203 protein-coding genes, 8 tRNA genes, 4 pseudogenes and 1 riboswitch (2 of these 216 cut by a window edge) are annotated in these 225,622 nt (G+C 72.4%); of the genes and pseudogenes, 124 read left to right on the forward strand and 91 right to left on the reverse strand.

What is annotated here, in order from left to right:
• The 5 genes from P3T27_RS01775 to trxA form a co-directional block, all read left to right on the forward strand.
• Positions 1 to 1,786: the 3' portion of a protein kinase family protein gene (locus P3T27_RS01775; RefSeq protein WP_280673885.1), read on the forward strand. Its footprint begins 281 nt before the window's first position; only the last 1,786 of its 2,067 coding nucleotides appear in the window; its start codon lies off the left edge, out of view; the stop codon is at positions 1,784 to 1,786.
• A gap of 43 nt (positions 1,787 to 1,829) precedes the next feature.
• Positions 1,830 to 2,555, forward strand: coding sequence for an RNA polymerase sigma factor SigM (gene sigM, locus P3T27_RS01780; protein WP_280673886.1), 726 nt, complete (start codon positions 1,830 to 1,832; stop codon positions 2,553 to 2,555).
• Complete coding sequence (locus tag P3T27_RS01785) at positions 2,552 to 3,484, forward strand: hypothetical protein (RefSeq protein ID WP_280673887.1); 933 nt, start codon at positions 2,552 to 2,554, stop codon at positions 3,482 to 3,484. Before sigM ends, P3T27_RS01785 begins: the two co-directional genes overlap by 4 nt.
• A gap of 194 nt (positions 3,485 to 3,678) precedes the next feature.
• Positions 3,679 to 4,644 (forward strand): thioredoxin-disulfide reductase, encoded by a 966-nt coding sequence (gene trxB, locus P3T27_RS01790; RefSeq protein WP_280673888.1) that lies wholly within the window; start codon positions 3,679 to 3,681, stop codon positions 4,642 to 4,644.
• Between the two features lie 153 nt (positions 4,645 to 4,797).
• Positions 4,798 to 5,124 carry a thioredoxin gene (gene trxA / locus P3T27_RS01795; protein WP_280673889.1) on the forward strand — a complete coding sequence of 109 codons (327 nt, stop codon included), beginning with the start codon at positions 4,798 to 4,800 and terminating at the stop codon, positions 5,122 to 5,124.
• A gap of 91 nt (positions 5,125 to 5,215) precedes the next feature.
• Here the strand turns inward: trxA and P3T27_RS01800 are convergent, their stop codons facing one another.
• The 9 genes from P3T27_RS01800 to rpmH all read right to left on the reverse strand — a co-directional run bounded on the left by P3T27_RS01800 (position 5,216) and on the right by rpmH (position 12,047).
• A complete protein-coding gene (locus P3T27_RS01800) occupies positions 5,216 to 5,833 on the reverse strand; it encodes a GNAT family N-acetyltransferase (protein ID WP_280674105.1) in 618 nt (205 codons plus the stop codon).
• A gap of 135 nt (positions 5,834 to 5,968) precedes the next feature.
• Positions 5,969 to 7,054 carry a ParB/RepB/Spo0J family partition protein gene (locus tag P3T27_RS01805; protein WP_280673890.1) on the reverse strand — a complete coding sequence of 362 codons (1,086 nt, stop codon included), beginning with the start codon at positions 7,052 to 7,054 and terminating at the stop codon, positions 5,969 to 5,971.
• Positions 7,051 to 8,031: a ParA family protein gene (locus P3T27_RS01810; RefSeq protein ID WP_280673891.1), complete on the reverse strand. Its 981-nt coding sequence runs from the start codon at positions 8,029 to 8,031 to the stop codon at positions 7,051 to 7,053. Before P3T27_RS01810 ends, P3T27_RS01805 begins: the two co-directional genes overlap by 4 nt.
• 267 nt (positions 8,032 to 8,298) lie before the next feature.
• Entirely contained in the window at positions 8,299 to 9,138 is an 840-nt protein-coding gene (gene rsmG / locus P3T27_RS01815) for a 16S rRNA (guanine(527)-N(7))-methyltransferase RsmG (protein ID WP_280673892.1), read from the reverse strand.
• 178 nt (positions 9,139 to 9,316) lie between these two features.
• Complete coding sequence (locus P3T27_RS01820) at positions 9,317 to 9,847, reverse strand: R3H domain-containing nucleic acid-binding protein (protein WP_280673893.1); 531 nt, start codon at positions 9,845 to 9,847, stop codon at positions 9,317 to 9,319.
• Positions 9,848 to 9,928: 81 nt separating this feature from the next.
• Complete coding sequence (gene yidC / locus P3T27_RS01825) at positions 9,929 to 11,098, reverse strand: membrane protein insertase YidC (protein WP_280673894.1); 1,170 nt, start codon at positions 11,096 to 11,098, stop codon at positions 9,929 to 9,931.
• On the reverse strand, positions 11,095 to 11,466 hold the full coding sequence (yidD, locus tag P3T27_RS01830; protein WP_280673895.1) for a membrane protein insertion efficiency factor YidD: 372 nt from the start codon (positions 11,464 to 11,466) through the stop codon (positions 11,095 to 11,097). Before yidD ends, yidC begins: the two co-directional genes overlap by 4 nt.
• Positions 11,463 to 11,891, reverse strand: a complete 429-nt coding sequence (gene rnpA, locus P3T27_RS01835) for a ribonuclease P protein component (RefSeq protein WP_280673896.1) — start codon at positions 11,889 to 11,891, stop codon at positions 11,463 to 11,465. Before rnpA ends, yidD begins: the two co-directional genes overlap by 4 nt.
• 18 nt (positions 11,892 to 11,909) lie before the next feature.
• Positions 11,910 to 12,047: a 50S ribosomal protein L34 gene (gene rpmH / locus P3T27_RS01840; protein ID WP_030392420.1), complete on the reverse strand. Its 138-nt coding sequence runs from the start codon at positions 12,045 to 12,047 to the stop codon at positions 11,910 to 11,912.
• Between the two features lie 471 nt (positions 12,048 to 12,518).
• On the opposite strand from rpmH, the gene dnaA reads away from it, so the two are divergent.
• The 13 genes from dnaA (at position 12,519) to P3T27_RS01905 (ending at position 28,077) form a co-directional block, all read left to right on the forward strand.
• The gene (gene dnaA, locus P3T27_RS01845) at positions 12,519 to 14,396 is read left to right on the forward strand and encodes a chromosomal replication initiator protein DnaA (protein WP_280673897.1); all 1,878 of its coding nucleotides are present in this window, start codon (positions 12,519 to 12,521) and stop codon (positions 14,394 to 14,396) included.
• A 973-nt stretch (positions 14,397 to 15,369) separates the two neighbouring features.
• Positions 15,370 to 16,500, forward strand: a complete 1,131-nt coding sequence (gene dnaN / locus P3T27_RS01850; RefSeq protein WP_280673898.1) for a DNA polymerase III subunit beta — start codon at positions 15,370 to 15,372, stop codon at positions 16,498 to 16,500.
• Between the two features lie 158 nt (positions 16,501 to 16,658).
• Positions 16,659 to 17,534: a phosphogluconate dehydrogenase (NAD(+)-dependent, decarboxylating) gene (gnd, locus tag P3T27_RS01855; RefSeq protein WP_280673899.1), complete on the forward strand. Its 876-nt coding sequence runs from the start codon at positions 16,659 to 16,661 to the stop codon at positions 17,532 to 17,534.
• 44 nt (positions 17,535 to 17,578) lie between these two features.
• Positions 17,579 to 18,712, forward strand: a complete 1,134-nt coding sequence (gene recF, locus P3T27_RS01860; RefSeq protein ID WP_280673900.1) for a DNA replication/repair protein RecF — start codon at positions 17,579 to 17,581, stop codon at positions 18,710 to 18,712.
• Between the two features lie 106 nt (positions 18,713 to 18,818).
• On the forward strand, positions 18,819 to 19,358 hold the full coding sequence (locus P3T27_RS01865) for a DciA family protein (RefSeq protein WP_280673901.1): 540 nt from the start codon (positions 18,819 to 18,821) through the stop codon (positions 19,356 to 19,358).
• Between the two features lie 269 nt (positions 19,359 to 19,627).
• Positions 19,628 to 21,643 carry a DNA topoisomerase (ATP-hydrolyzing) subunit B gene (gene gyrB, locus P3T27_RS01870; protein WP_280673902.1) on the forward strand — a complete coding sequence of 672 codons (2,016 nt, stop codon included), beginning with the start codon at positions 19,628 to 19,630 and terminating at the stop codon, positions 21,641 to 21,643.
• A gap of 58 nt (positions 21,644 to 21,701) precedes the next feature.
• Positions 21,702 to 24,314, forward strand: coding sequence for a DNA gyrase subunit A (gene gyrA, locus P3T27_RS01875; RefSeq protein ID WP_280673903.1), 2,613 nt, complete (start codon positions 21,702 to 21,704; stop codon positions 24,312 to 24,314).
• Between the two features lie 150 nt (positions 24,315 to 24,464).
• Positions 24,465 to 25,196 (forward strand): DUF3566 domain-containing protein, encoded by a 732-nt coding sequence (locus P3T27_RS01880; RefSeq protein ID WP_280673904.1) that lies wholly within the window; start codon positions 24,465 to 24,467, stop codon positions 25,194 to 25,196.
• Positions 25,197 to 25,456: 260 nt separating this feature from the next.
• Positions 25,457 to 26,851 (forward strand): cyclopropane-fatty-acyl-phospholipid synthase family protein, encoded by a 1,395-nt coding sequence (locus P3T27_RS01885; protein ID WP_280673905.1) that lies wholly within the window; start codon positions 25,457 to 25,459, stop codon positions 26,849 to 26,851.
• A gap of 16 nt (positions 26,852 to 26,867) precedes the next feature.
• Positions 26,868 to 26,944, forward strand: a tRNA-Ile gene (locus P3T27_RS01890).
• A gap of 138 nt (positions 26,945 to 27,082) precedes the next feature.
• The gene (locus P3T27_RS01895) at positions 27,083 to 27,418 is read left to right on the forward strand and encodes a DUF6191 domain-containing protein (protein WP_280674106.1); all 336 of its coding nucleotides are present in this window, start codon (positions 27,083 to 27,085) and stop codon (positions 27,416 to 27,418) included.
• A 246-nt stretch (positions 27,419 to 27,664) separates the two neighbouring features.
• Positions 27,665 to 27,793 carry a DLW-39 family protein gene (locus P3T27_RS01900; protein WP_014137031.1) on the forward strand — a complete coding sequence of 43 codons (129 nt, stop codon included), beginning with the start codon at positions 27,665 to 27,667 and terminating at the stop codon, positions 27,791 to 27,793.
• 211 nt (positions 27,794 to 28,004) lie between these two features.
• Positions 28,005 to 28,077 (forward strand) — tRNA-Ala (locus P3T27_RS01905).
• Between the two features lie 115 nt (positions 28,078 to 28,192).
• On the opposite strand, the gene P3T27_RS01910 is transcribed toward P3T27_RS01905, so the two are convergent.
• Positions 28,193 to 28,963, reverse strand: coding sequence for a DUF5324 family protein (locus tag P3T27_RS01910; RefSeq protein ID WP_280673906.1), 771 nt, complete (start codon positions 28,961 to 28,963; stop codon positions 28,193 to 28,195).
• 193 nt (positions 28,964 to 29,156) lie between these two features.
• Here P3T27_RS01910 and P3T27_RS01915 point away from each other — a divergent pair, with 193 nt between their 5' ends.
• Positions 29,157 to 30,005: a rhomboid family intramembrane serine protease gene (locus P3T27_RS01915; protein ID WP_280673907.1), complete on the forward strand. Its 849-nt coding sequence runs from the start codon at positions 29,157 to 29,159 to the stop codon at positions 30,003 to 30,005.
• 335 nt (positions 30,006 to 30,340) lie between these two features.
• Here the strand turns inward: P3T27_RS01915 and crgA are convergent, their stop codons facing one another.
• Positions 30,341 to 30,589, reverse strand: a complete 249-nt coding sequence (crgA, locus tag P3T27_RS01920) for a cell division protein CrgA (RefSeq protein ID WP_280673908.1) — start codon at positions 30,587 to 30,589, stop codon at positions 30,341 to 30,343.
• A gap of 176 nt (positions 30,590 to 30,765) precedes the next feature.
• Between crgA and P3T27_RS01925 the strand changes: the two genes are divergently transcribed.
• The 5 genes from P3T27_RS01925 to P3T27_RS01945 all read left to right on the forward strand — a co-directional run bounded on the left by P3T27_RS01925 (position 30,766) and on the right by P3T27_RS01945 (position 34,530).
• A complete protein-coding gene (locus P3T27_RS01925; protein ID WP_280674107.1) occupies positions 30,766 to 31,524 on the forward strand; it encodes a DUF881 domain-containing protein in 759 nt (252 codons plus the stop codon).
• Positions 31,525 to 31,593: 69 nt separating this feature from the next.
• A complete protein-coding gene (locus P3T27_RS01930) occupies positions 31,594 to 31,773 on the forward strand; it encodes a hypothetical protein (protein ID WP_280673909.1) in 180 nt (59 codons plus the stop codon).
• 63 nt (positions 31,774 to 31,836) lie between these two features.
• Complete coding sequence (locus P3T27_RS01935; RefSeq protein WP_280673910.1) at positions 31,837 to 32,499, forward strand: aminodeoxychorismate/anthranilate synthase component II; 663 nt, start codon at positions 31,837 to 31,839, stop codon at positions 32,497 to 32,499.
• A 5-nt stretch (positions 32,500 to 32,504) separates the two neighbouring features.
• Positions 32,505 to 33,647, forward strand: coding sequence for a class E sortase (locus P3T27_RS01940; RefSeq protein ID WP_280673911.1), 1,143 nt, complete (start codon positions 32,505 to 32,507; stop codon positions 33,645 to 33,647).
• A 37-nt stretch (positions 33,648 to 33,684) separates the two neighbouring features.
• Positions 33,685 to 34,530 carry a class E sortase gene (locus P3T27_RS01945; RefSeq protein ID WP_280673912.1) on the forward strand — a complete coding sequence of 282 codons (846 nt, stop codon included), beginning with the start codon at positions 33,685 to 33,687 and terminating at the stop codon, positions 34,528 to 34,530.
• Between the two features lie 101 nt (positions 34,531 to 34,631).
• On the opposite strand, the gene pknB is transcribed toward P3T27_RS01945, so the two are convergent.
• The 6 genes from pknB to P3T27_RS01975 form a co-directional block, all read right to left on the reverse strand.
• Complete coding sequence (gene pknB / locus P3T27_RS01950; RefSeq protein WP_280673913.1) at positions 34,632 to 36,770, reverse strand: Stk1 family PASTA domain-containing Ser/Thr kinase; 2,139 nt, start codon at positions 36,768 to 36,770, stop codon at positions 34,632 to 34,634.
• 260 nt (positions 36,771 to 37,030) lie between these two features.
• Positions 37,031 to 38,488, reverse strand: a complete 1,458-nt coding sequence (locus P3T27_RS01955) for a penicillin-binding transpeptidase domain-containing protein (protein WP_280673914.1) — start codon at positions 38,486 to 38,488, stop codon at positions 37,031 to 37,033.
• Positions 38,485 to 39,861: an FtsW/RodA/SpoVE family cell cycle protein gene (locus tag P3T27_RS01960; protein ID WP_280674108.1), complete on the reverse strand. Its 1,377-nt coding sequence runs from the start codon at positions 39,859 to 39,861 to the stop codon at positions 38,485 to 38,487. Before P3T27_RS01960 ends, P3T27_RS01955 begins: the two co-directional genes overlap by 4 nt.
• Positions 39,862 to 40,021: 160 nt before the next feature.
• Positions 40,022 to 41,647, reverse strand: a complete 1,626-nt coding sequence (locus P3T27_RS01965; RefSeq protein WP_280673915.1) for a protein phosphatase 2C domain-containing protein — start codon at positions 41,645 to 41,647, stop codon at positions 40,022 to 40,024.
• A gap of 53 nt (positions 41,648 to 41,700) precedes the next feature.
• Positions 41,701 to 42,237 (reverse strand): FHA domain-containing protein, encoded by a 537-nt coding sequence (locus P3T27_RS01970; RefSeq protein WP_280673916.1) that lies wholly within the window; start codon positions 42,235 to 42,237, stop codon positions 41,701 to 41,703.
• 46 nt (positions 42,238 to 42,283) lie between these two features.
• A complete protein-coding gene (locus P3T27_RS01975; RefSeq protein ID WP_280673917.1) occupies positions 42,284 to 43,144 on the reverse strand; it encodes a DUF3662 and FHA domain-containing protein in 861 nt (286 codons plus the stop codon).
• Positions 43,145 to 43,563: 419 nt separating this feature from the next.
• Here P3T27_RS01975 and P3T27_RS01980 point away from each other — a divergent pair.
• Positions 43,564 to 43,647: transfer RNA gene (locus tag P3T27_RS01980), tRNA-Leu, on the forward strand.
• Between the two features lie 69 nt (positions 43,648 to 43,716).
• On the opposite strand, the gene P3T27_RS01985 is transcribed toward P3T27_RS01980, so the two are convergent.
• Positions 43,717 to 44,865, reverse strand: coding sequence for a histidine kinase (locus P3T27_RS01985; protein ID WP_280673918.1), 1,149 nt, complete (start codon positions 44,863 to 44,865; stop codon positions 43,717 to 43,719).
• Complete coding sequence (locus P3T27_RS01990) at positions 44,862 to 45,512, reverse strand: response regulator transcription factor (protein ID WP_280674109.1); 651 nt, start codon at positions 45,510 to 45,512, stop codon at positions 44,862 to 44,864. Before P3T27_RS01990 ends, P3T27_RS01985 begins: the two co-directional genes overlap by 4 nt.
• A gap of 402 nt (positions 45,513 to 45,914) precedes the next feature.
• Between P3T27_RS01990 and P3T27_RS01995 the strand changes: the two genes are divergently transcribed.
• Together P3T27_RS01995 and P3T27_RS02000 are read left to right on the forward strand one after the other, a co-directional pair.
• Positions 45,915 to 47,684: a phosphatidylglycerol lysyltransferase domain-containing protein gene (locus P3T27_RS01995; RefSeq protein WP_280674110.1), complete on the forward strand. Its 1,770-nt coding sequence runs from the start codon at positions 45,915 to 45,917 to the stop codon at positions 47,682 to 47,684.
• A gap of 168 nt (positions 47,685 to 47,852) precedes the next feature.
• A complete protein-coding gene (locus P3T27_RS02000; protein ID WP_280673919.1) occupies positions 47,853 to 48,653 on the forward strand; it encodes a hypothetical protein in 801 nt (266 codons plus the stop codon).
• Here P3T27_RS02000 and P3T27_RS02005 read toward each other — a convergent pair.
• Entirely contained in the window at positions 48,643 to 51,522 is a 2,880-nt protein-coding gene (locus P3T27_RS02005) for a SpoIIE family protein phosphatase (protein WP_280673920.1), read from the reverse strand. The two genes, P3T27_RS02000 and P3T27_RS02005, sit on opposite strands and share 11 nt — an antisense overlap.
• Positions 51,523 to 51,771: 249 nt before the next feature.
• Between P3T27_RS02005 and P3T27_RS02010 the strand changes: the two genes are divergently transcribed.
• From P3T27_RS02010 to P3T27_RS02025, 4 genes are all read left to right on the forward strand, one after another.
• Complete coding sequence (locus P3T27_RS02010) at positions 51,772 to 52,986, forward strand: rhodanese-like domain-containing protein (RefSeq protein ID WP_280673921.1); 1,215 nt, start codon at positions 51,772 to 51,774, stop codon at positions 52,984 to 52,986.
• A gap of 120 nt (positions 52,987 to 53,106) precedes the next feature.
• Positions 53,107 to 53,766: a DUF5819 family protein gene (locus tag P3T27_RS02015; RefSeq protein ID WP_280673922.1), complete on the forward strand. Its 660-nt coding sequence runs from the start codon at positions 53,107 to 53,109 to the stop codon at positions 53,764 to 53,766.
• Positions 53,763 to 55,106 (forward strand): HTTM domain-containing protein, encoded by a 1,344-nt coding sequence (locus P3T27_RS02020; protein WP_280673923.1) that lies wholly within the window; start codon positions 53,763 to 53,765, stop codon positions 55,104 to 55,106. The genes P3T27_RS02015 and P3T27_RS02020 overlap by 4 nt, the downstream gene beginning before the upstream one ends.
• Before the next feature lie 10 nt (positions 55,107 to 55,116).
• Entirely contained in the window at positions 55,117 to 57,264 is a 2,148-nt protein-coding gene (locus P3T27_RS02025; protein ID WP_280673924.1) for an FUSC family protein, read from the forward strand.
• Positions 57,265 to 57,408: 144 nt separating this feature from the next.
• On the opposite strand, the gene P3T27_RS02030 is transcribed toward P3T27_RS02025, so the two are convergent.
• The gene (locus tag P3T27_RS02030; RefSeq protein ID WP_280673925.1) at positions 57,409 to 57,612 is read right to left on the reverse strand and encodes a hypothetical protein; all 204 of its coding nucleotides are present in this window, start codon (positions 57,610 to 57,612) and stop codon (positions 57,409 to 57,411) included.
• Positions 57,613 to 57,710: 98 nt separating this feature from the next.
• On the opposite strand from P3T27_RS02030, the gene P3T27_RS02035 reads away from it, so the two are divergent.
• Together P3T27_RS02035 and P3T27_RS02040 are read left to right on the forward strand one after the other, a co-directional pair.
• Complete coding sequence (locus tag P3T27_RS02035; protein ID WP_280673926.1) at positions 57,711 to 58,358, forward strand: helix-turn-helix domain-containing protein; 648 nt, start codon at positions 57,711 to 57,713, stop codon at positions 58,356 to 58,358.
• 5 nt (positions 58,359 to 58,363) lie between these two features.
• Entirely contained in the window at positions 58,364 to 59,113 is a 750-nt protein-coding gene (locus P3T27_RS02040) for a TrmH family RNA methyltransferase (protein WP_280673927.1), read from the forward strand.
• A 265-nt stretch (positions 59,114 to 59,378) separates the two neighbouring features.
• On the opposite strand, the gene P3T27_RS02045 is transcribed toward P3T27_RS02040, so the two are convergent.
• From P3T27_RS02045 to P3T27_RS02065, 5 genes are all read right to left on the reverse strand, one after another.
• Complete coding sequence (locus P3T27_RS02045) at positions 59,379 to 60,419, reverse strand: peptidoglycan-binding protein (RefSeq protein ID WP_280673928.1); 1,041 nt, start codon at positions 60,417 to 60,419, stop codon at positions 59,379 to 59,381.
• Between the two features lie 216 nt (positions 60,420 to 60,635).
• Positions 60,636 to 61,559 carry a pyridoxamine 5'-phosphate oxidase family protein gene (locus P3T27_RS02050; RefSeq protein WP_280673929.1) on the reverse strand — a complete coding sequence of 308 codons (924 nt, stop codon included), beginning with the start codon at positions 61,557 to 61,559 and terminating at the stop codon, positions 60,636 to 60,638.
• Positions 61,560 to 61,577: 18 nt separating this feature from the next.
• Positions 61,578 to 62,048, reverse strand: a complete 471-nt coding sequence (locus P3T27_RS02055) for a VOC family protein (protein WP_280673930.1) — start codon at positions 62,046 to 62,048, stop codon at positions 61,578 to 61,580.
• 176 nt (positions 62,049 to 62,224) lie between these two features.
• The gene (locus P3T27_RS02060; protein WP_280673931.1) at positions 62,225 to 63,238 is read right to left on the reverse strand and encodes a hypothetical protein; all 1,014 of its coding nucleotides are present in this window, start codon (positions 63,236 to 63,238) and stop codon (positions 62,225 to 62,227) included.
• A gap of 286 nt (positions 63,239 to 63,524) precedes the next feature.
• Positions 63,525 to 65,669 carry a protease pro-enzyme activation domain-containing protein gene (locus tag P3T27_RS02065; RefSeq protein WP_280673932.1) on the reverse strand — a complete coding sequence of 715 codons (2,145 nt, stop codon included), beginning with the start codon at positions 65,667 to 65,669 and terminating at the stop codon, positions 63,525 to 63,527.
• Positions 65,670 to 65,925: 256 nt separating this feature from the next.
• Here P3T27_RS02065 and P3T27_RS02070 point away from each other — a divergent pair, with 256 nt between their 5' ends.
• Positions 65,926 to 66,492 (forward strand): CGNR zinc finger domain-containing protein, encoded by a 567-nt coding sequence (locus tag P3T27_RS02070; protein WP_280673933.1) that lies wholly within the window; start codon positions 65,926 to 65,928, stop codon positions 66,490 to 66,492.
• A gap of 58 nt (positions 66,493 to 66,550) precedes the next feature.
• On the opposite strand, the gene P3T27_RS02075 is transcribed toward P3T27_RS02070, so the two are convergent.
• The 3 genes from P3T27_RS02075 to P3T27_RS02085 all read right to left on the reverse strand — a co-directional run bounded on the left by P3T27_RS02075 (position 66,551) and on the right by P3T27_RS02085 (position 71,469).
• On the reverse strand, positions 66,551 to 68,041 hold the full coding sequence (locus tag P3T27_RS02075) for an FAD-dependent monooxygenase (protein ID WP_280673934.1): 1,491 nt from the start codon (positions 68,039 to 68,041) through the stop codon (positions 66,551 to 66,553).
• A 260-nt stretch (positions 68,042 to 68,301) separates the two neighbouring features.
• Positions 68,302 to 70,002 (reverse strand): phenylacetic acid degradation protein PaaN, encoded by a 1,701-nt coding sequence (gene paaN / locus P3T27_RS02080; protein WP_280673935.1) that lies wholly within the window; start codon positions 70,000 to 70,002, stop codon positions 68,302 to 68,304.
• Between the two features lie 198 nt (positions 70,003 to 70,200).
• Positions 70,201 to 71,469 carry a glycosyltransferase family 39 protein gene (locus P3T27_RS02085; protein WP_280673936.1) on the reverse strand — a complete coding sequence of 423 codons (1,269 nt, stop codon included), beginning with the start codon at positions 71,467 to 71,469 and terminating at the stop codon, positions 70,201 to 70,203.
• Between the two features lie 159 nt (positions 71,470 to 71,628).
• Between P3T27_RS02085 and P3T27_RS02090 the strand changes: the two genes are divergently transcribed.
• The gene (locus P3T27_RS02090) at positions 71,629 to 72,213 is read left to right on the forward strand and encodes a TetR/AcrR family transcriptional regulator (protein WP_280673937.1); all 585 of its coding nucleotides are present in this window, start codon (positions 71,629 to 71,631) and stop codon (positions 72,211 to 72,213) included.
• Between the two features lie 69 nt (positions 72,214 to 72,282).
• Here P3T27_RS02090 and P3T27_RS02095 read toward each other — a convergent pair whose 3' ends face one another.
• On the reverse strand, positions 72,283 to 72,744 hold the full coding sequence (locus tag P3T27_RS02095) for an Lrp/AsnC family transcriptional regulator (protein WP_280673938.1): 462 nt from the start codon (positions 72,742 to 72,744) through the stop codon (positions 72,283 to 72,285).
• A gap of 194 nt (positions 72,745 to 72,938) precedes the next feature.
• Here P3T27_RS02095 and pdhA point away from each other — a divergent pair, with 194 nt between their 5' ends.
• The 4 genes from pdhA to P3T27_RS02115 all read left to right on the forward strand — a co-directional run bounded on the left by pdhA (position 72,939) and on the right by P3T27_RS02115 (position 78,319).
• Positions 72,939 to 74,033 (forward strand): pyruvate dehydrogenase (acetyl-transferring) E1 component subunit alpha, encoded by a 1,095-nt coding sequence (gene pdhA / locus P3T27_RS02100; protein ID WP_280674111.1) that lies wholly within the window; start codon positions 72,939 to 72,941, stop codon positions 74,031 to 74,033.
• 29 nt (positions 74,034 to 74,062) lie between these two features.
• The gene (locus P3T27_RS02105; protein WP_280674112.1) at positions 74,063 to 75,031 is read left to right on the forward strand and encodes an alpha-ketoacid dehydrogenase subunit beta; all 969 of its coding nucleotides are present in this window, start codon (positions 74,063 to 74,065) and stop codon (positions 75,029 to 75,031) included.
• Positions 75,031 to 76,413 (forward strand): dihydrolipoamide acetyltransferase family protein, encoded by a 1,383-nt coding sequence (locus tag P3T27_RS02110; protein WP_280674113.1) that lies wholly within the window; start codon positions 75,031 to 75,033, stop codon positions 76,411 to 76,413. Before P3T27_RS02105 ends, P3T27_RS02110 begins: the two co-directional genes overlap by 1 nt.
• 223 nt (positions 76,414 to 76,636) lie before the next feature.
• On the forward strand, positions 76,637 to 78,319 hold the full coding sequence (locus P3T27_RS02115) for a globin domain-containing protein (RefSeq protein ID WP_280673939.1): 1,683 nt from the start codon (positions 76,637 to 76,639) through the stop codon (positions 78,317 to 78,319).
• A 100-nt stretch (positions 78,320 to 78,419) separates the two neighbouring features.
• On the opposite strand, the gene P3T27_RS02120 is transcribed toward P3T27_RS02115, so the two are convergent.
• A complete protein-coding gene (locus P3T27_RS02120; RefSeq protein WP_280673940.1) occupies positions 78,420 to 78,962 on the reverse strand; it encodes an NUDIX domain-containing protein in 543 nt (180 codons plus the stop codon).
• Between the two features lie 328 nt (positions 78,963 to 79,290).
• Between P3T27_RS02120 and P3T27_RS02125 the strand changes: the two genes are divergently transcribed.
• Entirely contained in the window at positions 79,291 to 80,118 is an 828-nt protein-coding gene (locus P3T27_RS02125; RefSeq protein ID WP_280673941.1) for a helix-turn-helix domain-containing protein, read from the forward strand.
• Positions 80,119 to 80,365: 247 nt separating this feature from the next.
• Positions 80,366 to 80,791: an SsgA family sporulation/cell division regulator gene (locus P3T27_RS02130; protein WP_280673942.1), complete on the forward strand. Its 426-nt coding sequence runs from the start codon at positions 80,366 to 80,368 to the stop codon at positions 80,789 to 80,791.
• A 92-nt stretch (positions 80,792 to 80,883) separates the two neighbouring features.
• On the opposite strand, the gene P3T27_RS02135 is transcribed toward P3T27_RS02130, so the two are convergent.
• Complete coding sequence (locus tag P3T27_RS02135; RefSeq protein WP_280673943.1) at positions 80,884 to 81,264, reverse strand: phage holin family protein; 381 nt, start codon at positions 81,262 to 81,264, stop codon at positions 80,884 to 80,886.
• Positions 81,265 to 81,504: 240 nt separating this feature from the next.
• Here P3T27_RS02135 and P3T27_RS02140 point away from each other — a divergent pair, with 240 nt between their 5' ends.
• The 9 genes and pseudogenes from P3T27_RS02140 (at position 81,505) to P3T27_RS02180 (ending at position 90,339) form a co-directional block, all read left to right on the forward strand.
• Positions 81,505 to 81,822, forward strand: a complete 318-nt coding sequence (locus P3T27_RS02140; protein ID WP_280673944.1) for a cupin domain-containing protein — start codon at positions 81,505 to 81,507, stop codon at positions 81,820 to 81,822.
• 98 nt (positions 81,823 to 81,920) lie between these two features.
• Positions 81,921 to 82,589, forward strand: a complete 669-nt coding sequence (gene tenA / locus P3T27_RS02145; RefSeq protein ID WP_063348422.1) for a thiaminase II — start codon at positions 81,921 to 81,923, stop codon at positions 82,587 to 82,589.
• 366 nt (positions 82,590 to 82,955) lie between these two features.
• Positions 82,956 to 83,156, forward strand: a complete 201-nt coding sequence (locus P3T27_RS02150) for a DUF5326 family protein (protein WP_280673945.1) — start codon at positions 82,956 to 82,958, stop codon at positions 83,154 to 83,156.
• 153 nt (positions 83,157 to 83,309) lie between these two features.
• A riboswitch (TPP riboswitch) is annotated at positions 83,310 to 83,444 on the forward strand.
• Positions 83,439 to 85,250: a phosphomethylpyrimidine synthase ThiC gene (thiC, locus tag P3T27_RS02155; RefSeq protein ID WP_280673946.1), complete on the forward strand. Its 1,812-nt coding sequence runs from the start codon at positions 83,439 to 83,441 to the stop codon at positions 85,248 to 85,250. It overlaps the preceding riboswitch by 6 nt.
• An 83-nt stretch (positions 85,251 to 85,333) precedes the next feature.
• Complete coding sequence (locus tag P3T27_RS02160; protein WP_280673947.1) at positions 85,334 to 86,800, forward strand: hypothetical protein; 1,467 nt, start codon at positions 85,334 to 85,336, stop codon at positions 86,798 to 86,800.
• A 112-nt stretch (positions 86,801 to 86,912) separates the two neighbouring features.
• Complete coding sequence (locus P3T27_RS02165; protein WP_280673948.1) at positions 86,913 to 87,065, forward strand: thiamine biosynthesis protein ThiC; 153 nt, start codon at positions 86,913 to 86,915, stop codon at positions 87,063 to 87,065.
• 948 nt (positions 87,066 to 88,013) lie between these two features.
• Positions 88,014 to 88,682, forward strand: a pseudogene (locus P3T27_RS02170) (ice-binding family protein); the annotation flags it as partial.
• Between the two features lie 709 nt (positions 88,683 to 89,391).
• Positions 89,392 to 89,772, forward strand: a complete 381-nt coding sequence (locus P3T27_RS02175; protein WP_280674122.1) for a hypothetical protein — start codon at positions 89,392 to 89,394, stop codon at positions 89,770 to 89,772.
• A 414-nt stretch (positions 89,773 to 90,186) separates the two neighbouring features.
• Entirely contained in the window at positions 90,187 to 90,339 is a 153-nt protein-coding gene (locus tag P3T27_RS02180) for a thiamine biosynthesis protein ThiC (protein WP_280673949.1), read from the forward strand.
• Positions 90,340 to 90,545: 206 nt separating this feature from the next.
• Here P3T27_RS02180 and P3T27_RS02185 read toward each other — a convergent pair whose 3' ends face one another.
• Complete coding sequence (locus P3T27_RS02185) at positions 90,546 to 92,162, reverse strand: IS21 family transposase (RefSeq protein ID WP_348534044.1); 1,617 nt, start codon at positions 92,160 to 92,162, stop codon at positions 90,546 to 90,548.
• 72 nt (positions 92,163 to 92,234) lie between these two features.
• Here P3T27_RS02185 and P3T27_RS02190 point away from each other — a divergent pair, with 72 nt between their 5' ends.
• The 3 genes from P3T27_RS02190 (at position 92,235) to P3T27_RS02200 (ending at position 94,197) form a co-directional block, all read left to right on the forward strand.
• Positions 92,235 to 92,492, forward strand: a complete 258-nt coding sequence (locus P3T27_RS02190; RefSeq protein ID WP_280673950.1) for a hypothetical protein — start codon at positions 92,235 to 92,237, stop codon at positions 92,490 to 92,492.
• 88 nt (positions 92,493 to 92,580) lie between these two features.
• Positions 92,581 to 93,354, forward strand: coding sequence for a DUF2637 domain-containing protein (locus P3T27_RS02195; protein ID WP_280673951.1), 774 nt, complete (start codon positions 92,581 to 92,583; stop codon positions 93,352 to 93,354).
• A 339-nt stretch (positions 93,355 to 93,693) separates the two neighbouring features.
• Complete coding sequence (locus P3T27_RS02200; protein WP_280673952.1) at positions 93,694 to 94,197, forward strand: hypothetical protein; 504 nt, start codon at positions 93,694 to 93,696, stop codon at positions 94,195 to 94,197.
• Here the strand turns inward: P3T27_RS02200 and P3T27_RS02205 are convergent.
• The 3 genes from P3T27_RS02205 to P3T27_RS02215 all read right to left on the reverse strand — a co-directional run bounded on the left by P3T27_RS02205 (position 94,190) and on the right by P3T27_RS02215 (position 97,858).
• Entirely contained in the window at positions 94,190 to 95,050 is an 861-nt protein-coding gene (locus P3T27_RS02205) for a hypothetical protein (RefSeq protein ID WP_280673953.1), read from the reverse strand. The two genes, P3T27_RS02200 and P3T27_RS02205, sit on opposite strands and share 8 nt — an antisense overlap.
• 240 nt (positions 95,051 to 95,290) lie before the next feature.
• On the reverse strand, positions 95,291 to 96,586 hold the full coding sequence (locus P3T27_RS02210) for a metallophosphoesterase (protein ID WP_348534045.1): 1,296 nt from the start codon (positions 96,584 to 96,586) through the stop codon (positions 95,291 to 95,293).
• A gap of 114 nt (positions 96,587 to 96,700) precedes the next feature.
• Entirely contained in the window at positions 96,701 to 97,858 is a 1,158-nt protein-coding gene (locus tag P3T27_RS02215) for a LacI family DNA-binding transcriptional regulator (RefSeq protein ID WP_078879728.1), read from the reverse strand.
• Positions 97,859 to 98,297: 439 nt separating this feature from the next.
• Between P3T27_RS02215 and hisC the strand changes: the two genes are divergently transcribed.
• The 5 genes from hisC to P3T27_RS02240 all read left to right on the forward strand — a co-directional run bounded on the left by hisC (position 98,298) and on the right by P3T27_RS02240 (position 103,702).
• Positions 98,298 to 99,380 (forward strand): histidinol-phosphate transaminase, encoded by a 1,083-nt coding sequence (gene hisC / locus P3T27_RS02220; protein WP_280673954.1) that lies wholly within the window; start codon positions 98,298 to 98,300, stop codon positions 99,378 to 99,380.
• A gap of 263 nt (positions 99,381 to 99,643) precedes the next feature.
• Positions 99,644 to 101,032 (forward strand): biotin/lipoyl-binding protein, encoded by a 1,389-nt coding sequence (locus P3T27_RS02225; RefSeq protein ID WP_280673955.1) that lies wholly within the window; start codon positions 99,644 to 99,646, stop codon positions 101,030 to 101,032.
• A gap of 2 nt (positions 101,033 to 101,034) precedes the next feature.
• The gene (locus tag P3T27_RS02230; protein WP_280673956.1) at positions 101,035 to 101,838 is read left to right on the forward strand and encodes an ABC transporter ATP-binding protein; all 804 of its coding nucleotides are present in this window, start codon (positions 101,035 to 101,037) and stop codon (positions 101,836 to 101,838) included.
• Complete coding sequence (locus P3T27_RS02235) at positions 101,835 to 103,046, forward strand: ABC transporter permease (RefSeq protein WP_280673957.1); 1,212 nt, start codon at positions 101,835 to 101,837, stop codon at positions 103,044 to 103,046. Before P3T27_RS02230 ends, P3T27_RS02235 begins: the two co-directional genes overlap by 4 nt.
• Positions 103,047 to 103,054: 8 nt before the next feature.
• Positions 103,055 to 103,702 (forward strand): DUF5666 domain-containing protein, encoded by a 648-nt coding sequence (locus P3T27_RS02240; RefSeq protein WP_280673958.1) that lies wholly within the window; start codon positions 103,055 to 103,057, stop codon positions 103,700 to 103,702.
• 64 nt (positions 103,703 to 103,766) lie between these two features.
• Here P3T27_RS02240 and P3T27_RS02245 read toward each other — a convergent pair whose 3' ends face one another.
• The 3 genes from P3T27_RS02245 to P3T27_RS02255 are packed head-to-tail and all read right to left on the reverse strand — an operon-like array spanning position 103,767 to position 104,502.
• Complete coding sequence (locus tag P3T27_RS02245) at positions 103,767 to 103,898, reverse strand: hypothetical protein (protein WP_280673959.1); 132 nt, start codon at positions 103,896 to 103,898, stop codon at positions 103,767 to 103,769.
• On the reverse strand, positions 103,889 to 104,143 hold the full coding sequence (locus P3T27_RS02250) for a hypothetical protein (protein ID WP_280673960.1): 255 nt from the start codon (positions 104,141 to 104,143) through the stop codon (positions 103,889 to 103,891). Before P3T27_RS02250 ends, P3T27_RS02245 begins: the two co-directional genes overlap by 10 nt.
• On the reverse strand, positions 104,140 to 104,502 hold the full coding sequence (locus tag P3T27_RS02255; protein WP_280673961.1) for an ATP-binding protein: 363 nt from the start codon (positions 104,500 to 104,502) through the stop codon (positions 104,140 to 104,142). Before P3T27_RS02255 ends, P3T27_RS02250 begins: the two co-directional genes overlap by 4 nt.
• Before the next feature lie 186 nt (positions 104,503 to 104,688).
• Between P3T27_RS02255 and P3T27_RS02260 the strand changes: the two genes are divergently transcribed.
• A complete protein-coding gene (locus P3T27_RS02260) occupies positions 104,689 to 105,549 on the forward strand; it encodes a helix-turn-helix transcriptional regulator (RefSeq protein ID WP_280673962.1) in 861 nt (286 codons plus the stop codon).
• Entirely contained in the window at positions 105,542 to 105,742 is a 201-nt protein-coding gene (locus P3T27_RS02265; RefSeq protein ID WP_280673963.1) for a DUF397 domain-containing protein, read from the forward strand. The genes P3T27_RS02260 and P3T27_RS02265 overlap by 8 nt, the downstream gene beginning before the upstream one ends.
• A 55-nt stretch (positions 105,743 to 105,797) precedes the next feature.
• Here P3T27_RS02265 and P3T27_RS02270 read toward each other — a convergent pair whose 3' ends face one another.
• The 6 genes from P3T27_RS02270 to sigJ all read right to left on the reverse strand — a co-directional run bounded on the left by P3T27_RS02270 (position 105,798) and on the right by sigJ (position 113,330).
• Positions 105,798 to 107,885, reverse strand: a complete 2,088-nt coding sequence (locus P3T27_RS02270; RefSeq protein WP_280673964.1) for a transglycosylase domain-containing protein — start codon at positions 107,883 to 107,885, stop codon at positions 105,798 to 105,800.
• A gap of 829 nt (positions 107,886 to 108,714) precedes the next feature.
• Positions 108,715 to 109,407: a DUF1062 domain-containing protein gene (locus tag P3T27_RS02275; RefSeq protein WP_280673965.1), complete on the reverse strand. Its 693-nt coding sequence runs from the start codon at positions 109,405 to 109,407 to the stop codon at positions 108,715 to 108,717.
• Positions 109,408 to 109,835: 428 nt separating this feature from the next.
• The gene (locus tag P3T27_RS02280) at positions 109,836 to 110,003 is read right to left on the reverse strand and encodes a helix-turn-helix transcriptional regulator (protein WP_280674116.1); all 168 of its coding nucleotides are present in this window, start codon (positions 110,001 to 110,003) and stop codon (positions 109,836 to 109,838) included.
• 334 nt (positions 110,004 to 110,337) lie between these two features.
• The gene (locus P3T27_RS02285) at positions 110,338 to 111,108 is read right to left on the reverse strand and encodes a hypothetical protein (protein WP_280673966.1); all 771 of its coding nucleotides are present in this window, start codon (positions 111,106 to 111,108) and stop codon (positions 110,338 to 110,340) included.
• A complete protein-coding gene (locus P3T27_RS02290; RefSeq protein WP_280673967.1) occupies positions 111,092 to 112,321 on the reverse strand; it encodes a hypothetical protein in 1,230 nt (409 codons plus the stop codon). Before P3T27_RS02290 ends, P3T27_RS02285 begins: the two co-directional genes overlap by 17 nt.
• Positions 112,322 to 112,397: 76 nt before the next feature.
• Positions 112,398 to 113,330: an RNA polymerase sigma factor SigJ gene (sigJ, locus tag P3T27_RS02295; RefSeq protein WP_280673968.1), complete on the reverse strand. Its 933-nt coding sequence runs from the start codon at positions 113,328 to 113,330 to the stop codon at positions 112,398 to 112,400.
• 152 nt (positions 113,331 to 113,482) lie between these two features.
• Here sigJ and P3T27_RS02300 point away from each other — a divergent pair, with 152 nt between their 5' ends.
• The 6 genes from P3T27_RS02300 to P3T27_RS02325 all read left to right on the forward strand — a co-directional run bounded on the left by P3T27_RS02300 (position 113,483) and on the right by P3T27_RS02325 (position 119,913).
• Entirely contained in the window at positions 113,483 to 113,956 is a 474-nt protein-coding gene (locus tag P3T27_RS02300; RefSeq protein ID WP_280673969.1) for a carboxymuconolactone decarboxylase family protein, read from the forward strand.
• Between the two features lie 339 nt (positions 113,957 to 114,295).
• Positions 114,296 to 115,048 carry a response regulator transcription factor gene (locus tag P3T27_RS02305; RefSeq protein ID WP_280674117.1) on the forward strand — a complete coding sequence of 251 codons (753 nt, stop codon included), beginning with the start codon at positions 114,296 to 114,298 and terminating at the stop codon, positions 115,046 to 115,048.
• 12 nt (positions 115,049 to 115,060) lie between these two features.
• Positions 115,061 to 116,572: a HAMP domain-containing sensor histidine kinase gene (locus P3T27_RS02310; protein WP_280673970.1), complete on the forward strand. Its 1,512-nt coding sequence runs from the start codon at positions 115,061 to 115,063 to the stop codon at positions 116,570 to 116,572.
• 174 nt (positions 116,573 to 116,746) lie between these two features.
• A complete protein-coding gene (locus tag P3T27_RS02315) occupies positions 116,747 to 117,697 on the forward strand; it encodes a hypothetical protein (protein WP_280673971.1) in 951 nt (316 codons plus the stop codon).
• 250 nt (positions 117,698 to 117,947) lie between these two features.
• Positions 117,948 to 118,559, forward strand: a complete 612-nt coding sequence (locus P3T27_RS02320; protein ID WP_280673972.1) for a Uma2 family endonuclease — start codon at positions 117,948 to 117,950, stop codon at positions 118,557 to 118,559.
• On the forward strand, positions 118,552 to 119,913 hold the full coding sequence (locus P3T27_RS02325; RefSeq protein ID WP_280673973.1) for an EF-hand domain-containing protein: 1,362 nt from the start codon (positions 118,552 to 118,554) through the stop codon (positions 119,911 to 119,913). Before P3T27_RS02320 ends, P3T27_RS02325 begins: the two co-directional genes overlap by 8 nt.
• Before the next feature lie 3 nt (positions 119,914 to 119,916).
• Here the strand turns inward: P3T27_RS02325 and P3T27_RS02330 are convergent, their stop codons facing one another.
• Positions 119,917 to 120,705 carry a nucleotidyltransferase domain-containing protein gene (locus P3T27_RS02330; RefSeq protein ID WP_280673974.1) on the reverse strand — a complete coding sequence of 263 codons (789 nt, stop codon included), beginning with the start codon at positions 120,703 to 120,705 and terminating at the stop codon, positions 119,917 to 119,919.
• A gap of 515 nt (positions 120,706 to 121,220) precedes the next feature.
• On the opposite strand from P3T27_RS02330, the gene P3T27_RS02335 reads away from it, so the two are divergent.
• The 14 genes from P3T27_RS02335 (at position 121,221) to P3T27_RS02400 (ending at position 141,893) form a co-directional block, all read left to right on the forward strand.
• Positions 121,221 to 122,765 (forward strand): cytochrome ubiquinol oxidase subunit I, encoded by a 1,545-nt coding sequence (locus P3T27_RS02335; protein WP_280673975.1) that lies wholly within the window; start codon positions 121,221 to 121,223, stop codon positions 122,763 to 122,765.
• Positions 122,766 to 122,784: 19 nt separating this feature from the next.
• Complete coding sequence (cydB, locus tag P3T27_RS02340; RefSeq protein ID WP_280673976.1) at positions 122,785 to 123,810, forward strand: cytochrome d ubiquinol oxidase subunit II; 1,026 nt, start codon at positions 122,785 to 122,787, stop codon at positions 123,808 to 123,810.
• A gap of 4 nt (positions 123,811 to 123,814) precedes the next feature.
• Positions 123,815 to 127,324: a thiol reductant ABC exporter subunit CydD gene (gene cydD / locus P3T27_RS02345; protein ID WP_280673977.1), complete on the forward strand. Its 3,510-nt coding sequence runs from the start codon at positions 123,815 to 123,817 to the stop codon at positions 127,322 to 127,324.
• Positions 127,325 to 127,561: 237 nt separating this feature from the next.
• Entirely contained in the window at positions 127,562 to 129,238 is a 1,677-nt protein-coding gene (locus tag P3T27_RS02350; RefSeq protein ID WP_280674118.1) for a GAF domain-containing protein, read from the forward strand.
• Positions 129,239 to 129,534: 296 nt separating this feature from the next.
• Positions 129,535 to 129,813: a hypothetical protein gene (locus P3T27_RS02355; protein ID WP_280673978.1), complete on the forward strand. Its 279-nt coding sequence runs from the start codon at positions 129,535 to 129,537 to the stop codon at positions 129,811 to 129,813.
• Positions 129,803 to 130,207, forward strand: coding sequence for a hypothetical protein (locus P3T27_RS02360; RefSeq protein WP_280673979.1), 405 nt, complete (start codon positions 129,803 to 129,805; stop codon positions 130,205 to 130,207). The genes P3T27_RS02355 and P3T27_RS02360 overlap by 11 nt, the downstream gene beginning before the upstream one ends.
• A 322-nt stretch (positions 130,208 to 130,529) precedes the next feature.
• Positions 130,530 to 131,570: a substrate-binding domain-containing protein gene (locus P3T27_RS02365; RefSeq protein ID WP_280673980.1), complete on the forward strand. Its 1,041-nt coding sequence runs from the start codon at positions 130,530 to 130,532 to the stop codon at positions 131,568 to 131,570.
• A 350-nt stretch (positions 131,571 to 131,920) separates the two neighbouring features.
• Complete coding sequence (locus P3T27_RS02370) at positions 131,921 to 132,505, forward strand: hypothetical protein (protein ID WP_280673981.1); 585 nt, start codon at positions 131,921 to 131,923, stop codon at positions 132,503 to 132,505.
• A gap of 231 nt (positions 132,506 to 132,736) precedes the next feature.
• Positions 132,737 to 135,403, forward strand: a complete 2,667-nt coding sequence (locus P3T27_RS02375) for a hypothetical protein (protein WP_280673982.1) — start codon at positions 132,737 to 132,739, stop codon at positions 135,401 to 135,403.
• A 375-nt stretch (positions 135,404 to 135,778) separates the two neighbouring features.
• A complete protein-coding gene (pstC, locus tag P3T27_RS02380; protein ID WP_280673983.1) occupies positions 135,779 to 136,810 on the forward strand; it encodes a phosphate ABC transporter permease subunit PstC in 1,032 nt (343 codons plus the stop codon).
• Positions 136,811 to 136,853: 43 nt separating this feature from the next.
• Entirely contained in the window at positions 136,854 to 138,149 is a 1,296-nt protein-coding gene (gene pstA, locus P3T27_RS02385) for a phosphate ABC transporter permease PstA (RefSeq protein WP_280673984.1), read from the forward strand.
• Positions 138,150 to 138,187: 38 nt separating this feature from the next.
• Positions 138,188 to 140,056 carry a substrate-binding domain-containing protein gene (locus tag P3T27_RS02390; RefSeq protein WP_280673985.1) on the forward strand — a complete coding sequence of 623 codons (1,869 nt, stop codon included), beginning with the start codon at positions 138,188 to 138,190 and terminating at the stop codon, positions 140,054 to 140,056.
• On the forward strand, positions 140,053 to 140,964 hold the full coding sequence (locus tag P3T27_RS02395; RefSeq protein WP_280673986.1) for a class E sortase: 912 nt from the start codon (positions 140,053 to 140,055) through the stop codon (positions 140,962 to 140,964). The genes P3T27_RS02390 and P3T27_RS02395 overlap by 4 nt, the downstream gene beginning before the upstream one ends.
• A gap of 38 nt (positions 140,965 to 141,002) precedes the next feature.
• Entirely contained in the window at positions 141,003 to 141,893 is an 891-nt protein-coding gene (locus tag P3T27_RS02400; RefSeq protein ID WP_280673987.1) for a phosphate ABC transporter ATP-binding protein, read from the forward strand.
• A 28-nt stretch (positions 141,894 to 141,921) separates the two neighbouring features.
• On the opposite strand, the gene P3T27_RS02405 is transcribed toward P3T27_RS02400, so the two are convergent.
• Positions 141,922 to 142,770, reverse strand: coding sequence for an HAD family hydrolase (locus tag P3T27_RS02405; protein WP_280673988.1), 849 nt, complete (start codon positions 142,768 to 142,770; stop codon positions 141,922 to 141,924).
• Between the two features lie 185 nt (positions 142,771 to 142,955).
• On the opposite strand from P3T27_RS02405, the gene P3T27_RS02410 reads away from it, so the two are divergent.
• Positions 142,956 to 143,159, forward strand: coding sequence for a hypothetical protein (locus P3T27_RS02410; RefSeq protein WP_280673989.1), 204 nt, complete (start codon positions 142,956 to 142,958; stop codon positions 143,157 to 143,159).
• 31 nt (positions 143,160 to 143,190) lie between these two features.
• Here the strand turns inward: P3T27_RS02410 and P3T27_RS02415 are convergent, their stop codons facing one another.
• The 3 genes from P3T27_RS02415 to P3T27_RS02425 form a co-directional block, all read right to left on the reverse strand.
• Entirely contained in the window at positions 143,191 to 144,078 is an 888-nt protein-coding gene (locus tag P3T27_RS02415; RefSeq protein ID WP_280673990.1) for an LLM class flavin-dependent oxidoreductase, read from the reverse strand.
• Positions 144,079 to 144,142: 64 nt separating this feature from the next.
• Entirely contained in the window at positions 144,143 to 144,610 is a 468-nt protein-coding gene (locus P3T27_RS02420) for a hypothetical protein (RefSeq protein WP_280673991.1), read from the reverse strand.
• Positions 144,607 to 145,203 carry a nucleotidyltransferase domain-containing protein gene (locus P3T27_RS02425; RefSeq protein ID WP_280673992.1) on the reverse strand — a complete coding sequence of 199 codons (597 nt, stop codon included), beginning with the start codon at positions 145,201 to 145,203 and terminating at the stop codon, positions 144,607 to 144,609. Before P3T27_RS02425 ends, P3T27_RS02420 begins: the two co-directional genes overlap by 4 nt.
• Before the next feature lie 322 nt (positions 145,204 to 145,525).
• Between P3T27_RS02425 and P3T27_RS02430 the strand changes: the two genes are divergently transcribed.
• Positions 145,526 to 146,899 (forward strand): hypothetical protein, encoded by a 1,374-nt coding sequence (locus tag P3T27_RS02430; protein ID WP_280673993.1) that lies wholly within the window; start codon positions 145,526 to 145,528, stop codon positions 146,897 to 146,899.
• Between the two features lie 88 nt (positions 146,900 to 146,987).
• Here the strand turns inward: P3T27_RS02430 and P3T27_RS02435 are convergent.
• Positions 146,988 to 147,227, reverse strand: a pseudogene (locus tag P3T27_RS02435) (LLM class flavin-dependent oxidoreductase); the annotation flags it as partial.
• A gap of 80 nt (positions 147,228 to 147,307) precedes the next feature.
• Between P3T27_RS02435 and P3T27_RS02440 the strand changes: the two are divergent.
• From P3T27_RS02440 to P3T27_RS02465, 6 genes are all read left to right on the forward strand, one after another.
• Positions 147,308 to 147,622, forward strand: a complete 315-nt coding sequence (locus tag P3T27_RS02440; RefSeq protein WP_280673994.1) for a hypothetical protein — start codon at positions 147,308 to 147,310, stop codon at positions 147,620 to 147,622.
• Positions 147,623 to 147,654: 32 nt separating this feature from the next.
• Positions 147,655 to 148,875, forward strand: coding sequence for a hypothetical protein (locus P3T27_RS02445; protein ID WP_280673995.1), 1,221 nt, complete (start codon positions 147,655 to 147,657; stop codon positions 148,873 to 148,875).
• A 315-nt stretch (positions 148,876 to 149,190) separates the two neighbouring features.
• A complete protein-coding gene (locus P3T27_RS02450) occupies positions 149,191 to 150,153 on the forward strand; it encodes an ABC transporter ATP-binding protein (protein WP_280673996.1) in 963 nt (320 codons plus the stop codon).
• On the forward strand, positions 150,137 to 151,039 hold the full coding sequence (locus P3T27_RS02455) for an ABC-2 transporter permease (protein WP_280673997.1): 903 nt from the start codon (positions 150,137 to 150,139) through the stop codon (positions 151,037 to 151,039). The genes P3T27_RS02450 and P3T27_RS02455 overlap by 17 nt, the downstream gene beginning before the upstream one ends.
• 26 nt (positions 151,040 to 151,065) lie before the next feature.
• Positions 151,066 to 151,983 carry an ABC transporter ATP-binding protein gene (locus tag P3T27_RS02460; RefSeq protein WP_280673998.1) on the forward strand — a complete coding sequence of 306 codons (918 nt, stop codon included), beginning with the start codon at positions 151,066 to 151,068 and terminating at the stop codon, positions 151,981 to 151,983.
• A gap of 58 nt (positions 151,984 to 152,041) precedes the next feature.
• A complete protein-coding gene (locus P3T27_RS02465; RefSeq protein ID WP_280673999.1) occupies positions 152,042 to 152,758 on the forward strand; it encodes an ABC transporter permease in 717 nt (238 codons plus the stop codon).
• A 65-nt stretch (positions 152,759 to 152,823) separates the two neighbouring features.
• Here the strand turns inward: P3T27_RS02465 and P3T27_RS02470 are convergent, their stop codons facing one another.
• The 11 genes from P3T27_RS02470 to P3T27_RS02520 form a co-directional block, all read right to left on the reverse strand.
• Entirely contained in the window at positions 152,824 to 154,086 is a 1,263-nt protein-coding gene (locus tag P3T27_RS02470; protein ID WP_280674000.1) for an MFS transporter, read from the reverse strand.
• A 65-nt stretch (positions 154,087 to 154,151) separates the two neighbouring features.
• The gene (locus tag P3T27_RS02475; RefSeq protein WP_280674001.1) at positions 154,152 to 154,883 is read right to left on the reverse strand and encodes a FadR/GntR family transcriptional regulator; all 732 of its coding nucleotides are present in this window, start codon (positions 154,881 to 154,883) and stop codon (positions 154,152 to 154,154) included.
• A 156-nt stretch (positions 154,884 to 155,039) separates the two neighbouring features.
• Positions 155,040 to 155,885, reverse strand: coding sequence for an HAD family hydrolase (locus tag P3T27_RS02480; RefSeq protein WP_280674002.1), 846 nt, complete (start codon positions 155,883 to 155,885; stop codon positions 155,040 to 155,042).
• A 47-nt stretch (positions 155,886 to 155,932) separates the two neighbouring features.
• Entirely contained in the window at positions 155,933 to 157,207 is a 1,275-nt protein-coding gene (serS, locus tag P3T27_RS02485) for a serine--tRNA ligase (RefSeq protein ID WP_280674003.1), read from the reverse strand.
• A 585-nt stretch (positions 157,208 to 157,792) separates the two neighbouring features.
• A complete protein-coding gene (gene pheA / locus P3T27_RS02490) occupies positions 157,793 to 158,728 on the reverse strand; it encodes a prephenate dehydratase (RefSeq protein ID WP_280674004.1) in 936 nt (311 codons plus the stop codon).
• Positions 158,729 to 158,962: 234 nt separating this feature from the next.
• Positions 158,963 to 160,222 carry an iron uptake transporter deferrochelatase/peroxidase subunit gene (efeB, locus tag P3T27_RS02495; RefSeq protein ID WP_280674005.1) on the reverse strand — a complete coding sequence of 420 codons (1,260 nt, stop codon included), beginning with the start codon at positions 160,220 to 160,222 and terminating at the stop codon, positions 158,963 to 158,965.
• A gap of 5 nt (positions 160,223 to 160,227) precedes the next feature.
• On the reverse strand, positions 160,228 to 162,237 hold the full coding sequence (locus P3T27_RS02500) for a FixH family protein (protein WP_280674006.1): 2,010 nt from the start codon (positions 162,235 to 162,237) through the stop codon (positions 160,228 to 160,230).
• 13 nt (positions 162,238 to 162,250) lie between these two features.
• Positions 162,251 to 162,757 carry a copper chaperone PCu(A)C gene (locus tag P3T27_RS02505; RefSeq protein WP_280674007.1) on the reverse strand — a complete coding sequence of 169 codons (507 nt, stop codon included), beginning with the start codon at positions 162,755 to 162,757 and terminating at the stop codon, positions 162,251 to 162,253.
• Complete coding sequence (locus P3T27_RS02510) at positions 162,754 to 163,422, reverse strand: SCO family protein (protein WP_280674008.1); 669 nt, start codon at positions 163,420 to 163,422, stop codon at positions 162,754 to 162,756. Before P3T27_RS02510 ends, P3T27_RS02505 begins: the two co-directional genes overlap by 4 nt.
• A gap of 78 nt (positions 163,423 to 163,500) precedes the next feature.
• Positions 163,501 to 164,253, reverse strand: a complete 753-nt coding sequence (locus P3T27_RS02515) for a YcnI family protein (protein WP_280674009.1) — start codon at positions 164,251 to 164,253, stop codon at positions 163,501 to 163,503.
• A gap of 192 nt (positions 164,254 to 164,445) precedes the next feature.
• On the reverse strand, positions 164,446 to 165,276 hold the full coding sequence (locus tag P3T27_RS02520; RefSeq protein WP_280674010.1) for a hypothetical protein: 831 nt from the start codon (positions 165,274 to 165,276) through the stop codon (positions 164,446 to 164,448).
• Positions 165,277 to 165,505: 229 nt separating this feature from the next.
• Between P3T27_RS02520 and P3T27_RS02525 the strand changes: the two genes are divergently transcribed.
• On the forward strand, positions 165,506 to 166,144 hold the full coding sequence (locus P3T27_RS02525; protein WP_280674011.1) for an ATP-binding protein: 639 nt from the start codon (positions 165,506 to 165,508) through the stop codon (positions 166,142 to 166,144).
• Between the two features lie 76 nt (positions 166,145 to 166,220).
• On the opposite strand, the gene P3T27_RS02530 is transcribed toward P3T27_RS02525, so the two are convergent.
• Positions 166,221 to 167,225: an LAETG motif-containing sortase-dependent surface protein gene (locus P3T27_RS02530; protein ID WP_280674012.1), complete on the reverse strand. Its 1,005-nt coding sequence runs from the start codon at positions 167,223 to 167,225 to the stop codon at positions 166,221 to 166,223.
• Between the two features lie 208 nt (positions 167,226 to 167,433).
• Here P3T27_RS02530 and P3T27_RS02535 point away from each other — a divergent pair, with 208 nt between their 5' ends.
• A complete protein-coding gene (locus P3T27_RS02535) occupies positions 167,434 to 167,664 on the forward strand; it encodes a hypothetical protein (protein WP_280674013.1) in 231 nt (76 codons plus the stop codon).
• Between the two features lie 30 nt (positions 167,665 to 167,694).
• On the forward strand, positions 167,695 to 169,095 hold the full coding sequence (locus P3T27_RS02540) for an amidase (protein WP_280674014.1): 1,401 nt from the start codon (positions 167,695 to 167,697) through the stop codon (positions 169,093 to 169,095).
• Here the strand turns inward: P3T27_RS02540 and P3T27_RS02545 are convergent.
• Entirely contained in the window at positions 169,092 to 169,421 is a 330-nt protein-coding gene (locus P3T27_RS02545) for a hypothetical protein (RefSeq protein ID WP_280674015.1), read from the reverse strand. The genes P3T27_RS02540 and P3T27_RS02545 overlap by 4 nt on opposite strands.
• Between P3T27_RS02545 and P3T27_RS02550 the strand changes: the two genes are divergently transcribed.
• The 3 genes from P3T27_RS02550 (at position 169,398) to P3T27_RS02560 (ending at position 171,515) form a co-directional block, all read left to right on the forward strand.
• A complete protein-coding gene (locus tag P3T27_RS02550; RefSeq protein ID WP_280674016.1) occupies positions 169,398 to 169,703 on the forward strand; it encodes a hypothetical protein in 306 nt (101 codons plus the stop codon). The two genes, P3T27_RS02545 and P3T27_RS02550, sit on opposite strands and share 24 nt — an antisense overlap.
• The gene (locus P3T27_RS02555; RefSeq protein WP_280674017.1) at positions 169,700 to 170,371 is read left to right on the forward strand and encodes a TIGR03086 family metal-binding protein; all 672 of its coding nucleotides are present in this window, start codon (positions 169,700 to 169,702) and stop codon (positions 170,369 to 170,371) included. Before P3T27_RS02550 ends, P3T27_RS02555 begins: the two co-directional genes overlap by 4 nt.
• Before the next feature lie 322 nt (positions 170,372 to 170,693).
• Entirely contained in the window at positions 170,694 to 171,515 is an 822-nt protein-coding gene (locus tag P3T27_RS02560) for a protein phosphatase 2C domain-containing protein (protein ID WP_280674018.1), read from the forward strand.
• Between the two features lie 478 nt (positions 171,516 to 171,993).
• Here the strand turns inward: P3T27_RS02560 and P3T27_RS02565 are convergent, their stop codons facing one another.
• The gene (locus P3T27_RS02565; protein ID WP_280674019.1) at positions 171,994 to 172,953 is read right to left on the reverse strand and encodes a pirin family protein; all 960 of its coding nucleotides are present in this window, start codon (positions 172,951 to 172,953) and stop codon (positions 171,994 to 171,996) included.
• Positions 172,954 to 173,079: 126 nt separating this feature from the next.
• Entirely contained in the window at positions 173,080 to 173,514 is a 435-nt protein-coding gene (locus tag P3T27_RS02570; protein WP_280674119.1) for an SseB family protein, read from the reverse strand.
• 283 nt (positions 173,515 to 173,797) lie between these two features.
• Between P3T27_RS02570 and P3T27_RS02575 the strand changes: the two genes are divergently transcribed.
• Together P3T27_RS02575 and P3T27_RS02580 are read left to right on the forward strand one after the other, a co-directional pair.
• Entirely contained in the window at positions 173,798 to 175,627 is a 1,830-nt protein-coding gene (locus P3T27_RS02575) for an acyl-CoA dehydrogenase (RefSeq protein ID WP_280674020.1), read from the forward strand.
• A gap of 354 nt (positions 175,628 to 175,981) precedes the next feature.
• Positions 175,982 to 177,292, forward strand: coding sequence for a M18 family aminopeptidase (locus P3T27_RS02580; protein WP_280674021.1), 1,311 nt, complete (start codon positions 175,982 to 175,984; stop codon positions 177,290 to 177,292).
• Between the two features lie 115 nt (positions 177,293 to 177,407).
• Here P3T27_RS02580 and P3T27_RS02585 read toward each other — a convergent pair whose 3' ends face one another.
• From P3T27_RS02585 to P3T27_RS02595, 3 genes are all read right to left on the reverse strand, one after another.
• Entirely contained in the window at positions 177,408 to 179,222 is a 1,815-nt protein-coding gene (locus tag P3T27_RS02585; RefSeq protein ID WP_280674022.1) for an NHL domain-containing thioredoxin family protein, read from the reverse strand.
• A gap of 47 nt (positions 179,223 to 179,269) precedes the next feature.
• Positions 179,270 to 180,301, reverse strand: coding sequence for a Fic family protein (locus tag P3T27_RS02590; RefSeq protein WP_280674023.1), 1,032 nt, complete (start codon positions 180,299 to 180,301; stop codon positions 179,270 to 179,272).
• Between the two features lie 111 nt (positions 180,302 to 180,412).
• On the reverse strand, positions 180,413 to 180,547 hold the full coding sequence (locus P3T27_RS02595) for a hypothetical protein (protein WP_280674123.1): 135 nt from the start codon (positions 180,545 to 180,547) through the stop codon (positions 180,413 to 180,415).
• 114 nt (positions 180,548 to 180,661) lie between these two features.
• On the opposite strand from P3T27_RS02595, the gene P3T27_RS02600 reads away from it, so the two are divergent.
• Positions 180,662 to 180,910, forward strand: a complete 249-nt coding sequence (locus P3T27_RS02600) for a hypothetical protein (protein ID WP_280674024.1) — start codon at positions 180,662 to 180,664, stop codon at positions 180,908 to 180,910.
• Between the two features lie 6 nt (positions 180,911 to 180,916).
• Here the strand turns inward: P3T27_RS02600 and P3T27_RS02605 are convergent, their stop codons facing one another.
• Entirely contained in the window at positions 180,917 to 181,426 is a 510-nt protein-coding gene (locus P3T27_RS02605; protein ID WP_280674025.1) for a GNAT family N-acetyltransferase, read from the reverse strand.
• A gap of 90 nt (positions 181,427 to 181,516) precedes the next feature.
• Here P3T27_RS02605 and P3T27_RS02610 point away from each other — a divergent pair, with 90 nt between their 5' ends.
• The 4 genes and pseudogenes from P3T27_RS02610 to P3T27_RS02625 all read left to right on the forward strand — a co-directional run bounded on the left by P3T27_RS02610 (position 181,517) and on the right by P3T27_RS02625 (position 183,670).
• Complete coding sequence (locus tag P3T27_RS02610) at positions 181,517 to 182,005, forward strand: LURP-one-related family protein (protein ID WP_280674026.1); 489 nt, start codon at positions 181,517 to 181,519, stop codon at positions 182,003 to 182,005.
• A 115-nt stretch (positions 182,006 to 182,120) separates the two neighbouring features.
• Positions 182,121 to 182,543: a DUF350 domain-containing protein gene (locus P3T27_RS02615; RefSeq protein ID WP_280674027.1), complete on the forward strand. Its 423-nt coding sequence runs from the start codon at positions 182,121 to 182,123 to the stop codon at positions 182,541 to 182,543.
• A 60-nt stretch (positions 182,544 to 182,603) separates the two neighbouring features.
• Positions 182,604 to 183,077: pseudogene (locus tag P3T27_RS02620) on the forward strand (NAD(P)-dependent oxidoreductase); the annotation flags it as partial.
• Between the two features lie 23 nt (positions 183,078 to 183,100).
• On the forward strand, positions 183,101 to 183,670 hold the full coding sequence (locus P3T27_RS02625) for a GNAT family N-acetyltransferase (RefSeq protein ID WP_280674028.1): 570 nt from the start codon (positions 183,101 to 183,103) through the stop codon (positions 183,668 to 183,670).
• 27 nt (positions 183,671 to 183,697) lie between these two features.
• Here the strand turns inward: P3T27_RS02625 and P3T27_RS02630 are convergent, their stop codons facing one another.
• Positions 183,698 to 184,753: an aldo/keto reductase gene (locus P3T27_RS02630; RefSeq protein ID WP_280674029.1), complete on the reverse strand. Its 1,056-nt coding sequence runs from the start codon at positions 184,751 to 184,753 to the stop codon at positions 183,698 to 183,700.
• Between the two features lie 224 nt (positions 184,754 to 184,977).
• Here P3T27_RS02630 and P3T27_RS02635 point away from each other — a divergent pair, with 224 nt between their 5' ends.
• A complete protein-coding gene (locus P3T27_RS02635) occupies positions 184,978 to 185,886 on the forward strand; it encodes a class I SAM-dependent methyltransferase (RefSeq protein WP_280674030.1) in 909 nt (302 codons plus the stop codon).
• Positions 185,887 to 186,089: 203 nt separating this feature from the next.
• Here the strand turns inward: P3T27_RS02635 and metG are convergent, their stop codons facing one another.
• The 3 genes from metG to P3T27_RS02650 form a co-directional block, all read right to left on the reverse strand.
• Positions 186,090 to 187,823, reverse strand: a complete 1,734-nt coding sequence (gene metG / locus P3T27_RS02640; RefSeq protein ID WP_280674031.1) for a methionine--tRNA ligase — start codon at positions 187,821 to 187,823, stop codon at positions 186,090 to 186,092.
• 128 nt (positions 187,824 to 187,951) lie between these two features.
• A complete protein-coding gene (locus P3T27_RS02645; RefSeq protein ID WP_280674032.1) occupies positions 187,952 to 188,152 on the reverse strand; it encodes a DUF397 domain-containing protein in 201 nt (66 codons plus the stop codon).
• Positions 188,149 to 189,000 carry a helix-turn-helix transcriptional regulator gene (locus tag P3T27_RS02650; protein ID WP_280674033.1) on the reverse strand — a complete coding sequence of 284 codons (852 nt, stop codon included), beginning with the start codon at positions 188,998 to 189,000 and terminating at the stop codon, positions 188,149 to 188,151. Before P3T27_RS02650 ends, P3T27_RS02645 begins: the two co-directional genes overlap by 4 nt.
• Before the next feature lie 310 nt (positions 189,001 to 189,310).
• Here P3T27_RS02650 and P3T27_RS02655 point away from each other — a divergent pair, with 310 nt between their 5' ends.
• Positions 189,311 to 189,559 (forward strand): hypothetical protein, encoded by a 249-nt coding sequence (locus P3T27_RS02655; protein WP_280674034.1) that lies wholly within the window; start codon positions 189,311 to 189,313, stop codon positions 189,557 to 189,559.
• 71 nt (positions 189,560 to 189,630) lie between these two features.
• On the opposite strand, the gene P3T27_RS02660 is transcribed toward P3T27_RS02655, so the two are convergent.
• The 3 genes from P3T27_RS02660 to P3T27_RS02670 form a co-directional block, all read right to left on the reverse strand.
• On the reverse strand, positions 189,631 to 189,828 hold the full coding sequence (locus tag P3T27_RS02660) for a DUF397 domain-containing protein (RefSeq protein ID WP_280674035.1): 198 nt from the start codon (positions 189,826 to 189,828) through the stop codon (positions 189,631 to 189,633).
• A 129-nt stretch (positions 189,829 to 189,957) separates the two neighbouring features.
• Positions 189,958 to 190,560, reverse strand: a complete 603-nt coding sequence (locus tag P3T27_RS02665) for a GNAT family protein (protein WP_280674036.1) — start codon at positions 190,558 to 190,560, stop codon at positions 189,958 to 189,960.
• Between the two features lie 123 nt (positions 190,561 to 190,683).
• Positions 190,684 to 191,967 carry an adenylosuccinate synthase gene (locus tag P3T27_RS02670; RefSeq protein WP_280674037.1) on the reverse strand — a complete coding sequence of 428 codons (1,284 nt, stop codon included), beginning with the start codon at positions 191,965 to 191,967 and terminating at the stop codon, positions 190,684 to 190,686.
• 126 nt (positions 191,968 to 192,093) lie between these two features.
• Here P3T27_RS02670 and P3T27_RS02675 point away from each other — a divergent pair, with 126 nt between their 5' ends.
• From P3T27_RS02675 to purM, 3 genes are all read left to right on the forward strand, one after another.
• Positions 192,094 to 192,948: a diacylglycerol kinase family protein gene (locus P3T27_RS02675; RefSeq protein ID WP_280674038.1), complete on the forward strand. Its 855-nt coding sequence runs from the start codon at positions 192,094 to 192,096 to the stop codon at positions 192,946 to 192,948.
• 242 nt (positions 192,949 to 193,190) lie between these two features.
• Positions 193,191 to 194,774 (forward strand): amidophosphoribosyltransferase, encoded by a 1,584-nt coding sequence (gene purF / locus P3T27_RS02680; protein WP_280674039.1) that lies wholly within the window; start codon positions 193,191 to 193,193, stop codon positions 194,772 to 194,774.
• 76 nt (positions 194,775 to 194,850) lie between these two features.
• Positions 194,851 to 195,939, forward strand: coding sequence for a phosphoribosylformylglycinamidine cyclo-ligase (gene purM / locus P3T27_RS02685; protein WP_280674040.1), 1,089 nt, complete (start codon positions 194,851 to 194,853; stop codon positions 195,937 to 195,939).
• A 149-nt stretch (positions 195,940 to 196,088) separates the two neighbouring features.
• On the opposite strand, the gene P3T27_RS02690 is transcribed toward purM, so the two are convergent.
• Positions 196,089 to 196,346, reverse strand: a complete 258-nt coding sequence (locus P3T27_RS02690) for a DUF3073 domain-containing protein (RefSeq protein ID WP_280674041.1) — start codon at positions 196,344 to 196,346, stop codon at positions 196,089 to 196,091.
• Between the two features lie 386 nt (positions 196,347 to 196,732).
• Positions 196,733 to 197,890 (reverse strand): Glu/Leu/Phe/Val dehydrogenase dimerization domain-containing protein, encoded by a 1,158-nt coding sequence (locus P3T27_RS02695; RefSeq protein WP_280674042.1) that lies wholly within the window; start codon positions 197,888 to 197,890, stop codon positions 196,733 to 196,735.
• Positions 197,891 to 198,088: 198 nt separating this feature from the next.
• Between P3T27_RS02695 and P3T27_RS02700 the strand changes: the two genes are divergently transcribed.
• Both P3T27_RS02700 and bldC read left to right on the forward strand, forming a co-directional pair.
• Positions 198,089 to 198,985 (forward strand): hypothetical protein, encoded by an 897-nt coding sequence (locus P3T27_RS02700; RefSeq protein WP_280674043.1) that lies wholly within the window; start codon positions 198,089 to 198,091, stop codon positions 198,983 to 198,985.
• A 485-nt stretch (positions 198,986 to 199,470) separates the two neighbouring features.
• On the forward strand, positions 199,471 to 199,677 hold the full coding sequence (gene bldC, locus P3T27_RS02705; RefSeq protein ID WP_014137253.1) for a developmental transcriptional regulator BldC: 207 nt from the start codon (positions 199,471 to 199,473) through the stop codon (positions 199,675 to 199,677).
• Between the two features lie 347 nt (positions 199,678 to 200,024).
• Here bldC and P3T27_RS02710 read toward each other — a convergent pair.
• Positions 200,025 to 200,098: transfer RNA gene (locus P3T27_RS02710), tRNA-Asp, on the reverse strand.
• Positions 200,099 to 200,215: 117 nt separating this feature from the next.
• On the reverse strand, positions 200,216 to 204,199 hold the full coding sequence (gene hrpA / locus P3T27_RS02715) for an ATP-dependent RNA helicase HrpA (protein ID WP_280674044.1): 3,984 nt from the start codon (positions 204,197 to 204,199) through the stop codon (positions 200,216 to 200,218).
• 171 nt (positions 204,200 to 204,370) lie between these two features.
• On the opposite strand from hrpA, the gene P3T27_RS02720 reads away from it, so the two are divergent.
• The gene (locus tag P3T27_RS02720; RefSeq protein WP_280674045.1) at positions 204,371 to 204,559 is read left to right on the forward strand and encodes a hypothetical protein; all 189 of its coding nucleotides are present in this window, start codon (positions 204,371 to 204,373) and stop codon (positions 204,557 to 204,559) included.
• Here the strand turns inward: P3T27_RS02720 and P3T27_RS02725 are convergent.
• Entirely contained in the window at positions 204,549 to 205,529 is a 981-nt protein-coding gene (locus tag P3T27_RS02725) for a LysR family transcriptional regulator (RefSeq protein ID WP_280674046.1), read from the reverse strand. The genes P3T27_RS02720 and P3T27_RS02725 overlap by 11 nt on opposite strands.
• A 178-nt stretch (positions 205,530 to 205,707) precedes the next feature.
• Here P3T27_RS02725 and P3T27_RS02730 point away from each other — a divergent pair, with 178 nt between their 5' ends.
• Together P3T27_RS02730 and P3T27_RS02735 are read left to right on the forward strand one after the other, a co-directional pair.
• Positions 205,708 to 206,628, forward strand: coding sequence for a zinc-binding dehydrogenase (locus P3T27_RS02730; protein ID WP_280674047.1), 921 nt, complete (start codon positions 205,708 to 205,710; stop codon positions 206,626 to 206,628).
• Between the two features lie 48 nt (positions 206,629 to 206,676).
• On the forward strand, positions 206,677 to 207,837 hold the full coding sequence (locus P3T27_RS02735; protein ID WP_280674048.1) for an alpha/beta fold hydrolase: 1,161 nt from the start codon (positions 206,677 to 206,679) through the stop codon (positions 207,835 to 207,837).
• A 240-nt stretch (positions 207,838 to 208,077) separates the two neighbouring features.
• On the opposite strand, the gene P3T27_RS02740 is transcribed toward P3T27_RS02735, so the two are convergent.
• The 4 genes from P3T27_RS02740 to P3T27_RS02755 all read right to left on the reverse strand — a co-directional run bounded on the left by P3T27_RS02740 (position 208,078) and on the right by P3T27_RS02755 (position 208,836).
• Positions 208,078 to 208,151, reverse strand: a tRNA-Phe gene (locus P3T27_RS02740).
• Positions 208,152 to 208,178: 27 nt separating this feature from the next.
• A tRNA-Asp gene (locus P3T27_RS02745) sits at positions 208,179 to 208,252 on the reverse strand.
• A 54-nt stretch (positions 208,253 to 208,306) separates the two neighbouring features.
• Positions 208,307 to 208,379: transfer RNA gene (locus P3T27_RS02750), tRNA-Glu, on the reverse strand.
• A gap of 115 nt (positions 208,380 to 208,494) precedes the next feature.
• Positions 208,495 to 208,836, reverse strand: a complete 342-nt coding sequence (locus P3T27_RS02755) for a metallopeptidase family protein (protein ID WP_280674049.1) — start codon at positions 208,834 to 208,836, stop codon at positions 208,495 to 208,497.
• A 70-nt stretch (positions 208,837 to 208,906) separates the two neighbouring features.
• Between P3T27_RS02755 and crcB (P3T27_RS02760) the strand changes: the two genes are divergently transcribed.
• The 6 genes from crcB (P3T27_RS02760) (at position 208,907) to P3T27_RS02785 (ending at position 214,654) form a co-directional block, all read left to right on the forward strand.
• The gene (gene crcB, locus P3T27_RS02760) at positions 208,907 to 209,404 is read left to right on the forward strand and encodes a fluoride efflux transporter CrcB (protein WP_280674050.1); all 498 of its coding nucleotides are present in this window, start codon (positions 208,907 to 208,909) and stop codon (positions 209,402 to 209,404) included.
• Entirely contained in the window at positions 209,401 to 209,751 is a 351-nt protein-coding gene (locus tag P3T27_RS02765) for a DUF190 domain-containing protein (RefSeq protein ID WP_280674051.1), read from the forward strand. Before crcB (P3T27_RS02760) ends, P3T27_RS02765 begins: the two co-directional genes overlap by 4 nt.
• Complete coding sequence (crcB, locus tag P3T27_RS02770) at positions 209,748 to 210,122, forward strand: fluoride efflux transporter CrcB (RefSeq protein WP_280674052.1); 375 nt, start codon at positions 209,748 to 209,750, stop codon at positions 210,120 to 210,122. The genes P3T27_RS02765 and crcB (P3T27_RS02770) overlap by 4 nt, the downstream gene beginning before the upstream one ends.
• A 538-nt stretch (positions 210,123 to 210,660) precedes the next feature.
• Positions 210,661 to 211,095 carry a hypothetical protein gene (locus P3T27_RS02775; protein WP_280674053.1) on the forward strand — a complete coding sequence of 145 codons (435 nt, stop codon included), beginning with the start codon at positions 210,661 to 210,663 and terminating at the stop codon, positions 211,093 to 211,095.
• A gap of 195 nt (positions 211,096 to 211,290) precedes the next feature.
• On the forward strand, positions 211,291 to 213,639 hold the full coding sequence (locus tag P3T27_RS02780) for a DEAD/DEAH box helicase (RefSeq protein ID WP_280674054.1): 2,349 nt from the start codon (positions 211,291 to 211,293) through the stop codon (positions 213,637 to 213,639).
• 184 nt (positions 213,640 to 213,823) lie between these two features.
• Positions 213,824 to 214,654, forward strand: coding sequence for a TIGR02452 family protein (locus P3T27_RS02785; protein ID WP_280674055.1), 831 nt, complete (start codon positions 213,824 to 213,826; stop codon positions 214,652 to 214,654).
• A gap of 137 nt (positions 214,655 to 214,791) precedes the next feature.
• On the opposite strand, the gene P3T27_RS02790 is transcribed toward P3T27_RS02785, so the two are convergent.
• Both P3T27_RS02790 and P3T27_RS02795 read right to left on the reverse strand, forming a co-directional pair.
• Positions 214,792 to 215,127, reverse strand: coding sequence for a hypothetical protein (locus P3T27_RS02790; RefSeq protein ID WP_280674056.1), 336 nt, complete (start codon positions 215,125 to 215,127; stop codon positions 214,792 to 214,794).
• A 109-nt stretch (positions 215,128 to 215,236) separates the two neighbouring features.
• Positions 215,237 to 216,331 carry a hypothetical protein gene (locus P3T27_RS02795; protein ID WP_280674057.1) on the reverse strand — a complete coding sequence of 365 codons (1,095 nt, stop codon included), beginning with the start codon at positions 216,329 to 216,331 and terminating at the stop codon, positions 215,237 to 215,239.
• A gap of 146 nt (positions 216,332 to 216,477) precedes the next feature.
• Between P3T27_RS02795 and P3T27_RS02800 the strand changes: the two are divergent.
• A pseudogene (locus P3T27_RS02800) lies at positions 216,478 to 216,930 on the forward strand (RICIN domain-containing protein); the annotation flags it as partial.
• A 39-nt stretch (positions 216,931 to 216,969) separates the two neighbouring features.
• Here P3T27_RS02800 and P3T27_RS02805 read toward each other — a convergent pair.
• Positions 216,970 to 217,665: a tyrosine-protein phosphatase gene (locus tag P3T27_RS02805; RefSeq protein WP_280674058.1), complete on the reverse strand. Its 696-nt coding sequence runs from the start codon at positions 217,663 to 217,665 to the stop codon at positions 216,970 to 216,972.
• Between the two features lie 152 nt (positions 217,666 to 217,817).
• Complete coding sequence (locus P3T27_RS02810) at positions 217,818 to 218,579, reverse strand: SDR family oxidoreductase (protein WP_280674059.1); 762 nt, start codon at positions 218,577 to 218,579, stop codon at positions 217,818 to 217,820.
• 130 nt (positions 218,580 to 218,709) lie between these two features.
• Between P3T27_RS02810 and P3T27_RS02815 the strand changes: the two genes are divergently transcribed.
• Together P3T27_RS02815 and P3T27_RS02820 are read left to right on the forward strand one after the other, a co-directional pair.
• Positions 218,710 to 219,489, forward strand: a complete 780-nt coding sequence (locus P3T27_RS02815; protein WP_280674060.1) for a nucleotidyltransferase domain-containing protein — start codon at positions 218,710 to 218,712, stop codon at positions 219,487 to 219,489.
• A gap of 37 nt (positions 219,490 to 219,526) precedes the next feature.
• Positions 219,527 to 219,602 (forward strand) — tRNA-Lys (locus tag P3T27_RS02820).
• A gap of 475 nt (positions 219,603 to 220,077) precedes the next feature.
• Here P3T27_RS02820 and P3T27_RS02825 read toward each other — a convergent pair.
• A complete protein-coding gene (locus P3T27_RS02825; protein ID WP_280674061.1) occupies positions 220,078 to 221,160 on the reverse strand; it encodes an acyl-CoA desaturase in 1,083 nt (360 codons plus the stop codon).
• Between the two features lie 386 nt (positions 221,161 to 221,546).
• Between P3T27_RS02825 and P3T27_RS02830 the strand changes: the two genes are divergently transcribed.
• The 4 genes from P3T27_RS02830 to P3T27_RS02845 form a co-directional block, all read left to right on the forward strand.
• On the forward strand, positions 221,547 to 223,361 hold the full coding sequence (locus P3T27_RS02830; RefSeq protein WP_280674062.1) for an LCP family protein: 1,815 nt from the start codon (positions 221,547 to 221,549) through the stop codon (positions 223,359 to 223,361).
• Between the two features lie 140 nt (positions 223,362 to 223,501).
• Positions 223,502 to 223,951, forward strand: coding sequence for an SRPBCC domain-containing protein (locus P3T27_RS02835; protein WP_280674063.1), 450 nt, complete (start codon positions 223,502 to 223,504; stop codon positions 223,949 to 223,951).
• Positions 223,952 to 224,133: 182 nt separating this feature from the next.
• Positions 224,134 to 224,934 (forward strand): VOC family protein, encoded by an 801-nt coding sequence (locus P3T27_RS02840; RefSeq protein WP_280674064.1) that lies wholly within the window; start codon positions 224,134 to 224,136, stop codon positions 224,932 to 224,934.
• Positions 224,935 to 225,045: 111 nt separating this feature from the next.
• On the forward strand, positions 225,046 to 225,622 hold the 5' portion of the coding sequence (locus P3T27_RS02845) for a beta-phosphoglucomutase family hydrolase (protein ID WP_280674065.1). It continues 176 nt past the right edge of the window; only the first 577 of its 753 coding nucleotides appear in the window; it begins with the start codon at positions 225,046 to 225,048; its stop codon lies beyond the right edge, outside the window.

Here is a 225,622-nt window from a genome sequence, read left to right on the forward strand (position 1 = left end):
CGTCACGGAGGCCGTCACGGAGGCCGGAAAGGGCGCCTCCGGCGGCGAGGAGACCTCGGAGATCACCGCTCCGCTCTCGGTCCACGAGATCGCCGCTGAGCTGGCCGCGGGCACCGCCCGGCGCAAGCCCGCCGCCCCGGAGCCTGCGCCGGCCGCCAAGCGCCGCCCCACCGACCCGCAGCCCACCGTCGACCCGCGCGACACCGCCACCCTCCCGCGCACCCTCCCCGCCCCGCTGCGGCACAGCGGCGACAAGATCGGCAACCGGTACCGGCTGGAGGAGTGCATCTCCCAGACCGAGACCTTCAGCAGCTGGCGCGCGGTCGACGAGAAGCTGCGCCGGGCCGTCGGCGTCCACCTGATGGCCTCCGGCCACCAGCGGGCCCGCAAGGTGCTGGCCGCCGCCAAGTCCGCCGCCCTGCTCGGCGACCCGCGCTTCGTCCAGGTTCTGGACGCCGTCCAGGAGGGCGAGCTGGTCTACGTCGTGCGGGAGTGGCTGCCGCACGCCTCCGACCTCGCCAAGCTGCTCGCCGACGGCCCGATGGAGCCGCACGCGGCGTACCAGATGGTCCGCCAGGTCACCGACGCCGTCGCCGCCGCCCACCGGCGCAGCCAGGCCCACCTGCGGCTCACCCCGCGCTGCGTACTGCGCACCGACAGCGGCCAGTACCGGATCAACGGCATCGCGGTGGACGCCGCGTTGCGCGGGCTGCCCGCCGACGAAGGTGTCGAGGACGCCCAGCGCGCCGACACCCGAGCGATCGGCGCACTGCTGTTCGCCGCGCTCACCCACCGCTGGCCCTACCCCGAGGACCGCTACGACCTCCAGGGCCTGCCGAAGGACCTCCAGAACGCCGCGCCGGACCAGGTCCGCGCCGGCGTCCACAAGGGCCTGTCGGAGCTCGCCGCGCGGGCCCTGTTCGACCACCCGCCGCATCACGCCGAGCCGATCACCACTCCGGAGGAGCTGGCCCGGGCCATCTCGCTGATGCCCCGCATCCGCCAGCCCGAGCCCGAGCTGCCCGTCTTCCCGACCCCGCCCCGGCACAACACCCACGCCCTGCCCACCGCGCCCATCCCCAACCGGGTGGCCGACCCGGCCGTCGCCCCGCTGCCGGCCTCGTCCCGTCCGACCTCGACCCGGCGCACCCGGCGGCGGCTGCGCCGGGTGGTCAAGGCGACCGCCTGGACGGTCGCCCTGGGCGCGATCGGCATCGCCTCCTGGCAGTTCGTCGACACCCTGCGCAACAACCAGGGCGCCGTCGCGTCCCCGCTGCCCTCGGCGAGCAGCGCCTCGGTGACCCCCCACCCCACCACGCACACCCCGGTGCCGATCCCGATCAAGGAGGCGCTGTCGTACAACCCGCTGGGCGACGGCCCCGACGGCAACGACAGCATCGGGAAGGCCGTCGACGGCGACCCGAACACCAACTGGACCACCCAGTGGTACAACGACCAGCTCGGCCCCAAGCCGCCCGCCCTCAAGTCGGGTACCGGTCTGCTGATCGACCTCGGCTCGCCGCAGGCCGTCAGCTCCGTGAACGTCCAGTTCGTCGGAAACCACACGGCGGAGCTCCGGGTGCCCAACGCCGCGGCCGCGGCCGACCCGAAGGGCGCCCCGATCGGCGAGTACACCCTGCTCGGCAAGAAGAGCGGCACCGCGGCCGACTTCACCCTCGACAGCCCGGTCACCACGCGTTACGTCATGATCTGGCTGACCAGCCTGTCGAAGGATTCCGACGGCAGGTTCCGTGGCCACGTCGCCGAGGTCAAGGTCTCCGGCTGAGCGGAGGCCCGCACACACCGGACGGCGGAGAGGGGGGGCAAGGGTGACGACGGCGGACGACGACGCGGTGTTGCTCGCCCGGCACGTCGCCGGCGACCCGGACGCCTTCGGCTTCCTGGTGAACCGCCACCGCGACCGGCTCTGGGCGGTCGCCCTGCGCACCCTCGGCGACCGCGAGGAGGCCGCCGACGCCCTCCAGGACGCCCTGGTCTCCGCCTTCCGCGCCGCCCCCGGCTTCCAGGGCCGCTCGGCGGTCACCACCTGGCTGCACCGGATCGTGGTCAACGCCTGTCTGGACCGCGCCCGGCGCAGCGCCACCCGCCGCACCACCCCGCTCGACGAGGACCCGCGGCGCCTGGACACGCTGGTCGGCGCCGCCGAGCCGGCCGACTCCCCGGTGGTCCGGGCCGAGGTCCGGCGCGAGCTGACCGCGGCGCTCGCCGAACTGCCCGCCGAACAGCGGGCCGCGCTGGTCCTGGTCGACATGCAGGGCTACCCGGTCGCCGAGGCGGCCGAGCTGCTGGGCGTCCCGGTGGGCACCGTGAAGAGCCGCTGCGCCCGGGGCCGGGCCCGACTGCTCCCGCTGGTCCGCCACCTGCGCGAGAACGGCGGCGGAGCGGATGTTTCACGTGAAACACCGGACGGCCCCGGCCCGGCCCGGCCCTCACGGCGGAGCGCACCGGGGAACCCTACGGACACCCGTACCGTCACAGGGACAGGCCCGAACACCGGTCGGACGGTTCTGGAAGGAGACGCGAGCACGCGATGACGGCCCACCTCTCCTCCCCCGGCACCCCCGGCCCCGCAGGGGCCCACCCCTCCGTCGACGAGCTCGCCGACCTCGCCGAGGGGCTGATCGAGTCCGCCGACGCCGCCGACGCGCTGCGGCGGCACCTGGACGGCTGCGCCGAGTGCCGCGAGACCACCGACGCGCTCGGCGAGGTCCAGGCGCTGCTCGGCGCCGTCGAGACCCCGCCGATGCCCGCCGACGTCGCCGCCCGGTTGGACGCCGCCCTCGCCGCGGCCGCCACCGCCCCTGAGGCGGTGCAGGCCACCCGGAACACCCCCGCCGCGGGCTCCCGGGCCATCACCCCGGCCCCGCCCTCGCGGGCCGTCAGGGCGCCCTCCGCGCCCCCGGCCCGGCCCACCGCACCCACCGGCCCGGGCCGCCCGCGCCCCCGGCGGCGGCGCGTCGCCCTGCTGCTCGGCGCGGCCACCGCCCTGGCCGCGATCGCCCTCGGCGGGGCCCTGCTGGTGCGCCCGGCCGACCAGGGCGACCGGCATCCGGCCGCGGCCGCCGGCGCGCCCACCGGGACCGGTGCCGCGCACAGCGCCCGCGCCGACCAGGCCGCGGGCGCCGGCCCCGTCTTCCGGGACGATGACCAGCTGGCCGACCAGGTCCAGCAGCTGCTGGCCCACGCGGGGGCCACCCCCGGGCTGCGCCCGACCGGGCCCGCCAAGCCCTCCGCCGCGCCGCCCGCCGAGGGACGCCAGGAGCTCACCACCCAGGCCTCCCCGCCGGCCTGCCAGGCCCCCGCCGAGGGCACCCCGCTGGCCACCGACCACGGCAGCTACGCGGGCGCCCCGGTCGAGGTGCTGGTCTACCCGGCACCCGGCCGACCCGGGTTCGCGGACGTCTACCTGCGCTCCCCCGACTGCGGGCCGGTCGTGCTGCACCGCACCGTCCCCACCCGTTGACCGCCCGATCCCGTCCGACCGGCCCCGGTTCCCATGCGATCGACGACCAGGGCGCCACGCCGCTCCCGCAGTGCGGGCAGCTGGTACTGATCCGCCTGGGAATGCGAGACACTGGTCAGTCGTTGTCCCGGGCGGCGGAGCAGGACCGCCCTCCCCGCACCTAGCGCGGGTCGCGATGCGAACCAGGAGATGCAGTGAGCGACGTCCGTAACGTGATCATCATCGGTTCCGGCCCGGCCGGCTACACGGCCGCGCTCTACACGGCTCGGGCCTCCCTGAAGCCGCTGGTCTTCGAGGGGGCCGTCACCGCCGGTGGCGCCCTGATGAACACCACCGAGGTCGAGAACTTCCCGGGCTTCCGGGACGGCATCATGGGCCCCGAGCTGATGGACAACATGCGGGCCCAGGCCGAGCGCTTCGGCGCCGAGCTGATCCCGGACGACATCGTCGCGGTCGACCTCACCGGTGACGTCAAGACCGTCACCGACTCCGAGGGCAACGTGCACAAGGCGCGTGCCGTGATCGTCACCACCGGCTCCCAGCACCGCAAGCTGGGCCTGCCGAACGAGGACAAGCTGTCCGGTCGCGGTGTCTCCTGGTGCGCCACCTGCGACGGCTTCTTCTTCCGCGACCAGGACATCGCGGTGGTCGGCGGCGGCGACACCGCGCTGGAGGAGGCGACCTTCCTCTCCCGCTTCGCCCGCAGCGTCACGATCATCCACCGCCGGGACAGCCTGCGCGCCTCCAAGGCGATGCAGGAGCGCGCCTTCGCCGACCCGAAGATCCGCTTCGAGTGGGACAGCGCGGTCGAGGCCATCCACGGCGACCCGAAGCTGAGCGGCGTCACCCTGCGCGACACCACCACCGGTGAGACCCGCGAGCTGGACGTCACCGGCCTCTTCATCGCGATCGGCCACGACCCGCGCACCGAGCTGTTCAAGGGCCAGCTGGACCTCGACGGCGAGGGCTACCTCACGGTCGAGGCGCCCTCGACCCGGACCAACATCCCGGGCGTGTTCGGCGCCGGCGACGTCGTGGACCACACCTACCGCCAGGCCATCACGGCCGCCGGCACCGGCTGCTCCGCCGCGCTGGACGCCGAGCGGTACCTCGCCGCGCTGGACGACCTGGAGGCCAAGGCCGCCGCCGTGGCGGTCTGACCTCCGCGCCCCTCGCGCCACCGACCGATCCCCCGCGGGGGTGTGGCACCTGTTTCACGTGAAACACCCCCGCCCCGGCCAGGCCGAAACAGAACGGGCCCGCCCGTTGTTGACCTGGCAGCAGCCCTCTCCGTCCGAACCCGAGGAGTACCCGTGGCCGGCGCCACCACCACCGTCACCGACGCGACGTTCCAGGCCGACGTCCTGGACAGCGACAAGCCCGTGCTGGTCGACTTCTGGGCCACCTGGTGCGGCCCGTGCCGTCAGGTCGCCCCGATCCTGGACGAGATCGCGGCCGAGAACGGCGACAAGCTGACCATCGCCAAGCTGGACGTGGACGCCAACCAGGCGACCGCCGCCCAGTACGGCGTCATCTCGATCCCGACCCTCATCCTCTACAAGGGCGGCGAGCCGGTGAAGTCCATCACCGGTGCCCGTCCGAAGGCCGCGCTGCTGCGCGAGCTGGACGGCTTCATCTAGGTCGACAGGTCGTCGACCGAACGGCGGCGGGGCTCTCCACACCGGGGAGCCCCGCCGCCGTCGTTTCCGCGCCCGCCGTCGGTTCCGCACCCTAGAACGGCCGCAGCGCAGGCTCCTTGCGTCCCCCGCCGAGCAGCCGCTCCAGCGCCACCTCGACATCGCCCCGCCAGGAGAGCGTGGTCCTCGCCTCCAGCCGCAGCCGCGGGTAGCGGTGATGCGGCCGGACGGTCTTGAAGCCGACCGCGAGCAGATGGTCGGCCGGCAGCACACAGCCGACCGGCTCCGGCCCCGCGGAACCGAACGCCTCGATCGCCCGCACCCCGCGCCCGAGCAGGTCCTTGGCCACGGTCTGCACCAGCACCCGGCCGAGCCCCTGCCGCTGGTAGCCCGGCAGCACCCGGCTGACCATCAGCTGCACGGCGTCCGGTGAGACCGGACTGGTCGGGAAGGACTGCGACCGGGGCACGTAGGCGGGCGGCGCGTACAGCACGAAGCCGGCCGGCTGGTCGTCCACGTAGACGATCCGACCGCAGGAGCCCCACTCCAGCAGCACCGCGGAGATCCACCCCTCCTTCTCCAGCTCCGGCTTCCCGGACTCCACCGCCGCCCTCCCGCTGACCGGATCCAGCTCCCAGAACACACAGGAGCGGCAGGTCGTCGGCAGGTCGGCGAGGTTGTCCAGGGTCAGCGGAGCGATCCGGCGTCCCATGCCCCGCACCTCCTCCTCGTCACGGTCGAGCATGCCCCCACAGACGCCGATGGGTGCATGTTTCACGTGAAACAGCGCTCACGAAACAGCGCTCACGTGGAACATGCACCCATCGGGTACCGTCCCCGGCCCGGCTCAGCCCTGCGACAGCCGCAGACCGTCCTCACCCGGGGCCAGACTGTCCAGGATCCGGTTCAGGTCCTCGACCGAACCGAACTCCAGCACCACCTTGCCCTTGCCCAGCCGGCCGCCGCGCTGCGACACCTCGACCTTGACCCGGGTGTCGAAGCGGTCCGACAGCCGGCTCGCCAGATCGTTGAAGGCCGGGGAGAGCAGCTTGCCGGCCTTCGGCGCCTGGCGCTTCGGCTTCTCCTCCTCCGAGCCCATCACCATGACGATCTCCTCGGTGGTCCGCACCGAGAGGCCCTCCGCGACGATCCGCCTGGCCAGCTGCTCCTGCCGCTCGGCGTCCGCCACACCGAGCAGCGCCCGGGCGTGGCCGGCCGTCAGCGTTCCGGCGGCCACCCGGCTCTGCACGGTCGGCGGGAGCTTCAGCAGCCGCAGTGTGTTGGAGACGTGCGAGCGCGAGCGGCCGATCCGGTCCGCCAGCTCGTCGTGGGTGCAGGAGAAGTCCCGCAGCAGCTGGTCGTAGGCGGCGGCCTCCTCCAGCGGGTTCAGCTCGGCCCGGTGCAGGTTCTCCAGGAGGGCGTCCAGCAGCAGCTTGTCGTCCTCGGTGGCGCGGACGATCGCCGGAATCCGCTCCAGCCCGGCCTCCTTGGAGGCCCGCCAGCGGCGCTCCCCCATGATCAGCTCGAACTTCTCCACGCCGACCTGGCGCACCACGACCGGCTGGAGCAGACCCACCTCCTTGATGGAGGCGACCAGCTCGTCCAGCTTGTCCTCGTCGAAGTTCTTGCGCGGCTGGCACGGGTTGGCCACGATCGCGCCCAGCGGCAGCTCGGCGAAGAAGGCACCGGCCACCGGCGCGAGCCGCACCTGGTCGGCCTGCTCCCGCAGGCTGCCCGCGGCCGCCCTGGCCGCCACCGTGGCACGGCCGCCCGGCAGCACCGGCACCGAGGCCGGCGGCACCGCGTCGGTCGCCACCGCCGAGGCCGGTGTGGGCGGGGCTGCCACGGGCTGCGCCGCCGCCCCGCCGTCCACCGGCGTGGCGGGGCCGATCAGCGCCCCGAGCCCTCGTCCCAGACCCCTGCGACCACTCACTGATGACCCTCCGTCGTACCGTGCTGTGCCACCGGGGCTCCGTGCCCCTGCTGGCCGTCCCGCTGCTGGCCCACCAGTGTGGAGCCGCCCACGCCCATGCCCACCGCGCGCAGCGCGAGCTCGCGGGCGGCCTCCAGGTAGGAGAGTGCCCCGGTCGAGCCCGGGTCGTAGGTGAGCACCGTCTGACCGTAGCTGGGCGCCTCCGAGATCCGGACCGAGCGCGGGATCGCGGTGCTCAGCACCTCCTGCTGGAAGTGCGTCCGGACCTCCTCGGCGACCTGCGCGGCCAGCCTGGTCCGGGCGTCGTACATGGTGAGCAGGATGGTCGAGACGTGCAGCGCGGGGTTGAGGTGCGCGCGCACCAGCTCGACGTTGCGCAGCAGCTGGCCCAGGCCCTCCAGCGCGTAGTACTCGCACTGGATCGGGATCAGCACCTCCTGCCCGGCCACCAGGGCGTTGACCGTGAGCAGGCCCAGCGAGGGCGGACAGTCGATCAGGATGTAGTCGAGCGGCTGCTCGTAGGCGGCGATGGCGCGCTGCAGCCGGCTCTCCCGCGCCACCAGCGAGACCAGCTCGATCTCGGCGCCGGCCAGGTCGATGGTCGCGGGGACGCAGAACAGTCCCTCGACGTCCACCACCGGCTGCACCACGTCGGCGAGCGGCTTGCCCTCGACCAGGACGTCGTAGATGGACGGCACCTCGGCGTGGTGGTCGATGCCGAGGGCCGTGGAGGCGTTGCCCTGCGGGTCGAGGTCGACGACCAGGACGCGCAGTCCGTGCATGGCGAGCGAGGCGGCCAGGTTGACGGTGGTGGTGGTCTTGCCGACCCCGCCCTTCTGGTTGGCGACCACCATCACCCGGGTGGCGGCCGGGCGGGGCAGACCCTCACCCGCTCGGCCGATCGCCTGAACCGCAGCCTGGGCAGCCCGCGCGATGGGCGTGTCATCGATCTGGTCGATGGTCTCCGAGTCCTGCATGGGGGTCAGTGTTTCACGTGAAACCGGAGCGGCAACAGTCGCCGCCCGGCTGCGGCCGAGGATTCCCGAGAGCAAGGAGCGACGTTTCACGTGAAACACCATGCCCGCTATGTCGGAAATCTGACGTTGCGACACTCCGGCGTCCTCCCGGCGTCCTCCCGGCGACCCGCCGTCACCCGGCCGGCCACCGGAACGCCGACGGGCGGGCGCTCCCCCGTTCAGGAGGAACCACCCGCCCGTCGTCGAGCGTGTCCGGCGTCACCCGCCTCAGCGGGTACGGCGCCGCCCGCCCCGGGTGCGCTCACCGGTCCGGACGCCCGCGTTGCGCCCGGCCCGGGCCGCCTTCGCCCGCCGGGTCGCGGCCTTCACCCCGCCGGGGCTCTCGCCGGCCTTGACCTGGACCACCCGGGTCGAGGTCTCCAGGGTGCCCTCACCGACCGAGATCACGCTCCATTCGACCGCGCCCAGCTTGGTCAGCCCGGCCCGCGAGTCGGCCAGCTCCTGCTCGGCGCTGTCGCCCTTGAGCGCCAGCATCTGCCCGTGCGGCCGGAGCAGCGGCATCCCCCAGCCGGCCAGCCGGTCCAGCGGCGCCACCGCGCGGGCGGTCACCACGTCCACCGCGAGCTTGCCGACCATCTCCTCGGCCCGGCCGCGCAGCACCGTGACGTTCTCCAGCCCGAGCTCCCGGACGACCTCCTCCAGGAAGGTGGTCCGACGCAGCAGCGGCTCCAGCAGCGTCACCGAGACGTCTGGACGGGCCAGCGCCACCGGGATGCCCGGCAGACCGGCGCCGGACCCGACGTCGCACAGGGTCGAGCCGGCCGGCAGCAGCTCGGCGAGCACCGCGCAGTTGAGGACGTGCCGGTCCCAGAGCCGGGGCACCTCCCGCGGCCCGATCAGCCCGCGCTGCACGCCCGCGGTGGCCAGCAGTTCGGTGTAGCGGACCGCGGCGTCGAAGCGATCGCCGAAGACCTCCCGGGCGACGGCCGGAGCACCGGCCAGCTCGGGCACGTCGGCCACCTCGGCGGCCTCGGCGGCCTGCCCGGCAGCGGCCGGATTCACGTCGGCCGCCCCCGGCCGACCAGCGGCCGCGTTCTCCGTGTCCATCTCGACCTCTCCGATCCCCGGATCCACCGACCCGCTCTCCGCACTGTTTCACGTGAAACATCTCGCGCCGGGCTCACGCCCCGCGAAGGGACGACGACCCCGCCCGCACGAGGCGGACGGGGTCGCGTCCGGTGAAGCCCACCGGCCGCCGAAGCAACCGGTCGTCGTACCGCCGGCCTCAGACCGGCAGCACGACCACGCATCGCTGGGGCTCTTCACCCTCGGACTCGCTGCGCAGACCGGCGGCCGCGACCGCGTCGTGGACGACCTTGCGCTCGAAGGGCGTCATCGGCCGCAGCTTGACCTGCTCGCCACTGCTCTTCGCCTGCTCGGCGGCCTTGGCACCGAGCGCGGCCAGCTCGGAGCGCTTGCGGGCCCGGAAGCCGGCAATGTCCAGCATGAGGCGGCTGCGCTCGCCGGTCTCCCGGTGGACAGCCAACCGGGTCAGCTCCTGCAGTGCCTCCAGCACCTCGCCGTCCTGGCCGACCAGGCGCTGCAGCGCGCGGTCGTTGCCGTCACCGACGATGGAGACCAGGGCGCGGTCGCCCTCGACGTCCATGTCGATGTCACCGTCGAGGTCGGCGATGTCGAGCAGACCCTCCAGGTAGTCCGCCGCGATGTCGCCCTCCTGCTCCAGCCGGGCGATGAGGTTCTCGTCGGCGCTGGCGGCGGCCTCGGCCTCGACGGCGGAGGTGGTGCCTTCAGTCACTGATGGACTCCTTCGGAGATGGGCCCAGTTGGTGGGCCGGGAACGAAGCTCTGCGCGCTGTCACAACAGGTCCGGGACCGGTCAGGACTTCTTCTTCGGCCGCTGCCCGCCACCGCGCTTCGGCTGCTGCCGGGCGCCCTGCTGCCGGGTGGTGCCCGGCTTGGCCGCGCCCTGCTGGGGGGCCGCCGGCTTGGCACCGGAGTCGGCCTGGACGGCCTCCTCGGCGGGCTCCTCGGTCGAGGCCGGGGTGTCCTGGGTCAGGTCGGCGGTCTGCTGCCCGGTACCGCTCTGCTGGCGCTGCGCCTTGCTCTGCTTGCGGGGCTGCTGGCGACGCGCCTGCGCCGACTCCTCGACCACGGCGGCCGCGGACGAGGCCGCGCTGAGGGCCGCCTTGGACGGGGGAAGCATGCCCCACAGCGCGCCCTTGATCTCCGAACCGTCCGGGTTCAGCCGGCCGGCCTTCTTCAGGCGGACCTGCCGATCCGCGAAGGCCTTGCTGCCCGGGGTCGGGTTGTTGTGGATGACGATCAGCTGCTGGCCCATCGACCAGACGTTGGTGGTCAGCCAGTAGACCAGGACACCGACGGGGAAGTTGATGCCCATCACGGCGAACATCACCGGGAAGACGTACATCAGCATCTTCTGCTGCTGCATGAACGGCGTCTTCACCGTGAGGTCGACGTTCTTGGTCATCAGCTGGCGCTGGGTGATGAACTGCGACAGCGACATCATGATGATCATCACCGCGGTGACGATCTTGACGCTGGTCTCGGGGCTGCTGACGAAGGTCGCGGAGAGCGGGGCGCCGAAGATGTGCGCCTTGCCGGCGCTCACCAGCAGGTCGCCGTGGATGACGCCGATCTCCTGGCTCTTGGCGACCTTGGCGAGCACGCCGTAGAGGGCGGTGAAGAACGGCGCCTGCACGATGATGGGAAGGCAGCTGGAGAACGGGTTGGTACCCGCCTCCTTGTACAGCTTCATCATCTCTTCGGACTGGCGCTGCTTGTCGTTCTTGTAGCGCTCCTGGATGGCCTTCATCTTCGGCTGGATCGCCTGCATGGCCCGGGTCGCCTTGATCTGCTTCACGAAGAGCGGGATCAGGCAGATCCGGATGACGACCACCATCGAGGCGATGGCCAGACCCCAGGCCCAGCCACCGTCCGGGTCGAAGATGTTGCTGTACAGCGAGTGGAACTGGACGATGATCCAGGACACCGCTGTGTACAGGGGATTCAGGAAGGAGAAGGTCACCGGTCAGGCTCCTTGGACATGTGGATTGGCCCCGCAGGGCCAATGGTCGCCGGGCCCTCTGGGTCCGGACCGGCGGGGGTCGTGGTCACCGGCTGTCCGGTGGCGGACCGGCTGCTCAGCCAGTCTCGCAACCGCCGGTGCCACACCGGATGCTTACGCGGCGGAACGTGATCGACCCCGCCGGGCGTCCACGGATTGCAGCGCAGGATGCGCCACACGGTCAGCCCGCCGCCCTTGACCGCCCCGTGCACCTTCACGGCCTCGAAGCCGTAGTGCGAACAGGAGGGGTAGTAACGGCAGACCGGACCGAGCAGTGGGCTGATGGTCCACTGGTAGACCCTGATCAGACCCATCAGCAGGTACTTCATCGACCTGCTCCCGTCGGCGCCGTCGTGGCGGGCTCCACCTTCAGCAACCGCTTCAGCGCCGCGTCCAGGTCACGTTCGAGGTCCTGGTACGAGGCGGACGCGGCCTGGGGCAGCGCACGCACCACTATCAGGCTACCGGCGGGCAGCCTGGACAGACGATCACGAACGAGGTGACGCAACCGGCGCTTGACCAGGTTGCGAACGACCGCCGGGCCGACGGCCTTGCTCACGACGAAACCCGCACGCGCCGAAGGAGTCCCCTCGGCGACGTGCGGGCGGGAGTCGCTGGTCCGGTCGGTCTGCCCCTTGGGGTCACCATCTCTGCTGAGATGGACGACCAGAAGGGGCCGGCCGGCCCGACGACCGCGTTTCACCGCGGTCGCGAAGTCCTGGCGCCGCCGCAGCCGATTCTCGGAGGGCAGCACAACAGACTCTGTCGTGGATCAGGCGGACAGGCTGGTGCGGCCCTTGCCACGGCGGGCAGCCAGGATGGCGCGGCCGGCGCGGGTACGCATACGCAGCCGGAAGCCGTGGGTCTTCGCGCGACGACGGTTGTTCGGCTGGAAGGTGCGCTTGCTCACTCGGGGGCTCCTGAGGTGAATCGTAGGATGACGGGGAGTCGCTTGGCCGTCACCGTGCGTCCGCGTGATCTCCCCTGATACGGAAATCCGGCCCATCACCCCAGTTCGGCTGGGGTTTCAGGCAATCCACGGCGCCCGTGCTGCGCGCCTTATGGAGCGGGTGGACCCGCGGACATGCGGCAGCGGCCATCGACAACTCGACCTGGTTACGGTACGCGGGACGGGGCGCGAGGGTCAAACCAGCCTCTTCGAACGGCCCCCCACGGATGTCCGAAACCAGCTTCGCCCACAGCCTGTGGACAACGACTTGATCCGGCCCTGTTCGCTGACTACCGTTGCAGGACTTGTCTGGTTTGTTCTTCGTGTGTCGTTCCTCGTGGGGTCGGTCCGCCGGAGACGGGCCCACCGATCACTGCCTCCTGATCCACCACCCCCTGCTGGAGCCGCGGGGAACCGAGAAAGCGTGCACCAGTGGCTGATGTCAACAGCGACCTCGTCCCGGTCTGGGCGAGGGTCGTCGAGCGGCTGGTCAGCGACCCGGACGTCGGGGAGATGGACAAGCAGTGGGTGCAGCGCACCCAGCCGATGTGGATGATGCACGACACCGCCCTGCTGGCGACCCCCAACGAGCGGGCCAAGCAGGTGCTGGAGGGCCGGCTGCTGCCGCAGCTCACCGAGGCCCTCAGCCGCGAGCTCAGCCGTCCGGTCCGGATCGCCGTGATGGTCGACGCCAACGCCGTCCCGACCACCCCCGCACCCGCCGCCCAGGCCCCGGCCGAGCCGTACCCCGGCCCGTCCGACGAGGACACCGGCGGCTACGGCGGCCAGGGCTACCAGGAGCCGTACGAGCAGGACTACGAGCGGCCCCGCTACGACACCGGCGGCTACGAGCAGCGCCCCGCGCCGTACGGCGGCCCGGCGGCCGGTCCGACCTGGCCGGGCTACCAGGAGCAGGGCGGCTACCAGGAACACGGCGGCGGCTACCCCGACCAGGGTGGCTACCAGGAACACGGCGGGTACCAGGAGCAACCGCCCGCCTACCGCGAGCCCGACGAGCCCGCGCCCCGACCGGCGCCGCGCCCGATGCCCGGCCCGCCCGCGACCACCCAGGGCGACCTGTTCGGCGGCGCGTACGGCCCCGGCCCGAACGAGCAGCCCCGCGCCGGCGCCGGCCGCCGCTCCCCCGGCTCCCGCCCGGCCGGCGGCCGCCCCGCGGACAAGAACGCGCCGGAGCGCGCGACCGAGCGCCCCGCCGTCCCCGGAGTTCCCGCCCCGCCGGGCGCCCCGCCGGCCGGCGGCTCGCGCAAGGACGAGCCGGCCGCCCGGCTGAACCCCAAGTACCTCTTCGACACCTTCGTCATCGGCGCGAGCAACCGCTTCGCGCACGCGGCGGCGGTGGCGGTCGCCGAGGCCCCGGCCAAGGCGTACAACCCGCTCTTCATCTACGGCGAGTCCGGGCTGGGCAAGACCCACCTGCTGCACGCCATCGGGCACTACTCGCGCAGTCTCTTCCCGGGCACCCGGGTGCGCTACGTGTCCTCGGAGGAGTTCACCAACGAGTTCATCAACTCGATCCGGGACGGCAAGGCGGACACCTTCCGCCGCCGCTACCGGGACATGGACATCCTGCTCGTGGACGACGTGCAGTTCCTCGCGAGCAAGGAGTCCACGCAGGAGGAGTTCTTCCACACCTTCAACACCCTGCACAACGCGAACAAGCAGATCGTCCTCTCCTCGGACCGGCCGCCCAAGCTGCTGACCACGCTGGAGGACCGGCTGCGCAACCGCTTCGAGTGGGGCCTGATCACCGACGTCACCCCGCCGGAGCTGGAGACCCGGATCGCGATCCTGCGCAAGAAGGCGATCCAGGAGCAACTCAACGCCCCGGCCGACGTGTTGGAGTTCATCGCGTCCCGGATCACCCGCAACATCCGGGAGTTGGAGGGCGCCCTGATCCGGGTCACCGCCTTCGCCAACCTCAACCGGGCGCCGGTGGACCTGGAGTTGGCCGGGATCGTCCTCAAGGACCTGATCCCGGGCGGGGACGAGGACGCCGGTCCGGAGATCACCGCGCAGGTCATCATGCAGCAGACCGCCGCGTACTTCGGGCTGGGTGTGGACGACCTCTGCGGATCCTCGCGCAGCCGCGTCCTGGTGACGGCACGTCAGATCGCGATGTACCTCTGCCGGGAGCTGACCGACCTCTCGCTGCCGAAGATCGGCGCGCAGTTCGGCGGCCGCGACCACACCACGGTGATGCACGCGGACCGCAAGATCCGCTCGCTGATGGCCGAGCGGCGCTCGATCTACAACCAGGTCACCGAGCTGACCAACCGCATCAAGAGCTAGGGCCGCCGGCTCGGGAGAGCCGGCCACCCGCCGTCGCGGGTGCCGGCCCCGGCACCGCGGGAAAGGGCGTCAGGAGCGATCCTGACGCCCTTTCGGCATATCCACAGGTGTGTACCGCGCATCGGCTGGGCAGAGATGCCCTCGACGGACGTTCCGCCAGTCCACAGCCCGCGCCGAACATCTGACCGGCAATTCGAAAGCCGAGGCCGCGCAGGGCAGTTGTCCACAGGACGGGCGCCTTCCCCGCAGTCCACAGGCCGGGGAGTCCGAAGTTATCCAGAATTCGTCCACAGGCCCGTCACCGCTACGCTCTTCCGCGCAGGTCAGGTGCCTGTGGACTTGTGCACAACGGTTATCCACAGGGTGTGGACAATTGACGGGCCACCAGGGGGCCATCCGGGTTATCCACCGGTTGTCCCCAGGCTCGGGGCGGTTATCCCCAGGTTGTCCACAGAGTGGTCCACAGTTCGGCAACCGTGGGGTAGCGTTCATGCCCTGGTGTGAAAGGCGTCACGTAAAGTTGACCGGCGCCCGTGGATAACCGGGCCCGGATCTGGGGATAGCCCTGGGGATAACCTGTGGATACCCAGCGTGCCCTGTGGGTAACGCTCCGCTGTCCACAGCGAGGCCTGTCCGTCCACAGCCGCCGTCCACACCCGCTGTGGACAAAAAAGTGGGTCTGACCTGCGGAAACGGGGTTATCCACGGTTTCCACAGGCCCTACTACTACCACTACACCTTTAGACCCATCGACTCGCTTGAAAGTGGGTGGGCCCCGAATCTGTGGACAACCGCCGCCCGACATCTGTTCGGGTTGCTTCCGCCCGTCTGCCCCGTCTGTCGGCGGAGTACGTCAGACTGTCCTCTGCGACTGGAAGCGGAGTGGCAGTGCTCGGTGGACAGCCGAACCGACGATCAAGATCAGACGAACCAGAGTGCGAGCGGGAGCGCTCGATCCAGGAGGCGGTTACCGGTGAAGTTCCGGGTGGAGCGTGACGTCCTCGCGGAGGCGGTGGCCTGGGCTGCCCGCAGCCTCCCGGCACGGCCGCCGGTGCCGGTGCTGGCCGGCCTGCTGCTGACGGCACAGGACGGCAGCCTGGCGCTGTCCGGCTTCGACTACGAGGTCTCGGCCCGGGTCGAGCTGGAGGCGGACATCGAGGAGGCCGGCACCGTCCTGGTCTCCGGCCGGCTGCTGAACGACATCTCGCGCAACCTTCCCAACAGGCCGGTGGAGATCTCCACCGACGGCCAGCGGGTCAGCGTGGTCTGCGGCAGCTCCCGGTTCACCCTCCCCACCCTCCCGGTGGACGAGTACCCGGCCCTGCCCCAGATGCCCACCGCCACGGGCACCGTCCCCGGCGACGTCTTCGCCTCCGCGGTCAGCCAGGCCGCCGTGGCCGCCGGCCGTGACGACACCCTGCCGGTGCTCACCGGCGTGCGGGTCGAGATCGAGGGCGACCGGATCACCCTGGCCGCCACCGACCGCTACCGCTTCGCGGTCCGCGAGCTGCTGTGGAAGCCCGAGCAGTCGGACATCTCCGCCGTCGCCCTGGTGCCCGCCAAGACCCTGCAGGACATCGCGAAGTCCCTGGGCAGTGGCGACAACGTCTCGATCGCGCTCTCCTCGGGCGGGGCGGGCGAGGGCCTGATCGGCTTCGAGGGCGCCGGCCGCCGGACCACCACCCGGCTGCTGGAGGGCGAGTTCCCGAAGTTCCGCAGCCTCTTCCCGACGGAGTTCAACGCCATCGCGGCGATCCAGACCCAGCCCTTCCTGGAGGCGCTCAAGCGCGTCTCGCTGGTCGCCGAGCGCAACACCCCGGTCCGGCTGAACTTCGAGGAGGGTGTGCTGACCCTGGAGGCCGGTTCGGGCGACGACGCCCAGGCCACCGAGCGGATCGACGCCTCCCTGGAGGGCGACGCCATCTCGATCGCCTTCAACCCGGGCTACCTGGAGGAGGGCCTCAAGGCCATCGACTCCGCCTACGCCCAGCTGAGCTTCACCACTCCGACCAAGCCGGCCCTGCTCAGCGGCAAGGCGTCGGTGGACGCCGAGGCGGACGAGGCCTACCAGTACCTGATCATGCCGGTCCGCCTCTCCGGCTGACCTCCCGGCTGACGACCCACAGGCTGTGCACACGGCCTGTGGACGGCCTCCCCCGGTCGGCCCGACCGCGGGGAGGCCTTGTCGCTTCAGCGCGTAGGCTCGGGGAGTGCGGCAACGGCGCCGCCGGCAGGCACGTCACCACAGGTAAGGACTTGGTCATGGAGCTCGGCCTCATCGGTCTCGGCAAGATGGGCGGCAACATGCGCGAGCGGATCCGCCGCGCCGGCCACACCGTCATCGGCTACGACCGCAACCCGGACGTCTCCGACGTCGAGAGCCTGCAGGAACTCGTCACCAAGCTCCAGGGCCCGCGGGTGGTCTGGGTGATGGTCCCGGCCGGTGCCGCCACCCAGGCGACCGTCGACGAGCTCGCCGAGCTGCTCTCCCCCGGCGACGTGGTGGTCGACGGCGGCAACTCCCGCTGGACCGACGACATCAAGCACGCCGAGGCACTGGCCGCCAAGGGCATCGGCTTCGTCGACTGCGGTGTCTCCGGCGGTGTCTGGGGCCTGGAGAACGGCTACGCCCTGATGTACGGCGGCGACGCCGAGCACGTCGCCCGCGTCCAGCCGATCTTCGACTCGCTCAAGCCCGAGGGCGACTTCGGCTCGGTGCACGCGGGCGCGGTGGGCGCCGGCCACTTCGCCAAGATGGTCCACAACGGCATCGAGTACGCGATGATGCAGGCCTTCGCCGAGGGCTGGGAGCTGCTGGAGGCCGCCCCCGAGGTCACCGACGTGCGCGAGGTCTTCCGCAGCTGGCAGGAGGGCACGGTCATCCGCTCCTGGCTGCTGGACCTGGCCGTCCGCGCCCTGGACGAGGACGAGCACCTGGCCAAGCTGCGCGGCTGGGCCGCCGACTCCGGCGAGGGCCGTTGGACCGTCGAGGCCGCGATCGACCACGCGGTGCCGCTGCCGGCGATCACCGCCTCGCTGTTCGCCCGCTTCGCCTCCCGCCAGGACGACTCGCCGCAGATGAAGATGATCGCCGCGCTGCGCAACCAGTTCGGCGGCCACGCGGTCGAGTCCAAGTAACTCCCCCAGGGTTTGTCCACAGAAGGCGAGCGCAGTCCACAGCCATGCACGTCGCGCATCTGTCGCTCGCCGACTTCCGGTCGTACGCCCGGGCCGAGGTCCCCCTCGACCCGGGCGTGACGGCCTTCGTGGGGCCCAACGGCCAGGGCAAGACCAACCTGGTCGAGGCGATCGGCTACGTCGCCACCCTGGGCAGCCACCGGGTCGCCACCGACGCCCCGCTGATCCGGCTGGGCGCCGAGCGCGCGGTGATCCGCACCTCGGTCGTGGACCGCGGCCGCTCCACCCTGGTCGAGCTGGAGCTGACCCCGGGCAAGGCCAACCGGGCCCGGATCAACCGCTCCGACAACGTCCGCCCGCGCGACGTGCTGGGCCTGCTGCGCACCGTCCTGTTCGCCCCCGAGGACCTCAGCCTGGTCAAGGGCGACCCGGGCGAGCGCCGCCGCTTCCTGGACGAGCTGCTGACCGCCCGGGCCCCCCGGATGGCCGGGGTCCGGCAGGACTACGAGCGGGTGCTCAAGCAGCGCAACGCCCTGCTGAAGACCGCCGCGATGGCCCGCCGGGCCGGTGGCGGCAAGGGCGCCGACCTCTCCACCCTGGAGGTCTGGGACGGCCATCTGGCCCGGGCCGGCGCCGAGTTGACGGCCTTCCGGATCCAGCTGGTGGCCGCCCTGCAGCCGCTGGTGGCGGCCGCGTACGGGCAGCTGGCCCCGGGCGGTGGCGACACCGCCCTGGAGTACCGCAGCTCCTTCGAGGGCGGGCTGCCGACCAGCCGCGAGCAGGCCGAGGAACAGCTGCTGAACGCGCTGCAGGCGATCCGCAAGCAGGAGGTGGAGCGCGGGATCACCCTGGTCGGCCCGCACCGCGACGAGCTGGTGCTCAAGCTCGGCCCGCTACCCGCCAAGGGCTACGCCAGCCACGGCGAGTCCTGGTCGTTCGCGCTGGCGCTGCGGCTGGCCTCGTACGAGCTGCTGCGCGCCGACGGCGGCGAGCCGGTGCTGATCCTGGACGACGTGTTCGCCGAGCTGGACGCGGCCCGCCGGGACCGGCTGGCCGAACTGGTGGCCGACGGCGAGCAGGTGCTGGTCACCGCGGCGGTCGCCGAGGACGTGCCGAAGGCGCTGGCCGGAGCCCGGTTCACGGTCGCCGACGGCGCCGTCCGTCGGATCGACGCCTGACTTCCCCGGCACACCCGCAACCGCCGCCCGTGCACTCCCGTAGGCTGGACGGCTCATCGGCGCGCACCCGCGACCGTTGTCCACAGGCTGGGGAAAGGAGATCGCCGTGAGCGAGCCGGCGGAGCGCTCCCCCCAGCCGGGCGACCCGGCACCGACCGGCGCCGACCTCGCCCGCTCCGCCCTGCGGGCGGCCCGGGCCCAGGCGCGGCAGCGCGGCGAGCAGGTCCGGGAGAAGCGCGAGGCGAAGCGGTACGGACTGCGCAGCGGTGCCCGGTCGGACGGCCGCGACCCGGTCCCGTTGGGGGCGGCGCTGAATCGGCTGCTGACCGAGCGGGGCTGGGAGTCCTCGGCCGCGGTCGGCGGGGTGATGGGCCGGTGGCCCCAGATCGTCGGCCCGGACATCGCCGCGCACTGCCACCCCTCCTCCTACGACGACGCCGCCGCGGTGCTCACCGTGCAGTGCGACTCCACTGCCTGGGCCACCCAACTGCGCTGGCTGGCAAGGCAGTTGGTGGCCCGTCTGAATCACGAGCTGGGCCACGGCACGGTCCGCACCATCAAGGTGCTCGGCCCGGCGGCGCCCGCCCGGGGCTACGGCCGGCTGCGCGCGCCGGGGAGCAAGGGGCCGGGCGACACCTGGGGCTGACCGCGGGGCCGGCCCCACGGCGACCGACGCCGAGCGGACCACGATCTTCCGGAACCCCTGACAGCCCTTCCAGGCGCTCTGGGCCCCCGGGGCGAGTATCGGGACACGTGCAGAGGGGATTCAGGGCGGCATATCTGCCTTCAAGGGCTGCCAAACGCCCATCTCTGTCAGTCGTACCGGTAGACTGAGAGCCAAACACTGTTGCTAGTGGCAACCGAGTCTAAACGCCGTGGTCGCACGCCCGCCCGCACGGGGCGGGATTGCGGCCCGTGCTGTGCCAGAGAGGGCGCTTCGTGGCCGATTCCGGCAACCCCAGCCAGACCCCAGACCAGACCGACCAGGCTTCCTACACCGGTAGCAACATCCAGGTGCTGGAAGGCCTCGACGCCGTCCGCAAGCGCCCCGGCATGTACATCGGTTCCACCGGCGAGCGCGGTCTGCACCACCTGGTGCAGGAGGTCGTGGACAACTCCGTCGACGAGGCGATGGCCGGGTACGCCGACACCATCGACGTCACGATCATGGCCGACGGCGCGATCCGCGTCGTCGACAACGGCCGAGGCATCCCCGTGGACATCGTCCCCGGCCAGGACAAGCCGGCCGTCGAGGTCGTGCTCACCGTCCTGCACGCCGGCGGCAAGTTCGGCGGCGGCGGCTACGCCGTCTCCGGCGGCCTGCACGGCGTCGGCGTCTCCGTGGTGAACGCGCTGTCCACCAGGCTCTCCGTGGAGATCCACAAGGACGGCAACACCTGGACCCAGGACTACAAGATGGGCGCCCCGGTGGCCGCCCTGGCCAAGGGGGAGCCGACCGACCGCACCGGCACCACGGTCACCTTCTGGGCCGACAGCGACATCTTCGAGACGACCGTCTACTCCTTCGAGACGCTCTCCCGGCGCTTCCAGGAGATGGCCTTCCTCAACAAGGGCCTGTCGATCTCGCTCACCGACGAGCGCCCCGAGCACGTGGACGAGGAGGGCAAGCCGCTCACCGTCACGTACAAGTACGACGGCGGCATCGCCGACTTCGTCGCCCACCTCAACTCCCGCAAGGGCGAGGTGATCCACCCCTCGGTGATCGACTTCGAGGCGGAGGACAAGGACAAGGCGATCTCGGTGGAGATCGCGATGCAGTGGAACTCCTCCTACACCGAGGGGGTCTACAGCTTCGCCAACACCATCCACACCCACGGCGGCGGCACCCACGAGGAGGGCTTCCGCGCCGCGCTGACCGGCCTGGTCAACCGCTACGCGCGGGACAAGAAGCTGCTCCGCGAGAAGGACGACAACCTCTCCGGCGAGGACATCCGCGAGGGTCTGACCGCGATCATCTCGGTCAAGCTCGGCGAGCCGCAGTTCGAGGGCCAGACCAAGGACAAGCTCGGCAACACCGAGGCCAAGACCTTCGTCCAGAAGGTCGTCTACGAGCACCTCAACGACTGGCTGGACCGCAACCCCAACGAGGCCGCGGACATCATCCGCAAGTCCATCCAGGCCGCCACCGCGCGCGTCGCCGCCCGCAAGGCCCGCGACCTCACTCGCCGCAAGGGCCTGCTGGAGTCCGCCTCGCTGCCGGGCAAGCTCTCCGACTGCCAGTCCAAGGACCCGTCCGAGTGCGAGATCTTCATCGTCGAGGGTGACTCCGCCGGCGGCTCGGCCAAGCAGGGCCGGGACCCGCGTACCCAGGCCATCCTGCCGATCCGCGGCAAGATCCTGAACGTCGAGAAGGCCCGGATCGACCGGGTGCTGCAGAACACCGAGGTCCAGGCGCTGATCTCGGCCTTCGGCTGTGGCATCCAGGAGGACTACGACGAGTCCAAGCTCCGCTATCACAAGATCGTCCTGATGGCGGACGCCGACGTCGACGGTCAGCACATCCGCACCCTGCTGCTCACCCTGCTGTTCCGCTTCATGCGGCCGCTGGTCGAGTCCGGGTACGTCTACCTCGCCATGCCGCCGCTGTACAAGATCAAGTGGGGCAAGGACGACTTCGAGTACGCCTACTCCGACCGCGAGCGCGACGCGGTGATCGCGGCCGGGGTGGAGGCCGGGCGCCGACTCCCCAAGGACGACGCGATCCAGCGCTTCAAGGGTCTCGGCGAGATGAACGCCGAGGAGCTCCGGGTCACCACCATGGACGCCGAGCACCGGCTGCTGCTCCAGGTCACCCTGGAGGACGCCGCCCGTGCCGACGAGCTGTTCTCCGTGCTGATGGGCGAGGACGTCGAGGCGCGCCGCTCCTTCATCCAGCGCAACGCCAAGGACGTCCGCTTCCTGGACGTGTGACGCCGCCCGACCGGCAGCGAACCACGTACCAGTCCGCGTGAAAGGAAACTGACCACCAGTGGTCGACGACAACCGTCCCGAAGGCGAACAGCCCGAGACCCCCGAGGCCCCCGAGGCCACCGCCCAGGCGACCATGCGGATCGAGCCGGTCGAGCTCGAGACCGAGATGCAGCGCTCCTACCTCGACTACGCGATGAGCGTGATCGTCAGCCGGGCGCTCCCCGAGGTCCGCGACGGCCTCAAGCCGGTGCACCGACGCGTGCTCTACGCGATGTACGACGGCGGGTACCGCCCCGAGAAGGGCTACTACAAGTGCGCCCGCGTCGTCGGCGACGTCATGGGCAACTACCACCCGCACGGCGACACCTCGATCTACGACACCGTGGTCCGCCTGGCCCAGCCGTGGTCGCTGCGGATGCCGCTGGTGGACGGCAACGGCAACTTCGGGTCCCCGGGCAACGACCCGGCCGCGGCCATGCGCTACACCGAGTGCAAGATGATGCCGCTGGCCATGGAGATGATGCGCGACATCGACGAGGAGACCGTCGACTTCGCCGCCAACTACGACGGCCGCTCGCAGGAGCCGACCGTCCTGCCCGCGCGCATCCCCAACCTGCTCGTCAACGGTGCCACCGGCATCGCGGTCGGCATGGCCACCAACATCCCGCCGCACAACCTCCGCGAGGTCGCCTCCGGCGCGCTCTGGGCGCTGGAGCACCCGGAGGCCTCCAACGAGGAGCTGCTGGAGGCCCTGATCGAGCGGATCAAGGGCCCCGACTTCCCGACCGGCGCGCTGATCGTCGGCCACCGCGGGATCGACGAGGCCTACCGCACCGGCCGCGGCTCGATCACCATGCGTGCCGTGGTCGAGGTCGAGGAGATCCAGGGCCGCCAGTGCCTGGTGATCACCGAGCTGCCGTACCAGGTCAACCCGGACAACCTCGCGCTGAAGATCGCCGACCTGGTCAAGGACGGCAAGGTCGCCGGCATCGCCGACGTCCGCGACGAGTCCTCGTCCCGCACCGGCACCCGCCTGGTGGTCGTGCTCAAGCGCGACGCGGTCGCCAAGGTCGTGCTGAACAACCTCTACAAGCACACCGAGCTGCAGACCAACTTCGGCGCCAACATGCTGGCCCTGGTCGACGGCGTGCCGCGCACGCTGTCGCTGGACGCCTTCATCCGGCACTGGGTCAACCACCAGGTCGAGGTCATCGTCCGGCGCACCACCTTCCGGCTGCGCAAGGCCGAGGAGCGCGCCCACATCCTGCGCGCGCTGCTGCGCGCCCTGGACGTGATCGACGAGGTCATCGCGCTGATCCGGGCCTCGGCGAGCGCCGACGCCGCCCGCACCGGCCTGATGGGACTGCTCTCCATCGACGAGCTGCAGGCCAACGCCATCCTGGAGATGCAGCTGCGCCGCCTGGCCGCCCTGGAGCGCCAGCGGATCATGGACGAGCACGACGAGCTGCAGCGCAAGATCGACGAGTACAACGCGATCCTGGCCTCGCCGATCCGCCAGCGGGAGATCATCTCCGAGGAGCTCACCGCGATCGTCGAGAAGTACGGCGACGAGCGGCGTTCCACCCTCATCCCGTCCGACGGCGACCTCTCGATCGAGGACCTCATCGCCGAGGAGGACATCGTCGTCACGATCACCCGCGGCGGCTACGTCAAGCGGACCCGCTCCGACCTCTACCGCTCGCAGAAGCGCGGCGGCAAGGGCGTGCGCGGCGCGCAGCTCAAGCAGGACGACATCGTCGACCACTTCTTCGTGACGACGACGCACAACTGGATCCTGTTCTTCACCAACCGGGGCCGGGTCTACCGCGCCAAGGGTTACGAGCTGCCGGACGCCGGACGCGACGCCCGCGGCCAGCACGTGGCCAACCTGCTGGCCTTCCAGCCGGAGGAGCACATCACCCAGGTGATGGCCGTGCGCACCTACGAGGACAAGCCGTACCTGGTCCTCGCCACCCGGGCCGGCCTGGTGAAGAAGTCCGCGCTGAAGGACTACGACTCGCCGCGTTCCGGCGGCCTGATCGCGATCAACCTGCGCCAGGACGAGGAAGGCCGGGACGACGAGCTGATCGGCGCCGAGCTGGTCTCCGCCGAGGACGACCTGCTGCTGGTCTCCAAGAAGGCCCAGTCGATCCGCTTCACCGCGACCGACGACGCGCTGCGCCCGACCGGCCGCGCCACCTCCGGCGTCAAGGGCATGGCCTTCCGCGAGGACGACGAACTGCTCTCGATGAACGTCGTCCGCCCGGGGACGTACGTCTTCACCGCGACCGATGGTGGGTACGCCAAGCGCACGGCCGTGGACGAGTACCGTGTCCAGGGGCGGGGCGGCTACGGCACCAAGGCGGCGAAGATCGTCGAGGGCCGGGGCTCGCTGGTCGGCGCGCTCGTGGTCGACGACAGTGACGAGATCATGGCCATCACCCTGTCGGGTGGGGTGATCCGGACAAGGGTTTCCGAGGTTCGTGAAACCGGACGTGACACGATGGGCGTCCAACTGATCAACCTCGGAAAGCGCGATGCGGTCGTGGGCATGGCCCGCAACGCGGAAGCCGAGGACGAGGAGACGGCGGACGACGAGGTCACGGACACCGAGTCCACCGAGACGGCCGAGGGTACGGAGACGACGGTCGGCGGCGACGCCGGGATCTGAACCGAACCACGGGCCGGTGCCGTCGCGTCCAGAGAGAGGACGCGGCGGCACCGGTCGCCGACCAGTTCCGGGCAATCCCGCCGGGCGCTGGATGACGAGTGACGAAGCAGGGCGGTGCCGCCGCCCTGGTGGGAAGTGCGGGAGGACCAGGTGAGTGGAGCCACGGGTGCTGCGGGAGGACCCTCCGGCGGCCGTCCGGGCGCGCAGGGCGGGGGTGGGTACGGCGTTCCGCAGCCGCCGGCCGAGCACTCGGCGTCCACCTCGCTGATGCCACCGGTCGGCGGCGGGGGCCAGAGCGGCGCGACCTACGGCGGCCAGACGCCCCCGCCGCCGCCGGGTGCACCGGCGCCGGGCGGCGGCTTCTCGCAGCCGACCACGTACGCCAAGGGGCAGCCGACCCCGGGCCGGGGCACCCGGACCAGCGGCAACACCCCGCCCGGCGGCACGCCCGTCCCGGGTGCGGCGCGCCGGCCGGCCGGCCCGCCCGCGGCCGCCGGCCCGGGCCTCGGCCGGACCCGCAAGGCCCGGCTGCGGGTGACCAAGGTCGACCCGTGGTCCGTGATGAAGGTCAGCTTCCTGCTGTCGCTGGCGGTCGGGATCATCATCATCGTGGCCGCCGCGGTGCTGTGGATGACGCTGGACTCGCTCGGCGTCTTCAGCTCGCTGACCAAGACCCTCAAGGACGTCACGGGCTCGGACAGCACCGGCGGCCTGAACCTGATGGACTACGTGGGCTTCGGCAAGGTGATGACCTTCACCGCGCTGATCGCCGTGGTCGACGTCGTCCTGCTGACCGCGCTGTCCACGCTCTCGGCGTTCATCTACAACGCGGCGGCCGGCTTCACCGGCGGCGTCGAGCTGACCCTGGCCGAGGAGGACTGACCCCGGCCGGATCCTGACCCTGGGTCATCTCCCCGTCCACGGACGGAATGTCCGGGCCCCGCAGGCTGTTGCAGCCTACGGGGCCCGTCGGCATTTCGGGTGACAGACGGCGACCCGCGGCGTGCCGTCCGGAAGCCGGTCGGTCGCAGTGGGATTAGCTGGATGGCGCCCGGTCCACGCCTGGGAGTGCCGCAGGCCGCCCCCGGTCCGCCCGACCGGGTCTGATGACGTTCCGTAGGACGGCTGGACGGAGGCGCGCGGTGGCGAAGCTCGCAGGTCAACTGGTCGAGGCCCTGGACGGGCTGTTGGGGGTCCCGGTACCGCTGCGGGTACAGGTCTGGGACGGCAGCGTCGCGGGGCCGCCGGGAGCCCCCACCGTGGTCCTGCGCAACCGCCGGGCGCTGCGCCGGCTGCTCTGGCAGCCGGGCGAGCTGGGCCTGGCCCGGGCCTACGTCGCGGGAGACCTGGAGATCGCCCCCGGCACGGACCTCTACGAGGTGCTGTCGGCCGTCGGGCGGTTCGCCGAGCGGCCGGAGATCCGCCGCCTCGACCTCGGCCCGCGCGACGTGCTCGGCGCGAACGGCCGCCGCGTCCTCGCGGCCGCGCTGCGGGCCGGGGCGCTCGGCCCCGAGCCCACGCCGCCCCCGGAGGAGGTCCGCAAGGCCCGCGGGCGGCTGCACAGCCGCAGCCGGGACCGCGCGGCCATCAGCCACCACTACGACGTCGGGAACGACTTCTACGGGCTCGTGCTGGGCTCCTCCATGGTCTACTCGTGCGCCTACTGGGCGCCGGAGGCGAAGAGCCTGGAGGCCGCCCAGGAGGCCAAGCTCGACCTGATCTGCCGCAAGCTCGGCCTACGGCCCGGGATGCGCCTGCTGGACGTCGGCTGCGGCTGGGGCTCGCTGCTGCTGCACGCGGCCGAGCACTACGGCGTCACCGCCGTCGGTGTCTCCATCTCGCGGGAGCAGGTCGCGCTGGCCCGTCGGCGGGTCGAGGAGGCCGGCCTGGCCGGGCGGGTGGAGGTCCGGCTCCAGGACTACCGGGAGATCGTCGACGGCCCGTTCGACGCGATCTCCAGCGTCGGGATGGCCGAGCACGTCGGGTCCGAGCAGTACCGGGTCTACGCCGAGGGCCTCTACGGGCTGCTGGTGCCCGGTGGCCGGCTGCTCAACCACCAGATCGCCCGCCGCCCCGACCACCCCGGTGAGCCGCACCGCACCAGCCCCTTCATCGACCACTACGTCTTCCCCGACGGCGAGCTCTCCCCCGTCGGTTCCACGGTGGCCCGGCTGGAGGAGGCCGGTTTCGAGGTCCGGGACGTCGAGTCGCTGCGGGAGCACTACGGACTGACCCTGCGCGAGTGGGTGGCCAACCTGGAGGCGCACTGGACCGAGGCCGTCCAGTTGGTCGGCCGCGGTCGGGCCCGGGTCTGGCGGCTGTACATGGCGGCCAGCGCGCTCGCCTTCGAGCAGAACCGGATCGGGATCAACCAGATCCTCGCCGTCCGCAGCACCGAGCAGGGCGCGGCCGGCCTCCCGTCGACCCGTGAGGAGTGGCTGCTGCGCCCGGCCGCGGGAGTGCCGCAGCTGGTCACCGGGGTCCCCGCCGCGGGCCCCGCCGACCCGGATTTGGGAGATCGGCCATCGGTCCGCTAATCTTTCAGTGCGGCAAGGGCCTATAGCTCAGACGGTTAGAGCGCTTCCCTGATAAGGAAGAGGCCACAGGTTCAAGTCCTGTTAGGCCCACCACCGCGAAGGGCCCGGAGTCATGTACTCCGGGCCCTTCGGCGTTTCCCCGGCCGCTCCGGGAACCGCGTGTCCCGCCCGGCTGTTCTCCGGGGAGGGGACGTGTGGAGGGATGGTGACGACGTGGCGGTCTTCTGGGCGATGAGCATTCCCGGACTGGTCTGCGCCCTGCTGGTGCTCGCCGTGGTCGACCAGCTCGCGTTGCGGGCGTGCCGGTCGCGCTGGGTGCCGTGGCGGGGGACCGGTCGGGAGGGGCAGATCTCGGCCACCGGCTTCGAGCAACTGCACGCGCAGTTCGCCGCCGGCAAGCAGCACGAGCTGGACGAACGCGGCAGCACCCTGATGCTGCGCGACGAGGAGGGCGAGGGGGCGCCGCCCCGGACCAGGGTGGACCTGGCGGGCGGGAAGGCCGTGGTGGTGGCGCCGTCGAACCGCCCGTCCGACCGCCTGCCGAAGCGCCCGTCGGGCACGCCGTAGGGCCCGGCCCGCGCGGGCCGACCGTACGGCAGGAGGTGCTGCGTCAATCCTTCGTCCGGACCGCCGGGTTGGCCGCAGCGGTGGCTGGTCACGATTGGGACACCGGTGTGTATCATCGGCCGCAAGGGCAGTCTGGCACCCGGCAGCCCGCTCGCGCTCGAAACACAACTGGACTCGTCGGCCCGGTCAGTCCGGCCGGAGCACCGGCTCTTGAGTCCATCAACGCAAGAAGGACGAGGTCCCGCGGTGAAGAAGCTTCTCCTGGTCGCCCTGGTCGCCCTCGGCGGCTTCTTTGTCTACCGTCAGGTCCAGGCGGACCGCGCCGAGCAGGACCTGTGGACCGAGGCCACCGACCCGGTTCCGGCCGGTCGCTGAACCCCGGACGATCTGACGATCGACGATCTTCGGAGGCGCCCGAGCGCGCCTCCCGGGCCGGCCGGCCCGGTCATCCGACCGGATCGGCCGGACCCCAGGCACCGCCCGGACGCCGCCTCGGCGGCAGCTCCGGTCGGCCCCGGGGGAGGGCGCTGGGAAAAGCGCCGGAACCCGGTACGCTAGTGCCCGTCGGCACCCGCGGTGCCGTCGAGGGGCATTAGCTCAGTTGGTAGAGCGCTGCCTTTGCAAGGCAGATGTCAGGAGTTCGAGTCTCCTATGCTCCACAGCACGCGCGAAGCGGCTGACCTGCACCAGCGGGTCAGCCGCTTTCGCGTTTCCCGGCTCACGTCAGCGCCGACCTCAGCACCGACGTGGGCACGCGCGGGTCGGGGCGCCGGGTCAGTGCGGCTTGCGCGGGTCGTGCGGCTTGGGGCGGTCGTCGTCGGGCTTGCCGGGCTCCGTGCCGGGCCCGGCGGTGGCGGGCGGGGCGCTCTGCGGGCCGCCGGCGGCGTCCGGGAAGGTGCCGTTGACCGGTGCCGGGGCCGCCGCGTCGGCCGCGTGCGCGCCCGTGGGCCGGTCGGCCGGGGGCTCGACCAGCCACTCCGGGCTGCTGTGCCGGCGCCACCACTGCCAGGCCAGGACGCCGCTGCCGATCGCCAGCGCGCCGGCCACGGCGAGGCCGGTGGCCCAGCCGTTGCACCGCTCCTTCCTGGCGTTGCGGGCGGCGAGCTCGCTGATCTCGGCCGAGGTGACGTGGCCCTGCAGCGCGGTCAGCGCGGCGGCGCCCCGGGTCTGGGCCTCGTGGGCGACCGGGGTGACGGCGGCGCGGGCCTCCTCGACGGCCTGGGCGACCCTGGGGCCGACCGTGGAGCGGGCCTGGTCGGCGGCGCGGGCGGCGGACAGGCGGGCCGCCAGGGCGGCCTCCTGGGCCCGGTGGAAGGCCTTCAGGGCGTTCTGCTGGGCTTCGGGCGGCAGGCTGGCGAAGGCGTGACCGAACTGCGGGGCGAGGTGCCGGTCGTAGTGGACACGGAGCCCGTGGGCGGCCTGGGCGGCCTTCGGACCGAAGGTGTCCAGGGCGGGGCCCAGACGGTGCTTGGCGCCGTCCGCGAGCTGCACGGCGGTGTCCCGGGTCTTGGCGGCCGTCTCACGGGCCGAGTCCGAAAAGGTCACGAGTTCTCTCCTCCTGGGTGGCGTCCTTTATGCACATATCCACCTGAATGCTGATCATGCATGCTGATTTGCCCATCGGCATGTCGGAGTGGGCCGTACGCGGGGTCCGGAAGAGGTTCCGGGGGCGCCCGGCGCCGGCCCGGCCGCAGTAGGCTGGCGATTTCGGCGGTCGTGTACGGGAAGGGAACACCTCATGCTGACCGGCTGCTACCGGCACCCGCAGACGGCCACCGGGGTCTCCTGCGCCCGCTGCGAGCGCCCGATCTGCCCGCAGTGCATGGTGGGCGCCTCGGTGGGCTTCCAGTGCCCGGAGTGCGTCGGGGACGGGCACGCCGGGATGCGGCAGGCGACCACCCGGTTCGGCGGGGCGCTGGCGCCGGACGGCGCGCTGGTCACCAGGGCGCTGGTCGGGATCAACGTGGTGGTCTTCGTACTGGCCGCCTACGTGCTCGCGCCGCGGCTGGGCGAGACCTGGTCGCTGTTCAGCGCCGGGCGGGCCGTCCTGGGCGGCCCGAGCGGCGTGGCCGACGGTCCGAGCCAGTGGTACCGGCTGCTGACCGCCACCTTCGTGCACCTCCAGTGGTGGCACGTCGGCATGAACATGCTGGTCCTGCTCTGGCTCGGCCCCGCGCTGGAGGAGGCGCTCGGCCGACTGCGCTTCCTGGCCCTCTACCTGCTCTCCGGCCTGGCGGGGAGCACCTTCGCCTTCCTGCTGGCCGGAAACTCGATGAACACCGTGGGCGCCTCCGGGGCGATCTTCGGGCTGATCGGCGCCACGGTGGTGTTGCAGCTGCGCAGCCGGGGCCCGGTCGCCCCGGTGATGGCGTTCCTGGTCTTCAACCTGGTCATCACCTTCGCGCGGACGGACGTCATCGACTGGCGGGCGCACATCGGCGGTCTGGTGGTGGGCGCGCTGACGGCGGCCGGTCTGATGTACGCCCCGCGCGAGCGCCGCGGCCTGGTGCAGGGGCTGGCGGTGGCGGGGTCGGCGGCCGTGGTGGCGGCGATGCTGCTGATCGGGATGGCCCGCTACGGCGCGTGACGCCGCGGGGTGTTTGTCCACAGCGGGTGCGGGGTTGTGCACAGGCTGTGTGCCGCCCCGGGTGTGGACTGCTGTTCTACGCGCGTCCTGCTGTGCGGTTTTCCCGTTCCCCGGGGGTTGTGCACAGCTGTGGAAAGTCCGCGGCCGCAAAGTTATCCACAGGCTGGGGAGACTTTTCCCCAGTGTGGATAACCATGTGGATAAGCGTGACAGTCCGATTGTGGGGATAGCCGACCGGTTTCCCGCCCGAGTCCGGGCATGCCGGACCGCCGCCCAGGGCGAGCGATCCGGAGCGGCGGAGGCGGCCCGGGAAGGGCCTCAGGAAGAGCGGGGCGTCACTTCCACTGGGTGGAGACGCCGAACCCCGCGGCGATGAAGCCGAAGCCGACCAGGATGTTCCAGTTCCGCCAGCTCTCGACCGGGTAGCTGCCGCTGGTCACGTAATAGGTGACGATCCAGACCAGGCCGATCAGGAACAGTGCCAGCATCAGCGGTGCGACCCAACTGCGGCCCGAACTGATCTTCACCGTGGCCGTCGTCGGCGGGGTGTAGTCGGACTTCTTGCGGAGTCGAGACTTCGGCACGAGGAGCTCTCCTGTCGATGCGCTGTGAGACCGCGCAGAGGTGCAGCGGGGGGTCGGTAGGCGGGTGGTGGGCTGTGCGGAACGCATGGGACCGCTCCCGCACATGCCACCGGCGTCCGTTAGCGTAGTGGCTCGGCGGGTCTTAAGGAGATAAGGGTACGGTGCCTAATTTGTCGATTCCCCCTCGGCCGACCAGTACCCGCCGCTCCGGCACCCGAATTGTCGGACGTGCCCTGACGTGCGCGGTTTTCGCACTCGCCGGACTGCTCTTCTACATCAGCGCGCAGACCGCCCGCGGCACCGACCTGCGGACCGACAACTCGCTGCTGAGCCTCGGCGACGTGATACGCCAGCGCAGCGCGCAGAACCAGCAGGCGCAGTCCCAGCTGGCCGACCTCCAGGCCCGCGCGCAGGAGCTCACCGGGCAGCAGGGCGGCAACCCCGCCGACGCGGCCCGACTGGACGGCCTGCGGCTCGGCGCGGCCCTGGAGCCGCTGCAGGGCGGCGGCCTGACCGTCACCCTCAACGACGCCCCGCCGAACGCCACCGCGCGCATCCCGGGCGTCCCCGAGCCGGGCGTCAACGACCTGGTCATCCACCAGCAGGACATCCAGGCCGTGGTCAACGCGCTGTGGCGGGGCGGCGCCGAGGGCGTGCAGGTGATGGACCAGCGGCTGATCTCCACCAGCGCTGTCCGCTGCGTCGGCAACACCCTGCTCCTGCAGGGCCGGGTCTACTCGCCGCCGTACGTGGTCAAGGCGGTCGGCCGCACGGACGGCCTGAAGGCCGCCGTGGACGCCGACCCGACGATCCGCACCTACCTCAAGTACGTCCAGGCCTACGGGCTCGGCTGGAAGGTCCAGGAGAGCGGTGACCTGACCCTCCCCGGGTACTCCGGCACCACCGAGCTGCGGTCGGCGGGCGGGCAGCAGTAGCGGACCGGCCCCGCGGTCGTTGATCCCGGGTCTACTCTTGACCCCAGTCCGCTACGTCGAGGGAGCACCATGTACGGCTGGATCTGGCGTCACCTCCCGGGGAACACCCTGGTTCGCGCCGTCATCTCGCTGCTCCTCGTCGTGGGGATCGTCTACCTCCTCTTCACCTACGTCTTCCCGTGGGCGGAACCGTTGCTCCCCTTCGGTGACGTCACAGTGGACGGCGGCGACGGTGCCGCGGCCGGCTGACCCGGCGGCCCTGCTCCGCCACCCAGCCGACCCTGCCCCGCATCCCACGGAGACCACGCGAGAATGACCACCCAGCCGACCGCGCCCCGCATCCTGGTCGTGGACAACTACGACAGCTTCGTCTTCAACCTGGTCCAGTACCTGTACCAGCTCGGCGCCACCTGCGAGGTGGTGCGCAACGACGAGGTGACCGTCGAGCACGCCGTCCGCCGCTCGGGCGAGGAGGGCTTCGACGGGGTGCTGCTCTCCCCCGGGCCCGGGGCGCCCGAGGAGGCCGGCGTCTGCATCGCGATGGTGCACCACTGCGCGGGGATCGGTCTGCCGGTGTTCGGCGTCTGCCTGGGCCTGCAGTCGATCGCGGTCGCGTACGGCGCGGTGGTCGGCCGGGCGCCGGAGCTGCTGCACGGCAAGACCTCGCTGGTCGAGCACGAGGACGGCGGGGTGTTCGAGGGCCTGCCCTCGCCGATGACGGCCACCCGGTACCACTCGCTGGCGGTCGACCCGGCCACGGTGCCGGACGAGCTGGTGGTCACCGCGCGCACCGGCAGCGGCGTGATCATGGGCCTGCGGCACCGCGAACTCCCCGTCGAGGGCGTGCAGTTCCACCCCGAGTCGGTGCTCACCGAGGGCGGGCACCGGATGCTCGCGAACTGGCTGGCGGAGTGCGGCGACCCACGGGCCGTGGACCGGTCGGCCGGGCTCGCCCCGGTGATCGGCCGGGGCTGAGCGGCGTGACCGCGCTGCGTCCGGAGGGGCGTTACCAGCCGGAGACGGGCCCGTACGAGGGGCAGCCGTACGGCGGCGCGCAGTACGGCAACGGCCAGTACGGCAACGGACAGTACGACAACGGCCAGTACGACAACGGACAGCACTACGGCGACCGGCCGTACCCGGGGCAGGCCCAGCCGGGGCAGGGTGCCGCCGAGGACGCCTGGGGCGTGTACGAGCAGGCCGAGCAGCCCGCCGCGTCCGGCCCCGAGTACCCGTGGCTGCCCGACCAGACCCTGCAGCTTCGCCTGCCCCTCGACGTCGGCGGGCCGGTCGCCGAGCCGGCCCCGCCCACCGGCGGCCGGGCCGAACGGCGGCGGGCCGCCCAGGGCCGGACCTCCGTGCGCGCGGGCGTGGGGCGGCGCCGGGCGGCCGGCCGCGGTGCCGGGGCGCGGGTGCGGCCCAAGGAGTCCGCGGCCGTGGTGACCGCGCGGCTCGTCGGCGAGCTGTGCATCACGCTCGGCGTGGTCATGCTGCTCTTCGTCTCGTACCAGCTCTGGTGGACCAACGTGCAGGCCGACGCGGCCGCCTCCGGTGCCCGGAACCAGTTGGAGCAGCAGTTCGACGCCGCGCAGGCGCCGCCCAAGCCCGGGCAGCCGGCCCCGGACCCGGCCAAGCCGGAGGCGTTCGAGCCCGGCAAGGGCTTCGCCATCATCTACCTGCCCAAGCTGGGGCTGAAGTTCCCGATCGCCGAGGGCACCTCCAAGCCGGCGGTGCTCGACAAGGGCCTGGTCGGCCACTACACGGGCACCGGGATGCCGGCCGACAAGGCGGGTAACTTCGCGCTGGCCGCGCACCGCAACACCCACGGCGAGCCGTTCCGGTACATCAACCAGCTCGGCAAGGGCGACAAGGTCGTGGTGGAGACCGCCACGGCGTACTACACCTACGAGATCACCGGCGGCATCCCGGAGACCTCCCCCAGCAACGTGAGCGTGATCAAGCCGGTCCCCAACGGCGCCGGGTACGCGGGCGCCGGCCGCTACATCACGTTGACCACCTGCACGCCCGAGTTCACCTCCAAGTTCCGCCTCATCGTGTTTGGCAAGATGACCGAGGAACGGCCGCGCAGCCAAGGCAAGCCGGCCGCGATCACGGGCGGGTAGCCGCCCGCGCACCCGGCACAAAGGGGGAGCACCGGAGATGACGGACGAGACCGCGCAGTCGGCCGAGCCACAGGAGGAGGCCTTCCCGCCGCCCCGGCCCGGCCCGGCGCCCGCCCGGCGCGGCCGCGGCCGCGCGCTGGCCGCGCTCGGCGTCCTCGGCGAACTCCTGATAACTCTGGGCCTGGTGCTCGGCCTGTTCGTCGCCTACTCGCTGTGGTGGACCAACGTGGAGGCGGACCGCTCGGCGGCCGCGGCCTCCGGCAGACTGCGCGACACCTGGGCCGCGAGCCCGACCGGCACCCCCTCGGCGGCCCCCGGCGAGACGCCCGGCGCGACGCCCAGCGCGACGCCCGGCAAGACGCCCGGCGCGACGCCCACCGCGCCGTACGCGGCCGGGGACGCGGTCGGCTTCCTGTACGTCCCGGCGATGGGCAAGGACTACCAGGTGCTGATCCGGATGGGCACCGACAGCGGCACCCTGGCCGAGGGCGTGGCGGGGGTGTACGAGCAGCCCTACCGGGCCGCGATGCCCTGGGACGAGGCCGGCAACTTCGCGCTGGCGGCCCACCGGGACGGCCACGGCGCCAAGTTCCACGACCTGGACGCCGTCCACAAGGGCGCCGCGATCGTCGTCGAGACCAAGGACAAGTGGTACGTCTACCGGGTCGACAACACCCTGCCGGAGGCCTCCAAGTACGACACCGGCATCGTCGCGCCCGTCCCGGTCGGCTCGGGCTACGCCGGCCCCGGCCGGTACATCACGCTGACCACCTGCACGCCCGTGTACACCTCGCGCTACCGGATGGCGGTCTGGGGGAGCCTGGTCCGGGTGGACGACGTGGACGCCAAGCGCACCCCGCCGCCGGAGCTGCGCTCCTCCTGAGCTCCGCGGAGAACGCCCGAGGGCCCGTCGCAGTCGTTGCGACGGGCCCTCGGGCGTTCCTGCTCAGGACAACCAGGCCTCAGAACCAGGGGAACCAGGGCTTAGTTGTTTCCCCCTTTGGTGTTGGAGGGTGTCGGGGGGACGGGGGGGAGGGGGTCGCCCCCTTTGGGTGGATCGGCCGGCTTCGTGACGAGCTGCACCTGGGTGTTCGGGTCCAGCTGGGTGCCGGCCGGCGGGTTGGTGTTCATCACGGTGGCGTTCGGGTCCGAGGGACCGGACACCACCGTGAAGCCCAGACCGGCCTTCGTCAGCTGCGAGATGGCATCCGACAGCTTGACGTTCTGCAGCGCCGGGACCTGGGGCTTGTCCTGCGCCTTGTAGACCGTCAGCGTGATCTTCGTGTTGGCCGGGGCCTTGGTGCCGGCCGGGACGGACTGCTGGGCGACGGTGTTCACCTTGGTCGGGTCGTTGGTCTGTGCCGTCTTCGAGGCGTCGACCTGGAAGCCCTGGCCCTCCAGCTGGGCCTGCGCGACCTCCTTCTGCATGCCGACCACGTTCGGCACGGGCAGCTTCGCCTTGCCCTGCGAGACGGTCAGCTTGACCGGTGCGCCCGGGTCGGCCGAGCCGGACGCCGGATCCTGGGCGGTGACCGTCTCCTGCGGGGCGGTGTCGTCGTCCTTGTACTCGGTGGTGACGTTGGTGAAGCCCGCGTCGTTGAACGCCTTCGTCGCCTGGTCCTTGGTCTTGCCGATCACGCTAGGCACCGGCGTCTTGGCCGGGCCCGAGGAGATCTGCACCGTGATGGTGGCGTTCTCGGCGACCTGACCGCCGACCACCGGGTTCTGGGTGCAGACCTGGTCCTTCTTGATGTTGGCGTCCGGGCAGGCGATCTTGTCGCCCTCGGTCACCACGAGCTTGGGACCGGCCGCGGCGGCGGCCGTCTTGGCGTCCGCCAGGCTCTTGCCGACCAGGTTCGGCACGGAGACCTTCGGGGTGTCCTTGGCGCCGTTGCCGTTGAACATGGCCTGGGCCACGAAGAAGGTGCCGACCAGGACCAGCACGGCGGCCACCGCCAGCACGATCCAGGAGGTGTTGCTCTTCTTCGGCGGCTCCTCGCCGCGCCGGCCGCCCTCGCGGCCGTAGCCGTCGTCGGGACCGCCGCCTGACGGGCCGCCGGCGTAGGTCTGGCCGTAGCCGTCGTCCTGGTAGCCGCCCTGCGGCCCGTAGCCGGGCTGTCCGCCGGCCTGCGGCAGGACGGTGGTCGGGCCGCCGCCGGGCTGCTGCGGGAGCACGTTGGTCTGGCCGTACGGGTCGTGCTGCTGCGGGTAGCCGTTCTGGTCGTAGCCGTACCCGGCGGCGCCCATGCCGTACGCGGCGGCCTGCTGGGCGGCGGCCACCGGCAGGCCGTCGAGGAAGCGCTCGATGTCGTCGCGCATCTCGTCGGCGGACTGGTAGCGGTAGTCGCGGTCCTTGGCGAGCGCCTTCAGCACGATCGCGTCGATCTCGGGGCGCACCTCGGGGTCGAACACGGACGGCGGCTGCGGCTCCTCCCGGACGTGCTGGTAGGCCACCGCGACCGGGGAGTCGCCGACGAACGGCGGGCGGACGGTCAGCAGCTCGTAGAGCAGGCAGCCGGTGGAGTAGAGGTCGGAGCGGGCGTCGACCTGCTCGCCCTTGGCCTGCTCGGGGGAGAGGTACTGGGCGGTGCCGATGACGGCCGAGGTCTGCGTCATGGTCATCCCGGCGTCGCCCATCGCGCGGGCGATGCCGAAGTCCATGACCTTGACGTTGCCCTGCCGGGTCAGCATCACGTTGGCCGGCTTGATGTCGCGGTGCACGATGCCGGCGCGGTGCGAGTACTCCAGCGCCTGCAGGATGCCGATGGTCATCTCCAGCGCGCGCTCCGGCAGCAGCCGGCGGCCGGAGTGCAGCAGCTCGCGCAGGGTGGACCCCTCGACGTACTCCATCACGATGTACGGGATGGAGATGCCGTCGATGTAGTCCTCGCCGGTGTCGTACACGGCGACGATCGCGGGGTGGTTCAGGGACGCCGCGGACTGCGCCTCGCGGCGGAAGCGGGCCTGGAACGACGGATCCCGGGCCATGTCGGCCCGGAGCGTCTTCACTGCGACGGAACGGCCGAGCCGGGTGTCATGGGCGAGGTACACCTCGGCCATGCCGCCGCGTCCTAGGACGCCGCCGAGCTCGTACCTGCCGCCGAGGCGGCGAGGCTCTTCCATAGTTCCGACCCTCTCCCTCACCCGCCGGTGAGGTTGTGACGTAGGTGTCCCCGCACGCTCTGGGTGACGCCGCGCGGGCCTCGACCGGTTCTCCGGCAGGGCCGTGCGCCGTCTCGCGGGCGGCAACGGGCACACCCGCTGCTGGCGGATACGCTACCGGTCGTACCGTGCCGGGCCGGAGTCGGCCGTCGGCCGATATCAGACCGGTATCCGGACGAGGGTGCCGATCGTGACATTCGACTCACCACCGGGCCCCCTCCCTACTTGCCGAGCACGGCCTGCATCACCGCCTTGGCGATCGGGGCGGCCAGCCGGCCGCCGCTGATGCCGTCGCGGTTGTCGGAGCCGTCCTCGACCACGACCGCGACCGCGACCGACTGGCCGTCGGAGGTCTTGGCCCAGGAGGTGAACCAGGCGAACGGCAGCCCGGCGTTGTCCTCGCCGTGCTGCGCGGTACCGGTCTTGCCGCCGACCTGCAGGCCGGGGATCTTGGCGTTCTTGCCGGTGCCGTTCTCCACCACCGAGACCATCAGGTCCTGCATCTTCTGCGCGGTGCTCGGGCTCATCGGCTGGGAGAACTGCTTCTCGGTGTGCTTGGAGATGGTGGTCAGCGAGGCCGAGCGCTCCTGGTCGACCAGGTACGGCTGCATCAGGCTGCCGTTGTTGGCGATCGCGGCGGAGACCATGGCCATCTGCAGCGGGGTGGCGCGGGTGTCGTGCTGGCCGATCGAGTCCTGCGCGGTGCCGTCCAGGCTCGCGCTGTCCGGGAAGATGCTCTTCTCGGAGCGGACCGGGGTGTCGATCGTGCTGTTGAAGCCGAACTTCTCCGCCTGCGCCCGCATCTTCTCCTTGCCGAGGTCGGCGCCCATCTTGGCGTAGACCGTGTTGCAGGACTGGTCCATGCCGGACTTGAGCGTGGCGTTCTCGCAGCGCTCGGTGGGGCTCTCGTTGTTCAGCACGGTGTTGGTGCCGGGCAGCTTGTACGGGTCCGGGGTCGAGGTGGCGTCGTTGATGTTCTGGTACAGGCCGTTCTCGAACGCGGCGGTCGCGGTGACCAGCTTGAACGTCGAGCCGGGCGGATAGGTCTCCTTCAGCGCCCGGTTCAGCATCGGCTTGTTCGGGTCCGCGTTGAGGTCCGTCCAGGCCTTGGAGTCACCGCTCTCGCTGCCGGCGATGGTGCCCGGGTCGTAGGACGGGGTGGAGACCAGGGCCAGGATCGCGCCGGTCTTCGGGTCCAGCGCGACGGCGGCGCCCTTCTTGTCGCCCAGGCCGTCCCAGGCGGCCTTCTGGGCCTTGGCGTTGATCGTCGTGACGACGTCGCCGCCGCGCTTCTGCTCGCCGGTCAGCATGTCCAGGGTGTTGCGGAAGAACAGCCGGTCGTCGGTGCCGGAGAGGATGCCGTCCTCCAGGCTCTCCAGCTGGTTGGAGCCGAAGACCTGGGAGGAGTAGCCGGTGACCGGGGCGTACATCGGGCCGTCGACCCAGGAGCGCTTGTACTTGTAGCGCAGGCCGTTGACGAAGTCGGACTTCGTGACCGGCTGGCCGCCGACGATGATGTTGCCGCGCGGGTGGGCGTATCGGTCGTACTGCTGGCGCTTGTTGTTCTTGTTGGTGGCCCAGGACTCGGCCTGGACGCCCTGCACCCAGTTGGTGCGCACCATCAGGGCCAGGATCAGGACGAGGCAGAAGATCGAGACCCGGCGGATCGGCTTGTTCATCGGGCGGGTCCTCCCTGGCCCTCGGTGGCCGGGGCCGGTTCGACCCCGGGTCGTCGCGCGCTGTCGCTGATCTTCAGCAGGATCGCGATCAGCGCCCAGTTGGCGACCACGGACGAACCGCCCTGGGCGAGGAACGGCATGGTCATACCGGTCAGCGGGATCAGTCCGGTGACGCCGCCGGCCACGACGAAGACCTGGATCGCCATCGCCGAGGCGAGGCCGACGGCGAACAGCTTGCCGAACGGGTCGCGGGCGGCGAGGGCGGTGCGCAGGCCGCGCTGCACCAGCAGCGCGTACAGCAGGAAGATCGCCATCAGACCGGCCAGCCCGAGTTCCTCGCCGAACGAGCCCAGGATGAAGTCGCTCTTGGCGGCGAAGTTGATCAGCCAGGAGCGGCCCTGGCCGAGGCCCGAGCCGGTCACCCCGCCGGAGCCGAGCGCCATCAGCGACTGGCCGATCTGCTCGGTGGCGCCCGTCGGCGGGTGCGGGCCGAAGGCGGCCATCGGGTCCAGCCAGGCGTCGATGCGGACCTTGACGTGGCTGGTGGTCATGGCGACCGCGACCGCGCCGCCGACCGACATCAGCAGGCCGAACAGGATCCAGCTGGTCCGCTCGGTGGCGACGTAGAGCATCACCACGAACAGGCCGAAGAACAGGAAGGACGTGCCGAGGTCGTTCTCGAAGATCAGGATCAGCAGGCTGAGCAGCCAGATGACGACGATCGGGCCGAGGTCGCGGCCGCGCGGCAGGTACAGGCCCATGAAGCGGCGGCTGGCCAGCGCCAGCGCGTCCCGCTTGACCATCAGGTAGCCGGCGAAGAACACGGTCAGGATGATCTTGGCGAACTCGCCGGGCTGGATGGAGAAGCCGCCCAGCCGGATCCAGATCTTGGCGCCGAAGTCCTCCGCCCGGGCCGGGAAGAAGGCCGGCGCGGCGAGCAGGACCAGGGCCGCCACCATCGAGATGTACGTGTAGCGCTGGAGCACCCGGTGGTCCTTCAGGAAGACCATCACGGCGATGAACAGCCCGATCCCGAGGGCCGACCAGATCAGCTGGTTCCGGGCCGCCGGGAAGTTGGCGGTCAACAGCTTGCCGGCCTTGTCGAGCCGCCAGATCATCACCACGCCGAGCCCGTTCAGCAGGGTGGCGATCGGCAGTATCAGCGGGTCCGCGTACGGCGCGAAGCGGCGCACCAGCAGGTGTGCGATCAGGGCCAGCGCGCCCATGCCGAGGCCGTAGCCGAGCATGCCGGCGGGCAGTGCGGAGTCCATCGCGAGGCCCACGTTGGCGTACGCGAGGATCGGCAGCACGACGGCGAAGGCCAGCAGGGCCAGCTCGGTGTTGCGCCGGTTCGGCGCGCCCTGCGGGGAGATGGTGGTGTTGCCCCGGCGTCGGCCGGTGGCGCGCTCGGCCGCCGTCCGGCGTCGGCCGGCCCGGCCGGAGTCGCCGCTCAGGTCGTAGGTGCTCACGTGGTGACCGCTCCCTGACGGCCGGCAGCCCCGCTCGGGGCGGGCCTATGTCGGATCACGGAGGTCACTGCTTCGGGCAGGAGTCGGCCCGGCTGCGCTCCTCCTCGGTCAGCCCGGGCAGCTCGCCGGTCGAGCCGGTGTTCGGCGCGGTGGCGTTCGGCGCGGGGGCCGGCGTGCTCGGGGCGGTCGGGGTCGGGGTGGCCTGGGGGGTGCTGGTGGGGGCCGCCGCCGCCGGGCCGCGGGTCTTCTCGCCCGGGGTGGGCGTGGTGGCCAGGAACGCGGCGTGGGTGGCCTGCGTCGTCTGGGGGGTGCCCTGCGCGGCCGGGTTGGCCCGGGCGTCGGCGACCTTCTTGCAGAGCTTGACCCAGCCGTCGAGCTCCTGAACGGTCGTGTTGGCGTCGTTCAGGCTGCCGACCGAGATGGTCTTGCCGAGGTGGCCGCGCTGGTCCTGCGGCAGGTACCGGAGCTCGACGTCCTTGTACGAGGTGTGCACCGAGGACAGGCTCAGGCCGGCCAGGTTCTGGTTGATGCCCTGGTAGACCGCGACGTGGTCGCCGTCCTCGCCGACGTAGTACTGGTCCTGGGTCCACTGGTAACCGAAGAACCCGGCGCCGCCGAGCAGGCCGAGGGTGACCAGGACGGCCAGCGAGACGGTGAGGCCCCGGCGCCTGCGCTTCGGGGGCGCCTCCTCGTCGAACTCCTCGGTGCCGTACACCGAGGGCTCGCCGGAGCCGTAGCCGTCGTACTCCCCCTCGTAGCCCTCGGCGGGGCCGAAGCCGCCCTGGGCAGCGCCGTAGCCCTCGGCCGGGCCGAAGGCGCCCTGCGGGGCGCGCCCGAGGCCGGCCGCGCGGCCGGCCGGGGTGTCGGCGATCGAGCGGTCCGCGGCGGTCGAGGACGGCGGGGTGTCGGCGACCGCGCCGACCACCACCGGGACGTCGTTGAACTGGCCGCTCATGGTGTCCGTGGCACCGACGTCGATGACGTCCGCCACGATGCAGGTGATGTTGTCCGGACCGCCGCCGCGCAGCGCGAGCTGGATCAGCTCCTGCACGGTCTGCTCGGGCGAGTAGTAGCTGCCGAGGGTGTCCTGGAGGGTCTGGTGGCTGACCGGGCCGGAGAGGCCGTCGGAGCAGATCAGGTAGCGGTCGCCGGCGCGGACCTCGCGGATCGACAGGTCGGGCTCGACCTGGCCGCGGCCGTCGAGCGCCCGCATCAGCAGCGAGCGCTGCGGATGGGTCTCGGCCTCCTCCGGCGTGATCCGGCCCTCGTCGACCAGGCGCTGCACCCAGGTGTGGTCCTGGGTGATCTGCACCAGCGAACCGTCACGCAGCAGGTAGGCGCGGGAGTCGCCGACGTGCACCAGGCCCATCCGCTGGCCCGTCCAGAGCATGGCGGTCAGCGTGCAGCCCATGCCCTCCAGCTGCGGGTCCTCCTCGACCATCTGCCGGAGCCGGTCGTTGGCGCCCTGGACGGCGTTGCCCAGCAGGGTCAGCAGGTCGGCGCCCGGCACGTCCTCGTCCAGCCGGACGATCGAGCCGAGCACCTCGGAGGACGCGACCTCGCCGGCCGCCGCGCCGCCCATGCCGTCGGCCACGGCCAGCAGCCGCGGCCCGGCGTAGCCGGAGTCCTCGTTCCCCTCCCGGATCAGTCCCTTGTGGGAGCCGGCGGCGAAGCGCAGCACCAGGGTCATGCGACCTGTGCCCCCCTCTGGGTCATGGACGGGATGCTGTCCCTCATGCGCTACTACTTCCGCAGTTCGATGACGGTCCTGCCGATACGGATCGGCATGCCCGGCTGGAGCGGGGTGGGCGCGGTCAGGCGCTGCCGGTCCAGATAGGTGCCGTTGGTGGAGCCTAGATCCTCGACCGTCCACTGCCCAGTCTGATCCGGATAGATCCTGGCATGCCGGGAGGACGCGTAGTCGTCGTCCAGCACGATGGTGGAGTCGTGCGCACGGCCCAGGGTGATGGTCTGGCCCTGGAGTGCGACGGTGGTGCCGGCCAGTGAGCCCTGCACCACCACGAGCTGGGTCGGGGCGCCGCGGCGGCGGCCACCGCCCTGGGTCTGGCCCGCGGCGGCGGCCGGGGCGGGCGTGGCGCGCCCGGTGGCGGCCGTGGTGGCCGCACCGCCCGAGGGCGCAGCGGCGCCGCGACGGGAGGACCGGGGGTTCACCTTGGTCCCGAACAGGTCGCTGCGGATCACCTGGATCGCGACGATGACGAACAGCCACAGCACGGCCAGGAAGCCCAGCCGCATGACCGTGAGGGTCAGTTCTGACATGGCCGGCCCGCCTGTCGGTGAGCGAGGCGCGCGAACAACTCGGACACTACCCTTCGACCTGTCGGTAGACGATGGTGGTGGAGCCCACGACGATGCGGGAGCCGTCGCGGAGCGTAGCGCGCTGGGTGTGCTGGCCGTCCACCACGATGCCGTTGGTGGATCCCAGGTCGAGCACCATCGAAGGGGTGCCGGGGCGGATCTCGGCGTGCTTGCGGGAGACCCCGGGGTCGTCGATCCGCACGTCCGCCTCGGTCGAGCGGCCGAGCACGCAGGCCGCGCCGGTGATCTGATGGCGGGCGCCGTTCACCTCGATCCAGCGGCGGACCGAGGCGCCGTGGCCGGCGCCGGGGAACGCGCGGACGTTGCCGCCGGACGTCGCGGGCGGGCCCGGGGGCATCGCCGGGGGCGCGGCCGGTGGCGGCGGGGGCGCGTTGAACTGGCCGGCGCCCTGCTGCTGCCACGGTGCGCCGGGGGCCGGGGCGGCCGGCTGGCGGTCGTAGCCGGGCTGCTGCGGGGCGTACTGCTGCTGTTCCTCGGCGGCCAGGGTGCGGCTGCGCACCCGGTACAGCCCGGTGTCCAGGTCGTCGGCCTTCTCCAGGTTCACCTGGAGCGGGCCCATGAAGCTGTACCGCTGGGCCTCCGCGTACTCGCGGACCATGCCGGCCAGCTCGGTGCCCAGCTGCCCGGAGTAGGGGCTGAGCCGCTCGTGGTCGTGCGGGCTCAACTCGACGATGAAGTCGTTCGGCACGACGGTGCGGTCGCGGTTCCAGATGCTCGCGTTGTTGTCGCACTCGCGCTGCAGCGCCCCGGCGATCTCCACGGGCTGGACCTCGGACTTGAACACCTTGGCGAAGGTGCCGTTGACGAGACCCTCAAGTCGCTGCTCGAACTTCTTCAGCACTCCCATGGGGCACCCCCTTCCAGGGTTCGTTCGCCTGCCTGCCGACCGGATCCCACCCGGGAGTCGGTCGTGCCTACTTGCGGTACTTCCGTACTGATCGTATCCACGCCGGGCCCTTCCGTACGGTTCCCGGACAGCGTGGTGCCCGGGGGTGGGCTCGGACACACAGGGTGACGCATACCGGGTACGGCACGCCAGGTGTGCCCGTCCGGACGGGCTCCCATCCCTCGCTCACCCGTTCGTCGTGCATCCGTTCGGATGCGGTTCGGCCCGCCGAAGAACGGATTCGGAGCGGTCCCCCGGGTCGTGCTACTGTTTTCCACGTCGGAAGGGCCGCCCGCAAGGGAAGTCGCTCCAAGGAAACGCGAAGACCACATGGTACCGAGCGGTTCCGAAGATCGGTCGGCAACGAAGACGACACCCATGCGCGGGTGGCGGAATAGGCAGACGCGCTGGATTCAGGTTCCAGTGCCCGAAAGGGCGTGGGGGTTCAACTCCCCCCTCGCGCACAGCGAAGCCCCGCAGATCTACGGATCTGCGGGGCTTTCTCGTTGTTCCGTCCGCGGTGCCACACAGGATCAGGAACGGGTGGCGGGCAGCTCGGCGCGGACCTCGAAGCCGCCGTCCGGGGTGGGGCCGGCGGTGAGGGTGCCGCCCAGCAGCTGGGCGCGCTCGCGCAGGCCGACCAGGCCGTGGCCGCCGCCCGGCAGCGTCTCGGCCGGGTGGACCGGCGGTGCGTCGTTGCGCACCTCGACCCGCAGCCGGCGCCCCTTTGCCCGGACCTTCACGTGCACGGCCGCCTCCGGCGCGTACTTGGTGATGTTGGTGAGCGCCTCCTGGACGGTGCGGTAGGCGGCCCGCTCGACCGCCTCCGGCCACGGGCGGTCACCGGGGTTCAGTTCGGTGTCGGCGGCCAGCCCGCTCTCCGCGATCAGCCGGGGCAGGTCGGCCAGCCGGGGCTGCGGCGCGAGCGGGGCGTCGGGGCGCGCTCCGGCGGTGCCGCGCAGCACCCCGACCATCTGGCGCAGCTCGTCGAGGGTGCGGACGGCCAGCTCGCGGATGGTGCGGGCGGTGGTCGCGGCGGCCGGGTCGCCGGTGCTCACCTGGAGCGCGCCGGCCTGGATGCTGATCAGGCTGACCTGGTGCGAGACCACGTCGTGCATCTCGCGGGCGAGCCGGCCGCGCTCGTCGAGCAGCACCCGCTCGGCGAGCAGCCGGCTCTCCCGCTCCTGGCCGCGGGTCAGCTCGTCGAGCCGGGCGGCCAGCTCCCGCCGGGTGCGGGAGAGCAGCCCGGTGGCGGCCGGGCCGGCGGCCAGCATCACCGACTGGATGGCGTAGAGCGCGGTGTCCCGGCTGAGTTCGAGGGTCTGCCCGGACAGCGGCCAGTGGAAGAACTCGACCAGCGTGAACAGGGTCGCGCAGGGGATGACGACCCGGCGGCGGGAGCGCTCGGCGGCCACCGTGTACACGGCGGTGATCGGGGCCAGCCAGATGTCGTCGACGTAGCTGCCGGGCATGGTGAGCAGCAGCACCGCCACCGGGAAGCGGCGGCGCCAGAACAGTGAGACGGCGGCCAGCACGGAGAGTGCGAGCTGCCACCACGGGGTGCCCCGGGCGACCAGGGCGGCGTCCAGCAGGGAGTACAGGACGGGCAGCAGCAGCATCAGCCAGGGTGCGGTGCACCAGGCCGGGAGCCGTCTGGACGGCAGCTGTTCGGTGGCCGTCATGCCCCGTCGCCGGGTTTCGGCCGGACCAGCCCGGCTCGGTGGGCGAGCACCGCCGCCTGGACCCGGTTGGCCGCGCCGAGCTTGCCGAGGATCGCGCTGATGTGGTCCTTGACGGTGCCGGTGCCGAGGAAGAGGCGGTCGGCGATCTCGGCGTTGGACAGGCCCTCGCCGAGCAGGGCCAGCACGTCCAGCTCCCGCCCGGTCAGGGTGCGGGCGAGCGAGGTGGCCTCGGCGTCCGGGCCGCCGCCGTCCACGTAGCCGCCGATCACGGTGCGGGTGACGGTCGGGGACAGGATGTTGCCGCCCGCCGCGAGCACCCGGACGGCGTGGACCAGCTGCTCGGGGGCGGTGTCCTTGAGTAGGAAGCCGGCGGCGCCGGCCCGCAGTGCGGTGCCTATGTACTCGTCGGTGTCGAAGGTGGTGAGCATCGCCACGGCGGGCGGGTCCGGCAGGGCACGCAGGCGGCGCAGCACCGAGATGCCGTCGAGGTCCGGCATCCGGATGTCGAGCAGCACCACGTGCGGGCGCAGGCGCTGGACGAGCTCCTCGGCCTGGCCGCCGGAGCAGTCGCCGACCACCTCCAGGTCGGGGGCTGAGCCGACGATGAGGCCGAGGCCGGAACGGACCAGGATCTCGTCGTCCACGATCAGCACACGGGTGTCGGTGATGGTGCCTCCTCGGTTCGGGCGGCCGGGCTCGGGCGGTCCGCGCGGGTCGTTTCGAGGGTAGGGGTAGCCGGGGCGGGGCGCCGAACGGATGGCGGGTCTGCACCCCCGCCGTTCGGCGGGGGTGGGAATCCGCTACCCGGTTCACGCAATTCTCAGGCCGGGTGGGGAACCATGGAGTTGGCTGCCCTTTGTCGGCCTGCTCCACGCGGTGGGCGCCCGGTCGAGGTGAGGGCCGCCGGTCAGTCCGTCGGGCCCGTGCGGGCGCCCGGCGCCGGGCCGTGTGCGGATGCGCCCCACCATCTGATCGTTTGGAATTGAGCTGTGTCGTCCACTGTGAAGTCGGAGCCGTCCGCCACGTCCACCGGGCCCCGGCCCGGCGGCGTGCTCGCCCGGTGGCGCCCGAGGGCCGCCGTGGCCTCCGTCTGGTACCTCAGGCTGCTGGCGCTGCTGAACGTGGCGACGGTGCTGCTGGTGCCGTTCCGGGACCAGGTGACCGAGCACAACGAGGGTGAGTACTTCACCCCGTACCTGATGACCGCGGGCCTGGCCAGCGCGGTCCTGTCGATCTTCCTCGCCGTCGCGATGCGGCGTCGCAAGCGGGCCGCCTGGATCTTCAACATGGCGCTGTCCAGCCTGTTCGCGCTGCTGTACCTGGCGGTCATGGTGCTGCCCGACGAGCGCTTCAACCGGCACCCGCTCAACTACATCTCCACCGTGCTGACCTGCCTGTTCGTGCTGTCGCTGGTGGTCGGGCGCAAGGAGTTCACCTCCAAGGGCGACCGTTCCAACCCGAAGACCGCGGCCGCCGCGTTCGTCGCCGGGCTGCTGTTCGGCGGCGGGGTCGGCGCACTGCTGGTCTGGCTGACCAACGGGCTGAGCGGGGCCGACTTCTGGGACCTCTTCCGGTACTCGGTCGGCCGGATGATCACCATCACCCCGACCGAGCACCTGCGTTCGGTGATCTCCGCGCCGACCTGGGTGAACGCGGCGATCAACGCGATGGGCGCGGTGCTCTTCCTGCTCGTCCTGTACGTGGCCTTCCGCAGCCCGCGTGGCAAGGAGCTGCTGAACCCCGAGGACGAGTCGAAGCTGCGCTCGCTGCTGGACAAGCAGGGCGAGCGGGACTCGCTCGGCTACTTCGCGCTGCGCCGGGACAAGGCGGTGATCTTCTCCCCCAGCGGCAAGGCGGCGGTGACCTACCGGGTGATCGGTGGGGTCTCGCTCGCCTCGGGCGACCCGATCGGCGACCCGGAGGCCTGGCCGGGCGCGATCGACGCCTGGCTGTCCGAGGCCCGCGAGCACGCCTGGGCGCCGGCCGTGATGGGCGCCTCCGAGGAGGCTGGGGTGATCTACGCCCGGCACGGGCTGGACGCGCTGGAGCTGGGCGACGAGGCGATCGTCGAGCTGGACGAGTTCTCGCTGGACGGCCGGGCGATGCGGGTGGTCCGCCAGGCGTACAACCGGGTCAAGCGGGCCGGGTACACGGTGCGGATCCGCCGGCACGAGGACATCCCCGAGCGCGAGATGGCCGAACTGGTGGCCAAGGCCGACCAGTGGCGCGACGGGGCGACCGAGCGCGGCTTCTCGATGGCGCTCGGCCGGCTCGGCGACCCGGGCGACGGCCGCTGCGTGATGCTGGAGTGCCACGACGGCGACGGCGAGCTCAAGGCGCTGCTGAGCTTCGTCCCGTGGGGCCCGGACGGGCTCTCGCTGGACCTGATGCGCCGGGCCCGGGACACCGAGAACGGCCTGATGGAGTTCATGGTCATCGAGCTGCTGCAGCGCGCCGACGAGGTCGGGCTGAAGCGGGTGTCGCTGAACTTCGCGATGTTCCGCTCGGTCTTCGAGCGTGGCTCGCGGCTCGGCGCCGGTCCGGTGCTGCGGCTGTGGCGTTCCATCCTGGGCTTCTTCTCGCGCTGGTGGCAGATCGAGTCGCTGTACCGGGCGAACGCCAAGTACCGGCCGATCTGGGAGCCCCGCTACCTGCTCTTCGAGAAGAGCAGTGAGATTCCGCGGATCGGCATCGCGAGTGCGCGGGCCGAGGGCTTCATCGTCGCGCCGAGCCTGCCCGCCCTGTTCCGCCGTCGGCACGCCGGGGCCGCCGTGGTGGCGCCCCGCCTCCCGGTCGCGGCGCGGGACGGGAAGGGGTAGCCCTCCGCCGGGGGGCGGAGGGGACCGGACGGCCGGATGGGGGTGGGATCGGGGATATCTCTCCCCCCAGAGGATGACCCTGCTCCCCATCAATGCCGATGTGGATTTGTTAAGAGGCTTCTAATGTTGGAGTAGTTGGGAAAGTTCGGGGATTCAGGAGAAACGGCTGTGATTGACAGGACCCACGCGGGGGGCGTGCGAAAGGGGCCGCTGGCAGTAGCCGGATCGGCCGCTGTCGCCGAGTGGGGGACGTTGTACGCGACGGTCCGGGACGCGGTGGTGCGGCGGAAGTTCGCCGCCGTTCCGATGGCCACGGCGGCGACGTTTCTGATCCTGCTGTTCAGCATCACCCAGCACCTGCCGGGCGGTGAGCGCTTCGTCAACCACATCGGGGTGGTGAAGGCGGCGCTGCCGCTGGACGTCTCGCTGCTGCGGACGCCGCTGTCGCTGTACGTGCCGGCGCTGGACCTGCCGGTCTGGGGCGCGCTGGCCCAGGTGTTCGTGGTCTTCGGCGTCGCCGAGATCGTGCTCGGCCGGCGGATGACCCTGGTGGTGGCCTACACCTGCACCCTGACGGGCACGCTGTTCGCCCGGATCGGCGTGGCGCTCGGCCCGGGCCACCTGTTCGGCTTCCCGAAGTGGGTCGCCTACGTGCGGGACACCGGGCCGTCGGCCGCGGTGGTGGCGCTGGCGATCTGCATCGCGTTCCGCTGCCGGGCCTGGCTCACCGCCGGCCTGGTGGTGGTCATGATGGTCGGCGAGGCGGTCGTGCTGCCGAACCTGGCCGGTCTGGAGCACGTGGTCGCGGTGATCACCGCGCTGCTGCTCGCCGTGTCGGTCGAGGTGTTCGGGGACTTCTGGCCCCGGGTGCTGGCCGGGGTCGGCGCCGCCACCTCGGTGGCCGCGGTCACCTCGCGGGAGGTCGCGGTGGAGGCCCGGCGCGGAGCGGCGGGCGCGGTCACCCCCTGACCGGTGCCGGGCCCGGCCGACAGGCGTGCGGCAGGGGGAGTTCGAACCAGACGACCTTGCCGACCGCCTTGCGGGCGGTGCCCCAGCGTTCGGCGAGCTTGGTCACCAGGGTGAGGCCGCGGCCGGTCTCGCCGAGCTGCTCGGCCGGCTCCAGCGAGGGCAGGTTGTGGTTGTCGTCGCTGACCTCGACCAGCAGCTTGTCCACCCGGATCAGCTGGAGCTGGACCCGGTCCCTGGCCACCCGGACGGCGTTCGTGACCAGCTCGCTGACCAGCAGCTCGGTGATGTCGCTGAGTGCCTCCAGGTGCCAGCCGGCCAGCTGCTCGCGGACCAGTGAGCGGGCCCGGCGCACCTCGCGGTGGTCCACCGTGAGGTCCCAGGTGGCCACCTCGGACGGGGCGACGCCGTCGAAGCGGGCCACCAGCAGGGCGACGTCGTCCTTCCGGTCGTCCGAGTGCAGCCGCTTGAGCACGACGTCGCAGGCCTGCTCGGGGCTCTGCCGGGGGTCGATCAGGTTGCCGCAGAGCGCGGCCAGGCCCGCTCCTATGTCACCGCCCCGGACCTCGACCAGGCCGTCGGTGCACAGCACCAGCATCGAGCCGTCCGAGACGTCGATGGTCTTGGCCACGAACGGCACCCCGCCGACCCCGATCGGTGCGCCGGCCGGGATCTCCAGCAGCTCGCCGGAGCCGTCCGGGTGGACCAGCACCGGCGGGACGTGGCCGGCGCTGGCCAGCTCGCAGGTCCGGTTGATCGGGTCGTAGACCGCGTACAGGCAGGTGGCGAGGTGGTCGTCGCCGAGCTTGTGGGCCAGGTTGTCCAGGTGCCGCAGCAGCTGGCCGGGCGGCAGGTCGAGTGCGGCGAGGGTCTGCATGGCCGTCCGGAAACGGCCCATCGCGGCCGCCGAGTGCAGGCCGTGACCCATCACGTCGCCGACCACCAGGGCGACCCGGCTGCCGGGCAGCTGGATCGCGTCGAACCAGTCGCCGCCGACCTCGGCCTTGGGGTCCCCCGGCAGGTAGCGGTGGGCGATCTGGACGCCGGGGATCTGCGGCGGACGGGTCGGGATCATCGAGCGCTGCAGGGTGGTGGCCACCCTGGCCTCGGCGCGGTGCAGCCGGGCGTTGTCGAGCGAGAGCGCGGCCCGGACGGCCAGCTCCTTGAGCGTGGCGGCGTCGCTCTCGTCGAAGGGCGCGCGGTCCGGCAGCCGGAGCAGCTTGAGGATGCCCAGCACGGTGCCCCGGGCGGACAGCGGCACCACCAGCATCGAGCGGCCGGTGACCACCGGGGCCAGCCGGGCCCCGCCGAGCGCGATCGCGTAGTCGACCGCGACGTCCGCGCTGACCACCGGGACCAGCACCGGCTGGTTCAGCTGCAGGGCCATCCCGGGCGGGGTGCGGCGCGGCATGCTGACCAGCGAGCCCTCGGCGAGCACGTGGTCCCAGGCGCCGCTGGTCTCGTTGTAGACCAGGGCGACCCGGCGGAGCATGGTGTCGTCGTCCGGCCGGGCGACCGGCAGCTCGGAGTCGGAGATCAGCCCGTCCACCAGGTCCACGCAGGCGAAGTCGGCGACCCGGGGGACCAGCACCTTGCAGAGCTCGTGTGCGGTGAAGCCGAGGTCCAGGGTGGTGCCGACCTTGCCGCCGACCTCGTTCAGCAGCGCCAGTTGCTCGCCGGCCTGCCCGTTGGTCAGGAACGAGCCCAGCCGCCCGGGCGGACCGCCCTCGGCGTCGCCCGGGGCGTGGGCGGGAGGGGCCTGATCGGCGTGGCGGGCCGGGTGGCCGGTGGCGGGCGGTTCGACGGCGGCCGGCTCGATGGCGGCTCCTCCTCCGGTCGGGGACGGGACGGCCTGGGACAGGGCGGTCGGGGCCGGGGTGGTCGGGGCCGGGGTGGTCGGGGCCGGGGTGGTCAGGGACGGAACACCTGCCGGGGCGCCGGTGGGCTGGGCGGCGGACCGCTCGGCGGCCTCGCGCTGGGTCGGCAGCGGGCCGGACGGCCGGCCCCGGACGGTTCGGGCCGCGGGCGAGGACTGCTCGGGCTGCGGCGGCGGGCCGACCCGGGCGGCGCGTTGCTGGGCGGTCGGGTAGCGGCGGCCGAGTCCGGCGGCGGCGTGCGCGGCGGAGGCCTGCGGGTCCGCGGGCAGGACCGGCAGTACGGTCGCCGGGTCCAGCCGCAGCGCGGGCAGACCGGCCTGGTCCAGCACGTCGAGCAGCAGCGCCCGGCGGTCGGCCGAGCCGGCCGGCAGCAGCCCGGCCAGCTGGTCGGCCGGCAGGAGACCGGCGCGCAGCCGGCCGGGCGGGGTCAGGGCCGCGCCCAGTCGGTGGAAGCCGCCCCGGGCGGGCGGGGTGGCGGCGAACGGCAGCAGCCGCTCGCCGAGCGCGAGCCGGGGCCCCGCGGTGCGCAGCGGCCGGGCGTCGGCGGCGAGGGCGAGCAGGCCGCCGGGCGGGTCGGGCAGCGGGTAGGCCCACCAGAGCACGTCGCGCAGGTGCTCCTCGCGGTCGATGACGGCCATCTGGCCGGCCCAGGGGCGGCCGGTCGCGGTCAGTGCGGCCAGGGTGTCCAGGGCGTCGCAGCGGCGGCGCAGGACGGGCCCGGTGGCCTGCCCGGGGGCGCCGAACGGCTCCACGGCGGGCAGCAGACCGCTGGCCGGGCGGTCGTGGGCGACCTCGGCGCGGTGCCCGAACAGCTCCTCGGCGGCCCGGCTCCACTGGGCGATCCGTCCGGTCCGGTCGACCAGGACGAGGGCGAGCCGGACCAGGGCGGCCACGCCGGTCGGGTGGTCGCCCGGCACGGTCTCGGCGTCCGCCGGACGCGGTGTGGAGTTGGACTCGGCCACCATGGATTCGGTCTGCTCCCGCCTGGCCGCCACGCCTGGAGGCGGCCGTCTCTCCGGAGGAAGGCACGCTGCGTGGGTACCAGCGAAGCACGGACCGGGCCGGGCTCGATAGCGAAACGGGGAGATTCCTCAGGATCGGTTGCGTGTCGCGCAGCGCGCGCCGGTTCGCACTCCTCGTTCACCCGGACGGGGCTTTCGCGCACGAGGGTAGGGTGGCAGGCCGGGCCACCCCGCGAGGCGGCTCCGCAGGACGCAGCCGGCCGGACGAGACAGAGGCGAGAAGTGACCGCGCAGAGCCCCGTCCGCTGGACGGACCCGCAGCAGCAGGAGTTGGAGGAGCGGGTCGCCGCCGCCGAACTCGCCTGGCTCAGCATGGACGTCGACGTGCAGACGCTGCGGGTCGAGATCGACAACTTCGCCCTGATCCACCATCAGCTGCTCGGCCCGCTCTACGCCCGGCTGGACGAGCTGGAGGCGCTGGTCGCCGAGGCGGTCGCGGCCCGGACCGGGCGCCCCGAGGACCTCCGCCGGGCCGCCGAGGCCCGTCGGCAGGTCGACGAACTGCCCGACCTGGACGCGCTGTTCGACTCCGTCCGGGAGCAGGAGGCGGCCCCGCCGCCGCCCGCCGCGCCGGCCCGGGTGCGCCCCGGGCGGGACGCCCAGCGGGTCTACCGCGAGCTGGTCCGCCGCGCCCACCCCGACCTCAGCACCGACCCGGCCGAGCAGCAGCGCCGGGCCGCGTTCCTGACCCGGGTCAACGAGGCCTACGCGCTCGGCGACGCCGCCGCGCTGGAGGGCCTGGCCGCCGAGTGGTCCACCGCGCCCGAGGCCGCACCCGCCGCCGACTCCCCCGACCGGCTGGAGTGGCTGCGCCGCCGGCTGGAGTGGCTGACCGGCAAGATCACCGAGACCGCCACCGAGCAGGTCCGGCTGGAACAGACCCCGATGGGCCAGCTGCTCGCGCTGGCCCCGCAGGACCCGGACCGGCTGCTGGAGCAGCTCGCCGAGGAACTGCTCGCCAAGGCCGCCGCCCAGCAGGCCGAGCTGGAGAGGCTGCTCGGCGGCCCGGCCGCGGGCGACGGCCACCGGCGGCCGGTGGGCGACAATGGCACCGACCCGACCCTCCCCCCGCCTTCGGCCGGGAGGTACCCCCACCAGGAGAGCCACACGATGTTCGCGCAGATCCCCTCCGCCACCGCCGCCGCCGTGCCCGCCGACGCCGTCCTGCTGGACGTGCGCGAGCAGGACGAGTGGGACGCCGGCCACGTGGACGGCGCGCTGCACATCCCGCTCGGCGAGGTGATCGCCCGGATCGGCGAGCTGCCGGACGGGAAGCTGTACGTGCTCTGCCGGGTGGGCGGCCGCTCCGCGCAGGTCGTCCAGTACCTGGTCCAGCAGGGCCGGGACGCGGTGAACGTGGACGGCGGCATGTACGCCTGGGAGGGCGCGGGTCGTCCGATGGTGAGCAGCACCGGCCAGGACGCCTTCGTCCTCTAGCGCTCGTCGGACGAGCGCCGGCACCGTCTTCGAACTGCCGATGCCTGCCGGTAGGGCAGGATGGGCGCGCGACCGCGCGGGCACGGGCCCGGGCGGCGCGCCGACCGGGCAGGGGAGGCCATGCCGGAGACGACGGGCCGCCCGGCCGCCGGACGGGTCTGGTCGACGCCCGCGCAGCTCGTGCTCGGCCTGGCCGGGGCGGTGCTGGTGGTCGGTACCGGGCTCTTCCTCGCCGCGGTGTTCCTGCACGTCGCGCCCGCCAACTCGGTGTCCCGGCAGTACCGGGACGAGGTCGACGGCCTGGTGTACCCGGAGTTCGAGCAGAACTGGAAGCTGTTCGCGCCCAACCCGTTGCAGCAGAACGTCAGTCTGGACGCCCGGGTGCGCACCGCCGTCGACGACGGCACCACCCGCACTCGTGACTGGACCGGGCTGACCGCGCAGGACCTCGCCGCGATACGGGGCAACCCCGCCCCCAGCCACGTCGACCAGAACCTGCTGCGCCGGGCCTGGGACTTCTACGACGGCTCGCACAACCCGCAGGACGAGGCGCTGACCAACCCGCGCGGCAAGCTCGCCGAGCAGTACCTCAAGCGGATCGCCCTGCAGCGGATCGGTCGGGAGGTGGACGGCGAGCGGATCCTGGAGATCGAGTTCCGGGTGACCGCGGCGACCGTCCCGCCGCCGTCCTGGAGCGGCGAGGCCGCGCCGCCGGCGCCGCGGGTGCGCGAGCTGCCCTGGTGGCCGGTGGGCGACGAGGACTACCGGGGGCTCGGATGAGCGAGGTGTCGCCGGAGACGTCGGTGCAGGCGTCGGTGGAGGTGTCCGCGGAGGCGTCCGCAGAAGTGTCGCCGGAGGTCTCGCAGCCGGTTGGGCCGGGGCGGCTGGAGGGCATCCCGCGCCAGGTCGGGCAGTCGGCCGACCTCGACCCCGACCCCGGCGTCGGCGTCGGCGTCGGCCCTTGGCCCGGTCCGGCGCCGCGCCGGCCCGGCTCGGCCGAGTCGGTCGCCCGGGCGATGGCGGCCTTCACCGGGCGGGCGCTCGGCCGCCACCAGGCCGCAGTGGTGCGGATCGGCTTCGGGCTGGTCTGGCTCGCCTACCTGCTGCGCGAATGGCCCAACCGGCGGGTGCTGTACGGCGACCGGTCGCCCTGGTCGATGGACCTGGCCGAGCGCCTGCTGTCCGACAACGGGGCGTTCACCGTGCTGCCGTGGTTCGGCGGGCGGCCCTGGTTCGAGCTGGTCTACCACCTGGCGGTGCTGGCCGCCGTCGCGGTGGTGCTGGGCTGGCGGACCAGGGCGAGCACGGTGCTGTTCCTGGTCACCGTGCTGTCGCTGCAGAACCGCAACGTCTTCCTCGGCGACGGCGGCGACAACGTCGTCCACCTGATGGCGGTCTACCTGGTCTTCACCCGCTGCGCCGAGGTCTGGTCACTGGACGCTCGACGGGCCCGGTCCGGGCGCGGCGGGGTGGTGCTCTGGGCGGTGCTCGGCGCCGTCCTGGCGGCCTGTCAGTTCGGCGGTTTCGCCGGGGATAGCCTGACCTGGACGGCCCGGGCCTTCCCGTACGTCGGCTGGGCGCCGCTGTTCTGGGGGCTCTGGGTGGTGGCCGGGCTCTGGTGGACGCTCGGGCGGCTGCGGCCGGACGGCGAACCGCGTGCGGTGCTCGACGCGCTGGCGAACATGGTGCACAACTGCGCGATGCTGGTGATCGCCGTCGAGGTGGTGCTGATCTACGCCACGGCCGGCTGGTACAAGGTGCAGGGCTCGCGCTGGCAGGACGGCACCGCGCTGTACTACCCGCTGCACCTGGACTACTTCACGCCCTGGCCGGGGCTGTCCGCGCTGGTCGGTTCGGCGCTGCTGCCGGTCTTCCTGATCTCGTACGGGACGGTGATCGTGCAGGTCGCGTTCCCGTTCACGCTGCTCAACCGGCGGGTCAAGAACGTGCTGCTGGCCGTGATGACGGCCGAGCACCTGGGGATCGCGCTGCTGCTCGGGCTGCCGGTGTTCTCGCTCGCGATGATCGCGGCGGACGCGGTGTTCCTGCCGACCGGCGCGCTGCTCTGGCTGGCGGCGCGGCTGCGGCGGATTCGGCGGCCACGGGTGCCGGTCGCCTAGGCTGGCCGCCATGTCCTGGTTTGCCGCCCTTCGTGACACCGCGCGGACCGGACTCACCCTCGACCGGGCGCTCACCGACCCCAAACGGGCCGTCCGCGGGGCCGTCGCCGTCGCCCTGGTGCTCTTCCCGACCCTGGCGATCGGGGGGCCGGCCCTCGCCACCTCCGCCGCCATGGGCGCCTTCATCGCCGGCACGGCCACCTTCCAGCGCAGCTTCCGGCCCCGGGCCAGCCTCGCCGTCGCGGCCGGCCTCGGACTCGGCGCCAGCACCTTCCTCGGCTACCTCGCCGCCGGGGTCACCGGCCTCTTCCCGGTGCTGCTCGCGGTCTGGGCCTTCGGCGCCGGGCTGGCCTGGGCGATCGGGCCGACCGCCGGGATCGTCGCCGCCAACACCGTCTCGGTGATGCTGATCGTCGTCCAACTCCCCGTCAGCGTGCTCGCCGCCCTCGGCCACGGACTGATCTGCGCGCTCGGCGGTGTCGTCCAGGCCGTCGTCATCACCCTCTGGCCGATCGGCAGTTGGACCGCCCAGCGGGACGCCCTCGCCGACACCTACGCCGAACTCGCCGACTACGCACGTCGGTTGCGTCAGGATCCGACCGCGCACGTCGACCCGGCGCCGTTCATGACCGCCCGCCACGCCGCGGCGCTCACCCCCTGGCAGGACCGCCACCGGCCGCCCGAACTGCGCGGCCTGCGCGGCCTCGCCGAACGCATCCGGCCCACCCTCGCCGCGCTCGCCGACCCCAAGGTCGGCGCCCCCGCCGAAGGACCGGAGCGCGACCGGGCCCGCGAAGTCCTGGCCGCCGCCGCGGAGGCCATGGACGCCCTCGCCCGGGCCATCCGCACCGGTGATCCCGTCCAACTGCCGCTCTCGGCGCCATCGTTGACCCTCGCTCCGCCGGTCGACGGCCCCCGGTTGCAGGGGGCCGCCCGGCGCTCGTCCCGGCGGCTCGCCGGACTGCTGCGCAAGGCCTCCGACGCCCTCGACCGCGGCGACGAGGACACCGTCAGCACCCCGGTGGTCGGGGCCGGCGGGGCGCTGCACAAGCCGCCGCTGTTCCGGATGCTGCCGGTCGCGCTGCGCTCGGTGCAGCGCCAGCTCCAGCCGCGCTCGGCGGTCTGCCAGCACGCCGTACGGCTCGCCGGGGTGGTCACCGTCGCCTACCTGCTGGCCCGGCTCATTGGGTTCCACCACGGCTACTGGGCGCCGATGACCGCCGCCATGGTGATGCGGCCCGACTTCGCCCAGACCTACAGCCGGGGCGTCGCCCGGCTGGCCGGCACCGTCGTCGGCGTCGCCGTCTCCACCCTGGTGGTGCAGCTCACCCACCCCGGCCAGTGGGTGCTGGCCGCGCTCGCGGTGCTCTGCATCGGCGGGGCGTACCTCACGCTGAAGACCGGGTACGCGCTGATGACCGTCGGCATCTCCTCGTACGTGGTGTTCCTGCTCGGCCTGCAGCCCGGCGACCCGCTCGCGACCGCGTTCGAGCGGGTCGGGCTCACGCTGCTGGGCGGGTCGGTGGCCCTGGTGACGTACGCGCTCTTCCCCACCTGGCAGACCGCCCGGCTCGGCGAACGGCTGGCCGAGTGGCTGGCCGCCGCCGGGCGGTACGCGGCCGCGGTGATCGCCTGTTACGAGAACCCGGCCGCGCCGCGCGGACGGGCCGTGCGGACCGCGCTGCTGGACTCCCGGGAGGCCCGCTCCGAGCTGCTCCAGGCCATGCAGCGCGCCGACGCCGAACCCGGCCGGCACGCCTCCGGGCTGCCCGGGGTGAACCGGCGCCAGGTCGACCGGGCCCGGGCGGCCGTCGGGCACCTCGGGCGGGTCGCCGTCCTGCTGGAGGCCCACCTGCCGGCCGCCGACGCGGACCCGGTGCCGGGGACGGCGGAGTACGCGGAGGAGCTGCGGCTGGCCACCGCGCTGGCGGGGGCGGCGCTGCTCACCGGGCAGCCGGTGGAGTTCGGCGCCGTGCGGGAGGCGCAGACGCGGTTGGAGGAGCGGCTGGCGCAGGCGCCGGCGGGGGTGCAGCGGGACGTCGTGCGGGCGGCGACGCGGCTGCTGGGGCAGGCGTTGAAGGACCTGGAGCGGGCGCTGCGGGGGCGGGAGGACATCCGGGGGCCGGAGGACGCGCGCAGGCCCGGGGGCCGGCGGTAGGCCGCTCCCCGGGCCGGGAGGCAGGCGGTCCGGGGGCCGGAGGACGCGCGCAGGCCCGGGGACCGGCGGTAGGCCGCTCCCCGGGCCGGGAGGCAGGCGGTCCGGGGGTCAGGCGGTGCGCCACCGGCCGCCGGAGGCCTGGGCTCAGGCGGCCAGGGCGGTGTCGGCGGCGGTGGTGTCGGGGGTGAGCAGGTCGCGCATCCGGTCGTCGCCCAGGCGCTGCTTGAGCAGGCGCAGGGCGGCGCGGGCGCGGTCGAGCTCCCAGGCGAGGACGGCCTCGCGCGGGTGGCGGGTGCCGTCGATGTCGGTGTGGACGGCCGGCACAGTGGTGCTCGCGGTGGTGCTCACGGCGTCGCTCCTCGGCTCCTCAACGATACGGAGAGATTTTATCCGCTTCACTGACGCTAGCATAGAGGGAGAGGATTTCTCCGGTTAGGGAGTTGCCGATGAGGGCCGACGCGGAACGCAGTCGGCGCAGGATCCTGGACGCCGCCTGCGAGGTGTTCCTGGAACGGGGCCCGGACGCCCCGCTGGACGCCGTGGTCCGGCGGGCCGGGGTCGGCCCGGCCACCCTCTACCGGCGCTTCCCCGACCGGGAGGCGCTGGTCCGCGCACTGGTCACCGACCTGCTGGCCCGGCTCACCGAGGCCGCCGACCAGGCCCGGCTCACCGAGGCCGACCCCCACCGGGCGCTGCGCCGCTTCGTGCACGCCGCCGCCGACCTGCGGATGGGCGCGGCGATCGTGGTGCTGCTGGAACGGCTGGTGGTGGACGAGGACCTGGTCGCCGTCCGCCGCGGCGCGGTCACCGCGGTCGAGGCACTGCTGCGCGCCGCCCAGGACGCCGGGCGGCTGCGGGCCGACGTGGGGATGGGCGACCTGGTGCTGCTCTGCGTCCGGGTGTCCCGCCCGCTGCCGGGCGCGCTGGCCGCGCTCGACGCGGACGGCTCGCTGGTCCACCGGCACCTGGACCTCGCGCTCGCCGGGCTGGCCGCCGAGCCGGACGGCCCGGCGGGCCCGCCGCTCGGCTTCGACGAGGTGATCGCCGCCGCCGGCCGCCCCGGCGAGCCCGCCCCGGGCGGGGTGGCAGAGTGAACGCCATGGACGACGAGGTGCTGCGGGCGTGGCGGGCGGGGGAGCGGGAGCCGGGGGCGGTCCTGCTGGACGGGTTCCACGTGCTGAAGCACGCGCTGCGCTTCGGCGGGGACGTCCGGCGGGTGCTGACCGCCGACCGGGCGGCGCTGCTGGCACTGGCCGGGGAACTGGCGGCGGACGTCGTGCCGGCGCTGGACGCGCTGGCGGTGGAGCTGCCCGAGGCGCGGCTGCGGACGCTGGCGCCCCGGCTGCACCCGACCGGGGTGGTCGCGCTCGCCGTGCGGCCCTCCGCCGAGGCGAACCTGGCGGCCCTGGCGCGGCGCCCGCGCCCGGCGCCGGTGGTGCTGCTGGAGAACCCGCGCAACCTGGGCAACGTCGGGGCGGTGATCCGGCTGGCGGCCGGCTTCGGCGCCACCGGGGTGGTGACCACCGGCGACCTGGACCCCTGGCACCCGAACGTGCTGCGGGGCAGCGCGGGCCTGCACTTCGCCACCGCGGTGGAGCGGCTGGCCCTGCCGGAGCTGCCCGCCGGGCCGCTGTACGTGCTGGACCCGGAGGGGGCGGACATCCGGACGCTGCCGTTCCCGGACGACGCGCTGCTCGCCTTCGGCACCGAGCGGCACGGCGTCTCGGCGGAGCTCAGGGCGCGGGCGGACCACCTGGTCTCGGTGCCGATGCAGCCGGGGGTGTCCAGCTTCAACCTGGCGACCAGCGTGGCGATGGGGCTCTTCCACTGGATGTCGTCGAAGGGGTGAGGCGTGGGGGGCCCCCGGGGGGGGCCCCCCCCCCCGGGGGGGGGGGGGGGGGGGGGGGGGGGGGGGGGGGGCGGGGGGGGGCGGCGGGCGCGGGGGCCGGCCCCGCCCGGGGCGGGGGGGACACCGGGGGGGGGGTTGGGGCGTTGGGGGGGGGGGGTGCCCTTTTAACCCGGGGCCCCCGGGGGGGGGGGGGGGGGGTGGGGGGGTGGGTTTTGGGGGGGGGGGGGGGGGGGGCCCGCGGGGGGGGCCCCCACGCCACGGCGCGTCAGGAGAAGAGCCGGCGCCAGGTGTCCGGGCCGGGGTAGCCGTCGGCCTCGGCGCCGCGCCAGCCCTGGGCCTGCTGGAACGCCTGGGTGGCCTTGCGGTCGGCCTCGCCCCAGCGCGGACCGGGGCCCTCGGTGTAGAACCGGGCGCCGCCGCGCTGGACCAGCAGCCGGCCGAGCTTGGTGACGTACGCGTTGTTCGCGCCGGGGCCGAACGTGTCCGCGCCCGGGAAGGCCGTGGCGGAGGTGCCGTCGTCGCTGCCGCCGGACAGGCCGGTGCAGCGGTACGGGACGTAGGAGCCGGAGTTGTTCCAGTAGGCGTACGGGGTGTCGCGCTTCTTGGTGCCGGGGGAGGTCTGCTCGTAGGCGAGGTAGCGGGTGCGGGAGGAGTCCGCCCAGCCGCCGAAGATCACCACGTGCGAGCCGGCCTGCGGGTCGGCCGGGTTGTTGTAGACCAGCACGTCGCCGGGCTGGAGGTCGGCCTTGCCGATCCGCTCGGCGAAGTTCGGCAGGGTCCAGGTGGTCTGGCTGCTGCCGAGGCCCCAGGCCATCGAGACGAAGCCGGAGCAGTCCTGCCGGTAGCCGTCCGACCAGTAGCGGCCCATGCTGTACGGCACCTGCTGGTCGACCCAGCCCTGGGCGCGCTGGATGATCTGTGCCCGGGTGAGCGGCTGGGCGGCGGCGCGCGGGGCGGCGAAGGCGCGGGTACCGGAGGCTTCGCCGTAGAGGCCGCTCACCTCGCCCTGCGGGGTCTGCGGGGGCTGGGCGGCGGAGCTGCCGCCGCCCGGAGTGGGGCCGGGGATGGGGGCCGCGGCGGCCTGCCCGGCGGCGGCCGTGCCACCGCCTATCGCGGTGCCGACCGCGGCCATCAGCACCGCGGCCCGGCGGCGGATGCTGCGGGCTGCGGCGTGCCCGCCCTCGTGCACCGGTGCGGCGTGCAGCCGGGCGCGGCGGCGGGCGCTGCAGCCCCCGCATACGCAGTCCTCCTCCGGTTCGACCTCGTCGAACTCCAGCAGCGGGGACAGGTGGTCGGTACGGGTCATGCTCCGCCTCTTTCCTGCGGTCTTCCTGGTCGACGCCTGACGGCGTGACAGGACTGGCCTTCCCGGGCCGGCTCCGCGTGTTATCGGGACCAAAGTCCCAAAGCGGGCGGAACGTGGCGCGGCGGATTACGCCGGGTGGGTGACGACCGTTCGGCGGCCCGGGCGTGGCGCAGACGGGGCGGAGGAGGTAGGGGCGGTACGAACCCTGGTGGGTGGTCAGGCGCCGCGGGTGGGTGGGTTGGCCGGGGAGTATTCGGGATCGGTCCAGGTCAGCGGGGCGGCGTCGGCCAGTTCGAGGACGCCGGTGACGGTCAGTTCGACCGTCCGCTCGGCGCCCGGGGCGGCCTGCCGGGCCTCGGCGGACCAGTCCGTCCGGGCCTCGCCGGTGACCAGGAGCGCCCCGCCGGTCTCCCAGTCGGGCAGCAGCAGCCCGGCGCGCGGGTCCAGCTCCAGGTTGCCGAGGGTCAGGAACATGCTGTTGCCCGGGTATTCGGGCCAGCGCAGCCGGTCCGGCGCCACCGCCTGCAGGAAGCCCGGGAAGCCGCCCCGGTGGGAGGCGTCCACGCTGCCGTCCGGGCCGGTGGTGGCGATGAAGAAGGTGTCCACGGTGGCCGCGGTCAGCCGCTGCAGGGTGGACAGCACCGGCCCGGCGGTGACCGCGCGCGGCGCCCCGGCGGCCGGGCGGTCCTGCGGGCTGCGGCGCTGGATGTACTTCGGGCAGTTCGAGATCACCTGCTCGGCGGCGACGTTCAGGCCGCCCCGGCCGTCCGGGGTGGAGCGGCCGTTGAGCCGCATCCGGCGGCGGCCGGCCGGATCCAGCGCGATGGTGCCGACCCGGGCCGGGCGGGCCAGCGCCTCGGCCAGCGGGTCGGCCTCGGCCGGGTGGGCGGCGACCGCCATGGTCCGCTCGTCCGGGGCCCGCAGGAAGCCGGCCGGGCCGGTCAGCTGGGTGGCCCAGACCCGGCCGTCCCGGTCGGCGGCGCCGACGACCAGCATCCGGCGCTCGGTGAGGAAGCGGGCGGCCACCGGCGGGACGGTGTCGCGGATCGACCGGCCGACGTGGTCGGCGCGCTCGCTCACCCCGGCCCGGGCCTGGGCGGCCCGCTCGCCGCGGTGGTAGGGCGTGCTGGTGGTGGTCATGGCCGGCTCCCCCAAGCCCTAGAAGAAGCCGCAGGTCGGGGCGTCGGCGGTGGGCGCGGCGGCGGTGGTCCCGGCCACGCCGGTGCGGGTGTAGATCTCCAGTCGGATGCCGTCCGGGTCGGTGAAGAAGATGCCGCCGGAGGCCGAGCCCTCGCTGTGCGGGACGACGCCGTCGTAGGCGAAGCCGGTGCCCAGCTCGCGCAGCAGCGACTCGGCGGTGCGGACCTCGTCGAGGCTCTCGACCTCGAAGGAGAGGTGGTGCAGGCCGGGGGTGGTGGTGGCGAAGGCGCCCTCGCTCTGCTGCCAGAGCGTCACCACCAGGCGGCCGTCCCGGCCGAGCAGGGCGAAACGGCGCTGCGGGTCGGTGCCCTGGTGGGTGACCTCCAGGCCGAACAGGGCGCGGTAGAAGTCGACCGAGCGGTCCAGGTCGGTGACGTTCAGGCCCACGTGGCCGGTCTGCAGGGTGTGGAGCAGGGTGGGGCCGGACATGCCTGATCACTCCCGGGGCTGGGGCGGCCGGCAAGGCCTCTGCCTAACCGGTACTCATGAAAGTACGGGTTAGGTGATGAGGCGTCAACCGGCGTGGGGGCATGAAGGGGTTAGATCTGGGTGCGGGCAGGCGGAAGACCCGCCGGGCACGGAGCCCGACGGTTCGACGGGGACGGTTACTGCCACTCCCAGCGGATGCCGATGTGGCCGGGCTGCTGGTCCGGCGCCAGCACGTGGGCGCTCGCGGAGGCGCCGATCCAGAGCTGTTCGCGGCGGTGGTCGACGTCCGCGCCCGGCTCGCGGTCGTAGCGCTCGCAGTGCGCCGGGACGGCCGCCGGGTCGAAGTGCACCTGGAGCACGTACTCGCGCACCGGGGAGGCGAAGCGGCGGCTGTACTCCATCGTCGGGCCGCCCGGCGGGATCTCCACCTCGTACTCGAAGACCGTGCTGTCGCCGAGTGCCAGCGGGCGGTCCAGCATCAGCTCGCCGACGGTCAGGCCGACCTCCGGGCGACGCCGGACCCGACCCAGCCGGCCGTGCCGCACCGAGGTGATCTCCGGGCAGCCGGTGGCCTCCTCGTCGGCCTTGTGCACGACCAGGCAGCGGCCGACGCCGCCGACGGTGGCGCGCACCACCTGGCGCATCCGCAGCAGGTTGCCGCGCCGCTCGGCGTCCACGTAGTACGAGTCGTGGATGCTCAGCCGTTCCAGCTCGCCCGGCGGCGGGGCGTCCAGCTCGGCGAAGATGTCCGCGATCTGCTGCTCGCCGGGCCAGACGTCCTCCAGCCCGAGGTGGCAGGTGTTCGCGGCGGCGGCCCAGCGGCCGCGCGGGCGCGGGGGGCCGAGCAGTGAGGTGAGCGCGCTGTGCGGCAGCCCGAGCAGCTCCTCCAGCAGGTGGACGGCGCGCAGCGAGCTGGCCCGCTCGGGCTGGCTGCGTCCGCGTCTCCAGTAACTCAGCGTCGTGACACTGACCCTGACGCCACGTTGGGTGAGCGCGGCCCTGATCCGGTCCAGGCTGAGGCCGCTGGCCTCGATGGCCACATGCAGGGTCTCCGCGAAGCCGCCCGTGGCGGCGGGCCGCCCGGCGGGCGGGGGCGCCGGCGCCGGTGCGGGTACGGACGGGCCGGGGTGCTCCGGGCGCAGCCCGACCAACCGGAGCCGCGCGGAGTCCTGAGGCTGCTGTGCGGCCATGCGGTAACCCTCCCCACCACGTGAGTCCGGTGGGAGCGGGGCGGTGTCGAGGCCCGCCACCGACGGCTTCACCGAGCTTTGGGGAACCCTATGCACGGTCGAGAGGCTACGTCATCAGGCGTGCGTATGACAGTGGTCACGGCAGGTGAACCGCAAGGTTATTGATCTTGAAACAGTGTGGAAACACGCGCTCCCGCCGCCGGCGCGGCGGGACGGACGCACACCGCCGGGGCGGGCCGTGTCGGCGCCGCCCCGGCGGGGGTCAGGTGGTGCTACCGGCTCGTGGTCAGTTGACGTTCAGCGCGACGTCGTCGATCACGAAGCTGGTCTGGTTGGAGCCGTCCTCGGTGCCGGTGAACTTGATGGTCACCGTCTGGCCGGCGAAGGAGGAGAGGTCCAGGGTGCGCTGCACGTAGCCGGCCGCGGCGTTCACGTTGGAGTACGTCGCCAGCGTGGTGCTGTTGGCCTGGACGGTCAGCTTGTCGTACGCGGTGGAGCCGGTCTCCGCGGTGTCGATGTGCAGCCAGAAGGTCAGGCTGGCGGACTTGCAGCCGGTCGGGATCGAGACGGTCTGCGACATGGTGTCGGTGTGGGCGCTGCCGTAGCCGTCCATCCAGGCCTTCCAGCTGCCCGAGTGGGCTGGCTGCGAGGAGCCGTTGTCGACGACGCCGCTGGAGGCCGTCCACGGGGCCGCGCTGCCGGTCTCGAAGCCGCCGTTGCCGACCAGCTGGGCCGCGGTGCAGCCGCCGGGCGGCGGGGTGGTGCCGCCGCCGAGCAGGGCGGTGGTCAGGCCGTCGGCGATCGGGGAGCCCCAGCCGGTGACCTGGTCGTAGCCCGCCTTGGCCGGGAAGTCCTGGTTGGACCCGCTGGTCACGTCGTGGAAGGCGCCGGCGGAGCCGCTGCCGTTCGCGACCGAGTACAGTCGGGGGCTCGCCTCGCCCAGGACCGGCTGGGAGGCCGCCTTGGCCTTCTGGTTGAACTGGGCCGCGTAGCCGGACCACAGCGGCGCGGCCGCGCTGGTGCCGCCGTAGACGTTCCAGGAGCCGCCCGTGTAGATCGCGAAGCCGCTCGCCGGGTCGGCGTTGGAGGAGACGTCGGGGACGGTGCGCATGGTGCCGCTGACCCCGGTGCCGGTCTGCCAGCTCGGCTTGCTGAACACGGTGGAGACGCCGCCGCCGGCGGTGCTCCAGGCGCTCTCCGAGGAGTAGGAGGTGCCGGACACCTTGAGGTTGGTGCCGCCGACACCGGTCTGGTGCGGGCTGGACGCCGGGAAGTCGACCGCCTTGACCGACGAGCCGCTGGTGGAGCGGGTGCAGTCGCGCGAGCCGTCGTCACCGGAGGCCGAGAAGATCGAGATGCCCTGGGCGGCGGCCTGCTTGAAGGCGTTGTCGACCGCCGTCATCGAGGCGGCGGTGGTGTCCGGCTCGCAGGAGCCCCACGAGATCGAGACGACCGAGACCTTGTTGTCGGCCACGATCTTGTTGGCCATGTCGATCTCGCCCTGGTCGCTGTTGGGCGCCTCGTAGACCAGCTGGGTGGCCTTCGGCGCCGCGCCGCGGACGATCTCGCTGTCCAGCTCGACCTCGCCCTGGCCCTGGCCGGGGGCGGAGTCGTAGTTGGCGCCGTCCACCGAGACCGTGGAGACCGCCGGGCCGCTCAGGCCGTACTGCGAGTCGTAGGTGGTCAGGTTGGCGGACTGGTAGCCGTCGAACTCCCAGAGGGCGACCGTCACGCCGGTGCCGTCGGCGCCGGTCTTGTTCAGGTTGTAGGCGCCGTCGTACTGCGACGGGCCGAAGCCGCTCGGGGTGGCGGAGGCCGCGTTCGGGGTGATCGAGTTCGGCTTGGCCAGGCGGTTCTTGCGCACCGCGTGGTTGTCCAGGCCGCTCACGCCCTGGACGATGCCGGCCAGGTCGGACGGGATCGAGGCGGCGGCGTCGTTGGCGAAGAAGGCCCGCTGCAGCTGCGGGTCGACGTAGGCGCTCTCGTGGGTGCCGAAGGCCTGCGAGACCTGCGCGGTGGTGCCGTGGGCGCTCACCACCTGGCGGTTGGCGCTCACCTCGGTGACGGTCAGGCCCTGGGCGGCCAGGTAGGCCTTGACCTGGTCGACGGAGGCCTGGGACGGCCCGAACTGGGCGGTGAACTGCTCCGGCGTCAGGTACTTGCCGAACTCCGGCGTGCCGGGCGTGGTGACCGCGGTGAGGAAGCGGTCCAGGGCGTCGGTGTTGCGCAGCTTCAGGCTGACGGCCACCGAGATCTGCTGCTCGGCCGGGACGTCACCCTTCTTCTCCGAGTGGGCCACCGCCGGGTTGACGGTGTTCGGGAGCGCGACGCGGGGTGCGGGGGCGGCCTGCGCGGTGGAGACGCCGAGCGAGACGGCGGTCAGGGGCAGTACGGCTATCGCCGCGGCGAGGGCAAGAGAGCGGGGGCGCAACGGATCCTCCTCTTGGCCGGCTGTGGGGGCCGGCAAGGGGCCAGGCGTTCCGGGGTCGAGAACGCTGGCTAGAACATGACAGAACCGGTAACGGAAGTGGTTCATGGTCAAGCAATTCGTTGCTAAAAAACAGTCAACTGTGGACGCCTGGAAATGCGGCTGTTCCATACAGTGAATGGCCGGAATTCCGGAACCGGTCCATACCAATGGGGGCAGGAGGGGCGGACGTAGAATCGGCTGGAGCCGAGGGAGAACGATGACTGACGTGATGGCGGACCCGAGGGACCCCCGACCTCTGATCGGTGAGCCGCTGGCGCTCGACCTGCTGAACACGCGGTGGTCCGGCACGCCCGTCAACGACCTGCTGGCCGCACCGGACGGGTACGAGATCTGGCTCTCCTCGGCCGGCCTCGCCGACCGCTGCCGGGTGGCCGATTCGGGGCTCGCGGCCCTGCGGGAGGCCCGTGAGACGCTCGCCGGCGCGGTCCAGGACCTCGACACCACCGGCGAGTTGGGGCCGGAGGCGGTGGCCGGGCTGAACGGCGTGCTGCGGCACGGGCGGCTGCGGCGGGAACTCGGCGGGCAGGGGCCGACCGAGCACGTCGAGGTGGACCGGGCGGAGTGGCTCGCGGCCTGGCTGGCGGTGGACGACTTCCTCGACCTGCTCGACCAGGGGGCGCACCGGATCAAGCAGTGCGCGCACGAGGCGTGCATTCTGCACTTCTTCGACACGTCGCAGAACGGGCGGCGCCGATGGTGCCGGATGGCGGTGTGCGGGAATCGGGCGAAGGCGGCGCGGCACTATGGGAAGGGCCGGGCCTGACCGACGGCCCGGCGGCGGGTCGGCGGGTGCGGGGATCGCCGCACCCGCCGACGCCGGGTCAGGCCGGGGCGCCGAGCCAGCTGGTGAGGGCGGCGCGCAGCTCGCCCTGGCCGGGGTCGACGGCGGCCCAGGCGGCGTAGCCGTCCGGGCGGATCAGCAGGACGGTGTCGCGCAGCTTGCCGTGCGGGTCGGCCGGGGCGGCGGTGACCATGCGGTCCGCCCAGGGCTCGGCGGCGGCCAGTTCGTCGTTGCTGACCAGCACGAACCGCCCGGCGCGCAGCGCCTGGTAGAGCCGCTCGGGGGCGGCCGGGGCGCCCTCGACGGGCTTGCGCAGGGCCGTCAGCCGCAGGTCCGGGACGCGCTTGCCGACCTGCGGGTGGGCGTCCTTCGGGGCCGGGTAGGCGATGCCGATCCCGGAGATCATCCGGGCGCCGCGTTCGGTGACCAGGTCGAGGTGGCCGCCGATCGTGGTGAGCGCCCCGCGCAGGGCGCGGGTGGGCGCGGACTCGGCGAGCGCGAGCCGGATCAGTGCGCCGGAGGTGCGCAGAACCGTCCGGCCGACCGGGTGCCGCTCGCTCTGGTAGGTGTCGAGCAGGGCGTCGGTGGCGTGGCCCTGGAGGGCGGCGACGAGCTTCCAGGACAGGTTGGCGGCGTCCTGGAGGCCGGTGTTCATGCCCTGGCCGCCGGCCGGCGAGTGGCAGTGGGCGGCGTCGCCGGCCAGGAAGACCCGGCCGGAGCGGTAGTTGGGGGCCTGGCGTTCGTCGCTGTGGAAGGTGGAGCTCCAGCGGACGTCGTGCAGGCCGAGGTCCTCGCCGAGGGCGGCCCGGGCGATGGCGGCGAGGCGCTCCGGCGAGGGGCTGGTGCCGTCCGGCTGCCGCTCGGCGCGGTCCCAGGCGATGAGGCGGTACCAGCCGTCGCCGAAGGGGGCGAGGAAGGCGAAGCCGGCCTCGTTGGCGCCGACGGTGATGGCGTCGGCGGGCTCGCGCTCCAGCCGGACGTCGGCGAGCATCACGGAGTCGACCACGGACTCGCCGGGGAAGGGGATGCCGAGCAGGTCCCGCACGGTGGAGTGGACGCCGTCGGTGCCGACCGCGTACCGGGCGTGGTGGCTGCCCCCGTCGCGGGTCTCCAGCGTGACGCCCTCGGCGTCCTGGCGCAGGGCGGTGACCTCGGCGCCGCGCAGGATGGTCGCGCCGGCCTTCTCGGCGCGTTCCTGGAGCAGCCGTTCGACGTGGTACTGCGGGGTGACCAGGACGAACGGGAAGCGGGTGGGCAGCGAGCCGAGGTCCACGCCGAAGCGGTTGAACATCTTCAGGCTGGTGAGCGGGCGGCCGGTGGCGATCAGGTCGTCGGCGAGGCCGCGGGCGTCCAGCAGCTCCAGGCTGCGGGCGTGCACGGCGAACGCCCGGGTGAGGTTGGACTCGGCGGCGCGCTTCTCCAGGACGGTGACGCCGACCCCGGCCGCGGCGAGATCGCCGGCCAGTAGCAGTCCGGTCGGTCCGGCACCGACGATCAGGACGTCGGTGGCGGTCGTCGGCTTCGCGGTCATGTGTCAGCTCCCGGTGTTCGGAGGGCGGTTGGACGCCGTTTCCCGGCGTTCTCCCAGACTCCATCATCGCGGGCGTGCCGGAAGCTGTGAACCGCCGGGCCCCGGGACGGGCGATCACCGGACGCGGGGGCCGTGAACCGCCGGGCCCCGGGACGGGCGATCACCGGGCGCGGGGGCCGTGAACCGCCGGGCCCCGGCGACGGGTGATCGCCGGGGCCCGGGGTGGACGAGCGGAGGGTCAGGGGTGGACGGGCGGGGGCTCAGCCGTGGCGGCGGACCTCCACGGTGCGGAACCGGTTGGCGACGAACGCGCCGTCGCAGTAGGCCGAGTTGGCGGCCGGGTTGGCGCCGGTGCCGTGCAGGTCGGAGAAGGCGGCGGTCTGGTTGGGGTAGACGCCGCCGGTCAGGTTGAGCGACAGGGAGACGCCGGCGTCCAGCGCGGCCTCGACCAGCAGGGCCTCCACCTCGGGCGAGGTGGTGTAGCCGGAGGCCGTCATGGCGCCCTTGTCGCGGACCGTGGTGCGCAGCAATTCGACGGCGGCGGGGGTGGATTCGACGGCGACGGCGAAGGAGACCGGGCCGAAGCACTCGGTGCGGAAGACCGCGCGGTCGTCCGGCTTGTCGGCGTCCAGCTTGACCAGCGCGGGGGTGCGGACGGTCGCGCCGGGGAAGTCCGGGGAGGTCACCGCTCGCGGGGCGAGGGCGAGTTCGCCGTACTCGCCGCCGGCCGCGGCGGCCGAGCGCTGCAGCACGCCCGGGTTGACCACGGCGCCGAGGATGCCCGCGGCGCGGGCGTCGTCGGAGAGCAGGCCGTCGATGGCGGCGGCGAGGTCGGCGACCACCTCGTCGTAGGACTTGTCGCCCTGGTCGGTGGTGATGCCGCCGCGCGGGATCAGCAGGTTCTGCGGGGTGGTGCACATCTGGCCGCTGTAGAGCGAGAGGGCGAAGGCCAGGTTGCCGAGCATGCCCTTGTAGTCGTCGGTGGAGTCGATGACCACCGCGTTGACGCCGGCCTTCTCGGTGTAGACCTGGGCCTGCCGCGCGTGCTCCTCCAGCCAGTCGCCGAAGGCGGTGGAGCCGGTGTAGTCGATCAGCCGGATCTCGGGGCGGACGGCGAGGGTCTGGGCGACGGTACCGCCCTCGTGCTCGACGGCCAGGCAGACCACGTTGGGGTCGTAGCCGGCCTCGGCGAGCACCTCGCGGGCGATCCGGACGGTCAGCGCGAGCGGCAGGACGGCGCGCGGGTGCGGCTTGACCAGCACCGGGTTGCCGGTGGCCAGCGAGGCGAACAGGCCGGGGTAGCCGTTCCAGGTGGGGAAGGTGTTGCAGCCGACCAGCAGCGCCAGGCCGCGCGGGACGACGGTGAATTCCTTGGTCATCACCAGCGGCTCGCGCTTGCCCTGGGGCTTGGTCCAGCCGGCCCGGCGGGGCAGCCGGGTCTGCTCGGCGTAGGCGTAGGCGACGGCCTCCAGCCCGCGGTCCTGGGCGTGCGGGCCGCCGGCCTGGAAGGCCATGCCGTAGGCCTGGCCGGTGGTGTGCATGACGGCCTGGGCGAACGCGTGGGAACGGGCGTTGATCCGGTGCAGGATCTCCACGCAGACGGCGGCGCGCTCCAGCGGGGTGGCGGCGGCCCAGCCGGGCCGGGCGGCGCCGAGCGCGGCGATCAGCGCGTCCGGCTCGGCGTGCGGGTAGCCGATGCCCAGCTCGATGCCGTACGGGGAGGCCTCGCCGCCGACCAGGTCGCCGTCGGCGGGGTGGCCGTCGAGGGTGAACGGCTTGCCGAGCAGGGCGTCGAAGGCGGCCTTGCCGTCCGTGGGGCCGCTCTCGCCGTACGCCTTCGGGAACTCGGGGTAGGGCGACCAGTAGTCGCGCTTGGCGGCGGCGTCGAGGGCGGCGTCCAGGGTGGCCTGGTGGCGCTCGACCAGCTCGCTGACGAGGGGGTGGGTGACCGCTGCGGACATCTGTGCGCTCCTCAGGAGGGAGGACGGGACACGTCACAGAGTAACCGAACGATCGGTCGGCTCACGAGGGTGTGGGGGACGGAATCCGGGAGAACGTGCGGGGCGGAATTCGGGAAAGCGCGTGGGACGGGATCCGGGAAAGCACGCGGGGGCGCGTCCGTGGTGGACGCGCCCCCGGGGGGCCGGTTCGGGCCGGGTCTACGGCACGCCCAGCTCGAAGATGACGTACCCGGCGTACCAGCCGGAGGCGACCGCGCCCGAGCCCAGCACCGCGGCCAGCACCGGCCAGCTGAGCTTGCGCATCGCCACTGCGAGCGCGATGAGCAGCGGGAACGCCGGCAGCAGGTAGCGCGAGACGTTGCCGAAGATGCCCAGGCTCCCGAGCACCGAGACGATCGTGGCCAGCGTGTAGGCGGTCAGCACCAGCGGCGGGCGCAGCCGGACCAGCAGCACGATCAGCACCGGCAGGGTGAGCACGATCAGGGTGGCGAAGAGGTCCGGCACCGGGAACGCGAACGGGTAGTCGTTGCGGCCCAGCAGCACGCCGCGGATCGCGTGCCAGGTGCCCTGGCCCCAGTCGAAGTAGTGCAGCCAGGCGTCGTGCTGGAGCCGGAAGTAGCCGCCCCATTCGCCCATCCGCCAGCCCACCCAGGCCACGTAGCCGAGCAGGCCGACCGGGGCCATCAGCATCGCCGCCAGCGGGCGGACGACGCCGCTCTCCCGCCGGTACAGCTCGACCAGCGCGGCCAGCCCGACCGCGCCGATCAGCGCCGCGGCGGTCGGCCGGTTGAGCCCGGCGACCAGGGTGATCACGCCGGCCGCGACCCACTGCTTGGTCATCACGCAGTAGCAGGCCCAGGCGGCCAGCGCGACGAAGGTGGAGTCCGAGTAGACCGCCCACTCGGCGCCCGAGCCCGGGGCGATCGCCCAGATCCCGGCCGCGATCACGCCCGCCCGGGGGCCGGCCATCCGGTCCACCACGGCGTAGATCCCGGCGGCGGCGAACAGCGAGGCCACCACCGACACCAGCATCCCGGCGCCGTACAGGCCGAGGCCGGTGACGTCCGAGGTCATCCGCATCAGGCCCGGGTAGAGCGGGAAGAAGGCGGCGGAGTTCTGCTCGACGGAGAAGCCGACCGGGCCGTTCGGGATCTCGATCAGCGCCGGGTGGTAGCCGAACTGGGCCACCTGCTGGTACCACCAGCCGTCCCAGCTGGCCAGCACGTCCCAGGGGTTGGTGCCGCCGCCGAAGCGGGCGGGCTTCTTGAGGTACTCGCCGGAGAAGGACAGCAGCTTCATGAAGACGGTGAAGCCGATCAGCTTCAGCACCGCGTAGCACCACACCGCCGGCCCGAACCGGACTACCAGGGCGCGGGCGCCTTCCCGCCAGGCCCTGCCGGACACCCCCTCCGCTTCCTCGCTGCGCTGCTCGGGCGCGTCGGAGGCGACGGCCGGTATTGCGTTCATCGGACTGGACCCCACCCTGCTGGACGTGGACGATCGTCCGCCGAGTCTAGGGCCCGCCGTCAAACTCCCGCCTGCGCGGCGACGTCGGGGCACGGGGACTGGTGTGGACCAACCGGACCCGACCGCGTAGGGCTGCGGGCGGCCGGGGATACTCGGAGGATGGCCGATCACACCACGCGTACCGCCTACACCGTGGAGTCACTGCTCGCGGTGACCGTCGACGTGTTCAACGAGCGCGGCTACGACGGCACCTCGATGGAGGACCTGTCCCGGGCCGCCGGGATCTCCAAGTCCTCCATCTACCACCACGTCCGCGGCAAGGAGGAACTGCTGCGGCTGGCCGTCGGGCGGGCGCTGGACGGGCTGTTCGGGATCCTGGCCGAGCCGGCGGCGGTGCGGGGCCCGGCGGTGGAGCGGCTGGAGCACGTGGTGCGGCGCACCGCCGAGGTGCTGCTCGCGGAGCTGCCGTACGTGACGCTGCTGCTGCGGGTGCGCGGCAACACCGCCACCGAGCAGTGGGCGCTGGAGCGGCGCCGGGAGTTCGACCACCAGGTCGCCGAGCTGCTGCGGGCGGCCGTCGCGGACGGCGCGCTGCGGGCGGACGTCGAGCCGCGGCTGGCCACCCGGCTGCTGTTCGGGATGATCAACTCGATCGTGGAGTGGTACCGGCCGGGCCTCAAGGCCGCCGACGGCGTCGCGGACGCGGTCGTCCACCTGGCCTTCGACGGGCTGCGCGCGCGGTAGCGGGCGGTCGGGCGGTCGGGCCGTCGGGCGGTCGGGCCGTCGGGCGGTCGGGCCGGGCGGCCCGGGCGGTCAGTCCGGCGGGACCTGGTCGGTCTCCTCGAAGATCAGCATGGTCCGGGTGCCGAGCACCTGGGGGATGGACTGGATGCTGCCCAGCACCAGCTCCCGCAGAGCGTGGTTGTCGGCGGTGTGCACCAGCAGCAGCACGTCGAAGTCCCCGCCGACCAGCGCGATGTGGGCGACCCCCGGGAGCTCCAGCAACTGCTCCCGGACCGTACGCCAGGAGTTCTGGACGATTTTCAGGGTGATGTACGCGGATGCGCCCTGACCTGCCCGTTCGTGGTCGACCCGGGCGGTGAAGCCGCGAATGACGCCGTCCTCGACCATCCTGGAGATCCGGGCGTACGCATTGGCCCGGGACACGTGCACCCGCTCGGCCACCGAGCGGATGGAGGCGCGGCCGTCCTGCTGCAGCAGCCGCAGGATCGAACGGTCGACCCGGTCGAGCCTGGACATCTGTTCAGCCGACATGACCCCCCACCCTCGCCGATTGGACGTACTGCCACCAGTCGACCGCCGCTCAGGCCGAATGTCCACCACCTTGTCACGCTTCTGGTCAAGATGAACAGACGACCGAACAATCGGTAGGGAGCCCCCGCCACCCCTGGAGGTGCCCCGAGATGACCGTTCTCGACCACAGACACCACACGGCGGTGCCCGGCTGGATGCCGGGGGCCACCGCCCCGCGCACCGACCCGGCGCCCCTGCTCCCGGACGCAGCCCCGGTCCGGGTGCTCGGCACCCCCGCGCTGGAGAAGCAGGACCCGGCGCTGCTGCGCGAGCTGTACCGCCGCCTGGTGGTCGGCCGCCGCTACAACCAGCAGGCCACCACCCTCACCAAGCAGGGCCGGCTCGCCGTCTACCCGGCGTCCACCGGCCAGGAGGCCTGCCAGATCGCCGCCGCACTGGCGCTCGGCGAGCGCGACTGGCTCTTCCCCAGCTACCGCGACACCCTCGCGGTGGTCTCCCGGGGCGTCGACCCGCTGGAGGCGCTGACCCTGCTGCGCGGCAACGCCCACACCGGCTACGACCCGCGCGCCACCCGCACCGCCCCGCTCTGCACCCCGCTGGCCACCCAGGCCCCGCACGCCGTCGGGCTGGCGCATGCCGCCCGGCTGGGCGGTGACCCGGTGGTCGCGCTGGCCATGCTCGGCGACGGCGGCACCAGCGAGGGCGACTTCCACGAGGCGCTGAACTTCGCCGCGGTGCTCCAGGCCCCGGTGGTCTTCCTGGTGCAGAACAACGGCTACGCGATATCCGTCCCGCTCAGCGCGCAGTCCGCCGCGCCCACCCTGGCCCACAAGGCCGTCGGCTACGGCATGCCGGGCCGGCTGGTGGACGGCAACGACGCGCCCGCCGTGCACGGCGTCCTGGCCGAGGCGGTCGAGCGGGCCCGGACCGGCGGCGGCCCGACCCTGGTCGAGGCGCTGACCTACCGGGTCGAGGCGCACACCAACGCCGACGACGCGACCCGCTACCGCACCGAGCCCGAGGTGGCCGCCTGGCGCGAGCACGACCCGATCCTGCTGATGGAGCGCTCGCTGCGCGGACTCGGCGTCCTCGACGACGCGCTGGTGCGGGAGTCGGCGGACGAGGCGGAGGCGCTGGCGGCCCGGATGCGGGCCGAGTTCCACGCCGAACCCGAGCTGGACCCGATGTCGCTGTTCACCCACGTCTTCGCCGAACCGACCCAGCAACTGCGGGAACAGGCCGCCCAGTTGTCCGCCGAACTGGCCGCCGAAGCCGAGGTGCAGCAGTGAGCACGGCAACTCCGACCCGCACCGCCACGATGGCGCAGGCCCTCAACGCCGCACTGCGCGACGCCCTGCGGGAGGACCCGGCGGTGCACGTGCTCGGCGAGGACGTCGGCGCGCTCGGCGGTGTCTTCCGGATCACCGACGGGCTGACCGCCGAGTTCGGCCCGGACCGCTGCCTGGACACCCCGCTGGCCGAGGCCGGCATCCTCGGCACCGCGATCGGCATGGCGATGTACGGGCTGCGCCCGGTGGTCGAGATGCAGTTCGACGCCTTCGCCTACCCCGCGCTGGAGCAGCTGTTCTCGCACGTCGCCAAGATGCGCAACCGCACCGCCGGGAAGCTCCCGCTGCCGATCACCGTCCGCATCCCGTACGGCGGCGGCATCGGCGGGGTCGAGCACCACAGCGACGCCTCCGAGGCGTACTACGCCGCCACCCCCGGGCTGCACGTGGTCACCCCGGCGACGGTGGCCGACGCGTACGGGCTGCTGCGCGCCTCGATCGCCTCCGACGATCCGGTGGTGTTCCTGGAGCCCAAGCGGCTCTACTGGGGCAAGGCCGCGTTCGACCCGGCGGCGCAGGTCGAGCCGATCGGCAAGGCCGTGCTGCGGCGCGCCGGCACCTCCGCCGTGCTGATCACCTACGGGCCCTCGCTGCCGGTCTGCCTGGACGCGGCCGAGGCGGCCGCCGCCGAGGGCTGGGACCTCGCGGTGCTGGACCTGCGCACCCTGGTGCCGTTCGACGACGAGACGGTCTGCCGGGTGGTGCGCTCGCTCGGCCGGGCCGTGGTGGTGCACGAGGCGAGCGGCTTCGGCGGCACCGGTGCGGAGATCGCCGCACGGGTCACCGAGCGCTGCTTCCACCACCTGGCCGCGCCCGTGCTGCGGGTGACCGGCTTCGACATCCCGTACCCGCCGCCGATGCTGGAGCACCACCACCTGCCCGGGGTGGACCGGATCCTGGACGCGGTCGCCCGGCTGCAGTGGGAGGACCGAGGATGATGCCCGTCGTGCGAGAGTTCCGCCTGCCCGACCTCGGTGAGGGTCTCACCGGGGCGGAGGTGGTGCGCTGGATGGTCGAGGTCGGCGAGGTGATCGCGATCGACCAGCCGGTGGTGGAGGTGGAGACCGCCAAGGCCGTGGTGGAGGTGCCCTGCCCGTACGGCGGGGTGGTCACCGCCCGGTACGGCGAGCCGGGCGAGGAGGTCGCCGTGGGTGCGCCGCTGGTCACGGTCGCGGTGGCCCCGGCGGAGGGGCCCTTGGCGGCCGGGGCGGTGGCAGGGTCTTCGGCCGGTTCTTTGTCCGGGGCTTCGGTAGGGGTTTCAGCGTCTTCGGCGGCGTCTTCGGCGCGGGTCGAGGCGGCGGCGGAGGTGGAGCGGCCGCTGGTCGGCTACGGGGTGGCCGAGCCCGGGAAGGGCGGGCGGCGGCGCCGGGTGGGGGTGGCGGCTCCTGCGCTTGCTCCTGCTCCTGCGTCTGCTCCTGCTCCTGCTCCTGTGGCGCGGATCGTCCCGGTCGTGGTGCCGGTGATCTCGCCGCTGGTGCGGCGGTTGGCCCGGGAACAGGGGGTCGACCTGGCCGCGCTCGCGGGCAGCGGTCCGGACGGGCTGATCATGCGTGCGGACGTCGAACGGGCCGTCGCGGCCCAGGTGGTGGCGCAGGCGGCCCCGGTGCAGGCGGCCCCGGCGCCGATGGCGCGGGAGGACGTCGTCCCGCTGCGCGGCCTGCGCAAGACGGTGGCCGAGAAGCTCAGTCGCAGTCACCGGGAGATCCCCGCCGTGACCTGCTGGGTGGATGCGGACGCCACCGAACTGATGTCCCTGCGGCGGCAGTTGAACGCCGCGCCGGGCCCGAAGGTGAGCGTGCTGGCGCTGCTCGCCCGGATCTGCACGGTCGCGCTGGCGCGCTTCCCCGATCTCAACTCCAGTGTGACGGAGGACGGTTCGGGCATCGTTCGGCACTCGGCGGTGCATCTGGGCTTCGCCGCGGAGGGTCGGCGGGGCCTGGTCGTCCCGGTGGTGCGGGATGCCCACACCCGGACCACCGGCCAACTCTGCGAGGAGCTGGGACGGTTGACCGAGAGCGCGCGCGACGGATCGCTCTCCCCGGCCGAACTGACCGGCGGCACCTTCACGTTGAACAACTACGGAGTGTTCGGCGTGGACGGCTCCACCCCGATCCTCAACCACCCCGAGGCGGCGATGCTCGGGGTCGGCCGGATCGTGGCCAAACCCTGGGTCCACGAAGGGGAGTTGGCGGTGCGCGAGGTGGTGCAGCTCTCGTTCACCTTCGATCACCGGGTCTGCGACGGCGGGACGGCGGGCGGCTTCCTGCGCTTCGTCGCGGACTGCGTCGAGCGGCCGGGGACGTTGCTGCGGCAGCTCTGAGCACGGCCGGGTCGCCCTGGGTGCGGAGAGCGCCACCCAGGGCGACGGGTCGCGAATCGGGTGAGAGTAGCGCGTCCCGGGCCCAGGTGTCCGGGCTTCGCGTGATTTGTCGGATGAGCAGTTCGGGCGTGCCACGCTGCCTAGGCGTCAGCAGAGACAAGCCAGGTGGTGGCGCAGGCCGGCCGGAGGCGAAACGATTCTCTTGGGTACTCGAAACGTTGCGGTGAAGTCCCGCAGAACACTTCTGGTCCGTACCGGGCACGGCTCGGCGGGGGTCGCCTCCGTCCCGGGCCTGCCGGAGTCCCCGCCGGCCGCGATGGCGGGAGGGCCGGCGGACGGGGTGGCGCCCGAACGGCCGCCGATGCCGCTGGACCCGCCCGACCTCCCGCCGCAGGCCCCGACGGAGGCGCCCACGGCCGTCCTCCCGGTGGTGCCGGACCACGCGCCGGTGCCGGACCACGCGCCGGTGCCGGTGTACGAGGCGGCCCCCGCGCCCGAGGCGGCCCCCGCGCCCGCGCACCCGGCGTTCCCCGACCCGCCGGCCCAGCCGCCGGCCGTCCCCGCGCCCAGCTACCCGGGGCCGCCCGCCGCTCCGCCTGTCGTGCCGCCCGCCGCGCCCGCGTTCCGTCCGTTGTTCACCGACGCACCCGGGCTCAACTGGTCCGGCCCCGGCGACAGTTGGAGTCGAGCCTGGGCTGCTCAGCCACTCGCCGACGGCCAGCCGGCCGCGCTGCCCGCGCCCGACCGGAGCGGTTCCGCCGTCGAGCAGCCGCCCACCGCACGGGACGTCGAACTGATCCGGGCCAGCCTGGCGGTCGTCGAGCCGGTCGCCGACCGGGCCACCGCGCACTTCTACGCGTTGATCTTCCTGCACCACCCCGAGGTCCGGGCGCTCTTCCCGGCCGCCATGGACGTCCAGCGCGACCGCCTGTTCCGCGCCCTGCTGGCCGCCGCCCGCAGCGCCGACGACCCGGACGGCCTGCGGGTCTACCTGAGTGCGCTCGGCCGGGGCCACCGCCGGTACGGCACGCTGACCGGCCACTACGGCCCGGTGGGCGAGTGCCTGGTGCAGGCGCTGGCCAGGTACGCGGGCTCCCGCTGGGACGCCGAGACCGAGCTGGCCTGGCGCCGGGTCTACCGGCTGGTCTCCTCGATCATGATCGAGGCCGCCGAGGAGGCCGCCCGCACCTCGCCGCCGTGGTGGCAGGGCGAGGTGGTGCGGCACGAGCGCCGTACCCGGGACGTCGCGGTGATCACCGTCCGGCCGGACCAGGCGTACCCGTACCGGGCCGGGCAGTACACCAGCCTGGAGACGCCCTGGTGGCCGCGGGTCTGGCGGCACTTCTCGTTCGCCTCGGCCCCCCGCCCGGACGGGCTGCTGACCTTCCACGTGAAGGCCGTCCAGGCCGGCTGGGTGAGCAACGCGCTGGTGCACCGGGCCGCGCCCGGGGACGTCCTGCGGCTGGGCCCGGCGGCCGGCTCGATGACCTTCGACCACGCCGCCGGTGCGGACCTGCTCTGTCTCGGCGGCGGGACGGGCATCGCGCCGATCCGCGCGCTGGTCGAGGAGGTGGCCGAGCGCGGCACGCCGGTCCGGGCCGTCGACGTGTTCTACGGTGCCCGCCGCGCCGCCGACCTGTACGAGCTGGACGGGCTGGACGAGTTGGCCCGGCGCCACCCGTGGCTCACCGTGCGGCCGGTGCTCTCCGGCATCGGGCCGGCCGACGGCGCGCTGACCGGCGAACTGCCGGAGGCGATGGGCCGGTTCGGGCCGTGGGCCGGTCGGGAGGCGTTCCTCAGCGGGCCGCCCGCGATGGTCCGCCGGGGCGTCGGGGTGCTGCTGCGGTCCGGCGTGCCGGCCGAGCGGATCCGGCACGACCTGGTGGGAGACCTCGCAGCGGTCTGACCGGCGGGGCTGGTCGGGCGGGTCGACCGGCAGGGCCCCCGACCGGCAGGGCTCCCGACCGGCAGGGCTCCCGACCGGCAGGGCCGACCGGGCAGGCTGATCAGCCGAGGTCCGGGGCGAGCAGTGCGCGGATGCCCTCGATGTTGGCCGCCAGGTACGCCCGCAGCCGGGGCGGGACGACGTTGACGGAGGTCACGCCCTCGCGCGTGAACGGCAGCCGGACCACCTCGTACTCGCCGTTGGGCTCGTCCACCTCGGGCCCGTGCCGCCGGCTGAGGTCCATCGAGGCGAGCCGGCAGACGAAGAAGTGCTGCACCTTGACCCCGTGCGGGTGGAGCAGCGTGCCGTCGTCGTGGTGGGTGTGACTGATGGTGTCGACGAAGGCGGGCACCACGTCGACGATCTTGCCGCCGAGCTCCTCGTCCACCTCGCGGTGCAGGGCCTCCACCACCGTGCGGTCGCCGCGTTCGACCCCGCCGCCGGGGGTGATCCAGTACGGCCGGGGCGAGCCGGGCCGGACCCGCCGGATCAGCACGATCGAGGCCGGGCCGTACGGGTCCTGCGGGTCGAGCTCCAGCAGGATCGCCCGCGCGGTGCGCTTCACGACCGGGCGGGGCGGCGGGGTTCGGTTGTCGGGGCCCATGGCGACCTCCGGTGCTGGAGCGTTGTGCGGGAGTCTCCCGCGGGGCGGTCCGGGCGAAACCCGCCCGAACCGGTGCGTCCGTTCGGGGGCACGGAGTAACCAGGAATGGATCTTGGATAACGAAGGTGAAACTTAAACCGATCTTGCAATTATCGATAGATTTTGACGATAAACCTTATATTCGAAGGATTTTGCCGAGTGAACCGCATGAGAGTGATTGCAGGGAGGTCGTCCCTGTGCTGCAATGAGCCACTATCGGGCAGATCGGAGTGCTTCGCTCCGGATGCCCTTTCTGTGCATTGACTCGGGCTGGGGGATGGACGTGGCCATGGATCAGATCGCAGAGCCGTCCAGGACGGTCCGCGCCGGGCGCGTCGCCAGGTCGCCGGCGCCCACCTCGCCGCCGGGCAAGAAGGGCCGCGGCCCCACCCTGATCGGCTCCGTCCAGCGGGCGCTGCGGCTGCTGGAGGCGGTCGGGGGCTTCCGGCAGGGCGCGACCGCCAAACAACTGGCCCGCGCCGCCGGGCTGCCGCTCGGCACCGCGTACCACCTGCTGCGGACCCTCACCCACGAGGGCTACCTCCGGAGGGTCGACGGCCGGTTCGTCTACGGGGAGTCGGTGGACGGCATAGGTCGGGCCGAAGGCCGGCAGACCGACCGGTACGACCTGCGGGCGCGGATGCAGCGGTTACGGGACGACGTCGGGGCCGCCGTCTACTTCGCGCTCTACCGGGACGGTGAGATCCACGTGGTGGACATCGTCGACGACCCCGGCCGTCCCGCCGTCGAACCCTGGGCCGACCTCCGGGCCACCGCCCACGCGCACGCCATCGGCCAGTGCCTGCTCGGCCAACTGCCCGAGGAGGAGCGCCGCGACCACCTCGCCCGCCACCCGCCGACCGGGCTCACCCCCTCCACCCTCACCAGCGGGGCCGCCGTGCTCCGCCGCCTCGCTTCCCTGCGGCCGACCATGCCCGTCCTGGAGCGCCAGGAGTACGCGCTCGGCACCGTCTGCGCGGCCGTCCCCATCACCATCGGGCCGGTGGTCGCCACCATCGCCCTTTCGCTGCCGGTCGAACAGGCCGACCGGCTGACCGTCGCCGCCGGCCAACTGCGGCGCAGCGTGGGCGCGATGAGCCCGTCGTTCGTCCTCTGACCCTCCTTGCGTCAGCACGGATCCCGTTCGTTCACCATTTGAAAAAGCACACCTTGTCCACTACGTGCCCAAACATGGACGATGAGGATCGAACGGGGATTGGTTGCACAAAACCGTCAAAAAGGCCGGACGACCCACCCAGCCGCCCTCATCCCACATCCCAGCGAAATGTCAGCGAACTGCATGTCCGACCGCCGGCGGACCCACAGCACGCCAACGGTCGGGCAGAACGAGAGGTACTGGCGCCATGCAGCAGAGCACAGTCCAGGGTCACCTGGTGATGAACCTCGTGGTCTCGCACGAGCTCTCCTTCCGCATCGTGGTGGCCCTGGAGTACGACCCCGGTGACCCCTACGCCCTCCGGTTCACCTTCCACCTGCCCGGCGACGAACCCGTCACCTGGGTGTTCGCACGCGAGCTGCTGCTCGACGGCTTCAGTCGGCCCTCCGGCGAGGGCGACGTGCACATCCACCCGATCGACGGGGAGCTCGCGGAGGTCTGCATCGTGCTGCACTCCCCCGACGGGGACGCCCTGCTGCGGGCCTCGGCGCCGCCGCTGATCGCCTTCCTGACCCGCACCGACCGGCTGGTGCCGATGGGTCAGGAGATCACCGGGAGGGAACTCGACGCCCAGCTCGCGGACATCCTCAGGGGATGTGAGAACGCGGGGTGAGCGGCCGCGCCGCCACCACCGACGAGGGGCCCGCGCCGGGTGGACCACCCGGCGCGGGCCCCTCTCGTGTGCGGTCTCGTGTCCGACCGGGCTCAGTCGTCGTCCAGGGCCAGGTGCAGGCCCCAGGAGACCAGGCTGATGATCAGCGAGCCGAGCAGCGCCGGCACGAAGCCGGTGACGTGGAAGTCCAGGTTCAGCTTCCCCGACGCCCAGGAGGTCAGCCAGAGCATCAGGGCGTTGATCACGAAGGTGATCAGGCCCAGGGTGAGGATGAACAGCGGGAACGAGAACAGCTTCACGACCGGCTTGATCAGGAAGTTGACCACGCCGAAGACCAGGGCGACGGCGACCACCGTCAGGGCCTTGTGCTGCCAGTCGGCCTTGCCGTCGGTGAGTTGGATACCGTTGACGATCCAGGCGGCGACCCAGATGGCCACCGCGTTGATCAGTGTCTTGATGAGGAAACCCTTCATGACGCCCAAGCCTGGCAGGCGCCGCCGCCCCGGGGGAAGCTCTCCTCGGCCATGTTGATGCCGGTGGTGTTGAATGCCCCTGGCGGAGGGCAGCCCGGAATGCGGACCGGAGGCAGCCCGGACGCGGACCGGAGGCAGCCCGGACGCGGCTCGGAGGCAGCCCGGACGCGGCTCGGAGGCGGCTCGGAGGCGGACCGGAATGCGGCCCGGAAAGCGGACGGACGAAGGAGGAGGGCAGCGGTGCAGCTGTTCCGGCTGGACGAACTGGACACCGAACGCGCGGCCAACGACGGCGCGTACCTGCGCTTCCTGCGCGAACCGCGGATGTCCGCCGGGCTCTACGCGCTCTCCCCCGGCGACACCGACCCGCAGACCGCGCACGACCAGGACGAGATCTACCAGGTGATCAGCGGCCGCGCCGAACTGACCGTCGGCGCCGAGACCGCCACCGTCGGGCGCGGCACCGTCGTCTACGTCCCGGCCGGCACCCCGCACCGCTTCCACCACATCACCGAGGAGCTCCGGGTGCTGGTGGTGTTCTCCCCGCCGGAGGCCTGACCGCCCAGGGTCACGACCGCCCAGGGGCCTGACCGCCCAGGGGCCTGACCGTTGAAGGGCCTGACCGTCCAGGGGCCTGACCGTCTAGGGTCCTGGGCATGAGCAAGAGCCTGACGGAAGAACTCTGGGCGGCCATCGAGCCGGTGTACGCCGAGATCCTCGCCCACCCCTTCATCGGCGGCCTCACCGACGGCACCCTGCCGCGCGCGGCCTTCCGCCACTTCGTCGTCCAGGACTCGCACTACCTGCGTGACTACGCCCGCGCGCTCGCCGTCTGCGCCGCCAAGGCGCCCGGCGAGGAGGACGTGCGGGCCTTCGCCGACGACGCGGTCGGCGCGCTGGCCGCCGAGCAGGGCATGCACGCCGAGTTCCTGACCGCCTTCGGTGGCAGCGCCGAACAGGCCGCCGCCGAGCCGGTGCTGCCCACCACTCGCGCCTACACCAGTTACCTGCTGGCCACCGTCTACGGCGGCTCCTTCGCCGAGGCCGTCGGCGCGGTGCTGCCCTGCTACTGGATCTACGCCCGGGTCGGCGAGGCGCTGCTCGCCCAGGGCTCCCCCGACCCGCTGTACGCCAAGTGGATCGCCACCTACGGCGACGAGGCCTTCCAGTCCGTCGTCCGCCGGGTGCTGGCACTCACCGACCGGCTCGGCGAGGAGATCTCCCCGGCCGAGCGGCGCCGGGTCGTCGAGCACTTCACGACCACCTCGCGCTACGAGTGGATGTTCTGGGACGCGGCCTGGCGCGGGGAACGCTGGCCGGTCTGACCAGCTCATGGCCGGGTGGGCCCAGGGCCGGGGCGGTCAGGGTCGGTGACGGTGGTGGTGGCGGAGCGGTTGTGCGTGCCTGGATCCCCCAAGTAGCCGTGGTGCAGGGGTAGTTCCGGAGAGTCCGGTATCTCGTGGACGCGTGGGGCCGGCCCGGGTCGCAGGTCGCTCCGGGGATTTCCCGGGGGCCTTCCCGGAGGTCCGGGCGGGGTCTTTCCCCGGGGCCCGGGTCGGGGTGATCTAGGGGTTCTCTCCGGGCCGTCGGGCCTCGTTACGGCACTGGCGCCACCGTACGATCGAAGTACCGAAGCAAGCGGGATGCGGCACCGGACGGCAGCCGACCCCACGGGGAGAGAAGGAACAGACATGGCTGAGCTCTGGAAGTCGCTGCCCGCCTGGGTGCGCAACATCGTCATCCCGGTGCTGGTCCTGGTGCTGCTCTGGAACATCGTGGGATTCGTCTTCGGCGTCGTCGGCGCGCTGCTGAGCATAGTGATCAAGGTGCTGGTGGTCGTCGGTATCGCGGCCGCCGTGGTGGTCCTGGTGAAGAAGGCCGCCAAGGGCTGAGGGAACGCCCGAGGCCCGGCACCCCGTCGCGGGGTGCCGGGCCTCGGGCGTTTCGGCGTGCTGCCACCGGCTGTCGGATCCCCTCCGTGGACCCCCTCTGGACCTGCGGCGATCGGCTCGCTACCGTGTTGGGCGTCGTGTGCAGGCAACACCGCCTGTGGACGCGGGAGCTCGGAGCACCGGGCTGAGAGGGCGCTGACCGGGACGTCGACGGACGGACCGACGGCTGCGTCGACCGCAGGAACCTGACCGGGTAATGCCGGCGTAGGGAGTAGAGGTCAGATGACCACGTTCGAAGCACAGCCGCAGTCTGCCCGGAACAGCGCCGTCACCAGCGCGGGCACCGGCTACCCGACCCCGGCCTGGCGCAAGGCCTACCGCGAGGGGTCCCGGCCCGACCTGCGGGTCCCGTACCGCGAGGTGCAGCTCACCAACGGCCGGACCGTCCCGCTGTACGACACCTCCGGCCCGTACACCGACCAGGCCTACGCGCCCGACGTGCGGCGCGGCCTGCCCGCCCTGCGCGACGCCTGGATCCGCCAGCGCGGCGACGTCGAGGAGTACGACGGCCGCGAGGCGCGCCCCGAGGACGACGGGATCAAGCACACCTCGCCGCGCGGCGGAAACCTGCGCAACCTGGACGCGGTGTTCCCCGGCCGCCCGCGCCGTCCGCTGCGCGGCCGCGGTGGTGTCGCCGTCACCCAACTCGCCTATGCCAGGCGGGGCGTGGTCACCCCCGAGATGGAGTTCGTGGCGCTGCGGGAGGGCCTCGCCCCCGAGTACGTGCGGGCCGAGGTGGCCCGCGGGCGGGCCGTCATCCCGGTCAACGTGAACCACCCCGAGGTGGAGCCGGCCGTCATCGGCACCAACTTCCTGGTGAAGATCAACGCCAACATCGGCAACTCCGCCGTCACCTCCTCGATCGAGGAGGAGGTGGAGAAGATGACCTGGGCCACCCGCTGGGGCGCCGACACCGTCATGGACCTCTCCACCGGCCGCAACATCCACACCACCCGCGAGTGGATCCTGCGCAACTCCCCCGTGCCGATCGGCACCGTGCCGCTCTACCAGGCCCTGGAGAAGGTCGACGGCAAGGCCGAGGAGCTGAGCTGGGAGGTGTACCGGGACACCATCGTCGAGCAGTGCGAGCAGGGCGTCGACTACATGACCGTCCACGCCGGCGTCCTGCTGCGGTACGTCCCGCTGACCGCCCGCCGCAAGACCGGCATCGTCTCGCGCGGCGGCTCGATCATGGCCGCCTGGTGCCTGGCGCACCACCAGGAGAACTTCCTCTACACGAACTTCGAGGAGCTCTGCGACATCCTCGCGAGCTACGACGTCACCTTCTCGCTCGGCGACGGCCTGCGTCCGGGCTCCATCGCGGACGCCAACGACGAGGCGCAGTTCGCCGAACTGCAGACCCTCGGCGAGCTCGGCCGGATCGCCCGCGAGCGCGACGTCCAGGTGATGATCGAGGGCCCGGGTCACGTCCCGATGAACAAGATCAAGGAGAACATGGATCTCCAGAAGGAGATCTGCGACGAGGCGCCGTTCTACACCCTCGGCCCGCTCACCACCGACGTCGCCCCCGGCTACGACCACATCACCTCGGGCATCGGCGCCGCCATGATCGCCTGGTGGGGCACCGCGATGCTCTGCTACGTCACGCCCAAGGAGCACCTGGGCCTGCCCAACCGCGACGACGTCAAGACCGGCGTGATCACCTACAAGATCGCCGCCCACGCCGCCGACCTCGCCAAGGGCCACCCCGGCGCCCAGGCCTGGGACGACGCCCTGTCCGACGCCCGCTTCGAGTTCCGCTGGGAGGACCAGTTCAACCTGGCCCTCGACCCGGAGACCGCCCGCGCCTTCCACGACGAGACCCTCCCCGCCGAACCCGCCAAGACGGCCCACTTCTGCTCCATGTGCGGCCCGAAGTTCTGCTCGATGAAGATCAGCAAAAGCATCAACGAGCAATTCGGCCAGGGTCAGGCCTCGCCGGAGTACGACGAGGCGGCCGTCGAGGGCATGAAGGCCATGTCCGAGGAGTTCAAGGCCCAGGGGAACAAGGTCTACCTGCCGATGGCCGACTGACCCAGGACACCTGAGCGCCGCCCCGATCACCTCGGGGCGGCGCTCTGCTGTCTCCGGGGCTGCCTCCGGGCACCCGAAATCCCGTGGACGAGGCGGGCGGCCGGGTGCTGCCATGGTGGGACGGTTCTCCGTGCTGGAAATGGGAAACCTGTCGTACCGTCATAGTGGCTGCGCAGAGCTGGTTTTGGGGGAATCGCATGGTCAGGTCAGTGGCGAAGGCGGGAGCGTTCGTGACGCTCGCGGCACTCTCACTCACCGCGTGTGGAGGTTCGTCGGGTCCAGGTGATCCCAAGGAGTCCCGGACGCAGACCTCGGCTGCCGTGCCGTCCCAGTCCGCCGTGCCGTCCCGGTCTGCCGCGCCGGCCAAACCGATTCCGGCGGCGTTCGACAGTACAAGGGGATGGGAGGTCGAGGCGGGCAAGGACGGGAACCTGCGTGGTCCGGCTGTCGCATCCGACGCGGGACTGATCCTGTTCCGTTCGATCTCCGAGGACACGAAGACCGCGAGCGTCCTCGCCTACGACGCGAAGACCGGCGCGATCCGCTGGCGGAGCAAGCCGGTCGCGAATCCCACGCGCGACAGCCTGGACGCCGACGCCATGGTGTTCGTCACGCACAAGGCCGGTAAGGAATACGCGGTCCTCGCGGTCACGGGTAGCGAAGGCGGGGACGGCGTGAACCGGGCGAGCGGCGTCACACGGCTTGCCGCGTACGACACGGCGTCCAGCGGTGAGGCGGCGCCGGTCAAGGAGACCACGGTCCCGGACCAGGCCACCGGTTACGGCGTTCAGCGCGACGGCGGCCTCACCGCGGTGCAACTGGGCCGGTCCACGGCCGTGGTGGACGTGCTCTCGGGCCAGGTCACCACGTACGACCGGAACAACGCCGCCCTGAACGCCCCCAAGCCCTGCGAGCTGGACTTCGGCTCCTGCAACACCAGTACGGGCGTCACAGCGCTGACCCCGGCCGGCCCGCTGGTTCAGGGCCGGGGCGCCTTCTGGGCGCTCGGCGGCTGGTTCAGCGGCGACGTGGTACCCGCAGGGGCGAGCGCCATCGTGGGCTCCAGCACAGTGACGGCCTACGGATCACCCGATGGCCATGTCGTGGCCGCGTGGCCGCCCACCGGGCACGACAACGACAGGTCCGTCTGGGCCGTGCACGACGGCGGGACCGGCCAAGTGCTCGCCACGGTCGAGTGCACGGGGAAGAAGGCCACGCCCCGACTGTCGTCCGACGGCCGCTACCTGATCGCCGACTTCGCGGTCTTCGACCTGCAGGCGAAGAAGGGCTACTGCTTCGAGGCGACCGGCGCCCGCAACCCCGTTCAACTGACCACGGTGGACAAGGACGGAACGGCGTACGGCAACGCCAAGACACCCGACCAGAACACCGGCGGCCTGAGCGATACACCGACCTCGGTCGTCCTGGCCACCGGCCAGGCATCCGCGCTCCCGGCCGGGACACTCGTCCCGGACCTGATCGGTGCGGACGCCGCGGTCTTCGGCACCGACACCGGCATCGGCCCGGTCCTCGTCTACCCGCGGCGCTGACCTTGCCACGGCACGCCGAACCGTCCCCGAGTCGCGCCCCGATGCCGCCCAGAAGGCATCACGTCGGCGCATTCAGACGCGATGTGCCGGTTTCGGACTGAAGTTGTCGTCGATGAAGATCAGTCAGAAGATCCGCGACGAGCACGGCGACGGCTCCACCGCCGTGGACACCGGGTACGACGCGGAGGCCGTGGCCGGCATGCAGGCCAAGTCAGAGGAGTTCGCGGAGCACGGCAACCGGGTGTACCTCCCGCTCGCCGACTGACACCGCAAACCGTACGGGCGGCCGTTCCGGGGATTGATGCCCTGGAACGGCCGCCCGTATGTTGTCAGCTCAGGTGCCCGGCCATGGGGTGCTGGGGCCGTTCACCGACCGGCCACTGATCTTCCGGTCTTCGAGCGGGATGAGGACGTGTGCCGGGACATCGCCACACCGACGAGTCCCTTGATCGGGGCGCCGGTAGAGCCGGTCGTCGTTGTCGGCCATCATGCCGTGGATCGGACAGCCCTCGGCGGAGTCCCCCGGAGTGTCTTGATCAACTCTTCGCGTGCCGCCATGTGCGGGTTCTCTCAATAGATCAGGCAGGCAGCGGATCAGCCGATGCCGCTTGATGAAGATCAGTCAGAAGATCCGCGACGAGCGCGGCGACGGCTCCACCGTGGTGGCCACCGAGTTCGACGCCGAGGCCGTGGCCGGCATGCGGGCCATGTCCGAGGAGTTCAAGGCCCAGGAGGCCGGGTCCACCTCCCGCTCGCCGACTGGCGGCAGGTGCCGAGGGCGATGGGCTGGGATCCCGGAAGGGGTGTCCGGCGCAGCGCCGCCGGGACGTGGCCAAGAGGAAAAACGTTACTGCTGTGGCGCCGGTGACGGCCTGGGCAGCCGGCGGCGGACGGCGGACGCGGAGGGAGCCCGGCATTCGGCATGCAGGCGAACGACATGCTGGAGCGGGGGAAATTCCGCGATCGGCGCTGGTGCATCACTCCGTTGCATCTTTACCAGGCTCTTCTTTTTATGTTGTCGTAGCACGGTGTAGCGAGTCGGTGACTCCCCATCACTTCGCCTGGCTGGCAGTCGCTTTTCGTGGCCCCTCCGGCGCGAGTGCGAGGGCGTGTTGCCGGACCGGGAACTCACCAGCGGTGCTCTGAATCCCCTCTTCGGGTGACGGAGTTCAGTGGCGACAAGAAAGGTCTTTGTCCTATGGCAGTCGATGCCATGTTGTCCGCCCCACCAGGACGAGGGCGTAAACGCTCTCGACTCGCGGGGGCGTCCGTCCTGCTGTCCGGATTGACGTTGCTTGCGTCGGCCGGTCTGGTCACGAGTCCCGCGCATGCCGCAGCGGCACCAGTGGGGCTGGGGACCGACACCAGCTATGCGGTCCTGGCGGGCTCAACCGTCACCAACACCGGCTCCAGCACCATCAACGGCGACCTGGGGCTCTTCCCGGGCACCAGCGTCACGGGCTTTCCGCCCGGAACCGTGAACGGGGTCCAGCACGTCAACGACGCGCAGGCTGTGCAGGCCCAGTCCGACCTGGTCATCGCCTACAACGACGCCGCCGGTCGGGCCCCCACGGCCATCCTGACCTCTCCCGGCGACATCGGCGGACTGACGCTGACGCCCGGCGTCTACAAGGCGAGCTCGTCGCTGAACCTCACCGGGACCGTCACGCTCGACGCCATGGGAGACCCGAACGCCGTCTTCATCTTCCAGATCGGCTCCACCTTGATCACGGCTCCGTCGAGCGTCGTCAGCCTGGTCAACGGAGCACAGCCCTGCAATGTGTTCTGGCAGGTGGGTAGCTCCGCCACCATCGACGTCAACTCCTTCTTCAAGGGCAACATCCTGGCCCTCACGTCCATCAGTGTGAACCACGCCTCGGTGATCGAAGGTCGCGCCCTGGCGCGCAACGGCGCCGTCACGCTCGACGACAACACCATCACGCGGGCGGCCTGCACCGTCGGCCCGCCTGGACCGAGTGGTCCGCCTGGACCGAGTGGGCCTGCCGGCCCTCCGGGTGCTGCCGGTTCTCCGGGTGCACCTGGTCCTAATGGTGCGCCTGGTCCTAACGGTTCGCCGGGCGCTCCGGGTGTTCCCGGTCCTAATGGTGCGCCTGGTGCTAACGGTTCGCCGGGCGCTCCGGGTGCTCCCGGTCCGAACGGCGCTCCGGGTGCTCCTGGCGTCCCCGGTGCTCCTGGTCCTAATGGTGCGCCTGGTGCTAACGGTTCGCCGGGCGCTCCGGGTGCTCCCGGTCCGAACGGCGCCCCGGGTGCCCCCGGTTCTAATGGTGCGCCTGGTCCTAACGGTTCGCCGGGCGCTCCGGGTGCTCCCGGTCCCAACGGCGCACCGGGTGCTCCTGGCGCCAATGGCTTGCCCGGTGCCAATGGTTCGCCCGGTGCAAACGGCTTGCCCGGTGCCAATGGCTTGCCCGGTGCCAATGGCTCGCCTGGTGCCAATGGCTTGCCCGGTGCCAATGGCTCGCCTGGTGCCAATGGCTTGCCGGGGGCAAACGGTTCGCCCGGTGCCAATGGCTCGCCCGGTGCAAACGGTTCGCCCGGTGCAAACGGTTCGCCCGGTGCAAACGGTTCGCCCGGTGCAAACGGTTCGCCCGGTGCCAATGGCTCGCCCGGTGCAAACGGTTCGCCCGGGCCTGCCGGGCCCGCCGGCCCTGCTGGCCCTCCTGGCCCCGCCGGTCCGGCAGGGCCGCCCCAGCATCCAGGCGGTCACGGCGGTCACGGCGGTCACGGCGGTCACGGCGGTCATGAGCAAGGTGGCCATGAGCACGGTGGTCATGAGCAAGGTGGCCATGAGCACGGCGGTCATGAGCAAGGTGGCCATGAGCAGGGCGGTCATGAGCAAGGTGGCCATGAGCAAGGTGATCACGGGAATGGACAGGGCAACCACGGCAACGGCCAGGGCGGTCACGAGCAGGGTGGACCGGCCGGACATCCGAAGGAGGCCGGGCAGGCACTAGCCGCCACTGGCTCCGGCACATCGATTGGCATGGCGGTTGGTTCGGCGGCCGCCATCGCCCTGGGAGGCGCGGTCCTCATCCTCGTGAGGCGTAGCGGACGAGCCGCAGCCCGCCGCCGGCACTAGCCCTCGCAGGGATGAGCGTCGAGCGTCCCGAGCGGGTCCACTTCCCGCCGCCGGACTGACGTGTCAGCTGACGGGCGCTGTTCCGCAAGGCTGTTCAGGCCTCTCGGAACAGCGCTCCGTCGGCTTGTTCGAGCATCATCCATCAGTCAGCCACCAGTGATGTCTCCGTCGGGCGCACCGATCGCCCCCATGCGCGGCCTGAAGTGCCCAACTTGACCAGGCAGCCGCAGACTCGGTGTCGATTGCGCTGGCGAGGCGGACTATCCCGGTTCGGTTCATGTTCTGCTCGATGAAGATCAGTCAGAAGATCCGCGACGAGCACGGCGACGGCTCGACGGCCGTCTCCAGCGGCTTCGACGCCGAGGCGCTGGCCGGGATGCAGGCCAAGTCCGAGGAGTTCGCGGAGCGAGGCAACCGGGTCTACCTCCCGCTCGCTGACTGATCACTGCCGCACGACGGGGTGCTGTCGTGGGATGCCCGGGATTCCCGGAGAACACCCCGTCGCGTCCTTCGGGGCTTCTCTGCCGGTACGGTGCTCCTTCAGAGCCGGGGAAGTTCGGCCCGCCGACGTGGCTCGGCGTGCAGTGGGCGGTCGGGCCGTACACCGTCTACGACGTCGCCACCGCCGGTGAAGCGCGCGACGGTCGCTCAGCTTCCAGCGTTGTCGGCCGGGCGGTCCCGTTGGGCAGGCACCCGCGGCGTCGCGGTGTTCGGCTCCTCGCCGGGCTGGCGGGTGGGCGGGACTCCGAGCCGGGCGCGCAACGCGTCGGCTTCGGCCAGGGCCTGCGGGGACGGCGGACGCGGTGTGTTCCGTCGGCAGAACGGGGCGTCGGTGGACGCCGGTGTCGGGTGCCGCTCCAGTACGGCGATGGCGCTGCTGGGATCGACGACCGTCAGCCCGGCCCCCGCCGGGGCGAGCAGGCAGCGGGCGATGACGGCTCCGGCGGGTGTGGCGACGGACAGGTGGGGCTGGTCGAGGCGCTGGTGGACCTCCACCGGGGCGCCGGCCAGGTGGTCCGGGATGGCGTAGAAGTTGCCGCGGAAGGGCACCAGGCCCTGGGCGGTGACGGTACGGCGGGCGCGGACGCGGACCGGGTAGGGCGTGGCGGGCAGCTCCCGAAGTGCTCTGGTGCCTGTGTGCGGGCTGCCGACCGCAGGGCGTGCGTCGTCGGTGTTCCCGCCCCGGGTGTTCAGGCGCGCGGTGAACCGGCCCAGGCTGTGCCAGGCGTCCTGGAGGGTGCTGTCGTTCGTCACCGCGCGCCACCAGGCGCGGAGTGCCTCGTCCAGGGCCCGGCGCGTGTACGAACGGTGGTCGGTCGGCAGGCGACACTCGACGCGCACGCCGTAGTGTCTGGCCACCTGCCCGAACGCCGGTGTCACCCGGTCGGTCCGCGGGCACCACACGGTCGGCGTCCGGCCGAACCGCCAGCACCCGGCGGTACCGCCGAGCCGTCTCAGCACGAGGTCGACGGCTTCCACGAGGTGGGGCAGTTCCTGGTCCTCCGCCAGCGCTACTGACCAACGGCCGATGCCGTTGCCGACGCCCGTGCCGGTGAGCGAGCCCAGTAGCAGGCACGCCCGGTTGCCGTAGCCCCAACCCGCCGGCGGCTCGGGAAGCCGCAGCCAGTCGAACTCGACGGCCACCTCGCTCCGTTCGGAAGGGGATCGGCTGCTCGCGGCCGTAGCCGCATCCTGGCACTGCTCGCAGCGCGGCCGGGCCTGGTGTCTCCGCAGGGCCCGGGTGAGCGTCGAATAGGCGCCCGCATAGCCGAGGTCGACGATCTCGTCGAAGAGGACGGTCGCGGCAAGGTGCGGGTCCTCCGCAAGGCGCTGGCGGCAGTACGGCAGGAACTGGAGGAAGTCGTCCTGGGAAGAAATTCGGATGCCCGGGGTCCGGTCGCCGTGAAGGTAGGACCTCACCGTTTTCCGATCACGCCCGAGGTGTCGGGAGATCCTGATTATCGACCATCCTTGGCGATGAAGCCTAACCGCTTCCAGATATTCCTTCCAGCTGAGCAAGAAGCCTCCCAGGGTCGAAGTCGGTCCGGCGCAAGTCGATGAATATGCCAAGGGCAAGCTGGAAACATAGCACCTCACAAAGAGGAGAAACGTTTCTCTTGTCATGGTTTTACGTGGGGATTTTCGGAGAGCAGCGTCGATGGCGAGTATAGAATTACCTTCGCTCTGCCTATGTGGGTGCGTTCTGTGGTCGACGGAAAAAGATTCACCCCTCGCGCCTCCCCCCTGGGTAATTTTGTGGAGCATCTCCGGTATCGAATATGGAACGACGCCCGGATGTCGTAAGAACCGAACCCGCCGCTTCTCGTTGATGAACCCGTGACTTCACCATGCCTGCCCTACGCCTCGTCACCTCCCGTGCGGGAGCCGGTCGCCCCGCTCGGGACATGGCTCTTCGTCCCCGACCGCCGGAACGCCGTGGGCGACGTGTCCACCGGCTACCTGTCGCGCAACGGCGAGCGCGTCGTCCTGTCGTACACCTCGCGCCCGTTGGCCGACCTCGTACGGAAGATCAGCCAGTTGGAGAGCGACTTCGCCACGCGGATCGGCTCCCTGCTCTTCTCGGACGAATCATGACGCCGCCGGTCGCACCGAGATCCCCGGCACGGGCCCGGGCCGGGGACCGGATCAGGCCGCAGCCAGGCGACCGCGTGGGGAGCATGCCGTGTACGACCGTGTGACCGGGCTTCTCGGCCCGTACGGGGACCGTGGCTACGGCGAGCCGGATGGCGAGGCATGGACCACGCCCCGTGACCGGGTCCGCGAGGCGACCCGTCCGGCGGACGACTGGTACGACGGCGGCTTCGCCCATGACCTCGGCCTCGCGTGCGGCGAGGCGCAGGCGTTCAACTCCATCGTCACATCGGCCGGCAATTGGGAGGACGAGACGGCGTTCGTGCCGCCTCCGCGAGCACCGGTCGACCCGTCCGGCTCGCCCGGGGCCGGTCGACCGGTCGGCCCGTCGGCCTCTCGGCATCGCCGGCGGTCTGCTCTTCCCCGCCCGGCCTGGCCCCACCTGATCAGCTCCGTGTTCGGCGCACTGACGGCGGTGACGGTGACCGCGGCCTGCGTACTGGGCTGGGTGTTCTCCTACGGCCCCTTGCAGGAACTGGCGTTCTCAAGCGTGCCGCACGGACTGTCGCAGTTGTGGCCGGTGGTCGTTTACGGACCGTGGCTCGCGGGTTGTCTGTCGGTCCTGCGCGCCGTCCAGCACGGACGTCAGCCGTTCCACTCCTGGGTCGTCGTCGTGCTCTTCGCCGGCCTCGCGGCCGGACTGTGCGTCGCCGGCGCCTCCTGGACGCTGTCCGCCGTCGTCGTCGCCGGGCTGCCCCCGATCACCGGCGTCGTCTCCCTCCATCAACTGGTGCGCCAACTCACCGCCGCCCGGGGCGCGCGCCAAGGTCTCGACCGTCAGGCCGGGCACCGGGCGCGCCGGTGAACCGTCCCAGTGGTGCCTTCGTCGAAGTTCTGCTCGATGAAGATCAGTCAGAAGATCCGCGACGAGCACGGCGACGGCTCGACGGCCGTCGCCGGTGCTCCAGCCTGCCGGTGCTCCAGCCTGCCGGGGCGGCGGGGCGGCGGGGCGGCGGGGCGAGGGGGATGGTGGGCGCACCCGGATCGGGGGTGGGGGCGGCCCCCGGAGGCGATGGGGGTTCAGCGGGCGGCCCGTCGTAGCACCGGGGTATGAGGGTGGATCCGGCTCTGCGGTGTGACGACCGGTCGGGCGGTGGCGAGCGAGGGTGGCTCCAACAGCCGAACGAGGGTGAGGAACCCGAAGATGTCCGCGATCCGCCGTCAGACCGCCACTGCTGCCCGAGCCCTCCTGGCCCTGCCGACCGGCGCGGTGGGAGCGGCGTTGGTGGTGGCCGGGCAGCCCGGGCGGGCCTCCCGGTGGCAGGCGCGGGTGTCCGGCGGTCGGGGCTGGACCGGCGGCCGGGTGCTGGGCCGGGCGGTGCTCGGGCTGCCGCTGGACGCGGCGGCGTTCCTGCTGGTGGGGTACGCGCTGTTCAACTCGGTGCGGAACTTCGGCTACCCGCTCTGGTACCTGGGCACCGACTACCACCACGCCTGGGGTGGCCCGACCATGGCCGGGGTGTGGGCCGTGCACGCGGCCGGCTGGGGTCTCTGCCTGTACCTGCTGCTGCGCTGGCCGGTGCGGTGGCTGGCGCGTGGTCAGCAGGCGCTGGCCGAACGGCTGTTGGCCGAGCGTCCGCTGGGCGAAGGGCTGCTGACCGAGCGGCTGTCGGCCGGTCGGCCGACGGCGGCCCCGGTGCTCAGGTGACGTCGTCGGGGCTGGTGAAGGACGGGGAGCTGTAGCCGGGGCCGGTGAAGTCGGGGGTGGTGAAGGCGGCCGGGCGCGGCTCGTGGCCTTCGGGGCCGGTCGGGCCGTCGGGGCCGGGGCTGGTGAAGGACGGGGAGCTGTAACCGGGCCCGCTGAAGTCGGGGCTGCTGAAGTCGGGGCTGCTGAAGTCCGGTCCGGCTCGCCCGGCGCCGGGGACGGCGGGCAGGTTGGCGTGCAGGTAGGGGAGCAGCCCGCGGTCGCGCAGCGCGGCGCGCCACTCGCGGTGGGCGTCCGCGAGTTCGGCGGCGAGTTCGGGGTCGGTGCCGGCCGGGGCGGCGGCGCCGTCGCGTATGGCGGTGAGGACGAGCCCGATGATGCCGACGGCCATCGCGGCGACCCCGGCGGCGAGCGCGGCCCAGCCGGCGGTGACGAGGGAGCGGGCGAGGGTGAGGTCGGGGTTGGCGGCGCGCAGCAGGTAACCGAGGAGCAGCAGGACCAGGGCGGCGGTCCAGGCGAGGATCGGGGTGAGCACGGTGAGGACGGGGAAGAGCCCGGCGCCGCCGTTGGCGGAGCGCAGCTGGGTGAGCAGCCCGGGGGCGATCGGCTCGGTGCCTTCGGGCGGCGGGGGTGTGGCGCGCAGGCTCTCGCGCAGCCGGGTGTAGTGGAGGTACTCGGTGGTGGCCGCGGCGGCGATGGCGTCGGCGTCGCGCAGGGCGCGGATGCGCAGCTGGTCGGCGGTGAGCGCGCCGGGGGCGCGCAGGGCGGTGAGGATGGTGCGGTCGCGCAGGGCTTCGGCGAGGAGTCGCTCGTATTCCGGGCGGTCCTCGGCGAGCAGCGGCGGGGGGTTGGTCATGGGGACCCCGTTCGTGCGGACCCCGTTCGCTCCGCCCCAGGGGGCCGCTGGACCCTCAGGGACGCCGAAACGGGCGCGGAGGCGGGCCGCCGGACGGGCGGCCGGGTGTGGTGTGCCTCATGGTAGGGGCGGGCGTGGCCGTGCTGACAGTCGGTTTCCGGAATTTCGCGCCCCGGACCGCGCGCGTGCGGCGGCCCGGGCGCCGGGAACATCCGTTCGGTACGGTCCCCGGGTGTGGCCTCAGTTGACGGGCAGTCGGGCGACGAGCAGGCGCCCTTCCATGGTGACGCCGCCGTCCATGGCCACCGCGAGGTCGTCCGCGTAGACGTAGGGGCCGGGGATGTGCGGCGGCACGCCGTCGTCGGCGTGCACCGCGCCGGTCAGGTACGGGATGGGGCTGTGCCCGTGCACGACCCGGGTGCCGCCGTAGGTGTCGAGCAGCTCGTGGACGGCCGTCGGGCCGGCGTCGCCGCGGAAGGCGAAGCGCTTGGTGAAGCGGCGGAAGCAGTCCCACCACTCGTCCACGCCCTCGTCGGCGAGCAGGCCGTGGACGGCGTCGTTGACGTCGGGGATGGACTCGCCGTACTCCAGGTACGCGGTGGTGTCGGAGTGCAGCAGCAGGTGGCCGTCCTCCAGCGCGATGGCGGGCAGCCGGGAGAGCCAGCTGATGTGGTGCGCCTCCAGGCGGTCCAGGTCGTGCTGCTGGCCGCCGTTGAGCCGCCAGGCGGCGAGGAAGGAGGCGGTGCCGGCGGTGGACTGGACGGGTTCGTCGCCGTACCTGGCGGCGCCGAGGAAGAGGAGTTCGTGATTGCCCATCAGGGCCCGGCAGTAGCCGCCGGCGGCGGCGGCTTCGGCGGCGAGCTGCATCACGAGGTCGATGACGCCGATGCCGTCGGGGCCGCGGTCGGTGAAGTCGCCGAGGAACCAGATCCGGGAGCGGCCGGCGGACCAGTGGCCGTCGGCGTCGATCAGGCCCTGGTGGCGCAGCTCGGCGCGCAGCTCCTCCAGGTAGCCGTGCACGTCGCCGACGACGTAGAGCGGGCCGGGGGGCTCGCCGGGGCCGGGGGCCGGGTACGGGTAGGTGGGTGCGGCGGGATCGGGCAGCGGCGGGCCGAGTTCGATGGTCGGCGGGTCGTCGCGGCCGGGGACCTGGAGGGCGGGGGAGGGCTGGTCGGGCAGGGTCGGCTCGTAGCCGGGGTGGTCCTGCTGAGCGAACTCCTGGGCGTGCACGGTGTGGTCCTGGTGGGAGAACTCCTGGCCTGCCGGGGCGTGCGCGGGGTGGTCCTGGGGGGAGAACTCCTGGCCCTGTTCCGGGGCGTGCACGGTGTGGCCCTGGCCGTCGGAGGGCCAGTGTTGTTCCAGGTAGCGGGCGCCGCCGTAGCCGCTGTAGGTCTCCGCCTCGTACGGCGCGCCGCCGTAGCCGGGGGCGGACTCCGGTTCGTAGTAGGTGCCGTAGGGCAGCACGTCGAGGTCCGGCTGGTGGCGGGGGCCTGAGTCGGGGTGTTCAGGCCCGGGGAAGCGGTCCTCGGGTGTCATTCGCCCATCATAGGAAGACCACTCTCCCGGCGTCGTCACCTGGTGGGTATCCAATCCTCCGGAGCGTCAGCCGGGCCGTCCCGCAAGGTCCGTTTTGTCCCGGCTCGGTATGGTCTAGACCTCGCCCGGGGGCCGGGGAGGGCTGACGGTGGTGCGCGGGCTCCGGCGCTGGGAGGACGCGCGGACGATCAGTTCGGTCGGCATCAGGGTGCCCGGCGGCGGGCCGGTGCCGGCGGTGCGGAAGCGCGGCGGGAAGAGCCGGGCGATGTCGACGCCCGTCCCGGAGTCGACGCCCTCGATGGCGTCGATGAGCAGGTTGACCACGGTGGTGCCGATCCGCCGGGGCTTGAGGGAGAGCGTGGTGATCGGCGGCTCGGTGGTGGCGTAGACGTCGCTCTCGCTGCAGCAGACCAGCAGCAGGTCGTCGGGGACCCGCAGGCCGTAGCGGCGGGCGGCGGCGAGCAGGTCGGTGCCGTTGGGGTCGAACAGGCCGTAGACGGCGTCGGGCCGGTCGGGGCGGGCGAGCAGCCGGTCGGCGGCGACGGCGCCGGCGGCCGGGTCGTGCGCGGGGTAGGTCTCGTAGACCGGCTCCTGGCCGACCTTGGCGCACCAGCCGAGGTAGGCCTCGGTGGAGAGCCGGGTGTAGGTGTCGGTGCTGGTGCCGGTGAGCAGGCCGATCCGGCGGGCGCCGGCCTCGGAGAGGTGGTCGAGGATGCCGAGCACGGCGGCCTCGTGGTCGTTGTCGACCCAGGCGGTGACCGGGCAGTTGCCCGGCTTGCCGTCGCTGACGACCGGGACGCCGGACCGGTACAGCTCGCTGACCAGCGGGTCCTGGTCGGGCGGGTCGATCACCACGGTGCCGTCCAGGGCGATGTTGCCCCAGACGTCGTGGCGGGAGGAGGCGGGCAGCACCACCAGCGCATAGCCGCGGCCGAGGGCGGCGCTGGTGGCGGCCCGGGCCATCTCGGCGAAGTACGCGAACTCGGTGAAGGTGAACGGTTCCTCGCCGTAGGTCGTGACGGTCAGCCCGATCAGGCCGGACCGTCCGGTGCGCAGGGTGCGGGCGGCTGCCGAGGGGCGGTAGCCGAGGCGCTCGGCGACCTCGCGCACCCGGCTGCGGGTCTCGTCGGGCAGGCGGCCCTTTCCGTTCAGCGCGTCGGAGACGGTGGTGATCGACACTCCGGCGGCTGCTGCCACATCCCGGATGCCGGCCCGCTCCAGACGCCGTGAGGTGGTGGGACGCCGACCGCTCTGGTTGGCTGCTGCTGTCATGGCGGACCGATCGTATGGCTCCTGACAAGGGTCTGTGACCGGCGCATCGGGAGCCCTTGGAGATACGTTTCTCCAAGAGTGAGCCGGGGTGCGCCCCTTCGATACCCGCACGAAACCAGCCTTCTTACCTCTGACATGTGCCAAAGGAACCCGGCAGAATGGCTGATCTGCACTCGTCACCCGACCGGGTATCTCACCCCTACGGGTGAGGGTGGTCGGTATCGTTCAAGGCACCCGACCGGGGTGGTCCGGGCGCGTTCCGAGAGTCCGGGCACGGTGGCGATCCCACGGGTGGCGGGGCGATCGCACCAGAGCATCGCATCGGGCACTGGAGCATCGCACCGGGGCATCGCACCGGGGCATCGGCACCGGAGCACCGGTACCGGGGCATCGGCACCGGAGCACCGCACCGGAGAGAGCATCGAGAAGGAGTAGGACCGTGACTGGTACTGGTACGTCAGCGCAGGGCCCGCGGCTGCGGCCGAACCTGGACGGCATCCCCACCTACAAGCCCGGCAAGCCGGCCGGCGCCGACGCCTACAAGCTGTCCTCCAACGAGAACCCCTACGACCCGCTGCCCGGCGTGCTGGAGGCGGCGGTCGCCGCGGCCGGCTCGCTCAACCGCTACCCGGACATGGCGGTCGGCGAGTTGACCGAGGTGCTGGCCGAGCGCTTCGGCGTGCCCGTCGAGCACATCGCCACCGGCACCGGCTCGGTCGGCGTCGCCCAGTCGCTGATCCTCGCCACGGCCGGCCCCGGCGACGAGGTGGTCTTCGCCTGGCGCTCCTTCGAGGCGTACCCGATCATCACCCAGGTCGCCGGCGCCACCCCCGTCCCGGTGCCGATCACCGAGGCGGGCGACCACGACCTGGACGCGATGCTCGCCGCGATCACCCCGAGGACCCGGCTGGTCTTCGTCTGCAACCCCAACAACCCCACCGGCAACGTGATCCACCGCGCCGAGCTGGAGCGCTTCCTGGACGCCGTCCCGGCCGATGTCCTGGTGGTCGTCGACGAGGCGTACATCGAGTTCATCCGCGACCCCGAGGTGCCCAACGGCGTCGACCTCTACCGGAACCGCCCGAACGTCTGCGTGCTGCGCACCTTCTCCAAGGCGTACGGCCTCGCGGGCATGCGGGTCGGCTTCGCGATCGCGCACGAGCCGGTGGCGAACGCGCTGCGCAAGACCGCCGTCCCGTTCGGCGTCAACCAGCTCGCCCAGAACGCCGCCGTCGCCTCGCTGCGCGCCGAGCAGGCGCTGCTGGAGCGGGTGGACGCGCTGGTCGAGGAGCGCGCCCGGGTGGTGGCCGGGCTGCGCGCCCAGGGTTGGGAGATCCCGGACTCGCAGGCCAACTTCGTCTGGCTGGGCCTCGGCGAGCGCTCCCAGGAGTTCGCCGCCGCGTGCGCCGAGGCCGGGGTGATCGTCCGGCCGTTCCCGGAGGGCGTCCGGATCTCGATCGGCGAGGCCGAGGGCAACTCGATCTTCCTCTCGGTGGCCGAGGCGTTCCGCAAGACGCTCTGACCCCTCCCGTTTCCGCCGGGGCGCACCGTTCGCGGTGCGCCCCGGCGGCGTTTCCGGGGTCTTCGGTGGTGGGGCCCGGGGTGCTGCCGGATGGCTGGGGATCCCTGGGAGCCCGCTGGGAGTTCGGCCAACGACTGCCCACGGCGCGGCCAAGGTGCCCGCGTGAACGGGGCGGTATATCCGGAATGCCCTGATCCGCTCGGTCAGTCTTCTCCCAGCCCGCGCCCAGGGCTCCGCAAGAGCGCCCAGGAAAGCTGTCCGGCATGAAGGTGCTCCCGCGACGGCGAGGCGTCGTCCTCGTCAACTCCGCGCTCGGCGTGGCTCTCCTGGGCGGTGCCGCCCTGGTGTACGCCACCGTGAACGGCGGCACCAGTGCCGCCGCAGGCAAGACCCCGGTCCGGACCGCGACCGTGGCCAAGGGAACGGTCCTGGCCACCGTGTCCGGAACCGGCACCCTGGTCTCACCGACCGACGCGGCCCAGGACTTCGCCACCGGCGGCCGGCTCACCTCGGTCAAGGTCGCGGTCGGGGACGCCGTGAAGAAGGGCCAGGTGCTCGCCACCGTCGACACCACGGCCGCCCAGCAGCAGGTGGACGCCGCCCAGGCGGCCCTCACCACGGCCAACGCCAACCTCACCAAGGCCCAGACCGGCGTCACCACCACGACCACCGAGCCGCTGCCGGGTGCGACCTCCGGCGCCGGCGGCAACGGCGGTGGTGGGGAACGCGGAGCGGGCGCGAACAGCACGCCCGCTCCGCAGACCACCACCATCACCACCACCAAGGTCGACGACGCGGCCGTCGCCCAGGCCCAGCAGCAGGTCGCCACCGCGCAGACCACCCTCGCCAACGCCCAGGCGGCGCTGACCGGCACCACCCTGACCGCCTCGGTGGACGGCACCGTCGCGGCCGTCTCGGCGAAGGTCGGCGACACCGTCGGCAGCGGCGGCTCGTCCGGCTCCTCCGGCTCCACCGGGACGGCCGCCAAGTCGAGCACCGGCAGCACCGGTTCGAGCGGTACGCCGAGCGGCTTCATCGTGCTGACCAACCCGACCGGGATGCAGGTCACCGCCAACTTCTCCGAGCTGGACTCGCTCAAGCTCAAGAAGGGCGAGGCGGCCACCGTCACCCTGAACGCGCAGTCCGACACCAAGCTCAACGCCACCGTCCTGTCGGTCAGTTCGCTGCCCAGCAGCAGCGGCGGCAGCGCCGGATCGACGGCCGTCCAGTACGCCGCCACGCTGCAACTCGGCGGCGACACCAGCACGCTGCGCACCGGCCTCAGCGCCACCGTCCAGGTGATCACCGGCGAGGCGGACAGCGCGCTCTCGCTGCCCACCTCCGCGCTCTCCGGCACCGGCACCAGCCGCACCGCGACCGTGGTGCACCCGGACGGCTCCAGCGAGCGGGTCACCGTCGGGGTCGGCGTCGAGGGCGACAGCACGGTGCAGGTGCTCTCCGGGCTGAAGGAGGGCGACAAGGTCGAACTCCCCACCACCAGCGGCGGCAACGGCTTCCCGAACGCCTCCTTCCCGGGCCTCGGCGGCGCGGGCGGCGGCCGGGGCGGCGGGGCCGGCGGCGGCCTGGCGGGCGTCGGTGGCGGTGGCGGTGGCAACGGCGGCGGCGGGGCCGGCCGGGGCGGTAAGGGCTGAGCATGCGTCACGTCATCGACAAGCGCGTCCCGGCGGCGCCCCCGCCGGTCATCCAGCTGCGCCGGATCACCAAGGCGTACGGGCACGGCGACGCCGTCGTGCACGCGCTGCACGGCCCGGAGGACCCGGCCACCGGCGGCCCGCTCGGCGTCAGCCTGGACATCGAGCAGGGCGACTTCGTCGCGGTGATGGGCAGCTCCGGCTCCGGGAAGTCCACCCTGATGAACATCCTCGGCTGCCTGGACGTCCCGACCGCCGGCCGCTACCTGCTGGACGGCATCGACGTCGGCCACCTCGACGAGGGGCAGCTCGCGTTGGTCCGCAACCGCAAGATCGGCTTCGTCTTCCAGTCCTTCAACCTGATCCCGCGCACCACCGCGCTCGCCCAGGTCGAGCTGCCGCTCGCCTACGCGGGCGTCCGGGCCGCCGAACGGCGCCGCCGGGCCCTGGCCGCGCTCTCGCTGGTCGGCCTCGCCGAGCGCGCCGGGCACCGGCCCAACCAGCTCTCCGGCGGCCAGCAGCAGCGTGTCGCGGTGGCCCGGGCGCTGGTCACCGCGCCCGCGATGCTGCTCGCCGACGAACCGACCGGCAACCTGGACAGCCGCTCCACCGAGGAGGTGCTCGACCTCGTCGACGCGCTCAACGCCACCGGCCGCACGGTCGTCCTGATCACCCACGAGGACGAGGTCGCGCGGCACGCCAAGCGGGTGCTGCGGCTGGTCGACGGCCGGATCGTCGACGACGTCCGGCAGGCCCCGGTGGACGGGCCGCCGCCGCTGCTGCGCGACCTGGGGGTGACGGCGTGATCCTCTGGCAGATGCTCCGCTTCGCGGCGGGCGGCCTGGCCGCCAACAAGGTGCGCTCGGCGCTCACCATGCTCGGGGTGCTGATCGGCGTCGCCTCGGTGATCCTGCTGCTGGCCGTCGGCAACGGCTCCTCGGTCGCGGTCAAGGAGTCGATCACCTCGCTCGGCACCAACTCGCTCACCGTCAGCGCCGGTTCGGCGTACGGCGGGGCGCGCGGCGCCGGCTCGGCGAAGAAGCTCACGGTCGCCGACGCCAAGGCGCTGGCCGCCGACACCGACTCGACCGCGATCAGGTCGGTCGCCCCGGTGGTCACCACCAGCGGCACCGCGCTGTACGGGGACATCTCATACAGCCCCGGCTCGATCGTCGGCACCTACCCGGCGTACTTCGAGACCGCCAACCAGAAGGTCGCGCACGGCGAGTACTTCACCGACGACGACGTGCTCGGCTCGCGCAAGGTCGCGGTGCTCGGCGCCACCACCGCCAAGCAGCTGTTCGCCACCGAGGACCCGGTCGGCAAGCGGATCGTCCTCGGCGGGACCCCGTTCACCGTGGTCGGCGTGCTGGAGGCCAAGGGCGGGACGGGCTTCACCGACCCCGACGACGTGGTGATCGCCCCGCTGCCCACCGTGCAGAACGTGTTCACCGGGTTCGGCCCGGTCAACCAGATCCTGGTGCAGGCCAACTCGGCCGACACCACGACCGCGGCCCAGGCAGAGGTCACCCGGGTGCTGCTCGGCACCCACGCGATCACCGACCCGACCAAGGCCGACTTCCGGATCACCAACCAGGCCTCGCTGCTCACCGCCCGGGAGAGCACCACCAAGACCTTCACGGTGCTGCTCGGCGCGGTCGCGGCGATCTCGCTGCTGGTCGGCGGGATCGGCATCACCAACATCATGCTGGTCACGGTCACCGAGCGGACCAGGGAGATCGGCATCCGCAAGGCGCTCGGCGCCCCGCGCGCGGTGATCCTCGGGCAGTTCCTGACCGAGTCCACCCTGCTCTCGGTGCTCGGCGCCGGGCTGGGGGTGGCCGTCGGGATCGCCGGCTCGCACTTCAGCATCGTCGGCATCAAGCCGGTGGTGATCCCCGAGTCCGTGCTCGGCGCGTTCGGCATCGCCGTCGCCATCGGGCTGTTCTTCGGCAGCTACCCCGCCAACCGGGCCGCCTCGCTGCGGCCGATCGACGCCCTCCGGCACGAGTAGGACCTTCCATGAGTCAAGAGATCGCGACGGTCAGCAGCCCGGCCGAGCAGGTCGCGCTGCTCGCCACCCCGCCGGACGCCCGGGACGTCACCGCCGAACTGGCCGCGCCGCCGCGCCGCAAGCTGCCGTGGCTCTCGCTGGTCCTGGCCGGCGGTGTGATCGCCACGGGCGCGTTCGCGGGCGGCGTCTGGTACCAGCAGGGGCAGGGTTCCAGCGGGAAGTCCTCCCGGCCCGCCGCTGCCGCTGCCGCCGGTGCTGCTCAGCGTCCCGCCTCCGGGTACGGGCAGGGCGGCGGCGGGCAGAACGGCTCGCGCCGTGGGGGTGGCCAGGGGCAGGGCAGTGCTCAGGGCCAGGGCGGCCAGCCCGGCTTCACCCGGGGCACGGTCAAGGCCGTCGACGGCAGCACCGTCTACCTCACCGACGCCAACGGCAACACCGTCAAGGTCACCACCGGCGACGCGACGAAGGTCCAGCTCAACAAGGACGGCAAGGTCACCGACCTGCAGCCCGGGCAGAGCGTGACCGTCGTCGGCACCCCCGACGCCAACGGCGGCTACGCGGCCAGTCAGCTCGTCGAAGGCGCGGCCGCTGGCGGGGGCGGGTTCGGTGGCGGCTTCGGCGGTGCGGGCGGCGCCAGGAACTCGTCCGGAGGCTGACCCCGCAGCCCCGGACGCCCGCGAGGCCCTCGCCCATCCCTGGGGCGAGGGCCTTCGCATGTGCTCAGCGCTGTTCGTCGCGGTCGTCGGGGCGCGGCATCCTGAGCGTCGCGATCACACCGAGGGCCACGATGACGATCGCGAGCGCGAGCAGGAAGACGAGGGCCGCACCGACCAGGAAGCTCATCACCCCCACGCCTCGTTCCGTTCGGCGTCGCGGAGCAGGTGGAGGAGGTTGAGCAGAGTGCTCACGGGGGCGTTGCCGAAGTCGACGAGGATCCGGCCGTCGAGGGTGGTCTCGTGGGGGAAGGCGGAACCCCAGAGGAGGCCGTAGGAGCGTCCGCGCCGGTGCACCTCGCCGAGCAGGGCGATGAGTTGGGGCTGGGTGTAGTCGCGCATCCGGGGGTCGTCCGGCGCGATGGGTTCGCGGGCGGTGCTCACGCGGCGGAGTCCAGCTCATACCAGACGATTTTGCCGCGCTTCTGGGGGTCCACGCCCCAGCGGTGGGTGAGGCCTTCGATGAGCTGGAGGCCTCGGCCGGTCTCGGCGGTGCCGGCGGGGGTCTGCTCCTGGGGGATCGCGTCGTTCTCGTCCGAGACGCAGACCCGGAGGGTGCAGCCGAGGAGGGAGAAGTAGACGACGGGCGCGGGGGTGGCGCCGTGGCGCCAGGCGTTGACGAGCAGCTCGGAGAGGGCGAGTTCGGCGTTGAAGATGGTCTCGGGGTCCCAGCCGGAGCGGGTCAGGGCGTCCCGGAGGGCCTGTCGGGTGAGGGTGAGCGAGGGGGTGTTGCGGGTGCACACGGGAACCTCCATGAGGCGGCGGTGTGGAGAGATCAGTCGTCTACTGCCCAGGGAACAGGCAGTTCTGACGATCCGTCGGATCGATCTGTGACCGACCATAGCGCATCCGCTCTTAAAGTTAATTCGAATGTGGGAAGGTTCCTCCTTCAGTGGGACACTGGCTCCTGGACTTGCAGAGAGGACGCCATGGCCCTTCGAACCCCAACCCTCCGTCAGCGCCGTCTTGGCACCGAACTGCGGAGGATGCGAGAGCAAGCTGGCTTCGGTGGCAGCCACCTCGCCCGGTTGCTCGGGGTGACGCCTGCCCTGGTGACCCAGATGGAGAACGGGAAGTCCGCTGTCGCCCCGGAGCGCCTGCGCGAGATCGCGGCGGCCTGCATGTGTGCCAACGAACCCTTGATCGGTGCGCTCGAAGCCATGACCAGGGAGCGGGAGACCGGCTGGTGGGAGGAGTACAGCCGCAACCTGACCACCGACCTGCTTGATGTGGCCGCGATCGAGGCCCATGCCCGGCGGATTTCCACCTTCTCGCTTACCTTCATGCCTGGGCTGCTTCAGACGCCTGCCTATGCGGCTTCAGTATTCGCTCGGGCGATCCCGCCACTTCCGCGCTCTGACGTTGACCTCCGGTTGGCCTTCCGTCTGCGGAGGCAGCAGATCATCCGGGCAGGTGGGACGCCCTACACGGCGTTCATCCATGAAGCCGCACTACGCATGCAGTTCAGCGGGCCGGAGGCGCTTGCCGAACAGCTCGGTGTCCTCATCGACGACTCCGAGAGTCCGGGGATCTCAGTCCGAGTCGTGCCGTTCAGCATCGAGTCGTTGCCCGGCCCCAGCGAGAACTTCGTCTACACGGAGGGCCCGGTTCCCGAGTTGGACACCGTGCAGATCGACATCAGCTTCGGGTGCCCACTCTTCGACGCTCCCTCCGACCTGGCAAGTTACCGCGAGATCCTCGTCCGCATGGGGTCCGTAGCCCTCTCGGAAGAGGACTCGCGAGACTTCATCCGATCCATCAAGAAGGAGATAGAGGGCAATCATGAATAGCCCCGCATGGCAGAAGTCCAGTTACTCCGGCTCAAGCAACGCATGCGTCGAGGTACGTACTGTCGCCGGGCTGATCGAACTCCGCGAGTCCGACGAGGGCGACGTCATCGTCCGCACCACTGCCCGCAAGTTCTCCGCGTTCCTCCAGGGGGCGAAGGACGGCGAGTTCGACCACCTCCTCCCCGGCGCGTAGCGAATCGTTCTGGCGGCCCCTTGCTGCTCGCAAGGGGCCGCCGGTGTGACCGCTGTCAGTGCTGCTGGGCGTTCGGGTCGGCCGGGGGCGTGGCTCCGCCGGTCTGGTTGGCGTTGGGGTCGGTCTTGGGGGCCGGGTCGGGGATGTCGGCCATCGGCAGGGACTGCTTGGGCGTGCCGCGCAGGGCCTGGTTCATGGCGTCCCGCCAGATCGGTCCGGGGCCGTCGGCGCCGAACACCTCGGTGTGGTACTTCCCGTTGATGGTGATGTTGCGCATCTCGACGCCGCCGTCGGGGCCGCCGAGCCAGACCGAGGTGGCGAGCTGCGGGGTATAACCGCTGAACCAGGCGGCCCGCTTGCGGTCCGAGGTGCCGGTCTTGCCGGCGATCTGCCGGTTGTCCTCCAGGCTGAGCGCCGCGCCGGTGCCGTTGTTCTCGGTCACGCCGTTCAGGACGGTGTTCATTGCCCGCGCCGTGTCGTCGGAGAACGCCTTCTCGCACTGGCCGGCCGGGACGGGGACGTCCTTGCCGTCCACGGTGGTGATCTTGTTGATGGCGATCGGGGCGCAGTGCGTGCCCTGGGCGGCGAAGGTCGCGTAGATGTTGGCCATGGTCAGCGGGCTCATCTCCTCCACACCCAGGGCCATCGCGGGGACCTCTTCCAGCGGCTTGCCGCTGGCCTTGTTGGTCACGCCAAGCTTGTTGGCCATCTGCTTGACCGCGCAGAGGCCGATCTCCTCCTCCATCTGCACGAAGTACGTGTTGACCGAGAGCGCCATCGCCTGCTTCAGCTGGTAGGGGCCCTTCTCGCTCGCGGATTCGTTGGGCACCACCGTCTTGGGCCGGGCCTGGTTCTTCCAGGTCCCCTCGCAGGTCTTCATCGTCGGGTACTCGAGCTTGTTCGGAGCCGAGTACTCCTGGGTCGCCGGCAGGCCCGCCTCCAGTGCCGCGGCCGCGACGACCGGCTTGAAGGTCGAGCCGGGCTGGAAGCCGTTGCCGCCGCCCATCGCCGCGTCGACGTTGAGGTTGACGACGGTCTGGTTCTTGTTCGTGTCCAGGCCGTACGGGCGGGTCTGGGCCATGGCGAGGATCTTGCCGGTGCCCGGCTCGACCATGGTGGCGGCGGCCGAGACGCTGTCGGTGGTCCGCACGTTGGTGCTCACCGCGTTCTGGGCGGCGGCCTGCTTGTCCGGGTCGAGGGTGGTGTAGATGTTCAGGCCGCCCTGGTCCCAGAACTTCTTGCGGTCGGCGGCGTTCTGGCCGAAGGCCGGGTCCTGCTTGACCACGCGCCGGACGTAGTCGCAGAAGAAGCCCATGCCGGCCTGGGCGGTGATGCAACCGTTCTGCGGGGCCTTGAAGTTGAGGCCCAGCGGGGCGGCCTTCGCCTCCTTGGCCTGGTCCGCGGTGATGTGCTTGTTCTCGACCATCTTGTCGATGACGGTGTCCCGGCGCTTCTGCGCGGCCTGCGGGTGCAGCTTCGGGTCGTACTGGGACGGGTTCTGCACCAACCCGGCCAGGGTGGCAGCCTCGGCGACGGTCAGGTCCTTGTTGCTCTTGCTGAAGTAGCGCTGGGAGGCGGCCTCCACGCCGTAGGCGCCGTTCCCGTAGTACGTGATGTTGAGGTAGTTGGTGAGGATCTGGTCCTTCGACAGGTCCTCCTCCAGCTTGATCGCGACCTTGAGCTCCTGGATCTTGCGGCCCAGGGTCTTGCGCTGCGCCTCCAGGACGGCGGCCTGGTCCTCGCCGGCCTTCTCGACGTTGACGTTCTTCACGTACTGCTGGGTCAGCGTCGAGGCGCCCTGTGAGGCGGTGCCGCTCTCGGCGTTCTTGCCGATCGCGCGGACCACGCCCTTGAGGTCGACGGCGCCGTGCTCGTAGAACCGGGCGTCCTCGATGTCGACCTGCGCCTGGCGCATCAGCGGGGACATCTGCTCGGCGGGTATCACCGTGCGGTCCCGCTCGTACACCTTGGCGATCAGGCCGCCCTTGGCGTCGAAGATCTGCGTCGCCTGGGTGAGCGGCGGGGTTTTGAAGTCGTTGGGGATGTCCTCGAAGCCCTCCGCCGTGCCCTTGGCGGTCAGCCCGATGCCGCCGACGGCGGGCAGGGCGAGGCCTGCCAGCATGACTCCGGACACCACACTCACACCCAGGAACGTCACACCGAAGCGGGCCAGCCGAAGCGGCCCATTGCGGGCCGGGCGGGGAGCCGCGCTATCGGAGGAATTCCATATCGGAGGGAGGTTCGATTCCATCCCGGAATGCTAGCCCTCGCACCCCGGGGGTCGAACGATTTTTCGTGCGAGGCTGTCACGGCTGTGCAACAGATGCCGGAATTCGACTCCAGCACGTCAAATCGCATACGCACCAAATGAACGCAATAAAGAATTCGGGCCACCTGCTGTTGATTCGGCTCCCCCGGTGGCGTGGCCCGGGCGACTCCGCCGACGGTGACCGCGCGCATCCGTGGCTCCGCCCCCCCGACGCCCCCCTCTCGCGACCCTGACACCTCTTTGATGCCGTGAGCGGGCCGAAAGGTTGCGTACGGCTTGGACCCCCGAACCCGCCCCGCCCGGCCCGCCGTCCACCCGCCCCCTCGCCCTGCCCCGCCCTGCCGGTGACGGCGCCCGTCCTGATCGGGAGCCGCGGCGCCGGCGGGGCCCCCCTCGGTACAGGAAGTCGGCCGGCCCGACTTCCTGCACCGAAGCCACCCGGGAACCCGGCGGCCCATCGCACTCCGCAAGGGGCCGCCGACAACCATGCGTGACCTGCGTCGATGGCGACGATCCTGCCGTCGGGCGTGGGGACGCTCGGGGTGCCGGTCACGCTCCGATCATCGCCTGCCGCCACCGTTGCGGCACCCCGGACTGCGTCGTCGGAGGAGGCTGGACCTACCACGCGGGAGCCCGCCGCACGGCTCACGAACGGCGAGTCCGTGAGCCGCGCGCGGGTACCGCCCCACACCGAGCCTTCGGCCTACGCCCCGGACACCGCGCGCGACAGGCGCAGCGGCGCCTCGACGGCGTCGGCGGCGCCGAGTTCGCGCACCGCCTCCCGCCGCGTCGCCGCGACCGGAGCCGCGAGCTGAGCCAGGGTCGCCGCCGGGGCGTGGACCGTCAGCTCGAAGTCGCGGCGCGTCTTGGCGTCCGGGGCGAGCGGCAGGCGGATGCGGCCGTCCGCGACCATCCGGCGGACCCGGCTGCGGCTGAGGCCGAGGCCGGACATGAGCAGGCGTTCGACCCGGACCGGGACCGGCAGATCGAAGCTCACCAGCACCGTCAGCGGGGTCGGATCGTCGATCGCGTGGAGCGGCGTGCGTGCCTCCAGCTCCCAGGTGCCGCTCCAGTCCAGGCTGTAGCCGTTCTTGGCGGCGAGCGACGCACTCATCGTCAGTTCCCGCACCACGGCGAGGTCGTTGTTCTCGTACGCCTCCCTGCGGGCGGGTTCCAGCGACGACGTGTGGACGCGCTCGTGGACGGGCACCTTCGAGGTCCGGTCGCAGCCCGCGCAGCTGAGCAGCAGCCAGACGTCGAGGAGCTTGCCGTTGGCGTTTACACGGATCTTGCCCGAGGGCCGGTGCCGTGTGCTGGAGCAGTCCGGGCAGCTGCGGACGACGGTGGGCAGCGCGGACTGGCGCACGGCCCAGCGGGCCTTGCGTTCGGTATGCATGGTGGTCTGTTTCCTGGTTCAGCAGGAACGCGCGCAGGCCGGATCGGCTGGATCGGCCGGGGCTCCTGGGATCTGACGAGTGCTCACGAGGGCGCGTGTCATCGCCTCGGGGCGGGTGGCCGCATGGCGGGCGTCCCGAGGTCGATCGCGCAACAGGTCGTGTCTCTCCGTGGCAACTCGCGACAGCGCGTCTCATCGCCTCGGGACATGGCCGCATGGCCACATGGCCGAGCGCCGAGGGCGGTCGATCGCGTGAGCGCGTGTGTCGTCGCCTCAGCGCGCGGCCGGTGGCCCGGCGCAGAGGTCGATCGCGTAGGGGTGAGTTGCTACGTGGCAGTCGTCAGCACAGGTACATGCCGCACATCGTGATCTGGGCCGCGCTCCCTCGCAACCGGTTTCTTTAGACCAAGGCCGTCAGACCAACGCCGTCAGACCAGCGCCGCCAGTTCCCCGCGCGAGCCGACGCCGAGCTTCGGATAGGCCTTGTAGAGGTGGTAGCCGACCGTTCGCGAGCTCAGGAAGAGCTGGGCGGCGATGTCCCGGTTGGACATCCCCTGGGCGGCGAAGCGGACGATCTGCGTCTCCTGGGGCGTCAGGCCGGCGTAGTGCTCTGGTGATGCACACGGCGGTCGTCACCCGCCAGGTTGGAGCGCCGGCCTTGACCAGCCGGTTCGCTGCCCCGGGCGGTGACAACCGCCGTGACCAGGCGAGGCAGGTGACAACAATCTCGACCACTTGGTGACAGCTAGCGCGACCACGGCGAGGCGAACGCGCAGGTCGTAGGGCGCCCCGGGTGACAACTACCTCGACCAGTCACAATGTGAATCTCTTGCCCTGTCATGGCCGGCTTGGGAAACCTCATGACGACACCGAGCGATCGAGGGGGCAATGGTGGACCTGACAGGGCTTGTGGGTCACAAGCCCTCAAGGTCAGGCCGGCGGCATCAGATCGCTCTCGCTGATGGTGTACGTCAGCAGGGGGTAGATGAAGTCCGTTTCCTTGTTCTCTCGGCGCCGTAGTTGGTAGAACTCGCGCCTCTGCTCATCGTCGGCCGGCATGAGGCGCGCACCCTGCGGGAGGTGTGCATGTCCGTCGTGAAACCGGACGAAGGTCTTTGACGTTCGAAAGGTTATGCCCAGCCATTGGTTATCCGCCGTCTGGACGGGTTTGTCTGCCACGATCTTGTGCCTGAGTCGCCGATTCGAGTCGACAGAAAACGCGACGATACTGTGGTGGGCGAGGGGGATCTCGAACTTCTCGCCACCGGACCCCTTCGATTCGAAGATCAGCTTCCTCGGCGAGCTCGCTTCGGGATGTTGGTAGCAGGAGAAGACGGCGATGAACGACTCGTCGGCCAGATCGAGGGCCTGGTCGGAATGGCTGCCCATGGTCGTGTAAGCGTTCGTGTAGGTCTCGATGAGGGCGTTGTTGAAGCCGACCGAAAGCGCCGCACGTTCCTGAATCTGGTGCGCCAGTCGTTCGTGGACCGCCCGGAAGCGCTGCGGCGGGCTGCTGTATCGAGTGGTGGTACGTACGAGAGGCACGTCGTCCGCCTCGTCGATCTTGGTGAGCGTGGCGCCTCGCCGGCCCTTTCCCACGTCTTCCAGGAGAGCCGATGCGGACAGCTCCGCAAAGAGGTTCCCCTCGGTCGGCAGAGTGTACGAGAGGATCTCATCCGAGATCCTAGGCTCGGGGGGCACTGTAGTCTCCCGTGTTCATGCTGAAGGGAAATTCGTCGCCGTAGTCAATGAAGGACGAGGTCCTGTTCTCCTCGGCGTACAGCCTGCGCAGCTCGTTCATGCCGGCCGGTGTGGGTGGCCCCAGCCGCACCAGATCTCCGGCCGCTTTGAGGAACGTGTGGCCGTTCTTGTGAACGGCTTCGGCGCTCGAACAGCGCACCACGTATCCCAGGCGGGTCGGGAGCAATTCGGCGGCCAATGTCGAGGGCCGGATTTCATGCGTGTACAGGCGGTTGGTGGACAGCGGCATGAAGAAAACGGAGCCGGGGTGGAGCGTCAGGGTGAACTGCGGGGGGAGCGCGATCCCGTCGCGTCGCTCGGTCGGCTCCTTGAGGCGGAAGTGGAGTTTGGTCAGCCCGCTGGCACCCTTCACGCCGTAGTCGAAGGTGTCTTCGGCCAGGGGCTGCAGCTTGTCGAGCCGGTCATAGAAGGTGCAGAAGGCCATGATGCCGTTGACGGGCATGTCCTTGGTCTTGTCGGCATGGGCCGAGATCCTGGCCTTGGACTGCTTGCGCTCGGTCGTGGCAAGGGTGTTGTGGTAGATCTGAGCGAGGACGTGGTTCAGCGGGGCCTGGTTCCGGAAGACGGCGGCGGCCTCGCGGTTCAGCGCCTCGACGATGCGCGTGTCGGTCGGGCGAAAGTTCTCGGTCGGCCCCGAGAGATTCGTGGAGCACCGGAGCAGGCGGAAATGCAGTTCGTCACCGTTTCGGGTGACGGGCGTCAGATAGATTCCGCTGCGATGGGCTGTTCCAGGCTTGGTGGACTCCGTCAGGGACTGGAACGCGTGCTCCGCACGGATCCGTCCGAAGTGATCGGCGCCGGGGTCGAAGAAGCGGCGGTAGTACACGCCGGCGCCGTGTACGCGGATGGGGACTCGGCCGAGGTCGACGAGGGTCCAAGGTTCGTCGCCGTCCCCGTGGTAACCGTGTGACAGCTCCCGGACGACGAACACCCGGGCCGCCGCACGCAGTTGGCGGCCGCTGATCCCGGATACGTCGCCACACAGGTAGACGGTCTTCTGCGCGAGGTCGGGCGCACCGGAAGCAAGGTGCTCTGGCGTGATCGTGGACCCGAAGAAGTCCCTGACCACGTCATTGTCCTGCAGCGTCGAAGGCGCGACCAAGGTGTTGCCCGCATCCTCGATGCAGGCTTCCGCCGGCTCTGTCGTGTACATCAAACCGCACCTGCCATTCACACTCTGAGGTCCTGGAGATCGGTACCGGGCCGGGCTGCGACGCCGCTCCGGTCTGTCACTTCCCCGGCAGCAGGCCGATGTCGGAGACCGGGCCGAGGTGGCGGAGCTTGTCGGGGTTGTTCACCGCGTGGACGGCCTGGATGGCGCCGTCGGCGATCTCCAGCACCAGCACGCTGGCGATGCGGCCCTCGGCGTCGTAGAGCACGGAGCCCGGGCGGCCGTTGACCGTGGCCGGCCGGCGGGAGACGCCGAGCTTCCGGTTGCGGCGGAGTCCGCCGATGAGGAGTTGGGCGACGCGGCGGATGCCGGTCAGCGACTTGCCGAGGGCCCGGGCCTTGCCGCCGCCGTCGCCGTGGAAGACGACGCCGGGGGCGAGCAGGTCGAGGAGGGCGTCCAGGTCGCCGCCCTCAGTGGCGGCGAAGAAGCGGCGGGCGAGTTCGTCGCCCTCCGTGCGTCGGGCCGGGGGCGGCGGGAGGTCGACCGGCTGACCGGCGGGGGCGAGGTGCTTGCGGGCGCGGGTGAGGATCTGGCGGCAGTTGGCCTCGGACTTGCCGACGGCGTTGGCGATTTCCGGGTAGCCGTACCCGAAGGCCTCGCGGAGCAGGAACACCGCCCGCTCCACGGGGGACAGGGTCTCCAGCAGGAGGAGGAAGGCGATCGACAGCGAGTCGGCCAGTTCGGCGTACTCGGCCGGCCCCGGGCGGTCGGCGGTCACGACGACGGGCTCGGGCAGCCACTCGCCCACGTAGGTCTCGCGCCGCACCCGCGCCGAACCGAGGTGGTTGATACCCAGCCGGGTCACCGACGTGGTCAGGTACGCCTTCAGGTTGGTGATCGAGGTCCCGGCCTGGTCGGCCTTGGTCAGGTTGAGGAACGTGTCCTGGACGAGGTCCTCGGCGTCGCCCTCGGAACCGGTCATCCCGTAGGCGATGGAGAACGGCAGCGGCCGGTAGCCGACCGCGTCCGCTGCAGTTGCTGAACCCGGCATGGAACCCCTCCCTCGGATCGACCAGCAGGGTAGCCGAGGGACGTCCGGGGCGTACGCGGTGGTGAGACGCAGGTCACATGCGCACCTGTCACAGCTCGCCGGGGTGCCCTGTCTCAGAGGGCGCCAGCGGAACAGCGACACAGGAGCGAACGATGGAACCCCGCCTCAACCCCTTCGCTAGCCCGGTCCTGGGCAGGGTCTTCAAGCACCTCATCGCGGCGAACAAGCCGATCGTCGACTCGACCCTGCCGTTCGCGACGCAGGAGCTGGTGAAGCTGCGCGCCAGCCAGATCAACGGCTGCGGCTTCTGCGTCGACATGCACTCCAAGGACGCCGCGCACGCCGGGGAGACCTCGACCCGCCTCAACCTGGTCGCGGTCTGGCGCGAGGCGACGGTGTTCACCGACGCCGAGCGCGCCGCCCTGGAGCTGGCGGAGCAGGGCACCCGCCTCGCCGACGCGGCCGGCGGGGTCACGGACGAGGCCTGGGCGAACGCGGCCGAGTACTACGACGAGGAGCAGCTCGCGGCGCTGGTGGCCCTCATCGCCGTCATCAACGCCTTCAACCGCGGGAACGTCATGCTCAAGATGCCCGCCGGCGACTACCAGCCCGGCCAGCACGGCTGATCGACCGACACGGCCGTCTGACCGAAGCCCCACGCCCCCCACACCCCCCACGTACAACCCCGCTAGGGAGAGAGACCATGAACCTCGCGCTGTGGATCGTCGCCGGACTGCTGGCCTCCACGTCCCGGCCGTCGACGCTCACCGGGCGCCCCGTCCGTGCGCACACCACCCAGCCCACGCCGGAGGGCTTGTCACCCCAAAACCGACCGATAAGGTGTTAATCCAACATTCATCCATGCCGCATAGCCTCCGGGGGCTAGCCTCATGCTGAACGCCATCGTCCGACCGGGAGGCAGAACCCCCGTGCAAGGCACTGTCACCACACCAGGCGGCTCCACGGTGGCCGGGGGCCAGGGCGAGGCGTTTCTGCTCGTCGTGGACGACGAGCCCAACATCCGCGAACTGCTCGCCGCCTCGCTGCGCTTCTCCGGCTTCCGGGTCGCCTCCGCCGCCAGCGGCACCGAGGCGCTCGACCTGATCGCCGCCGAACGCCCCGACCTCGTCGTCCTCGACGTGATGCTCCCCGACCTCGACGGCTTCACCGTCGTCGAGAAGCTGCGCGAGCGGACCAGCCGCGGCCAGATCGCCGGGCCCGCGCACGGCCACCCCGGCGACCACCTCCCGGTGCTCTTCCTCACCGCCAAGGACGGCGTCGGCGACAAGGTCCAGGGCCTCGCCGCCGGCGCCGACGACTACGTCACCAAGCCGTTCAGCCTGGAGGAGCTGATCGCCCGGATCCGCGCGATCCTGCGCCGCTCCGGCGGGCCCGCCGAGGACGGCCGGCTGATCGTCGCCGACCTCAGCCTCGACCCGGTCGCCCACGAGGTCACCCGCGCCGGCGTCCCCGTCGCGCTGTCCCCGACCGAGTTCAAGCTGCTGCACTACCTGATGGCCAACGTCGGCCGGGTCGTCTCCAAGGCGCAGATCCTCGACCACGTCTGGGCCTACGACTTCGGCGGTGACCTCTCCATCGTCGAGTCCTACATCTCCTACCTGCGCCGCAAGCTCGACTCCGGCCCGGCCCACGGCCCCAAGCTGATCCACACCGTGCGCGGCATCGGCTACGCGCTGCGCCGCCCCCCGCAGGGCTGACCGGTCCGCCCCGTGTTCGCCCGGTTCTCCCCCTTCCGGCTGTCCCTGCGCGCCCGGCTGCTGGTGCTCGCGCTCGTGCTGGTCACCACCGGGCTGGCGGTCAGCGACACCGTCGTGCTCGGCACCGTCCGGATGCAGCTGGTCGAGCAACTCGACGAGCAGCTCCAGCGGTACGGGCTGCCGCTGTCCCGCAAGGGCCCGGTGCGGGTCGGCACCCCGGACGCCGGGCGGCCCGCCGTCACCGCCAAGCGCAGCACCCTGCCCAGCCAGTACCTGGTCCAGTACCTCTCCTCGGACGGCAAGGTGCAGGCCGTCATGCGCCAGCCCGTCTCGGACACCGACCCGACGCCCCAACTGGCCGGACTCGACCCGACCCGCACCGCCCCCGACGTCCCCTTCGACCTGCCCGACCAGCGCGGCCACCACAGTTGGCGGGTGCTCGTCCTGCCGCTCCAGGCGCCCCGGACCGCCGCCGCGAACCCCAGCGAGTACGCCTCGCCGGCCACCACCGCGACCTACGTCATGGTGGCCGTCTCCCGCGAGGACATCGACGCCACCATCGGCAGGCTGCGCTCCTCCTTCCTGGCGATCGGCGGCGCCGTCCTGGTGCTGATCGCCGCGCTCGGCTTCTTCGCCGTCCGGGCCGGACTGCGGCCACTGCGGCGGATCGAGGCGGGAGCCGCGCGGATCGCCGCCGGCGAACTCTCCCACCGGATGCCGGAACTCTCCCCCGGCACCGAGGTCGGGCGGCTGTCCATCGCGCTCAACGGCATGCTCACCCAGATCGAGGCCGCCTTTGCCGCCCGTGCCGAATCCGAGGCCCGGATGCGGCGGTTCGTCGCCGACGCCTCGCACGAGCTGCGCACCCCGCTCGCCGGGATCCGCGGCTTCACCGAGCTCTACCGGATGGGCGCGCTGCCCACCGACGCGGACGTCAAGCGCACCATGACCCGGATCGAGAGCGAGGCCGTCCGGATGGGCGCCCTGGTCGAGGACCTGCTGGTGCTCGCCCGGCTCGACGAGGAGCGCCCGCTCGACCTCGCCCCGATGGACCTGCGCACCCTCGCGGCGGACGCGCTGCACGACCTCACCGCCCTCGACCCGACCCGGCCGGTCGCGCTCACCGGCCCGTCCGGCACCGGCGCCCCCGGCGCGGCCCCGGTCCTCGGCGACGAGGCCCGGCTCCGCCAGGTGGTCACCAACCTGGTCGGCAACGCGGTCAAGCACACCCCACCCGGCACCCCGGTGCGGATCGGGGTCGGCGGCGCGGGCGGCGTCTGCCTGCTGGAGGTCGCCGACGCCGGACCGGGCCTCACCGAGGGGCAGGCACAGCGGGTCTTCGACCGCTTCTACCGGGTCGACGCCTCGCGCAGCCGGCACGACGGCGGCGGCGCCGGACTCGGCCTCGCCATCGCCACCGCGCTCACCCGCGCGCACGGCGGCACCCTCACCCTGGACACCGTCCCCGGTGCGGGCGCCACGTTCCGGGTCGAACTGCCCACCAACGGTGACCGGGTTTCGTAAAGTCATTGTCGACTCGTCAATTCCCTTGCTGACCAGGCAATAAGAGGCGCTTTTCCTTGCCGGAAGTCGGCATGGAGAGTAAAGAATCCGTGTGCCTATGATCATCCCCGTCGGGCCGTCAACCACCGCCCGGCACACGGCTTTTGCTTTCCTACCGACCCGAAAGGGGTCATCGTGAAACTCCGCCGTACGCTGGTCTCGGCCGCCCTCGTCGCCGCCGTGATCTCGCCCGCAGCCATGCTCTCCGCGGCACCCGCCTTCGCGGAGTCGGCTCCGGCGGCTCAGAACGACACCGGCTCGATCGCCGCCCTGGAGAAGGCCGCCGCCGACGCGGTCAAGGCCTACCAGGCTGCCGTCGCCGCCGAGGCCGCCGGGCAGGCCGAGGTCAAGGCCTTCATGGACAACCCGCAGCCCTACCTCGGCAAGCTCCAGGAGGCCCAGGCCGCCGCCAAGACGGCCGCCGCGGCCCACGAGAAGACCTACAACGAAGCCGTGGAGGCCTCGGCCGCGTACCGCTCCGCGAAGCCGGAGGAGTTGGAAGCGGCCAGGGTGCGGATGCTGGCGGCGTTCGACGCCGCCAACGCCGCCACCGACGCGGACACCAAGGCCAAGGCCGCCGCGACCGCCGCCGGCACGGCACTGGACGACGCCAAGGTCGCGGTGCTGCGCAAGCTCGCCGCGCAGCAGGAGGCCACCAAGACCGCGGCCGCCGCGAAGGCCACCGCGGACAAGGCCCTCGCCGACGCCAAGGCCGCCGCCGAGAAGCCCACCGACAAGCCGGCCGACAAGCCGAGCGAGAAGCCGGTCGAGCAACCCGCCCCGGCCCCGACCGAGAAGCCGGTCGAGCAGCCCGCCGCCGTCACCCCGGTCTCGGACACCACCACCACCAACACCACCAACAACACCAACACCGGCACCGGCACCAAGGCGACCACCGCGAGCACCCAGGCCAAGTCGACGACCGCCACCACGGCCAAGGCGACCACCGGCTCGTCCACCGAACTCGCCGGGACCGGTTCCACCCCGGCCACCCCGTACCTCGCCCTCGGCGCCGGCCTCGCCATCAGCCTCGGCGCCGCCGCCCTCTACGTCTCCCGCCGCAAGCCGGTCCGCTCCACCTCCTGACCCACCCGGCTCCTGACCCACCCGGTTCGCGCCCGCTCGGGAGGAGGACGCGGACCCCACAGCACCCCGCACCGCAGGGCAGCCCCCTCCCGGCCCGCCCTGCGGTTTCGCGTCTCCGGGCCCGAAACGCCCCGATCGGGTGAACTCCCGCCGTTCACCCGGTCGGCCCCCCGGTCGTGTGCGACCGTGCTGCCGTTGCTTGTGCGGGCTCGCGCAGGCTGATCACACTGGACGGGAAAGAGGTGTCCCAATGAGCGTGCTCGTCGCCGAGAGGACCGTCGTGAACCTGGACCAGCAGTTGTGGCAGGCGTGGAAGTCCATGGATGTGCCCGAGGGCTTCCGAGCGGAGATCATCGAGGGGACGATCACGTTGTCACCCACCGGCAGCAGCCGCCATTTCGATGTCAACAACCGGGTCTTGGAAGATCTGTTCGTTCACCTGCGCGGCGGTGACTGGAGGCCGGGAAACGACTGCAATGTCATCGACGGGTTCAAGGTGCTCATCCCCGACGTGTTCGTCGCCCGGAGGGACATCGAGGAGATCGACCATCCGGAGGGCAAGGGCCTGCTTGCTTCCGGTGTCACTCTTGTCGTCGAGACCGTCTCGCCTGGCGCTGAGAACCGCCGCCGCGACCACGTCCTCAAACACCGTGCCTACGCCGCCGCCGGCATTCCGGTGTACGTGATCATCGACGACTACGACGACGGCGGTGCCGTGACCGTCCTCAGCGGTCCGGACCCCGAGCGCGGGTCGTACGCCTCCTCGACCCGGGTCCCGTACGGCGAGGAGGCCGTGATCCCGGAGGGCCCCGCGAAGGGGTTCGTGGTCGGGCCCGGGATCACCGGCGAGCGCCGTGGCTGACCCGGTGGTGTCGTTCCGGCGGGATCTGTCCGAGTGGCGGATCGCGCTGGTCGCCTGGCGGCTGCTGGTGCTGCAGGCGGCGGATCCGGTGGTGGGGGCCGGGATGGCGGAGCACTCGACGTACCAGGCGCATCCGTGGCGGCGGGTGGAGCACACGCTGGGGAGCGGGCGGCGGCTGTTCTACCAGGACGCGGAGGCGCTGCGGCGGGAGGTCGCGCGGCTGGACCGGGCGCACAAGCGGATCCGCGGGACGGCGCCGGACGGGCGGTCGTACGACGCCAGGGACGCGGCGACCAGGGCGTGGGTACTGCTGACGCTCTTCGAGTGCGTGGCCGCCATGCGGCGGCTGGGCGGGGACCCGTACGACGCGGCGCAACTGGAGCTGGCGTACGAGGAGTTCACCAGTACGGTCGCGGCCTTCGACCTGCCCGAGAGTGAACTGCCGGGCAGCGTGGCCGAGTTGCCGGACTACTTCGCCCGGATGGCGCGCGAGCGGCTGGAGTTCACCGAGGCAGCGCGCTACCTGCTGTTCGACATCCTGCACGAGGCGCCGCGGCCGCGCCGGCTCTGGTTCCTCGGCGACGCCGGCTGGCGGCTGGTGCGGGCGGTGGTGGCCCGGGTGATCACCGCGCTGACGGTGGCGGACCTGCCGCCGGCGGTGCGGGAGCGGTTCGGGTTGGTCCGGACGCGGCGGGCCGCGCTGCTGTCCTGGCTGCTGCACCGCGGCGCCGGTGCCGCCGTGCCCCTGCTGCCGGACCGGCTGCGCTACCGCTCCCCGGAGCAGCACGGCCCGTCCCGCTGGCGTCCGCCGCGCCGGGACACCCGCGAACCCCGGCTCGACCGCTTCTTCCGCGAGGTGCTGGACCAGACCGGCGACGGCTTCATCACCGTGCACGACCTGCGGGCGATGGCGCACAACGTGTGCTGGCAGCTGGACCTGGACGAGGCCGCCGAGGCCCGGGTGTACGAGGCCTTCGACGGCTGGTGGGAGCAGCTGCGCGTGGCCATGGACGCCAACGGGGACGGCCAGGTCAGCCGGGAGGAGTTCGTGGCGGCCACCCTCGCCGGCTGCGACCGCGACCCGGCCTACCTGGAGCAGGGGTTGCTGCCCGCACTGCGGGCCGTGTTCACCGCCGCGGACACCGACGGCAGCGGCTTCCTGGAGGCCGACGAGTACCGGGCGGTGTTCGGCGGGCCGCGCGTCCACCCGGCCGAACTCTCCCACGGGTTCCGCCAGTTGGACGTGGACGGGGACGGCCGGATCACCATGGAGGAGTTCCTGCACGGCTTCACCGAGTTCTTCACCGCCCGCGCCGACTCCACCCCGGGAAGCCAACTCCTCGGCCGGGCTTAGTGGTTACTCCTCCCGCAGCGCCGCCACGGTGTCGGCGACCAGGGTGCGGGCCTCGGCGACGGTGGCGGTCAGGGCCGCGGGCCCGGCGCCGAGGCCCGACAGCAGGGCCCCGGCGCGCCGGGCGAACCAGGGCGGGGTGGCGGGCAGGGCGCCCTTCTCGTTGAGGCACCAGCGCCGGGCGTCCGCGTGCAGGGCCTGGACCAGCACGCCGACGGCGCGGGAGAGGCAGAGCGCGACGTACAGGACGTCCCCGGTGTCGTCGCCCTTGGCCGCTCCCGCGGTGAGGAACTCGGCCTCCCAGGTGGCCCCGGTGAGCGCCGTCCGCAGCGCCTCCGGGTAGACCGCCATGGTGGCCCGGAGCCTGGTGAGTTCGCCGCTCGGGTCGGCGAGGACCTGCCCGAGGGCGAGCTCCCCGGCGTAGCAGGGGGACCAGAAGCCGAGCGGGTGCCCGGCCTGGATGCCGACCTCGTAGCGGCCCTCCCGGCAGTCCGCCCAGACCCGCCCGACCCGGTCCAGGTCGCGCAGGATCCAGTCGACGGCGGTGCCGTCCACGGTGAGCCAGGCGCCGCCGTCGACCCACGGGCCCCAGCCACCGGGTCCGGCCACCTCGACGTCCGGCCCAGCCAGCGTGCGCAGGGCGGCGAGGTCGAGGCGGCCCCGGTAGTAGACGCCCAGGTCCCAGTCGGAGTCGGGCCGGTGCTCGCCGCGGGCCCGGCTGCCGCCGAGCGCCACGCCGACCACGCCGGGGACCCGCACCAGCCGCTCGGCCATGTCCGCGATGATCGTCCGCATGCGGCCGAGTCTGGCACGGCCGGACGGCCGCCCGCCCGGAATTACCGCCGCCCGCCGCCGCCCGCCGATACCCGAACCGGCCCCGCCGCCAGGCCTGTTGGCGGCTCGACCGGAGACCCGGCCGTACGGGAGCCGCTGACACCCAGGCCCTGGCTGTTCTGCCCCGCCCCTGGCTGTTCTGCCCAGCGCCGTCGCCGACGGCGCGGGGCAGCGTCCTTCCGCCCAGCTCAGCCCTGTCAAGCGCCGGTTCGTCCAAGATCGCGCCCGCGGCTGCCCGGCCGTTCGTTGTCGCCGGGGCGGGTGGCTCCGCAGACTGTGCGCACCGTCACGCACCGCATCGCCGGCGAAACCCACCCCGCCCTCGATTCATCCGTAAGCATGATGGATACTGCTCCTTGTGAACGTGTTCACGTTCACAAGCGGACAAGCTTGCGTGGTTAGGCAGCGGTCTACGGCTTTAGATGAAGTTTGTCCGGAATGTGCCCTGAAATGGGGCAGGTTGGAGAGAGGGCGACGTGGAACTGGCAATCGCTCACGAGACCATCGCGCGATGGCAATTCGGCATCACCACCGTCTACCACTTCCTCTTCGTTCCGCTCACCATCAGCCTGGCCGCGATCGTGGCCGGGCTGGAGACCGCCTGGGTGCGGACGAACAAGGAGAAGTACTTCCACGCCACCAAGTTCTGGGGGAAGCTCTTCCTGATCAACATCGCGATGGGCGTGGTCACCGGCATCGTCCAGGAATTCCAGTTCGGCATGAACTGGTCCGACTACTCCCGCTTCGTCGGTGACGTCTTCGGTGCCCCGCTCGCGATGGAGGCGCTGATCGCCTTCTTCTTCGAGTCCACCTTCATCGGCCTGTGGATCTTCGGCTGGGACAAGCTGCCGAAGAAGCTGCACTGCGCCTGCATGTGGATGGTCGCCCTCGGCACCGTGCTCTCCGCCTACTTCATCCTGGCGGCCAACTCCTGGATGCAGCACCCGGTCGGCTACTCGATCGACCCGGCCACCGGCAAGGCCCAGCTCACCGACATCGCCAAGGTGCTGTTCCAGAACACCACCCTCACCGTCGTGGCGCACACCCTGACCGCCGCCTTCCTCACCGGCGCGGCCTTCATGGTCGGCATCGCCTCCTTCCACCTCTGGAAGGCCAAGCGCAGGCCGGAGAGCGCCGACCCCAAGAAGACCGCCGTGATGCGCACCTCGCTGCGGCTCGGCCTGGTGCTCGCCGTGGTCTTCGGCGCCGGCACCGCGCTCAGCGGCGACTCGCTCGCCAAGGTGATGTTCGAGCAGCAGCCGATGAAGATGGCCGCCGCCGAGGCCCTGTGGGACACCCAGTCGCCGGCGCCGTTCTCGATCTTCGCGGTCGGCGACGTCAGCAAGGGCCACAACTCGGTCGAGCTGGAGATCCCCGGGATACTCTCCTTCCTCGCCCACAGCGACTTCAACTCCTCCGTCCCCGGCATCAACGACACCGCGGCCGCCGAGGCCGCCAAGTTCGGCGGGGACCCCAAGGACTACATCCCGAGCATCTTCGTCACCTACTGGGGCTTCCGCCTCATGATCGGCTTCGGGATGACCTCCTTCGTGGCCGGCCTGATCGGGCTCTGGACCACCCGGCGCAAGAAGTTCCTGCACCCCGAGTTCCGCACCGGCGAGACCGAGGTGCCCCGGCTGATGCTCACCCCCCGGCGGGAGCTGGGCCCGTTCCTCACCAAGTGGAGCTGGCGGATCGGCATCCTGACCATGGGCTTCCCGCTGATCGCCAACAGCTTCGGCTGGATCTTCACCGAGATGGGCCGTCAACCCTGGGCCGTCTTCGGTCTGATGACCACCGCCAGCGCGGTCTCCCCCAACGTGGGCGTCGGCACCCAGATCGGCGCGCTGACCACCTTCACCCTGCTGTACGCGATCCTCGCCGTCGTCGAGGTCCGGCTGCTGGTCAAGTACGCCAAGGCCGGTCCGGTGGTGACGGAGCAGCCGCCCGCCAAGGACCCGTCCCTGCGCGGACCGTCCTCGGACGACGACGCCGACAAGCCTCTCGCCTTCGCCTACTGAGGACCACAGGGGATCTGACATGCAACTCCACGACGTCTGGTTCGTACTGATCGCGGTCCTGTGGATCGGCTACTTCTTCCTGGAGGGCTTCGACTTCGGAATCGGCATCCTGACCAAGCCGCTCGCCCGCAACACCGCCGAGCGGCGGGTGCTGATCAACACCATCGGCCCGGTCTGGGACGGCAACGAGGTCTGGCTGCTGACCGCCGGCGGCGCCACCTTCGCGGCCTTCCCGGACTGGTACGCGACCCTGTTCAGCGGCTTCTACATCCCGCTGCTGATCATCCTGGTCTGCCTGATCGTGCGCGGCGTGGCCTTCGAGTACCGGGCCAAGCGCGACGGCGCGCGCTGGCAGCGCAACTGGGAGGAGGCCATCTTCTGGACCTCGCTGCTCCCGGCCTTCCTGTGGGGCGTGGCCTTCGCCAACATCGTGCGCGGCGTCGACATCGACGCGCAGAAGAACTACGTCGGCACCTTCTGGGACCTGCTCAACCCGTACGCGCTCCTCGGCGGCCTGGTGACGCTCAGCCTGTTCACCTTCCACGGCGCGGTGTTCGCGGCGCTCAAGACGGTCGGCGGGATCCGTGACCGGGCCCGGGCGACCGCCCTGCGGGTGGGCGTGGTGTCCGCGGTGCTGGCGCTGGCCTTCCTGTGCTGGACGCAGGCCGACAACGGCAACGGCCGCAGCCTGGCCGCCCTGGTCATCGCCGTGCTGGCCCTGGTCGGCGCGCTGGCGGCCAACCAACTCGGCCGCGAGGGCTGGGCGTTCATCCTCTCCGGGGCGACCATCGTCGCCGCCGTCGCGATGCTCTTCCTGGCGCTCTTCCCGAACGTCATGCCATCCACCCTCAACGAGGGCTGGAGCCTGACGGTGAGCAACGCGGCCTCCTCGCCGTACACGCTGAAGCTGATGACCATCGTGGCCGCGGTGTTCACCCCGCTCGTGCTGCTCTACCAGGGCTGGACGTACTGGGTGTTCCGCAAGCGCATCGGCGTCCAGCACATCCCCGGGCACGACCCGGCCGCCGCGCTCGACCAGGCCTGACGCCGTGCAGCCGGTCGACCCCCGACTCCTCGGGTACGCCCGCACCACCCGTGCCTTCCTCGCCGGATCGGTCCTGCTCGGCGGGGCGGGCGCGGCCCTGGTGGTCGCCCAGGCGAGTCTGATCGCCGAGATCGTCGTCCGCGCCTTCCAGCGCCAGGCGACCCTCGGCGAGCTGACCACGCCACTGCTGCTGCTCGCCCTGACGGCCGTCGGGCGCGGGCTGGTCGGCTGGCTCACCGAACTCACCGCGCACCGCTCCGTCGCCCGGGTGAAGTCCACCCTGCGGCGCCGGCTGCTCGACCACGCCACCGCGCTCGGCCCGGCCTACCTGGCGGGCCGGCGCACCGGCGAACTCACCACCCTCGCCACCCGCGGCGTCGACGCCCTCGACGACTACTTCGCCCGCTACCTGCCGCAGTTGGCGCTCGCCGTGGTCGTCCCGGTGATCGTCCTGCTGCGGATCGTCGGCGCCGACTTCACCTCGGCCGCGATCATCGCCGGGACGCTCCCGCTGATCCCGCTGTTCATGGTGCTGATCGGGATGGCCACCCAGTCCCGGATGGACCGGCAGTGGGACACCCTGTCCCGGCTCTCGCACCACTTCCTGGACGTGGTCGCCGGGCTGCCCACCCTCAAGGTGTTCAACCGGGCCCGCGCCCAGGCCGCCACCATCGCCCGGATCACCGCCGACTACCGCCGGGCCACCCTGCGCACCCTGCGGATCGCCTTCATCTCCTCCTTCGCGCTGGAACTGCTCTCCACCCTGTCGGTCGCGCTGGTCGCGGTCACCGTCGGCTTCCGGCTGGTCGACGGCACGCTCGACCTGGAGACCGGGCTGCTGATCCTGGTCCTCGCCCCCGAGGTGTACGTTCCGATCCGCCAGGTCGGCGCGCTCTACCACTCCAGCGTGGAGGGGCTGACCGCCGCCGACGAGATCTTCCAGGTGCTGGAGACCCCGCTGCCCGCCGCCGGCACGGTGCCCGCGCCCGCCCTCGCCGGGGCGGTCGTCGCCGTCTCCGACCTGGTCGTGCGACACCCCGGGCGGACCGAACCCGCGCTGGACGGCGCCGCGCTGACCCTGCGCCCGGGCGCCACCACCGCCCTCACCGGCCCGAGCGGGGCCGGCAAGTCCACCCTGCTCGCCGTCCTGCTCGGGCTCACCGCCCCCGACGCCGGCACCGTCCGGATCACCGCCGCCGACGGGCGGACGTACGACCTGGCCGAACTGGAGCCGGAGAGCTGGCGGCGGCAGATCGCCTGGGTGCCGCAGCACCCGCACCTGTTCGCCGGGACGGTCGCCGAGAACCTGCGGCTCTACCGCCCGCAGGCCACCGACGAGCAGCTGTGGACGGCGCTGCGGGCCGCGCACGCGCTCGACTTCGTCAGCCGGCTGGACGCGCCGCTCGGCGAGGACGGCGCCGGGCTCTCCGCCGGCCAGCGGCAGCGGCTCGCGCTCACCCGGGTCCTGCTCGCCGACGACCGGCCGCTGATCCTGCTCGACGAGCCGACCGCGAGCCTGGACGGCGCCTCCGAGGCCGCCGTCGTGGACGCCGTCCGGGCCCTCGCCGAGGACCCGGCGCGCACCGTGCTGATCGTCGCGCACCGGCCGGCGCTGCTGGCCGTCGCCGACCAGCGGGTCCGGCTGGCGGGCGCCGCCGCGCCGGCCGCCGCTCCCGTCGAGCGGCCCTCGCACAGCGGGCGGCCGACGCCCGCCCCCGCCGAGGCGGAGGACGAGCCCGCGGCGGCCGCCGCCACCCCCCGGCTGGCGCTGTCGGTCCTGCTCGGCGCGCTCGCCCTCGGCTGCGCCGTCGCGCTGATGGCCACCTCCGGCTACCTGATCTCCCGGGCCTCCGAGATGCCGCCGGTGCTCTACCTGATGATGGCCGTCACCTCGGTGCGGGCCTTCGGCATCGGCCGCAGCGTCTTCCGCTACGCGGAGCGGCTGGTCTCGCACGACGCCGTGCTGCGCACCCTCGGCACCCTGCGGGCCGCCGTCTACCGGCGGCTGACCGTGCTCGCCCCGGCCGGGCTGCCCGCCTTCCGGCGCGGCGACCTGCTCTCCAGACTGGTCGCCGACGTCGACGCGATCCAGGACCACCACCTGCGCTGGCGGCTGCCGGCCGCCGTGGCGGGCGTGGTCTCGCTGGTCGCGACGGTCGCGCTGGGCGCCTTCCTGCCCGCCGCCGGGGTCGTGCTCGGGCTCGGGCTGCTGCTCGCGGGCGCGGTGGTGCCCGCGCTGGCCGCCCGCTGGTCGGCCGGCGCCGAACGGCGGCAGGCCCCGGCGCGCGGGCGGCTCGCCACCACCGTCGTGGACGCCTTCACCGGCACCGCCGAACTCACCGTGGCCGGCGCGCTGCCCGGCCGGCTGGCCGCCGTCCGCACCGCCGACGCCGCGCTCACCCGGCTGGCCGCCCGCTCGGCCGCCACCACCGCGCTCGGCACCGGGTTGATCGCGCTGCTCACCGGGCTGACCGTGACCGCCGCGGCGGCGGTCGGCATCCAGGGGGTGCGCGGCGGGGCGCTGGCGCCGGTCTGCCTGGCGCTGGTCGTGCTCACGCCGCTGGCCGCCTTCGAGGCCGTCACGGGGATGCCGCTGGCCGTCCAGGCCCGCCAGCGCAGCCGGGCCGCGCAGGCCCGGCTCGACGAGGTGCTGGCTGCCGAAACCCTGGTGGCCGAGCCTACGGATCCCGTGGCGCTGCCCGAGCGGCCGCTGCCGATCGCGGTGCGCGGACTGACCGTCCGGCACCCCGGGCAGGCCGTGGACGCGCTGGCCGAGGTGGACCTCGACCTCGCCCCCGGCCGCCGGATCGCCGTGGTCGGCCCGTCCGGCTCCGGCAAGACCACCCTGGCCCAGGCGCTGCTGCGGTTCCTGGAGCCGGGCGCGGGCGACGTCACCTTCGCCGCGGACCGTCCACAGGCTGTGGACAGTCGCTCGCTCGCGGGCGAGGACGTCCGCCGGGTGATCGGGCTGTGCGCGCAGGACGCCCACGTCTTCGACAGCTCACTGCGGGAGAACCTGCGGCTGGCCCGGCCGGGCGCCGCCGAGGACGAGCTGCGCGCCGCGCTCGCCGGGGCCCGGCTGCTGGACTGGACGCAGACCCTGCCCGACGGCCTGGACACCATGGTCGGTGAGCACGGCGCCCGGCTCTCCGGCGGCCAGCGGCAGCGGCTCGCGCTCGCCCGGGCACTGCTCGCGGACTTCCCGGTGCTCGTCCTGGACGAGCCCGCCGAACACCTCGACCTGCCCACCGCCGACGCGCTCACCGCCGACCTGCTGGCCGCCACCGAGGGCCGCACCACGGTGCTGATCACCCACCGGCTGGCCGGACTGGACGACACCACGGTCGACGAGGTGCTGGTGCTGGACGGCGGCCGGGTCGCCGAGCGCGGCCGCTGGTCGGAGCTGGTCGCGGACGAGGACGGGCGGCTGCACGCCATGTGGCGGCGGGAGCGGGCGGCGGACGGGCTGCTGGAGCCGGACGGCTTGCTGGAGCCGGTGGGCGCGGGGCGGTAGCCGCTTGCCGCGCGCCGCGCGCCGCGCGCCGTCCGCCGGTCGCTGGTCGCTGGTCGCGCCATCCTTCGGCTGAAAACCGTACAAACTAGGCTCTTCTTCATGGACCCCACGCCAGACCTCCCCTCCGCCCCCGAGCCGACACCCCACCGGGTGCCGGAGATCGCCTCGCTCGGGCTGGACACCCTGGTCACCGAGGTCGCGGAGCGCCTGCAGTCGGCCGCCGCGGTCACCGACCGGATGCAGCGGCTGCTGGAGGCGGTGGTCTCGATCGGTGCCGGGCTCGACCTGCACGCCACCCTGCACCGGATCGCCACCGGCGCCGCCGAACTGGTCGACGCCCGGTACGCGGCGCTCGGCGTGATCGCCCCCGGCGGCACCGGCCTGGCCGACTTCATCCACGTCGGCATCGACGACGAGACCGCCGCCGCGATCGGCGAGCTGCCCGCCGGGCGCGGCATCCTCGGCGCGCTCATCGACCGCCCCGAGCCGCTGCGGCTCAGCGAGCTCGGCGCGGACCCGCGCTCCTCCGGATTCCCGCCGCACCACCCGGAGATGAGGACCTTCCTCGGCGAACCGATCCGGGTCCGCGACGAGGTCTTCGGCAATCTCTACCTCACCGAGAAGAAGGGCGGCGGCGCCTTCACCCCCGAGGACGAGCAGGTGGTGCACGCGCTCGCCGCGGCGGCCGGCGTCGCGATCGAGAACTCCCGGCTGTACGAGGAGGGGCGGCGCCGGGAGCGCTGGATCGCCGGCGCCTCCGCCGTCACCACGGCACTGCTCTCCACCGACCAGGCCGAGACCGCGCTGACCGTCGCCGCCGAGCAGGTGCGGGAGCTGGCGGACGCCGCGCTCGGCATGATCCTGCTCCCGACCGAACCGACGGAACCCTCGGGGGACGACGGCGGGCAGATGCGGGTCGCCCACGCCTCCGGCGAGGCCGCCGAGTTCGTCCGGGGCGAACTGCTGCCCCAGGAGAGCTTCGCGGCCCGGCTGCTCTCGGGGGAGAGCGTCTACCTGGACGACATGTCCAGCGACCCGACCGTGATGATCCGGCTCGCCCGCGGCTTCGGCCCGTCCATGGCCGTCCCGATGGTCGCCGCCGGCCGGGTGCTCGGCGGGCTCTGCGTCTGGCGCCCGCGCGGCGCGCTGCCGTTCACCGACACCGAGAAGCAGCTCGCCGAGACCTTCGCCTCGCAGGCCGCGCTCGCCCTGCGGCTCGCCGAGGGCCAGCGCGACCAGCAGCGCCTGGCCGTCTTCCAGGACCGCGACCGGATCGCCCGCGACCTCCACGACCTGGTGATCCAGCGGCTGTTCGCCACCGGGATGATGCTGGAGAGCGCGGCCCGACGGTCGGTGGTGCCCGAGGTGAAGGTCGGCATCGGCAAGGCGGTGGACGAGCTGGACGCCACCATCCAGGAGGTCCGCACCACCATCTACGCCCTCCAGCACGACAACCACGGTGACACGCCGGACACCCTGCGCACCCGGGTGCTGCGGGAGGCCAGCCAGGCCGCGGCGGCGCTCGGCTTCAAGCCGTCGGTGAGCTTCGTCGGCCCGGTGGAGAGCCTGGTCGGCGAGAAGACCGGCCGTCAACTGCTCGCCGCACTCCGGGAGATGCTCTCCAACACGGCCCGGCACGCGCGGGCCTCCCGGGTCGGCGTGGAGATCGACGCGACCGCCCACCTGGACGACGGCGGCCGGCCGGTCAGCGGCGACCCGGACTCGCTGGACCGGGGCGGGCGGCCGGGCGTGCTGCTGACGGTGACCGACGACGGCGTCGGCATTCCGCCGGGCGGCCGGCGCAGCGGCCTGCGCAACCTGACCCGGCGGGCCGAGGCGCTCGGCGGCGACGCCTGGCACGAGGTCGGGCCGTACCGGAAGGGCACGATGGTCCGCTGGACGGCCCGGCTCTGAGCCCCGGCCCCGATCGTCCTCTCGCAGCTGGCTGGTGAAAGTTAAACGAGGGAGAACTTCCCGACCAACAGCGCAAGTTGTGAACGTTCTGGGCTTTCGGCGGCTCAGTGTGCACACATAGCTTTGCTCCGGTCTCGGAGGGGTAACCGGACGGGGGATCAGTGGACGCGTCTGGCCGCGGGAACACCGCAGCAGGGGTAAGTCGGGGCGGGTTCAGGACTGAGCGGGCCCCGGACGGGCGCTACCGCTGGCAGCTGAAGGCGCCGAACGGCCGAGTGGTGGCGATCACCCCGGCCATGTTCGAGACTCCCGGCGAGGCCGAGCGCGGCTTCGACGGGTTACGCGTCGGGGCCGCCGAGCTCACCGCGCGGATCACCCACGTCCGCGACGGCATCGGCTGGATCTGGGTCATCCCGGGTTCGCGCAGCCTCCCCGAAGTGCGCTCCAGCCGCGCGTACGAGCGGTACGCGACCTGCCAGAACGCCTTTCGCCGCTTCGTCGTGCTGCTCGCCAAACAGCCCCCGCGGGAACTGCCCGAGAGGGCCGTGTCGTTGAGACACACCGATGGCCGCTGAGCGGCGCGGCCCGCGGCTGCTGATCGTGCCCGCGGCCGACCGCTGTCTGGGCTGGGCCCTGCGCGCCGCCAACGGGCGGCCGCTCGGCGTCGGCGTGCGCACGTACCGGAGCGAGGACGAACTCGCCGAGGCGGTGCGGGAACTGATCATCGAACGGGCCGCCCTGCGGTGCTCGACGGGGCAGTCCGAGGGCCGGCAGTGGGTCTGGTCCGCCTACCTGCCGGTGCGCAGCACCCGGCCGGGGGCGGCCGACGCCGTCCCGGTCGCGCGCAGCGCGCGCGGGTACCTGCGGCGCGACCAGTGCCAGGCGGGGATCGAGGGGTTCCTGGCCGGATTGCAGTGGGTGGGGCAGGAGTTGCGGCGCAGCGGGCGGGACGTCCGCCGGCCGCTGTGAGGCGACCGGGGCGTTCGTGCTCTTCCGGTGAAGCGAAGGTTTCCGGCACCCCCCCGAGCCGCCTCCTGGAGAAGAACGTCGACCGGGTTCGGACACCGGGTTGTGCCCCTGTCACGTGCGCACTGACCAGTGCCTAAACCTCGTCGAACCGATGAGTCGACATTCCCGGGCCGGTCTCGACCACCCTTCCGGCGCAACCTCCCGGCCAGACAGGATCAGCACTGCCGGACCGGGCCGCAGCGGAGGCGGTCCCCCGGCCCCGGGCTCCCCATCAGGGCCCGGGTAACGCGATGCAGGTCTCTCCCACCGGAGGAACAAGAACATGCGTAAGACCGCTGCCAAGCTTCTCGCCGCCGCCGCGCTGGCGACCTCCCTCGCCACCGTCGCCTCGGGCTCGGCCGTCGCCGACCCGGCCGCCGGTGTCACCCCGGCCGCCCAGGACATCGTGGGTGTCGGCTCGGACACCATCCAGGTTCTGCTGAACCAGTTCTCGGCCGACTACAACGCCTCCCTGGGCGCCGGTTCCACCGCGCCGCACCTGTACAGCTGGGACGCGACCGGCACCTCGCCGATCACCACCAAGACCGGTGCCACCTCGATCGCCCGCCCGAACGGCTCCGGCGCCGGCATCAAGGCCCTGGTCGCCAACACCAGCGCGACCGTGGACTTCGCCCGCTCCTCGCGCGGCCCGGCGGCGACCGACGCCCACGGCCTGGACTTCGTCGCGCTCGCCAAGGACGCCGTCACCTGGTCCGCCCCGAGCACCGGCAACGCCCCGGCGCAGCTGACCTCGGCGCAGCTGACCGCGATCTACAACTGCACCACCACCAACTGGACCCAGATCAACGCGAGCCTGCCGAACGCCACCATCAAGCCGTTCCTGCCGCAGGCCGACTCCGGCACGCGCTCCTTCTTCCTGGGCGCGATCGGCGTGACCACCCCCGGCGCCTGCGTCACCACCGGCCCGGAGGAGAACGAGGGCACCGACGCCAACCTGACCGACCCGAACGTCGTCTTCCCCTACTCCGTCGCCCACTACCTCGGCCAGACCGTCGGCGGCCACGGCACGGCGACCGACGCCCCCGGCAGCCTGACCCTGCGCAACATCGTGGTCAACGGCGCCACCCTGACCCCGATCACCAACAACGTGATCAACACCAAGTTCGCCAACTCCTCCTTCGGCCGCGTGGTCTACAACGTGGTCCGCGACACCGAGTGGACGGCGACCGACGCGCACGGCCAGGCGCTCCAGGCGATCTTCGGCTCCAACGGCTGGATCTGCAACGACCCGGTCGCCGCCGCCGACCTGGCGAGCTACGGCTTCCTGGCCACCCCGGCCTGCGGTGTCGCCACCCTCACCTGATTCACCCCGCACCATCCGGCGGCCACGGGCTTCGCGCCCGTGGCCGCCGGCCCACCGGCAGGGCGTCCCGAAGGGAACGGGCCGGCTGAGGAACCCGCCGGCCCCCGCCCACCACGCCTACCCGCTGCCGACCGCGGCCTGCGGTGTCGCCACCCTCACCTGAGACCACGGGGCACCCCGCGCCCCACCGTCGCCGCCGACCCGGCGGGACGCGGAATCTCGCGCTGCCCACCTGTGGCTCCGTACCGCACCCCTGAACCACGGATCCGGCTCCGGCCGGACCTGTCGGCCGGTCCTCGGACCGGTGCTCCACCCTCAGCGCGAAACCTTCCTCTCCCAAGGAGACCAGCATGTCCCGTACCACCGGTCGGTTCCTCGCCGGCGGCGTCGCGGTCGTCCTCGCCGTCACCGCCTTCAGCGGCGTGGCCGCGGCCGACGCCGCTCCCGCCCCCACCGGCAGCGCCATGATGACCGAGAACAACACCTTCCTCCAGGCCGCGGCGAGCAACGGCGTGTTCATCGTTCCGCTGCCGAACGCCGGCGTTTCCTACGACACCACCGCGGGCCTGTCGACGAGCCTCCCGGTGACCGGCGGCAGCGTCAACCTGCGCGGCTACTACGGCAACGCGACGCTCGGTGGCAGCCTGCTGTTCGTCGACGTCTTCACCGGTAAGAGCGTGCTCTTCAAGCAGCTCGCGTTCAGCGCCGACGACTGGCGCCTCACCGGTGTGCCGGACGGCGCCACCGACCCGGTCCTGCTGTTCAAGCCGGCCGGCCTGCAGCGGACCGAGCAGAGCGGTACCACGCAGTCCCTGACCGCGTCCGCGCTCACCGTGGACGCCTCGGGCGCGCAGTTCCTCGACGGCAAGCTGAACACCGCCTTCTTCACGAACGGCCAGGCGGTCGGTTCCTTCACGCTGACCGTCAACGGCTGAGCACCGCCCACCGGTTGGTCCAGGCCCGTGCCGACAGGCACGGGCCTGTTTTCCCGTGGGGGCGTCAACTCTGCGACCGAGGTGCCGCGTTGTGGTCTCGTACACGCGCGCGACCGGATCCGGCCATCTGCGGCTGGCCGAATGGACGGGTACCGGAATCGTTGGCCGCTCGATGCCTGATCCCCTGCGCCGCGTCTCCCGGCGGCGCGCAATCGCACGGAGGTGCCCGCCATGAGAGTCCGACCGCCCGACCGGAGACCTTCGGGCCGGTGGCGCCGCCGACTGCCCGCTCTCGCGATGGTGTGGTCGTCGGTGGTCGCGATCGGCGTGCTGCCGATCGGCCTGGGGGCGCTGCCGCAGGCCGTGGCGGAGGACTCCGCCGTCACGGTGCCGGGGCCCAAGGTGTGGCAGCCGAACGACGGCGTGTACGGCCCCGAGGGGAGCGTGAGCGTCGCGCAGACCAGGAACCTGGTCAACCAGGTGGTCCACGTCAGCTGGAAGGGGTTCACCCCGACCTCGGACGCCAACGGCGATCCCTGGCTGAACGGGCCGGCACCGCGTAGCGAGCAGCCCTTCTACCAGGTGCGGGTGTACCAGTGCCGGGGCACCGACCCCAAGGTCACCGACTGCTACGACAGCACTCTGTACAACGCCGACGCGGCGGCGGGCTTCCAGCAGAAGACGCCCGCCCCGGGGACGACCTTCCCCGACTACCCGTCGAACATGGTCGTCTCGGTCACGGGCGCGGACGGTTCGGGCTTCGCGGACATCGAGCTCTACACGTCCGACCAGAGCCCCACCCTGCGCTGCGACGACAAGCACCCGTGTTCGCTGGTCGTCGAGCCCAACTACGGTGGCGACTCCATCGCTTGGGCGGACAAGACCCGCAAGGGCGTCCTCGGCTGCGACAACCACAGCCTGGACCTGGACTTCGGCATGGCGTCCGACCTGAAGCTCAACGGCACCATCAACCGCTACACGAACATGAAGACGTCCGAGCAGTGCTCCTGGGAGCGCCGCGCGGTGGTGCCGTTGGCGTTCGCCCCCACGGCGGCGGCCTGTCCGGACCAGCACGCGGCCTTCAGGGTGGCCGGACTCGAACCGGCCAAGCGGGCGATGGCGCAGTGGCAGGCCGGGCTGTGCCAGGGCACCGAGCCGATGTCGCTCACGTACGGCTTCGCGAACGGCGACGCGCAGGCCCGCACGGACTTCCTGTCGGGCAGCGGCGACATGGCGCTGGCGTCCCGGCCGGACACCCAGGCGCCGCCACCCCGCCCGTACGTGTACGCGCCGATCGCGACCTCGGGAATCTCCGTGGTGTTCGTCGTGGACGACCCGAACACCGGTCGGCAGATCAGGAGCATGAAGCTCAACGCGCGGTTGCTGGCCAAGCTGCTCACGCAGTCCTACGCCTCGCCCGGCGCCGCGATCCCGTCGGTGAAGGGCAACCCGATCTGCATCTTCGACGACCCGGAGTTCCAGAAGCTGAACCCGCTGCCCTCGGACGGCACGGTCTCCTGGCCCACGGGCTGCCTCTCCAACAACACCACCCCGACGGTGTTCGGCGGGACGGCGGACATGACGTACCAGCTGACGTCGTGGATCGCCGCGGACCCCGACGCGGTGCGCTTCCTGGACGGCGAGTCCGACCCGTGGGGCATGCACGTGGACAGCTTCTACCTGCGCCCCGCCTTCTCCGGCTACCCGACCGACTCCCTCGTCCGGCAGGACTCCTCGGGGATCCCGGACGCGACGGAGGACGCCAAGCGCAACTGGAAGCAGTTCGAGTGGAACCCGATCTCGACCGGGCTGAACGACGTGGTGCGCAAGGTGCTGTGGAACCAGCCCAACTGCGTCAACGGGGACACGAAGTCGGACGGCTCGCACGACCTGTGCCCGCCGCTCAAGATCGGGAAGCGGACCCTGTTCGCGATCATGGACACCGGTGAGGCGAAGGCCTACTCGCTGCCCGAGGCCCAACTGCTCAACCCGGCCGGCGGTTTCGTCTCACCGGACGGCCCGGGGTTCCAGGCGGCCGTCGCCGACATGACCGTCGACCAGGCCACCGGCGTGCAGTCCCTGCCGTACGGCGCGTCCGACTCGGCCCTCTCGCGTGACCAGAAGGCCTACCCGCTGACCGCCGTGCAGTACGCGATGCTCCCGACCAAGGACGTCGCGGCCGGCAAGGTGGCCGCGATGACCACGTTCATGCGCGCGGTGACCACCACCGGCCAGGTCTACGGGTACGAGCCCGGCCACCTCGCCCCCGGCTTCCTCGCCCTGACCGCCGCCCAGCGGACCCAGACCGCGGACGCGATCGGCCACCTGGCGGCGCAGGACGCCAAGCTGCCCGGCAACCAGGCCGCGCCGCCGAACCCGCCCGCGACCGGCGGTGACGGTTCGACGCCGGCCTCCGGTACGGGCGGTGGGCAGGGCGTCGCCTCGGTCAGCCAGGCCGGTGAGGGCGGGGCGTCCGGCGGGAGCGGGGCCGCGGCCGCCGGCGGGACCGGGGACCTGGCGTCCGGCGGGTCCGGCGGGGCCTCCACCGGCGGCCTGTCCGGCACCGGTACGGGCGCCGCGACCGGCGGTGCGGGTGCCGCGGCCGGTGGAGCGGGGGCGGCGGCCGGCGGAGCGGTGGCGGGTGCCGGTGCGGGTGCCAAGCCAGGTGCGGCGCCCGGCACGCCCGGCAAGTCGCTGTCCGCCGCGCCCGTCGCCGCCGGTACTCCGGCGTCCGACCGCTCCGGCGCCGCCCGGCTGCTGCTGCCCGTCGCGCTGATCGGCGGCCTGGTGCTGCTGGTCGGCGGTCCGGCGGCGCTCTTCCTGGGCGGGACGCCCGCCGGGGCGCGGGCGCTGGCGGAGGTGCGGAAGGGCTGGTCGCGGGTGCGCCGCCGGCCGTGACGGTCTGACGCGGTGACGCCACGGAATCACCGAAGCACGACTCGGCGGGGCCGCCGTTTCGGCCCCGCCGAGTCGTTTCCGCATGGGTGAAGTCGCTTGGAGTCAACGCGCGTTGCGTCCGGAACGGAATCGGCCAATGGTCCGACCATGCGTGAGCGAAGTCAAATACCGTCCACATCAAAGGACTTGGGTGAGAAACCCCAGCACGGACACGTCATTCTCCGGTCCGGTCCGGCCACCCGGAGTTCCCAACTCCGTTACCGAGTCGCCGCGTTGGGCCCTCGTACACACACACGACCCGATCCGGCCACCTGCGGCTGGCCGAATGGGTACGCACCGGATCCGTCCCCCGCACCCGAGCACGGAGAGCAGACCATGACATCCGCCGCCGAGCCCGCGGCACCGTACGCCGGGGTGCCAGGCCAACCCGACCACGGGCCCGACCGGGACGTCCCGCGCACCATCACCGCCCCCGCGACCCCGGGCGACCGGTTGTTCCGCGGGGTGCTGCGGGTGGCCGGGCTCTCGGTCTTCGCGATCATGGGGATGATCGCGTTCTTCCTGGTCCTGCGGGGCACGGACGCGCTGCGCGCGGTCGGCTGGTCCTTCCTGACCGAGCAGAAGTGGCAGACCGCCGCGCACAACTTCGGCATCGCGGCCGTCCTGCCGAACGGCCTGCTGATCGCCGTCATCGCCCTGGTGATCGCCGTCCCGGTCGCCCTCTTCACCGCGATCTTCATCTCCGAGTACGCGCCGGTCCGGTTGCGGGCGGCGCTGATCTCGCTGATCGACCTGATGGCGGCGATCCCCAGCATCATCTACGGCCTGTGGGGGCTGTTCTTCCTCCAGCCGCGCATCATCGGCTTCGTCCGCTGGCTGACCAACCACCTCGGCGACACGATCCCCTTCCTCAAGGTGCGCACCGGCGACATCGGCACCTCCTACACCTCCTCCACCTTCATCGCGGGCGTGGTCGTCGCGCTGATGATCATCCCGATCGTGACCTCGCTCAGCCGGGAGGTGTTCTCCCAGGCCCCGCAGGGCGAGCGGGAGGGCGCGTACGCGCTGGGCTCGACCCGGTGGGGGATGGTGCGCGCGGTGGTCCTGCCGTTCGGCAAGGGCGGGGTGATCGGCGCGATCATGCTGGGCTTCGGCCGGGCGATGGGGGAGACGATCGCGGTCGCGCTGATCATCTCGCCGAGCTTCAAGACCATCACGCACATCCTGGAGAACGGCGCCAACTCGATCTCGGCGCTCATCGCGCTGCGCTTCGGCGAGTCGGACGCGCTCTCGCTCTCCGCGCTGATGGCAGCCGGCCTGGTGCTGTTCGCGCTGACCCTGCTGGTCAACGTGGCGGCCGGCTTCGTGATCAACCGGTCCCGCTCCGGGGCCTCCACCGCGGACTGAGGCGGCGTACCGACATGACCCACCGCGTCGAAGGGACGACCCGATGACCACGCTCGACCTGCCACCGGTCGCCGCGTCCGAGCCCGGAGGTCCGACGCCCCCCGGCTCCGCCGAGGTGCCGGCCGAGGCCGCGCCACCGCGCTCCCAGACCAAGGTGCGGCTCGGCGGTGTGACCCGCGAGGACGTGTTCACCGTGGCCGGCGCACTGGTCGGCTCGCTGGCGCTGAACTGGCTGCTGTACGAGCGGGTGCTGCCGTTCAGCGGCGCGTTCGGCTTCCTGGTCTGCTGGTACCTCCTGTTCCTGGCGGGCTACTTCGCGCTCGGACGGCTCCAGTGGGGCAAGCTGATGGTGCGCGACCGGCTGGTGGCGGTGGCCTCCTGGAGCTCCGGGCTGCTGGTGGTCGCGCTGATCGTCGACCAGATCGGCTACGTGGCCAGCCGCGGCTACGAGGCGGCCCAGCACGTCAACTTCTTCACCGAGTCGATGGAGCAGACCGCCGCGCTCTCCCCGATCACCTCCGGCGGCGCGCTCAACGCGATCGTCGGCTCGCTCGAACAGCTGGGCCTGGCAACGCTGTTCGCGGTGCCCCTGGGCATCGCGGCGGCGATCTTCATGTCCGAGGTCGGCGGCCGGCTGGCGCGCCCGGTGCGGACGCTGGTCGAGGCGATGACCGCGCTGCCCTCCATCGTGGCCGGCCTGTTCATCCTCGGCGTCTTCATCATCACCTTCGGCTTCGAGAAGAGCGGCTTCGCGGCCTCGCTGGCGCTGACCGTGATGATGATGCCGATCGTCACCCGGGCCGCCGAGGTGGTCATCCGGCTGGTGCCCGGCACCCTGCGGGAGGCCTCGTACGCGCTCGGCGGCAGCCAGTGGCGCACGGTGTGGAACGTGGTGCTTCCCACCGCCCGGCCCGGTCTGGTGACGGCGGTGGTGCTCGGCATGGCGCGCGGCGTCGGCGAGACCTCGCCGGTCCTGCTGACCTCGGGCTTCACCTCGCAGTTCAACGCCGACCCGTTCCACGAGCACCAGGTGTCGCTGCCGCTGTACATCTGGAACTACGTCAAGCAGCCCTACCCCGAGATGGTCGCCCGCGCCTTCGCGGCCGGACTGACCCTGATGGTCCTGGTGCTGATCCTCTTCGTCACCGCGCGCGTGCTCGGCGGCCGCAAGCCGGGTGAGCTGACCAGGCGTCAGAAGCGCCGGATCGACCGGGAGGCACGGAGCGCCGAGGCCGCCGCACGAGCCGCCCGGCCGTCCGGCACCGTCCGTCCGGCGACGGCGCGGACCGCGTCCGCTCACGCGTCGGCCACCGCCGTCCCACTCCCCGGGAACAGCTGATGACCCACCCAACCACCCTCCGTCCCAGAGGAGTCCCCATGTCGTGGGAGGCTGCCGGCCGCCCCGTGGCCCGCGCGCTCGCCCTGCTGATGTCCCTGTTCCTGCTCGCGGCCGCGCCGATGCTGGGGCCGGGCTCCCGGGCCTTCGCGGCGAGCGTCGCGCTGAGCGCGGACGGCTCCAGCTGGGCCGGTCCGGCCATCGACCAGTGGCGCCAGGACGTCGGGCCGCAGGGCATCCAGATCAGCTTCAACCCGGTCGGCTCGGCGGCCGGCCGCAACTCCTGGACCCTCGGGCAGAACGACTTCACCGCCTCCGACGTGCCGTTCCGCACCACGCCCGACGCCGGCGTGAACGACGCGGGCCGCCGCAACGGCCAGGGCAGCGCGGAGCAGCCGACCTACGGCTTCTCGTACGTACCGATCACCGCCGGCGGCACCACCTTCATGTACAACCTGGTGGTCGGCGGCAAGCAGGTCCGCGACCTGCGGCTCTCGCCGCAGACCGTCGTCGACATCTTCACCAACAAGATCACCAACTGGAACGACCCGAAGATCACCGCCGACTACGGCAAGACGCTGCCCAACCTGCCGATCACCCCGGTGGTCCGCTCGGACGGCTCCGGCGCCACCGCGCAGTTCACCCGCTGGATGGAGCACACCCACAAGGACCAGTGGGACGCGTACTGCTCCTCCGTCAACGGCGTCTCCTGCGGTGACTACACCGAGTTCTTCCCGCCGTCCGGCCGGATGGTCGCCCAGAACGGCTCGGACGTCGTCGCCGGCTACATCAAGGCCTCCTCCGGCCTCGGCACCATCGGCTACGACGAGTACGCCTTCGCCAAGCGCAGCAACTGGCCGGTCGTGAAGGTGCTCAACCAGGCCGGCTACTACGCGCTGCCGACCGCCTCCAACGTCGCCGTGGCGCTCACCGCGGCCAGGATCCGCGGCGTGGACGACAACACCCCGGTGAGCGACCCGAACTACCTGCAGCAGAACCTCGACGCCGTCTACACCATGGACGACCCGCGCTCCTACCCGATCTCCAGCTACAGCTACGTGATCGTGCCGCGCTCAGGGGCCGCGCTGCCCCCGCCGCCCCGCTTCAACAACGACAAGGGCAGTGCCCTCAGCCGCTTCCTCGCCTACGTGCTGTGCGAGGGCCAGGGCGAGGCGGACGGCCTCGGCTACTCGCCGATCCCGCGCGGCCTGGTCAAGGGCGGCCTGCTGCAGACCAGGAGCATCCCCGGCAACGCCAGCCCGGTCGACCCGGACACCCTGTCCAACTGCGCCAACCCGACCTTCAACTCCGCCGGTGAGCTGACCGTCCTCAAGAACGCGCCGATGCCGAGCCCGTGCGACAAGCAGGGCGCTCCGCTGGACTGCACCGTGCAGGACGGCCAGGCGGTCAAGACCGGTGCGGGCGCCGGCGGTTCCAGCAGCGGCGGCAGTGGCGGCGGCGCGGCCGCCGGTACCGGTGGCACCGGCGGTACGGGTGGCCCGGGCGGCGGCAGCGGCGGCACGGGCCGGACCGGCAGCGGTACGAGCGGTGGTGCGGCCGGCGGCGCCGGCGGTACGGGCGGTGCGGGCGGCGCCGGCACCGGCGGTGCCGGGGACGCCGCCGCGGCGGCCGGTGGTGCGGCCGCCGCGGACCCGAACGCGGCCGACGCCGCGGCGGGCGACCCGGGTGCCGAGGACGTGGTCGACCCGCAGACCGGCCAGGTGGTCGCCCGCGGCCGGGGCAGCGGTTCCACCGAGGTCGCGGCGAACGTGGTCGAGGTGTCGGGCAAGCCCGAGGACTGGACGCTGAGCACGCTCACCGCCCTCGAACTGCTCGCCGTGGTGCTCGTTCCGCCGCTGCTCGGCCGTCGGCTGCTGCGTCGGCGCAAGTCCTCGGACGGCGCCTCGTGACCGCCCCGGTGCTGGAGAAGCCGACCGCCCCCGGGCGGCCGGCCGAGCCCCCGGCCCCCCGGGCCGAGACCCCCGCGGCCGGGCCCGCCGTCACCCCCGCGCGGCACCGCTTCCTCCAGGGCGCCTGGGCGGTCAGCCTGCTGGCCGCGCTCGTGCTGGGCTTCGTCGGCTACCTGTTCACGCTCTCGCACGTCCAGGAGCGGCACTTCCAGTCCGCCGCGTTCAAGACCTTCCGGGACCAGCTCGCCCGGGCCGTCGCCCCGACCGGCGCCGCCGCCGACGGCGACCCGGTGGCCCTGATCGACATCCCGGCGATCGGTCTGCACCAGGCCGTCGTGGTCGAGGGCACCACCGGCCGGGACCTCATGCGCGGGCCCGGCCACCGCCGGGACACCGCACTGCCCGGCCAGGGCGGCGTCGCGGTGGTGTTCGGCCGCGGCGCCACCTTCGGCGCGCCGTTCGCCGAGCTGCCCAAGCTCCGGGTCGGCGACAAGATCGAGGCCACCACCGGGCAGGGCACGTTCACCTACACCGTCAACGTGTACGGCGACGGCGACCACCCGATCACCGACCCGGCCCGCGACCGGCTCGTCCTGGTCACCGGGGACTCCGACTGGATCCCCGGCTCCACCGTGATGGTCGGCGCCCGGCTGGAGGGCGACCCCGAGCAGAACCCCGGCGGCCGGCCCCGGACCGTCCCGTACGACAAGGCGCTGGCCGCCGACAAGGGCGCGCTGGCCACGCTGCAGCTGTGGTCGCTCGGCCTGCTGGGCGCGGTGCTCGGCGCGCTCCTGCTGGCCCGGTACTGGCGGACGTCGGCGGCCTACCTGAGCCTCGCGCCGGTGGTCGGCGCGCTGCTCTGGGCGGTCTACGAGAACGCCGCCGCCCTGCTGCCCAACCTCTACTGAAGCGCGCCCGGAGGACCGTACCGATGACGGATGCACCGATGACCGACACACCCATGACCGGCGTGGCGACGGCCGACGCCCTGGCGATCGACCCGGCCGCCGACACCCTCACCCTCCCGCCGCTGCCGCCCGGCGCGCACCCCGGCGGCGGGCCGCTGGCCGGGCTGGAGACCAGGGACGTCTCCGCCTGGTTCGGCACCCACAAGGTGCTGGAGCGGGTCTCGCTGGCGATGCCGGCCGGCGAGGTCACCGCGTTGATCGGCCCGTCCGGCTGCGGCAAGTCCACCTACCTGCGGATCCTCAACCGGATGCACGAGATGGTGCGCGGCGCCGCGCTCGCCGGCGAGGTGCTGCTGGAGGGCGACGACGTCTACCGGCCCGGGCGGCGTCCCGCCGAGGTGCGGCGCCGGATCGGCATGGTGTTCCAGCGGCCCAACCCGTTCCCCGCGATGTCCATCCAGGACAACGTCGCCAGCGGGCTCAAGCTGGCCGGGATCAAGGTCTCCAAGGACGAGCGCCAGGACCTGGTGGAGACCAGCCTGCGCCGGGCCGGGCTCTGGGACGAGGTCCACACCCGGCTGCACACCCCGGGCGGCGCGCTCTCCGGCGGGCAGCAGCAACGCCTGTGCATCGCACGGTCGTTGGCGGTCTCGCCGGACATCCTGCTGATGGACGAGCCGTGCTCCGCGCTCGACCCGACCTCCACCCGGCGGGTCGAGGAGACCATCGCCGAACTGCGCGGGCGGCTCACCATCGTGATCGTCACCCACAACATGCAGCAGGCCCAGCGCGTCTCGCAGACCTGCGCCTTCTTCCTGGCCACCCACGACACCCCGGGCCGGATCGTGGAGGCCGGGCCGACCGCGCAGATCTTCGGCAGCCCGCGCGACCAGCGGACCTCCGACTACGTGAACGGCCGCTTCGGCTAGGCCTGTTCGGGCCTCCTCGGCTGGGCTTTCAGGCCTGCTCGGGCGCCTGTCGGGGGAGCCGCAGCAGCTCCTCCAGCACCGCCGCGACGCCGTCCTGCTCGTTGCTCACGGTGTGCAGCGGCACCGCCGCCAGCACCTGCGGGTGCGCGTTGGCGACGGCGTACGCGGTGCCGGCCCAGTCCAGCATCTCCAGGTCGTTCGGCATGTCGCCGAAGGCCACCACCTCGCTCCGGTCGATCCCGTGCCCGGCGCACCAGTGGGCCAGCGTGCTGGCCTTGGTGACGCCGGGCGCGCTGATCTCCAGCAGCGGGATCGGCGCCGAGCGGGTGATCTCGGCCAGGTGCCCGGCCGCCTCCCGGGCCTCGCCCAGCAGCTTGTCCGGGTCGAGGTCCGGGTGCTTGGCCAGCAGCTTGAACAGGCCCCGTACCGGTCCGCCCGTCCCCAGCAGCTCCTCCGCCGGGCCGACCGGGTGGTCCTCCTCCTCGCCCCACATCGGCACCTCGTACCCGGGCTCGCGGGCGAACCCGGCCGGGTACTCGAAGGCGAACGCGGTGCCGGGCAGCTTGGCGCGCAGCACCTCGATCACCGCCAGCGCGGTCTCCGCCGGCAGCGGGAACGACTCCAGCAGCTCACCGCGCCGCACGTCCACCACCGCGCCGCCGTTCGAGCAGATCGCCACCCCGTGGCCGCCGGTGTGCGCGCTCACCTGCTGCATCCAGCGCGGCGGACGCCCGGTGACGAACACCACCTGGACCCCGGCCGCCTCCGCGGCCGCCAGGGCCGCGGCGGTGCGTTCGCTGACGGTGCCGCCGGCGCACAGCAGGGTGCCGTCCAGGTCGGTGGCGATGAGGCGGGGGGCGGTACGGGCTTCGGTCACCGGTCCATCTTCGCCCATCGGTGCCGCGCCGGTCACCGGCGAGACAGGACCGCCCCGCCGACCCGTCGGGCGCCCGGCTTTCGGCCCCGGAGGCGCCGTTTCCGGCCGATTCGCCCGCTGCCCGGGGTGTCTCCCGGGGGTGGCGGGCAGGACTGTGCACGGTCACCCCGTCGGCAGGAAGAGCCATGCCCACTCGCCAGCTCCGAGACGAGCCTCCCCCGACCGTCCCGCCCGCCGCCCCCTCCCCGGACGCCTCCTCGGACGTCTCCCCGGCCGCCTCTCGCGAGCCGGTTCTGCTCGGCGACGTCCTCTTCCACACCCTCGCCGAGATCGCCCGCCGCGCCCCCGCCCCCAGCCTCCCGGCCCAGCGCACCCGCCCGCACCCGTGAGGGCCCGGCCCGGCTTCCGGCGGCCGAACCCCTAGCCCAGCTGCGCGAGGCCCTCGGTGGCGATCTTCTCGAAGACGGCGAGGTCGTTCGCGAAGATCGAGTCCGGGACCGGCCAGTGGATCACCAGCTCGGTGATGCCCAGCTCCTGGTACGTGCCGGCCCAGTCGACGAAGGCGTCCAGCGACTCCAGGGGCCTTTCCGCCGTCGAGCCCTGCAGCAGCACCTTCTCCAGCGTCGCCACGTCGCGGCCCTTCGCCTCGCAGGCCGCAGTGAGCTTCCCGATCTGCTGCGCGATGACGCCGGGCGCCTGCTCGACCGGCACGTCCGCCGGGCCCTTCGGGTCCCCGTACGTCACCCAGCCCTGCCCGTACTCGGCCGCCAGCCGCAGCCCGCGCGGCCCGGTCGCGGCGACGTAGAACGGCACCCGGGGCGTCTGCACGCAGCCGGGGATGTTCCGCGCCTCGACCGCCGAGTAGTAGGCGCCCTCGTGGGTGGTGGTGTCATTGCGCAGCAGCTCGTCCAGCAGCGGCAGGAACTCGCCGAACCGGTCCGCCCGCTCCTTCGGCGACCACGCCTCCTGCCCCAGCGCCGTCGCGTCGAAGCCCGTCCCGCCGGCCCCGATCCCCAGCGTGACCCGCCCGCCGGACACGTCGTCCAGCGTGATCAGGTCCTTCGCCAGCGTCACCGGGTGCCGGAAGTTCGGCGAGGTCACGAGGGTGCCCAAGCGCATACTCTGCGTAGCAGTCGCTGCGGCGGTCAGGGTAGGGATCGCCCCGAACCACGCCTCGTCCCGAAACGACCGCCATGACAGGTGGTCATACGTGTACGCGGCATGGAACCCGAGCTCCTCGGCCCGCCGCCAGATCTTCTGTCCCTCGTTCCACCGGTGGATGGGGAGGATCACTGTGCTCAGACGCATGTCTCCGACCCTACGGGAGCAATCGGCGCGACCCCTGATCGCCGGGGCAGGTTCTCCCCGAGGCTCAGTAACGGCTCATGTGCGGCATCGCCTTCTCGGCAAGATCGATGATCGCCTGCGCCTTCGGCAGATCGCCGCTCACCTCTTCGGGGGTGATGGCCGGGGCTTCGGCAGACCGGTATTCGCTCTCGTTGCGGCGGATTCGCATGCGGCTGAACGGTCGCAAGACTCCACCCAGCGGCGGGTCGAGCTGCGCCTTTACTGTCTCGTACACGGCGACATGGCCACCCCTACTCGTGGCACGGAGACCCTGGTTCATCAAGACCGCCGCAAGCGCCTTGCGTGCGGCGTCGTACGCAAGGCTGTACGCACCGACCGGGTCGACGTCGAGGAGCAGTTTCGCGGAGGCCAGGTGCTGCCGCGCCTGTGCCAACTCCGCCTGCGCGTGCTCCGCAGACGCCGGCACCTTCTCGACCTCACGTCGTTGGATCAGGTCGTCAACGGTCGCACGGCCCTGCTCCCAGCGGTTCACGCGCCATTCTCCTTGTGCAGTGGTAGGCGGACCAACGGTCGCTCGCGGACCGAGGTGAGGAACGGTTCGTCGCTCTCCGAGGCCCATGCCTGCGAGGAGATGCGGTGGACGTTGACCTCTCGGTGCAGCTCCCGCGAGGCCTGCTCGGCGAGGTCGAAGAGCTCGTCCGGGTCAGGCTGCCCGACGACCAGGACATCGACATCTCCCGGGATCGGACCGGGCTCCCCCTCGTAACGGGCCGCCCACGAGCCGTAGATGTATGCCTCCTCGACTCCGTCGAGAGTCGAGAGGGCCAACGTGAGTCGAGAAACCGGCCCGTATGTCACGAGCAGCAGGTCACACAGCGGTCGATACAGCAGGGTGTCCGTTCGGGCACTGATGATCCGGGTGCGGCCGAGCCGCTTCCCTGTGAGGATCTCAGCGCCGATCAGCCTGTCCACTTCTCTGAGCACTGCCGTGTGTGAGACGTCCAGCGCCTTGGCCAGTTCGATGAGCGTCCAACTGCGCTCCGGGCTCAGCAGAGTGAGCGCCAACAGGTCCCCCTGCAGCTGAGACCGGAACAGGGGGAGCAGCGAGGGTGCAGAAGACTTCATTACGCGCAGAATATCATGCGCGTAATGCATATAGCACCTCATGGTCAGATAGCGATCACGCTACGTAACGTCGCGGGGCTGGCACGCTCGCGCAGCGACCGGTCCCCCGCCCGGCTCCTCACGGGTCGCCGGCGAGATACGTCCTCCCGCACCTGCGCGAGTAACTGCTGCGGTCCCCAGTCTTCGCCCGAGGCTGCGGAACAGCCTCCGCACCGATCAACCCGATCGAGCGTAGTACTCCCGATCCGCCGCCACCGTCCAGGGCGATGGCGATAGCCTGCCCCCGCAGTACACCGTCGTCTGTTCTCCGCGAAGGTCCGCCATGTCACCCGTGTCCCGCAACCGCAGGTCGAACACCAAGAGGCAGCAGGGCAACAAGAAGCGTTCGGGCAACCCGGCGTCACCGAAGAACATCCCCACCCCGCGCGAGCGGCTGGACCTGTCGGGCCTCCACGCCGGCAGCCCCTTCGGGGATCCGTCCGGCCTGTCGTTCCTGCAGCGGCTCGCGGGCTCGGGGTCCGCACGACTCGACTGGTTCGGACCGTCCATCGAAGGGCTCCTCGACGAGGCCGAGGTGTTGCTCGACGCCCAGGGCCCACGTCAGCTGGAGGACATGACAGCTCGCCTGCTGGGAGCACAGATCCACAAGGCCGTTCAGGACGAGCACTCCCTCTTCATCGGCGACTGGGTCGAGGAACTGATCGGCGTGGCGGAGCGACGGGCCCGGGAATGGCCGGTCGCCGGGGCGCCCGGCAGCCGGGCCGCCCACCTGCTCCTGCACGGCCTGACTTCGGTCGGCTCACCCGCGGTCGCGTACATGGCGGATGCCGCACTATCCCGGCTGCACCCGGACGGGCACGGCACGGGCGCCGGGGGCGAGAACTGGCCGGACTGGCTCGGCTCGGCAGCGAAGCCGCTGATGACCGGTGACGTGTGGACGATGCGCGACGTGTACGGCTCACGGCTAGGCGTCATCGCGGCCACCAGCTATCCGGACGGCGCCGACCCGGCTGTCTACCTCTTCGACATCGACGCCTGCGGCTTCGTCGTGCTCGCCGGAGGCGGCACCTTCGACGACGTGCAGCAGGCTGCCGCAGCCTGGCGCACCGCAGTCGGCGCGGCAGCCGCCGACTGCGTCCCGCAACCACTCGACAAGGCCCGCACGGAGGCGCTGCGCTGCCTCATCGAGGTGGACCTGAGTGAGATCACCATCCGCGGAACTGAGTCGCGGGCGGTGTGGGACGAGTGGTTCCGTGCCCTGCGGCGCATCCACGACCTGTCCAACGCCCTGCAGCGGCACGGCAGCTCACTGCCGACGCCCCTCAACCTCTACCAGGACATCGACGTCACACCGACGGTGGATGCGTTCTCCGCCTGGCTGCGGCAGGAGCACGGCGAGGACCCCGATCCGGAGCCCGTGGACGCGCTGGTCGGCGAGTGGCTGGAGGGCGCCCTGCCCGACACCGCCGACTCGGTGTCACCGCATCGGATCGAGCACCAACTCGGCCTGATCAACGACTGGATGCCCGACCATCCGGCCACCATCGGGGCCAAGCGGCTGCTGCCGCACTGGGTGCGCTTCCTCGCGCAGCGGGCGAACATCCCCGACACTGCGGCCGCTGCCGCCCTCGAGACGCTGGCCACCGTGTCGGGGGGCGGCCAGCGGGCCGCCGAACACTGCCGCGACGTCCACTGATGCCGCTGCCGACACAGGGCGGGTCGAGCCGATCTGACGCCTTCATCGCGCCGCCTCGGCCCCTACGTCGCGTTCTCGCAGGTCAGGCCGTGATAGGTGAAAAAGGATTGACCGAGGTCACCAGCGTGCCCAGCCGGATCCGCTCGGTCGCTGCGGCCGCCGCGGTCAGCGTCGGCACGGCCCCGAACCACGGCTCGTCGCGGAAGGACCGCCAGGACAGGTGGTCATAGGTGTACGCGGCGTGGAACCCGAACTCCTCGGCCCGCCGCCAGATCTTCTGTCCCTCGCTCCACCGGTGGATGGGGAGGATCGCGGTACTCAAGCGCATGCAACGACGATACGCGCGCATTTCGGCGCACCTTCGGACCGCCCGCGAGACGTCACGGGCAGGTCGGCTAGCGTGGCGCCATGGGCACGTTGAGTAAACGGGAACTCGCCGCGCTGGTCGACGAGGCGACGGTCGATACCTACGACGAGTACGAGCAGATGACGGCTCTGTTCGCCGCCGTCGAGGAGAACCTGGCGGTGCCGTTCAGCACCGTGGTGCTGGGCGTCGAGGTGACCGTGCGCGGCGTCGACCTCTCGCGGGACGGCAGGATCGTCGCCCGGTGCACCCGCGAAGGATTCCGGCAGACGATCGGGCTACTGGACCTTCCACTGCCGGACCCGGCTCCGGACGGAGCGGAGTGGGTCGAGGCATATCGCCACTACTGGGCGCAGTGAGCGCCGGAACCTTCAAGACCGGGAGGGCTTTCATGGCTGTCGTTGTACGGAACGAGGACGAGGCGCCGCTGCGACGCCTGATCGAGCGCAGCTCCGAGCTGAAGGGCGAACTCGTCGCCTTCGCTCAGGGCGCGCGCTTCGACCGGTGGTTGACGCCCCTCCTGCTGGAGGCAGCAGGGCCTCAGCGGCAGTTGGAGGAGGGCGATGCGATCCGGATCACCGACAACTTCATCCTGCGGTACCGCCTGCCGGACGGTTCGACCGTGGTGGACCGGTTCGTCGTCGGACGCCGGGACTTGACCGAAGTCGATCGGGCGATGCTGCTCGGCTGGCGTGACCCGGTCGAGGGCATCTTCGAGATCCAACGCAAGGACGGCGACGCCGTCGTCCTGCTGAACCTGGTCGACGACCTCGAGTACCGCACCTACTCGAACGTCGGGCGGGCGGCCTTCCGCGGAGTGTCCAAGGGAGGATTCCTCCTCGCGTGCCTGGTACCCGTCCACTCGGCCGACGGGGCATGGCTGGTCTCCGGAATGATGTCGCACTACCCGAAGTCCAGCGCCACCGAGATCGCCCAGGCCGCGCTCCAACTGGCCACCAGCCACCCCTCATTGGTCTTCCGCAACCCCGCGAAGATCGAGCAGGGATGGCGCTCGATGCGGGAGGACCGGGCCGCGTTCATCGAGTTCTGCGGCAGCGACGAACTGGTCCTTCCCCCTGCCGAAGCCGAGGACCGGCTCAACGCCTACTACCGGCACAGGCAGGAAGCCGCCGTCGCCGAGCATCCCGACCGAATCCGGGGCAGGCGGCTCCCCGGTCTGGCCTTCCCGGCCTTCGAACTGCCGCCAGAACTCGCGGACTCGGACTCCGTCGGCGTCATCTACGACGAGGTCGACGGGCTCAACTTCTACGCCGACTACGGAATGCTGCGCGACCTCTTCGCTGACCCGGCCCTCGCGGGCCGCAGGCAGCACCAGGACCTGCTGCGCGTGTACCTGCGTGAGGAGTCGATCGCGCCACTGCCGATCCGCCGGCTGGCCGCCGCTCACCCGGAAACGGTCGACGCGGTGTTCCGGAAGCTGCTGCGCAAGCCCGGATTCACCTGGACCGAGCACGGCGAGGAACTGCTGCGCCGACGCAAGCCCTGGTACTACGCCCAGGAGCCCCGTCCCGGCGTCTCCGTGATCGGCGAGCGCCTCAGCGAACTCGCCGCCGGCGGCCGCCGGCCGAAACTCTCCAGGGCGCGCTCGTAGACCGCGACATGGCCACCCCTGCTCGTGGCGCGAAGTCCCTGGTTCATCAAGACCGCCGCAAGCGCCTTGCGCGCAGCGTCGTACGCAAGGCTGTACGCACCATCCACGGTGGACAGCAGTGCACTCAGCCGAGGCATCGGCCCGTATGTCACCAGCAGCAGGTCGCACAGTGGCCGATACAGAACGGTGTCGGCAAGTGGGGTCCGGATGTGCCGACCCCTAGGGGAGAGCCGCGGCGGCGTCATACCGCAGCAGCAGACGGGCTCGTCATTCCAGCTCATGGCCCTTGCCCCGTAAGCCCGTTACGTTGAGTGGGTGTCCACAGCTGTCATCAAGACGGACGGCCTCACCAAGAGGTTCCCCCGGGTCACCGCCCTCGACCAGCTCACCGTCGAGGTGCAGCCCGGGGTGGTCGGGCTGGTCGGGTCCAACGGGGCGGGCAAGTCCACCCTCATCAAGATCCTGCTCGGCCTCGCCCCGGCGACGGCCGGCCGCGGCGAGGTCCTCGGCCTCGACGTCGCCACCAGGGGCCCGGAGATCCGTGAACGGGTCGGCTACATGCCCGAACACGACTGCCTGCCACCGGACGTCTCCGCCACCGAGTTCGTGGTGCACATGGCACGGATGGCGGGGCTGCCCGCCACCGCCGCCCGCGAGCGCACCGCGGACACCCTGCGGCACGTCGGCCTGTACGAGGAGCGGTACCGGCCGATGGGCGGGTACTCGACCGGCATGAAGCAGCGGGTCAAGCTCGCCCAGGCGCTGGTACACGACCCGAAGCTGGTGCTGCTGGACGAGCCGACCAACGGCCTCGACCCGGCCGGCCGGGACGAGATGCTGGGGCTGATCCGCCGGGTCCACTCCGACTTCGGGATCTCGGTGCTGGTCACCACCCACCTGCTCGGCGAACTGGAGCGCACCTGCGACCACTTGGTCGTCATCGACGGCGGCAAGCTGCTGCGCTCCTCCTCCACCGCCTCCTTCACCGAGGCGACCGCCGTCCTCGCGGTCGAGGTCACCGACCACCCGGAGGATCTCGCGCTCGAACCCGGCGACGCCGTCCGCGAACGGCTGGCCGCCGCCGGGCTGTCCGTCCAGCCGGAGGGTTCGCACCTGCTGCTGGTCCGGCTGGCCGGCGACGACACCTACGACACCATCCGCGACACCGTCGCCGGCCTGGGCCTCGGTCTGGTGCGGCTGGAGCAGCGCCGCCACCGGGTCGCCGAACTCTTCACCGACGAGAGCAGGGGAGGGACGGACGATGTCGCTGCCTCCTGACACCAGGTCCGCCGACACCGGCGTCATCCACGACATCGGCTACCGCGGTTACACCGGCCCCCGGCTCGGCCGCGCCTACGCCACCCGCTCGCTGTTCACCCAGAGCCTGCGCGCCGCGTACGGGCTCGGGCGCTCCGGCAAGTCCAAGGTGCTGCCGATGCTCGTGCTCGGCGTGGTCTCCGTGCCCGCCGTGGTCATGGTGGCGATCGCCCTCGCCACCGGCGCGAAGGCGCTGCCGCTGGACTACCCGCGCTACCTGTCGTCGTTCGCGCCGGTCGTCTCGATCTTCCTGGCTTCGCAGGCGCCGGTCCTGCTCTCCCGGGACCTCCGGTACCACACCGTCCCGCTGTACTTCTCCCGCCCGATCACCCGCGCCGACTACGTCCGGGCGAAGTTCGCCGCCATGGTCTGCGCCCAGTTCCTGCTGATGGCGGCGCCGCTGGTGGTGCTCTACCTCGGCGCGGTGCTCGGCCGGCTGGACTTCGGGCACAACACCGAGCACTTCCTGATCGGCCTGGTCGCCGCCCTGCTGTACGCCCTGGTGCCGTCCTCGGTGGCGCTGGTGATCGCCGCCGCCACCCCGCGCCGCGGCTTCGGGGTGGCCGGGATCATGGGGTACCTGGCGATCAGCACGGTCGTGGTGGCGATCCTGACCCGGATCGGCACCGCCACCGAGTTCACCGTCCCGGACTCCGCCCAGTGGTTCGCGCTGCTGTCGCCGAACGACCTGGTGGAGAGCCTGACCAACCAGCTCTTCGACGTCGACGGCGCGGTCGGCCGGATGCACGCGCCCGGCGGGCTCGGCGCGGTCGTCTTCACCGCCGCCGTCCTCGCGATGGTGTCCGGCTCGTACGGGCTGCTGCTGCGCCGTTACCGCAGCGTCTGATGAACCGAGGAGTTTGAGAGGGCGTCATGGCCACCATCACCATCGACAAGGTCTCCCGCTGGTTCGGGAACGTGGTCGCCGTCAACGACATCAGTATGACGATCGGCCCCGGCATCACCGGCCTGCTCGGGCCGAACGGCGCGGGCAAGTCCACGCTCATCCACATGATGAGCGGCTTCCTCGCACCCTCCAGCGGGGCGGTCACCCTGGACGGCGCGCCGATCTGGCGCAACCAGCAGGTGTACCGGCAGATCGGGCTGGTCCCCGAACGGGAGTCGATGTACGACTACCTGACCGGCTGGGAGTTCGTGCTCGCCAACGCCGAACTGCACGGGCTCGCCCACCCGGGCGCCGCGGCCCGGCGGGCCCTGGACCTGGTGGAGATGGCGTACGCCAAGGACCGCCGCACCGGGACGTACTCCAAGGGCATGAAGCAGCGCGTCAAGATGGCCTCCGCGCTGGTCCACGACCCGTCCGTGCTGCTGCTCGACGAGCCGTTCAACGGCATGGACCCGCGCCAGCGGCTCCAGCTGATGGACCTGCTGCGCCGGTTCGGCGCGGACGGCCGGACGGTGCTGTTCTCCTCCCACATCCTGGAGGAGGTCGAGCAACTGGCCCGGCACATCGAGGTCGTGGTGGCCGGGCGGCACGCCGCCTCGGGCGACTTCCGGAAGATCCGCCGGCTGATGACCGACCGGCCGCACCGCTACCTGGTCCGCTCCAGCGACGACCGCCGGCTGGCCGCCGCGCTGATCGCCGACGGTTCCACGGCCGGTGTCGAGGTGGACGGGCGGGAGCGGGCGCTGCGGATCGAGGCGGTGAACTTCCAGGGCTTCACCACCCTGTTGCCCCGGGTCGCCCGGGACGCGGGCATCCGGCTGTACACCGTCTCGCCGGCCGACGAGTCGCTGGAGAGCGTCTTCTCCTACCTGGTCTCCGCGTGAGGCCGGGCGCCCGAGCCACCGAACTCCCGTACCGGACCCAGGAAAGGGCCGACCGACCATGAACCCGACCGTCGCCAGGCTGACCCTGCGCGGCCTGCTGGGCCGCCGCCGCGGCATCCTGCTGCTGGTGGTCCCCGCCCTGCTGCTGCTCGTCTCGGCCCTGGCGAGCGGCGCCGGCGGGGACGAGCGCGACCTGACCGTCAAGATCCTCGGCCAGCTCGGCCTCGGCACCCTGGTGCCGATCCTCGGCCTGGTCGTCGGCACCGGTGTGATCGCCACCGAGATCGACGACGGCTCGATCGTCTACCTGCTGGCCAAGCCGCTGCCGCGGTGGCAGATCGTCACCACCAAGCTGGCCGTCGCGATCGGCACCACCTGGGTGTTCGCCGCCGTCCCGACGCTGCTCTCCGGCCTGCTGCTGTACGGCACCAGGGACGGCGTCGCCCTCGGCTACACCGTGGCCGTGCTGGTCGCCGGGGCCGCGTACAGCGCGCTGTTCCTGCTGCTCGGCGTGGTCACCCGGCACGCGGTGGTGGCCGGGCTGGCGTACGCGCTGATCTGGGAGTCGCTGATCGGCAACTTCGTGGCGGGCGCCCGGACGCTGAGCGTCCAGCAGTGGGGCCGCTCGGTGGCCGAGGCGGTCGCGGGGGATGCCGCGATCGGCGCCGACGTCTCGTTCGGGGTGGCCGTCCCGCTGCTGCTGGCGGTCACCGTCGCGGCGACGGTGCTGGCCTCGGTGAAGCTGGCCGGGCTGACCCTGGCCGGCGACGAGTAGCCGCCCGGGCGGGGGCCGGCCAGGAGTCGCCCGGTCCGCCCGGTCCGGTCAGCCGGACGACCGGCTCAGCCGAGCGTCCGGTTGCGGCCCGCGCCCCAGCCGGCCGCGCCGACCACGGTGACCAGCACCAGCATCAGCACCAGCGTGGCCGTCCAGCCGCCGGTGAGCTGGTGCAGCGCGCCGGCGCCGACCGGGCCGGCCGCCGCGACCAGATAGCCGACCGCCTGCGACATCCCGCCCAGCTGGGCGGCGCCGGCCGCGCTGCCGGTGCGCAGCACGATGAAGGCCAGGCCCAGGCCCAGCGAACCGCCCTGGGCGACGCCCAGGATGGTCGCCGACACCCAGGCGCCGGAGACCGGCACGACCAGCAGCAGGGCGATGCCGAGGCCGTTCAGCCCGGCCATGGCGATCGCCAGCCCGCGCTGGTGGGTCATCCGGCCGGCCAGCAGCGGCACCAGGAAGGCGCCCGCCACCTGCACCAGGTTGGAGAAGGCGAAGACCAGGGCGGACTCGCCGCGGTCCATGCCGTGGTCGGCCAGGATGGTCGGCATCCAGGCGACCAGGGTGTACACGAGCAGCGACGAGATGCCCATGAAGAGGCTGATCTGCCAGGCCAGCGGTGAGCGCCAGATGCCCTCGATCGGCTTCTCCGCCGGGCGGCCTGCCGGCGCCGCGGCCACCGCGGCGCGCTCCTGCCGGGAGCGCAGCACCTGCGGCAGCCAGGCCACCGCGGCGACCAGGGCGAGCAGCGACCAGGTACCCAGCGAGGCCTGCCAGCCGCCGCCGAGGGCGTGCTCCAGCGGCACCGAGAGGCCGGCCGCGAGGGTCGCGCCGACCAGCATGGTGGTCGAGTAGACGCCGGTCATCGCCGCCGCGCGGTCCGGGAACTCGCGCTTCACCAGGCCCGGCATCGACACGTTCAGCACCGCGATGGCCACGCCGATCACCACGCAGCCCGCGTACAGCGCCACCACCGAGGGCAGCACCCGCAGCAGCACGCCCGTGCCCAGCACCAGGACGGCGCCCAGCACCACCCGCTCGGTGCCGAACCGCCGGGTCAGCCGGGGAGTGAGCGGGGCGCCGACGCCCTGGAACAGCACCGGCACGGTGGTGACCAGCCCGCCCGCGGTGGCGGAGAGGCCGAAGGTCCGCTGGATCTCGACGATCATCGGCGACACCGCCGCCAGGCAGGCCCGCATGTTCAGCGCGACCAGCACGATGCCGGTCAGCAGCAGGGCGGGGTGGGCCAGCCGGGTGCGGACGGGAAGCGGGAGGGAGGAGGCGGTGGTGGCGGTGGCAACCGACTGCCGGGCACGCGTGACGGCCATGGGTGTGCTGTTCTTTCGTGAATGTGCGAGGAGGGAGCGGACGGCGGAAGGGGGCTCGCGCCGTCCTACTTCCGGGCCGCGATGGCCGCGAGGAGCTGCTCGACGGCCGCGGTCGGGCCGGCGAGCAGCGCACGACACGCGGCCTCGGCGCGGTCCGGGTCGCCGCTCTCGATCGCGTCGACCAGCGCCGCGTGGGTGGCCACGACCACCTCGGGCATGTCGTGGTCGCCGAAGGCCGTGGTCATCGACTCGCGCACCGAGGCGCCGAAGTAGCGGTACACCTCGGTGAGCGCCGGGTTGTGCGCGGCCTCGACGACGGCGGTGTGGAACTCCAGGTCGTGCTCGACGGTGGCCTCGCGGCCGGTCCGCTCGGGGTGCGAGGCGATCACCTCGGCCTCGCGGGCCAGCGCGGCCCGCATCCGGTCGACGTCCGCGGGGGTGTGCCGCAGCGCGGCCAGCCGGGCGGCCTCGGTCTCCAGCGCGGCCCGGACCTCCAGGACGTCCCGGATGCCCGAGCGCTGGACGCCGCGCAGGACGGCCGCCGGGTCGCTGGTGGAGCGGACGAAGGTGCCCTCGCCCTGTCGGGAGACCAGCATGCCGGCGTGCACCAGCACCCGGATCGCCTCCCGGACGGTGTTCCGGCCGACCTGCAGCCGCTCGGCGAGCTCGTGCTCGGTGGGGATCTGCGATCCCACCGGCCAGGCCCCGCCAGCCAGTTGCTCGCGCAGCTGGTCGATCGTGGTGTCCACCAGGGAGCGCCGCCCGGCCGCGTGCAGGCTACTGCCGTCGCTGGTCATGCCGGTACTCCCTCCGCTGCTGGTCACCGCCGGTCATCGGTCATCCTACAACCGCTTGCCCGGTCATCCTACAACCGGGAATGAACGGCCGCCGAACAGACCGGCGGACGGGAGTGGGGCCCGCTCCAGGGTCCGGCAAGATCGGCCGGACAGGCCCTATGCGGTGCGGTAGAGGCGTTCCAGGACGACGGCGACGCCGTCCTCGTCGTTGGTCGCGGTGACCTCGTCGGCGACCGCGAGCAGCTCCTCGTGCGCGTTGGCCATCGCGACGCCGCGGGCCGCCCAGCCGAACATCGGCACGTCGTTGGGCATGTCGCCGAAGGCGATGGTGTCGGCTCCGCGGACGCCCAGCCGGCGGGCGGCCACGGCCAGCCCGGTGGCCTTGGACAGACCCAGCGGCAGCAGTTCGACCACGCCGGCGCCGGCCATCACGACGCCGACCAGGTCCCCGGCGGCGCGGCGGGCGGCCTCGGCGAGCGCGTCGTCGGTCAGGCCGTGGTGCTGGATGTAGAGCTTGCTGACCGGGGAGTCGAGCAGCTGCTCCCGGTCGACCCGGACGACCGGGAGGTCGGAGCCGATCAGCAGCTCGTACCCGGGGCCGGCCAGCACCTGGCCGTCCAGGCCGTCCTGGTTGGCGGCGATGGCCAGCGGGCCGGTCTCGGCCTCGATCTTGGCGATGGCGAGCGCGGCGAGCCTGCGGTCCAGGGTGAGCGAGGTGAGCAGCTTGTGCGCGCCGGCGTCGTACACCTGGGCGCCCTGGCCGCAGACCGCTATCCCGGTGTAGCCGATCTCGTCGAAGACCGGGCGGGCCCAGACGGCCGAGCGGCCGGTCACGATGATGTGCAGCGCGCCCGCGCCGGTGGCCGCGGCCAGCGCGGCGCGGGTGCGCTCGGAGACGGCCTCCGTGCTGGTCAGCAGGGTGCCGTCGAGGTCGGTGGCGACCAGCCGGTAGGGCAGGCCGCCACCGTCGGGGGAGACGGGGCTGGGGCTGGTGGTGCTCATGGGCCGTGCGTCTCCCGGGAGTTGCGGGTGGTGCGGGTGGTGCGCTGCTACTTGACCGGTTCGAGGACGGTCCGCCCGCCGAGGAACGGCCGCAGCGCCTCGGGCACGACCACCGAGCCGTCGGCCTGCTGGTGGTTCTCCAGGATCGCCACGATGGTGCGCGGGACGGCGACCAGGGTGCCGTTCAGGGTGGCCAGCGGGCGGATCTTGCCCTCCTCGCGCATCCGGATGGCGAGCCGGCGGGCCTGGTACTCGGTGGTGTTGGAGGTCGAGGTGACCTCGCGGTACTTGCCCTGGGTCGGGATCCAGGCCTCGATGTCGAACTTGCGCGCGGCCGAGGAGCCGAGGTCGCCGGAGGCGACGTCGATCACCCGGTAGGGCAGCTCCAGCGCGTTGAGGAAGTCCTTCTCCCACTGGAGCAGGCGGCGGTGCTCGTTCTCGGCGTCCTCGGGCGTGGTGAAGACGAACATCTCCACCTTCTCGAACTGGTGGACGCGGATGATGCCGCGGGTGTCCTTGCCGTAGGTGCCGGCCTCGCGGCGGAAGCAGGACGAGTAGCCGGCGTAGCGCAGCGGCAGCTTCTCGGCGTCGAGGATCTCGTCCATGTGGTACGCGGCGAGCGGGACCTCGCTGGTGCCGACCAGGTACCGGTCGTCCTCGGCGAGGTGGTACACGTTCTCGGCGGCCTGGCCGAGGAAGCCGGTGCCGTCCATGGCGGCGGGCCGGACCAGGGTCGGGGTGATCATCGGGATGAAGCCGGCCGCGGTGGCCCGCGCGATGGCCATGTTGACCAGGGCGAGCTCCAGCAGCGCGCCGACGCCGGTCAGGTAGTAGGAGCGGGCGCCGGCGACCTTGGCGCCGCGCTCGGTGTCGATCGCGCCCAGGATCTGGCCGAGCTCGACGTGGTCGCGCGGCTCGAAGCCCTCGGCGGCGAAGTCGCGCGGGGTGCCGATCTCCTCCAGGGTGACGAAGTCCTCCTCGCCGCCGACCGGGGCGGCCGGGTCGATGAGGTTCGCCAGCGAGCGGAGCAGGCGGTCGGCCTCCTCCTTGGCGGCGGACTGCTCGGCGTCCGCGGCCTTGACCTCGGCGGCCAGCTCCTTGGTGCGCTGCAGCAGGGCGGTCTTCTCCTCGCCCTTGGCCTGGGCGACCTGCTTGCCGAGCGTCCGCTGCTCGTTGCGCAGTTCGTCGAAGCGACTGCCCGAGGACCGGCGCCGTTCGTCGGCGGAGAGGAGGGCGTCGACCAGGTCGACGTCCTCGCCACGGACGCGCTGCGAGGCGCGCACTCGGTCAGGGTCCTCACGAAGCAGGCGAAGGTCAATCACAGGCCCAAGCGTACCGGGCGGAGGCTCGTCCACCGGTACCGGTTTTCCCCTGGGGATAACTGTCCGGATCCTGTGGATAACTTCTGTGGGGAACTCGCCGCCGCCGGGTTATCCACAGGCCTGGGGCGGAACCTGTGGATCAAAGGGGAGGCGAGGCCTCCGATCACCGGAACCAGGAAATCGAGGTTTCAAACCTCATTTGACCTTCTCGGGTGAGGGAATTGAAGCACTCGGACGGGTGATTTGCTGGCACCCGGGTGACTCTGGTCCGATAAATCATCTCTGCGACGCAAACCGGTGATCCGACCGTTCTGCGCAATGGCTATACCGGTTTGTCGACTCATCCCCAGGCCTGTGGATAACTTTCGGCTGTGGACAGTGGCCGCCCCTGTGGACAGCGGGTTCCGGTGTCGGTGCCCCTGTGGATGGCCGGTACGGTCACCCCTCCGACCTGATCGGCGCCGTCGAAAACGGTCGGAAAAGGTCAGAAAGACATCACGAAGACATCAGGCGGACGGAAGGCGTCGAGGAGCGGGAGGCGTTCGGGAAGCGTCGGGAGACGTCCGGGAAGCCGACGGGCACGGGTCAGGCGTCCGCGCGCCCGTCGAGGCACCGCGAGAGCCAGTCCGCCGCGGCCGTGAATTCGGCGTCCGAGGTCCCCGGCCGCCGGTGGGTGGACACCTGCCGGTCGGCGCGCGGATAGGAGCCGAGGAAACGCACCTGCGGGCAGATCCGCTTGAGCCCCATCACGGCCTCCGCCACCCGGCGCTCGGACAGGTGCCCCTCGCAGTCGATCAGGAAGCAGTAGTTGCCGATGCCCTCGCCGGTCGGCCGGGACTCGATCCGCATCAGGTTGACCCCGCGCACCGCGAACTCCTGCAGCAGTTCCAGCAGCGCACCCGGGTGGTCGTCCGGCAGCCAGACCACCATCGAGGTCTTGTCCGCGCCGGTCGGCGAGGAGACCCGGCCCGGGCGGCCGACCAGGACGAACCGGGTGGTCGCGGTCTGCGCGTCCGCGATGTCCTTGACCAGCGGGTCCAGCCCGTAGATCGGCGCCGCGAACTCGCCCGCGAACGCCCCGTCGTACCGGCCCTCGGCGACCAGCCGGGCGCCGTCCGCGTTGGAGGCGGCCGACTCCCACAGCGCGTCCGGCAGGTTGGCCGCCAGCCAGCGGCGCACCTGCGCCTGGGCCACCGGGTGGCTGGTCACCGTCTTGATCCCCGCCAGGTCGGTGCCCGGCCGCACCAGCAGCGCGAAGGAGATCGGCAGCAGCACCTCACGGTAGATCATCAGCGGTGCGCCGGCGGCCAGTTCGTCGTTGGTCGCGGTGACGGCGCCCTCGACCGAGTTCTCGATCGGGACGAACGCCCCGGAGGCGTCCCCGCCGCGCACGGCGTCCAGCACCAGCGGCACCGTGGCCAGCGGCACCAGCTCCCGGGTCGCCGCCTCGGGCAGGGTGCGCAGCGCCGCCTCGGTGAAGGTGCCGGCCGGACCGAGGTAGGTGTAGCGGGTGGCCGACATGACGCCTCCGTGGGGAACTGGGTGGAACCGGAGCAGGGGGTGGTGCCGAAGAGGTCACCATAACGACTTCGCCGGCCGGCCAGGAAAGCGTTCCAGTGGCCGGGACCGGGGCGTTCGACCGCCCGGACCGAACGGCCCCCGCCGAGCGGCCCTGATCGGGTGGCCCTCGTCGAGCGGCCCGATCGGGTGGCCCAGACCCAGGGCGCCCCCGACCGAGCCGCCCCGATCGGGTGGCTAGTCGAACAGCTGCTGGCCGAGGTAGCCGCCCGCCGGTACGCCCGGCGGCACCGCGTACAGGCCGCTGGCCTCGTGCCGCAGGAAGCGGGAGAGGCCGTCCCCCCGGGACAGCTTGCGCTGCACCGGGGTGAAGCCCTTGCGCGGGTCGGCCTGGAAGGCCAGGAAGAGCAGCCCGGCGTCCGGCGAGCCGTCGGGCAGCAGGCCGTCGTGGTACGAGAACCCGCGCCGCAGCATCGCCGCCCCGCCGTTGGCGGCCGGGGCGGCGACCCGCACGTGCGCGTCGGCGGGGATCGTCAGCGCGCCGTCCGGGCCCTGCGCGGCCAGGTCGACCGGGGTGCGCTCGCCGGCCCCGGCGGGCGCGCCGAGCGGTGCGCCGTCCGACTTGCGCCGCCCGATCACCCGCTCCTGCCGCTCCAGCGGCAGCGCCTCCCAGTTGTCCAGCAGCATCCGGATCCGCCGGAACACCAGGTACGAGCCGCCGGCCAGCCAGGCCGGCTGGTCCGGACCGGCGGTGCAGAACACCTTGGCGGCGAAGCCGTCCTCGCCGGGAGCGGGGTTGTTGGTGCCGTCGATCTGGCCCATCAGGTTGCGGCCGGTCATCGGGCGCGTGGTGGCGCCGGGCGTCCGGGCGAAGCCGGCCGACTGCCAGCGCAGCGCCGCCGTGCCGGCCGCCTGCCGCTGCAGCACCCGCAGCGCGTGCACGGCCACCAGGGCGTCGTCGGCGCCGATCTGGACGAACAGGTCGCCGTCGCCGCGCGCCGGGTCGAGCGCGTCGGCGGGGAAGGCCGGCAGCGGTTCGAGCGCCTGCGGGCGGCGGTCGGCCAGCCCGGCCTTGTCGAACAGGGCGGCGCCGAAGCCGACGGTGAGGGTGAGCGAGCAGGGGCCGGCGTCCAGGGCCACCTGGGTGTCGGCCTCCTCGGCGGACTCCCCGGCGGTCAGCCGCTCGGCCGCTCCGGTCCAGCGCTGGAGCAGCGTGCGCAGCCCGTCCCGGCCGACGCCCTCGGCCAGGTCGAAGGCGGCCAGCTGGACCCGGGCCTGCTGGGGTTCGAGGATGCCGGCCTGGTGCTCGCCGTGGAACGGCACCCGGGCCGCGCCGAGCGTGCCGCCCGGTGCGGTGGCGGACGCCTCGCCGGGGCGGTCCAGGGCGACCGCCCCGGCGACGCCCGCGCCGGCCCCGGCCAACAGCCCGGCGCCGGCGGTGCCGAGCAGGGCCCGCCGGGTGAAGCCGCTGCGGTCGGGCGATTGTGCGTGGTCCATCGCGGTCAGCCGATCTTGAGCTGCTGGGTCGGGGTGGTCTGGTCGATGTCGGAGGAGCGGATCTGCACCGACACCACCCAGGTGCCGGCCAGTGGCAGCTGCGCGGTGCCGTTCCAGCGGCCGGTGCCGTCCGGGGTGAGCGCCACCGGCAGCGGGCCGAGGTCGCGGTCCGGCAGGGTGAAGGCGAGCTGCACCTCGGGGACGTTCACCGGCTGCCCGTCCGCGCCGTCGAGGGCGAGGTGCACCTCGTTGGAGCCGGTCCGGGCCGGGTTGAGGGTGACGGTCGCGGTGCCCTTGGCGTTCGGCGTGCGGCCCTTGGTGTCGTACGGGAGCTTGAGCTCCAGGGTGCGGCCCGGCTCGGTCTGCGGGGCGGGCGCACCCGCGGCCCCGGCCGAGCTCCCGGCGGCGGGCGCGGCGGCGCCGGCCTTGACCTCGCTCGCCACCCGCCCGGGCGGGGAGTTGGTGAGCATCGTGGTGACCACCAGCACCGCCACCGCGACCAGCGCCTCGACCAGCACCGAGCGGCGCAGCCCGGCCCGGGTCGGGGTCAGCCCGCGCTCGCGCCCGGCGCTCTCCCGGGCCGCCTGCTGACGGGCCAGCTGGGCCTGTCGGACCGGGTCCTCGGAGTGCGCCGCGACACCGACCGGCTCCGGCACCTCGGCCCGCTCGACCTCCGCCGCCTCGGCCGGGGCCGAGCGCAGCCGGGCCAGCCAGGAGCGGGAGACCCAGGCGACGCCGAGCATCACGACCACGCAGCCGGTCTTCACCAGCAGCAGCCGCCCGTACTCGGTGCCGGTCAGCGCGCCCCAGCTCCCGAGGCCGCGCCAGGACTGGTAGACGCCGGTGGCGACCAGCACCGCGACCGAGCCGAAGGCGATCTTCGAGAAGCGGTCGACGACCTGCGCGCCGACGCCCTCGCGCAGTCCGACCAGCAGCGCGGCCAGGCCGCCCAGCCAGAGCGCCATCGCGATCAGGTGCAGCATGCCGAGCGGCAGCGACAGCCAGACCTGGATGCCCACCGAGGCGTGGTCGGCGCCGACCCAGGTCGCCGCCAGGGCGATCGACAGCACCAGCCCGGCGACGCCGAGGCCCAGCCGGGCCTCGCGCTGCGGCCGCTCGGCGGCGCGCTGCTCCAGCTCCCGCAGCTCGGCCTCCTCGGCGGCTTCCGCGGTCTCGGTTCCGGAGTCCCCGTCACCGCCGGTCCTCGCCGCCGGCCGGGCCGGCTGCCCCAACTGGCCGACGAGCAGCGACAGGAACACCCCGCCCGCCGCGAGCAGCAGCAGCCGGGCGGCCAGCGCGGTGCCGATCCGCTCGTCCAGCGTGGCGCGCACCAGCGACAGGTCGAAGGCCTTGCCGATCCCCGAGCCGCGCTCGTACGGGCCGCGCAGCATCAGCACCGCGACGGTGGAGGCCAGCAGCGCCGTCCAGCCGGTCATCAGCAGCCGCTGCATCCGGCGCCGGGCCGCGCCGTCCGGCCAGCAGATCAGGATGAACGCGGCCACGCCGGCGAGCAGCGCGAAGGCCGCGTACGCGACGGTGCGCCCGGTGCCGTAGAGGGCGGCGACCAGGCCATCGGCCTTGGCGCCCTGCAGCGCGGTGGCGGACACCGAGGTGTCCGAGGGCGCGCCGATGGAGAAGGTGAACGCGCCGCCGATCGGGTGCGAGTCCTCCGAGACGGCCCGCCAGGCCACGGTGTACGTGCCGTTGGCGAGCCCGCTGTTCAGGCCGACCCGGGCGGTGTTCGCCTTGCCGTCGGCGTGCCCCGGGTTGCCGGTGTCCACCGCCTTGCCGGCCGGGTCGAGCACCCGCACCGAGTCGTCGGACAGCGACACGGACTCGCTGAAGGTCAGCGTGACCGCCTGCGGGGCGGCGGCGACCACCGCGTTCTGGTGCGGGTCGGTGGACTCCAGGGTGGCGTGCGCGGCGGCCGGTCCGGCGCCGGCGAGCATCAGCGCGAGCAGCGCGCCGAGCACCCCGAGCAGTCCGGCGATCCGGCGGTGGGAGGCCTTCTCCATGGTGGCGGATCCCCTAACTCTGGCTGGGGCGGTAGGTGAGCTCCTTGACCGGCACCTTGACCGAGAGGGTGCCGGACTTGGCGAAGGTCAGGTCGAGCTCCAGCTCGTCGCCGAGGGCGGGGGCCTTCTGCCATCCCATGATCATCAGGTGGGTGCCGCCGCGGGCGAACTGCAACGCGCCGTGCGCGGGCACGTCCAGGCTGGCGACCTCCTCCATGCTGGACGGGGTCGAGCGGTGCATGGTGACCGACTCGGCGCCCGGGCTGCTCACCTTGAGCAGCTGGTCCTGCCCGCCGTCGTTGCGGACGGTCAGGTAGCCGGCGGCCATCCCGCCGGCCGGGGGCAGCGGGATGTAGGAGTCGGCGACGCTCAGCTTCGCCGGTCCGCCGCCGGCACCGTCCTGACCGCCCGCCCCGCAGGCGACCAGGATGGCGCCGCCGCCCAGTGCCGTCGCCAGTACCGCGCCCGTGAGCGCCGTCCGACGGAAGCCGAGCGTCGTGCGGCCGGTCGCGCCCTTCATGCCGCGACCCCCTTGGCGAGCAGCGGGAGGTCGTGCTCGTAGGTCTTCTCCTCGGTGCCGCTCAGGTAGAGCACGTGCGCCTTGTCGTCCGAGGGGAGGAAGGCCAGCACCTGCGCGCCGTGGGTGGAGGTGACGGTGCCGTCGGCGTTGACCACCGGGTCCTCGATCATGATGCCGAGCGACCTGGCGGCGGTCTTCACCTTGGCCAGGTCGCCGGTGAGGCCTATGAAGTCGCTGCCCATCGAGTCCAGCCAGGTGCGCAGCACCTTGGGGGTGTCGCGCTGCGGGTCGGTGGAGACGAAGACGACGTTGACCTTCTGCCGGTCCTCGGGGGAGAGCGCCTTCATCGCGACGCCGATGTCGCCCATGGTGGTCGGGCAGACGTCCGGGCAGCTGGTGTAGCCGAAGAACAGCAGCGTGGTCTTGCCGTTGGTCTGCTGCCGCAGGTCGTACGGCTGGCCGGAGGTGTCGGTCAGCTGGAGGTCAGGCTTCTCGAAGTTCTTGGTGAGCACCGTGCCCTGGTACGGCGAGTCGGCCTTCTGCCGGGTGACCTTGGTGGGGGCCGAGCCGCCCCCGGAGGAGCCGCAGGCGGTCAGCGTCAGGGCGGCGGCGAGCGCGACGGCGGCCGCGCCGGCCAGGCGGGTGGTGCGGGTGGTGCGGGGCATGGGAGTTCCGATCGTGCGCGGTGGGACCGCCGGCGGGGCCGTACCCGGGGCGTGGGTACGGCCCCGCCGGCGGGTGGGTCAGGAGGCGGAGCCGCTGTTCCGGCGGCGCAGGCCGAGGACGCCGACGGCGGTGCCGATCACGCCGACCACGATGCCGACGACGCCGAGCACCCGGGCGGTGGAGTCGCTGGACTTGCCGCCGTCCGCGGCCGCGGCGTGGTCGGAGCTGTCACCGTGGGCGCCCGCGGCGGGGGAGGCGGTGACGCCGCCGTGGGCGTCGTCACCGGCGGCCTTGGTGAGCTTCAGGACGGGGGCCGGGTGGGCCGGCTCGGGCTGGCCGTCCTTGGACTCGTCGATCCAGCGGACGATGTCGCCGTTGTCGTAGCTCTGCAGGGTCTTGAAGACCATGCTGTCGGCGTCGGCCGGCAGCGGGCCGAGCGAGACCCGGAACTCCTGGAACTGGCCGGGGGCGATCTTGGTGCCGGCGTCGGCGGTCCAGGTGATCTTGGAGACGGCCTCGTTGACGTCGCTGCCGTGCACCTTGATCGGCTTGTCGAGCTTCGCCTTCTCGACGGTCGCCGTCCAGCCCGGCAGCGGCAGGGTCCGGACCGAGGCCAGCGGGTGGTCCAGCGGGAGGTTGACCTCCAGCTTCACCGTGCCGGCGGTGTCGCTCTCGTTCGGCACCCGGAAGTCGACGGCCGTGTAGCCGCCCTGCGCGGCCGCGCCCGGGTTCACGGTGACGTGTGCGAACGCGGGACCGGCCAGCGCCACCACGGAGGCGGCGGCGGTGAGGGCGACGGCGGCGAGACGGCGGGTGGGAAGGGAACGCATGATGCGGGTCTCCGATCGGAGCTCGGCGGACCGGCCCGCGGCCGGGCGACGGAGGACCGTGCCTCGGCGGGGCCGCGCGTGGGGACGTGTGGGGGCGGAACCACGGGCCGTCGGCGTGTCGGGGACACGCGGGACCGACCCGGACGCTGCGCACGACCGGAACCCGGCACGAACGGAGGGCCAGGGGGCGGGTCAGTACGCGAGGGCCCCGCACGGCGGACCGCGCCGCACCACGCTGTGCCGCAGCACGGCACCCGCCGGAAGCGGACACTCGCCGCCCCGGGTCCCGAACCGGCGGGCCGGACCGGCCACGCCGAACAGGCCGCGCAGCAGCGCGGCCACCAGCACCAGTGCCGACCGCAGCGGCGCCGCCCAGTGCTCCCGGGCCGCCGTCGCGGTCACTCGCACCAGCCGCCACAGCGCCGCCTCGCCGCGCCGCAGCCACCAGCCCGCCACCAGCGCGGCGGCCAGGTGCCCGGCCAGCATCGACGGCGTCATCCCGAACACGCCGCCCTGCCACCACGGGGCGACGGCGTACGCGCTCGGGTCCAGGCCCGCCGAGGAGACCAGCTGCTCGGCGGTCGGGCTGCCGGGCAGGCCGGTCAGCGTGCCGGGGTGCGACTCGTTGCAGATCAGCCGGCCGGCCACGGTCGGCAGGGTCAGCGGGCCGGAACCGCCGTGGTGCATGCCGGCCATGCCGCCGATCGCGGCGTGGCCGTTGAAGCTGTGGAACAGGCAGTGCAGCCCGAGCTGGGCCGCGCCCAGCGCACCGGCGATGGCCGCCAGCGAACGCTCCCGCCCGCCGCACGCCACCGCGAGCACCAGCACCGCGGCGAAGCCCGTCGCCAACGCGGCCGGCGGCACGTTTCCGCCACCGGCCAGGGCGTGCCCGGCGGCCGCTATCAAGGTGCAGACCAGCGCGAACGGGACGGCCCTGGCAAGCCGCAGATCCCAGGCGGCGGCCCCCACCGGCGCGTCCGGTGCGAGGGCGCCCGGGAGCGGGGCGGCGGGGAGGGCAGTCATGGCCGGGCCATCATCTCATCGCGTACCTCGCCGACGTGGGCAGGGTGGGAAATCCCTACGAATGCCCCGTTCGGCGGCGGCGCGCAGGGCGGCGAGTGCGCCACTCGGCACAATCCACGGCCCCAGTCCATCCGCCGAACGGGCGGCAGCGGGCCCCGCGCACGGTTCACCGCCGAATCGCCCGGAGATACCTAGTTGTATGTGGAGCCGCAGCCAGGAGGGACCTCCCGTGGACATCTGGTGGACTCTGCACCTCAAGCGCGACCCGGCCAGCGTTCCGCTGGCCCGGCGCATCCTGCTCGGTGCCATGGCGACGGCGGGCGTCGACCCGCAGATCGCCGACGACCTCGGCGTCGCCCTCAGCGAGGCCTGCGCCAACGCCGTCGAGCACGGCGCCGCCGGGCGGCCCGACGACGGCTTCCAGGTCACCGCCTCGATCTGCGGTGACCGGCTGCGGATCGAGGTCACCGACTCCGGCCCCGGCCTGCCCGCTCCCGCCGTGGCCCCCGCCCCGCAGCTCCGCCGCCGCCCGGTCAGCCCGCCGCCGCCCCGCCCGGCCTCGCACCGCCGCCCCCGGCGCGGCCGCGCCACCGTCCCGGCTCGCGTCCTCACCGCCCACCGCCCCCGGCGCGACGGCCGCCCCTACGACACCCACGTCCTGCCCGCCCGGCCCCCGGCCCCCACCCTGCGCCCGGTCGACCTCGACGCCCTCCCCGACCTCACCGCCGAATCCGGCCGCGGCCTCTTCCTCATCCACGCCCTCACCGACCACGTCCAACTCCGCAACCACCCGCTGCGCGGCGCCATCGTGAGCTTCGACAAGATCCTCAAGTGGCAGGACGGCGCGCTGCTGCGGGCGGCGTCCTAGAAGTCCCGGGCCGGGAACGCCGAGAGGGGCGCGAACCACGGTTCGCGCCCCTCTCGGGCGTTCAACGGGTGGCGGGTCAGCTGTGCGCGCCGGCCTTGCGGCGTCGGAGGACGACCAAGGTGCCGGCGCCGGCCGCCAGGACGGCGGCGCCGCCGAGGGCGATCGGCAGGGTGCTGGAGTCGGCACCGGTCTCGGCAAGGTGCGGGCCCGCAGACGGCGAGGCGGAGGCCGGGGCGGGGACGGCGGCCGGGGTGGTGGCCGGGGTGGTGGCCGCCCTGGCGTCAGTCACGGTGAAGTGGTCGTCGACGCGGTAGTCGGCGCCGTAGGACAGGCACCTGCCGTCGGCGGGGGTGCCGGGCACGTCCTTGGCCTCGAAGGTCTCCGAGGTGGCGCTCAGCTGGGCGAAGTAGCGGGCGCTCAGGGCCTTGTCGGTGGCCGCGAGGCGCACCTGGAGGGTGAGCTTCCCGCCCTTGGCGATCTGGTATTCGCCGAGGTCCACCTTCAGGTAGGACATGTCCCCCGTGACGGTGCTCGACGCGGGGGTCTTCCAGTCCCCGCCGGGCAGCTTCACCTGGATGTTGAAGGCTTCCTTGCCCCAGATGACCGGGTTGGTCACCGGCTCGGTCTCGACTATGTCGGTGAAGAAGAAGTAGGTGTCGACCTTCTTGAGGTCGACGGGGCTGGTGTTCTCGAAGGTCACCGTGGCGTCCTGGGCCGGGCCGCCCTTGACCAGGACGGCCTTCGCGAGGCCGGTGCCGGTGGCCTTGATGTCCACGTGCAGGTAGCCGCGGCAGGGGCCGCCGGTGGGCGTCGGCACCGGCGGGGTCGGCAGGGTGGTCGGCTTGGTGGTGGCGGTGCCCGTCGGGGCCGGGGTGGTCGGCTTGGCGGTGGCGGTGCCCGTCGGGGCCGGGGTGCCCGGGGTGGTGGCGGTCGCCGGAGCGCTCGGGGTGGTGGCGGTCGCGGTGCCGGTGGGAGCCGGGGAGGAGGTGATCCCGACGGCTCCGGCGGTGGCGGCGCCGACCGTGGCGCCGAGGGAGAGCGCCACCAGGGCGGACGCGGCCAGGAGACGGGAAGAGCGCACGATCAGTGCTCCAGCTTTAGGTGAATTGTGTCTGTTTTGGGGCGACTTGAGGCATCGGAGGAGGCCGCCGACGGCGGTCGCGTCCGCGAACCCTACCGGGTCGCAGTGGCTGGATACCGATCAGGGTTGGCCCTTTTTGATCGATGCGGCGGCAGGGCCCGGGCGTCCCCCGGTTGCCGGGGCGGGCGGTCGGTCGCACGATGGCGGCATGATGCACCAGATGCGAGCCGAGTACGGGGCCGGGGGTGCGACCGGCGGGGTGCGGTTGTGGCACATGGTCCGGGGGACGGAGAGCGTGGCGATGTGCGGCCGGGAGCTCGACCCGGGCGCGCAGGTACGGGAGCCGGTGGACTGGGGGAAGACGCCGGAGCTGTGCTGCCACACCTGCGGGGCGTACTACCTGCGCGAGACGCCGTACCTGTCGGCCGAACACCCGTAGCGGGCCGGCGGGTGGTCTACCGTGATCGGCATGGAGCAACCCGTTGTCAGGCCACGGTCGTTGACCCGTGAGGCCGCCGAGCTGCGGTCCGGTGTGCCGGGACTGTCCGAGCACGTCGACCGGTTCTGCGCGCTGGTCGAGCGGGTGGATCCACTGATCCACGCGTTCGTCCCGGAGCCGGGGCGGCACGGGCGGCTGCGCGCGCAGGCGCGGGCGCTGGCCGCGCGGTACCCGGAGCCGGCCGGGCGGCCGCCGCTGTACGGGGTGGCGGTGGGGGTCAAGGACATCGTGCACGTGGACGGGCTGCCCACGCACGCCGGTTCGGCGCTGCCGCCGGGGGTGCTGGCGGGGCCGCAGGCCGTGGTGGTGGACCGGCTGCGGGCGGCCGGGGCGCTGGTCGCGGGCAAGACGGTGACCGCCGAGTTCGCGGCGAGCGCGCCCGGTCCGACCCGCAACCCGCACCACCCCGGGCGCACCCCGGGCGGCTCCAGCAGCGGGTCGGCGGCGGCCGTCGCGGCGGGGCTGGTGCCGCTGGCGGTCGGCACCCAGACGGTGGGCTCGGTGGTCCGGCCCGCCGCGTACTGCGGGGTGGTGGGCTTCCGGCCGACGTACGGGCGGATCCCGACGGTCGGGGTGATCCCGAACGCGCCGAGCCTCGACACCCTGGGGGTGTTCACGGCCGACCTGGCCGGGGCGGCGCTGGCGGCCTCGCTGCTCTGCGACGACTGGCGAGGGGACGACCGCCGGGGCGAGGACCGGCGGAGCGAGGACCGCCGGGGCGAGGACCGGCGGAGCGAGGACCGCCGGGGCGAGGACCGGCCGGGTGAGGCGGCGGCGGGGGATCGGCCGGTGCTCGGGGTGCCGGACGGGACGTACCTGGAGCGGGCCGAGCCGTCGACGCTGCGCGCCTTCGAGGAGTGGCTGGAGCGGCTGGCGCAGGCCGGCCTGGCGGTGCGCCGGGTCCCGCTGTTCCCGGACTTCGCGGAGATCACCCGGCAGTTGCAGACGATCAACCGCTTCGAGCTGGCCCGCAGCCACGCCGACTGGTTCGCCCGGTTCGGCGGCCTGTACCGCCCGGAGACGGCGGCGGGCATCCGGGTCGGCCAGGGCGTCGCGGCCGAGGACCGGGCGGCCGCGCTGCAGGCCCGGGAGCGGTTGCGCGAGCGGGTCGCCGGGGCGACCGCGGAGGCCGGGGTGGACCTGTGGCTGGCGCCGTCCGCGACCGGTGGGGCGCCGGAGGGGCTGCACAGCACCGGGGACGCGGTGATGTCGCTGCCGTGGAGCTACCTCGGCCTGCCCGCGGTGAGCCTGCCCGCCGGGCGGACGGCGGACGGGCTGCCGCTGGGCCTGCAGGTGGTCGGCGCGGCGGGCGCCGACGAGCGGCTGCTGAGCCAGGCGGCTCACCTGGAACGGGCGTTGAAAGCGCTTTAGGGCCTGTCCGGCGGATCCTGCCGGGCCGGACAGCCCTGGGCGAGCACCGGGTCGGCCGGGTCGGTGTCCTCGGCGCGCAGCAGGTGCCGCAGGAGGCGGCCGGCCCGCTGGTAGGGGACGTCCTCCTCGTCCAGCACAGCCTGTGCGTTGGCCGTCTCCAGGACGGCGATCAGGGCGAAGGCGAGGTCGCCGAGGTCGGTGTCGGGCCGCAGGCCGCCGGTGGCGCGGGCCTGGGCGAGGGCGTCGACGATCACCTCGCGCCACTCCCGGGCGCAGTCGGCGCCGGACTCGGCCTCGGCCCGGTGATCGAGCGGGACCGGCGCCACCGGATCGCGCACCGGCTGTTCGCCGGCACCGAGGACCCGTGGCGCCGCCTCGACGCCGCCCACCGGCCCGAGCAGGTCCCGCTGCCGATCCTGGTGGCGCACGACGAGGGCGAGGACGTGGTCGGAATATCGCACGCGCGGCGCCTGAAAGCCGCGTACGGTGACCGGCTGGAACTACTGGTCACCCGAGGGCTCGGCCACCGCCGGATCGGCGCCGAGCCCACCGTCATCGACAACGCGATCGGCTTCCTGGCGGCCGGTCAGGAGGTTGGCGCCGTATGAGCAGTGCCGCAGGACTCGTCGAACTGCACGCCCGTTCGCTGGAGTTGGCTGCCGAGGTGGTGGACGCCGTGCGGCCGGACCAGCTGGACCTGCCGACCCCGTGCGCGGGGTGGACGCTGCGCCGGCTGATGGAGCACATCGTCGGCCAGCACCAGGGCTTCGCCGCAGCCGCCCGGGGCGCCGGGCCCGATCCGGCCCTCTTCGCGGACGCCCCGGTCGGGGACGATCCGGCGGGCGCGTTCCGCCGCACCGGAGCCGAACTCACCGCCGGGTTCCGGGAGGCGGTCGCGGCCGACCGGGCGCTCTGGCTCCCGGAGATCCGCGACGGCGGCCCCTTCCCGCTCGCTCAGGCGGTGGGCTTTCACCTGCTCGACACCCTGGTGCACGGCTGGGACGTCGCGGCCGCGCTGGGCACCCCGGGCGGCCTGGTGGCGGCGGTGGACGGTGACGACGCGCTGGCCTCCGCCCTGCTGGCGGTGACCGAGGCCGTCCCGAACACACCGGAGGCCCGGGCGCCCGGCCGGGCCTTCCGTCCGAGTCTGGAGCCGGGCACGGAGTCGGGCCTGGAGCCCGGCCCGGAATCGGGCGCGCGCCAACCGGGCGGCGCCGACGGCCGGTTCGACCGAGTCCTGGCCCTGCTGGGCCGCGACCCGGCCTGGAAGGCCTGACGTACTCAGCGGCTGCCGCGCTGCTCGTCGGGGAAGCGCGGCCCGCCGATCAGGAAGAACAGCGCGGCGGTCGGAAAGCCGACCGACGCGGCCAGTAGCACGATGAACTGCCAGAACATCCTGTACTCCTCGTCAGTCCGGGGCCGCCTGGACACCCGAAGGTGATCCCAAACCCGACAGGCCCTGATTGGCCGAATTGTCCAGTCGTTATCCGACGGTATGGCCGATTCGCCCCGGCTGCCACTGGACGGCGGGGACCGGCCCGCGCCACACCGGCGCAGAGGTCTGGGCGGGGGCCGGGGGCGGCGGCCACACTGTCGGGATGCAGCTACAGCTCGCAGGGGAAGCACGACGGCCGGACCGCGAGAGCGAGGACTTCGCGGCGGCCTCGCCGGAGGCGCTGGTACTGCTGGACGGTGCGAGTTCGCCGGCCGGCCTGGAGTCCGGGTGCCGGCACGGAACCGCCTGGTACGTCCGCCGGTTGGGAGTGCACCTGCTCGCCCGGCTCACCGACCGGGTGGACCGCTCGATCGCCGAGTGCCTGGCCGACGCCATCGTGGAGACGGCCGCGCTGCACGGCGGCCGCTGCGACCTCGGCCATCCCAACACCCCCGCCGCGATGGTGGTGGCGGCCCGGCGGCACGGCGAGTCGCTGGAGTACCTGGTGCTCGGCGACTCGCTGTTGGTGCTGGAGTACAAGGAGGGCCCGCCGAAGGTGATCGGGGACAACCAGCGCTTCCCCGGCGGGGAGGGGCTGCGCCGGCAGGTCTGGGCGACCGTCCCCGGCTCGGCCGAGCGGGCCGCGCTGCACCTGGAGTACGCGCTGGCCGTCCGGGCCGCCCGCAACCGGGGCAGCGGCCCGTGGATCGCCGCGGCCAGCCCGAAGGCGGCCGGGCACGCCGAGACCGGCTTCGTCCGGCTGGACCGGCTGCGCGCGCTGGCCGCGCTCACCGACGGCGCCTCGCGCTACACCGAGCGCTTCGGGCTGGGGAGTTGGGCGGACGCGCTGCGGCTGCTCGCCGAGTCCGGGCCGGGTGAGCTGATCGCGCAGGTCCGCGAGGTCGAGCGGGCCGACGCCGCCTGCGAGCGCTGGCCGCGCGGAAAGGCGCACGACGACGCCTCGGCCGTCTACGCGCTGTTGTAGCGCGCAGTCGGCCCAGTCGTGCGTCACCGGCCCTGCCAGGGCGGGGAGGCCCCTATCCGAGGAGGGCCGCCACGGCGTCCGCCAGCGCCGTGCGCACCGCCTCGGGGGCGGTGAAGCGGCTCGACCGCAACAACCTGCACCGGCCACACCGCGACTCAGCCGGCTCCGGGCCGCTCTACTGAGGATTCCGGCCTGTTGTCGGTCGTGACGGATAGTGATCCCTGCGGTACGCCGGCGGTATGCGGCATGCGCAGGGTGGGGGCTCTCGGTTCCTTCGCACGCCGAAAGCGTGAGAACCGCACTCATGGCCAGCAGCGCGACGAATCCCGAACGGGCGTCGCCCGGCGCCGCCGACCCGGGCACTGGTAGGTACGTCCGGGCAGCTGGTGCGGGAGCCTGGCTGAGTGGCAACCGCGCTCACGTGAGCTCGCCTCGGGGGGAGACGGGCTCACGCGAGCGGTCCTGTCTTCGGAAGCGGTCAGCTGGCGTCGGTGGGGATGGTGCCGAGCCGGCCGGCCTGGAAGTCCGCCATGGCCTGCTGGAGTTCGCGGTGGCTGTTCATCACGAACGGGCCGTACCAGGCGACGGGTTCGCGGATCGGCAGGCCGCCGAGGAGGACCACCTCGAAGTTGGCGTTGCGCGAGTCCTGCTTCTCGTCGGCGCGGATGGTGAGGGAGTCGCCGTCGCCGAAGACGACCGCCTGGCCCATGTGGAACGGGCGGCGCTCCTGGCCGGCCGAGCCGCTGCCGGCCAGGCCGTAGGCGAGGGCGTTGAAGTCGGAGCGCCAGGGCAGGGTGACCTGGGCGCCGGGGCTGACGGACGCGTGGATCATGGTGATCGGGGTGTGGGTGGCGCCGGGGCCCTGGTGGCCGTCGATCTCGCCGGCGATCACCCGCAGCAGCGCGCCGCCGTCCTCGGAGCCGAGGAGCTTGACGCTGCCGCCACGGATGTCCTGGTACCTGGGGGCGATCATCTTGTCCGCGGCGGGCAGGTTGACCCACAGCTGGAGGCCGTGGAACAGGCCGCCGGACATCACCAGTGACTCCGGCGGGGTCTCGATGTGCAGGAGGCCGGAGCCGGCCGTCATCCACTGGGTGTCGCCGTCGGTGATGACGCCGCCGCCGCCGTGGGAGTCCTGGTGGACGAACGTTCCGTCGATGATGTAGGTGACCGTCTCGAAGCCGCGGTGCGGGTGCCAAGGAGTTCCCTTCGGCTCCCCCGCCGCATAGTCCACCTCGCCCATCTGGTCCATCATGATGAACGGGTCGAGGTACTTGGTGTTGATCTTGGCGAAGGCGCGGCGGACGGGGAAGCCCTCGCCTTCGAAGCCCTCGGGGGCGGTAGCCACGGTCAGGACCGGCCGGGCGGTCGAGGCGGCGGCGTCCGGGGTGGTGACGCGGGGCAGGGTCAGCGGGTTGTCGACGGTCACGGCGGGCATGTCGGCCTCCTTCGGGGGGTTCCTCTGGCCTACGTCCACGAGGTTAGTTCAATTCTCAACAACAAGCAAGTTGAAAGTTGAACCATATGGTGACGAAGGAGCGCGGGGCTCCTCCCTCGGGATGGGCTAGCCGTACATCCGGCGCATGGTGAAGTCGACCATCTGCTCGACGGCCTTGGCGTCGAACACCATCCGGTGCTCGCCCTCCATGTCCAGCGCGAAGCCGTAGCCGGTCGGCAGCAGGTCCAGGACCTCGGCGCCGGTGACGGTGAAGTGCTTGGAGTCCTTGCCGGCGTAGCGGCGCAGTTCCTTCAGCGAGCTGAACATCGGGATCACCGGGGTCGGCGTGTTGTGCAGCGCCAGGAAGCCGGGGCGCTCGCCGCGCGGGCAGTGCACCTTCGAGGTGATGAAGATGGCCTGGAAGTCCTCGACCGCCATCGAGCCGGTGGTGAAGGCCCGGACGGCGTCCGCCAGGGACGGCGGGGAGGGCTCGGGGTAGAGGGACTGCTGGGGCGTCTGCGACTGCGCGCCGTAGGCGTCGGGGCCGGGCATGCCGTTCATGCCCGGCTGCGGACCCGCCTGCTGCTGGTAGGGGTCGCCCGGGTATGCGTTCTGGTCATATCCGTACACACGGACAGGCTATCGGGAGCGCAGCCGCCTGTGGTGGCGTCGATCCTGACAAGGAGTGGCCGACCCGGCTTGTGGGACGTGACCACGTTCATAGCGGATTCACCGCCGAGGGCTTGCCCAAGTTACCGCTGGGTAGCATCATGATGCCTACTGGTGGGTACGGGGCGCCCGAACGCGGCGGTCTCCCGGAAGCGACGAACCGGAGAAAACGGCCATGGGTCACTACAAGTCCAACCTGCGGGACGTGGAGTTCAACCTCTTCGAGGTGTTCGGTCGCGAGCAGGTCTACGGCACCGGACCGTTCGCGGACATGGACGTCGAGACCGCGAAGAACATCCTGAGCGAGATCTCGCGCCTGGCCGAGAACGACCTCGCCGCGTCCTTCATCGACACCGACCGCAACCCGCCGGTCTTCGACCCCGAGACCAACACCGCGCCGATCCCGGACACCTTCAAGAAGAGCTACCAGACCTACATGGACGCCGAGTGGTGGCGTCTGGGCATCCCGGAGGAGATCGGCGGCCAGGTCACCCCGTCCTCCCTCATCTGGGCCTACGCCGAGCAGGTCCTGGGCTCCAACCCGGCCATCTGGATGTACTCCTCCGGCCCCGCCTTCGCCGGCGTCGTCCACGACGAGGGCACCGAGGAGCAGAAGAAGGTCGCCCAGCGGATGACCGACCGCCTCTGGGGCGCCACCATGGTCCTCACCGAGCCGGACGCCGGCTCGGACGTGGGCGCCGGCCGCACCAAGGCGATCAAGCAGGAGGACGGCTCCTGGCACATCGAGGGTGTGAAGCGCTTCATCACCTCGGGCGAGCACGACATGTCCGAGAACATCATCCACCTGGTGCTGGCCCGCCCCGAGGGCGGCAAGCCCGGCACCAAGGGCCTCGGCCTGTACATCGTCCCCAAGTTCGACTTCGACTGGGAGACCGGCGAGCTGGGCGAGCGCAACGGCGCCTACGCCACCAACGTCGAGCACAAGATGGGCCTCAAGGCCTCGAACACCTGCGAGATGACCTTCGGCGCCAAGCACCCCGCCAAGGGCTGGCTGCTCGGCGAGAAGGTCGACGGCATCCGCCAGATGTTCAAGATCATCGAGTTCGCCCGGATGATGGTCGGCACGAAGGCCATCGCCACCCTCTCCACCGGCTACCTGAACGCCCTGGAGTACGCCAAGGAGCGCGTGCAGGGTGCCGACATCTCCCAGTTCCTGGACAAGACCGCCCCGCGCGTCACCATCACCCACCACCCGGACGTGCGCCGCTCGCTGCTGACCCAGAAGGCCTACGCCGAGGGCATGCGCGCGCTGGTCCTGTTCACCGCGTCCGTCCAGGACGACATGCTGGCCGCCAAGCTGCGCGGCGAGCGCGACGAGGCCGCCGAGCGCCTCAACGACTTCCTGCTGCCGATCGTCAAGGGCTACGGCTCGGAGAAGTCCTACGAGCAGCTCGCCCAGTCCCTGCAGACCTTCGGTGGCTCCGGCTACCTGCAGGAGTACCCGATCGAGCAGTACATCCGCGACGCCAAGATCGACACCCTGTACGAGGGCACCACCGCGATCCAGGGTCAGGACTTCTTCTTCCGCAAGATCGTCAAGGACGGCGGCCAGGCGCTCACCGCCCTCAACGAGCAGATCCAGAAGTTCCTCGGCTCGGCCGAGGGCGGCGACGCCCTGGCCGCCGAGCGCGAGCTGCTCGCCAAGGCCGCCGGCGACCTGGAGGCCATCGTCGGCAAGCTCATCGCCGACCTGACCTCGGTCGAGCAGGACGTCAAGAACATGTACAAGGTGGGCCTCAACACCACCCGCCTGCTGATGGTCTCCGGCGACGTCGTGGTCGGCTGGCTGCTGCTGCGCCAGGCCGCGGTGGCCCTGGCCAAGCTGGAGGCCGGCGCCTCCGAGAAGGACGTGCCGTTCTACCAGGGCAAGGTCGCGGCGGCCCGCTTCTTCGCCAAGAACATCCTGCCGACCGTCACCCCGCAGCGGCTGATCGCCGAGGGCATGGACAACGAGATCATGGAGCTGGCGGAGGAGGCCTTCTAAGGCTCCCCACCCCACCGACCGCCTGACACCACCCTCACGCCGAAGGGCCCGGTTCTCCGCCGGGCCCTTCGGCGTCGGTGCGGTCGGGGGTGCGTCGGTGCGGTTGGTACGGTCGGTGCCGTCGGTGCGCTGCCAACTTCCTTGCGGGAAGCGGCAGTGCGGTCTCCCGGTGACCGTCCGCGATCGGTGCGAACCTCTGGGTGTACGGAGTTTGGCGCGGCGTCACTTCACGGTTGCGTCCGCGTTCTGCATCCGTTGGGAGGTTCCGAGTGCCCTGTCCGTGTACGGGCATATGCTCAAGATGCGAAGCCGACTCCCCATCCGGCTTCGGCCCTCCCTCGACTCAGGAGCAGTATGTCGACCGCCGCCGCCCGCCAGGCATTCTTCGACCGGACGCACAGCGACGATCTGATCGCGTTCCTCGGCACCTCGCCGTCCCCGTACCACGCGGTCGCGAGCGCCGCCGAGCGGCTGGAGAAGGCAGGCTTCCGGCAGGTCGCCGAGACCGACGCCTGGGACGGTGCCGCCGGCGGGCGCTACCTGATCCGCGGCGGTGCGCTGATCGCCTGGTACCTGCCGGAGAGCGCCCGCCCCGAAACCCCGTTCCGCGTGGTCGGCACCCACACCGACTCGCCCAACCTGCGGGTCAAGCCGGTGCCGGACACCGGCTCGGCCGGCTGGCGGCAGGTCGCGGTGGAGATCTACGGCGGTGTCCCGCTGAACACCTGGCTCGACCGCGACCTCGGGCTCTCCGGCCGCCTCGCGCTGAAGGACGGCAGTTCGCGGCTGGTCCAGCTGGACGAGCCGCTGCTGCGCGTGCCGCAGCTCGCGATCCACCTGGACCGCCAGGTCAACGACGGCATGAAGCTCGACAAGCAGCGCCACCTCACCCCGATCTGGGGCCTCGGCCCGGTCGACGAGGGCTCGCTGATCGCCTACGTCGCCGAGCGCGCGGGCCTGGACGCCGCCGAGGTGGCGGGCTGGGACCTCATGACGCACGACGTCCAGCCCGCCTCCTACCTGGGCCGTGACCGCGAGCTGCTGGCCGGCCCGCGCCTGGACAACCTGCTGTCCGTCCACGCCGCCACCGCCGCGCTGGCCGCCGTCGCCTCGGCCGAGGGCGCCGCCGACCTGCCGTACATCCCGGTGCTGGCCGCCTTCGACCACGAGGAGACCGGCAGCGAGTCGGACACCGGCGCGCAGAGCCCGCTGCTCGGCAACGTCCTCGACCGCAGCGTCCACGCGCGCGGCGGCACCCCGGAGGACCGCGCCCGGGCGCTCGCCGGGACGATCTGCCTCTCCTCGGACATGGGCCACGCCGTCCACCCGAACTACGCCGAGCGGCACGAGCCGGGCCACCACCCGCTGCCGAACGGCGGGCCGATCCTCAAGGTCAACGTCAACAACCGCTACGCGACCGACGGCGTCGGCCGGGCGGTGTTCGCGGCCGCCTGCGAGAAGGCCGGCGTGCCGTGGCAGTCCTTCGTCTCCAACAACGCGATGCCCTGCGGCACCACCATCGGCCCGATCACGGCGGCGCGCCTGGGCATCAAGACGGTGGACTGCGGCATCGCGGCGCTGTCCATGCACTCGGCGCGCGAGCTGTGCGGTGCGGAGGACCCGCACCTGCTGGCCAGCGCGATCAAGGCCTTCCTGGAGGGCTGATCCACCACGGCGAAGGGGCCCGGCGGAGTTCGTTCCGTCGGTCCCCTTCGTTGTGGCCGCATCGCCGGGCGATGGGCGCCGGGCGGGGGGTGCCGGGCGTGGGGGTGTCGGGTGGCTACTCCAGTCCGGCGAGCACCAGCGGCAGCCGGCGGGCGCCGTCGGCGACCAGCTTCACGGGCACGCCCCAGTCCTGCTGGTGCACGTGGCAGGCCGGGTACTCGATCTCCGGGTCGTCGTCGCAGGACGCCGCCATCGCCGAGACGTGCAGCACGCCCTCGGCGACCTCGTCGGAGAGGACCAGCTCGCGGGAGAGGTCGGTGTCCGCGCCCGCGCCGGAGACCAGCAGCTCGGGCGGGGTCGCGCTGACCAGCAGCCGGGTGGACGGGCCGTAGCGCTCGTCCAGCTTCTGGCCGCTCGGCGCCGAGAACACCACGTCCAGGCGGAACGCGCCCGGCGCGACCTCGGTGGCCGCCCGCTGGGTGCGGTGCGCGACCGACTCGACCTGCACCGCCTCGTCCGGCAGCCGCAGCCTGGTCAGCCGGTGCCGGGCCGACTCGACCACCACGATGTCCCCGTCCACCAGGACCGCGCCGGACGGCTCGCGCAGGTCGGTGGCCAGCGTGGTGACCTCGCCGCTCGCCGGCTCGAAGCGGCGCAGCGCGTGGTTGTAGGTGTCGCTGACGGCCACCGAGCCGTCCGGCAGCACGGTGACGCCCAGCGGGTGCTGGAGCAGCGCCTGGGCGGCCGCGCCGTCCCGGTGGCCGAAGTCGAACAGACCGGTGCCGACGGCGGTGTGGACCGTCTTCGTTTCACGTGAAACCCAGCGCAGCGCGGAGGTCTCCGAGTCGGCCACCCACAGCTTCCCGCCGTCCGCCGAGACCGCCAGGCCGGACGGCTGGGCGAACCAGGCCTCGTCGACGGGCCCGTCCACCAGGCCTTCGTTGGTGGTGCCGGCCGCGACGCCGACGGTGCCGGCGGCCGGGTCGTACGCCCACAGCTGGTGCACGCCGGCCATGGCGATCCACACCCGGCCGTCGAACCAGGCGACGTCCCAGGGCGAGGAGAGGTCCACCTCGCGGGCCGGGCCCTCGGTGGCCGAACCCTGCCACCACTGGCGGCCGGTGCCGGCCAGGGTGGTCACGCTGCCGTCGGCCAGCCGCAGCCCGCGCAGCGCGTGGTTGACGGTGTCGGCCACGATCACGTCGTAGTCCGAGCCCTCCGGCAGCAGCGCCAGGCCCTGCGGCTCGCTGAACCGCGGGCTGGTGCCGTCCACCAGGCCGCGCTGGCCGTCGCCGATCCGGCGGACCACCGTCTCGCCGTCCTCGGCCAGCTCCACCAGCGAGTGGTGGCCGGAGTCGGCGACCAGGTAGTGCCCGTCGGGCAGGCGGATCGCCTTGCCGGGGAACTTGAGGTCCCCCGCGGTCGGCTCCGGCGCCACGTACGGGCCGTCGCCGCGGCGCAGCGTGCCCTTCGCCGCGTGCTCGGCCTCCAGCTCCTCCACCAGCCGCGCGATCGCGTGCGCGTGGCCCTCACCCGCGTGCTGGGCGACCACGTACCCCTCCGGGTCGATCACCACCAGCGTCGGCCAGGCCCGCACCGCGTACTGCTTCCACGTCGCCAGCGCCGGATCGTCCAGCACCGGGTGGTGCACCTCGTACCGGGCGACCGCGTCCACCACGGCCTGGTGGTCCGCCTCGTGCACGAACTTCGGCGAGTGCACCCCGACGATCACCACGGTGTCCCGGTGCTTCTCCTCCACCTCCCGCAGCTCGTCCAGGACGTGCAGACAGTTGATGCAGCAGAAGGTCCAGAAATCCAGGATGGTGATCTTGCCCCGGAAGTCGGCGAGTGCCAGCTCCTTGCCACCGGTGTTCAGCCAACCGCCTGCCCCGACCAGTTCGGGGGCGCGTACACGTGCACGAGATGCCATGCCCCAATCAAACCGCATCGCGCCTGCCCGCATTCCGGAGGCGGGCGTCATGCCGTGGAGCGGGGCCTGCGCTGATGTTTGGCGGCCTTATAGCTTGCGACGGACTTACGTGACGAGCGCCAGACTCCGTCGGGGCCCTGTGCGGCGTTCAGGCGACCACGTTGGGCTGCTTGCCGGAGTGCCGCGAGGGACAGCTCGTCATCGACAAGGGCGGCGAGCGGGACCATCCTCGCGGGGCCGGCCACGTTGGGGACGATGAAACGGTTGAGATTGTCTTCCATCGCCCTGGCGATCAGCTCGCCGAGGGCGCCGTAGTCTCCTGTGTCCGCCCTGCGCAGCGCGGTCAGGTACGCGTCCCGCTGTCGCTTGAAGATGATGATCGGCGGATAGCCGAGGCGGACGAGGACAAGGTTCATGACGAGTCGGCCGGTTCGGCCGTTGCCGTCGAGGAACGGGTGGACTTGTTCGAACTGGTTGTGGATACGGGCCAGTTCTTCGGGGAGCGGGCGGCCGAGATCCACGTTCTTTTCGATCAGCTGGCCAAGGGCGCAGACCTCGGCAACCCACTGCTCGACCTGAGCCGGCACCAGCGGCCAGCGTGGCGGCGTCATTCCCTCGGCGAAGGGAGCGATGTCGTGTTCGCGGAAGTCGCCAGGGCCCTCGCGGTCGCCCGCCTCCGGGTGGGGCGCGACGCTCCAGACCGGGGTCATCGCCGTGTGGTGGACATGGCGGATCTCGCCGAGGGTAATGAGGCGCCCGTCATGCCAGGCGTCGGGTTCCAGCGCCTGGCCGTAGACCCAGCGGGCGGCGTCGGCGTATCCCTGGACCTCGTTGTACTCGCTGAGCGGCTTCGCTCCGACGGCTCGACCTTGGTCCAGGAGTGCTTGCACCTCACGCAGGACCAGCGTATTGCCCTCAAGTGCGGTGGAGTGGTGTGCTTCCTGATGCCAGATGTCGTCCCAGATCTCCTGGGCCTCTCTGGGGCTGGGGAGTCCGCCGAAGCGCTCGTTAAGCTCGGTGAGTGCGCCGGCGAGTCGGTTGTAGACAGTACTGCGGCTGGGCCTGCCTCGTCCGGCCAACGTCGTTCTCCCGAGAGTTGATACATGCCGTGAGTGGCTAATTGAACTTATCAACTTCGAGGGTTGCCGAGGGCCTGGCAGGTACATGCTGTCCTTGTGGTGGCACGATCCCTACGAGAAGGTCCAGGAATCCAGGATGGTGATCTTGCCCCGGAAGTCGGCGAGCGCCAGCTCCTTGCCACCGGTGTTCAGCCAACCGCCTGCCCCGACCAGTTCGGGGGCGCGTACACGTGCACGAGATGCCATGCCCGTATCCAACCCCATCGAGGGCGGGCGGCATTCCTGGCCGGGGTGGGCGGCGGGAGCGGGCGGGCGTGTCGGTGGGGGGCGGGGCCTCGGGTCCGTGCTGTCGTTGTCCGCATGGTCACCTCATCTGCGCTCCGGTCGGCCCTGACGGTCGCGGCCGCCGTTCTGCTCGCCACCGGTGCGGCCACCGCCACCGCGGCCGCCGGGTCCGGCCCGCGTGACGTCACCGCGGAGCAGTGCCAGGACGCCGGGGGGTGGGTGGAGGGCTCGGGGTACTGCGTGGGGGCCGTCGGCGACGACGACTGGGGGCAGCCCGTCGAGGGGCAGGCCATCAACCCCCACCCGGCTCCCGGCGAGGAGTGAGGGGCCCTACGGCCGGGGGAGCCCCGCCTGCCAGCGGGTTTCGCCGTCCTGCTGCTCGTCGGTGGGGGTGAGGCCGAGGGCGCGGGCGATGGCGGCGGAGGCGTGGTGGTCGGGGTGGATGTGGGCGGTGACGGTGGTGACGCCGGCGGCGGTGAGGTGGGCGAGCAGGGCGCGGGCGGCCTCGGTGGCCAGGCCGCGGCCCTGCCAGGGGGTGCCGACCACCCAGGCGAGTTCGGCGGCGTCGGGGTGGACGGTGGTCTGGACGTAGCCGGTGAGGCGGCCGTCGGAGCGCAGCCGTAGCGCCCAGTTGCCCCAGGTCTCGGCAGGGTCGGGGGAGCCGGCGGCGAGCCGGGCGTAGCGGGCGCGCAGTTCGTCGGCGGTGGCCGGGCGGCCGCCGGTGAAGGCGTGCAGGGCGGGGTCGGCGAGGGCGGCGGCCATCTCCTCGGCGTGCTCGGGGCCGATCGGGAGGAGGTCGAGGCGCTCGCTGTGCAGCGGGGCGGCGGGGTCGGGGCTCATGCCGGTATTGAACGCCCGTGCGCGGCGGTGCTTCCCGGCAGGCGGGGGGATCGGGTCGAATGAGGGGACGTCGACACGGAGGAGGCCGCTGTGCGGTACCTGGTCAGGGAGAAGCTGTTCGCGGTCGGAGACGACTACTGGATCGAGGACGACCGGGGCCACAAGGCGTACCTGGTGGACGGCAAGGTGCTGCGGCTGCGGCACACCTTCGAACTGAAGGACGCGCACGGGCGGGTGGTCGCGGTGGTGAAGGAGAAAGCGTTCACCGTCCGCGACGCGATGAAGATCGAGGACGCCGACGGCGAGGTGATCGCGACCGTCCGGGAGAAGCTGTTCACCCCGTTCCGCGACAAGTACCTGGTGGAGCTGGCCTCCGGCGGCGAACTGAAGATCCACGGGAACCTGCTCGACAAGGACTACCGGATCGAGAACCACCACGGCGACGACCTCGCCCGGATCTCCCGCGCGTGGTTCCGGATCCGGGACACCTACGGAGTGGAGATCGCCGACGGCGCCGACACCGGCCTGCTGCTCGCCATCGCCGCCTGCGTCGACCACCTGGTGGAGGAGGATCGCTGACCGTCGCGGGTTTCCGGATCCCCGGCCCGCCGCCCACCCGCGTGGGGTATCTTTTGCCAACCCTTGACCAGGTCGGCAGGGGGGGGCGGTGAGCGGACCGGGGGCTGGAACCACGATGAACGACATCCTGCACGGGCTCGGCGCGGCGGCCGCCTACGGAGCCGTCGGGGTGGTGCTGCTGCTCCTCGGCGTCGGTCTGGTGGACCTGCTGACGCCCGGCCGGCTCGGCCACCAGATCTGGGTCGAGCGCAACCGCAACGCCGCCGTGCTGCTCAGCTCCGCGCTGCTCGGCATCGGCGGCATAGTCTTCACCGCGATCATGTACACCTACGCGGACTTCGCCAAGGGCCTGGTCTCGACCGCCTGTTACGGCCTGCTCGGGCTGGTGCTGATGACCGTCGCCTTCTGGGTGGTGGACCTGCTGACGCCCGGCAAGCTCGGCGCGATCCTGGTCGAGCCGGAGCCGCACCCCGCGGTCTGGGTGTCGGCCAGCTGCAACATCGCGGTCGCGGCGGTGGTGTCGGCCGCGATCGCCTGAAGGGCCGCGGCCAGCCGGAGGGCCGTGGTCAGGCGGGGTGCGGGGCGCCGCCGTCGCCCGTACGTGTTCTACAGCGGCTCGGCGGCGCTGTTCGAGGAGCACCGGGCGGCCCTCGGCGCCCCGGCCGACGCCCGGTACGTCGGCGCCGACACGGGCTTCGCGGCCCTGCACGACGTGGCGCTGCTCAGTGCGATGTACGGCATGTTCGCCGGCGTGGCGCACGCCTTCGCGCTGATCCGCGAGGAGCCCGTCGCACCGGGCGAGCTGGCGCCGCTGCTGGGGAGTTGGATCACCGCGATGTCCGGGTCGATCGCCAGGACCGCGACGCAGCTGGAGAGCGGCGACTACACCGGGGGCGTGGTCTCGAACCTGGCGATGCAGGTCGCGGGCCAGGACACGCTGCTGCGCACGGCCGAGGAGCAGGGGGTGAGCGCGGAACTCCTGGCTCCGTACTTCCGGCTGATGGAGCGTCGACTGGAGGCCGGCAGTGGCGAGGAGGACCTGACCGGGGTCGTCGACCTGCTGCGGCGGTGAGGCCCGGCCGGTAACGTACCGGCATGGCTGACCTTGAAGAACGCGCCAACGTCGTCGCGTCCGGCTCACGGCAGGCCGGGGTCGGGGTGTCCGTTCGACGGCGCCGCGTCACCGACCTCGCCGACTGCGTCCGGGTGCTCGGCGACGTCCACACCACCGACGGCTACCCCGCCGACTGGCCCGACCGCCCCGCCGCCTGGCTCACCCCCGACGGCCTGCTCGCCGCCTGGGTCGCCGAACTGGACGGCCACCCGGCCGGCCACGTCGGCCTCTCCCGCAGCGCCCCCGGCGACGTCGCCCCCGGCTTGTGGAGCCGCCGCACCGGCGGCCGACCGGAGCTCACCGCCGTGATCGGCCGGCTCTACGTCGCCCCCACGGCCCGCGGCCACCGGATCGGTGCACGGCTGATGGCTGCCGCCGTGGCGCACGCGCGGGCGCTCGGGCTCCACCCCGTCCTGGACGTCCTCGCGACCGACGCCCCGGCGACCGCCTTCTACCGGCGCCTCGGCTGGACCTGGCTCGGCAGCGGCGAACAGCAGTGGGCCGCGGACCGCACGGTCGTGGTCCACTGCTTCGCCGCACCGAGGGAGTGAAGGGGGCGACGGTTCGTCGGCTGCCGGCTACCCCGCCGATCGGTCCGCGGCGGGGCGGCGGCGGAGCGCGGGGGTGGTGACGGACGGGGGCTGCCAGACGCCGTCGGGGTGGTAGACGTCGGTGCCGGGCGGGACGATGGCGTCGATGCGGTCGAGGACGGCGTCGTCGAGGACCAGGTCGGCGCCCTTGAGGGCCGCCTCCACTTGGTCGTGGGTGCGCGGGCCGAGGATCACCGAGGTGACGGCGGGGTGGGCCAGCGGGAAGGCCACGGCCAGTTCGGGGAGGGTGCGGCCGAGGTCCTCGGCGAGGGTGGTGAAGGCCTCGACGGCCTCCAGCTTGGCCGCCGTGGTGGGCAGCGCCGGGTCGAACCGGCCCGGGTTGATGACGGGGCGGCCGGTGGTCAGGTCGGCCGGGCGGTCCTTGCGGTAGCGGCCGGTGAGGAAGCCGGAGGCGAGCGGGCCCCAGGTCAGCGCGCCCATGCCGAGCCGCTGGACGACGGGCAGCACGTCGCGCTCCACGCCGCGGGCGAGCAGCGAGTACGGCGGCTGCTCGGTGCGGAAGCGCGGCAGGGCGCGGCGCTCGGCGACGTGGTACGCGTCGACGATCTGCTCGGCGGGGAAGGTGGAGCAGCCGAAGGCGCGGATCTTGCCGGCCCGGACGAGGTCGCCGAGGACGGACAGGGTCTCCTCGACGTCGGTGGTGTGGTCCGGCCGGTGGATCTGGTACAGGTCGATCCGGTCGGTGCGCAGCCGGCGCAGGCTGTCCTCGACCGCCCGGACGATCCAGCGCCGCGAGTTGCCGCCCCGGCCCCGCCCCTCGCCCATCGGGAAGTGCGCCTTGGTGGCCAGCACGATCTCGTCGCGGTCGCCGCGGGCGGCCAGCGTCTTGCCGACGATCTCCTCGGACTCGCCGGCCGAGTAGATGTCGGCGGTGTCCACGAAGTTGACGCCTCGGTCGAGGGCGGTGTTGATGATCCGGGCGCAGTCGTCGTGGTCGGGGTTGCCGATGTGGCCGAGCATCATCGTGCCGAGGCAGTAGGCGCTCACTTCGATGCCGGTGCCGCCGAGGACGCGGTAGCGCATGGTGCTGCTCCCCTGGTGGTGGGTCGGTGGTGGCCCAGAGGCTAGGGCTTGGAGTGTGCTCTAGGGCAAGGCCCGCGGGCGGCCGGGGACGGGCGCTGCGTGGTGCGCGTTTGCGGAATCGGCAACAAAGCTTGCCGATGTGGCGGGTCCGGTCGCAGCCTGGCCGTGGCGGTGGGCGCCATGGGCGACCACCCTTCCGCCATCCACGATCGGAGAAGACCGCCATGTCCGAACACCAGCACCAGCACGGGCAGGGACACCAGTCCGGGCACCACCACCACGGGCACGGGAACGTCCCCGCCGCCGACTTCGACTGGGACGCCCTCGCCGCCGACCTGGAGCAGGAGGCCGAACTGCGCGCCGGCGCCGTGACCGGGGCCGCGCAGTGGCTGCGGTCGCTGCACGGCGCGGCCGGGGAGGTGCGGCGGGTACTCGACGTCGGCAGCGGTCCCGGGGTGATCGCCGGGCTGCTCGCGGACGTCTTCCCGGAGGCCGAGACGGTCGCCGTCGACCAGTCGGCCGCCCTGCTGGAGCGCGCCCGGACCCGCTCCGGCGGCCGCCTGAGCATCCAACAGGCCGACCTGCCCGCCGAGTTCGGCAAGCTCGGGGAGGCCGACCTGATCTGGTCCGGCAACGCGATCCACCACCTCGGCGACCAGCAGGCCGCGCTGACCTCCCTCGCCGCGACGCTGCGGCCCGGCGGCCTGCTGGCCGTCGCCGAACGAGGCCTGCCGCTGCGCTACCTGCCGCGCGACTTCGGCCTCGGCCGGCCCGGCTTCCAGGCCCGGATCGACGCGGCGCACGAGGACGGCTTCAGCACCATGCGTGCCGAACTGCCCGGCGCCACCGAGGAGGTGGAGGACTGGCCGGCCATGCTCGGCCGCGCCGGTCTGACCCCCAGCGGCACCCGCACCTTCCTGATCGACCACCCGGCCCCGCTCGCCCGGCCCGCCCGCGAGCGCCTCCACACCCAGCTCGCCCGCCTGCGCGACCAGCTCACCGACCACCTCGACCCCGAGGACGGCAGGACCCTCGACGCCCTGCTCGCCGAGGACGCCCCGACCGGCATCCTGCACCGCCCGGACGCCTTCTACCTCGCGGCCATGACCGTCCACACCGCCCGCAAGGCCTGACCGCGCCCGCCCCGCTCCCGGGCGACGCCGCCCGGGCGGGCGGGGCAAGGGCTGGGCCCGGGCGGCTTCAGGGTGTGGCCGAGGGCGGTGACCAGGTCGGCATCCATGGCCGGAAGCGTACCGGCGAGGGTTCGGCGACGGCCCTACCGGTGACGGCCCTACCGGCGACGGGCCCTACCGGCGACGGGCCCTACCGCAAGGCCTCAGCCCTCCTGGCCGCCGAAGCGGGTGGTCCAGGCGGTCAGGTCCTCGTCGGTGATCTTGGCGAACAGCACCGGCGGCACCGTGAACGCCGTCCCGGCCGGCACCAGGTCCAGCGCCCGCGCGTCCTCCGGGCCCACCCAGGAGCGGGCGGCCGCCGGAGCGTCCTCGGCCAGGGCGAACGCGCCTCGCATGGCCGCCGCCGCGGTCGGGATGAACGGCTCGGAGACCACCGCGTACAGCTGGATCAGGTTCATCGCCGTGCGCAGGGTCAGCGCCGCGGCGTCCGGGTCGGTCTTCACCTGGAGCCAGGGCGCCTTCTCGTCCAGGTACGCGTTGCCCGCGCTCCACAACGCGCGCAGGGCCTGCGCCGCCTTGCGGAAGTTGAGAGCGTCCAGCTGGGCCTCGTACTCGGCCAGCAGTCCGACGACCTGCTCGCCGAGGCGCTGCTCCGCCTCGCCGGGCGCGTGGCCGCCCGGGACGGCGTCGCCGAAGCGCTTGCGGCTGAAGGACAGCACCCGGTTGACGAAGTTGCCGAGGGTGTCGGCGAGGTCCTTGTTGACCACGGAAGCGAAGAGGTCCCAGGTGAAGCTGGAGTCGTCCGACTCGGGGGCGTGCGCCATCAGGAAGTAGCGCCAGTAGTCGGCCGGCAGCAGTTCCAGGGCGACGTCGGTGAAGATGCCGCGCTTCTGGCTGGTGGAGAACTTCCCGCCGTAGTACGTCAGCCAGTTGAAGGCCTTGACGTAGTCGACCATCTTCCACGGGCGGCGCGAGCCGAGGATCGTCGCCGGGAACATCACGGTGTGGAACGGGACGTTGTCCTTGGCCATGAACTCGGTGTACCGGACGGTCTCGTCGGCTTCGTACCACCAGGACTTCCAGTCCCGCAGCTGCCCGGCCGGGGCCGCGTCCGCCCACTCCTTGGTGGCGCCGATGTACTCGATCGGGGCGTCGAACCAGACGTAGAACACCTTGCCCTCGGCCGCCAGCTCCGGCCAGACGTCGGCCGGCACCGGGACGCCCCACTCCAGGTCACGGGTGATCGAGCGGTCCTGCAGGCCCTCGGTGAGCCACTTGCGGGCGATCGAGGAGGCCAGCACCGGCCACTGGTCGCCGTTGGCGGCGATCCACCCCTCCACCTCCTCGGTCAGCCTCGACTGGAGCAGGAACAGGTGCCTGGTCTCCCGGACCTCCAGGTCGGAGCTGCCGCTGATCGCCGAGCGCGGCTCCAGCAGGTCGGTCGGGTCCAGCACCCGGGTGCAGTTCTCGCACTGGTCGCCGCGCGCCTTGTCGTAGCCGCAGTGCGGGCAGGTGCCGACGATGTAGCGGTCCGGCAGGAAGCGGCCGTCGGCGTTGGAGTACACCTGGCGGACCGAGCGCTCCTCGATGAAGCCGTTGCGCTGCAGTTCGCGGGCGATCTCCTGGGTGATCTCCCGGTTCTGCGGCGAGGAGCTGCGGCCGAAGTGGTCGAAGGACAGCCCGAAGCCGTCGTAGACCGCCTTCTGCGCGTCGTGCGCCTGAGCGCAGAACTCGGCCACCGGCAGCCCGGCCTCCTGCGCGGCGAGTTCGGCGGGCGTGCCGTGCTCGTCGGTCGCGCAGATGTACAGCACCTCGTGGCCGCGCTGGCGCAGATAGCGGGAGTAGACGTCCGCCGGGAGCATCGACCCGACCATGTTGCCCAGGTGCTTGATCCCGTTGATGTACGGAAGGGCGCTGGTGATCAGGTGCCGAGCCATCCTCGGATGCTCCGATTTCTCCCGCACAGCACCCCACCCGGAGTGCTGTGCCAGGCGCAGGGGTCCACTGTGGGTTGCCAAGCCTACCGCCGCCGTGACGGCTGCCGTCGCCGGTCGGGCGGTGCCGGTCAGACGGTGCCGAAGTCGCCGTACCGGTCGAACTCCCCGGCCTTCACCCCGCGGACGAACGCGGCCCACTTGCGCGGCGTGGTCCGGACGACGACCTCGGCGCGGTCCGACTCCCGGATCTCCACCAGGCCGTCGGCGGTCCGGATCTCGACGCACTCGTTGCTCTCGCCGCTCGATGACGACTTCTGCCAGTCGCTCATGCGAAGTCTTTCAGTAAGGCCCGGATGAAGTCCCGGGACTCGTCCGGGTCGAGTGCGATCGTCGCGGTCTCCTCCTTGATCCGGCGGTACGTCTGCAATTCGTCCTCGGCGTGCACGAACTTCGGCCCCTGGGAGAGATCGACCTGGACGGTGTCGAGCTCCGGAACCGGCCCGCGGGCGAGATACAGGCTCTCCCCGGAGCCCGGATAGGTGTCCACGCTGAACGGGATGGTCCGGATCTCCACTCCGGGCCGCTCGGAATCCTCCAGCACGCTGAGCAACTGCTCGCGCAGCACCACCGGCCCGCCGAACTGCATGCGCAGCGCGGATTCGTGGATGAAAGCCGTGTACGGCTTCGGGCGCTCGGTGAAGATCCGCTGGCGCTGAATCCGGAATGCCGTCCGCGCGTCCGCGTCCTCCCGGGGCAGGGGCGGTCGCAGCCGGGCGAACACCGCCGAGGCGTACGCCGGGGTCTGCAGCAGCCCGGGGATGAAGGTGGTGTGCAGGATCGCCAGCGATTCGGCGTGGTGCTCCATCTCCGCGACGTCGATGATCCCGTTCGGGATCCGCCCGCGGTAGCCGTCCCACCAGTACTTCCGCCGGTCCTGGGTCATCGCGAGCAGCGCGTCGAGGTAGGGGCCGTCCGCACAGCCGCAGGTATGGGCCCAGAGCCGGAGCCGTTCGGCGCTGATGCCGGACTTCCCGTTCTCCATCTGCGAGATCTTGGGCAGGTCGGTGCCCAGGGTGGCGGCCAGGCTTTTGGGCGTCACGCCCACGCGTTCGCGCATCTTGCGCAGCTCGATGCCAAGGCGCTGCTGGCGCACGGTCGGCGACAAGCGGGGTGGCATGACTCTCTTCTCCGGATGGCGGGCTTCGGTCGATGCTTCCGGTGAAGTGTGCCGTGCTCACCCGGCCCTAGCTACTGAAATGGCTGATACCCCACGATGGAGTGAACGTTCTCTCGCTCGGTAGCAAGTCTTGCACCCCGGGCCTATGGTCGTTGTCGCGTCAGTCACTGACTTGTTGTCGTCTAAACAGCCGCCAATCAGCCGTAAATACACACCAGATGCATGGTCGGCACGCTCGACATCACCGACCGGAGACTGTCATGCCGCTTCCGCTGCCTCTCACCCCTCCCCGCCGCATTCCCGCAGCCCGGTGAACGCCCTGCTCGTCGCCGGTTTGTCCGCCCTCCTGCTCGCCGTCCTCTTCGTCGGCTGGCTGGTCTGGCTTGTCAACGTCCAACCCCGCGAACCCCGTTCGCCGAAATCCGAGTTCGCCGGGCGGAATTCGCCCGGCGGCAAGGACGAAGCAGGCCCTTTCCCCGGTCGGCGTGCCATTCCCCAGCCCGCCCGGAACATTCGTCCGTCCGCCGCGGTGCGATCGCCCGGAAACGCCGACAACTGAGCCCCGGATCGCGGGAGAAGCCCGCTTCGGCCGGCGGCCCCGTGGCCAGAAGGGGCCGCCGGAACGGATCGTCAGGCTTCGTCGGCGATGAAGTGGTCGAATTCGCCGGCCTGGACGCCTTGGAGGAACGCCTCCCACTTCTGCGGGGTGGTACGGACGACGACCTCGGCGGTGGCGGTCTCGCGGATCTCGACGATGCCGTCGACGGTCCGGACTTCGAGGCACTCGTCGGCCTCGCCGGCCAGGGATGGCCGCTGCCAGTCGCTCATCTTGGCTCCTACGGACGACTCGGATGCTGGTGGACGGTGGAACACCCCCATGGCTACCCCATGGCTACCCCGTCGCGGGGCCTCCGCCACTCCCGGCGGGTGAGGCGGACCGGGGGCGCATCGGGGGCATCAGCCGCGCGAAAGGCGGCCGGTGAGGCGGGCCTTGGCGGCCGGCCACTCGTCGGCGAGCATCGAGAAGTACGCGGTGTCCCGCCAGACGCCGTTGGCGCGCAGCTTCTCCCGGCGGTGGATCCCCTCGTACTGGGCGCCGAGCCGCAGGATGGCGTTGCGGGAGCGGTCGTTGAGGGCGTCGGTCTTCCAGAACACCCGGCCCATGCCCAGGTCCTCGTAGGCGTGGGTGAGCAGCAGCAGCTTGGACTCGGTGTTGATCGCCGTCCGCCACGCGGACCGGGCGTACCAGGTGCCGCCGATCTCGACGAGTTCGTCGACGGAGCTGAAGTCGTAGTAGCCGGTGATACCGACGGCCCGGCCGGTGGCGAGGTCGATCACGGCGAACTTCACCGCTTTCCCGGCCGCCACCTCCGCGAGGCGGACGTCGAGGATCGCGCCGAGTTCCTCCTCGGCGGTCGGCGGCTGGAAGGGGATCCACCGCCAGACGTCCGGGTCGGGGCCGACGGTGGCCCACAGGTCGGGGAGGTGGTGGCGCCCCAGGGGCTCCAGACGGACGTGGCGGCCGGTCAGGGTGACGGGCGTGGGCAACTGCGCGGTCATGATCCGAAAGTAGCGCCACGCTGCACTAGATGCAATGGATATCTGAACTAGTGCAAAGTGTCCGGCGTAAGCCGAAGGGCCCTGCGGGACGCATCCCGCAGGGCCCTCAGGAGGTCACGGCGCTCAGATGAACGAGTTGATCTGGATCGTCTCGTCGCGGCCCGGGCCGACGCCGATGGCGGAGATCGGGGCGCCGGACATCTCCTCCAGCGCCTTCACGTACGCCTGCGCGTTCTTCGGCAGCTCGGCGAAGGTCTTCGCCTTGCTGATGTCCTCGGTCCAGCCCGGCAGCGTCTCGTAGATCGGCTTGGCGTGGTGGAAGTCGGACTGGTTGTAGGGGAGCTCCTCGACGCGCTTGCCGTCGACCTCGTAGGCGACGCAGACCGGGATCTGCTCCCAGCCGGTGAGCACGTCGAGCTTGGTGAGGAAGAAGTCGGTGAGGCCGTTGACCCGGGTCGCGTAGCGCGCGATGACGGCGTCGAACCAGCCGCAGCGACGGTCGCGGCCGGTGGTGACACCGCGCTCGCCGCCGATGCGGCGCAGCGCCTCGCCGTCCTCGTCCAGCAGCTCGGTCGGGAACGGGCCGGAGCCGACGCGGGTGGTGTAGGCCTTGAGGATGCCGATGACCCGGTCGATCTTGGTCGGGCCGATGCCGGCGCCGGTGCAGGCGCCGCCCGAGGTCGGGTTCGACGAGGTCACGAAGGGGTACGTGCCGTGGTCGACGTCGAGCAGGGTGCCCTGGCCGCCCTCCAGCAGGACCACCTTGTTCGCCTTGAGCGCCTGGTCCAGGACGAGGGTGGTGTCGGCGAGGAAGGGCTTGATCTTCTCCGCGTAGCCGAGGTACTCCTCGACGACCAGCTCGGCCGGGATGGCGCGGCGGTTGTACAGCTTGACCAGGATCTGGTTCTTGTCGTGCAGCGCCGCCTCGATCTTCTGGCGCAGGATCGACTCGTCGAACAGGTCCTGGACCCGGATGCCGACGCGGTTGATCTTGTCCGCGTAGGTCGGGCCGATGCCGCGGCCGGTGGTGCCGATCCGGCGCTTGCCGAGGAAGCGCTCGGTGACCTTGTCCAGGGTGCGGTGGTACGGCGTGATCAGGTGGGCGTTGCCCGAGATCAGCAGCTTGGAGGTGTCGATGCCACGGTCGTTGAGACCGCTCAGCTCGGACAGCAGCACGCCCGGGTCGATGACGACGCCGTTGCCGATCACCGGCGTCACGTTAGGGCTGAGGATGCCGGAAGGGAGCAGGTGCAGGGCGTACTTCTGGTCGCCGATGACCACCGTGTGACCGGCGTTGTTGCCGCCCTGGTAGCGGACGACGTAGTCGACGGAACCGCCGAGGAGGTCGGTGGCCTTCCCCTTGCCCTCGTCCCCCCACTGAGCGCCAACGAGCACGAGTGCCGGCACAGGCGTACACCCCTTCCGGTTGGGGCATCCTGCGTAGGCCGCAGTCTGCCCCGAGATAGACGAAGCCCCTGGCGCAGTAGCGCAAGGGGCTCTTGCACCGAGAGATTACCTGAGGAAGGACCGGTCGTGTCGTCCCTGTCCACGCCCGCAACCGGCGGCCCCGAGCCGCTCCTGCTGCTCCTCGACCCGGCGGCCCGGCAGACCGACGGCGAGTCGGTGCGGATCGCGAAGGACGTGCTCTGCGGGGGTGCGGACGTCAAGGTGGTCTACCCGGAGAGTCCTTCCGAACTCGATCGGGTGCTTTCGCACCGGGGCCGGCGGCGCCCGGTGGTGATCGGTTCCGACCTCGCGCTGCAACGAGTGCTCCAAGCCCTGTACCGGCAGCGTGAGCTGGGCGCGGATCCGGTGGGCATGGTTCCGGTCGGCCGCTCGGAGGAGCTGGCGGCGGCCCGCGCGCTCGGTGTGCCGGGCGAGCCGGTCCGGGCCGCGCGGGCGGTGCTGTCGGGCGCGTCGCGCAAGTTCGACCTGCTGGTGGACGACGGCGGCGGGGTGGCGCTGGGCGGGGTGCGGATCACCGGCGCCGGGGCGCGTCGGCCGGGCGGCCGTACGAGTGGCTGGCGTTCGCTATGGGCGAAACTGGCTGCGGCCGAGCAGGCGAACGCACTCACGGCGGACGGCCGGCCCTCCGCCGAGCACCACCCCCGGATCCGGGTCGAGGCCGACGGCCGGCTGCTCGCGGACGTGCACCGGCCGGTGCGGCTGGTCCAGGTGACGCTGCCGGGCGGTGAGCCGGACGGCGGGGGCGTGCTGGAGGTGGTGGTCCGCGCGTCCGGCGCACTGGTGCGCGCCCGGGCGGCGAGCGTCTCGGTGGTCGGGCGCGGCTTCGGCTACGAGGCGGACGGCCACCCCGTCGGGCCGGTCCGCGCCCGCACCTGGACGGCGCATCCGGGCGCCTGGGGCCTGCTGCTGCCCGCCGCGTGAAGCCGGGGTGAATCCCGGGTGAGCAGGCTCACGTTCGTCATCTCCCCGGCCCCCGGCACTCCGCACACGGAACGCCCCAACAGGCGCGAACCGCAAGGCCAACCGCCACCGGCCGGAATTCCCCCCACCCGAAATCCCCACCTGGTAAGGGGTTTTGTCTACGCGCGTTACCGATCGATCGCCGGACAATCCCGGCCGCCCGGGTTCCGGAAGCCCGTGCGCACTGCCCTAGACTCGAAGACGTGCCACGTGGTGACGGAAGACTCAACCACGATCTTCTTCCCGGTGAGAAAGGCCCCCAGGACGCTTGCGGCGTCTTCGGTGTCTGGGCTCCCGGCGAGGAGGTCGCCAAGCTCACGTTCTTCGGCCTTTACGCCCTGCAGCACCGCGGTCAGGAATCCGCGGGCATCGCAGTGAGCAACGGCTCCCAGATTCTCGTCTTCAAGGACATGGGGCTCGTCTCCCAGGTCTTCGACGAGGCCTCGCTGGGGTCGTTGCACGGGCATATCGCCGTCGGACACGCCCGCTACTCGACCACCGGTTCCTCGGTCTGGGAGAACGCCCAGCCGACCTTCCGCGCGACCGTGCACGGTTCGCTGGCCCTCGGGCACAACGGAAACCTGGTGAACACCGCCGAACTGGCGGCCATGGTCGCCGAACTACCCGGTGAGGAGCACGTCTCCCGCTCCGGGCGCACCGCCGCGACCAACGACACCGACCTGGTGACGGCGCTGCTCGCCGGCCACCCGGACCTCTCCATCGAGGAGACGGCCAAGGTCGTGCTGCCCAAGGTCAAGGGCGCCTTCTCGCTCGTCTTCATGGACGAGCACACCCTCTACGCCGCCCGCGACCCGCAGGGCATCCGCCCGCTGGTGCTCGGTCGGCTGGAGCGCGGCTGGGTGGTCGCCTCCGAGACGGCGGCGCTGGACATCTGCGGCGCCTCCTTCATCCGCGAGGTCGAGCCCGGCGAGCTGATCGCCATCGACGAGAACGGCATGCGCAGTTCCCGCTTCGCCGAGGCGAAGCCCAAGGGCTGCGTGTTCGAGTACGTCTACCTGGCCCGCCCCGACACCAGCATCGCCGGGCGCAACGTGCACCTCTCCCGGGTGGAGATGGGCCGCCGCCTGGCGAAGGAGGCGCCCGTCGAGGCCGACCTGGTGATAGCGACGCCGGAGTCCGGCACGCCCGCCGCGATCGGCTACGCCGAGGCCAGCGGGATCCCGTACGGCTCCGGCCTGGTGAAGAACGCCTACGTGGGCCGCACCTTCATCCAGCCCAGCCAGACCATCCGTCAACTCGGCATCCGGCTCAAGCTCAACCCGCTGCGCGAGGTCATCCAGGGCAAGCGGCTGGTCGTGGTCGACGACTCGATCGTCCGCGGCAACACCCAGCGCGCCCTGGTCAAGATGCTCCGCGAGGCGGGCGCCGCCGAGGTCCACATCCGGATCTCCTCGCCGCCGGTCAAGTGGCCGTGCTTCTTCGGCATCGACTTCGCCACCCGCGCGGAGCTGATCGCCAACGGCATGACCATCGAGGAGATCGGCCGCACGCTCGGCGCGGACTCCCTCTCGTACATCTCGATCGACGGCATGATCGAGGCCACCAAGCAGCCCAAGGACCGGCTCTGCCGGGCCTGCTTCGACGGCGAGTACCCGATGGAGCTGCCGGACCCGGCGCTGCTCGGCAAGCTCCTGCTGGAGGCCGAGATCAAGGGCGGCCAGCAGCCGCCGGCCGTGCGCGGCAAGCCGACCAGCGGCAGCGACCTGGACGGCGTCCAGTCGCTGCTCGGCGGGGCGGGCGCGGCCGACGCGCTGCGCCGCCCGTAAAGAACCCACGGTGGGGTCCCGCGAACCGGGACCCCACCGCTGTTCCGACCCCCACCACAGACCCGAAAGGGCCGCAGTGACCAGCAGCAACCAGAACGGCGCCACCTACGCCGCCGCCGGCGTCGACATCGAGGCGGGCGACCGCGCCGTCGAGCTCATGAAGCAGTGGGTGAAGAAGGCCAACCGCCCCGAGGTGGTCGGCGGTCTCGGCGGCTTCGCCGGCCTCTTCGACGCGTCCGCCTTCAAGCGTTACGAGCGGCCGCTGCTGGCCTCGGCCACCGACGGCGTGGGGACCAAGGTGGCCATCGCGGCCGCCATGGACAAGCACGACACCATCGGCCACGACCTGGTCGGCATGGTCGTCGACGACCTGGTGGTGTGCGGCGCCGAGCCGCTGTTCATGACCGACTACATCTGCGTCGGCAAGGTCGTGCCGGAGCGGGTCGCCGCGATCGTCAAGGGCATCGCCGAGGGCTGCGCCCTGGCCGGCTGCGCCCTGGTCGGCGGCGAGACCGCCGAGCACCCGGGCCTGCTCGGCCCGGACGAGTACGACGTCGCGGGCGCCGGCACCGGCGTGGTCGAGGCCGACGCGCTGCTCGGTGCGGACCGCGTGCGGGCCGGCGACGTGGTGATCGCGATGGCCGCCTCCGGCCTGCACTCCAACGGCTACTCGCTGGTCCGCCACGTGCTGCTGAACGAGGCCGGCTGGAAGCTGGACCGCAAGGTCGAGGAGTTCGGCCGCACCCTCGGCGAGGAGCTGCTGGAGCCGACCCGGATCTACTCGCTGGACTGCCTGGCGCTCACCCGCGCCACCGAGATCCACGCCTTCTCGCACGTCACCGGCGGCGGCCTGGCGGCCAACCTGGCCCGGGTCGTCCCGGACGGCCTGCACGCCCGCCTGGACCGCGGCACCTGGACCCCGCTGCCGGTCTTCCAGACCGTCGCCGAGGTCGGCAAGGTGGCCACCCTGGAGATCGAGAAGACGCTCAACATGGGCGTCGGCATGGTCGCGGTCGTCCCGCCGTCCTCGGTGGACGTCGTGCTGGCGATCCTGGAGGACCGCGGCGTCGAGTCCTGGCTGCTCGGCGACATCGTCGAGCGCACCGACGGGCACGAGGGCGGCGCGGCGCTCTACAACGCCTACGAGGGCTTCACGGCGGGCTGAGTCCGGCCCGACACGGACGAGAGGGCCCCTCCGGCGCACCGGAGGGGCCCTCTTCGTCGTTCCACCGTCCGCGGGCGGCACCGGTCCGCGGGAACGCCGAAGACCGGCCCGGCGCCCTGGGCGCCCGGACCGGCCGGCAGAACTGCTGACTACGAGCGGCGGGAGGCCTGCGACGGCCCGGTGCCCGGCTCGGTGTCGTCCTCGTCGTCGAGGTCGGCGTAGCGGGCGGCGTACTCCGCGTACGGGTCGTCGTCCTCCTCCTCCTCGATCGGCTCGGGGTCGATCGAAGCGGTGGACGGCGATACGCCCAGCTCGTTGGACAGACGGTTAGCGTCAAACCCGCCGCTGTTGTACTTCAGCTCGCGGGCGACCTTCGTCTGCTTGGCCTTGGCCCGGCCGCGCCCCATGGGTCGACCCCCTCAACGATGGGGCTCACGGCCCCGAGTCTGACACGTGTTCATGATCAGGACCGGCCTGCCCGAATGGGAGGACCGTCCCTTGGAGCATTAACGGTACCTGTTTCCGCCGCTGGACGGTACGTCGTCGGTGTGACGTGGCGCGCACCGACTGCACCCGAGACCAGGTCTTCCCAGGTCAGGGGAGGTTTTGCGGCAGTTTGCGCGCTGTCCGGAGGTGTCTGAGGTCCGTCGTTCCAGGACCGATTATCCCCCCAAGGGGGACCTCGGATCACCCGATCGGGCGCAGAAGTGAGAATCCGGTTCCACATCGTGATGCGCGGGGGACGGAGGGGTTCACCCGTCCCCCGCGCATCGGGGCTCCGCGGGGCGCCGGATCAGGCGCGGCGGGCACCCGGCAGCAGGACCGTGCGCAGCGCGCTGATCTCGCGCATCCGCTTCTCGGCCAGGCGGTCGGCGGCGACCGCCGGCGGGACGCCGTCGGAGGCGGCCCGGGTGAAGATCTCCAGGGTGGTGTCGAAGATCCTGGTGGCCTTGTTCTTGGCCCGCTCGAAGTTGAAGCCCTCGATCTCGTCGGCGACCTGGATCACGCCGCCGGAGTTCACCAGGTAGTCCGGCGCGTAGAGGATGCCGCGGTCGGCGAGGTCCTTCTCGACGCCCGGGTGGGCCAGCTGGTTGTTGGCCGCGCCGCAGACGATCGCGGTGCCGAGCTCGCCGAGCGCGGCCACCGTGGCGTCGGTCAGCGCGCCGCCCAGGGCGCAGGGGGCGTAGACGTCCAGCCGGGCCTGGAGCAGGGCGGCGGTGTCGGCGACGACCTCCACCTCCGGGTGGGCCGCGCGGACGCGGTTGACGGCGGCCTCGGAGACGTCGGTGATGACGACGCTGGCGCCGTCCGCGACGAGGTGGCCGACCAGGTAGTGGCCGACCTTGCCGACGCCCGCGACGCCGACCCGCTTGCCGCGCAGGGTCGGCTGGCCCCAGCGGGCCTGGGCGGTGGCGCGCATGCCCTGGAAGACGCCGAAGGCCGTCAGGATGGAGGAGTCGCCGGCGCCGCCGTGCTCGGGCGAGCGGCCGGTCACGAACTCGGTCTCGCGCGCGATGACGTCCATGTCCTGCACGTAGGTGCCCACGTCGCAGGCGGTGATGTAGCGGCCGCGCAGGGACTCCACGAAGCGCCCGTAGGCCCGGAGCATGGCCTCGTTCTTGTCCTTGTTCGGGTCGCCGATGATGACGGCCTTGCCGCCGCCGAGGTCGAGCCCGGCCAGCGCGTTCTTGTAGGACATGCCGCGGGACAGGTTGAGCGCGTCCTCCAGGGCCGCCTCCTCGGAGGCGTACGGGAAGAAGCGGGTGCCGCCGAGGGCCGGGCCCAGCGCGGTGGAGTGGATGGCGATGATCGCCTTGAGTCCGGAGCTGCGGTCGTGGCAGAGGACGACCTGCTCGTGGCCGTCGCCGGGGGCGCCGTCCTGCTCGGTACGGAAGATCCTGCTGAGCACTCCGGGTGCGGGGTGCGTGGCGGATGTCTGTACGTCGGTCACTGTGGTGACTCCAGTATCGAAGGCCCGCCTGCTGTGGTGCGGGCGCCTAAGGCGAAGCGTAGCCGTGGGACCGCCGCCGGTCCGCCCTCTTGTCCGAGCTCGTACCGGCCGTCCGGGGAGTGAGACGGAGGGGGTGCGCGGTGCGGGCGCGAACGGTTCGGGGGCGCGCCCTCCCCGGGTCGGGCGGCGCGTGCGACGATGCAGGACGTGACCGTCGTACGCACCTCGGTACTGCCGCCCTACGCCGCCCACCTGCGGGTCTACGAGCCGCTGGCCGCCTACCCGGAGCCGGAGCGGGCGCGCTGGCAGGCCTACGCGGCGGAGCACGGGCCGGACGCCGTCGAGGCGGCGCAGCCGGTGGCGTCGGCCGTCCTGGAGGAGCAGCGGGAGGCACTGGCGGAGCTGGCCGCCCGGACGCCCCGGGCGCTGCCCGAGCGGGAGAGCGAGCGGGCCTACGTACGGGTGCTCGACGGCGTGCTGTACGTCTGCCCGTGGGCGACCAGGCTGCGCAGCTGGCAGGCGCTGGAGGAGTTGCGGGCGGCGGCGCCGGTGGCGCTGCTGGACACCGCGGTGCCGCCGGTGGCCCGGGCGGCCGCCGAGGCGGACCGGGAGCGCTGGCGGGCCGGGCACCCGGACGCCCGGCCGTGGATCCTGACCAGCCGGTGGGAGGTGCCGGTGCGCTGGTTCCTGCCGTTCGGGGACGAGGACCGCTGCTTCGTGCCGGCGGGGGAGCCGGGCAAGCCGGGGCGGGCGGCGGCGCTGTTCTACCTGGTGCCGATGGCGCAGGCGCGGCGCCGGGTGGCGCGGGCCTTCCGGGCGCTGCGTGAGGAGGTGCCGGACGGGGAACTGGTCCGGGGGGCGGAGCGGATCGGGCGGTGGCTGGAGGAGTTCCATCCGCGCTCGCTGGTGGAGCTGGACTACGGGGGGCTGGTGCATCTGCTGGGGCCGGAGCGGTTGTTGGCGGACCGTTCGGCGGGGGAGCTGGAGGAGGGGCTGCGCGCGCTGCGGGCGGGGGACACCGCGGAGGCGCTGCGCGTGTACGGGGAACTGACGGTGCGGTGGCGGCGGGTGCTGGCGCTGAGGTACGCGAACTGATGTCCGACGGCCCGTGTATGACTGGAAGAGTCCTACGGCCCGAGCGGGATGACCAAGGTCCCGGTTCGGGTCAATAGCTGTCGAACGTGACACTACTCACCGTTGACGCGAACTTACCCCTATGTGCAAAAATGGGACAACCAGCCCAACTTCACGTGAGCGTGCCCACTTTTGGGTGGTTCTGGAGTCGATGCGCGCTTTGTGGGGAAATGGAGGGTCTGGTCCCTTCGTAACCGGGCGTCACGGCCGCGTGACTGCCCGTTATGGGGTGGTCCATTGCCATCCGTCGGTCTTGAACCCGTGAGGGGTCAATTTTGGCGGTTTGGTCGATAGGGCTGGACGGATGGTGTAGTTGTAGACACCAGGACAAGCCGTTCGTCCTATAACCGACTCGGCCCGTCTATGCCATTTCGGGCATCGCGGGCCAAGGTGCAGAATTTGAAGGATAGAACCGCCCTGGTTCGGTTCTCCCGAGGAGGCCGCTCATGACCGCTCGTACCCCTGATGCTGAGCCCCTGCTGACGCCGGCAGAGGTTGCCACCATGTTCCGCGTGGACCCGAAGACGGTTACCCGCTGGGCCAAGGCGGGCAAGCTGACGTCCATTCGCACGCTCGGCGGTCACCGCCGTTACCGCGAGGCGGAGGTGCGCGCTCTGCTGGCCGGGATTCCCGCTCAGCGCACTGAGGCCTGATGGGCCAAAGGCTCTTTAAAGGGGCCGCTTACCGGACTCCGCCGGGTCCGGTAAGCGGCCCCTTTGCCATGCCCGCCGGCACCCGGGGGAACGTACGGAATGTTGAACTCCGGATAACGATTTGATGCGCAGGTGGCGGGGGGGATTTACAGTTAATAGCTGTACAATTTTACATATTAAATTAGTGAGGTCCTGGTGAGGGTGGTGCAGGGGGGTTCTCAGGAAAAGACAAGTGACGACCGTCACACCGCCTGTCACTTGTGGTCTAGACCTAGTCCGGGATAGAAGCCGGACGGTCAAAAGCGAGAGGCCCGGAACCTGACGGTTCCGGGCCTCTCGCACTGCGGCGATCCCGACGGGACTTGAACCCGCGACCTCCACCTTGACAGGGTGGCGAGCTAACCAACTGCTCCACGGGACCAGAATTTTCTGATCTCGTTCACTCGCTTGCCGCGCTGCGAACAAGACAGATCGTAGCCCATGGTGGGCCCCCAGGTCGAACTGGCACCTGAGGGCCCCCGAGGAGGCCGCGCCCAGCTCAGAGCGTGGCCCTGGCCGCCTCCATCGCCTTGGTGATCCGCTTCTCCGAGACCGGGCTCGGCGTGCCCAGTGACTGGGCGAAGAAACTGACCCGCAGCTCCTCGATCATCCAGCGGATCGCCCGCACCTCCGCGGACGGCTGCCGCCCGGCCGGCACCGCCGCCAGCAGCTCCCCGTACTCCTGCTGCACCTGTTGGACCTTCAGCAGCTGCTGGGCGTCCCGCTGCGGGTGGTTGGGCAACGCCTCCAGCCGGCGGTCCACCGCCAGCAGGTAGCGCTTGAGGTCCGGCAGCCGCTGCCAGCCGGTGTCCGTGACGAAGCCCGGGTGCACCAGCGAGGCCAGGTGCAGCCGGATGTCGTTCACCGCGTTCAGCAGCACCGGGCTGCTCACCGACTTCAGCCGGGTCGAGGCCTTGTGGAAGGCGATCAGCGCGGTGGCCGTCTTCAGTGTGGTGTCCGCGGACAGGTCGTACAGGTCCGCCCGCACCTTGTCGTGGAGCTTGCCGAAGGCCGCCTCGTCCCAGGCCGGGCCGCCGGCCAGGGTCATCAGCCGGTCCGTCGCGCAGGCCACCACGTCCTCGAACAGGGCGTTGATCGAGCCGTGCGGGTTGTACGACAGCGCCAGTTTCGCCTGGTTGCCCAGTCGGCCCTGGATCGACTTGGCCGGGGAGGTGGTGGCCAGCATCAGCAGCCGCCGGGTGCCCTCCCACATCGCCTGCGTCTGCGCCTGCGGGGTGTCGAACAGCTTGACGCCGACGGCCTCCCGCTCGTCCACCAGGGCCGGGTAGGCGCGCAGCGAGTGGCCGCGGGAGCGCTGCTCGAAGGTGCGCTGGAGCACGGGCAGGCCGCTCGGCCAGGCGGTCAGCCCGCCCTGCTCGATGCCCTGGCCGGAGGCCGCCGAGGACAGCGTCTCCTTGAGCTTCGGCTTGAGCCGCAGCCGCAGTTCCTCCAGGTCCTTGGACTCGGCGAGCTTCTTCTTGCCGTCCACCACCCGGAAGGTCACCTTGAGGTGGTCCGGCACCCGCTCGTCGTCCCAGGCCTCCGGCGGGACGGTGATCGCCGTCAGCCGCTTGAGGGTGTGTTCCAGGGTCGGCAGCAGCGGTTCCTGGCGGTCCTTCACCTGGCGCAGTGCGGCCTTGGCGAAGTCCGGGGCCGGGACGAAGTTGCGCCGGATCGCCTTGGGCAGCGACTTGATGTAGGCGGTGACCAGCTCCTCGCGCAGGCCCGGGATCTGCCAGTCGAAGCCCTCCGCGGTGACCTGGTTGAGCACCGGCAGCGGGATGTGGACGGTGACGCCGTCCGCGTCGCTGCCCGGTTCGAACTGGTAGGTCAGCCGGAAGCGGAGCTTGCCCTGCTGCCAGTGGTCCGGGTAGTCCGCCTCGGTGACGCCGTCCGCCGAGTCGTTGATCAGCATCGACTTCTCGAAGTTGAGCAGGTCCGGCTGCTCGTGCCGGGCCTGCTTCCACCAGGAGTCGAAGTGCCGGGTGGAGACGATCTCCTCCGGCAGCCGGCTGTCGTAGAAGTCGAACAGGGTCTGGTCGTCGACCAGGATGTCCCGGCGGCGGGCCCGGTTCTCCAGCTCCTCGACCTCGCCGAGCAGCTTGCGGTTCTCGGCGAAGAACCGGTGGTGGGTCTCCCAGTCGCCCTCGACCAGCGCGTTGCGGATGAACAGCTCGCGGCAGAGCTCCGGGTCGATCCGGCCGTAGTTGACCTTGCGCTGGGCGACGATCGGCATCCCGTAGAGGGTCACCCGCTCGTACGCGAGGACGGCGCCGGCCTTCTTCTCCCAGTGCGGCTCGCTGTAGCCGCGCTTGATCAGGTGGCCGGCCAGCGGCTCCACCCACTCCGGCTCGATCTTCGCGTTGATCCGCGCCCACAGCCGGGACGTCTCGACCAGCTCGGCCGACATCACCCAGCGCGGCGGCTTCTTGAACAGGCCGGAGCCCGGGAAGACCGCGAACCGGGCCCCGCGCGCGCCGCCGTACTCGCGCTTCTCCACGTCGAACAGGCCGATGTGGGAGAGCAGGCCGGCCAGCAGCGACTGGTGGATCCGGTCGGCGTCCGGCTCGGCGTCCTCGCGCGGCTCCTCGATGGTGACGCCCAACTGCTTGGCGACCGTGCGCAGCTGGGTGTAGACGTCCTGCCACTCCCGTATCCGCAGGTAGTTCAGGAACTCCGCCTTGCACATCCGGCGGAAGGCCGAGGAGGAGAGCTCCTTCTGCTGCTCCCGGACGTAGCGCCACATCGCCAGGTAGGCGAGGAAGTCGGAGCTCTCCGAGGTGAACCGGCGGTGCCGCTCGTCGGCGGCCTGGCGCTTCTCGGCGGGGCGCTCGCGCGGGTCCTGGATGGAGAGCGCGGCGGCGATCACCATCACGTCGCGCACGCAGCCGTTCCGGTCGGCCTCCAGCACCATCCGTGCCATCCGCGGGTCCACCGGGAGCTGGGCCAGTTGGCGGCCGAGCGGGGTGAGGCGCTTGCGCGGGTCCTTCTCGTCCGGGTTCAGCGCACCCAGTTCGTGCAGCAGGTGCACGCCGTCCTTGATGTTGCGCGAGTCCGGCGGGTCCAGGAACGGGAAGGCGGCGATGTCGCCGAGGCCGGCCGCCGTCATCTGCAGGATCACCGAGGCCAGGTTGGTGCGCAGGATCTCGGCGTCGGTGAACTCGGGGCGGGCGAGGAAGTCCTCCTCCGAGTACAGCCGGATGCAGATGCCGTCCGAGGTGCGGCCGCAGCGGCCCTTGCGCTGGTTGGCGCTGGCCTGGCTGATCGCCTCGATCGGCAGCCGCTGCACCTTGGTGCGGTGGCTGTAGCGGGAGATCCGGGCGGTGCCCGGGTCGATCACGTACTTGATGCCGGGGACGGTGAGGCTGGTCTCGGCGACGTTGGTGGCGAGGACGATCCGGCGGCTGCCGGAGCGCTGGAACACCCGGTGCTGCTCGGCCGAGCTCAGCCGGGCGTACAGCGGCAGGACCTCGGTGGACTTCAGCTTCAGCCGGTCCAGGGCGTCGGCGGTGTCGCGGATCTCGCGCTCGCCGGAGAGGAAGACCAGGATGTCGCCCGGGCCCTCGGCCTGCAGCTCCTTGGCCGCGTCGCAGATCGCCTGGATCTGGTCCCGGTCGCGGTCGACGTCCGTCGCCTCGTCGGCGTCGTCCTCGTCCAGTACCGGGCGGTACCGGACCTCCACCGGGTAGGTGCGGCCGGAGACCTCGATGATCGGGGCGTCGCCGAAGTGCCGGGAGAAGCGCTCCGGGTCGATGGTCGCGGAGGTGATCACGACCTTGAGGTCGGGGCGGCGGGGCAGCAGCTGTTTGACGTAGCCGAGGATGAAGTCGATGTTCAGACTGCGCTCGTGCGCCTCGTCGATGATCAGGGTGTCGTACTGGCGCAGCTCGCGGTCGGTCTGGATCTCCGCGAGCAGGATGCCGTCCGTCATCAGCTTGACCAGGGTGTCCTGGCCGACCTGGTCGGTGAACCGGACCTTCCAGCCGACGGCCTCGCCCAGCGGGCTGTTCAGCTCCTCCGCGACCCGCTCGGCGACCGTGCGGGCGGCGATCCGGCGCGGCTGGGTGTGGCCGACCAGGCCGCGCACGCCGCGGCCCAGCTCCAGACAGATCTTCGGGATCTGGGTGGTCTTGCCGGAGCCGGTCTCGCCCGCGACGATCACCACCTGGTGGTCCCGGATGGCCGCCAGGATCTCGTCCTTCTTCTGACTGACCGGCAGCTCGGCGGGATAGGTGATGGTCGGGACGGCGCCGCGGCGCTGCTCGACCAGCAGCTCGGCGCGGTCGATGTCGGCCGCGATCTCGGCGGCGACCTTCTGCCGGGCCTCGGGCTTGCGGACCCGACGGGCCCCCTCCAGCCGGCGCCCGATCCGCACCTGGTCGCGCAGGGTCAGCTCGGGCAGGCGGGCGGCCAGCTCACCGATGCCGGGACCCTCGGCGGGTGCGGGGGCGGACTGGACTGCGGGAGAACTCACTGCGGGCATCCCTCTAGGTTCGCAAGGAGGTGCGGCGGTGCGCACCTCGGTTTTCGAGCTCCTCCAGTGTCACAGTCGCCGACGGCCGAGCGCGAACGGCGGGTCGGGATCGATGCTCGGGTTCTAGGGCGGTGACGGATGAGCGGCGCGGCGGGGTTGTCGAAGGAGCGGCCGGTCCGGATGCACACGGTGCTGTCCGGTCACGTCGCACGGGGCGAGGTGTCCGGCCTGGCGGCCGTCGTCGCCCGGGACGGCGACGAGCACGTCGAGGCGCCCGGCGGCCACGACCTGGCCGGCGGCGCGCCGATGCGGCGGGACACCCCGGCTCGGCCACGGCCTCACGCGCTGAGCGGACGGCTCACGGGTTGAGCGCGGCCTGGTCGGCGTCCGGCAGCCAGTCGCGGGCCGGGTCGTACTCCAGCCACCGGCTGCCGCGGGCCTCCGCGGCGAACGCCCGCAGCAGCGGCTCCAGCCGGGGGTGGGGATCGGCGGCGCCCCCGTCCTCGCACCAGAGCAGGGACCACGCGTAGAGCGGCGTCGGGTCGGCCAGCGGCACCGTCCGCACCCCCGGGCGGCCCGGGCCGGAATGGACCTCCGGCAGCGGGCAGTCGGCGGGTACGAGCGAGAAGCAGGACGGATCGGTGCGGACCTGCTCGACGAAGTGCTCCAAGCCCAGGTTGGTCGAACCGACCCGCTCGGTGACCTCGAACCGGGCCGCGAAGCGGGTCAGGAAGTCCAGCCGGTCCACGGCCGCCGGGTAGCGCAGCACGCTGCCCCGCAGCTCCGCCGGACTCAGCACGTCCCGGTCGGCCAGCGGGTGGTCGGTGCTCAGCAGTGCGTCCACCGGCTCCAGCCGCACCAGCCGGTGCCTCAACCCGGCGTCACCGCCGTCCGGCAGCGCGTGCACCCGGCCGAACCCGGCATCCGACTCCCCGCGCAGCAGCGCCGCCGCGACCGACGGCAGGTCCCGGCCCGGCACCGGCTCCACCTCCAGGCCCGGCACCCCGCCGACCGCCTGCGCGACCGTCCGCATCGGCGCGTACAGATGCCCCCAGACGTCGATCCGCAGCGGCCGCTCGGCACACCCCACCGCCGCCACCGCCCGGTCCCCCTGCTCCAGCACCCGCCGAGCCGGCCCCAGGAACCGCCGCCCCGCCCCGGTCAGCCCCACCCCCCGCGCGTCCCGCTCCAGCAGCCGTACCCCGAGCGACCCCTCCAACCGGGACACCCGCTTCGACACCGCCTGCTGGGTGATCCCCAACCGCCCCGCCGCCCGGCCGAAGTGCAACTCCTCCACGGCCACCACGAACGCCCGCACCTGCGCGAGATCAAGATCCATGGCCGGCCACCCTAGGGCCTGTCTCGGGACCGTCGCCGGCGGCGGCGGGTCTCGGCTCCACAACCGATGGTTGTCGTTGCCGCGGCGGGGTTGTTGGACCGGGGGCGGGGCCGCGCGGTGGGGTGGGGGTGTGCCGGGGCCGGAGGGGCCGGGGCGGTGTCGAGGGAGGCTGAGCGGGATGAGGGCGCTGGTGGGGACGGGGTCGGCGGCTGCGCCGGTCGGGTTCGCCGAGGTCGGGCAGCCGCGGCCGGGGCCGGGGGAGGCCCTGGTGAAGGTCGAGGCGTTCTCGGTGAACCGGGGCGAGACCTTCCAGCTGGAGGCACCCCGCCCCGGCTGGCGGCCGGGCAAGGACGTCGCCGGGCTGGTCGTCCAGGCCGCCGCCGACGGCTCGGGGCCGGCCGTCTGCCGGCGGGTGGTCGGCCACCCGCCGGCCGGCGGCTGGGCCGAGTACGTGGCCGTGCCGACCTCCTCGCTCGCCGAACTGCCCGACACCCTGGACGCCGTCCGCGCCGCCGCCCTCCCGCTCGCGGGCCTCACCGCGCTGCGCCTGCTCCGTACCGCGGGCGCGCTGGCCGGGCGCCGGGTGCTGCTGACCGGGGCCTCCGGCGGCGTCGGGCACTACGTCACCGAACTGGCCGCCGCCGCCGGCGCCGAGCTGACCGCGGTCACCGCCTCGCCGGAGCGCGGCCGCCGGCTGGCCGAGCTGGGCGCGGCCGAGGTGGTCCACGAGGTCGGCGCGGCGCGCGGCCCGTACGACCTGGTGCTGGAGTCCACCGGCGGCGCCGCCCTGCCGCTGGCGCTCGCCCGGCTGGCCCGGCGCGGCACCCTGATCTGGTTCGGCCAGGCCTCCCGGACGCCCGTCACCCTCGACTTCTTCGACTTCTTCGCCGGCCCGGAGTCCGCCACCCTGCGGCACTTCCACTACGCCGACTCCGACGTGCCGGACGGCGAGGACCTGGCCACCCTGGTGCGCCTGGCGGGGGAGGGCAGGCTCACCCCGGAGCTCGGCCGGGTCGCGCCCTGGAGCGAGACCGCCGCCGTCCTCACCGACCTGCGCGAGCGCCGGATCCGCGGCAAGGCCGTGCTGACCGTCGCCTGACCGACGAGGGCCGGACCGGCCCTGAGGACCGAAGAAGGGAACCCCCCGATGTCCGACACCCCCGACCTGAGCTTCCTCGACGCCCCCGGCCTCCTGGCCGCCTTCGTCGAGGAGAACCGCCCGCGTGCCCACGGCGCCGGCCTCGACCCGTACGAGTACACCCGGGTGACCGCCCCGCTGACCTCCCTGCGCGACTGGCCGGCCGCCTGCCGCGCCGCCGGCCACCGCTACACCGAGGCCGCCGACCGCGCCGCGGCCGAGGGCCGTACCGTCACGGCCGGCAGCAGCCACCGGGCGGCCGCCCGCTGGTTCCACGCCGCCGGGCTGCTCCCGCACCCCGACCGGGCCGCCGCCGCCCGCACCGCCGCCGAGGCCGACGGGGCGATGCGACGTGCGCTGGCCCTCCTCGACCCGGACGCGGAACGCGTCGAGGGCGAGGGCTTCGCGGGCTGGCTGCGCCGCCCGGCGACGGCCGCCGGGGGCCGTTTCCCGGTGGTGGTGGTCGTGCCGGGGATGGACTCCGGCAAGGAGGAGTTCCACGCGGTCGCGGAGGCACTGCTGGCCCGCGGCCTCGCCGTCCTCGCGATCGACGGCCCCGGGCAGGGCGTGCTGGCCACCACCAGCGCGCCGGAACCGGACTACCACCGTGTCGTCGGCCGCGCCCTCGACGCCCTCGACGCCCTCGACGCCTTGGGCGCCGGGAGTCGCCTGGACCTGGCCCGGACGGCGGTGATCGGCCTCAGCCTGGGCGGCTACTACGCCGCCACGGCCGCCGCCCACGAGCCCCGCATCCGGGCCGCCGCCCTGGTCAGCGGCCCGTACCGGCTGGACTGGGACGCCCTCGTCCCGTTCGTCACCGCGACCCTCGCCCAGCGCTGTGGCGGCCTCGACGCCGCCCGCGCCTTCGTCCGCCGGGTGGACCTGACCGCCCTCGCCCCCGCGATCACCACCCCGCTCCTCGTGGTCGAGGGCGGCGAGGACCGCATCCCCGGCGTCACCTCCGCCACCGCCCTGGTCGAGCAGGCCCCCGACGCCGAACTCCTGCTCGTCCCGCACGGCAACCACCTGCTGGGCACGGCCCTCCCCGACTGGCTCCCCGCCACCGCCGACTGGCTCACCACCCGCCTCACCGGCCACGGAACGCCCGGGCCCGGATCACCCGGCGGCGTCGGGGCCGATCGGCGTCGGGCGGTGCGCGAGCCGGTGTAGTTCGGTACGGCAGCAGGTCGCTCGTGGTCAGGTCGAAGTCGAAGGGACCGGGGATGTGCGGAGTCTCACCGAACTCGATGTCCTCGCGGCGGTGGTACTTCGTGCCGTCGGGTCGGCTGAACAGGGTGACGGTCTTCTGCCCGGCATCGACCAGCAGGTACAGCGGGCGTAGCCCGCCGGGCGGCGCGTGGCATGCGAAAGGCCCCGAAGAGCGAACTCTCCGGGGCCTTTCCTCTGCTGTGGCCAGGGCCGGGGTCGAACCGGCGACCTTCCGCTTTTCAGGCGGACGCTCGTACCAACTGAGCTACCTGGCCGTACTGCACCGTCTCTTGCGAGACGAGCGATCCCGACGGGACTTGAACCCGCGACCTCCACCTTGACAGGGTGGCGAGCTAACCAACTGCTCCACGGGACCTTGTAGTGGTTGCCCACTAAGGTCTTGCGGCACTGCTTTTACTACGGTACTGCGTGCCCCCAACGGGATTCGAACCCGTGCTACCGCCTTGAAAGGGCGGCGTCCTGGGCCACTAGACGATGAGGGCTTGCGGCCTGTCCCGCTGTTTCCAGCGTTCGGGGACGTCGAGAAGCATATGGGATGCCGGGCGGATCGCCAAAACGGGTTTCGGCCGGGTGGGTGGGGGCGGCCCGGGCAGGGGGTCAGGACCAGCCGAGTTCGTCGAGTTCGTGGTCGTCGAAGCCGAAGTGGTGGGCGACCTCGTGGATGACCGTGGTGCGGACCTCCTCGACGACCTGGTCGTGGGTCTCGCAGTGCCGGAGGGTGGGGCCGCGGTAGATGAGGATCCGGTCGGGCAGGACGCCCGCGTACCACTCGCCGCGTTCGGTGAGCGGGGTGCCCTCGTAGAGGCCGAGGAGTTCCGGGTCGGCGGGGTCGGGCTCGTCCTCGACGAAGACGGCGACGTTGTCCATCATGGCCGCGAGCTGCGGGGGAATCTGGTCGAGGGCGTCACTGACCAGCGTCTCGAACTCTTCCCGGGTCATCTCCACCGGATCATTGTCGGGTCTGGAGTGACGGTGTGCCAGGTGGCGGGAGCCGGTGTTTGATGAGGCTATGGCGACCTCGGACGGCACGGTGGACGGGCCGGCGCGAACCCGGCCGGTGGACGGCGAAGCGGTGGCCCGCAGGCGGCCGCCGGTGTGGCGGGGGCAGGGGCCGACCGTGGCGGTGGTCGCGGTCGGCGGGGCGATCGGGGCGGTGGCGAGGTACGGGGCCGGGCTGGCCTGGGCGGACGGGCCGACGGCGTTCCCGTGGACGACGCTGCTGATCAACGTGGTCGGCTGTGCGGTGATCGGGGTCTTCCTGGTGGTGATCACCGAGGGGCGTCCGGCGCATCCGCTGCTGCGGCCGTTCTTCGGCACCGGGGTGCTGGGCGGCTTCACCACCTTCTCGACGTACGCGGTGGACATCCGGCGGCTGGTGGAGGCGGGGCGGCCCGGGATCGGGCTGGCGTACCTGGGCCTGACGCTGCTGGGCGCGCTCGGCGCGGTGTGGGCGGCGGCCGTCCTGACGCGGCGTCTGATCGGACGCGGCGCCGGGGGTGCGCGGTGAGCCGGCTGAGCGGGCCGGCGCTGCGGCTGACCGTGCTGGTGGGGGAGAACGACCGTTGGCACCACAAGCCGCTGTACAGCGAGATCGTGCACCGGGCGCGGGCGGCGGGGCTGGCCGGGGCGAGCGTGTTCCGGGGGATCGAGGGGTTCGGGGCGTCGTCGCTGGTGCACACGGCACGGCTGCTGTCGCTGAGTGAGGACCTGCCGGTGGCGGTGGTGATCGTGGACGAGGAGGAGCGGGTGCGGGCGTTCCTGCCGCAGCTGGACGGGCTGGTGGCGGAGGGGCTGGTGCTGCTGGACCGCTGCGAGGTGGTCAGGTACGTGGGGCGGGAAGGGGCTTCGGGGTGAACTGGCTGTTGGTGGTGGCGGGCGCGGTGGTCGGGGCGCCGCTGCGGTACCTGACCGACCGGGCGGTGCAGGCCCGGCACGACTCGGTGTTCCCCTGGGGGACGTTCACGGTGAACGTGGTCGGCAGCCTGGTGCTCGGCCTGGTGACCGGGGCGGTGGTGGCGGGTGCCGCGTCTGCGCAGGTCCAGGTGCTGCTGGGGACGGGGCTGTGCGGGGCGCTGACCACGTACTCGACCTTCTCGTACGAGACGCTGCGGCTGGTCGAGACCGGGTCCGGGCGGTACGCGCTGGCGAACGTGGTGGGCAGCGTGGTGGCGGGGCTGGCCGCGGTGTACGCGGGGGCGGGGCTGGCCTCGGCGCTCTGGGGCTGAGCCGGTCCGCTCGGGGCGCCTGGTCCGCCCGGTCCGCCTGGTCCGCCCGGTCCGCCCGGTCCGCCCGGGGCGTCGGCGGGGGCGTCGACGGGCGTCGTGGGCGCGGGCACGGCCGGGGGCCCGGGCGCTTCCTGGCGCGCTGCCCGTGTCCCGTCGGGGCGGGCGCGCGTTGGGCACCGAAAAGCGGCCGCGCGAGCAGTGGGCGGCCCGGGTGGGGCGGTGGAGAGGAAGCTCGGTGGCTTCGGTGCGTACGGCTTCGGTGCGGGTGGCGGGACTTCGTACGGTTCGTCCGGCGGGGCCGCGGGCGGCGGGACTTCGGGCAGCGGGACTTCGGGCGGCGGCGGTGCTGGCGGTGGCCGGGCTGGGGCTGACGGGGTGCATGTCGGTCGGCCCGGGTGGGGCGGAGGAGCAGCACGGCGTGGCGCCGGTCGGACAGGTCGGTCCGGCGGGCAGGCCGGGGGCGACGGCCGGTCCGTCGGCCTCGCCGACCGGCGGGCACTCGGGTGGTGCGTCCGGGCGCCCGGAGCGTCCGGGGGGCGTGCAGGGCGAGAACGCGCCGAGTGGGGCGACGGCCACGGTGGCGGGCGAGGTGGTGCCCGGCGTGAACGGCGCGGCCGCCGGCGTGGTCCCGGTGCCGGGGGCGCCCGCCGTCGACGCCGCGCCGGGTGCCACCGGCGTGAACGACTCGGCAGGCGGCGTGAGCGCCAGCCCCGCGCCCCGGCAGGGCTCCGGTGCGTCGGCCGGTACCGGCGGTCAGGCGGGCACCGGAGGCGCCGGGGGTGCGGGCGGCACCGGTGACGGCCGCTCCGCCGGCGGAGCGGCGGGCACGCCGTCGGCCTCGCCGAGCAGCCACCCGTCGACCTCCCCCGAGCCCGGGCGCACCTCACCCGCCGCGACCGTCCCGCCGACCCCGGAGCCCTCGGCCGGTAGTTCCGGTTCCTCGGCCCCGAGCCCGCGGGCGGGTGGGCATTAGGGGGCTGGCCAGGGCATTTGCCTCTGATCCCGAGGGTCCTCTATGGTGGTAGATCGTTCGTTTGATTCATTTGACTGGCGCCCTATTCCCATCTGGCGCCCTTGGCGCGTTCCGGCGATCCGTGGCTGACCGCATAGAGGCGGTTGTGAAACAGAACCCCGGACTTTGGCGCGTGCCACTTCCGGAAGGTTTTGCATGTCTCTCGTTGACGACGCCCGCTTCGCCATGCCCGCGAGCGAGTCCGCCGCCGATGTCACCACCGAATCCACCCCCGACGCCGTCGAGGTCGAGCCGACCGACGCCGTCACCGAGACCGTCGAGGTCGAGGACGTCGACACCGACGCCGAGCTCGACGAGGCCGAGGCCGAGGCCGAGGACGCCGAGCCCACCATCACCTTCGGTGACCTGGGCCTGCACGACGACGTCGTGCGCGCGCTCGCCAAGCGTGGCGTCACCACCCCGTTCCCGATCCAGGCCGCGACCATCCCGGACGCGCTGGCCGGCAAGGACGTCCTGGGCCGTGGCCGTACCGGCTCCGGCAAGACCCTCAGCTTCGGCCTGCCGCTGCTGACGCGCCTTGCCGACGGCGAGCGCACCAAGCCCAAGCACCCGCGCGGCCTGATCCTCGTCCCGACCCGCGAGCTGGCCATGCAGGTGGCCGACGCCCTGGAGCCGTTCGGCTCGGTGCTCGGCCTCAAGCTGAAGGTCGTCTGCGGCGGCACCTCGATGTCGAACCAGATCTACGCGCTGGAGCGCGGCGTCGACATCCTGGTCGCCACCCCCGGCCGTCTGCGCGACCTGCTGAACCGCGGCAGCGCCAAGCTCGCCGACGTCAAGACCGTCGTGCTCGACGAGGCCGACCAGATGGCCGACATGGGCTTCCTGCCCGAGGTCACCGAGATCCTCGACCAGGTGCCGGCCGGCGGCCAGCGCCTGCTGTTCTCCGCCACCCTGGAGAACGAGATCGACACCCTGGTCAAGCGCTACCTGAAGAACCCGGTCACCCACGAGGTCGACCCGTCGGCCGGCGCGGTCACCACCATGACCCACCACATCCTCGTGGTGAAGCCCAAGGACAAGGCGCCGATCACCAACGCGATCGCCGCCCGCAAGGGCCGCACGATCATCTTCGTCCGCACCCAGATGGGCGCCGACCGCGTCGCCGAGCAGCTCATCGAGGCCGGCGTGAAGGCCGACGCGCTGCACGGCGGCATGACCCAGGGCGCCCGTACCCGCGTCCTCGGCGACTTCAAGGACGGCTACGTCAACGTCGTCGTCGCCACCGACGTCGCCGCCCGCGGCATCCACGTCGACGGCATCGACCTGGTCCTCAACGTGGACCCGGCCGGCGACCACAAGGACTACCTGCACCGCTCCGGCCGCACCGCGCGGGCCGGCCGCTCCGGCGCCGTCGTCACCCTGGTGCTGCCGCACCAGCGCCGTGGCGTCTTCCGCCTGATGGAGGACGCGGGCGTCGACGCCTCGCGCCACATCCTCGACCACGCCTTCGACGCCGAGGTCGCCAAGATCACCGGCGCCCGTTCGCTCACCGAGGTGCAGGCCGAGAGCGCCGCCAACATCGCCGGTGCCGCCGAGCGCGAGCTCGCCGACATGACCCGCCAGCTGGAGCGCGCGCAGCGCCGCGCCACCGAGCTGCGCGACGAGGCCGACCGCCTCGCCGCCCGGGCCGCGCGCGAGCGGGCCGAGCTGGGCATCGAGGACGAGGCCCCGGCCGCCGAGGCGGGCGACGAGGACGCTGCGCAGGCTCCGGCCGCCGAGGCGACGGCTCCGGCCGCCGCGCCGCAGGCCGAGGAGCGCACGCCGTCGTACCGCGAGGCGCGCACCGAGCGCCCGGCGTTCGGCCGGGACCGCGACCGGGACCGTGACGACCGTCGCTCCGGTGGTGGCTTCAACCGTGACCGTGACGACCGTCGTTCGGGTGGTTTCGACCGTGACCGTGACGACCGCCGTTCCGGTGGTGGCTTCAACCGTGACCGTGACGACCGTCGCTCCGGTGGTTTCGACCGTGACCGTGACGACCGCCGTTCCGGTGGTGGCTTCAACCGCGACCGTGACGACCGTCGCTCCGGTGGTGGCTTCAACCGCGATGACCGCGGTGGCGACCGTGGCGCCCGTTCGGGCGGTTTCGACCGTGACCGTGGCGGCTTCAACCGGGACCGTGACGACCGTGGCGGCCGTTCCTTCGGTGACCGTCCGGCCCGTTCCGGTGGCTTCGACCGTGACCGCGGTGGCTTCAACCGGGACCGTGACGACCGTGGCGGCCGTTCCTTCGGTGACCGTCCGGCCCGTTCCTTCGGTGACCGCCCGTCCTTCGGCCGGGACCGCGACGAGCGCGGCGGCGGCAGCAGCAGCCGTCCGTTCGCGCGTCGTGACGACCACCGCTCCGGTGGCCGTCCGCAGGCCTCCGGTGGTGGCTTCAACCGCGATGACCGCGGTGGCGACCGTGGCGCCCGTTCGGGCGGTTTCGACCGCGACCGTGGCGGCTTCAACCGCGACGACCGCAAGCCGCGCTGGAAGAACTGACGCCGTACGGCCGGTGGGTGACCACCGGTAGCCGAGCACGGACGACGTAGCCGAGCACACACGAAGGGCCCGCTCCATGGACTGGAGCGGGCCCTTCGCGTTCCCCCGATTCCCCCGAGGTGTTGTTCTGTGGTTGAGAATAACCTGTGGCGCGCCACTACGGAAGTCCCGTAGCGTCCCGGACATGAGCAGCAGACTGCATGACGTGGCGCGGGTGAACGAGGAGATCGCCGAGCGGGGGAGCTACCGGGCAGCCGGCGGCGAACTCGTGCCGGTGGGGGAGCAGTTGGCGGCCGCCAGGGCCGGTACGGTGTCGTACGCGCCGAAGGCGCTGGACGCGCTGCTGCGGGCCGGGGACCCGGGGCCCGGGCCGCGCGGGCCGGTGGAGGTGACGGCCGAGGGGAGCATCGAGGCCGCCCGGCGCCTGGTCGAGGACGGGGCCGGCCCGGTCGGGGTGCTCAACTTCGCCTCCGCGCGCAACCCCGGCGGCGGCTACCTGCGCGGGGCCCGCGCCCAGGAGGAGGACCTGTGCCGCAGCGCGCTGCTGTACACCTGCCTGCTGGAGGCGCCGGACTACTACGAGGCGCATCGCGCCTCCACCGACCTCCGGTACAGCCACCGGGTGATCGTCTCGCCCGACGTGCCGGTGGTCCGCGGCCGGGGCGGTGACCTGCTGGCGCGGCCGTACCCGGTCACCTTCCTGACCTCGCCCGCGCCCAACGCCGGTCAGCTGGAACGGCGTTCGGCCGACGTGGACGTCCGGGGCGTGCTCGCCGAGCGGGCCGTCCGGGTGCTCGCGGCGGCGGCCCGGCACGAGGTGCGCGCGCTGGTGCTCGGGGCCTGGGGCTGCGGGGTGTTCCGCAACGACCCCGGCCAGGTCGCCGAGGCCTTCGAGGGCGCGCTGGCCCGGTACGGGGCGGCCTTCGAGCGGGTGGTGTTCGCGGTGTGGGACCGCTCACCGGTCTCGGCGAACCGGGCCGCGTTCGAGGCGCGGTTCGGCGCGGCGGTGCGGTGAGATCGGCTCGGGCCGGTGGGTGAGGCCGGCGAGGCCTGCTCGGGCCGGTGAGTGAGGCCGGTGAGGTCGGCTCGGGCCGGTGGGTGAGGCCGCGGCGGGTGAGGCCGGCGAGCGGTCCGTCGGAGGGCCTGTGCCGGTTACCGCTTGCGGGCGGCCAGCGCCGTCGCGGCCGTCGAGGCCGCCGCGACCACACCGGTGACGGCGAAGACCGACGGCCAGGCGCCGATCCTCTTCGCCAGCGGGTGCGAGCCGCCGAACGCCGCCACGTACAGGCCGGTCAGCGCCGCCGCGGTGGCCGCGCCCGAGCTGCGGTGCCACTGCGCGGCCGCCCCGGCACCGGCCACCGCCAGCACCGCGCCGCCCAGTTCGCGCCGGCCGCTCCAGCGCGCGACGCCGTAACCGCCGACCAGACCGCTCGCCGCGGTCAGCGCGGCGGGCGCGGCGGCCGAGAGCACGTTCGGGACCTTCGCCATCGTCGACTCCACTCGTAGAGGTTGTCTCTCGATTTCCTGTTCCGGTCTCCGACCCTAACCCGGCCGTCCGGCGCGGCCGACCGGGCCGCTACCGCCGGCAGGCAGGCCGCTACCGGAACGCCTGCTCCGCGCTCTGCGCCGGCGCCGTACGGGCCAGCCGCTGCGCGGCCTCCGCCGGGGTCAGCACCCGCTCCAGCCGCAGGTCGCCCGGGATCTCCTGGATGAACCGCCCGGCCGACCAACTGCGCTCGTACGGCAGCGGGTCCAGCACCAGGGTGCGGACGCCGTCCACCACCGGGATGTCGCCGGGCGTCCCCTCGTTCCACAGCCACGACCCGTCCGGGGCGACCAGGTTGAACGCGCCGGTCGCGATCACCCGGCGGCCGTCCAGGACGGCGGTGCGGGCCAGCGCCACCACCTCCGGGTCCGGCCGGGTGCCCGGCAGGTGGCCGCCGCCGATCAGCACGTCGGCGAGCAGGGTGTGCAGTTGGAAGGTGTCGCCCAGCCCGTCCATGCGCAGCAGGTAACCGGTGCCGGTGGGGCGGTCCAGCACCAGCAGTGGCTCGTCGTCGAGCATCAGCGCCAGCGACGCCAGGCCCTTGAAGTCGTGCTGCCCGCCCTCGTACCGGCCGAACAGCTCCAGCAGCACGTCCGTCACGCCCGAGGCGCGCGCCTCGCCGCGCACCGGCGCGTGCGCGTACACCGCCCAGGCGGCCCGCTGCCACAGGTGCAGCGTCCACCAGGCGACCACGGCCAGGTGCGCGTGCCAGGCGTCCAGGCGCGCCGGATCCGCGATCCGGTCGTGCGCCTCGACCGGATCATCCCCCTCCGGGTCGGGCAGCGGGCCGCCGCCGGTCTCCGCCCACCGCTGCACCAGGTGCTGCGCGCCGGTCAGCGCCCCGCGCAGGCCTGCCAGCACCGGGCCCGCGCAGGCGGCCGGGTCGGCGCCGTTCTCCACGCAGGCGCCCACGACCATCGCCAGGTGCGCCCGGGGGAACGGCGGGGCGTCCGGCAGCAGCGCGGCCAGCCGGGGGCCGGCCGCCGCCACCTCGGCCGGAGCGGCCGACCCGAACAGCCCGCCCACCAGGCCCAGCGCGGGGCCGAAGCGCTCGTCCTCCCCGGCGACGGCCACCGCCTCCAACGCGGCCACCGCCTCCAGGAGGGTGGGCTGCTGACGGTGCGGCGGAACGTGGTCGGAAGACATTCGCCGCAGCATAGGCGGGGGGCACGGGCGGGGTCGGCACCGGGTACCGCGTCGGCGGCGCCCCCCCCGCACCCTCGCCCCCCGCGCCGCCGTCCCCGCCGCCGCTTTCGGCCACGAGGCCTGTCGGTCCCCGGTGGCAGACTTCGACCGTGACTGACACCGCGATCACCGACGGCCGCTACCTGATCCGCAACGTCGGCAGCTGCCTGCTGCTCGAAGTCGCCGACGGCAGCCGGCGCAGCGGCGCCCGCGTCCGCCAGGGCGCGGACGACGGCTCCGACGCCCAGCTCTGGCAGCTCACCGCCGTCCACCCGGGCGGCGCCCTCTGCCACCTGGAGAACGTCGCCAGCGGCAAGCGCCTCGACGTCGCGGGCGCCTCGCCCGACAACGGCGTCCCCATCCAGCAGTGGTCCGCCAACGCCTTCGGCGCCCAGGAGTGGCTGCTCGAAGCCCACGTGGACGACCCGGGCACCTACACCATCACCAGCTTCATCAGCGGCAAGCCCCTCACCGCCGCCGCACCGCCCGACCGCGCCGTCCACCAGTGGGAGGACACCGACTCCCCCACCCAGTGGTGGCGCTTCGAGCGCCGGGGATAGGGGGCCGGGCAGGTCCGGGCAGGTCAGGTCAGGGCCGGGTCAGGCGGACAGGTTGGCGTGCAGGGCGGTCAGTTCTTCCTCCGTGACGCCGTGCGCCCGGAGGTAGGCGGGGATGGAGGAGTGCCGGGCGCGGATCCAGCCGAGGGCGGAGGCGAGCAGTTCGGCGCCGACGGGACGGGAGATGCGCTCGGTGCCGGTCTCGTCGAGGTACGGGGTGGGGCCCTGGTCGAGGCCGAGGCCGACGTTGGAGCGCAGGAAGTCGGCGGTGACGTCCGTCTCCGAGGCGCCGAGCAGGGCCTGCAGGACGGCGATGGTCAGGCCGGTGCGGTCCTTGCCGACGGCGCAGTGCACGACGGTGGGCAGCCCGCCGGGGGCGGCGAGACGGCGGACGACGGCGGCGAGCGAGGGGCCGGCGTGCTCGGCCATGAAGGGGTAGAGGGCGGCCTGGTCCTCGGGCCAGGGCTGGTCGACGTCCTCGCGGTTGGCGGGCAGCGTCGGCAGGTTCAGGGACTCCAGGTCGAGGCCGTGCCGCAGGTCGGGCCAGGCCTCCAGCTCGACCGGGCTGCGCAGGTCGAGGACGGTGCGCAGACCGAGGTCCTTGAGGCGCCGGGCGCCCTCCTCGGTGAGGGTGTGGAAGGAACCGGAGCGGTAGAGCACGCCCCGCCGCAGGGCGCCGATCCCGCCCGCGTCACGGAAGTTGCGCACACCGGGGATGTCGATGAAGGCGTCGGTCATGGCCCCACCGTACGGGCGGGGAGCGGGCCGGCGGAAGGAAACCGGAGGGAGCCTTTCAGCGTCCGCCGGACGCCGATCCGGAGCCGGCTCGCATCGGCGCCGGATCAGCGCCGGGCGCCCGGGGTACCCGCTCCGGGCGCCCGGAACCCGCCTCAGCGTCCGCCGGAGACGTCCAGGAACGCGTTGGTCGTGTACGAGGCGGCCGGGGAGAGCAGGAAGAGGATCGCCTCGGCGACCTCCTCCGGCCGTCCGCCGCGCTGCATCGGCAGCCCGGGGGCGACCCGGTCGACCCGGCCGGGCTCGCCGCCGAGGGCGTGGATGTCGGTGTGGATCAGGCCGGGGCGGACGGCGTTGACCCGGATGCCCTCGGCGGCGACCTCCAGGGCGAGGCCGCGGGTCATCGAGTCGACGGCGCCCTTGGCGGCCGCGTAGTCGACGTACTCGTTGGGCGAGCCGAGCCGGGAGGCGGCCGAGGAGACGTTGACGATGGCGCCGCCGCGGCCGCCGTGCCGGGTGGACATCCGGCGGACGGCCTGGGCCGCGCACAGGAACGGGCCGGTGATGTTGGCGGCCCAGATCCGGTTCAGCCGGTCCTCGTCGATGTCCTCCAGCCGGCACTGCTTCTCCAGCGTGCCGGCGTTGTTCACCAGGCCGGTGAGCAGCCCGAGTTCGGCGTCCACGGTGGTGAACAGCCGCTCCACCTCGGCGGTGCGGGTGACATCGGCCCGGACGGCGAGCGCGGTGCCGCCCTCGGCCCGGATCGCGTCCACCACGGCGGTGGCCGAGGCCTCGTCCGCACGGTAGTTGACGCAGACCCGGTAGCCGCGGCGGGCGGCCAGCAGGGCGGTGGCGGCGCCGATGCCGCGGCCGGCGCCGGTGACGAGGAGGACCTCGTCGGAGTTGGTGGTCGACATGGCCGGTACGCTACCCGGCGCTCCGGCCGGGCAGCGTCCGGAGCGGAAATCGTTCGCCCGGCGCGGCCCGGACCGGCGAGGATGCGGTACCGGCGCCGCCACCGCCCGCCCGGCCGAGAGGAGTCCGACGATGTCCGCCGCACCCGCCGCAGCTGCTGCACCCGCCGCGCCCGGCACCGTGCCCGGCACCGTGCTGCTCGCCGGCGTTGTCGGCTCCACCGCGTACGGCTTCGCCCACGCCGGCTCCGACATCGACCGGCTCGGCCTGTACGCCGCCCCCACCGAGGAGTTGCACGGCCTGCACCGACCGGCCGAGTCGCACGTCACCACCGGGCCCGACGTCACCCTGCACGAGGCCGCCAAGTGGTGCCGCCTGGCGCTGTCCTGCAACCCGACCGCCTCCGAACTCGTCTGGCTGCCGGACGACCTGTACGAGATCCGCACCCCGCTCGGTGGTGAACTGGTCGAGATCCGCTCGAGTTTCCTCAGCGCGCCGGCCGTCCGGAAGGCCTATCTCGGTTACGCAGAGCAGCAGTTCCGCAAACTGCTGACCCGCGACACCACCGACCCGGCCACCCGCCGCCGGGCCGCCAAGCACGCCCGGCACCTGGTCCGGCTGGTCGAACAGGCCGTCCGTCTGCACGAGACGGGCCGCAACCTGGTCCGCCTCCCCGACCCCGAACACGTCCGCGACCTGGGCGAACGCATCGCCGACCGCCCCGCCGTCGCCGAATCCCTGCTCGCCGACGCCGCCGACCGCCTCGCCCGCCCCGGCGTCCTCCCGGCCGCCCCCGACCCGCGCCCCGTCGAATCCTGGCTCCGCCGCGTCCGCGCCGCCCACTACACCCCGTTCCCCACCCCCGGCGCGCCCTCGCAATCCACTGGCGGAGCCCTGGGCCCCACCGGGTAGGATCACGATGGCCCTCCCCGACCGGGACCGGGGCCGCGGGCCACTAGCTCAATTGGCAGAGCTGCGGACTTTTAATCCGTAGGTTCAGGGTTCGAGCCCCTGGTGGCCCACCACACCGAAGGCCAGGTCAGACCTCCTCTGACCTGGCCTTTTCCGTGTCCGGCGGGCAGCTGACCGCGCCGGTGGGTTTCGTCCCCCGCGCCTGGCCGCGATCGCGGCTCCTGAGCGAGCGGCCCCTGAGCGAGCGGCCCGAGCGGCCGTCGCGGTACGGGCCGTCGCACGACCGGGGGAGTCCCCGGGGCTGATCGGACGCCGTCGGGAGCTTGCCGACGCGCTCGCCGAGCGGCTCGGGCTCCCCTCCAACGGCACGGAGCCGAGTGCGGCCCGGCGGCCCCGGAATGGACGAACTCGACTGAAGTCGACCGGAGTCGGCGCCGGTCCTTCGGGTGGCCGAAGGATCCCGGTTTCCGCCGGACGGGTTGTGAACGAGAGTGACAGCGGCACCCCGGCTGTTCGTGCTGCCGGGGTGCCGCTGGGTTTTCGGGGTGTGGGCGGATGGGCCGCCCGTCGTGGGACCGGAGGGGTGGGTCAGGACGGGGTGCGGAGGGGGGCGCCGGTGTGGTGGAGGTGGGCGAGGATCTCGCGGTAGGAGCGGAAGAGGCCGGTCTCGTAGTAGGGGATCTCCTTCTCGGCGCAGAAGGTGCGGGTCATCCGGGCGGCGCGGCGCAGAGCCGGGGTGGGCATGCTGGGGAAGAGGTGGTGCTCGACCTGGTAGTTGAGGCCGCCCATCAGGGCGTCGAGGAAGAAGCCGCCGCGGACGTTGCGGGAGGTGAGGACCTGGCGGCGGAGGAAGTCGAGCCGCATGCCGGGGGTGACCATCAGCATGCCCTTGTGGTTGGGGGCGAAGACGCAGCCGAGGTAGACGCCGAGCAGGGCCTGGTGGATGGCGAGGAAGGCGAAGGCCTTGCCGACCGGGAGGGCGGCGAAGACCAGCCCGAGGTAGGCGGCGAAGTGGACGACCAGCAGGACGCCCTCCAGGTACGGGCGCTTCATGATCGGGCTGCGCAGCGCGCGGAAGCTGTTGAAGCTGAGGTTGAGGCCTTCGAGCAGGAGCAGCGGGAAGAAGAGGAAGGCCTGACGGCGGCCGATGAAGCGGGCGAGGCCGCTGGCCTGCCGGGCCTGGCGCTGGGACCAGACGACGAGGTCGGGGGAGACGTCCGGGTCCCGCTCCTCGTGGTTGGGGTTGGCGTGGTGGCGGGTGTGCTTGTTCATCCACCAGCCGTAGCTCATGCCCATCAGGAGGTTGGCGACGATGCGGCCGCCGAGCTCGCCGGCCCGGCGGCCGGTGAACACCTGACGGTGGGCCAGGTCGTGAGCCAGTAGTCCCAGTTGGGCGAAGACGATGGACATGGCGGCGGCCAGCGCGAGTTGGAGCCAGGTGTCGCCGAGGGCGAACATGGCCCACCAGCCGCCGAGGAACGCGGCGAGGACGAGGCCCGCGCGGACGGTGTAGTAGACCGGGCGCCGGTCGAGCAGGCCCTCGGCCGTGATCCGGCGGCTCAGCTGGGCGAAGTCGCTGCCGCCGGTGCCGGACTGGGCGGTGTCCGGTGGTCCGGCGGGCTGCGGCGGCCGGGTTTGCGCGGTCGGCGTCCCCGCGGTGTCGGTGGTCATGGTGATGAGTGTGGTCTAGCGAACGGGCCTTGAGAAACGGGGGCAGCCCCAGGGGCGGGGGGAGGAAAACCCCCGGGCCGGTCGGACGGTGGTGCTTGTGTGACGTGTGGTGTCTCGTGGGGTTGCCGGTGCGTGGCGGACGTGGCGTAGGTCACGTTGGAATCAGCCGGTTTCGGGTGTTCTGTAGGGGGATTGGGCGATGGCGGCCGTGGCTGGTGGTGTACCGGAGGTCGGTGATCACGTCGGGCCTAAATATGATCGGAAGCCACGTTGGTCGGTTTGTATCAACGTTCGTATGTGCAACCTGGGACCGGTTTCGGCCGTCTCCCTGTGTGCGGTGCGCCAGATCGTCCGGGGCGTCGCTTCCGTCGGTGAAAGGTACGCGCATGTCAGGTCAGTGGGGCGAGGGCCCGGCTCGAGGTGAGAACGAGCCCGGCGCGCTCACGACGGAGGGCGGCGGAGCCGTGCCGCCGCCGCGCACTGGCGGCCGGGCGGAGGCCCGGCGTGCCGCTCAGGGCAAGGGCGGCGGCCGGGGTGGCAAGGACGGCGGCCGGGACGGCGGCAAGGACGGCAAGGACGGCGGCCGGTCGGAGGCGGCGGCCGGCGGCGGCCGGGCGGCGGCGCGCAACAGCCGCAAGCCGAAGCGGAACGTGAAGAAGATCGTGGCGTGGTCGGCGGCCGGTGTGCTGGTGCTGATCGCGGGCGCCGGCGGGGCGATCTACTTCAAGCTGAACGCCAACATCAAGTCCTTCGACGGCGACGCGATAGCCACCGACCGCCCGCCGGAGGCGCAGGCGGACGCGGACGGCAACAAGCCGGTCAACGTGCTGCTGATCGGCTCGGACAGCCGCGGCAAGAACAACGCCGACCTCGGCGGCGGCGAGGACGGCGGCGCCCGCTCGGACACCACGATCCTGCTGCACGTCTACGCCGACCACAAGCACGCGGTGGGCATCTCGATCCCGCGCAACGCGATGGTCCAGATACCGTCCTGCAAGCTCCCCAACGGCAAGTGGACCAAGGGCGGCACCGACCTGTTCAACGCCGCGTTCTCGACCGGCGGCAGCGACGACGGCAACCCGGCCTGCACCCAGAACACGATCGAGAAGCTCACCGGGATCCGGGTCGACCACACCATCGTGGTCGACTTCAACGGCTTCGCCTCGATGACCAAGGCCGTGAACGGCGTCGACGTCTGCCTCCCGAAGGCGATCTACGAGGGGGACATCAACCCCAACCTGAAGAAGAAGGGCGACCTCGTCCTGCCGCAGGGCAAGCAGACCGTGGAGGGCCAGAAGGCGCTCGACTACGTGCGCCTGCGGCACGGCATCGGCGACGGCTCCGACATCGGCCGGATGAAGCGCCAGCAGGCCTTCCTCAGCTCGCTCGCCACCAAGGTCAAGAAGGACGGGCTGAGCCCCACCAACCTGCTGCCGCTGGCCGACGCCGCCACCAAGTCGCTGACCGTGGACCCGGGGCTGGCCTCCGCGGACAAGCTGCTCTCGTTCGGCCTGTCGCTGAAGAACATCGACATGCACGACCTCAAGTTCGTGACGGCACCCTGGCGTTACCGCACCCAGGACGCCAACATCGACCTGATCCAGCCGGACTCCAACAAGCTCTGGGAGACCCTCAAGGCGGACCGGACGATCGACGGGCAGAACGCCACCGGCCAGCAGCCGGACGCCCCCGCCAGCCCGGACGCCCAGACCGCGCCGCAGCAGGCCGCGCCCAGCACGCCCGCCGCACCGGCCGCGGACACCAGTAACGCGTCGATCAAGGTGGCGGTCTACAACGGGACGATCAACAACGGCCTGGCCGGCAAGGCGACCGAGCAGCTGAAGGCCGCCAAGTTCGCCGCCACCACAGCGGGCCAGGCGGCGAGCACCAAGTACAGGACCACCATGGTCGAGTACGGGGCCGGGCAGAAGGCGAACGCCGAGAAGGTCGCCGCGCTGTTCCCGGGCGCCAGCGTCGAGGCCGGCAACTCGCCGGGCGTGACCCTGATCGTCGGCAAGGACTTCGCCGCGGCCAACGGCGGCACGGCCCCCGGCGCGGGCGGCACGACCGGCGCGGCGGCGAGCGGTACGGCCACGGGCGCCCCGACGCCCCCGGCACCGCTGCCCACCACCGTCACCAACGACGCCCGCTCGGCGGACGACGACATCTGCGCGAACACCACCTACGGCAGCGGCGGCTGACCGCACCGTGACGCGGGGACGACCCCCGGGCCGGCGCCCTCCAGGGCGCGGGGGCCCGGGGGTCGTGCCATGGTGGCCGGGAGAACCCGCGGAGGGGCCCGACACGGGGACGAGGGGGCGCGCACCGAAAGGCGGACCCCATGCCCGAGATCGCCCTGCAGATCGACGTCGCCGCACCCCGGGACGTCGTCCTCGCCGCGCTCAACACGCACGACGGGCTGACCAGCTGGTGGACCACCGCCGTGGACCGGGAGGGCGACGTCCTGCTGTTCGACTTCACCGACGTCCCGGAGCCGTTCCGGCTGCGCCGCGAGCGGGCCGACCAGGACCGGGTGGTGTGGACCAACGCCGGGGCCTTCCCGCCGCACTGGGCCGGCACCTGGATCAGCTGGGACCTCGCCGACCAGCCCGACGAGCCCGGGCGCACCCGGCTGCTGTTCCGGCACGGCGGCTGGCAGCCGGGCAGCGAGGAGGGCGTCCCGATGGTCGCCGGCACCTGGGCCGAACTGCTGGTGCGGCTCAAGGACTACGTGCAGAGCGGCAAGGCGCAGCCGTACTTCGTCACGGCCCGGCGGCACGACGAGGCGTGAGCGGACGGTGACCGTCGCCCGCCAGGGCGCCGTCCGGTGGCGGGATCGCGGCGGCGGGCCGATGGTGGCGGTGTACCGCCGTTCGCGCCGACGGCGGGCACCGGACGCCCGGCACCGGGCGGCCCCGGATCCGCCCGCCCCGGCGGCCACGCCGGCGACCACTGCCTTCGGGAGGCCCAGCAATGCCCGTAGTGACCGCTCCGTACAAGCCCGGCACCCCGTGCTGGATCGATCTGATGGCGAGCGACCAGCAGGCCGCGCTCGACTTCTACCGCGACCTGTTCGGCTGGCAGGGCGAGGTCGGGCCGGCCGAGTTCGGCGGCTACGCCGTGTGCATGCTCAACGGCAGGCCGGTCGCCGGGATCATGGCGCGGTCCGCGCCCGAGGGCCAGCCGCTGCCGCCCGTCAGCTGGACCACCTACCTCGCCTCGGACGACGCCGAGGCGACCGGCGCCGCCATCGCCGAGCAGGGCGGCACGATCCTCTACCCGGCGATGGACGTCGGCGTGATCGGCCGGATGCTGGTCGCCGCCGACCCGACCGGCGCGGTGTTCGGCGTCTGGCAGGCCATGGACTTCATCGGCGCGGGCGTGGTGAACGAGCCCGGCGCGCTGGTCTGGAACGAGCTCAACACCGCCGACACCGACGCCGCCGGCCGCTTCTACCGGCCGGCGCTGGGGCTGCGCCCGGCGACCATCCAGGGCATGGACGGCTACTTCTCGCTCAACGTCGGCGACCGCACGGTGGGCGGCATGCAGCCGATCCCCGGGTACCTGTCGGCGGGCACGCCCTCGCACTGGATGCCGTACTTCTCGGTGGACGACACCGACTCCACCGTGGACGCCCTGGTCAAGGCGGGCGGCTCGGTGATCCAGCCGCCGTTCGACATGCAGTCCGGCCGGATGGCGGTCGTCCAGGACCCGCAGGGCGCCGTGTTCGCGGTGGCGGAGGCCGCCGAGGCGCAGATGCCCGACTCGCCCTGACACCCGGCCGTAGCGCCAGGGGCACCCCGAGGGTGACCGGAAGTCGCCCTTCCCGCGACGCGCCGCCGGGAAATGGGCGGCTTCCCCGCGTTCGCGGGTAAGACTGCACCCATGCTGGGGCTACCGGACGACATCCGCGCTTTCCTCTTCGACCTCGACGGGGTCCTCACCCAGACCGCCAAGGTGCACGCCGCGGCCTGGAAGGACACCTTCGACACCTTCCTGCGCGCCGAAGCCGCCCGCACCGGCGGGCAGTTCGTCCCCTTCGACGCCGTCGCCGAATACGACGCCTACGTGGACGGCCGCCCGAGGCTCGACGGCACCCGGGCGTTCCTGCACAGCCGGGGCGTCGACCTGCCCGAGGGCACCGAGGCCGATCCGCCCAACGCCCGTACCGTGCACGGGATCAGCCGTGCCAAGAACGACACCGTGCTGCGGATGATCCGCGAGCAGGGCGTCCAGCCGTACGACGGCTCGGTGGCGTACGTGCACCGGCTGCGCGCGCTCGGGCTGCCCAGCGCCGTGGTGTCCTCCAGCGCCAACTGCCGGGACGTGCTGCGGGCGGCGGGCATCGCGGAGCTGTTCGACGTGGTCGTGGACGGCGTCGTCGCGCGGCGCGAGGGCCTGCCGGGCAAACCCGCCCCCGACACCTACCTGTACGCCGCCCGCACCCTCGGCGTGGAGCCCG

This window comes from Kitasatospora sp. MAA19 (genome assembly GCF_029894125.1).
Lineage (GTDB): Bacteria > Actinomycetota > Actinomycetes > Streptomycetales > Streptomycetaceae > Kitasatospora.

What these genes read in the sequence shown, in the direction of transcription:
- P3T27_RS01785 (WP_280673887.1), top strand. Translation starts at nt 2,552, where the DNA reads ATGACGGCCCACCTCTCCTCCCCCGGCACCCCCGGCCCCGCAGGGGCC.
- P3T27_RS01800 (WP_280674105.1), bottom strand. Translation starts at nt 5,833, where the DNA reads ATGGGACGCCGGATCGCTCCGCTGACCCTGGACAACCTCGCCGACCTG.
- P3T27_RS01810 (WP_280673891.1), bottom strand. Translation starts at nt 8,031, where the DNA reads ATGCAGGACTCGGAGACCATCGACCAGATCGATGACACGCCCATCGCG.
- rsmG (WP_280673892.1), bottom strand. Translation starts at nt 9,138, where the DNA reads ATGGACACGGAGAACGCGGCCGCTGGTCGGCCGGGGGCGGCCGACGTG.
- yidD (WP_280673895.1), bottom strand. Translation starts at nt 11,466, where the DNA reads ATGAAGTACCTGCTGATGGGTCTGATCAGGGTCTACCAGTGGACCATC.
- gnd (WP_280673899.1), top strand. Translation starts at nt 16,659, where the DNA reads ATGGAGCTCGGCCTCATCGGTCTCGGCAAGATGGGCGGCAACATGCGC.
- recF (WP_280673900.1), top strand. Translation starts at nt 17,579, where the DNA reads ATGCACGTCGCGCATCTGTCGCTCGCCGACTTCCGGTCGTACGCCCGG.
- P3T27_RS01895 (WP_280674106.1), top strand. Translation starts at nt 27,083, where the DNA reads ATGAGCATTCCCGGACTGGTCTGCGCCCTGCTGGTGCTCGCCGTGGTC.
- P3T27_RS01915 (WP_280673907.1), top strand. Translation starts at nt 29,157, where the DNA reads ATGCTGACCGGCTGCTACCGGCACCCGCAGACGGCCACCGGGGTCTCC.
- P3T27_RS01930 (WP_280673909.1), top strand. Translation starts at nt 31,594, where the DNA reads ATGTACGGCTGGATCTGGCGTCACCTCCCGGGGAACACCCTGGTTCGC.
- P3T27_RS01935 (WP_280673910.1), top strand. Translation starts at nt 31,837, where the DNA reads ATGACCACCCAGCCGACCGCGCCCCGCATCCTGGTCGTGGACAACTAC.
- P3T27_RS01945 (WP_280673912.1), top strand. Translation starts at nt 33,685, where the DNA reads ATGACGGACGAGACCGCGCAGTCGGCCGAGCCACAGGAGGAGGCCTTC.
- pknB (WP_280673913.1), bottom strand. Translation starts at nt 36,770, where the DNA reads ATGGAAGAGCCTCGCCGCCTCGGCGGCAGGTACGAGCTCGGCGGCGTC.
- P3T27_RS01955 (WP_280673914.1), bottom strand. Translation starts at nt 38,488, where the DNA reads ATGAACAAGCCGATCCGCCGGGTCTCGATCTTCTGCCTCGTCCTGATC.
- P3T27_RS01965 (WP_280673915.1), bottom strand. Translation starts at nt 41,647, where the DNA reads ATGACCCTGGTGCTGCGCTTCGCCGCCGGCTCCCACAAGGGACTGATC.
- P3T27_RS01970 (WP_280673916.1), bottom strand. Translation starts at nt 42,237, where the DNA reads ATGTCAGAACTGACCCTCACGGTCATGCGGCTGGGCTTCCTGGCCGTG.
- P3T27_RS01975 (WP_280673917.1), bottom strand. Translation starts at nt 43,144, where the DNA reads ATGGGAGTGCTGAAGAAGTTCGAGCAGCGACTTGAGGGTCTCGTCAAC.
- P3T27_RS01985 (WP_280673918.1), bottom strand. Translation starts at nt 44,865, where the DNA reads ATGACGGCCACCGAACAGCTGCCGTCCAGACGGCTCCCGGCCTGGTGC.
- P3T27_RS02015 (WP_280673922.1), top strand. Translation starts at nt 53,107, where the DNA reads ATGCCGGAGACGACGGGCCGCCCGGCCGCCGGACGGGTCTGGTCGACG.
- P3T27_RS02020 (WP_280673923.1), top strand. Translation starts at nt 53,763, where the DNA reads ATGAGCGAGGTGTCGCCGGAGACGTCGGTGCAGGCGTCGGTGGAGGTG.
- P3T27_RS02025 (WP_280673924.1), top strand. Translation starts at nt 55,117, where the DNA reads ATGTCCTGGTTTGCCGCCCTTCGTGACACCGCGCGGACCGGACTCACC.
- P3T27_RS02035 (WP_280673926.1), top strand. Translation starts at nt 57,711, where the DNA reads ATGAGGGCCGACGCGGAACGCAGTCGGCGCAGGATCCTGGACGCCGCC.
- P3T27_RS02040 (WP_280673927.1), top strand. Translation starts at nt 58,364, where the DNA reads ATGGACGACGAGGTGCTGCGGGCGTGGCGGGCGGGGGAGCGGGAGCCG.
- P3T27_RS02045 (WP_280673928.1), bottom strand. Translation starts at nt 60,419, where the DNA reads ATGACCCGTACCGACCACCTGTCCCCGCTGCTGGAGTTCGACGAGGTC.
- P3T27_RS02050 (WP_280673929.1), bottom strand. Translation starts at nt 61,559, where the DNA reads ATGACCACCACCAGCACGCCCTACCACCGCGGCGAGCGGGCCGCCCAG.
- P3T27_RS02055 (WP_280673930.1), bottom strand. Translation starts at nt 62,048, where the DNA reads ATGTCCGGCCCCACCCTGCTCCACACCCTGCAGACCGGCCACGTGGGC.
- P3T27_RS02060 (WP_280673931.1), bottom strand. Translation starts at nt 63,238, where the DNA reads ATGGCCGCACAGCAGCCTCAGGACTCCGCGCGGCTCCGGTTGGTCGGG.
- P3T27_RS02070 (WP_280673933.1), top strand. Translation starts at nt 65,926, where the DNA reads ATGACTGACGTGATGGCGGACCCGAGGGACCCCCGACCTCTGATCGGT.
- P3T27_RS02075 (WP_280673934.1), bottom strand. Translation starts at nt 68,041, where the DNA reads ATGACCGCGAAGCCGACGACCGCCACCGACGTCCTGATCGTCGGTGCC.
- paaN (WP_280673935.1), bottom strand. Translation starts at nt 70,002, where the DNA reads ATGTCCGCAGCGGTCACCCACCCCCTCGTCAGCGAGCTGGTCGAGCGC.
- P3T27_RS02085 (WP_280673936.1), bottom strand. Translation starts at nt 71,469, where the DNA reads ATGAACGCAATACCGGCCGTCGCCTCCGACGCGCCCGAGCAGCGCAGC.
- P3T27_RS02090 (WP_280673937.1), top strand. Translation starts at nt 71,629, where the DNA reads ATGGCCGATCACACCACGCGTACCGCCTACACCGTGGAGTCACTGCTC.
- P3T27_RS02095 (WP_280673938.1), bottom strand. Translation starts at nt 72,744, where the DNA reads ATGTCGGCTGAACAGATGTCCAGGCTCGACCGGGTCGACCGTTCGATC.
- pdhA (WP_280674111.1), top strand. Translation starts at nt 72,939, where the DNA reads ATGCCGGGGGCCACCGCCCCGCGCACCGACCCGGCGCCCCTGCTCCCG.
- P3T27_RS02105 (WP_280674112.1), top strand. Translation starts at nt 74,063, where the DNA reads ATGGCGCAGGCCCTCAACGCCGCACTGCGCGACGCCCTGCGGGAGGAC.
- P3T27_RS02110 (WP_280674113.1), top strand. Translation starts at nt 75,031, where the DNA reads ATGCCCGTCGTGCGAGAGTTCCGCCTGCCCGACCTCGGTGAGGGTCTC.
- P3T27_RS02120 (WP_280673940.1), bottom strand. Translation starts at nt 78,962, where the DNA reads ATGGGCCCCGACAACCGAACCCCGCCGCCCCGCCCGGTCGTGAAGCGC.
- P3T27_RS02125 (WP_280673941.1), top strand. Translation starts at nt 79,291, where the DNA reads ATGGATCAGATCGCAGAGCCGTCCAGGACGGTCCGCGCCGGGCGCGTC.
- P3T27_RS02130 (WP_280673942.1), top strand. Translation starts at nt 80,366, where the DNA reads ATGCAGCAGAGCACAGTCCAGGGTCACCTGGTGATGAACCTCGTGGTC.
- P3T27_RS02135 (WP_280673943.1), bottom strand. Translation starts at nt 81,264, where the DNA reads ATGAAGGGTTTCCTCATCAAGACACTGATCAACGCGGTGGCCATCTGG.
- tenA (WP_063348422.1), top strand. Translation starts at nt 81,921, where the DNA reads ATGAGCAAGAGCCTGACGGAAGAACTCTGGGCGGCCATCGAGCCGGTG.
- P3T27_RS02150 (WP_280673945.1), top strand. Translation starts at nt 82,956, where the DNA reads ATGGCTGAGCTCTGGAAGTCGCTGCCCGCCTGGGTGCGCAACATCGTC.
- thiC (WP_280673946.1), top strand. Translation starts at nt 83,439, where the DNA reads ATGACCACGTTCGAAGCACAGCCGCAGTCTGCCCGGAACAGCGCCGTC.
- P3T27_RS02165 (WP_280673948.1), top strand. Translation starts at nt 86,913, where the DNA reads ATGAAGATCAGTCAGAAGATCCGCGACGAGCACGGCGACGGCTCCACC.
- P3T27_RS02180 (WP_280673949.1), top strand. Translation starts at nt 90,187, where the DNA reads ATGAAGATCAGTCAGAAGATCCGCGACGAGCACGGCGACGGCTCGACG.
- P3T27_RS02185 (WP_348534044.1), bottom strand. Translation starts at nt 92,162, where the DNA reads ATGCTCCACAAAATTACCCAGGGGGGAGGCGCGAGGGGTGAATCTTTT.
- P3T27_RS02200 (WP_280673952.1), top strand. Translation starts at nt 93,694, where the DNA reads ATGTCCGCGATCCGCCGTCAGACCGCCACTGCTGCCCGAGCCCTCCTG.
- P3T27_RS02205 (WP_280673953.1), bottom strand. Translation starts at nt 95,050, where the DNA reads ATGACCAACCCCCCGCCGCTGCTCGCCGAGGACCGCCCGGAATACGAG.
- P3T27_RS02210 (WP_348534045.1), bottom strand. Translation starts at nt 96,586, where the DNA reads ATGACACCCGAGGACCGCTTCCCCGGGCCTGAACACCCCGACTCAGGC.
- P3T27_RS02215 (WP_078879728.1), bottom strand. Translation starts at nt 97,858, where the DNA reads ATGACAGCAGCAGCCAACCAGAGCGGTCGGCGTCCCACCACCTCACGG.
- P3T27_RS02225 (WP_280673955.1), top strand. Translation starts at nt 99,644, where the DNA reads ATGAAGGTGCTCCCGCGACGGCGAGGCGTCGTCCTCGTCAACTCCGCG.
- P3T27_RS02230 (WP_280673956.1), top strand. Translation starts at nt 101,035, where the DNA reads ATGCGTCACGTCATCGACAAGCGCGTCCCGGCGGCGCCCCCGCCGGTC.
- P3T27_RS02240 (WP_280673958.1), top strand. Translation starts at nt 103,055, where the DNA reads ATGAGTCAAGAGATCGCGACGGTCAGCAGCCCGGCCGAGCAGGTCGCG.
- P3T27_RS02260 (WP_280673962.1), top strand. Translation starts at nt 104,689, where the DNA reads ATGGCCCTTCGAACCCCAACCCTCCGTCAGCGCCGTCTTGGCACCGAA.
- P3T27_RS02265 (WP_280673963.1), top strand. Translation starts at nt 105,542, where the DNA reads ATGAATAGCCCCGCATGGCAGAAGTCCAGTTACTCCGGCTCAAGCAAC.
- P3T27_RS02275 (WP_280673965.1), bottom strand. Translation starts at nt 109,407, where the DNA reads ATGCATACCGAACGCAAGGCCCGCTGGGCCGTGCGCCAGTCCGCGCTG.
- P3T27_RS02290 (WP_280673967.1), bottom strand. Translation starts at nt 112,321, where the DNA reads ATGTACACGACAGAGCCGGCGGAAGCCTGCATCGAGGATGCGGGCAAC.
- sigJ (WP_280673968.1), bottom strand. Translation starts at nt 113,330, where the DNA reads ATGCCGGGTTCAGCAACTGCAGCGGACGCGGTCGGCTACCGGCCGCTG.
- P3T27_RS02300 (WP_280673969.1), top strand. Translation starts at nt 113,483, where the DNA reads ATGGAACCCCGCCTCAACCCCTTCGCTAGCCCGGTCCTGGGCAGGGTC.
- P3T27_RS02320 (WP_280673972.1), top strand. Translation starts at nt 117,948, where the DNA reads ATGAGCGTGCTCGTCGCCGAGAGGACCGTCGTGAACCTGGACCAGCAG.
- P3T27_RS02330 (WP_280673974.1), bottom strand. Translation starts at nt 120,705, where the DNA reads ATGCGGACGATCATCGCGGACATGGCCGAGCGGCTGGTGCGGGTCCCC.
- cydB (WP_280673976.1), top strand. Translation starts at nt 122,785, where the DNA reads ATGCAACTCCACGACGTCTGGTTCGTACTGATCGCGGTCCTGTGGATC.
- P3T27_RS02350 (WP_280674118.1), top strand. Translation starts at nt 127,562, where the DNA reads ATGCAGCGGCTGCTGGAGGCGGTGGTCTCGATCGGTGCCGGGCTCGAC.
- P3T27_RS02355 (WP_280673978.1), top strand. Translation starts at nt 129,535, where the DNA reads ATGTTCGAGACTCCCGGCGAGGCCGAGCGCGGCTTCGACGGGTTACGC.
- P3T27_RS02360 (WP_280673979.1), top strand. Translation starts at nt 129,803, where the DNA reads ATGGCCGCTGAGCGGCGCGGCCCGCGGCTGCTGATCGTGCCCGCGGCC.
- P3T27_RS02365 (WP_280673980.1), top strand. Translation starts at nt 130,530, where the DNA reads ATGCGTAAGACCGCTGCCAAGCTTCTCGCCGCCGCCGCGCTGGCGACC.
- P3T27_RS02370 (WP_280673981.1), top strand. Translation starts at nt 131,921, where the DNA reads ATGTCCCGTACCACCGGTCGGTTCCTCGCCGGCGGCGTCGCGGTCGTC.
- P3T27_RS02375 (WP_280673982.1), top strand. Translation starts at nt 132,737, where the DNA reads ATGAGAGTCCGACCGCCCGACCGGAGACCTTCGGGCCGGTGGCGCCGC.
- pstC (WP_280673983.1), top strand. Translation starts at nt 135,779, where the DNA reads ATGACATCCGCCGCCGAGCCCGCGGCACCGTACGCCGGGGTGCCAGGC.
- pstA (WP_280673984.1), top strand. Translation starts at nt 136,854, where the DNA reads ATGACCACGCTCGACCTGCCACCGGTCGCCGCGTCCGAGCCCGGAGGT.
- P3T27_RS02390 (WP_280673985.1), top strand. Translation starts at nt 138,188, where the DNA reads ATGTCGTGGGAGGCTGCCGGCCGCCCCGTGGCCCGCGCGCTCGCCCTG.
- P3T27_RS02400 (WP_280673987.1), top strand. Translation starts at nt 141,003, where the DNA reads ATGACCGACACACCCATGACCGGCGTGGCGACGGCCGACGCCCTGGCG.
- P3T27_RS02410 (WP_280673989.1), top strand. Translation starts at nt 142,956, where the DNA reads ATGCCCACTCGCCAGCTCCGAGACGAGCCTCCCCCGACCGTCCCGCCC.
- P3T27_RS02415 (WP_280673990.1), bottom strand. Translation starts at nt 144,078, where the DNA reads ATGCGTCTGAGCACAGTGATCCTCCCCATCCACCGGTGGAACGAGGGA.
- P3T27_RS02425 (WP_280673992.1), bottom strand. Translation starts at nt 145,203, where the DNA reads ATGAAGTCTTCTGCACCCTCGCTGCTCCCCCTGTTCCGGTCTCAGCTG.
- P3T27_RS02430 (WP_280673993.1), top strand. Translation starts at nt 145,526, where the DNA reads ATGTCACCCGTGTCCCGCAACCGCAGGTCGAACACCAAGAGGCAGCAG.
- P3T27_RS02440 (WP_280673994.1), top strand. Translation starts at nt 147,308, where the DNA reads ATGGGCACGTTGAGTAAACGGGAACTCGCCGCGCTGGTCGACGAGGCG.
- P3T27_RS02445 (WP_280673995.1), top strand. Translation starts at nt 147,655, where the DNA reads ATGGCTGTCGTTGTACGGAACGAGGACGAGGCGCCGCTGCGACGCCTG.
- P3T27_RS02455 (WP_280673997.1), top strand. Translation starts at nt 150,137, where the DNA reads ATGTCGCTGCCTCCTGACACCAGGTCCGCCGACACCGGCGTCATCCAC.
- P3T27_RS02460 (WP_280673998.1), top strand. Translation starts at nt 151,066, where the DNA reads ATGGCCACCATCACCATCGACAAGGTCTCCCGCTGGTTCGGGAACGTG.
- P3T27_RS02465 (WP_280673999.1), top strand. Translation starts at nt 152,042, where the DNA reads ATGAACCCGACCGTCGCCAGGCTGACCCTGCGCGGCCTGCTGGGCCGC.
- P3T27_RS02470 (WP_280674000.1), bottom strand. Translation starts at nt 154,086, where the DNA reads ATGGCCGTCACGCGTGCCCGGCAGTCGGTTGCCACCGCCACCACCGCC.
- P3T27_RS02475 (WP_280674001.1), bottom strand. Translation starts at nt 154,883, where the DNA reads ATGACCAGCGACGGCAGTAGCCTGCACGCGGCCGGGCGGCGCTCCCTG.
- P3T27_RS02480 (WP_280674002.1), bottom strand. Translation starts at nt 155,885, where the DNA reads ATGAGCACCACCAGCCCCAGCCCCGTCTCCCCCGACGGTGGCGGCCTG.
- pheA (WP_280674004.1), bottom strand. Translation starts at nt 158,728, where the DNA reads ATGTCGGCCACCCGCTACACCTACCTCGGTCCGGCCGGCACCTTCACC.
- efeB (WP_280674005.1), bottom strand. Translation starts at nt 160,222, where the DNA reads ATGGACCACGCACAATCGCCCGACCGCAGCGGCTTCACCCGGCGGGCC.
- P3T27_RS02500 (WP_280674006.1), bottom strand. Translation starts at nt 162,237, where the DNA reads ATGGAGAAGGCCTCCCACCGCCGGATCGCCGGACTGCTCGGGGTGCTC.
- P3T27_RS02505 (WP_280674007.1), bottom strand. Translation starts at nt 162,757, where the DNA reads ATGAAGGGCGCGACCGGCCGCACGACGCTCGGCTTCCGTCGGACGGCG.
- P3T27_RS02510 (WP_280674008.1), bottom strand. Translation starts at nt 163,422, where the DNA reads ATGCCCCGCACCACCCGCACCACCCGCCTGGCCGGCGCGGCCGCCGTC.
- P3T27_RS02515 (WP_280674009.1), bottom strand. Translation starts at nt 164,253, where the DNA reads ATGCGTTCCCTTCCCACCCGCCGTCTCGCCGCCGTCGCCCTCACCGCC.
- P3T27_RS02520 (WP_280674010.1), bottom strand. Translation starts at nt 165,276, where the DNA reads ATGACTGCCCTCCCCGCCGCCCCGCTCCCGGGCGCCCTCGCACCGGAC.
- P3T27_RS02535 (WP_280674013.1), top strand. Translation starts at nt 167,434, where the DNA reads ATGATGCACCAGATGCGAGCCGAGTACGGGGCCGGGGGTGCGACCGGC.
- P3T27_RS02540 (WP_280674014.1), top strand. Translation starts at nt 167,695, where the DNA reads ATGGAGCAACCCGTTGTCAGGCCACGGTCGTTGACCCGTGAGGCCGCC.
- P3T27_RS02555 (WP_280674017.1), top strand. Translation starts at nt 169,700, where the DNA reads ATGAGCAGTGCCGCAGGACTCGTCGAACTGCACGCCCGTTCGCTGGAG.
- P3T27_RS02560 (WP_280674018.1), top strand. Translation starts at nt 170,694, where the DNA reads ATGCAGCTACAGCTCGCAGGGGAAGCACGACGGCCGGACCGCGAGAGC.
- P3T27_RS02565 (WP_280674019.1), bottom strand. Translation starts at nt 172,953, where the DNA reads ATGCCCGCCGTGACCGTCGACAACCCGCTGACCCTGCCCCGCGTCACC.
- P3T27_RS02570 (WP_280674119.1), bottom strand. Translation starts at nt 173,514, where the DNA reads ATGAACGGCATGCCCGGCCCCGACGCCTACGGCGCGCAGTCGCAGACG.
- P3T27_RS02575 (WP_280674020.1), top strand. Translation starts at nt 173,798, where the DNA reads ATGGGTCACTACAAGTCCAACCTGCGGGACGTGGAGTTCAACCTCTTC.
- P3T27_RS02580 (WP_280674021.1), top strand. Translation starts at nt 175,982, where the DNA reads ATGTCGACCGCCGCCGCCCGCCAGGCATTCTTCGACCGGACGCACAGC.
- P3T27_RS02585 (WP_280674022.1), bottom strand. Translation starts at nt 179,222, where the DNA reads ATGGCATCTCGTGCACGTGTACGCGCCCCCGAACTGGTCGGGGCAGGC.
- P3T27_RS02595 (WP_280674123.1), bottom strand. Translation starts at nt 180,547, where the DNA reads ATGGCATCTCGTGCACGTGTACGCGCCCCCGAACTGGTCGGGGCAGGC.
- P3T27_RS02600 (WP_280674024.1), top strand. Translation starts at nt 180,662, where the DNA reads ATGGTCACCTCATCTGCGCTCCGGTCGGCCCTGACGGTCGCGGCCGCC.
- P3T27_RS02605 (WP_280674025.1), bottom strand. Translation starts at nt 181,426, where the DNA reads ATGAGCCCCGACCCCGCCGCCCCGCTGCACAGCGAGCGCCTCGACCTC.
- P3T27_RS02615 (WP_280674027.1), top strand. Translation starts at nt 182,121, where the DNA reads ATGAACGACATCCTGCACGGGCTCGGCGCGGCGGCCGCCTACGGAGCC.
- P3T27_RS02625 (WP_280674028.1), top strand. Translation starts at nt 183,101, where the DNA reads ATGGCTGACCTTGAAGAACGCGCCAACGTCGTCGCGTCCGGCTCACGG.
- P3T27_RS02630 (WP_280674029.1), bottom strand. Translation starts at nt 184,753, where the DNA reads ATGCGCTACCGCGTCCTCGGCGGCACCGGCATCGAAGTGAGCGCCTAC.
- P3T27_RS02635 (WP_280674030.1), top strand. Translation starts at nt 184,978, where the DNA reads ATGTCCGAACACCAGCACCAGCACGGGCAGGGACACCAGTCCGGGCAC.
- metG (WP_280674031.1), bottom strand. Translation starts at nt 187,823, where the DNA reads ATGGCTCGGCACCTGATCACCAGCGCCCTTCCGTACATCAACGGGATC.
- P3T27_RS02645 (WP_280674032.1), bottom strand. Translation starts at nt 188,152, where the DNA reads ATGAGCGACTGGCAGAAGTCGTCATCGAGCGGCGAGAGCAACGAGTGC.
- P3T27_RS02650 (WP_280674033.1), bottom strand. Translation starts at nt 189,000, where the DNA reads ATGCCACCCCGCTTGTCGCCGACCGTGCGCCAGCAGCGCCTTGGCATC.
- P3T27_RS02660 (WP_280674035.1), bottom strand. Translation starts at nt 189,828, where the DNA reads ATGAGCGACTGGCAGCGGCCATCCCTGGCCGGCGAGGCCGACGAGTGC.
- P3T27_RS02665 (WP_280674036.1), bottom strand. Translation starts at nt 190,560, where the DNA reads ATGACCGCGCAGTTGCCCACGCCCGTCACCCTGACCGGCCGCCACGTC.
- P3T27_RS02690 (WP_280674041.1), bottom strand. Translation starts at nt 196,346, where the DNA reads ATGGGGCGCGGCCGGGCCAAGGCCAAGCAGACGAAGGTCGCCCGCGAG.
- P3T27_RS02700 (WP_280674043.1), top strand. Translation starts at nt 198,089, where the DNA reads ATGCAGGACGTGACCGTCGTACGCACCTCGGTACTGCCGCCCTACGCC.
- bldC (WP_014137253.1), top strand. Translation starts at nt 199,471, where the DNA reads ATGACCGCTCGTACCCCTGATGCTGAGCCCCTGCTGACGCCGGCAGAG.
- hrpA (WP_280674044.1), bottom strand. Translation starts at nt 204,199, where the DNA reads ATGCCCGCAGTGAGTTCTCCCGCAGTCCAGTCCGCCCCCGCACCCGCC.
- P3T27_RS02720 (WP_280674045.1), top strand. Translation starts at nt 204,371, where the DNA reads ATGCACACGGTGCTGTCCGGTCACGTCGCACGGGGCGAGGTGTCCGGC.
- P3T27_RS02725 (WP_280674046.1), bottom strand. Translation starts at nt 205,529, where the DNA reads ATGGATCTTGATCTCGCGCAGGTGCGGGCGTTCGTGGTGGCCGTGGAG.
- P3T27_RS02730 (WP_280674047.1), top strand. Translation starts at nt 205,708, where the DNA reads ATGAGGGCGCTGGTGGGGACGGGGTCGGCGGCTGCGCCGGTCGGGTTC.
- P3T27_RS02735 (WP_280674048.1), top strand. Translation starts at nt 206,677, where the DNA reads ATGTCCGACACCCCCGACCTGAGCTTCCTCGACGCCCCCGGCCTCCTG.
- P3T27_RS02755 (WP_280674049.1), bottom strand. Translation starts at nt 208,836, where the DNA reads ATGACCCGGGAAGAGTTCGAGACGCTGGTCAGTGACGCCCTCGACCAG.
- crcB (WP_280674050.1), top strand. Translation starts at nt 208,907, where the DNA reads ATGGCGACCTCGGACGGCACGGTGGACGGGCCGGCGCGAACCCGGCCG.
- P3T27_RS02780 (WP_280674054.1), top strand. Translation starts at nt 211,291, where the DNA reads ATGTCTCTCGTTGACGACGCCCGCTTCGCCATGCCCGCGAGCGAGTCC.
- P3T27_RS02785 (WP_280674055.1), top strand. Translation starts at nt 213,824, where the DNA reads ATGAGCAGCAGACTGCATGACGTGGCGCGGGTGAACGAGGAGATCGCC.
- P3T27_RS02790 (WP_280674056.1), bottom strand. Translation starts at nt 215,127, where the DNA reads ATGGCGAAGGTCCCGAACGTGCTCTCGGCCGCCGCGCCCGCCGCGCTG.
- P3T27_RS02795 (WP_280674057.1), bottom strand. Translation starts at nt 216,331, where the DNA reads ATGTCTTCCGACCACGTTCCGCCGCACCGTCAGCAGCCCACCCTCCTG.
- P3T27_RS02805 (WP_280674058.1), bottom strand. Translation starts at nt 217,665, where the DNA reads ATGACCGACGCCTTCATCGACATCCCCGGTGTGCGCAACTTCCGTGAC.
- P3T27_RS02810 (WP_280674059.1), bottom strand. Translation starts at nt 218,579, where the DNA reads ATGTCGACCACCAACTCCGACGAGGTCCTCCTCGTCACCGGCGCCGGC.
- P3T27_RS02815 (WP_280674060.1), top strand. Translation starts at nt 218,710, where the DNA reads ATGTCCGCCGCACCCGCCGCAGCTGCTGCACCCGCCGCGCCCGGCACC.
- P3T27_RS02825 (WP_280674061.1), bottom strand. Translation starts at nt 221,160, where the DNA reads ATGACCACCGACACCGCGGGGACGCCGACCGCGCAAACCCGGCCGCCG.
- P3T27_RS02830 (WP_280674062.1), top strand. Translation starts at nt 221,547, where the DNA reads ATGTCAGGTCAGTGGGGCGAGGGCCCGGCTCGAGGTGAGAACGAGCCC.
- P3T27_RS02835 (WP_280674063.1), top strand. Translation starts at nt 223,502, where the DNA reads ATGCCCGAGATCGCCCTGCAGATCGACGTCGCCGCACCCCGGGACGTC.
- P3T27_RS02840 (WP_280674064.1), top strand. Translation starts at nt 224,134, where the DNA reads ATGCCCGTAGTGACCGCTCCGTACAAGCCCGGCACCCCGTGCTGGATC.